The organism is Duganella sp. 3397 (assembly GCF_031456625.1).
GTDB classification, from domain to species: Bacteria; Pseudomonadota; Gammaproteobacteria; order Burkholderiales; family Burkholderiaceae_D; genus Rugamonas; species Rugamonas phyllosphaerae.
The window spans coordinates 55575-281812 of record NZ_JAVDVB010000005.1; the positions used below are offsets into that span (position 1 = coordinate 55575).

The window sequence follows — 226238 nt, forward strand, 5'->3', positions numbered from 1 at the left end:
TACCGCCGCTGCGGACGAGCTGCAGCAAAGCATCCGCGTCCTGCGCGAAGAAGCTGCGCGCGCCAACACCCAACAACAATAAAAACTGGAGCCCGATATGACCCCTACCAAATTCATGACCAAGCTGCGCATCCTGCCTGCCGCCGTTGCCGTGGCAATCGTCCTGTCCGCATGCAGCAGCGCGCCGATCACCACCAGCGAGCTAGACGGTGCACGCGGTGACTTCGTCGCCGCCCAGAGCAACCCTGCCGTCGCTGCCAGCGCACCGGTGGAATTCAAGGCCGCCGCAGACGCGCTCGACCGCGCCAACGCCGCTGCCGCCCAGCGCGAAAGCCTGGCCGACATCGACAAGCTGGCCTATATCGCCAAGCAGAAGATCGCCACCGCCCAGGAAGTGACCAAGCAGCGCCAGGCCGAAGCCAACGTGGCGCAAGCCGGCCGCCAGCGTGACGAAGTGCGCCTGGAAGCGCGCACCGCCGAAGCCGACAAGGCCCGCATGGCTGCCGAGCGCGCCAAGGCCGACGCCGATGCAGCGCGCCAGCAGGCCGACACGGCCGCAGCCTCCGCCCGCGACGAGCAAGCCAAGGCCGCAGCATTGCAGCAGCAACTGAACGACCTGCAAGCCAAGCAGACCGATCGCGGCCTGGTGATCACGCTCAACGACGTGCTGTTCAACGTGGACAAGGCCGAACTGAGCGCCGAAGGCATGCGCACCGCGCAAAAACTGGCCGACGTGCTGGCCCAGGAACCGAAAAGCATGGTGCTGATCGAAGGCTTCACCGATTCGACCGGCAGCTCGTCGCACAACCTCGACCTGTCGCAGCGCCGCGCCGATGCCGTGCGCCAGGCCCTGGTCGGCATGGGCGTACCAGCCAACAAGATATCCACCAAGGGCTACGGCGCCGCCTACCCGGTGGCCGGCAACAACGACGCTGCCAGCCGTCAACTGAATCGCCGCGTGGAAATCGTGCTGTCGCAAAACGGCGCACCGATCACCAACCGTCGTTAATCCAATAATTCATTGAAAAGGACTATTTATCATGGCTGAATCCAACCCCACCCATCCGGCAGGCATTGATCGTGAAGCTATCCGTGAAGCAGCACGCAACATGCTGGACGGCCCGGTAACGTCCGGTTACAAGGGCGACCGCGAAGCAGTCATCAAAATGCTCAACGACGCGCTGGCTACCGAGCTGGTCTGCGTTATGCGCTACAAGCGCCACTACTACACGGTCAGCGGCTTGCAAAACGGCCCGATCAAGGCCGAGTTCCTGGAGCATGCCACCCAGGAACAGGAACACGCCGATTCGCTGGCCGAGCGCATCGTTCAGCTCAACGGCGAGCCTGATTTCAATCCTGCAACGTTGCTCGCACGCAGCCATGCCGAGTATGATGCATCGGACGACGTGCAATCGATGATCAAGGCTAACCTGATCGCGGAGCGCGTTGCTATCGAGTCTTATCGTCAAATGATCGAGCAAATCGGCGATACCGACCCGACGACGCGCCATCTTTTGATCAGCATCATGGCCGTGGAAGAAGAACACGCGGACGATATGCGCGATCTGCTTGAATAATCGATTAGGCCAGTTTGACAATTTGTTGTACAGTTTTCACTTCTCAAAACCATAACAGGAGCATCATTATGTTGGAACAAAATATCAGCACCGTGAATAACGACGTGAAAACTCTGGTCAAGGATGCTCAAGCATTGTTCACCGCCGCCACCGCACTGACCGGCGAGAAAGCCGACGAACTGCGTGGCCGTGGCATGCGCGCGCTGGACTCCGCCCTGGCCAAGGCCCACGAAGCGCAAATCAGCGCCCTGGCCGCCAGCAAGGAAGCCGCCAAGCAGGCTGACGCTTACGTCAAGGAAAACCCATGGCGTTCGATCGCCGCGGCGGCCAGTATCGGCTTGCTGGTTGGCGTGATCATCGGCCGTAAATAAGCGATGGCGCAAGCTGACGAAATGAACCGTCCGCCTGGCCTGATTGCGTCGCTGGGCAACATCGCCCGCAACAGCATGGGCCTGCTGCTGATGCGGCTGGAACTCGCTGCCCTCGAGTTGTCGCAGGTGCGTAATCACCTGTTGCAACTGGTGGTGGCGTTTGCCGTCGCGCTGGTGGCCGGCTGTTTTGCGTTGGCGTGCATTACGGTCATGGTGGGTTACCTGGCGTGGAGTACGCTGGGCTGGCTCATCCTGCCGATCCTGGCCGGGTTCTTCCTGGTGCTGGCGATAGGCTTGATCCTGTACGCGCGTGGCCTGATCAATGCCGGCAAGCTGTCGATGCCAGCCACCATGGCCGAGCTCAAGTCCGACCGCGACATGTTGATGTAAGGAGAGCAGATGAGCAAACAGTCACATGATCCGGTCGCGGCCGATATCCAGCGCGTGATCCGAGAGGGCGAGCTGTATCGCATCAAGGTGGTCCACGCCAAGGCACTGGTAGCGCAAGCCCTGCGGCCCGACGCGCTGATGCACGGCGCGATGGACCACGCCGTCAGCCTGGCGCAGGCGCGCCTGGGCGGCTTGATGCAGCCCGGTGGGTTGAGCAACTTCAACTACAAGGCGCTGATGCCCTATGCCATCACGGTCGGCTCGTTTCTGGCGCGCAAACGCCTGATCAAGCCGGTCCTGGGCGTGGCGGCGCTGGCCGGTGTTGGGGTGGCTTGGCTGCTCAAGCGCAAGCGCTCCACGACTTAAGCTGGCACCGCAGCCAAAACCATCGGGCCCGTGAGCGATAATCGCTCACGGGCCCGAATGCTTTACATGCATGAACAATCAGGGTTGTTTGGCGTTTTCGGCGAGCACTGCCGTCACGTTGGCCATGTCGTGGCGGTAGGTGTCCTGCGCCTGCTTCAGGCAGCTGGCGCGCTCTGCGGCAGGCCCCTTGGCGCAGGCCTGCTTGGCTTCGGCCAGCGCGGCGCCGATTTCCTTGCGCAGGGTGCGCTCTTTCTGCGCCGGGGTGACGTCTTCGCGGTGCCAGCGGGCCGGATCGCCGTTGGCGATTTCCTGCTGCTGCAACTTGACGTTTTGCGGTGGCGTGTTGTCTTGTGCCTGCGCGGCAAACGCCGCGCAGGACAGGGCCAGCACGGCGCCGCAGGTCAGGGTCTGGAAAGTCTTCATGGCGGCGCCCCGTGCCTTACAGGCGACCGGTCAGCAGCATGATCAGCAGGATCACGACCAGCAGGCCGGTGATGCCGCTGGGCGCATAGCCCCAGCTGCGGCTGTGCGGCCAGGTAGGCAAGGCGCCCACCAGTAACAGGACCAGGATGATCAGAATGATGGTGCCCATGGAATTCCCCTTATTTTATGAATGTATGAATGACGGCTGAAGCGCGATTTTGAAGCTCGAATCAATATCGGGAATTAATAACGGTACAGGCGGCCGTCGATCAGGCGTACGCGGTTGCCCACGCGCAGGTCGTACACGCTGTCCTGGTTCACCAGGCGGTAGTCGCCATTGTCCATGCGCACGCTGATCTGGTATTCGTCGCGCGGTGCGTTGCGGTTGTTCTCGACATTGTTGCCCACGACGCCGCCAGCAACGGCGCCGGCCACGGTGGCTGCCGCACGGCCATTGCCCGAACCGACCTGGTTGCCCAGCAGGGCGCCAACCAGGCCGCCAGCGACGGCGCCAACGCCGTTGCTCTTGCCTTGCACGGTCTTGACCTGGATCGATTCGATGGTGCCGTAGCTGGCCGCTTCATTCTGGTAGCCGGTCTGCTGGCCGTAGCCCGGATTCTGGTTGCTCGTGGCGCAGCCGCTCAGTACGGCGGTAGCGGCAAGTACGACAGCGGCAAGGGTGCGTTGGGAATTCATGTTGTCCTCCTGAAAGTAATGAGCCCAGAATAATCAACCCAACGCTGGCGGTCTGTGCGCTTCCGCACCAAGGAATTACCCAAATAAATGTGGTGACTTTGCCAAAATCCAGCGTGTGTACGATACCGTACAGAGTACTTGCCATGAAGCGCGTAAAACGTCTCCATCGGCAGCAGCGACGACCTGACCAAAAGTAACGGCGCCGCTCGGCTGACAAACTGATTCGATCAAAACACCAAGGAGAACCACCATGAAAATCGCCCACAAAATCGCTACTGCACTGTTCACCGTTTCGTTGCTGGCTACTGCCGGTTGCGCTTCGACCGCGACCAAAGAAGGCACCGGCGAGTTCGTCGATGATTCCGTAATCACCACCAAGGTCAAAGCGGCGATCTTCAATGAGCCTACCCTGAAAACCACCGAAATCAACGTGGAAACCTTCAAGGGCACCGTGCAGCTGAGCGGCTTCGTGGCACAGCCTGCCGACATCGGCAAAGCTGGCGAAGTGGCGCGCGGCGTCAAAGGCGTTTCGTCCGTCAAGAACGACATCCGCGTGAAGTAATTCCGCTGGATTTCGCTGGTTCGCCCTCGCAGCAGGGCGAACGCGATCGGCGCGGCATGCTTCGGTGTGTCGCGCCGTAATTACATTGTGAGTCATCATGAGCCAGCAGCCCGCAGATATTCCTCCCGCCGCACCCGCCGCGCCCGCCACGCTGACAGCGAGCCCGGTCACCAGTACCGAAGCCGAACCCGGCGTCCTCCAGCGTTTCCCCATTCATGTCAATGCCCGCGGTGTCGCGCTCGGCATCATCGCCACGGTCGCTTTTGTCTGGGCCTTGCAGTGGTCGCGTAATTTCCTGGTCCCGCTCCTGCTGGGCATCCTGATCAGTTATACCTTGAGTCCCCTGATGGGATGGATGACGCGCCGGCGCGTGCCGCGCGCGATTGCTGCCACCTTGATCACGGCTGCCATCGTCGCTGGCTCGGCCATGGTGGTGGACAAGCTGCACGGCGAGTTCGAAGCCATCGTGGAAGAATTGCCCAGCGCTGGCCACAAGCTGTCGAAGATCGTGGAGGAGCGCCTGCATGGCAGCTCTAGCGCCTTGCAGCGCATCCAGGCAGTAGCCACCGAGCTGCAGCAGGCTACCGCCGGCGCCCAGGAACGGCGCGCAGCGCGCAAGGCGATCCCGGCGACATCGCCCGAGTTTCCCCTGATGAACTGGGTGTGGGCCGGTTCGATGGGCCTGATGGGTTTTCTCAGCCAGGCCACCATGGTGATCTTCCTGGTGTTTTTCCTGCTGCTATCGGGCGACACCTTCAAGCGCAAGCTGGTCAAGCTCACCGGGCCGTCGCTGTCGAAGAAAAAGATCACGGTGCATATCCTGGAAGACATCAACACCTCGATCCAGAAGTACATGCTGATGCTGTTGGTCACCAACGGCATGCTGGCGGTGATGATGTGGATTGCGCTGCGCTGGATCGGCCTGGAAAACGCCGGCGCCTGGGCCATCGTGGCCGGCTTGTTGCACCTGATGCCGTATTTCGGACCCTTGCTGATCATGCTGGCCACCGGCCTGGTGGCGCTGCTGCAATTCGAATCGATCCAGATGAGCGTGCTGGTGATGGGGACGTCGCTGGCGATCGCGACCCTGGTCGGCACCATCATCACCACCTGGATGACAGGCCGCTTCGCCCGCATGAACGCCGCTGCCGTGTTCGTCAGCTTGCTGTTCTGGGGCTGGTTGTGGGGCGTTTGGGGTCTTTTGCTGGGCGTGCCTGTGATCGTGATCGTGAAAGTTGTCGCGGAGCGGGTGGAGGGGATGGAGGTGGTGGCGGAGCTGCTGGGCGAATAACCCGCGCCCCGCCACCCGACTTACAGCTCGGGGTCGGACCCGGTACCGGGTCCGACCCCGGTTTGCACTGCGGGTTGCGAGCGCAAACTGCCGAGCTGCAGCGCATATTGCCGGGCAAATTCCGCGCCCAGGAAAAAGATCTGCGCCGAGTAGTACACCCACAGCAGCAGCGCGATCACCGAGCCGGCCGCGCCATAGCTGCTGGCCACGCCGCTATTGCCGATATACGCGCCGATGGCAAATTTGCCCAGCGTGAACAGGGCGGCGGTGCCCAGCGCGCCGATGCTCACATCCTGCCACGACAATTTCACCCGTGGCAGCATCTTGAAGATCACGCCGAACAGCGCGGCAATCACCAGGAAGCTGATGGCGTAATTGATGCCGGTGAGCGCCTCGCCGGCATCGACCCAGATCCGGTCCCAGTATTTCTGGATGATCGTCAACACCGCGCTGACCACCAGCGACACCATCAGCAGGAACGCCAGCACCAGCACCATGCCGAACGACAGCAAGCGGGTACGGACCACGTCCCACGCGGTGCTGGTGGTGACAGGCGGCACTTGCCAGATCACGTCCAGGCTGGATTTGAGTTCGGCAAACACGGTGGTGGCGCCAAAGATCAGCAGCAGGAACGCGATGATGGTGGCCAGCTGGCCTTCTTCCTTGTTCTTGGCGCCGGCCAGCACCAGCTGGATCGCTTCCGCACCTTGCTGGCCGACCAGGCCGTTGAGCTGGGCGAACAATTCGCCTTGTGCGGCCTGCGGACCATAGAACAGACCGGCAATGGCCAGCACCAGCACCAGGATCGGCGCCATCGAAAACAGGGTGTAGAACGCCAGCGCCGCGCCCATGCTGCCGGCCCGGTGCGAAAACCATTCGGAGACGGTGCATTTCAGCACCGAAAAGATATCTCTTTTTCTCATCGTTAAAAAAAAAGCCCCGCAACCGAAGTTGCGGGGCTCTTCCGAGTGGATTACTTCACGCGGCGTTCGATGGTGATTTGTTCCACCTCGACGCGACGGTTAGGTTCCAGGCACTTGATCAGGTCAGCTTTACGCTTGTTGTCGCAGTTGACAACAGGGTTCGCTTCGCCACGGCCTTCGGCGGTCAGGCGGTTGGCTGCAACGCCTTTACCAACCAGGTATTCCTTGACCGACACAGCACGACGCTCCGACAGCTTCATGTTGTACTTTTCCGAACCGAGGCGGTCGGTGTAACCGGCAATGGTGACATCGTTGATGGTCGGGTTGTTGTTCAGCAGCGTAGCGATCTCGTCCAGCTTAGGCTGGTTCGAGTTCAGCTTGGCGCTGTCGAAACCGAACATTTCGGTCGCCGACATCGTCACTTTTTCCATGCGCACTGGCGGTGGTGGCGGTGGTGGCATTGGCGCTGGTGGCGGCGGTGGTGGTTCTGCCACGACTGGTGCCGGTGGTGGCGGTGGTGCCGGGCGCGGTGGCGCTGCGAAGGCGAAGTTCACGCCGACGGTCAGGTACAGGTTGTTGCTCTTGTCCGATGGGTACACGTCGTCACGCAGGAAGCCGTGCACGTTGCGGATGTCAGCCTGGAACGTGGTACGTTCGTTCATGTCTGCCTGGAAACCCAGGCCAGCGCTCAGGTACGGCGAATTCTTGGAGATTTCGTTTTGACCGGCCAGGGCCAGCTTGTCGCGCTGTACACCGGCGCCGACCAGGATGAATGGACGGAACGACTTACGGGAGAACAGGTACAGGCCATCTACGCCCAGGGTCTGTTGCTGGTAACGGTTGCCGTCGTCTTTCGAACGGGCGTAGGTGCCGCCCATTTGAACGTCCCAGTTTTCGTTGACTGCCTTACCGAACTTCAGGCCACCGCCCGGGCCGCGGCGATCGACGCCGAAGTCGCTGTCAGGCTTGAAGCCGCTGACGCTAGGCTGGACATACCACGATGGGTTGATGACCGGCTCTTGAGCCATGACGGAGAACGACGCACACAGTGCTGCTGCGGCGAGGGCGATTTTCTTAGTTTTATTCAAGGTAAGCTCCCGATTAATGAAGGATATTTCGATGTTACGTGGTCAGCTGTGTTTTGTTCACCGCTGCTAGGACCGAACTTTAAGCAAAATAGTCAGTTCGTTCAGTACGCTAGCGCACAAAAGATTGTGCTGTATCAAATTCGACACAGATTATGAATTTGATCCGGCAAACCATGCAACTTCCCGAAAAGGAGGGGGTCCTATCTACATTGTTCGGGTTTCGCCACTAATGTTCGTTGCCGCACAGACCGGTGCGCTGCAAAAAGGCATTCTGGCGTCAGATGCAGAGACTGTAGCGTTCGATCCCAGTCGGATCCCAACCATACAGCCACTGCTGCCAATATCCCGGCAAAACCAATCTCGGCAATTTGTTATTAAGGAGTGTACACATGCACGCACAACCCCAAACCCTGGTTCAGAATGAAATGAAAGCGTCGCTCGACATGCAATCGACCACCAGCAAGCTGTTGGAGCGTCCGGTGCCACTGGACCGCAAACCCGGCCTGTCCATGGCCTCGATCGAGCGCGTGCGTTCCACTTCCGCCACCCTGCGTCGCATTGAAAACATGCAAAAGCTCATCGCCGAGCTGTCGATGCACGAAATGCTGGCCGACGAAATCGCCTGGTTCCTCAAGTTCTCGCCGTCGGGCGCCCGTAAATACATCCGCGACCTGCGCGAAGCCGGTGTCATCGAACTGGCCCGCTACGTCGAAGGCACCGCCACCTACCTGGGCAAGGCGGTGTACCAGCTGACGCCGGACCCGGAACGCGTTGCCGCCTTCCTGGCCGCCATCGTCCAGCCGAAGCGTGAAGGCGCGCCACCGCGCAAGGAACGTCCAGGCCTGCGCGAGCAAGCCATGGCCGGCAGCGGCCGCCACTTCCACATCCTGGCCGACGATACCCACTACGCCATCCGCGTCAACCGTGGCCCAGTCATGCGTGACCCGCTGGTTGCTGCGCTGTTCGGCTCGGCGCCATCGCAGCAAAAAGCTGCCGAGTAATTCGGCGGACACATCGAAAAGCCGGGCTTGCCCGGCTTTTTGCATTTCGGAATGTTTGTATTGCCCGTGTATTGAAAGAGGGACAAGTGTCCTCACTTAAGCATCACTGAACTTTTACGGATGCGCTGTACATGGAAGCCCTGATCTGGATCGTCCTCACGCTGCTGGCCATCGCGCTCCCCCTCGCTTTTCCGCGCTGGCGCCTGCGCCGCGTCCTGGCCCGTCCGCTACCCGCCGACGCGCTGGCGATATTGCAGCGAACCATACCCGTCTATCACCGCATGCCGCTCGAATTGCAGCAGCAATTGCAAAAGCTGGTCGTGCAATTCCTGCATCAAAAAAAGTTTGTCGGCTGCGAAGGGTTGGAGATGACCGACGAAATCGCCGTCACCATCGCTGGCCAGGCCTGCATGTTGCTCCTCAACCGCCACACCAAGGTGTATCCGGCCTTGCATACGGTGTTGGTCTATCCTTCCGAATTCGTGGCGCAACGGGCCGAAATCGGCCCCGGCGGCGTGGTCACGCCCGGTCGCCAGAGCATGCTGGGCGAATCATGGGACGATGGCCGCGTGGTGCTGTCATGGGACGACGTGCAGCGCGGCGCCGGCGACTGGACCGATGGCCACAACGTGGTGCTGCACGAATTTGCCCACCAGCTCGACAGCGAATCGGGCCGCGCCAACGGCGCCCCGTACCTGGGCAACCCGGCCAGCTACCGCGAGTGGTCGGAGATTTTGCAGCGCAATTTCGACAGCCTGCGCATGCGCGCCATGTACCGGCAAGAGACAGTCATGGACCCGTACGGCGCCACCAATCCGGCAGAGTTTTTTGCCGTTGCAACCGAAACTTTTTACGAGAAACCGTACCAGATGGCCGAGCATCACGGCGAGCTGTTTGCCGAGTTCCTCAAGTATTACCGCGTCGATCCGCGCCAATGGACGCCGCCGCCGCCACCACCGCCACCACCGGTGCAGCTTGAACCGGGCGAGATCAGCTACAGCTTCAACCTGCACTAAGAGCTGGTTCTCAAAACACGGTGCGGCTGCGCACCGACTCGCCGCTGTCGCGGGCGCATATTGCTGCCATGCCGCTTGCGGACCGACCACGGGGAGAACAGCATGAGCCACATCATCGCAGGACAATTCCAGATCCAGGACGAGATCGCTACGGCCCGCGCCGCCTTGCAAGCTGCGGGCTTTGCCGACGAGGATATCAGCGCGTTTTATGTCAATCCGCAGGGCCAGCACGATGTGCACGAGCTCGGCGGCGACCACGATAAATCGCCGGGCGCCAAGGAAAGCGACGAGGGGGTGGTGCAGGGCGGCGCCGGTGGCGCGGTGGCTGGCGCCGTGGCCGGCAGCGCGGCGATCCCGATCGCCGGTCCGCTCGGCCCGGTAGTCGGGGCGCTGGTGGGCGCCCATGTCGGTTCGCTGTTTTCGCTGTCGAAAATGAAGGATGCCGGCGAGCCGGAAGAGGGGCGCGACGGCCAGGAAAACATGATACCACCGCGTAAATCCGGCATGATGATCGCTGTCGCGGTGGCCGACCAGGCCCGCGAACAGCAGGCACTGGACGTGTTGCGTGGCCTCGGCGCCAGCAATCTCGAACGCGCCGAGGGCACGATTGCCGCCGGCGACTGGCGCGATTTCGACCCCACCTCGCGCCCGGTACCGGTCTGAGGGGCCTGCTCGCCCTGTTGCTTATCTGACACTCGGGCCTCAGCAACCGCAGCTTTCCCGACATTCGTTGCTACAATCGGCAGACAAACCGGGGAGGTGCGGCGATGACTCAGGCATGGGTAGTGCTCACCCGCCCGGACGGGCGCGACTTGCAAGCGCCGTCCGAGGCGCAAATGGCCGATGCGCTGGCCGAAGTCTATAGCGGCAAAGCAGTCACTGCCGATGGCGAGCCCGGCAGCGCCGTGCTGCGCTTCGGTTATGACGACGGCCTGATGTATGAAATGGAAGTGTCTTGCGGTGGCGCCGTGCGGTTTGCCGAGTGGTCGGACCGCGATTGCGAGCTGGCGCTGGCCGATCCGCGCGTGATGACCGCGCTGTCGCAGGACGCCGCCCTGCAGCTATGGCGCTTGCTGGCCCAGCGGCAGGTCGCGCGCATCCGCAGCCAGCCGTGGCAGTGACACTGGTGATGCCTGCCGTCACAGCGATTCGACCCGCGCCTTGAGCTTTTCATAGGGCGCCACCAGCTTTTCCGGCGCCCCGCTGGCCACTGCTGCCGCCAGCGACAGCAACTCGCCCGTCAGCGCAATCAAATCCTTGATCTTGTCGATCTTGCGTATCTTCTCCTGGGCCTGTGCGGCCAGGTTCAGCAATTGCTGCTGCATGCCGCCAAGCCCGGCGGCGGCCAGGGTGGCTGCCTCCAGGTACAGGCCGTTGGCGCGCTGGCGCAGGATCACCTCGTTTTCGAACAGCGCTTGCGCGGCCGCCTGGCTGATGGCCGGCTGGTTGATCTCCGGCGCCGACTGGCGGATCGCTCGCATCAGGCGTGCATGGAGGGCGTCGGCGCTGGCGGACAGGCTGTCGGCCAGCGCTTCGAGGTCGAGTTGGGTACTGCTGCGTGGTGGCAGGTTCATCATGGTTCTCCGGTGTCAAGGCTGCGGCAGGCTCTCGACCAGCGCGCGGTGGCGCTGTTCGATCAGGTCCAGGTTCTTGCGCGCCAGCGTGTGGCGCAGGCCGACCAGGCGGTATTCGGCCTTTTTTTCCTGTTGCAGCGACCTGGTCAGCGCGATCAGCAAGCGGTCGCGGTTGGCGTCCAGGAACGCAATTTCCATCTCCATCATGCCGAGCACGATGCGCTGCTCGTTATCGTTGGAGCGGTCGTACAGCCGCAGCAGGTTGCGCATGGCGTCGAGCAATTGCTGCACCGGTTCGCCGGCGTCGCGCATCAGGTCGTTGACGGCGCGCTCCTGCATCGGCACCGTGACCGCGCGCGAGATGATCCGGGTCAGCCCGGTAAAGGCGTTGACGTGGCGGTCTTCCAGGCCGGTGTCGGGCCAGGCCTTGATGCCGGTGCCAACCACCTTGAGCGGGTCGCGCAAGTCGTACTGGCGGTCGCCGGCCAGTGCGCCGAGCGCCTGCATATACGCTTGCACCACGTCGTCGATGCGGCGGAAATCGTCGCTGGCCTGCTGGCGGCTGGCGTCGAGTGCGCGTTCGCGGGCGTCGGCGGTTGGCGCCAGGAACGGTTGCTGGCGCTCGTAGGCATTGCGGTACCGTTCGGTCAGTTCGTGGTAGGCGTTGAGCTTGGGGGCGTCGGCGGCAAAGGCGCGTACTTCGGCCATGCGCGGGGTGCTGCTGGCGCAACCGCCGAGCATGGCAAACATCGCCAGCAGGCACGCGACCAGCAAGGTGTGGATCGTCAAACGAAGTGAATTCATGGGCACTCCTCAAGGAAATGAGGATCATTGTTGCCCTGCGTTTGATGCGTGGTGTTGCGACTGCTCAGACCAGGCAGTGCCGTTACCTTAGTTGAGTTCGGTAAGCCAGCCCAGACCGGACAGGGTGCCGGCGGCGGGGTGGTATTCGCAGCCGATCCAGCCGTCGTAACCGAGTTCGTCGAGCAGCGCAAACAGGTGGCGGTAATTGATTTCGCCGGTGCCCGGCTCGTGGCGGCCCGGCGTATCGGCTATTTGTACGTGGCCGATGCGGGCCAGGTTGGCGCGGATGGTGTTGCTCAATTCGCCTTCCATGCGCTGCATGTGATAGACGTCGTATTGCAGCAACAGGTTGGGGCGGCCGGCTGTGGCGATGACGGCCAGCGCCTCGGCGCTGCGGCCCAGCAGGTAGCCGGGCATGTCGAAATGGTTGATCGGCTCGATCAGCAGGTTGATGCCATGCGGCGCAAGCAGGTCGGCCGCGTAGCGCAGATTGGCCAGGCAGGTGGCGTGCGCGGTCTCCGGCGCCAGGCCCGGTGGAATTTTGCCGGCCATGCAGTGCACTTGCTTCACGTTCAGCGCCAGCGCGTAGTCGCGCGCGGCGGCCACGCTGGCGCGGAACTCGTCGCCTCGGTCGGGATGGCAGGCCATGCCGCGTTCGCCGGCGTCCCAGTCGCCCGGGGGCAGGTTGAACAGCACCAGTCGCAGGCCATGCGCGCGTAATTGCGCGGCGATCTGTTCGGCGGGCCAGGCATACGGAAACAGGAATTCGACCGCCTCGAAGCCGGCCGCGCGGGCGGCGCCAAAGCGGTCGAGGAAGGGCAGGTCGGTAAACAACATCGACAAATTGGCGGCAAATTTGGGCATGCGCAAATTATAAGGCAATAAAAAACCGCCCGAAGGCGGTTTTCATGGCACGGCTGGCTCGACCCGAATTAACGGCCGCGACCACCCGAACGATGTTGCGAAGGATTGGCACCATTGCGTGGTGCACTGGCGTTGCCGCCGCCACCGCTGCGGGCTGGACCGCCACCGCCGCCGGTACGGGCGCCGCCGCCGCCACCGCTGCGGCCACCGCCATTACCACTGCCGGCCGCAGCACCGGCGCCAGCGCCTGGTGCCCGTGGCTTGCCACCGTTGCCGCCATTGCCACCGTTACCGCCACCGCCGGCCGGCTTGCCACGGCCACCACCATTGCCGCCGCGACCACCACCGCCGCCGCCACCGTTACGATGGCCAGGGCCGCCGCTGCGCAGCTGGATCGGTTGTGCGCGCGCGTTCAGGTCCGGCTCGAAGCCGGCAATCACTTCACGCGGCAGGGTTTGCTTGATCAGCTTCTCGATATCCTTGAGCATGTCGTGTTCATCGACACACACCAGCGACACCGCTTCGCCGGTGGCGCCCGCGCGGCCGGTACGGCCGATGCGGTGCACATAGTCTTCCGGCACGTTCGGCAGGTCGTAGTTGACCACGTGCGGCAACTGGTCGATGTCGATACCGCGCGCGGCGATGTCGGTGGCGACCAGCACTTGCAGCGTGCCGTCCTTGAACTCGCTCAGCGCGCGGGTACGGGCCGACTGGCTCTTGTTGCCGTGAATGGCCATGGCGGTGATGCCGTCGCCACCCAGTTTTTCCACCAGGTTGTTGGCGCCGTGCTTGGTGCGGGTAAATACCAGCACCTGGGTCCACTTGTGGGTCTTGATCAGGTAGGCCAGCATCGGGTGCTTCTTGTCGCGGTCGACCGGGTGGATCTTTTGCGCGATCACTTCCACGGTCGAGTTGCGGCGGGCGACTTCAATCGTTGCCGGGTTGTTCAGCAGGCCATCGGCCAGGGCCTTGATCTCGTCCGAGAAGGTGGCCGAGAACAGCAGGTTCTGGCGTTTCGGCGGCAGCACGGCCAGCACTTTCTTGATGTCGCGGATGAAGCCCATGTCGAGCATGCGGTCGGCTTCGTCCAGGATCAGCACTTCGACCTTGCTCAGATCGACGGTGCCTTGCTGCATGTGGTCGAGCAGGCGGCCCGGCGTGGCGACCAGGATGTCGACGCCGTGTTTCAGTTGCTTGATTTGCGGGTTGATGCCGACGCCGCCGAAGATCACGGCCGAGTTCAGCTTGGTGTACTTGCCGTAGGTGCGCACGCTTTCTTCGACCTGGGCCGCCAGTTCGCGGGTCGGGGTCAGGATCAGGGCGCGGATGGCGCGCGGCGAGCTATTGGTCGTGAAGGCCTTGCCGACAGCGCTGGACGACAGCAGTTGCAGCAGCGGCAGGGTGAAGCCGGCGGTCTTGCCGGTGCCGGTCTGGGCGCCTGCCAGCAGGTCGCCGCCGTTGAGGACGGCAGGAATGGCCTGGGTCTGGATCGGCGTCGGGGTGGTGTAGCCGGTGTCGGCAACAGCGCGGACGATAGCATCGGACAAACCGAGTGAGGAAAATGGCATGGGTAGCTTTGTATGAGATCGGCCTGTCGCTCTCGTGGAGCGCCAGTCGCAGGCAATCGGGATTATCTAGGTACGGCGCAAGACTGGATGGCAAGCCGCAGCTAGCACTATAACAGCTAAGCTGGAAGAAAATTTCACAAAGGAAACAAAAAGGAGGCAAACCGCCCCCTTTTTTTGTAACAAACCTTACGCTACTGAAATCAGCAAGGGTTTTATGGTCACTTAGGCAAACGGTGTGAGCAAGCCAACCATCTGGCCGAAGATTTTCGGGCTGGCGGCAATGATGTCGCCCTTGTACAGGTAATCCGATTCGCCCGAGAATTCGCCGACGATACCGCCAGCCTCGGTCACCATCAGGGCGCCTGCAGCGATATCCCAAGGTTTCAGGCCTTTTTCGTAGAAGCCGTCGAGGCGGCCCGAGGCGACGTAAGCGAGATCGAGCGCGGCGCTGCCCGGACGGCGTACGCCGTGGCTGCGTTCGGCCATGATGCCGTACATTTTCAGGTATTCGTCGAGGGCCTTGGCATTGCCGGCCTGGTAGCCGGTGGACAGCAGGGCGTTGGCGATGCGGTCGAGCTTGGTGACGCGGATGCGTTTTTCGTTCAGGTAGGCGCCGGCGCCCTTGGTGGCGGTAAACAGGTCGTTGCGCACGGGATCATAGATCACGCCCTGGGTGATCACGCCGCGCTGGGCCAGCGCGATCGAGATGCAGTATTGCGGGAAGCCGTGCATGAAATTGGTGGTGCCATCGAGCGGGTCGATGATCCAGCAGTATTCAGCCTCGTCGTGGTTGTTCTTCGATGCACCCGACTCTTCAGCCAGGAATGCGTGGTCGGGATAAGCCTTGGACAGCACGCCAATGATCTCTTGTTCGGCCGCCTGGTCGACGTCGGTGACGAAATCCTTGTGGTTTTTCTCGGTCACGATCACGCGGTCGAGGTCGAACGAGGCGCGGTTGATGACGGTGGCGGCGCGGCGAGCTGCTTTGATCGCCGTGTTGAGCATTGGGTGCATGATAACTTTTCCGTTAAAAGAACGCTAACGCCCACCGGGGCTATGCCACCGGCGACGCGTTAGAGGACAAGAGTGAATTAAAGAGCGGGGCGGCGGCAACAAGGTAAAATCCCGGGCATAACACCCTGCGGAACCACCGTATTGAAACTGCGCAATAGCGATATTTTAAATGAACCTGCCCCAAACCCCTACTAACTTTTTCAAACAGCTGCGTTTCATCCTGGTCGAAACCAGCCGCGCGGGCAATATCGGGGCGGTGGCGCGGGCCATGAAAACCATGGGTTACAGCGACCTGGTGCTGGTCAATCCGCGCTTTGCCGACGCCGTGCAAGACCCGGAGGCGGTGGCGTTCGCCAGCGGGGCGCAAGATATTCTGACCGGCGCCCGGGTGGTGGGCAGCATGGCCGAGGCGCTCGACGGCATCAATTTCGCCGCAGCCGTCAGCGCCCGGCTGCGCGAGTACTCGCCGCCGGTGCTCACGCCGCGCCAGTTGGCCACCCAACTGGTGGCGCAGCCCGAGCGGCACGCGGCGGTCATCTTCGGCAACGAGCGTTTCGGCTTGCCCAACGAGGTGGTCGAACAGTGCAATGTGCTGATCAACATCCCCGCCAATCCCGATTACGCGTCGCTCAACCTGTCGCAGGCGGCGCAAGTGGTGGCGTACGAGTGCCGGATGGCCGTGCTCGACCAGGCGTCCGGCGGCGGCACGGTGGCCAGCGTGCGCCAGCCGGCCGGTGACGCCAACGAGATCGGCTACCACGGCGAGGCCGCCAGCCTGGCGCAAATCGAGGGCATGTACCAGCACCTGGAAAGCGCACTGGTCGAGATCGGCTTTCTCGACGCCGGCAATCCGCGCAAGCTGATGCCGCGCTTGAAGCGCCTGTTCGCGCGGGTGCAGCTGGAAAAGGAAGAAGTCAACATCCTGCGCGGAATTGCCCGGCAGATGACATCGGGCCGCAAGTGACCCTGGCGCCGCGCAGACCCTTGTATTCATGATCAAGCGCCTGCTCATCCTGCTGCTGGTCGTCGAAGTGCTGGGCGTGCTGGCCGTGGCGGCGGCTTTGCGCAGCTTGTTGCCGCCCGGCTGGCCGGCACCGGTGACTGTACTGGCCGCGGTGGCCGGCGGTGTACTGGTGCTGCTGCTGGTGCGCATGAGCATCGCCGCCAACAATTTCCGCATCAGCTGGCGCGCGCGCAGTGTGCCCGCCGTGATCCATGCGCTGGATCCCATCAAAGCCGCGCGGCTGTTCCTGCACGAGTTCGCTTCTACCATGCTGACCTCGTCCTGGCACATGTTGCGCCCGATCGGCCTGCAGTTGCAGCCGCAGGCGCGCGGACTGCCGGTACTGCTGATCCACGGGTACGGCTGCAACAGCGGTTACTGGCGGCCGCTGAGCGCGCACCTGCGCGCGTCCGGCATCAGCCACTACGGCATCGACCTCGAGCCGCCCGGCGCCGACATCGACGACTTCGCGCCGCAGGTACAGGCGGCAGTCGAACACCTGTGCGCCGTCACTGGCAGCGCGCAAGTGATCATACTCGCGCACAGCATGGGCGGCCTGGTGGCGCGCGCCTGGTTGCGCCGCCATGGTGCCGCGCGCGTCGCCCGCGTGATCACGCTCGGTACGCCCCACCATGGCACGGTATTGGCCGACCTTGGGCCGGGCCGCAACGCGGTGCAAATGCGTTGCGGCAGCGCATGGCTGGGCGCGCTGGCCGCATCCGAAACGGCGGTTGACGCTAATTTGCAACGGAACTTGTTCTGTTCCATTTATTCCGTCCACGACAATATCGTCGCCCCGCAGGACTCGAGCGCGCTGCCCGGCGCCCGCAATCTGGTGTTCGGCGCCATAGGGCACGTGGCGCTCGGCCGCCACCCCGAGATCGTGCGCTGCGCGCTGGCAGAAATCGTTTCCACGCAACACGGTGATTTTGTGTGACTTTGTGTCGTCGGCCGTTGCTGTATGGTTACTCATGTGAAGTGCAAACAAGGCGAACGGCACGTGACAGACTTTGGCACATTGATACTCGAGCAGGCACCGGACGCGGTGGTGTTGACACACCTTGACGGCGAAGTGGTGTACTGGAATAACGGTGCCCAGGCCGTGTTCGGCTATAGCCGCGACGAGGCGCTGGGGCGCAAGCTGGCCGACCTGATCGAGCCGCCCTGTGCGCAGGACGCCGGCGCCGTCTTGCGCCAGACCCTGGCGACGGGCGCCGCCAACTACGAATCGCTGCGCCACGCCAAGGATGGCGTGCTGGTCTACATCGACAGTTCGAGCAAGCTGGTGCGGGATGCCGACGGTGCACCCGAGTATATTTTGTGGAGCAAAAAAGACGTTACCGCGCTGCGCGTGTTACGCGACGCCAAGCTGGTCGAGGCGCGCTTTCACGGCATTCTCGATTCGCTGCCCGACGCCATCGTGGTGGCCAACACCACCGGCCGCATCGTGCTGGCCAATGGCCATGCGGAGCGGCTGTTCGGCTATGCGCCGGGCGCCCTGCGCGGGCTGGAACTGGAGGTGCTGATGCCGGCACGCATGCGCGCCGCCCACCGCGCCCACCGCAGCGGCTATACGGCGCAGCCGTCGGTGCGGCCGATGGGCGCGGGGCTGGCGCTGCATGGCGTGCGCAGTGATGGCGTTGAGTTCCCGGTGGAGATCAGCCTGAGTCCGATCACGACCGAAGAGGGCACGCTGGTCATCAGCGCCATCCGCGATATCACCGACCGCAAACTGGGTGAACTTGCGTTGCAAGAAAAGAATATTGAACTGGCAAAGGCCAATGCCGCCAAGGACCGCTTCCTCGGCGGCATGTCGCACGAACTGCGCACGCCGTTGAACGCAATCATCGGATTTACAGGTACTATGCTGATGAAGTTGCCTGGGCCCATCAATGCGGAACAGACCAAGCAGTTGCGGATGGTGCAAAGTAGTGCGCGTGATTTATTAACCTTGATTAACGACTTGCTGGACCTGACCCGGATCGACACCGGCAAGGTGCAACTCGATCTGGCGGCCGTCGATTGCCGGCCGCTCATCGACGAAGTGCTGGTGCTGCTGGAACCGCAGGCGCGCATCAAGGGACTGGCTTTCGACGTGATAGCAGGGGAGGGCGTGCCGACCGTGCGTACCGACCGGCGTGCCTTGCAGCACATCCTGATGAACCTGGTGGGCAACGCGATCCGGTTTGCCGACCAGGGCCCGCTGCTGGTGCGACTGGACACGGCCACCGTCGGTGCGCGCCGGTGCCTGACCATCAGCATCGGCGATACGGCTGCCGGCGTGGCGCCGTTGCCAGCGGTGTCGCAACTGGACACGCGTGTGATGCAGCAGTTCGAGGGCGCCGGGTTGAGCTTGCACCTGAGTCAGAAGCTGGCGACGCTGCTGCAAGGAGAAATATTGTTCGACAGTGCGTATGGCGTGGGCAGCATGTTGACCCTGGCCTTGCCGCTGGAGACCTGAATAAGGAGTCTTTGTGTCTGCAAGAATATTGATCATCGAAGACAACGCCACCAACATGGAGTTGATGGTGTACCTGCTGCGCGCGTTCGGCTACACGCCGCTGTCGGCGTCCGACGGCGAGGCCGGCGTGGAAGCGGCCCGGCGCGAACGGCCCGACCTGATCATCTGCGACGTCCACCTGCCCAAGCTCGACGGCTATGGCGTGGTGGCGGCGCTCAAGGCCGACCCGGCCACGCGCGCCATTCCGGCGCTGGCCGTGACCGCGCTGGCCATGGTGGGCGACCGCGAGCGCCTGCTCGAGGCTGGCTTTGACAGCTATATCGGCAAGCCGATCGAACCCGATACCTTCGTCAAGCAAATCGAGTCTTTTTTGACCGGGGAGATGTCGACCCCGCCTAAAACCGACATCGCCACGATCCTGATCGTGGACGACCATGTGCTCAACCGCGAATTCCTGATGACCTTGCTCGGTTACGGCGGCTACCGGCTGATCGAAGCGGCCAACGGCGCCGATGGCCTGAAAATGGCGCTGGCCGACAAGCCCGACCTGGTCATCTCCGACATCCTCATGCCCAATATGGACGGCTACGAGTTTGTCACGCGGATGCATAAACATCCGGACACGGCCGACGTGCCGGTGATTTTTTACACCGCCACCTACCGCGAGCGCGAAGCGCTGGCCGTGGCCGAGTCGTGCGGCGTGCGCTGGGTGCTGCCCAAGCCGTCCGACCCCGACGTGATCCTGCGCACGGTGCAGGAAGCGCTGGGCCACGAGCCCACGCCGATGGCGCCGCCCGACGACGGTGCACCAGCCCAGGTGCCCGACCTGCCGCAGGGAAAACGCCTGCTCGACATCGACCACCAGGTGGCCGAGTATCTCGACGAACTCGAATCGAGCAGCCAGCTGATCTCGCGCCTGGCGTCCGAACCGGCAGCCGTCGATGCCGGCACCGAGGACCTGGCGCGCATGACCCAGCGCCTGTCGCGCTCGCTCTCGAGCCTGCAGGCGGTGAGCCTGCGCCTGACCGCGCTGATCGAACTGGGCATCGAACTGGGCGCCGAGCGCGATCCGCGCGCGCTGCTGGAAATCGGCTGCCGCGTGGCGCAAAACATCTGTGTCTCCAAGTACGCCTGCATCGGCGTGCTCGACGACGAAGGCGTGGCGCTGGCCTATTACGCCAGCTGCGGCGCCGGCGTGCCGATCCACGAAATCGCCCAGAACCCGCGCGCCGGCGTGCTGGGCGGCTTGCTCGAGCAGCGCCTGCCGTGCCGCATCAACGATCTCGACGGCGAGCCGTTCAACGTCGGCCTGCCGGCCAGCCATCCACCGGTGCACACCTTCCTCGGCGTGCCGATCGCCTCGCGCGAACGCATCCACGGCTGGTTGTACCTGGTCGATAAACTCGGCGCCGACGGTTTTTCGGAAGTCGATGAACGGGTAGCCGCCACCGTGGCGGCGCAACTGGCCGGCGCCTACGAAAACCTGCAGCTGTACGACGAGATCAAGCGCAACCACGCCCAGCTGACGCTGGACATGAACGCCCGCATCCGCCTCGACGAAGACCTGCGCCGCTTCCGCCTGGCGATGGACGCCACCGCCGACGCCATCTTCCTGGTCGACCGCGCCGCCATGTGCTTTGTCGATGTCAATGCCACCGCCTGCCGCATGCTCGGTTTCGAGCGCGAGGATTTTCTCAAGGTCGGCCCCAACCACCAGGTCGAAGGCGACCTGGTCAAGCTGGAAGACCTGTACGAAAAACTGCTGTCGGGCGACCAGAGCGGCGCCATGACCGAACTGCTGCTGCAATGCCGCGACGGCACGCCGCTGGCAGTGGAAGTGCAGCGCCGCACCTTGCGCTCCGGCGCCAGCTGGATCCTGGTGGCAGTCGCGCGCGACATCACCGAGCGCAAGGAGGCCGAGCAGCGCCTGCTCAAGCTGGCCCACTTCGATACGCTGACCGGCCTGCCCAACCGCAGCCAGTTCAACGATTCGCTGATGCACTCGATGCGCCAGGCGGCCGAGCACCACTGGTCGCTGGCGGTGCTGTTCCTCGACGTCGACCGGTTTAAAAACGTCAACGACACGCTGGGCCACACCATCGGCGACGAGCTGCTGCGGCAGTTCTCGAGCCGGCTGGTCGATTGCCTGCGCGTGCGCGACACCATCGGCCGCTTCGGCGGCGACGAATTCGCCGCCATCCTGATGTTGCCCGAGGGCGCGCAGAACGCCGTGGTGGTGGTCGACAAGATCCGCGAAACGCTGCGCCGCCCGTTCGACCTCAAGGGCCACGAGGTGACGGTGACGGCCAGCATCGGCATTTCGGTGTTCCCCGATGACGGCGCCGATCCCGACACCCTGATCCAGTACGCCGACACCGCCATGTACCGCGCCAAGGAAGCGGGGCGCGACGCGTTCCGCTTCTTCACCGCCGAGATGAACGCGCAGTCGATGGCGCGGCTGGAACTGGAAAACGCGCTGCGGCGCGCGATCGAAAACGAAGAATTCGTGCTGCACTTCCAGCCCAAGGTGAATATCGCCAGTGGCCGTATCAGCGGCGCCGAGGTGCTCATCCGCTGGCAGCGGCCCGGCCACGGCATGGTATCGCCGGCACTGTTCATCCCGATCCTGGAAGAGACCGGACTGATCGTGCGGGTGGGCAGCTGGGTGATCAACGAGGCCTGCCGCAAGATTGCCCACTGGCGCCGCACCAGTGCGGGCGCCGTGCATTTGTCGGTGAATGTCTCGGGCATCCAGTTCTTCGTCGGCGGCCTGGAAGAAGAGGTGCTGCGCGCCATCAAGGAGCACGACATCTCGCCCGAGCTGCTGGAGCTCGAACTGACCGAGAGCTCGCTGATGTCGAACGCCGAAGAGACCATCACGGTGCTGCAAAATCTGAAAGCGCTGGGCATCAAGATTTCGATCGACGACTTCGGCACCGGCTACTCGTCGCTGGCGTATTTGAAGCGCTTCCCGATCGACAAGCTGAAGATCGATATCGCCTTCGTGCGCGAAGTGACCAGCAACCCGGACGACGCCGCCATCGTGCTGGCGATCATCAACATGGCGCACAGCCTCAAGCTCGACGTGATCGCCGAGGGCGTGGAGAAGGATGCGCAGCTGGCCTACCTGCGCCGCCACGGCTGCGACGAAATGCAGGGCTATTACTTCAGCCGGCCGCTGCCCGAGGCCGACTTCGAAGCCATGCTGCGCGACGGTCGCACCCTGCAGGCGCCGGAAGACGAGCCGGCTACCGGGCAGCAGACCTTGCTCATCGTCGATGACGACGCCTTCATGCTCGACGTGCTGACCGATTTCCTGTCGCAGGACGGTTACCGGATTCTGACTGCGCAGACCGCTGCCGAAGGTTTCGACCTGCTGGCCCGGCACCGGGTGCAGGTGATCCTGTGCGACCAGTGCATGCCCTTGATGAGCGGCACCGAGTTCATGGAGCGGGTGAAAAACCTGTGCCCGGATACTTTCCGCATCATGCTGTCGGCCTATGCCGACCTCACGCCGATCATGGCGGCGATCAACCACGGCGCCATCGACCGCTTCTACACCAAGCCGTGGAAGGGCGCAGCGCTGCGCGAAAATATCCGCGAGGGCTTCCGGCTGCATGCCCAGGCGCACGGCAAGCTTCCGTTCGTCAACACTGAACAGGCCTAAGCGGGAAGCCGGAGGGGAGCATCGGTGGTATGCTGGCGGCAGATATCACCGAGACTACCCGCCATGCAACAAAAAGCACCCCGCCGAACCCGTGAGCGCATCCTCGAACTGTCGCTGCGCCTGTTTAACGAGTTCGGCGAACCCAATATCACCACCACGGTGATCGCCGAAGAGATGAATATCTCGCCGGGCAACCTGTACTACCATTTCCGTAACAAGGACGACATCGTCAATTCGATCTTCGTGCAGTTCGAGGCCGAGATCGAGCGCATCCTCACGGTGCCCAAGGGTCGCCGCTCGAACATCGACGACGTCTGGATGTACTTGCACCTGATGTTCGAACTGATCTGGCGCTACCGCTTTTTCTACCGCGACCTCAACGACCTGCTGTCGCGCAACCGCAAGCTCGAACTGCACTTCAAGCAGATCCTGGATCACAAGATCAAGGTGGCCCAGCAGCTGTGCGAAGACTTGCGCAGCGAAGGGTCGCTCGAAGCGTCCGATGTTGCCATCGAGGCCATGGCCACCAATATGGTGGTGGTGGCCACGTACTGGCTGTCGTACGAATACGTGCGCAACCCGCGCAAGTACAGCGAGCAGCAATCAATGGCCGACGCGCTGGCGCGCGGCTGTTACCAGGTGTTGTCGCAGATCGGTCCCTACCTGCGCAACGAAACCAGCTTGCTGTTCCAGAAGCTGTCCGAGGAATATCTGAAAAAGCTGAAATAAGTCAGCACGCTTACGCCACGGAGACAGCATGGTCTGGACCGCCTTCCCGTATCCCGATCCCGGATACCGCCACACACCCGAGAGCCTGCAACAGGCCTGGCCGATGCTCCATAGCGGCGACTGCGAGCCGTTTCCCACGCATCCGGCGCTGGTGCAGGCCTGGATCGCTTTTCATGCCGGCGAGTTCGAGCGCGCCGCGCGGCTGGGCCTCGACGTTGGCGTGAATGGTTACGCGGTCGCCCACAAGGCCATCTGCATCTACACCCAGTACCTGGAAACCAGTCCGCGCAAGAAAATCGCCACCTTCGAATGCGTGGCCGAGCGCTGCGAGCGCCAGCAGCGCGAGCAGCCCGACAATCCTTCCGGCTGGTACTGGCACGGCTACGCACTCGGCTATTACTCGACCGGCATCTCGGTGCTCAAGGCGCTGGCCCAGGGCCTGGGCGCCAAGGTACGCCACAGCCTGGAAACCACGCTGCGCCTGGCGCCCGAACGGCCCGATGCGCACGTGGCGCTGGGCGTCTACCACACCGAGATCGTCGACAAGGCCGGCGCGGTGATCGGCGGGCTGACGTATGGCGCCAGGAAGGAGGCGGGCTACCGCCACTTCGAGACCGCGCTGCGGCTCAACCCGGAGTCGGCGATCGCCCGCGTGGAATATGCGCGGGCCTTGCGCCTGCTCGACGGCAAGCGCAAACTGCCCGAAGCGCACACCATGCTGGAACAGGCGGTGGCAGTGCAGGCCCACGACGCCGTCGAGCGGCTCGACATCGAAGCTGCGCGCATCGAACTCTATGCAAACCAACAAGGAATAAAGCAGTGACCAAGACCATTTGTGTGTATTGCGGCGCCAACGCCGGCATCAGCGACAACTATGCGGCAGCGGCGCGTGCGCTGGGCGCGGCCATGGTGGAACAAAACCTGGCGCTGGTGTACGGCGGTGGCAAGGTGGGCCTGATGGGCGTGATCGCCGACGAGGTACTGCGCCTGGGCGGCGAGGTCACCGGCGTGATTCCGACTGCGCTGGTCGAGCGCGAAGTGGGCCACGCCGGCCTGACGCGCCAGTTCATCGTCAAGGACATGCACGAACGCAAGGCCATGATGGCCACCCTGGCCGACGGCTTTATTGCCATGCCGGGCGGCATGGGCACGCTGGAAGAACTGTTCGAAATGCTGACCTGGTCGCAGCTGGGCATCCACGCCAAGCCGATCGGCCTGCTTAACGTCGATGGCTTTTACGACGGCCTGATCGACTTCATCGGCCATGCGCGCGAGCAGGGCTTCATCCGGCCGCAGCACGCGGCGCTGATGATGTCGGCCAATGAGCCGGACGCGCTGCTCAAGCTGCTCAAGCAGTAATAGCGGCGCAGGCGCAGCCATGTCTGCCTCCAGTGTGCCGTCCCGGTCGTTGCAGCCTGCCACTGCGCAGTCCCCGCTTGCGCAGCCGCCAGCCGTGCAGCCCCGGATCCTGATCCTCGCGGTCGGCAGCGCCGGCGATGTCTATCCGTTCATCGTGATCGGCCAGGCGCTGCGTGCGCGCGGCTTCGAGGTAACCTTGATGGCGTCGGCCAATTTCGAGGAGCGGGTGCAGCGCGCCGGCTTGCAGTTCATCTCCGGCCTGAGCCAGCAAGAACTCGACGCCGGCATCCGCGATCCCGACCTGTGGGACCCGGTCAAGGGGTTTGCCACGATCTGGAAGCACATGGCGCGCCACCTGCCGGCGGCGTACAGCCAGCAGCTGGCGCTGGTGCGCGAAAAACCCACGCTGATCGTCGCCAGCACGCTGGGTCTGACCGGCCGCCTGTTGCAGGAAGCGCACGGCGTGCCGCTGGTAACAGTCCACCTGGCGCCGTCGTGCCTGTTCTCTGCCGACGACACGGCCGTACGGCGCGGCCTGCACTGGCCGCGTGGCTGGCCGCGCTGGGCGGTGCGCCTCACGCTGGGCCTGGTTGATCGCCTGATGGTCGATGCCGTGGTGCGGCCCGCGCTCAATGGCCTGCGTGCCAATATCGGCCTGGCGCCGGTGCGGCGCGTGATGAGCGAATGGCTCCACTCGCCGCAGCAGGTGGTGTGTGCATGGCCCGCCTGGTTTGCCGCGCCGCAAGCCGACTGGCCGCCCAACGCGGTGTGCGCAGGCTTTCCACGCATGCCGGCATCCACTGCCGAACTCGATCCGGCCTTGCAGCGCTTTATCGATGACGGCGAAGCGCCGATCGTCATCACGCCCGGCTCGGCGATGGCGCATGGCAGCGACTTTATCGCGCGGGCGCTGGCCGCCGCTATGGCGCTCGAGTTGCGGGCGGTGGTGGTTACGCCGTACCGCGAACAGGTGCCGGCGGACTTGCCCGCGACCGTGCATTACGCCGCGTATGCGCCGTTCGATGTACTGAGCCGCCAGGCGGCCGCTTTCGTGCACCACGGCGGCATCGGCACCAGCGCTACCGTGCTGGCGGCGGGCAAGCCGCAACTGATCGTACCGTTCGCCTTCGACCAGCCCGACAACGCCGCGCGCCTCACGCGGCTGGGCGTGGCAGCCACCGTACTGCCGGACTCGGCGCCGGCAGTGTGGCAGCAACAGCTGGGCGGTTTGCTCGATGATCCGGCGGTGGCCAAGGCCTGCGCCACGTTTGCCACCGTCATGGCGTCGGGGCCGGCCGCAGCCGACACCATCGCCGAGCTTGTCCTTGGTACGGTGTCGCTCAGCTAAGGCAGCAGGAGCGGCAGCCGGGCGTCACCATGCTACCGCGCTTGCGCTGCAGGTTCAGTATTCCAAAACCCGGCCGCTATGGCGTGGGCTGGTTTTTCTTGTCATCTTCCTCGGTGGTGTTGCCGCCTCCGCCGCTAGAGCCGGTCATGCCGCTCTGCGCCAGGCCCACGTCATGCAAGTCGCCGCCATGTTCGCCGCCCATGCCGCCGGAATGCTGGCCACCGTGGCCGTGGCTATGGCCGTGCTTGTTCGTGTTGCCTGCCTGGTTCTCGCCCTGGTTGACACCCTGGCCGCTATCGGCGCCCTCGGTGCCCGGATTGTCGCTGCCGCTGATGCCGTCGATGGCGCCTTCGCCGCCGACAGATTGCTGGTGATTATCGTTGCTCATTGTCGTCTCCCGCAAGTGAGGTTGGAGCCGCAATGGTAGCCCGGCTTGCAGTACAGGCATGTCAGCGCAGGACCACTGCGCCGGTAGGCGCAACGCCCGGTGAAGTCAAAAGATCACTTGCCCTGTCAGGTCCAGAGCTTGCCGCTGCCGGTATCGAGGTGGGTCAGGTATAGCCGCAGGTCGAACTCGTACTGGTGGTAGTTCGGTTCCATGTACGTGCACAGCTTGTAGAACGGCTTGTCGTGCTGCTTCTCTTTTACGTGCGCCAGTTCGTGCACGGCGATCATGCGCAAAAATTCCAGCGGCACTTCCTTGAACATGGTCGCCACGCGGATCTCGTGCTTGGCCTTGAGTTTGCCGCCTTGCACGCGCGAGATCGACGTGTGCAGCCCCAGCGCGTGATTAATTACGTGGATCTTGCTGTCGTATTCGACCTTGTTGATCGGATCGGCGTTGCGCAGGTGTTCCTCGCGCAGATCTTGCACGTAGTTGTAGAGCGCCTTGTCGGTACGCATGTCGTGCGCCTTGCCGTAGCGCTTGAGCAGCACCTCGCCCAGCTTGTTCTGGGCCAGCAATTGCGACACTTGATGCTGGGTTTGTTCGGAGTAGGCGCTCAGGTACTTCAGGGCAGGCATGGCGGGACGGTGTAAAAGGAATCGCGCAATGTATCACACAATACTTGTCCGGCAACCGCTATATAATCGAGTATATTACGGTTTTCAACGGGAGCGGCAATGCGGGAGACGAAGATGCTGGTGGCGCTGGTGTTGGCGGCGATGGGAGGGGCAGCGTCGGCGGCGGACATCACGGTGTCTGCTGCTGCCAGCCTGACCAATGCCTTCAAGGAAATCGGCACGGCCTACGAAAAAGACCATCCCGGTGACACGGTACTGTTTAACTTTGCCGCGTCCGATCCGCTGGTCCAGCAGATCGCCAAGGGAGCGCCGGTGGATGTATTCGCCTCGGCCGACCAGGACGCCATGGACAAGGCCGAAGGTCTCAAGCTGCTGGCCGCCGGCACCCGCAAGAATTTCGTCGCCAACACGCTGGTACTGATCACTCCGGCCAACAGCAGGCACGCGATCAGGGTGCTCGCAGACCTGCAACAGCCGGCCATCACCCGCATCACGCTGGGCAACCCGGCCAGCGTGCCGGTAGGGCGCTATGCGCGCAGCGCGCTGGAACAGGCCAAGTTATGGCGTGCGCTGGAACCGAAAGCCATCTACGGCACCTCGGTGCGCCAGAGCCTGGACTACGTGGCGCGCGGCGAAGTCGATGCCGGTTTTGTCTACGCCACCGACGCCGCCGTGCAGAAGGACAAGGTTGCGGTCGTGGCCACCATCCCCACCACCACGCCGATCACGTACCCAGTCGCACTGATCGCCAAGGGGCCGCAGGGGGAGGCCGGCCGCCGCTTTATCGCCTACGTCATGGCGCCAGCTGCGCAGGCGGTCCTGGCCAAGTACGGCTTCAGCCGGCCATAAGCCTAGTGGACAGTTTTTTCGAGCAGCCGGCCTGGATCGCGCTGGCCCTGTCGCTCAAGGTAGCCTGCTGGGCCACCGTGCTGGCGCTGGTGGCCGGCACCGGGTTCGGTTACCTGCTGGCGCGCAAGCGTTTTATGGGCCGCGAACTGCTCGACGCCATCTTGACGTTGCCGATGGTGATGCCGCCCACCGTGCTTGGCTATTACCTGCTGGTGCTGATCGGCCGCGAGGGCGTGATCGGCGCCTGGCTGCAGCACCATTTTGGCATCAACCTGATTTTCACCTGGCAGGCGGCGGTGATCGCGGCGGCGGTGGTGGCGTTTCCGCTGGTGCTCAAGGGCGCCCGCGCCGCGTTCGAGACGGTCGATACGCAGCTGGAGCAAGCAGCCATGGTGCTGGGCGTGGCGCCGTTCGCAGTATTTTTGCGCGTGACCTTGCCGCTGGCGTGGCGCGGCGTGCTCGGTGGCACTTTGCTGGCGTTTGCCCGCTCGATGGGCGAATTCGGCGCCACCCTGATGGTGGCCGGCAGCATTCCCGGCAAAACCCAGACCCTGTCGATTGCCGTGTACGAGGCAGTGCAGGCGGGCCAGGACGACACCGCCAACCTGCTGGTGATCATCACGTCGGTGGTGTGCGTGACCGTGCTGGTGGCCGCCAACAAGCTCACCCCCAACCGCAACCCGCAGCGATGACCATGGTAATCAACGTCGATATCCGCAAGACCCTGCGCTCGGGCGACCGCGTGTTCGAGCTCGAGGCCCGCTTCGCGTCGGCCAGCAACCGGGTGGTGATTTATGGCCCGTCGGGCGCCGGCAAGAGCCAGCTCCTGAAAGCGGTGGCCGGCTTGATGACGCCGGACCATGGCCGTATCGACCTGGCCGGGCGTTGCCTGTTCGACGCTGGCGCCGGCGTGGACATCTCGCCGCAGCAGCGCCGCGTGGCCTATTTGTTCCAGGACTACGCGCTGTTTCCGCATTTGAACGTGCGGCAGAATATCGCCTTCGGCCTGCAGCGCGGCTGGCGCAACCCGCTCGCGGGCGTCGACGTGGAGGCGGTGCGCTACTGGCTGGCGGCGTTCGAACTCGACCACGTGGCGCAACAGTTGCCGCACCAGCTGTCCGGTGGCCAGCGCCAGCGCGTGGCCCTGGCGCGGGCGCTGGCGCCGCAACCGGGCGCATTGCTGCTCGACGAACCGTTCGCCGCGCTCGATCCCGGCCTGCGTGAGCGCATGCGCGCCGAACTCGATGCGCTGCAACGGCGCCTGGCGATCCCGATGATACTGATCACCCACGATCCCGAGGACGTGCGCGCGTTTGGCGAGCACGTGTTGCGCATGGACCACGGACGGCTGGAGGAACACGCAGGATGAACGACGACAAGACAGCGATGGAATTGCAGGGCAATGTCTGGATGACCATCGGCGGCCAGAAGCTCGGTGGCCAGGACCGGGTGGCATTGCTGGCGGCTATCGCCGCGCACGGCTCGATCACGGCGGCTGCCAAGGCGGTGGGCATGAGCTACAAGGGCGCCTGGGATGCCATCGAGGCGATGAACAACCTGGCCGGCGAGCCGTTGCTCGAACGCGCGGCCGGCGGCAAGGGCGGCGGCGGCACCCGGCTGACCAGCCGCGGTACGCAACTGGTGGACAATTTTCGCAAGATCGAGGCGGCGCACCGCCAGTTCGTGGCGCACCTGAGCGCGCAATCGCACGCACTGGCCGATGACTTGTTGATGCTACGGAGAATGAAGATGAAGACCAGCGCCCGTAACCAGTTCAGCGGCACGGTGGTGGCGTTGAAAGAAGGCGCCGTCAACGACGAGGTGACCCTGGAAGTGGTGGGCGGCGTGCACATCGTGGCCACCATCACCCGCGACAGCCGCGCGAGCCTGGGCCTGGCGTTGGGCGTGGAAGCGTTTGCGCTGGTCAAGGCGTCGTCGGTGATCGTGGTGACGGACCTGGGCGGCGCGCGCTTGTCGGCCCGTAACCAGCTGGCCGGGACCATCAGCCGCGTGGTGCCCGGCGCGGTCAATACGGAAGTGAGTATCGACCTGCCGGGCGGCGGCGTGATCGCCGCCATCGTCACGCGCGACAGCGGCGAGGCGCTCGGCCTGGCCGAGGGCGGCGCGGCGCTGGCGGTGTTCAAGGCGTCGAGTGTAATTATAGGGACGCCGTAGCAACGCCAGCCTAGCCCTTGCTGCTTTGACGGTTGCCGCCGGCGGACGCCTGCTCCGAGCCGCGGCCGTTTCTTTCGGCTGCTGCTGCGCGGGCGGCCGACTGCCGGCTTTCGCCGCCTTTGCGACCGATGGCTGCCATGTGTTCGCGATTGCGACTGACCGCCTCGCCGCCTTTTTGGCCGGCGCGCCGGGCTTCCTCCGAGTCGAACTCATGCGCCGTGCCTTTTTGGTGCGCCGCCTGTCCGCCCTTGCTGGCGATGCTGCGCTGGGTAGCCTGGTCCATGGCGGCGAAGCCACGCTTGGCCGGGGTTTTGGGCTTGGCCTGGTCCTCGCCATCCTTGCTTGATGCATCACGTTGATTGCTGCTTGCCATTGCTGCCTCCTGGGTTGTGGTCGGGTTGCGAACAGCCAAAGCCGCTGCTCTGCATGTTAGAGGTGCAAGGTTGATGAAAGTTCCACGTCATTTGCGATGACATCAACAACGTGTCGGACGGTGCGCGCAGGAGGGGCGGGGCCGCAGTTTTACGGCGGGGGCCGCGCCGTGCGACAATACCGGCCTCGTGATTCTCTTGTTGTTATTGAAATCGACTGCGGCGGCCATGACCAACCCTGAATACATCCTCACTCTTTCCTGCCTCGATCAGCGCGGCATCGTGCACCGCGTGTCCGGATTTTTGGCCGATCACGGTTGTAACATCATCGATTCGGCCCAGTTTGGCGACAGCGAATCGAAGCTGTTCTTCATGCGCGTGCATTTCGCGCTGGAGGATGGGGGGATCAACGATGAGTTGCTGCGCGCCGACTTCGCGCTGCTGGCGGCCAGCATGCAGCTGGACTGGGAACTGCGCGACGCGCGCTACAAGCCGCGCGTGATGCTGATGGTGTCGAAGATCGGCCATTGCCTGAACGACTTGCTGTTCCGCTACAAGAGCGGCCTGCTGCCGGTGGAAATTCCGGCCATCGTCTCGAACCACATGGATTTCTACCAGCTCGCGGCCAGCTACAATATTCCGTTCCACCACCTGCCGCTGGCCGCCGGTGCGCCGGAGTCGGCCAAACTGGCGCAGGAAGCGCGCGTGCAGGAACTGATGCAGCATCACCAGGTCGACCTGGTGGTGCTGGCGCGCTACATGCAAATCCTGTCGCCCGGCATGTGCGCCGCGCTCAAGGGCAAGGCCATCAATATCCACCATTCTTTCCTGCCCAGCTTCAAGGGCGCCAAGCCGTATGCGCAGGCGCACCACCGCGGCGTCAAGCTGATCGGCGCCACTGCGCACTTCGTGACCGGCGACCTCGACGAAGGCCCGATCATCGAGCAGGACGTGGAACGAGTCGACCATTCGATGGATGCCGAAACCCTGTCGGCGATCGGCCGCGACGTCGAATGCGTGGTGCTGGCGCGCGCCGTGAAATGGTTTGTCGAACACCGCATCTTGCAGAACGGCGACAAGACTGTCGTCTTCAAATAATTTACCGAGAAATTTACCGAGAAATACCGATGGCACTCAAGGCAACGATCTACAAAGCAGAACTCTCGATTGCGGACATGGACCGCAATTACTACGGCACCCACACGCTCACCCTGGCCAAGCACCCGTCCGAAACCGACGAGCGCGTGATGGTGCGCCTGCTGGCGTTTGCCATCCACGCCAGCGAATCGCTCACCTTCACCAAGGGCCTGTTCGATGTCGATGAACCGGACCTGTGGCAAAAGGACCTGACCGGCGCCATCGAGCTATGGATCAACGTCGGTCAGCCCGACGAAAAAATCATGCTCAAGGCCAGCGGCCGCTCGAACCAGGTGGTGGTGTACAGCTACGCTGCTACCAGCAACATCTGGTGGAAGGGCATCGCCAACAAGGTGGAACGCTGCAAGAACCTGACCGTGATCGACCTGCCGTCGGAGGCGACCGAGCAACTGGCGCTGATGGCCCAGCGCACCATGCAGTTGCAATGCACGATCCAGGACGGCCAGATCTGGTTGACCGACGGCGTCACCACCATCGAGTTCCCGCGCGAAACGCTGAAGGAAGCGCGCTAGTCTCCTGCTGTCACGCTGTTTGATCCATCGCAAACCGCGTGCATGTCACCAGCGTTCTGGGCCGGTTAAGGGAGTGCTACCGTTTGCCCATGACCAGACAGGCCGATATCCTCTACAAACAACTGTTCTCGCATCCCGAGATCCTGCGCGAGCTGCTGACCGGTTTTCTGGCAGTGGACTGGGCGGCATCGCTCGACGTGGGCGCGTTCGAGCGCGTCAACGCCAGCTATGCCAGCGAGCGCGGCAAGGCGCGCCACGACGACATGGTCTGGCGCGTCAACGTCGGCGGCGAGTGGCTGTATGTGTACATCCTGCTCGAGTTCCAGTCGCGCTCCGAGCGCTGGATGGCGCTGCGCATGCAAGTGTATATCGGCTTGCTGTACCAGGACCTGGTGCGGCAGCGGCGCTTGAGCTGGGGGCGCAAGCTGCCGCCGGTGTTGCCGGTGGTTCTCTACAGCGGCCGCCAGCCGTGGCGCGCCCCCACCGAGCTGGCCGAGCTGTCGTTGCCGCCGCCGCAAGGGCTGGAAGCGTACCAGCCACGCCAAAAATATCTGCTGGTCGAGCAGCGCTGGAACCAGGTGGCCGATGTAAACTCTAACGTGCTGGCGATCATATTTCAGCTGCTGTGCTCACAAAGCGACGCCGAGATGCGTGGAGCGCTGAGGCTGTTTGCCGAGCGGGTAAAGGCGCCATACCTGCAACCGGCCCGTGAAAGCCTGTTGCGCTGGCTGCAAACGACCTTGCGGCTCGAGTTCAGTGAACTCGACGTTGATACGGAGGAAAAAATGGATATCTTGTTCAATCAGAGATTCAAGCGCTACGAAGATCTGCTGGAGTACGAGGCAATCGAGAAAGGGCGCAAGAAGGGGTTGCAGGAAGGACTGGATGAGGGTTTGCGACGAGGCTTGCGACAGGTCTTGCAAGACATCATCGAGCTCGGTGATCCCTGCAGCCAAGGTCATTTGCCCGATACCATCGCTGCGAAGATCAACGCCGCCAATCCCGATCAATTGCGCGAGTGGATCAAATCCCTGGCGCGCGGCGTCAACCCGAACCAGCTGTTCGGCCAGGGCTGACGCGCTTTGGTTTCAGCGCGGTGCGGCGCCCAGGCGCTTCACTTCGCCCGAACCCACCACGCTTTTGCTCAGCTTGGGATCACCGTAGTAGCCGACATCACCGGAACCCGCCAGGTTTACCGACAGCGTGTGCGTGGCCCAGACCGTGGCTTCGCCTGAGCCGCCGATGCTGACGCTGGCCGTGCGCGCGGCGAGGTTATGGGCTTGCACATCGCCCGAGCCGCCGATCGACACTTGCAGGCGCTCGACCTTGCCGCTCGCTTCCACGCTGCCGCTGCCGCCCAGCGATACCGTCACCGCTTCCGCTGCCAGCTGGCGCGTGATCAGCGAACCGGAACCACCGATGTCGAACCGCAGGGTTTCGCCGCGCAGGTTATCGGCCCGTACGGCGCCCGAGCCGGCCACCGCCACCCGGTCGAGCGAACGTGCCTGCACGACAATTTTCATGTGCTTGCTCGACAGCGACAGGCCCTTGCGTACCGGGCGGATGCGCAGCGTACCTTTCTCCACCACGGTTTCCAGCAGCGCCTGCAGATTGTCGTCGGTTTCCACGGTCACGCTTTCGGTGTTGCCGATGCGCACTTCGACATCGCCGCTGACGCTGCTGGCCAGTGCGTTGAAATGGCCGAGCTCGCGGCTTTGGGTGGTGATCTTGCCGCTGCCCTGGACCCGTTCGCTGCTCCAGCCGTCCATCAGGCCGGCATGGGCCACGCCGGCCGGCGCGGCCAGGACCAGCAGGCTGGCGGCGATGAAGATGGCGCGGAACGCGGGCAGGGTGCTGCGCAAGCTGGGGTAGGACATGGTGTTCTCCGGTGGGGGGATGGTATGGATCCGATAGTACCGATATGGCGTGGTGGATGACAGCGCCTTGCGACAGGACGCATTCCCGGCGGCCTGGAATGCAGCTTGCCGCGACCGGAGGCGGGCACCGTTGCTGCGCCATGAGGTATCATGCGGCTTTTACGCCCGACCACGCCGCACCACTACCATGCTCATCATCACTATCAAACAAGGCAAGGAAAAATCCTTGCTGGCCGGCGACCCCTGGATTTATCCCACCGCGATCGACAAGGTCGACGGCAAGCCGCAGGAAAAAATGAAACCCGGCTCCACCGCCATCGTCCAGAGTTCATCGCGTCAGTTCATTGGCCGCGCCGCCTATAACTCCAAGTCGCAAATCCGCGCCCGCATGTGGAGCTACAAGGAAGACGAGCCGGTCGATCACGCGATGATGAAGCGCCGCGTCAAGGCTGCCATCGCCAAGCGGGCCGACAGCGTGCGCGCCGCCCATCCGCAGGCGCTGGTGCCGGTGGTGCTGGGCGAGGAAGACGGCCTGTCCGGCCTGATCGTGCACAGCTGGGGCGGTGTGCAGGGTTACCTGGTCTGCCAGTTCCAGTCGGGCGGTGTCGATGCCTGGAAGGTGCCAATCGTCCAGGCCCTGCTGGCCGAAACCGGCTGCCCGAATGTGTACGAGCGCTGCGACGAGCTGATCCGCAAAGGCGAAGGCTTGCCGCTGATCCAGCGCGAGCTGGCCGGCGAAGCGCCACCAGACCACGTGCTGGTGGTCGATGGCAAGGAACGTTACAGCATGGACCTGCGCACCGGCTTCCGCTACCCCAAGCTGCGCAGTTAAGTGACGGTTCTGTTCACTGGTCGAGCGGCACCGCCCGGTACCGGTTGACCTCGCTGGCCGTGACCGGCGCGGCGTTGTTGCCCCAGGCGCTGCGCAAGTACGACACCAGTTGCGCCACCTCCGCGTCGCTGAGCACGTGGCCGAACGGCGGCATGCCGTAAGGACGCCGATTGCCGGCCGTTGCCGGCGCGAAGCCACCGTTGAGCACGATACGGATGGCATTGACCGCCGGGTCCTGGCTCAGCGCGCGGTTGCCCGCCAGCGCAGGATAATGCGGCGCCTGCCCGGCGCCGTTCTCGCCATGACATTCTACGCACTGCTGCCGATACAACCGGGCCCCCGCGGCCAGGAAGGCATCTGCCTGCGCATTGACGTCACGCTGGTAGGGTGGCGCCGGCGCGGCCGCAGGCAGACTGCGCAGGTACTGCGCCATGGCATTGATATCGGCGTCGTCCAAGTGTTGCAGGCTGGCGCGCACCACCTCGGCCATCGGCCCGGAGGCGGTGGCGTGCGGCGACACGCCGGTTTTCAGAAAGGCCGCCAGGTCCTCCTGCGACCAGGCCGGCTTGCCCGCGCCTGGTCCGAAGGTGAGCGCCGGCGCATACCAGCCCGGGCCATCGAGCATGCCGCCTGACAAATTCGCCCCTTCGGCCCCCAGTGCGTTGCGCGGGCTATGGCAGGCGCTGCAATGCCCCAGGCCCTGCACCAGGTAGGCGCCCCGGTTCCAGTCCATCGCTTGCGCGGTATCGACGCGGTACACGCCGGGCCGGAAGTACAGCGCGCGCCAGGCCGCCAGCGCCCATTGCTGGTTGTACGGAAAGCGCAAGTTGTGCGGCGCGCTTTGCTGGCGCACGGCAGGCAGCGAACGCAGCCAGGCGTACAGCGCATCGGCGTCGTCGCGCGCGAGGTGGGTGTAGCTGGTGTACGGGAAGGCCGGATACAACAGGCGACCGTCCTTGCCCTTGCCGTGATGCAGCGCGCGCCAGAAATCGTCGGCGTTCCAGCTGCCGATGCCGGTGGCCACGTCGGGCGTGATATTGGGCGTGACAATTTCGCCGAAGCCGGTGCGGATGATCCGGCCGCCCGCATACGGCGCGCCGCCGCGCACCGTGTGGCAGGCCATGCAGTCGCCAGCCTGCGCCAGGTAGGCGCCTCGGGAAACGCGCTGCGCCGGGGCAGGGACGGCGGTGCTGGCAGGTGGCGGCCCGGCATCGTCACCTGGCGTCCACAGCCAGGCACCAAGCATCAGCAGAGCCGCTGCAATGATCAAGGCTGCCAAGGCGTACAGTATTTTTTTCATGGCGCCGTCCTCGAAGCGAGCCCGCCACCAGGCAGCGGCACGGGCGCGCCTGCCGGCAGCAACGACATCAACGCAGCTAAAGTCTTGCTCATGGCGTCACCTGCTGGTCCAGGCCGCCGCAGCGCAATGGCAGCGGCGCCGGCAATGACTGCGCAGCGGCAGGGCGCGCGGCCGCATCGGGTGCTTGCTGGCTGAGCCAGCCCGATAGCGCTGCCACATCGTCTGCCGCCAGGCGGCCGGCGATGTCGGCCATGCAGTCGGGCGCGGCGGCGCGGCGGGTGCCGCTGCGCCAGGCGCCGAACTGGGCGTTGATGTAATCGCTGGGCAGGCCCAGCAGGCCGGGGATGGCCGGCGCCACGCCACCGAGTGCCGCGCCGTGGCAGCTGACGCAGGCCGGAATCTTGCGGCTGGCGTCGCCGTGCAGCACCAGTTGCCGGCCGCGTGCCAGCGCTCCCGCACCGGCGTTGGCGCCGCTGCCCGGCGCGGCCGGCGGATAGACCGGGTGTTGCGCGGCGAAGAATTCGGCGATCTCGCGCAGGTACTCGTCGGACAGCTGGGCGACCATGTAGGTCATCATCGGGTAATTGCGGCGGCCATCGCGAAAGTTCAGCAACTGGTTATACAGGTAGCCGGCCGGCTTGCCGGCGATGCGCGGAAAATAGGCGTCGCGCCGTTCTTCGACGGCATGGCAGGCGATGCAGGCCGCCACGCGCTGTTGCAAGGTGTCGGGCGGGGCAGCCCATGTGGGCGCGGCCAGGCTCAGGCTGGCGCTGGCAAGCATCAAGCGTGCAAGTGATCGCAATTCAGTCACCGGTCTCCTCCTGGTGGATCGCCTTCGAACGAGGCTGTCGGTTCAGGATATACCGATGTTGCCAAAAGATATAGTGGACAGAACGTCCCAGCGGCGCATCCGTCAGGTATTGCCGGCTGCGCCGTTGGCAGGAAGCGCGATCAGGTGCCGGGGCTCGCGGCAGGCTTGAGTGGACGCGGCAGCTTGACGGCTTTCAGCGGCTTGAGCTGGCCGCCAGTAGCCAGCCATTGCCGATACACGCGCAGCGCCACCTGGGCGTCGTCGGCAGCGTACAGCAACTGGCTGCTGGAAAGGCGCGGCAGGGACCAGTTGGTGGTGGAGATTTTTTTCGATTTTTGCAGCTTCTGGCCAAAGAATTTGGCCACTGCGGTCTTGGCGCCGAGGTCGTTGCGCTGGCCCGGGGTGCGCAGCGCCACCGACAGGTCCACCACGCCGCCGCAGCGGATCGCCAGCTTGGCGTGCAGGCGCTTGACGTCATCGGATAAACCAAAGCCGACCTTGAGCGGCGCAGCCGGTTCCAGTATCGCCTGCAGGACCGCCAGCGTGGCGTCGTCGGTGCGGCTGCCGACCTGGAACAGGTAAGCCTTGCTATCGGTGGCGAACTGGATCAGGTGCGGGCCGGTGGACACTTCGCCCTTGGTAAATGTCGGTTTCGATTCGGTATCGAAGCCGATCGCATCGCAGGCCAGCAGGGCGTCGCGCGCTGCCAGCGCCTGCTCCGGGGTTTTCACCAGCAGCACGTCCTCCAGCAACAAGCCGCCGTACGGCGGCAACTGTTCCTCCACCGCAGCAGCAGCAGAGGGCACACGCGGTGCACGGGGCGACACGTCCAAGGAATGAACCTTATTTGCGCGAGAATTTCGCGGTCAGCTGGTTGAGCTTGTCAACGCGGACACGGGCGGCTTCTTCGGCAGCGGCAGCTTCGCGCTCGGCCTTCTTGCGGTCGGCCTCTTTCTTGAAGCGTTCCTGCAAGACCTGGGTGGCGTGGGCGCGGTGGGTGTCGGTGACTTCGGCGCCGGGCGTGCCGTCGAGGTCGTGACGCACCTTGGCTTTTTCCATGACCTTCAGGTAGCGCAGCGAGCCGGTGTGGATGCCCAGCGCGGTCCGCATGATTTTGCGGTTCAGGTCGGGCATCACCGCCAGGATCTGCTTGTCGATACCGATCGACAGCGGCATGAAGTCGCGGAAAGCGGGGAATTGGGTTTGCAGTTGCTTGAGCAAGCTGCGCGGCGTCATGGCATCAGCGACGACAGCGGCGGCGGCCGGAGTGGTGGTGTCCGCTTCGGTGGCTGCAGGTGGAGTGGTAAGGCTAGTGTTCATCGACATCATAGGTTAAGCAACAATCGTCATCGTATCATGCGGCCCTGCGGAATGCAGTGCCTTTTCGACCAGCGTGACAATTTGCTCAGTGGGTTCTGTTGGTTAAAGAGTGGTAAGCGCCAGGGCGTATTACTGCGGCCAGGTGCGTTCGACGGCAAAAATGTGTATAATGTCCGACTCACCAGCGTGCAATGACACAGTTGGTAAAGCTACACAGAGTTGGAAGCAGGTTAGAAACACGCTAAAAACAAGCCCGTAGTTGCAAGCGGGCTTTTTTTATTCCGCAGGATTATCGTCAGCTAAATTACAACATTTCATCGATGCGCCCCGCTCAGTGCGGCTGGTGCGTGCTATGGCTTTTGTAATCCGCAGGCGGCTTCGCATCGAGAGATTTTTAATGACAAAAACGCCGAAAACTTTAACGTTGTCCGTCAAGACCGCCCGCGCCGGCTCCGCCCCGCTGGTTGTGCCGAAGACGACTCTATCTTATGTCATCGATAATGCGCAAGAGGCAGCGAGCAAAGTAACGGTAGTCAAAAAGAAAACGCGTCTGAGTTCCGCAACGGTCGAGCCGGTGGCGACCATGTCCGCCGCTGCCGACACCGATGCGCCAGCGCGTACCGTCAAGCTGGCGCGCAAGCCCGGCGACGCCGGCGATGCCGCCGAAACCGCAGCGCCAGTGGTGCGCACCGCGCCGAAATCGAAGCTGGTCAAGGCCGCCAAGGAACCGGCGCCGGTGGTCATTGCCACCGGCGGCACCACCGTCAGCCAGGTGACTGATGCTGCCACGCTCGCTTCGATCGACACCTCGGGCTACTTGCTGCCGAGCGTGAAGGTGCCGGGCCGCCGTGGTCGCAAGCCATCGGAATTCACCCCCGAGAACGACGAAGTGGCGGCGCTGAACGCGGTCGAACGTGCCGAACTGAAGGCCGTGTCGAAGGCGCGCGAGCGCAAGGCCAAGGGCGGCGCCGAGCTGCTGGGCCTGGACACCAAGAGCACCGCCGAAGAACTCGAGCGTCGCCGCGCCCAGATCAAGAACCTGATCAACATGGGCAAGGAGCGCGGCTTCCTCACCTACGCCGAGATCAACGACCAACTGCCGGAAAACATCATCGATCCTGAAGCGATCGAGGGCATCATTGCCACGTTCAACGACATGGGCATCGCCATCTACGAGCGCGCGCCGGATGCTGAATCGTTGTTGTTAAGCGACAGTGTCGCCACCGTCACGTCCGACGACGAGGTGGAGGCGGCTGCCGCCACCGCCCTGTCCACGGTCGATTCCGACTTCGGCCGCACCACCGACCCGGTCCGCATGTACATGCGCGAAATGGGCGCGGTAGCGCTGCTCACCCGCGAAGGCGAGATCGAAATCGCCAAGCGTATCGAAGGCGGCCTGAAGGACATGATCCAGGCCATCTCGGCCTGCCCGACCACCATCGCCGAAATCCTGGCCCTGGCTGCCAAGATCGACGCCGACGAAATGAAGGTCGACGACGTGGTGGACGGCTTTGTCGACGCCAACGAGTCGGCCCCGGCGCCGGTGGTGGCCGCGCCTGCCGCCTCGGATGACGACGAGGAAGAAGAACTGGAAGTGGAAGAAGAGGAAGAAACCGACGGCGCTGCCGGCGGCGGTGCTGCCGGCTTCTCCACCGAGCAACTGGCGCAGCTGAAAAAATCGGCGCTGGAAAAGTTCGCCCACATCGAAAGCCAGTTCGAAAAAATGCGCAAGGCCGCTGGCGGCTACGGCTCCAAGGCCTATGTCACTGCGCAGGAAACCATTTCGGCCGAATTGCTGGGCATCCGCTTTACCGCCAAGGTCGTCGAAAAGCTGTGCGACACCCTGCGCGGCCAGATGGAAGAAGTGCGCTCGATCGAACGCGCCGTGCTCGACCTGTGCGTCAATCGCTGCGGCATGCCGCGCGCCCACTTCATCAAGGTCTTCCCGGGTAACGAGACGGACCTGGACTGGGTCGATGGCGAAGTCGATGCCGGCTACCCGTACAGCACCGTGCTGGGCCGTAACGTGCCGGCCGTAAAAGAGCTGCAAAAGAAAATGATCGACCTGCAAGTCCGCGTGGCCTTGCCGCTGGCCGACCTGCGCAAGATTAACAAGCAGATGGCCGCCGGCGAAAAACGCGCGCGCCAGGCCAAGCGCGAAATGACGGTGGCCAACTTGCGCCTGGTAATTTCGATCGCCAAGAAATACATCAACCGTGGCTTGCAGTTCCTCGACCTGATCCAGGAAGGCAATATCGGCCTGCTGAAGGCGGTGGACAAGTTCGAATACCGTCGCGGCTACAAGTTCTCGACGTACGCCACCTGGTGGATCCGTCAGGCCATTACGCGTTCGATCGCCGACATGGCCCGCACCATCCGCGTGCCGGTGCACATGATCGAGACCATCAACAAGATGAACCGCATCTCGCGCCAGATCATGCAGGAAACCGGCAGCGAGCCGGACCTGGCCACCTTGGCGCTGAAGATGGAAATGCCGGAAAACAAGGTGCGCGAAATCATGAAGATCGCCAAAGAGCCGATCTCGATGGAAACCCCGATGGGCGAGGACGGCGATTCGCAGCTGGGCGACTTCATCGAAGACAACACGACCTTGGCGCCGCTGGACGCCGCGCTGCACGCGTCGATGCGCAACGTCATCAAGGAAGTGCTCGATTCGCTGACCCCGCGCGAAGCCAAGGTGCTGCGCATGCGTTATGGCGTGGAAATGTCGAACGACCACACGCTGGAAGAAGTGGGCAAGCAGTTCGACGTCACCCGCGAACGGATTCGCCAGATCGAAGCGAAGGCCATGAGCAAGCTGCGTCAGCCGTCGCGTTCGGACAAGCTGAAAACCTTCCTGACCCAGAACTAAGGTTGGAGGCTGCGGCCTGCCGCCCTGGAATGCCGTCCCGCACGCTAGCTGGACGGCATTTTTTTTATCTTGATTTCAAGCTACAATTGCTTGAATGAAAACACTCAATTTCTCCAAGTCCAGCTGGTCTGCGCTGGCAGTGTCAACTGTTTTGATGGCCGGCGCCCATGCCGCCGACACCTGCGGCGACTTCAAGCGCCTCGACGTCACCACGCCCGACGGCTTTAAATTCCCGCGCGGCATACAGCCGCTGAGCAATGGCGAACTGGTCGTAGTCGACATGCGTAACTGGGAACCGAAGCAGGGTCGCGTGTGGCTGCTCAAGCCCGATGGCGCGGGCCACTACGAGCAGGTGCTGCTGCTCAAGGCCCTGGACCGGCCCAACGGCATCGTGCTCGGCCCCGATGGCTTGCTGTACCTGGGCCTGGTGGGGCGCATCGTGCGCTTCGATCCGAAGAACCCGGAGGCCACGCTGATGGATGTCATCGGCGGCAAGTCGGACGTGGCGCCGTTGCCCGGCAAGGGGCGCCACCTGCTCACCAATATGCGCTTCGACGCGCGCGGCGATTTATACGTCAATGTGGGCTCCGCTACCGACCATTGCGAGGGCGAGAACGGCACGGCGCCGGCGGCCGACAAGCCCTGTGCCGAAGCCGAGGGGCCGCAGGCGCTGGGCGTGATCCGCAAGTACAAGCTGCTGTGGCCGATGGCCATGGTCAAGTCCTGGGAAAACTATGCGACCGGCCTGCGCAACTCGATGGCGCTGGCTTTGCATCCCGTCAACGGCGCGCTGTGGCAGGGCGAAAACGGCCGCGACGCCATCCAGGCTGCGATGCCGAAGCTGGCCAACGACAACGACTTGCCGCACGACGAGCTGAACCTGGTCGAGCGCGGCGCCAACTACGGCTGGCCCTACTGCTACGACAACAATCTCGCCAGTCCCGAGTATCCGGCCAGGGATTGCAGCGCCTTCCGCGCGCCGGCGCGGCTGCTGCCGGCCCACGCGGCGCCGCTGGGCATGACGTTTTATACCGGCAGCCGTTTCCCGGCCGACTATCGCAACAGCCTGATCATCGGCTACCACGGTTACCGCGACCACGGCCACCGGCTGGTGGCGCTGATGCCCGACAGCAAAGGCGCACCGCTGGGCAAGTCGGTCGAGCTGATCGGCGGCTGGAACAGCAAGCCGGGGCAGGGCATGGGCGCCCCGGTCGATGTCAAGCAAGGGCCGGACGGCAATATCTATCTGGTGGAAGACCGCACCGGCCGCGTGGTGCGCTTGCAATACGACGCGCCATGAGCGGTCGTCCTGGCATCAGCGTGGCGGCCGAGGATCCGGAAACGGCGGACGCGGCGCTGCTGCTTGCCGAACTGTCGGATCAACTGCGCCTGATCACCGGCAGCAGCGGCCAGGCCTCGTTCGATGTCAACGACGTGCGTGGCGTGCGCGCCCGGTTCGTGGTCGCCCGCGACGGTGACGGCCAGCCGGTCGGCTGCGGCGCCCTGCGCCCGCTGGAGCACGACGTGGCCGAACTCAAGCGCATGTACTCGCGTCGCACGGCGCCCGGTATCGGCGCGGCGGTACTGGCGCACCTGGAAGCGCAGGCGCGGCAACTGGGCTACGCCGCGCTGCGCCTGGAAACGCGGGCCGTCAACGCCCGTGCGGTGGCGTTCTACGAGCGGCTCGGTTACGTCCGCATCGCCAATTTCGGCAAATACGTGGGCCGCCCCGAGGCCATGTGTTTCGAGAAAAGGCTGGCTTCGGTAGCCTGGCAGCCTGTCGGACTTTGGGAGTCAGAGCGAAAAGACCATGGTGGTCGACCAGGTGTTCCATTCGCTGTGCATGAATAGCGGCACCGGACACTCGCCGGAATATATGAATCGTATATAATTCGTATATTGAAAACATACGAGGATCGACCATGGGTATCGTCAACATCGACGAAGAACTGCACGACCAGCTGCGCAAGGCCAGCGCGGTCGGGTGCCGCTCCATCAACGCCCAGGCTACCTTCTGGATCAAGATGGGCATGCTGAGCGAAATGAACCCCACGCTGACCTTCAACGAATTGCTGGCGCGCGAGTTTCGCGCCGCCGGCGTGGAGGCGCAGGTGTTCCGGGAGACTGCCACATGATCAAGCGCCCCGAGGAAGTCGCCCTGATGGCGGAATCGGGCCGCCTGCTGGCTAGCGTCTTTACCCACCTGGACCGGGTCGATCTGATCGGCATGTCTACCATGGCCGTCAACGACCTGGTCGAGGACTTCATGGTCGAACAATTGCAGGCGCGGCCGGCCAGCAAGGGCCAGTACGACTACGCCTATGCGCTCAATGCCTCGCGCAACAGCGTGGTGTGCCACGGCGTGCCGTCCGCCACCGAGATCCTGCAGGATGGCGACATCGTCAACTTCGACATTACGCTGGAAAAGAACGGTTTTATTGCGGACTCCAGCAAGACGTACCTGGTCGGCCAGGTGTCGAGCGCCGCGAAAAAACTGGTGCAGGTGACGTACGAGGCGCTGTGGCATGGGATTCACGCGGTGCGCCCGGGTGCGCGGCTGGGCGACGTCGGCCACGCCATCGAACGGCACGCGCGGCGCCATCACTACACGGTGGTGCGCGAGTACTGCGGCCATGGTATCGGCCGCGAGATGCACGAGGAGCCGCAGGTGCTGCATTACGGTAAACCGCAGACAGGACTGGTCCTGCGCGAAGGCATGGTCTTCACCATCGAGCCGATGATCAACCAGGGCCGGCGCGACGTCCACACCGAAGACGATGGCTGGACCGTCGTGACCAGCGATGGCAAGCTGTCGGCGCAGTTCGAGCACACGGTGGCGGTCACCCGCACCGGCTTCCAGGTGCTCACTTTGCGCCCGGACGAGCGCAGGTAAGTGCTGCCCGGCGGCTAATGGGCCCCGTGCTGACGGGGTAATGTGAGCCGCAGTCTTGCGCCGCCGCCTTCGCGGTTGCCCACGTCGAGCGTGGCGCCGATACTGTCGGCGCGCTCGCGCATGCCCACCAGGCCCCAGTGGCCGCTTTCCCCGCGCTGCATGGCGTCCGCTGGCATCCCCTTGCCGTTATCGCTCACCAGCATGGTCAGGCCGCCGGACGTGTATTCCAGGTCCAGTTCGATCTCGGTCGCTTCCGCGTGGCGGAAGGCATTGCAGATGGCTTCGCGGCCGATGGCAAATACCTCGTCCTTGACCAGCGGCGCCAGTTGGCGCGGCGTGCCGCACACCAGCATCCGGAAGCTCGGCGGCAGGCCGGCCGCCAGCCGTTCGCCGTAGCGGTGCAGCGCCGCTTCCAGCGGTTCGTCGGCGCGGGCCGACGAGCGCAAGCCCATCACCTCGTCGCGTCCTTCGATCATCGCCTGTTCGATGTAGCCGATGCCGCGCTCCATGGCCGCGCGCGCCGGCAGCGACGGCGGTATCTGCGCCATCGCCGTGTGCATCATCAGCACCGTGCCTTGCGCCTCTTGCAGGAAGGTGTCGTGCAGGGCGCGGGCGATGCGTTCGCGCTCGTGCAGCCGCTCCAGGTGGCGCGCCTCGATCAGGCGCGCTACCTGCGCCAGGCGCCAGCGCCAGGCCAGCACCACCACCGCCAGCAGCACCAGCGCGCACAGCGCCTTGAACAGCAGGCTTTGCACGAAGGTCGGCGGGATCACCAGGTCGAGCGTGGCGCCGGCCGTGTTCCACACGCCGTCGCGGTTGGCGGCGATCACCTGGAAGTGGTAAGCGCCCGGTGGCAGGTTGGTGTAAAACGCTTCGCGGCGGTCGCCCGCATCCTGCCAGCTGTCGTCGAAGCCTTGCAGCCGGTAGCGAAAGCGCGCCCGCTGCGGCGCCGCCAGGCTTTGCGCGGTGAACGCGATGTGCACGTTGTTGGTCCCGCTGGGCAATGTCAACGGCGATCCAGGTGCGCGAGCTTTACCGTCGCTGCTCACGGAGCGGATATCGACCGCCGGCGGCATGGTGTCGCGGCCGATGGCGGCCGGGTTGACCAGCATGGCGCCGCCGGTGCCCGATACCCACAGCACGCCGTCGCTGGCCGCCACGATGGCGGGGAACGGGCCGGTCGGCTGGACGTTGCCGCCCACCCCGTCCTCGCTGCCCAGCAGTTCGGCATGGACCGGCGCCGCTGCGCCGTTGCGTACGAAGGCTTGCACCTGGTCGGCGCCAATGCGCACCACGCCGGCGTGCGTGCGCAGCCACAGGTCGCCGTTGGCGCTAGTGGTCAGGCCGCTCACGCCGCGCAGTTCGAGTCCGTCCGCCAGCCGCAATGCCGCCAGCCGCAATGCTGCCGCCTGCGTGCCGCGCGCAGTCTCGACCAGGCGCGCCACGCCCCGTTCGCCTGCCACCCACAGCTGGCCTGACCGCTCGACGATGGCCAGCACGTTGCCGATGCCCTCGCCATCGCCCGTTTCGACCAGGCGCACGGCGCCGTTGTCGATCAGCGCCAGGCGTCCGCCCTGGTAGCCGACCCACAGCCGGTTCTTGCTGTCGGCCAGCAGCGCCATGATGCGCGCCGGCGGCAAGCCGGGGTAGGGCGCGTCCCAGCGGCCGCTGGCCGGGTCGCGGCGCTGCAAGGGCTGGTTCAGAAATGCGGCCCACAGCACGCCGCCGGCGTCTTCGGTCAGGGCGTCCACCCGGGCGTCGGCGCCGCCGTCGAGCACGGGCGCGGCGATCATGGTGCGCTGCGCATCGTCGGCGCGCCAGATGCCGCCCCAGCCACCGAGCCACAAGCGGCCGTCGCGTCCGCGCGCAGAACTCCAGAACGCTGGTCCCGCCGGTCCGTGGCGCACGCCATCGCGGCCGGTCAGCCAGGAGCGGGCGTCATCGCTCACCCAGACTAGACCTTGACCCTGGCCCTGGTCGGCCGCCGCCAGCGCCGGCGTGACGATGGCAGGCAGGTTGCGCGCAGCCGGCGGCAGCGGCGCCACGCGGTTGGGGCGGAACTGGTCGAGGCCTGCGACGGTGCCGACCCAGATGGTGCCGTCGCGATCTTCGTAAAAGGTTTGCGGGTTCATGCCGGACAGGCCGCGATCGTAGGCCAACTGCTGGCGCGGGTCGCCGACCTGGCCCAGGTCACCGGGCGCCACGCGCTCGACATGGGTCTCGCTCATCAGCCACATGGCGCCCTGGCGGTCGAACCACATGCCGCTGCCGGGCAGTTCCGGCTTCGGTGGTCGGGTGGTTGCCGCCCCGGTCGTGGACAGGCGGTAGTGGGCATCGCTGCCGTTCGACACCCACACCGTGCCATCGGGCGCGGCGGCCAGCGACGTCAATTCGATATCGGCCGGACTGGCCACCTGGAAGCGCGCCTCGCCCTTGCGCCGGTAGTACACCTTGCGCGCGCTCGATACCCACTGGGTGCCGGCGCGGTCGAACAGCACCTGGTAAATGGTCGCAGCGGGCGCGAAGCCGGCTTCAACCCCCACCCGCACCCAGCGGTCGTGGCGGCTGTCGAGCCAGGCCAGGCCGCCGGCCGTGGTCACCCACGTCATGCCGTCCGGCGATACCGTAAAACTGTGGGTGGCACCCGGTGGAAAACCCTGTTCGGCGCCGTAGTGGCGCACGCGGTTGCCGAGGAAGGCGCTGGCGCCGCCGAAGCGGTAGCCTACCCACAAGGTGCCGTCGGGCGCGGTATGCAGCGGCAGCACGATGGACGAGCGCAGCGCGTGGCCGTTGATGGCGTCGTGCCGCTCGAAGCGCACGCCGTCGAAGCGATACAGCCCGGTGGGCGTGGAGATCCACAGCCAGCCGTCGAGGGTCTGGGTGATGGCCTGGATTTGCGTGGGCGCGCCCTGTGCGGCGGTCCAGGCGCGGTGCGCGTACAGGTGCGCCAGGGCGGCGGAGGTGGTAGCGGTGGCAGGTGCGGAAGGAGTGGAAGAAAATGCCGGCGGGGATGCCGCCAGCATCAGCAGGCAGGTTATAGCAGCGATCCAGCACGAGAAGAATTTCATGGGCGCAAGGATACCGGTTTTTACGTAAACTTGCCTCAATACACACAGCCCCTCCCGAACGGGAAGGGCTTACCTGGTTTACCTTGCTTACCTGGCTCAGCCGGTGTTGCGCAAGCCCGCCGCCACACCGTTGATCGACAGGTGGATGCCGCGATGCACGCGCTCGTCGGTCTTGGCCTCGGTGGTCAACGCGCGGTGGCGCTTGATCAGTTCCACCTGCAAGTGGTTGAGCGGATCGATGTAGGCGATGCGGTTCTGGATAGACCGCGCCAAGAGCGGGTTGTTGATCAGCCTTTCCTCGGCGCCGGTGATGCGCTGCAGGATGGTCAGCGTGTTCGCATGCTCTTCGGTGATGCGCCTGAAGATACGGTCACGCAGCTCCTTGTCCGCTACCAGTTCGGCGTAGCGCGAGGCAATCGCCAGGTCGGTCTTGGCCAGCACCATGTCCATGTTCGACAGCAGGGTGGCGAAGAACGGCCATTCGCGCGCCATGACCTGCAGCTGCACCAGGCGCTGTTCCTGTTCAGCGCCGCCGTCGGCCACCCACGCGCCGATGGCGCTGCCAAAGCCGTACCAGCCCGGTAGCAGCAGGCGGCACTGGCCCCACGAGAAGCCCCACGGGATGGCCCGCAGGTCCTCGATGCGCTTGGTCGACTTGCGCGAGGCCGGACGCGAACCGAGGTTGAGCTCCGCGATCTCGGCGATCGGCGTGGCGCTGAAGAAGTAGTCGGTAAAGCCCGGGGTTTCATAGACCAGGTTGCGGTAGGCCTTGTAGGCGCGGTCGGAAATCTCCGCCATCACGGTCTCGAACTGCTGCAACTGCGCCACGTGGGCCGCATCTGCCGGTTGCGGCAGCAGGCTCGCTTCCAGCGTGGCGGCTACCAGCAGCTCCAGGTTGCGGCGGCCGATGTCCTTGTTCGAGAATTTCGACGCGATGATCTCGCCCTGTTCGGTCAGGCGAATCTGGCCGTTGACGGTGCCATGCGGCTGCGCCAGGATGGCCTCGTACGACGGACCGCCGCCGCGGCCGACGGTGCCGCCCCGGCCATGGAACAGGCGCAGCTTCACGCCGGCGTTGGCGAACACGGTGACCAGGTGGGTTTCTGCCTTGTACAGCTCCCAGGTGGACGTGAGGAAGCCGCCGTCCTTGTTGGAGTCCGAGTAGCCGAGCATGACTTCCTGGATCTGGCCCTGCTTGGCGATCAGCGCTTTCACCAGCGGGATCGCCATTACCGCTTCCATGATGCCGGCCGCGCGTTGCAGGTCGGGGATGGTTTCGAACAGCGGAATGACCATCAGGTCCAGTTCCTGTTCGGTCACGCGCAGCAGGCCCATTTCCTTTTGCAGCAGCAGCACTTCCAGCAGGTCGGAGACGGTCTCGGTGTGCGAGATGATGTAGTTGCGGATCGCGCGGGCGCCGTAGCGGCTGCGGATCTCGCGCGCGGCGCGCAGCACGCCCAGCTCCGATTGCGTTTCGTCCGAATAGGCGATGTACGGCGACGACAGCAGGCGCGCCTGGGACAGTTCGGCCAGGAGCAGCGCGACCTTGGCGTCTTCGTCCAGGGCCGAGTAATCGGCTTCGGCGCCGGCCTTGGCGAACAGTTCGGACAGCACGCGCTCGTGCACGTCCGACGACTGGCGCATGTCGAGCGAAGCGAGATGGAAGCCGAAGATGTCGGCGGCGCGCTTGAGCGTGGACAGGCGCGGGCGCACCAGTACGGCACCGTGATGCGCTTCGAGCGACTCGACCATCACCTGCAGGTCGGCCGAGAATTCGGCGGCATTCGCGTACGGCTCGGCATGGCCCACTTCCTTGCGCAGGATATTGGTCGCGCCCAGCGCACGGGCGGTACTGGCCAGGCGCGCGTACACGCCGATCAGGGCGCGCCGGTACGGTTCGTCGGCGCGGTGGTCGGAGGTATCGGGCGACTGGTCGGCCAGCGCCTGCAGCGCCGGCGAGCAGCCGATCATCAACGTGGAAAGCGACAGCTCGGCGCCCAGCGTGTGTGCTTCTTCCAGATAGAAATCGAGGATGGTGGTGGCCTGGCGCGTGAGCGCGTGCTGCATGGTGCCGCCGTTGACGTTCGGGTTGCCATCGCGGTCGCCGCCGATCCAGCTGCCCATCTGTACATAAGGCGCGTCGATAGTCCTGGTATCGGCTTCACCGTAGTGGCTGGCGATGTCGCCTTCGATGTCGTCGTACAGGCCCGGCAGTTCGCGCAGGAAGGTGATGCGGTAGTAGGACAGGGCGTTTTCGATTTCGTCGGCCACGGTCAGCTTGGTGTAGCGCAGCATGCGGGTTTGCCACAGCGTGGCCACGCGCGCGCGCAGCAGGTGCAGGTTGGCCGCATCTTCCTTCGGCGTCAGCGGCTGGTCGCGCTGGGCCAGCAGGCGCGCGATATCGTGCTCGGCGTCGAGGATCGATTTGCGCTGCACCTCGGTCGGGTGGGCGGTGAGCACCGGCGCGATCAGGGCGTCCTGGAAGAAGGTTTCGACGGTGTCGCGTTCGACGCCGGCGTCTTTCAGCTTGGCCAGCGCGTAGCTGACGCTGCCCTTCTGGGCGTCGGAGCCGGCCAGCTGGTGGGCGCGGCGGCGGCGGATGTGGTGCTGGTCCTCGGCGATATTGGCCAGGTGCGAGAAATACGAGAACGCGCGCACGACGGTAATGGTCTGCTCGCGCGTGAGGATTTTCAGCATGCCGTCGAGTTCATTGGCGGCGGCCGTGTCGTCCTCGCGGCGGAAGCGCACGGCGGTCTGGCGGATGGTTTCGACCACGGCGAACACTTCTTCGCCTTCCTGATCGCGCAGCACGTCGCCGAGCAGGCGGCCGAGCAGGCGGATATCTTCTTTCAGCGGCGCGTCTTTATCGGCGCCGGTTTGTTCGGGAATATTTTCAGCTTGGAAGTCGTCAGTTGCACTAAATTGGTTTGCCATGAGTTATGCCGCAAAGAAATAAAATGTCGGTGCAAAGGCGGGTGGCCCGGGTCTGCAAGAGGGTGAGCATGTTAAAATTTGTGATCTTAGACATACACGCTTGACTGGTCTGCGCCGGTGGGCGGCAGCGACAGTGAAAGAACAGGTTTTGAAAACATCCGAAGTGGTTCAGATTACGCCATCCAGATTGGTGATCGCCTCGCGCGAAAGCCGGCTCGCCATGTGGCAGGCCGAGCATGTGCGCGAACGCTTGGCATTATTATATCCGCAGTGCGATGTCAAAATTGTCGGAATGACGACGCGCGGCGATCAAATCCTCGACCGTACCCTGTCCAAGGTCGGCGGCAAGGGTTTGTTCGTCAAAGAACTCGAAGTGGCGATGGCCGAAGGTCGCGCCGACCTGGCCGTGCACTGCCTCAAGGACATGCCGATGGAGCTGCCCGAAGGGTTCGTGATGGGCGCGGTGCTCGAGCGCGAAGACGCGCGCGACGCCTTTGTCTCCAACGACTACGCCACCCTGGCCGACCTGCCCGACGGCGCGGTCGTCGGCACCAGCAGCCTGCGCCGCCAGTCGCTGATCGCCGCCAGCTTCCCCCACCTGGTCGTCAAGCCGCTGCGCGGCAACCTCGATACCCGGCTGGGCAAGCTCGATCGCGGCGAATACGCCGCCATCATCCTCGCTGCCGCCGGCCTCAAGCGCCTGGGCCTGGCCGACCGCATCCGCTCGGTGCTCGATCCCGAGACCAGCCTGCCGGCGCCGGGCCAGGGCACGCTGGCCATCGAAATCCCCGAACGCAGCGACGGTGTCGACCTGGTGGCGCTGCTGGCGCCCCTGCACCACGAAGACAGCGCGCTGGTGTCGATCGCCGAGCGCACCGTCTCGCGCGTGTTCGGCGGCAGCTGCCAGGTGCCGCTGGCGTCGTACGCCACCATCGAAGGCGACCAGATGCACCTGCGCGCCATGGTGGCCACGCCCGACGGCGCCCGCATGATCAGCGCCGAAGCGCGCGGCCCGGCGGTGGACGCCGCCGTACTGGGCGCGCAAGTGGCGCGAATGCTGGGCGAGCAGGGCGCGGTCGATATTTTGGCCGCGTGCCTGAGCGAAGCGGCGCAGGCCGACGACGCGGCCCGCTCGGCCGAACTGGCGGCCGATGCCAAAGCCGACGCCTCGGCCGAGCAGGCGCCCGGCCCAGGCCCAGCCCCGGCCCCAGCCCCGGTTCAGCCGGGAACAGGAACCTGAGTGGCGCGCCCGGCGCCGATGCATTGCGAGACTCACTGATGGCCGGCGCCGTCGTCATCACCCGTCCGCTGGCGCAGGCGCGCCCGCTGGCCGCGCGCGTGGCGGCGCTGGGCTACGCGGTGGAAGTGCTGCCGCTGCTCGAGATCACGCCGCTGGCCGAGCCCACCGAACTGCTGGCCGCGCTCGAGCGCCTGACCTCGTCCGCTGCTTCGGCGTCCGCTCCTTCCGCGCCCCCACCTTATTACGCGTTGGTCGCCTTCGTCTCGCCCAACGCCATCGACGCCGCTTTTATTCACCTGAAAACCGTGCCGTCCGGCGTCACCTGGGCCGTGGTGGGCGAGGGCAGCCGGGTAGCGCTGGCCGCCCATGGCGTGGCGTCGCCCGGCTCCCACGTCGTCAGCCCGCTCGACGCCGCCCGCAGCGACTCCGAGCACCTGCTGCAAGCACTGGACCTGGCCGCGCTCGACGGCAAGCGCGCCCTGATCATTCGTGGCGACGGCGGCCGCGAACTGCTGGCCGACGGCCTGCGCGCGGCCGGCGCCCAGGTGGACGTGGTGCCGGCCTACCGGCGTGCGGCGCCGTCGCTCAGCCCCGAGCTGGAAGCCACGCTGCGGCGCCTGCTGGCGCAGGACAACGACTGGATCATCACCAGCTCGGAGGCGCTGCGCGGCCTGCACGGCCTGCTGGCCGAACTCGATGCGCGTGCGCCAGCGGGTGAAATACCGTGTGTTGTATCAATGCAACAACAGCATTTGATCGTCCCGCATGCCCGGATCGCGGAGACTGCGCATAATCTCGGCTTTTCCCGGACCACCCTCACCGGATCAGGCGACGAACGGTTGCTGGCCGCGCTACAATCACGCCTATGAACGAACTGCCTACATTACCCGACCCCGCCGTCTCCGGAGCTTCCGGTCCCGAGACTTCGGCCGCGCCGTCCAAGCCGGTCCTGTCGTCTTCCGAGCCCACCTTGCTCGCCACGCTGCAGCAGCCCAAGGTGCTGCTGATCGGCGTGGTGGTGCTGGCGGTCCTGCTGGCCGGGCAAACCTGGTCATCGCACCGGCAGCTCGGCAAACTGCGCCAGGAAATGGCGCTGCGCCTGCAAAAGGGCGACACCATCAACGGCGAGACCAACAACCTGGCGCGCCAGGTGCAGGAGTCGAGCCGCGAACTGCAGGCCAAGGTCAATGTGCTGGAAAGCCGCCAGCAGGAGTCGCAAAGCCAGCAACTGGCGCTCGAACAGCTGTACCAGGACTTGTCCAAGAACCGCGACGAGTGGGCGCTCACCGAGATCGAACAGGTGCTGTCCACCGCCAGCCAGCAGCTGCAACTGGCCGGCAACGTGCCGGGTGCGCTGATCGCGCTGCAAAACGCCGACCGCAGCCTGTCGCGCTCGGACAAGCCGCAGTTCATCACCATCCGCCGCGCCATTGCCAAGGACACCGAAAAGCTCAAGGCCCTGCCCAATGTCGATTCGGTGGGCGTGGCGCTGCGTCTCGACAATGTGATCGCCCAGGTCGACACGCTACCCATGCTGTCGGACGAAAAGCCCACGCTGCCGGCGCCAACGCCGCGCAAGGTGCGCAAGCCGGTGCTCGACAAAAACGGCAAGCCGGTAGCGGTGGCGGCGGGCGCCGAAGCAGAACCGGAATCGACGCCTTGGCTGCAATCGCTGCAAGGCGCCTGGACCGGCTGGAGCAGCGAAATGTGGACCGACGTGCGCCAGCTGATCCGCGTGCGCAGCGTCGAACATCCCGATGCGCTGATGGTGTCGCCAAGCCAGGCCTACTTCATGCGCGAGAACCTCAAGCTGCGCCTGCTCAACGCCCGCATGGCACTGTTGTCGCGCAACGAGACCGCGTTCCGCGCCGACCTGGCCGCTGCCCAGGAGGCGCTGGTCAAGTATTACGACACCCGCGCCCGCGCCACCCAAAGCGTGCAGGCGCTGCTGCGCCAGGTCCAGAGCAGCAACCTGGCCATCGAGATGCCCACCTTGTCCGACAGCCTGAACGCGGTACGCAACTACAAGGCCAAGCCCTAGCATGCGGATATTTCTCTGGATAGTCGCACTGATGGCTGCGGCCATCGGCATCGCCGTGACGGCCCGCTTCAACCCCGGCAACGTGGTGTTGTTTTATCCGCCGCACCGCATCGACCTGTCGCTCAATTTCTTCTGCGTGCTGCTGGCGCTGCTGTTCGTGCTGCTGTACGTGGTGATCCGCGCGGTGCGCGCCACCGTCAAGATGCCGCGCAAGGTCGCCGCCTACCGCCAGCAAAAGCGCGAGCGCGATGGCAACAAGGGACTGCGGGAAGCATTGAAGGCGCTGTTCGAGGGCCGCTTCGGCCATGCCGAAAAAGCCGCCCTGCGCGCCTCGGAACTGCCGGAAAACGCCGGCGTGGCCGCGCTGATCGGCGCCCGCGCCGCGCACCGCATGCGCCAGGCCGCGCGCCGCGACCAGTGGCTCGCGCGCCTGCAGGACGACAACGCCATGAAAACCGCGCGCCTGATGACCATGACCGAACTGCTGGTGGACGACCACCAACCCGAAGCCGCGCTGGCCGCCGTGCGCGAACTCAATGCCAGCGGCACCCGTCACATCCACGCGCTGCAATGGTCGCTCAAGGCCCAGCAGCAGGCCAAGAACTGGCCCGAGGTGCTGCGCCTGGTGCGTTCGCTCGACAAGCACCGCGCGCTGCATCCGGCGCTGTCGTCGCGTTTGCGCGAGCTGGCCTACGAAGACCTGCTCAGCGACAAATCGCACGATGCCGAGTCGCTGCTGCGGGTATGGTCCACGGTGCCCAACGCCGACCGCATCAAGCCCTACATCGCCTGCCGCGCCGCTACCGCGCTGAACGCGCGCGGCCTGCACGACGAAGCGCGCCTGGTGGCCGAAGAATCGCTCAACGCCGACTGGGACGACCGCGTCATTCGCACCTACCGCGAAGCGGCGGCGCCGGCCGGATCGGCTGCTTTGCTCACGCAAATCAACCACTGCGAACGCTGGATGCAAACTCGTCCAACCGATGCCGAACTGGCGCTCACATTGGGTTCGCTGTGCCTGAAGCAGAAACTGTGGGGCAAGGCCCAGCGCCACCTGGAGCAAGCCTTGTCCGACGCGGCCGACCCGCGCATGGTGCGCGAATCGCACCTGAAGCTGGCGCAGCTGCACGAAGCGCTGCAGCAGACGGAGGAAGCGGCCAGCCACTACCGCCAGTGCGCGCTGGCGACCGTTCTCTAAAACCTGTAATTGGCGGTCAGCGCCACGCTGCGCGGATCGCCATACACGCCGGTCCCGTACGATCCCATCCCCGGCATATACGTCTTGTCGAGCACGTTGTTGACGTTCAGCGCCACGCTCACGCGGCGGTTGATGTCGTACCGCGCCAGCAACCCCAGCACCGCGTACGACGGCTGCGTCGCGCGCCAGCGGCGGGCGTCCGACGCCTGGTAATAGGTCTCGCTCTGCCACGTCAGCGAACCGCCCACCGTCAGTTGGTTCAGCGCCCCCGCCAGCTGGTAGGCCGTGCTCAGTTTGAATAAATGCTTGGGCTGGTTGGTATTGACCGCGCTTAAGATCACATCGGGCTGCGAAGGGATGCGCGACATGCGGAAGGTGTAGCCACCCGCGACATTCCACCTTGGCGCCGCCTGGCCCGACACTTCCAGTTCCACGCCCTTGCTGGTCACGCCCTCGATCGGGCGGTAGATCTCGCCGCCGGTGGCGGCGTTGATGCCCACGTATTGGGCCGAGTTGTTTTGCTCGGTGCGAAAGAGGGCGATGCCGGCGTTCAGACGCTGGTCGAAGAATTCGCCCTTGATGCCTGCTTCGACGTTCTTGCCTGTCAGCGGATCGAGCGAGCGGTCGCTGGCGTCCTTGTAATAGGTTTGCGGACGGAAGATGTCGGTATAGCTGGCGTACACCGACCAGTTGCGGTGGAAGTCGTACACCACGCCCGCGTAGGGCACCACTTTTTCGCCGATGTCGAGGTTGTCGGCCACCGCGCGCACGCCGGCGTTATTGACCTGGAAGTCGACCAGCTTGTACCAGCTCATGCGCGCGCCCAGGATCACCGACAACTGGTCGGTCGGGCGCAGGCGGGTGGCCAGCGACAAGCCTTTTTCGGTGATGGTGGTCTCGCGGTCGGCGCGCTTGGGGTACGACGCCGGCTTTGCCAGGTTGCCGTCCCAGGCAAAATAGTCGGGCACCGGGATCAGGGCCGGGCTGGTGTAGAGCTGGGCATCTTTCACTGCGCGCGAATAACCGGCGCCCAGCATCAGTTCATGCTGGCGGCCGAACAGCGTGAACGGGCCGGTCAACGCCAGGTTGGCGGTGTCGGTGGCGGCCTGGGTGGGCAGCAGGCCGGCCAGCAGCCGCACGCCGGCGCCGGTAACCCGGTCCACCGCACCGTTGTAGGCCGAGCCATATTCCACTTCCTTCGACTGCTTGAGGTGGCTGGCCGCCAGGTCCAGCTTCCAGCCGCTGGCGAAGCTGTGCTTGAGCGCGGCGAAGGTATTGGTGCCGTTGTTGTCCCAGTACGACCAGCGCGCGGCCGGGTTGAGCGAACGGCGGAAAGCGGTTTGCGTGCCGTCGCTGTAGAACAGCGGAAGATGGCCGAAGGTAGCGCCGTCTGCGCGCGAGCGCATGTAATCGATGCCCACCGTCAGCAAGGTGCGCGGACCGAGGTCGGCCTCGATGATGGCGTAGGCGTTGCGGGTGTCGCGCTGGTAGTAGTCGATGTACGAGTCGGCGTTTTGCGCAGCCAGCACCACGCGCCCGCGCACGCTGCCTCTGGCGTTGAGCGGCCCCGACACATCGGCCACGCCGCGATAGCGGTGCCACGAGCCGGCGCTGGCATTGAGCGAGCCGGCAAACTCGCTGGTGGGGCGCTTGCGCACCAGGTTGATGGTGGCGGACGGATTGCCGGCGCCGGTCAGCAGGCCGGCGGCGCCGCGCACCACTTCCACGTGATCGTAGATGGCGCTGTCGCCGATGGCGGTGGTGTACTGGTTGGAGCTGTCGAGGGTATTGGGCACGCCGTCGAACTGGAAATTCTCGATGGTGTAGCCGCGCGCATAAAAGGTGGCGCGTTCGCTGTCGTTGCGGCCCACGGTCACCCCCACGGTTTTTTCCAGGATGTCGGGCACGGTGATCAGCGCCTGGTCGTCCATCTGCTGGCGCGTGATCACGCTCACCGATTGCGGCGTCTCGCGTGCCGACAGCCCCAGGCGGGTGGCGGTGCTCATCGAGCGCATGCCGTAAGCGCCGCTGTTTTCGGTGACGTTGTCCGCCTCGGGCCGGGCCGAGACGCTGATGGTGTCGAGAGTCTGGGCGACGGCGGCTGGCGCGGCGACCCGGCGCACGCTGAAACCGCGGTCGCCCAGGCTGACCACCTCCAGGCCGCTGCCGGCCAGCAGCGCGGCAAAGCCGGAGGCCGGCGTGTGCGGGCCTTGCAGGCCGGGCGAAGTGCGATCGGCAGCGAGCGCCGGATCGAACGACAGCGCCGCGCCGGCGGCCGCCGCGAACTGGTTGAGCACCGCGGCCAGCGGTCCGGCGGGGATCTGGTAGGTGCGGGTGGCTTCGGCCGGAGCGGCGAAAGCCAGCGGCATTGCGAGCGGCATGGCAAGCGCCAATGCCAGGGGTGTCAAACGGTGAGTGAACATGCGGGCCTTGTTAAGTTGGACAATCAGGGAGTTCCTGTCCTGTAGGCCGGATGAGACGCAAAAAGCGGAAAATTTTTTGCGAAAATATTTTAGCGCGGTCCCAGCGTGACCCAGTACCGCGTGATGCTGCGCTGGCGCAGCGGGAAGGTACGGATGAGCAGGACCAGCGCACGGTCGGTGTCGGTCAGCGGAAACACGCCGGAAATGCGCAAGTTGGCGACTGCCGGATCGCAGCCCAGCCGGCCATGGCGATAGCGCGACAGCTCTTCCAGCACTTCGGCCAGGCTGCGGTCGTTGACCAGCAAATGGCCCGAGCGCCACTGGCCGGCATAGTCGGCCACAGGCTGCGGCGCTTCGACGCCGGTACTGGTGAAGCGTGCCTGTTGCCCGGCGCGCAGCAGTACGGCTTGACGGTCGGCAGTGCGTATCGCCACCGCGTGTTCGAGCACCGCCACCTCGGTGTAGCCACCTGGCTGGCCCGCCAATGGACCATCGACCTGGCGCACCGTAAAGCGCGTGCCCAGCGCGGTGACGCTGCCTTGCGCGGTTTGCACCATGAACGGACGCGGATCGACCGCCTGCTGCCGCTGCAGTTGGCGCTGGTGCGCGGTTTCGATCAGCACGGCGCCCGCCCACAGCTGCACCACCCGCGCAGTTGCGGTAAAGCGCACGTCGACTGCGGTGGCGGTGTCGAGCACCATCAGCGAGCCGTCGGCAAGTTGCACCTCGCGCTGCTGGCCGATGCCGGTACGGTGCTCGGCCAGCAGCGGCCGCGCAAAACCGTGCTCACTGGCGCCGCGCCAGGCCACGTAGCCCAGCGTGCCGGTGGACGCCAGCAGCGCCATGCCGCGCAGCGCCTGGCGCCGGCTGCGCGCCTGTGCGGTCAGGCGCAGTGCGGGCGCAGCGATATTGGCGGGCACTTGCAGCAGCGTGGCGCGCATGGCTTCGATGCGCTGCCAGGCGCGCCGGTGGTCCGGGTGCGCCGCCTGCCACTGGCGCCAGGCGGCGCGGTCGGCCTCGGTGGTGCTGCCCGAGCACAGGCGTGCATACCACCCCACCGCTTCCTTGCGTACGGTGGCCGCGTCGCGCGGTGCCGGCGCCGCGTCGGTTGATGGCGGTCGCGCGTTCATGGCGCCAGCAGGTAGCAGTGTTCGATGGCCTTGCACATGTGGTTGCCGACCGTGCGCTTGGTCACGCCCAGTTCCGCCGCGATCTGTTCGTAGGTCAGGCCGTCCAGTTGCGACAGCAGGAACGCTTGCCGTACCTGCGGCTTCAAGCCGTCGAGCATGGCGTCGATGGCCACCAGCGCTTCGAGCATGATGGCGCGCGTTTCCGGCGATGGCTGGTGGACGTCGGGCAGGGCGGCCAGCGCGTCGAGATAGGCGCGTTCGACATCCTTGCGGCGGAAAAAATCGGCCATCAGGCCACGGGCGATGGTGCCCAGGTACGCGCGCGGGGCACGCAGGGCCGGCGCCTGCAACGGGCCGCTGCGGGTGAGCACTCGCACAAAAGTATCGTGGGCGAGATCGGCGGCGTCACCGGTATTACCCATTTTTCGACGCAGCCAGCCGTGCAGCCAACCGTGGTGGTCGCTGTACAGGGTGGCCGCGCTGTGGTCGTGGAGGGTGAGGGGAGGCACGGCGCTCAGGTAAAATTAAATGGTAATCATTCTCATCTGCGTCATCATATCATCCCTGCGGCGTGGGCGCCACCACCAACAATCGGGGCCGCGCACCGGTGCTGCGCCGCACAAGCAGCCTGTACTTCGCTATAATTACGCCGTTAATTTACGCTGTTTCGATTGACTAATTGTCAGCACCCTCCCAACAAGGAAAACCCATGAGCTTGAACAAAGTGCCTTCGGGCCGCGATGTGCCTAACGACTTCAACGTGATCATCGAAATCCCGATGAACGCCGATCCGATCAAGTACGAAGTCGATAAAGATTCGGGCGCGATCTTCGTGGACCGTTTCATGGGCACCGCCATGCACTACCCGTGCAACTACGGCTATGTGCCGAACACCCTGTCCGACGACGGCGACCCGGTCGATGTGCTGGTGATCACCCCGTTCCCGCTGATCCCGGGCGTGGTCGTGCGCTGCCGTCCTATCGGCGTGCTGAAAATGACCGACGAATCCGGTGAAGACGCCAAAGTCCTGGCCGTACCGGTCGATAAAGTACTGTCGATCTACAGCCACTGGCAAAAGCCGGAAGACCTGAACGAACTGCGCCTGCGCCAGATCCAGCACTTCTTCGAGCACTACAAGGACCTGGAAAAAGGCAAATGGGTCAAGATCGACGGCTGGTATGGCGTTGAAGATGCCAAACAGGAAATCCTGAACGGCGTTGCGTCGTACAACAAGGAAAACGCTGCCGGCTGATACGCCAGCGTGACATGAAAAAGCCCGGCCGCACTGTGATTGTGCGGCCGGGCTTTTTTTGTGGCCAATTCTTTCGCGCGGACGTTTCAGGGGCGGCGCCAATCGGTACGCAATCGATGTGCAATCGATTGCAAAATGCGTTGGGCGCGATTGCCACGTGCCAGCGATGCGCTGGCACGCAGCAGATCAGTTGCGCGCGTAAGCCTCTACCTTCGTCTCGGTCCCCGCCATGGCTGCGCCAGCCAGTTCGGCTTCCGCCTCGCGGCGCAGGCGCGACATGTACTGCGGCGTGATGCCGAGGTACGAGGCGATGGCGCGCTGCGAGATGCGCGACTCGAGTCCCGGATATTCTTCGCGGAACGCGGCGAGGCGCTCCTGGGCCGACGTTTCGCCCGCTGCATAGGCGCGCATAGCCAGGTTGTGCATGCCGTGCATGGCTGCCTGCAGGTGATAATGCTGCATCACCTCGCTTTGAGCGCGCAGGGCACTGGCCTGGGTCCAGTCCAGCGTAAAGCCGTGGATGGTGGTTTCCGCTACCAGGAACTGCACCGCCGGCTGGCCGTTCTCGCCGGCGATCAGGTCGGTGAGGGTGGTGGCCGATTCGCCCTCGCGATAAAAGCGCAGGGTCACTTCCACGCCGTCGCGATTGAAGAAGCCGCTGCGCGCCACGCCACTGGCCAGCCAGTGCACCTGGGTGGCAACGGCACCGGCGCGCTGCAGGAACTCGCCCTTGCGCACAGTGAATGGCTGGGCGATCTGCGCCAGCTGGTCGGTTACGTTGGTATAGGCCTCTTCAGTGACGCCGAGTCGTTTCATCGTGGCGGCCTTGAAGCGGTTCCGTTGTTTAATAAAATCTGAATTCATTGTTTTGCGTCACGTGTTGTGACAAAACCGTCAACGGGCATAGAGTATAGGCGCGATTGAAAATGCTGTGAAGCAATCTGGTTTCATCCATGGTCAGAGTGTTGCTACCGCTAACATTCTACCCTTTTAACGAAATTCTCACACATCTACGTACGGGATGCCCTTATTTAAAGGGTGCATGCTCGGCCAATTCGTCGATATATTGCTCGATCGCCGCCGTTTCCTGCGCCAAGAAGTCGCCGATGGCTGCGGCAAATCGCGGGTCCGCCACCCAGTGTGCCGACCACGTGGGCGTGGGCGACAGGCCCCGCGACATCTTGTGCACCCCCTGGGCGCCGCCCTCGAACCGGGCGATGCCATGGGTAATGCAATACTCGATAGCTTGAACGTAGCAAGTTTCAAAGTGCAGGCCGGAGACAAATTCGGTCGTGCCCCAGTAGCGTCCGTACATGATGCCGCCGCCGACCAGGTTGAGCGCGACGGCCACCGGCTGGCCATCGCGCTGCGCCAGCACGATCATGATGTGCTCGGCCATCTGCGCGCGCAATTGCTCGAAAAAGGCCAGGCTCAGGTAGGGCTTGTTGCCATGCGCCAAGTAGGTGGACACGTAGCACTGGTAAAAGAATGCCATCACCTCGGGCGTAATGGCGGCACCGGCCAGGTGCTGGAAGGTGATGCCGGCATCAAACACCCGGCGCCGGTCCTGGCGGATTTTCTTGCGTTTATCCATCTTGAAGCCGGCCAGGAAGGCGTCGAAATCGGCATAGCCCTGGTTTTCCCAGTGGAACTGCACGCCTTCGCGCAGCATGAAGCCGGCCGCCGCCAGCGCCTGCCGGTCATCTTCGTCGGGGAACAGGATGTGCAGCGACGAGGTCTCCAGCTGGCGCGCCACTTGCAGCACCGCGCGCGCGAGAAGGGCGCGATCTTCCGTGCTGCGCGCCAACAGGCGGCTGCCCGTCACGGGCGAGAACGGTACGGCCGACAGCAGCTTGGGATAATATTCGATGCCATTGCGGTGGAAGGCGTCGGCCCAGGCGTGGTCGAACACGTATTCGCCGCGGCTGTGGTGCTTGAGGTAGAGCGGCATGGCGCCATGCAGCACGCCATCGCGATACATGACCAGGTAGCGCGGGGTCCAACCAGTTTGCGGGCAGGCACAGCGGGTGGTGTGCAAGGTGTGGAGAAAGCGGTATGCGAGCGTGGGATTGTCGCCGGCCAGCGCCTGCCATTGCTGCTCGTCCACGCCTTCCAGCGACTCGATGATCGAAAACTCTGCTTCTGACACACTTCCTCCTGCCGCATGATGGTGGGCCAAGTCTAGCGTATCCACGGCCTTTGCGTTGGCGGGGCGCATGCGATAATTGGTGTCCATGCCTGTGCACCACTGTCGGAAAGAATCCAAATGAGCTCGAATTTCCTCAATCTGTACACCCATGACTTCGCCCGCGTGGCCATTGCCGCGCCGGTGTGCCGCATCGCCGACCCGGTCTATAACGCGCAGCAGACCATTTTGCTGGCCGAACAGGCGGCCGAGCAGGGCGCGGCGCTGGTGGCGTTCCCCGAACTGGGCCTGGCCGCCTACACCTGCGACGACCTGTTCCACCAGCGCGCGCTGCTCGACGCCTGCCTCGACGCCCTGGCCGAGATCGTCAACGCCTCGCTCCAGTGGAAGATGGCGGTGGTGGTCGGCGTGCCGCTGCGCGTCGAGCACCAGCTCTACAACTGCGCGGTGGTGGTGGCCAACGGCCAGATCCAGGGCGTGGTGCCCAAGACTTACCTGCCCAACTACGGCGAGTTCTACGAAGCGCGCCAGTTCAGCAGCGGCGACTACGCCGTCGCGGTCGAGCTGGACCTACTCGGTGAGCGCGTGCAGTTCGGCACCGGCCTGCTGTTCGAAGTGGCCGACGTGCCGCTGCTCAAATTCCATGTCGAGATTTGCGAGGACGTGTGGGTGCCGGTGCCGCCGTCGTCGTTCGCGGCGCTGGCCGGCGCCACCGTGCTGGTCAACCTGTCGGCCTCGAACGCGGTGATCGGCAAGTCCGGCTACCGCAACCAGCTGGTCGGCAACCAGTCGGCGCGCTGCATTGCCGCCTACCTGTACACCTCCGCCGGCGGCGGCGAATCGACCACCGATATGGCGTGGGACGGCCAGGGCGTGATCTTCGAGAACGGCGAACTGCTGGCCGAGTCGAAACGCTTTACCGATGCGCCGGTACTGACCTTTGCCGACATCGACCTCGAGCGCCTGTCGCGCGAGCGCATGCGCATGAACACCTTTGCCCAGTCGGTGCAGCGTCACGCCGCCGAAGTGAACAAGTTCCGCACCGTGTTTTTCGAACTGGAACTGTCGCGCGACGAACCGCTGGCGCTGCGCCGCTGCGTCGAGCGTTTCCCTTACGTGCCGGCCGATGCGCGCCGCCGCGACGAGCGCTGCGACGAGGTCTACAACATCCAGGTGCAGGCGCTGGCCCAGCGCTTAAGTTCCAGCGGCATCAAGAAGGTCGTCATCGGCGTCTCTGGCGGACTCGATTCCACCCATGCGCTGCTGGTGTGCGCGCGCGTGATGGACAAGCTGGGCCTGCCACGCACCAACATCCTGGCCTACACCATGCCGGGCTTTGCCACCAGCGACCGCACCCTCAAGCAGGCGCACGCGCTGATGCAGCTGGTGGGCTGCTCGGCGCAGGAAATCGATATCCGCCCCAGCTGCATCCAGATGCTCAAGGACCTGGGCCATCCGTACTCGGAGGGCCAGGCACAGTACGACATCACGTTCGAGAACGTCCAGGCCGGCGAGCGTACCAACCATTTGTTCCGCCTGGCTAATCACCACGGCGGCATCGTGGTCGGTACCGGCGACCTGAGCGAACTGGCGCTGGGCTGGTGCACGTACGGCGTGGGCGACCACATGTCGCATTACAACGTCAACGCCAGCGTGCCGAAAACCCTGATCTCGCACCTGGTGCGCTGGGTGGCCGAGTCCGGCGTTATCGGCCGCAACGATGCACAGGTGCTGCTCGACATCCTCGGCACCGAGATCAGCCCCGAGCTGGTGCCCGGCACTGCCGGCGGCCAGCCCGAGCAGCGCACCGAGAGCACCATCGGCCCGTACGAATTGCAAGATTTTAATTTGTACTACGTGCTGCGCTTCGGCTTTGCGCCGTCCAAGGTGGCGTTCCTGGCGCTTAACGCCTGGCGCGACAAGGAACTGGGCCGCTGGCCCGACGGCGACCACGTGGCGCGCAACCAGTACGACCTGGTTGCCATCAAGCACAACCTGGGCATCTTCCTCGACCGCTTCTTCCGCACCAGCCAGTTCAAGCGCAGCTGCGTGCCGAACGGACCGAAGGTGGGCAGCGGCGGTTCGCTGTCGCCGCGCGGCGACTGGCGCGCGCCCAGCGATGGTCAAAGCGTTGTCTGGATGGAAGAATGTCGCGCCATTCCGGTGCATGACTGACAATTCGCGAGTCGCGGTATAACCGCCGCTGGCAAGTGCGCTGTTGTCGATTACAATAGATCCAATGCTATTGCTGGCAAAGAATTTTTGATACGAAATTAGGAGAAGTCATGAAACAGATTACCGCAGTAATCAAGCCGTTCAAGCTGGACGAAGTGCGCGAAGCGCTGGCCGAAGTGAACGTGACCGGCCTGACGGTGACCGAGGTCAAGGGCTTCGGCCGCCAGAAGGGCCACACCGAACTGTATCGTGGCGCCGAGTACGTGGTCGACTTCCTGCCGAAGGTCAAGGTCGAAGTGGTGGTGGACGATGGCGTGGCCGAGCAGGTGGTGGACGCCATCATCAAGGCGGCCCGCACCGGCAAGATCGGCGACGGCAAGATCTTCGTGCAAAACGTCGAGCAGGTGATCCGCATCCGTACCGGCGAAACCGGCCCGGACGCAGTATAAATTCAGCGTTTACCCCGCCGCTCCCGTTCGGGAGCGGCTTGACGGCAGCCCTTGGCTGTCGTTCCTGTTTTACTATCCCCCTTGATTATTACGGTGTCGCGACCAGGTCGACCGCATCCCAGGCGTAGCCGGGGCTCAGGTACTTGACGCCGCTCGAGCCGCTGACGGCGGTCAGCGTCAACGTGTTCTGGCCTGCCACCAGCGCGCTGGCCGGGATGTCGAAGGTCAGCATGGTGTTGTTGCCGCGATATGTGCCAACCGTGAGCGTGCGCGTTTTCGGCTGGGTGGGCGCGGCCGGGATTGCCGAACTCCAGTTGTTGACCGCGATCTTGGGACGGCCGCCGGCGAAGCCCACCGTGATGCCGGCCCGCAAGGTGTAAGCGCGGATTTCGCTTTGCGCCAGGTTGAAGCGGATTACCAGGTTGCCGTTCACCTCCTTCCATTGGTAGGCCGGGAAGCCGGTGGCCGGGGTGGACGTACCGATCACGTAGTCCGGTACGGTCCAGGCGGCCATGCGCACATCCTGCGGGTGCATGGTGGTCAGCTTGGTGCCGTTGATGAACTCGTTTGGCGTGCCGTCCCAGTTGCCGATGCGCCATTTGGGCGCGACGCTGCTCGGGTCGCCCGTGATGGTCACCGTGTTGAGCGTGGTGACAGCGCCGGCGTTGACGGTCACGCTGCGGGTATCGACCGCCAGCTCGTTCTTGTAGACCGTCATGGTGTAGGTGCCGGGCAGCATGCCGGCGCTGCTGTAGTAGCCGGTGGACGGGTTGACGTCGGCGTAGTACTGGGCCGTGGCATTGGCAAAACCGACCGTGTACGGGTAGTTGGCGTCGCGGTTGGCGATGCCCACGCCGGCCACGCCGCCGCGGCCGGTAGCCGGCACGTAGCCAAGCAGGCCCATGCCGGCAAACCACGAGGTATCGACAGCGCCTGGCGCAGCGCCATTGGTGAAGGCCATCGTATAGGTGTTGAGGATGCCGGGGCGGAAGGCCTCGGTCTGCGCCTCGCCGTAATTGATGATGTAGGTGATTTCCTGGTTGGTGTCGGTGCCCTGGTTGAGCAGGCTGCGGTAGAAGGGGCCGCCCGAGCCGCCTTCATGGTTGTCGCGGACGATCCACAAACCGGCGCTGGCGCTGGTGGCGCCGATATAGCGCCAGTCCTTGAGCCGCTTGTTCGAGTAATGCTTGGAGCGGGTTTCGCCGTTGGGCAGGCCGAACACGTCGCCCGATTCGATGGCGCCGTTGGTGCCGCGCAGGTCGGACGGCACCGGGCCGTTGGGCAGCGCGGCGATCGGCACCCGGACGATGAAGCGCGCCAGGCCCAGCGTGCTCGGTTCGCTGGTGAAGTAGGTGCCCATGTAGATATTCGGGTCGCCCCGGCGCGCCATGTAGTAATGGGTGAGGTCGCCCGCCTGCACGGTGATCTTGACGGTATCGGCGCCGACGGTGGTGGCGGTCACCGCCACGGCCGAGACGTTGTTGTACAGGTAGTCGAAGCCCGAGTTGAGCTGGCTGCCGCGCGACTGGTCCTGGTATTGCACGCCGTTGTACATCATCGAGGCGATATCGCCGGCCGACTGGGTGCTCACGCCATTGTCGGTGCGACGGATCTTGAACACCAGCCCGGCGCCGGTATCGACGGTATAGAAGTTGGCGTCCTGGGTCAGGCCGAAGGTCGCGGCATTGGCCGTGGTGGCATCGGCGCCCGCGACGGTGGTGGTGGCGAGGGTTCGTGCAGCCGGCGTGGTGGTGCTGCTGTCGCTGGCACTGCCGCCGCAGCCGGCGAGCAGGGATAGCGCTGCTGCGCCGGTCAGGACGCGCAGGGTGTTGGTTTCCATGATGGTGTCTCCCTAAATATATTATTGATATTGAATAGGGCGCGCCGGCACGCTGCATACATAGTCTTGCGTTGTCCGGCAGCGGTCAACGCCGCGAATGCAACAATTGCAAATAAATCATTGAGCTGATTGCCAGCATTTCATTATTTGTCCGACGGTAAATGCAGGTCGAATTTCCAGGTTACCAGGCGCATCACGGTGATCGAGGCGGCGCTTACCCACAGGGCGACGTCGTCGGAGATCTCGGTGTACTGCAGGCCGATGTACAGCCAGCAACCGAAGAACGCGCAGATGGCGTAGGGTTTGCCGTCGCGGAAGACCATCGGCACTTCGTTGCAGACGATGTCGCGCAGCACGCCGCCGAAGATGCCGGTGATCACGCCCATCATCGAGGCGATGAACAGCGGCATGCCGGCCGCCTGCGCCTGCGACACGCCCGCCACCGCGAACAAGCCCAGGCCGATGGCGTCGGCAATGACGATCAGGCGTTCGGACAGGATTTGCTTGAGGGTGCGCATCAGCGGTGCGGCGATCAGGGCCAGCACGAAAATCAGGATCGCGTATTCCTGGTGCATGACCCAGAACAGCGGCCGCCGGTCCAGCAAAATGTCGCGCAAGGTGCCGCCGCCGAACGCGGTGATGAAGGCCACCGTGAACACGCCAACGAGGTCCATGCGCTTGCGGCGCGCCTCCACGAAACCGGAAAACGCGCCCACCAGGATCGCCACGATCTCGATGACGGTGACCAGGGAGACGTGAACCGGAACGTGGGGCATGTATGGCATCGGCGCGCTGAAATTGTGAGGAGCCTCAGGTTAACATGACGGCCGCGCGACGTGTAACTTAGTTGCTCGGCTAACATGTGCGGCAATGTCCAAGATATCGCTGTGGCTGATGTTCTCGATCAATAATGGCGATTGGACTTATTTCATTGCTGAAGGCATGATCGTGGTCAGATCAACTTTAAAGTTTGAACGATGACCGCATTATTTACTCCCTTTAGCCTCAAAGACGTCACCTTGCGCAACCGTATCGCGGTGCCGCCAATGTGCCAGTACAGCGCCACCGACGGCCTCACCAACGACTGGCACCAGGTCCATTACCCGGCCCTGGCGCGTGGCGGCGCCGGCCTGGTGATCGTGGAAGCGACGGCGGTTTCGCCGGAAGGGCGCATCACGCCCGGCTGCCTGGGCTTGTGGAATGACCAGCAGGCCGAAGGCCTGGCGCGCATTGCCGCCGGCATCAAGGCTGCCGGCGCCGTGGCCGGCATCCAGATCGCCCACGCCGGCCGCAAGGCCAGCGCCAACAAGCCGTGGGAAGGCGACGACCATATCGCGCTGGACGATCCGCGCAGCTGGCAAACCATCGCGCCGTCGGCCGTGGCATTCGGCGCTAACCTGCCGCAGGTGCCCAAGGCCATGACGCTGGACGATATCGAACGGGTAAAAGCCGATTTCGTTGCATCGGCCCAGCGGGCGCGGGATGCCGGTTTCCAGTGGCTGGAGCTGCACTTCGCCCACGGCTACCTGGCGCAAAGCTTCTTCAACGTCGACGCCAACCAGCGCGACGACGCCTACGGCGGCGACTACGCCGGCCGCAGCCGCTTCATGCTGGAAACGCTGGCAGCCGTGCGCAAGGTGTGGCCCGAGAACCTGCCGCTGACGGCCCGTTTCGGCGTGATCGAATACGACGGCCGCGACGAGCAGACGCTGGCCGAATCGATCGACGTCACGCGCGCCATGCACGCGGGCGGCCTCGATATGCTCAATGTAAGCGTGGGCTTTTCCACCCCGAACGGCAAGATCCCGTGGGGTTCGCCATTCCTGGCGCCGATCGCCGAGCGGGTACGCCGCGAAGCGGGCTTGCCGGTGGCGTCGTCGTGGGGCATCGATGCGCCGCAGGTGGCCAACCGCGTGGTGGCCGACCAGCAGATGGACCTGGTGATGATCGGCCGCGCTTTCCTGGCCAATCCGCACTATGCGGCGCAGATGGCGGCGGAGTTGCAGGTGGAACGGCCGACGTGGTTGTTGCCGGCGCCATATGCGCACTGGCTGGAAAAATACCGCCGCGGTTGAAGTTTCTCGGTGACCGTTGCACCGTCATTTCTGCCGCGCGCGTAAAGCGTAAAGTATCGCTGCAGTTGAGATGTCGTTGACCTTTGAGCCGTCATTCCCGCGCAGGCGGGAATCCAATTCCGTAGAACAGCGCTGGCTCAAGCAGGGGCGTGCAGAACGCACGCAATTGGGTACCCGCCTTCGCAGGTGTGACGGACGGGACGCCAACGATCGTCGGCGCGGCTTTTATTGACGTTCCGGCCGCAGCGCGGCCCGCAGCAGCACCATCAGGGCGCCTTCGCCACCTTCGGAGGAGCGCGCCTGGCAGAACGCCACCACTTCCTCTTTCTGCACCAGCCAGCTGTGCACCATCGATTTCAAGACTGGCTCCTGGCCGCGCGAGCCGAAGCCGCGACCGTGGATCACGCACACGCAACGGTGGTTGCGCATGGTCGAGCGGCGCAGGAAATCACCGATGGCGTCGCGGGCCTGGTCACGGCGCATGCCGTGTAAATCGAGCTCGTCCTGCACCGGCCAGTGGCCCTTGCGCAGCTTTTTCACGACATCCGAGCCAACGCCAGGCGCGGCGTAATTCAGTGCCGGGTCTTCTTCGAGGTAATGATCGACTTCAAACAGGTCGGACAGCGACTCGCGCAGCACTTCGGCGTCGTCCTCGGCCTGCGTCAGCTTGCGCTTGACGGGCACGGTGACATTGGCCGTTTTCGGCAGTTGCGGCACGTGGCGGTTCGACTCGGGCAGGCGCTTGACGCCGCCCACCGCCGACTGGAAGATGTTCGCTTCCACCACCTGCGTCTTTTCCCGCTTGACGCGCTCCGCCTCGGCGGCGGCGCGCGCCTCGGTCTGCTCCCTGAGCTGCTTGCTCAGCGATTTCAGTTCCGAGAAGTCTTTCATCAGATGCTTACTCCTGTGCTTCGAGGTAGCGCTGGGCGTCCAGTGCGGCCATGCAACCGGTGCCGGCGCTGGTAATCGCCTGGCGGTAGATATGGTCCTGCACGTCGCCGGCGGCAAACACGCCCGGGGCGGTGGTGGCGGTGGCCATGCCTTCGGTGCCCGAACGGGTCTTGATGTAGCCGTTGTGCATTTCCAGCTGGCCTTCGAAGATGCCGGTGTTGGGCTTGTGGCCGATCGCCACGAACAGGCCGTGCACGGTGATCTCGGAGACGGCGCCGTCGTCGGTCGACTGCAGTTTCAGGCCGGTCACGCCGCCTTCGTTGCCCAGCACTTCCTGCAAGGTGTGGTTGTACTTGATCTCGATCTTGCCTTCGGCAACCTTGGCGTTCAGGCGGTCGATCAGGATGGCTTCGGCGCGGAACTTGTCACGGCGGTGGATCAGCGTGACCTTGGTGGCGATGTTCGACAGGTACAGCGCTTCTTCGACAGCGGTGTTGCCGCCGCCGATCACGGCCACTTCCTGGTTGCGGTAGAAGAAGCCGTCGCAGGTAGCGCAGGCCGATACGCCACGGCCCATGAATTCCTGCTCGGTCGGCAGGCCCAGGTACTGGGCCGAGGCGCCGGTGGCGATGATCAGGGTGTCGCAGGTGTATTCATGGCTGTCGCCCAGCAGGCGGATCGGCTTTTCCGACAGGAAGGTCGTGTGGATGTGGTCGAACACGATCTCGGTCTTGAAGCGCTCGGCGTGCTGCAGCAGGCGCTGCATCAGGTCCGGACCTTGCACACCCATCGGATCGCCAGGCCAGTTTTCGACGTCGGTGGTGGTCATCAATTGACCGCCTTGTTCCACGCCGGTGACCAGCATCGGGTTCAGGTTGGCGCGGGCGGCATAAACGGCAGCGCTGTAGCCGGCGGGGCCGGAGCCGAGGATCAGAACGCGGGCGTGTTTGGCAGTTGTCATGGCGGGCTTCTTCGTAGATTGGAGTACTTCGGAGTTGGGGGCATCTGCGGTGGAGGCAAGGGCGATGCCTCTTGCATTCACGCAGGCAATACAAGATTATAGTGCAAGCAGAAGATCAGGATGAATCGTGGGGCGGTTGTGGTCCGTATGCCTTAAAATAGCGGTCTCTGAATCTTTCCTGTGCGATAACGTTGCAAGACCTTAATACCTATGAGCAGTAAAAAAGTTCAGGAACGCACTTCCAAATCTGGCGCAGGCGCCGGCAGCAACGCGTCTGCCGCGACCGCGGCGTCCAGCGGCGGCTATAAACGCACGCCCACCGAGCGCCAGCCGCTGCCCAATCGCCTGGTCAAGCTGCTGTCCGAAGCCCGCTGGCTGGCGCTGGCCGTGCTCGGCCTGTATTTCGTGCTGATCCTGGCCAGCTACAACAAGCTCGACCCCGGCTGGTCGCACGAAACGCTGGTGCCCAAGGTGACTAACCTCGGTGGCCGCGCCGGCGCCTGGCTGTCCGACCTGCTGTTGTATATCTTCGGCATCTCGGCCTGGTGGTGGGCGTTCTGCGTGCTGCGCTACGTGTGGCAAGGCTACCGCAGCCTCACGCAAAAATTCGTCATGACCAAGCCGGCCGAGCCCGAGCACGCGCAAGAGCCGCTGATACGTGGCATCGGCTTCGTGCTGCTGTTCATCGGCAGCGTGGGGCTGGAATACCTGCGACTCGGTTCGCTCACGCGCCACGCCGAATTGCCGCGCGTCTCCGGTGGCGTGCTGGGCGAGCTGATCGGCCATTCGGCTCATGTCGCGTTCGGTTTTACCGGCGCCACCTTGCTGCTGCTGTTGCTGTTCGGCCTGGGTTTCAGCCTGTTCTTCCAGGTCTCCTGGCTGGCGCTGGCCGAGCGTATCGGTTTTGCCATCGAATCGGGCATCGTCTGGTTCATCCAGCGCTACCAGTACCGCGAAGACCGCCGCCAGGGCGAAGTGGCTGCCGTCAAGCGCGAGGAAACCGTCGTCATCGAGCGCGCCAAGCACGTCGAAAAGCACCCGGCGGCCACACCGATCGTCAAGATCGAGCCGCAGGTGGTCACCGTGGTCAAGTCCGAGCGCGTGGAAAAAGAGCGCCAGGCCAGCCTGTTCCAGGACCTCAACGGCAACCTGCAACTGCCGACCCTGTCGCTGCTGGACGAGGCGGCCGAGGTGCAGGAAACCGTGTCGGTCGAAACGCTGGAATTTACCAGCCGCCTGATCGAGAAAAAACTGTCGGACTTCGGCGTGGATGCCAAAGTCGTGGCCGCTTATCCGGGGCCGGTGGTCACCCGCTACGAAATCGAGCCGGCCACCGGCGTCAAAGGCAGCCAGATCGTCGGCCTGGCGCGCGACCTGGCGCGCTCGCTGTCGCTCACGTCCATCCGCGTGGTGGAAACCATTCCGGGCAAGAATTTCATGGCGCTGGAACTGCCCAACGCCAAGCGCCAGATCGTGCGCCTGTCCGAGATCGTCGGCTCCAAGGTCTATAACGACAATCCGTCGCCATTGACCGTGGCGCTGGGCAAGGACATCGCCGGCAAGCCGGTGGTGGCCGACCTGGCCAAGATGCCGCACTTGCTGGTCGCCGGTACCACCGGCTCCGGTAAATCGGTCGGTATCAACGCCACCATCTTGTCGCTGCTGTACAAGTCCGACCCGGCCGACGTGCGCATGATCCTGATCGATCCGAAGATGCTCGAAATGTCGGTGTACGAAGGCATTCCGCACCTGCTGGCGCCGGTGGTCACCGACATGCGCCAGGCCGGCCACGCGCTCAACTGGGCCGTGAACGAGATGGAGCGCCGCTACAAGCTGATGTCCAAGCTCGGTGTGCGTAACCTCGCTGGCTACAACGCCAAGATTGCGGAAGCGAACAAGCGCGAAGAGCACATCCCGAATCCGTTCAGCCTGACGCCCGATTCGCCGGAGCCGCTGGAAAAACTGCCGACCATCGTCATCATCATCGACGAGCTGGCCGACCTGATGATGGTGGTCGGCAAGAAGGTGGAAGAGCTGATCGCCCGCATCGCGCAAAAGGCGCGCGCGGCCGGCCTGCACTTGATTCTGGCCACCCAGCGCCCATCTGTGGACGTGATTACCGGCCTGATCAAGGCGAATATCCCGACCCGGATCGCGTTCCAGGTTTCGTCCAAGATCGACTCGCGCACCATTCTCGACCAGATGGGCGCGGAAACCCTGCTCGGCATGGGCGACATGTTGTACATGCCGCCCGGTACCGGCTTGCCGGTGCGCGTGCACGGCGCGTTCGTCTCCGACGAAGAGGTGCACCGCGTGGTGGCGCACCTGAAAACCACCGGTGAGCCGAACTACATCGAAGGCATCCTCGAGGGCGGCACGCTGGAAGGCGAGGGCGGCGCCGAAGGCGGCGCAGCTGGCGATGCCGGCGGCGAAGCCGATCCGATGTACGACCAGGCGGTGCAGGTGGTGCTCAAGAACCGCCGGGCGTCGATTTCGCTGGTGCAGCGTCACCTGCGCATCGGCTACAACCGCGCGGCGCGCTTGCTGGAACAAATGGAAAATAGCGGCGTGGTTTCGGCCATGCAATCGAACGGCAACCGCGACATCCTGGTGCCCGCTGCCAGCGCAGAATAAGGAAAGCAATATGATGCAGTTCAAGATGCAGTTCAAGATGCCGTTGAGCAAACCCGCAGCCCTGCTGGCGATGGCCGGCGTACTGTTGGCCGGCTCGGTCCACGCCAGCGCGCTGGAGCAGTTCAAGTCCTTCGTGGCCACCACCAAGGCTGCCAAGGGCGAGTTCACCCAGCGCCAGGTGAAAAGCGAGGGCAGCGCCAAGTCCAAGCCCACGCCACCGTCGAGCGGCACCTTTTTGTTCGCCCGCCCGGGCAAGTTCATCTGGACCTACACCAAGCCGTACGAACAGGTATTGCAGGCCGACGGCGAGCAGCTGTTCATCTTCGACAAGGACCTGAACCAGGTCACGACCAAGAAACTCGGCGACGCGCTCGGCTCGTCGCCAGCGGCCATCCTGTTCGGCAGCAACGACCTGGAAAAGAGTTTTACCCTGTCGGAAGCGGGTACGCGTGACGGCCTCGAATGGCTCAAAGCTGTACCGAAAGCCAAGGATTCGAGCTTCGAGCAAATCACCATCGGCCTGCGCAACGGCTTGCCGGAGGCGATGGAGCTGAAAGATTCGTTCGGGCAGACGTCGGTATTGGCGCTGTCGAAAATCGAGAAGAACCCGGCGCTGACCGCCACCAGCTTCAAGTTCGTGATGCCCAAGGGCGCGGACGTTTTCAAAAACTAAGTAGTTCGCTTGCTAAAAACGGGACCGCTTGATTTACCTCCGCGCTTCAATCCGTCATTCCCGCGCAGGCGGGAATCCATAGACCGCGTGGTCGTCCGCTCAGCATCGATTCCCGCTTTCGCGGCGGTCCGCCGATGCGGAATGACGGACCAAAGTTTTGCAGCAATCTCCAATCCACACCATGGCAGACCTCTTCACCAACGAACCGCGCCAACCCCTGGCCGAAGCCCTGCGCCCCAAGACGCTCGATGAAGTCATCGGCCAGCGCCACCTGCTGGGCCCCGGCAAGCCGCTGCGCCTCGCCTTCGAATCGGGCCAACCCCATTCGATGATCCTGTGGGGCCCGCCCGGCGTGGGCAAGACCACGCTGGCGCGCCTGACCGCCAACGCCTTCGACTGCGAATTCATCGCCTTGTCGGCCGTGTTTTCGGGCGTCAAGGATATCCGCGCCGCCATGGAACAGGCCCAGCAGAACCTGGTGCTGGGCAAGCACACGATCCTGTTCGTGGACGAGATCCACCGCTTCAACAAGTCGCAACAGGACGCGCTGCTGCCGTACGCCGAATCGGGCCTGGTCACGCTGATCGGCGCCACCACCGAGAACCCGTCGTTCGAAGTGAACTCGGCGCTGCTGTCGCGCGCGCAAGTCTACGTGCTCAAGTCGTTCGACGAGACCGAACTGCGCGAGATGGGGGACAAGGCGCGGGCGAAGGTGCTGTCGCACCTGGAGTTCGATGAGGCCGCGCTTGACACCCTGATCGGCTATGCCGACGGCGACGGCCGCCGCCTGCTCAACCTGCTGGAACAAACCAGCACCGCCGCCAACGCCGCCAAGACCAACAAGATTACGCCTGCCTTTATCGAAAACGCGCTGACGCTCAACGCGCGCCGGTTCGACAAGGGCGGCGACAATTTCTACGACCAGATCTCGGCGCTGCACAAGTCGGTGCGCGGCTCGAACCCGGACGCGGCACTGTACTGGCTCACCCGCATGCTCGATGGCGGCGCCGATGCGCGCTACCTGTCGCGCCGTATCGTGCGCATGGCGTGGGAAGACATCGGCCTGGCCGACCCGCGCGCCATGCAGATCGCCAACGACGCTGCCACCACGTTCGAGCGCCTGGGCTCGCCGGAAGGCGAACTGGCGCTGGGCCAGGCCGTGATCTACCTGGCCATCGCCGCCAAGAGCAACGCCGGCTACAATGCCTACAACCAGGCCAGGGCGTTCGTCAAAACCGACAAGAGCCGCGAAGTACCGGTGCACCTGCGCAACGCCCCGACCAAGCTGATGAAAGAACTCGGCTACGGCCACGAGTACCGCTACGCCCACGACGAACCGAACGCCTACGCCGCCGGCGAAACTTACTTTCCGGACGATATGCGCGAGCCGGGCTGGTACCAGCCGGTGCCGCGTGGGTTGGAGAGCAAGATTGCCGAGAAGTTGGCATTCCTGCGCCAGCTCGATGCCGACGCCGGAAAAACCTGACACCTAGCTAGAGGAATCCCATGCAACAGCTGGTAGTCGATGGCATCGACATCTACATCGATGGGCCCGAGGAAGACGAGCACGCCGAGACCATCGTGATGATCCACGGCTGGCCCGATACGTATCGGCTGTGGGAATCCCAGGTGGCTGCGCTCAGGCATCGCTACCGCTGCGTGCGCTTTACCTTGCCCGGCTTCGACAATACCAGGCAGCGCCGCTCGTACACGCTGGACGCCACCATGCGCATCCTGCTGCACATCGTCAACAGCGTCAGCCGCAAGCAGCCGGTGATCCTGATGGCGCACGACTGGGGCTGCGTGTTCGGCTACGAGTTTTACATGCGTAACCGAGTCCTGGTGTCGCGCATCGTCGGCGTCGATATCGGCGACGCCAATTCCGAAACCACGCTGCGTTCGCGCTCGATGGGGCAGCGCATGATGCTCAACGGCTACCAGAATGTGCTGGCGCTGGGCTGGGCGATTGGCGGCGTGATCGGCAATGTCGTCACGCGTGCCATGGCCAGCATCATGAAAGTGCCGTCGCCGCGCGCACACATTTACTCTGGCATGAACTATCCGTATTACATCCTCACGGCCGGCAATATCGGTTCGTACCGGGCGCTGGTGCCGTTCAAGCCGCGCGTGCCGATGTTGTTCATCTACGGCATCCGCAAGCCGTTCATGTTCCATTCCGGGCCGTGGACCGAGATGCTGGCGGCGAGAAAAGGGTGCAAGGTGGTGGCGTTCGATACCGGGCACTGGCCGATGGTGAGTCAACCGGAGCGGTTCAACCAGGTGGTGCTGGACTGGCTCGATGGCGTGGCCGAGGCGGCGCCGAAAGAAGAAGGGGAAGGGGAGGTCGTGGTTACTGAAGATCAGGCCGCCCCGGATGACAATGGGGCGGCTTGAAAATTAAAGCATTAAATATAGACGATCAGCGCAGGCGGATCGGCTTGGTGTAAGGAGCGAACGGTGGCGCCGGCAGTTGCACGTCGGCATAGGCCTTGCGGAAGCATTCGGCCTTCTTGTTGTCGACGTCGGTGGTGCTCTTGACGACTTTACCAGCGCTGTCCAGGGTCAGGATGATGGTGACCGGGTACTTGGACATGTCGTGGCAATTGCCGCGATCGTCGAGCTTGTGGGTGTTGTTATAGTTCAGCGACACTTCTTCGTACTTGGTCGCCTTGTCGCTAGGGAACTGGGCGTTGAACTTGGCCATCTCGCCAGCGAACGACGGATTGACCGGTGGCGGCGCTTCGTTTTCCGGTGGACCGCTCATGGTCGAGCAACCGGCAGCGAGTGCCATCAATGCGCCCATGGCGCCCATTTTCAGGAATTGTGTTTTCAAGTTATTCTCCGATAGGCTTGTTGTTGATTCATCGTACACATTTCATTCACGATATGGCGCACGATTAGTTGCGTAGTTGAAATCCTGCAAGCTCGCCAGCGGCTTGCCAGCGGCTCACCAGCGGCTTGCCAGCGGCCCGCCAGCGGCCCTCCTCCGGCAAGTCCCCTCCAAAGCGCCGCGTCCGGCTATATCGGCACCGGTTTTTTGCATTCCAGCCGCCGTTTACCGCGCTTCATCGCATCTGCCGCGCAAGCCATACGCCCTTTAGCTACAGTACATCCATCGCAGGACAACTTGTAGCCACCCACCCCAAGGAGCGCATCATGAACATCGCCAAACACATGGAAAGCATCTTCCTCGCCGCCGCCGTCATCGCCGGCGCCACCAGCCTGGCCAGCGCCGCCGACGCCGACGCCACCCGCCTGGCGATGAGCGCCCCGGTCACCCAGATGGTGGTCCATCACGCCAAGATGCCAGTGGTGGTCGTGGCCGCCAAACGCTTGAGCGCCGCCGAAAAAGCCGCGCTGTAACGAAGGCCCGGCCAGGCGCTGCCGGCGGGCTGCGTAAAACTCGCTGGGAACGGACTTCCTCTTGGTACAATTGACGTTTTCGATACAACGGCAATGCGCTCCCATGATTGATATCCAACTCCTCCGTAAAGACATCGCCAACGTCGCCGCGCGACTGGCCACCCGCAAGTACCTGCTCGATGTGGACGCGTTCAACGCGCTCGAGTCGGAACGCAAGGCGATCCAGACGCGCACCGAGGAACTGCAGGGCAAGCGCAATTCGCAGTCCAAGCTGATCGGCATGATGAAGGGCAAGGGCGAGGACACCACCGCGCTGATGGCCGAAGTCTCGGGCCTCGGCGATGAACTCAAGGCCAACGAAATCGCGCTGTCTTCGGTGCAGGCCAGGATCAGCGACTTCATGCAGGCGATCCCGAATCTGCCGCACGAGTCCGTACCACAAGGCACCGACGAGTCGGGCAACGTGGAAGTACGCAAGGTCGGCACGCCACGCACCTTCGAGTTCGCCGTGAAAGACCATGTCGATGTCGGCGCGCCGCTGGGCCTCGACTTCGACGTCGCCACCAAGCTGACCGGTTCGCGCTTCTCGGTGATGAAGGGCGGCATTGCGCGCCTGCACCGCGCGCTGGCGCAGTTCATGCTCAACACCCACACCGACGAGCACGGCTACACCGAGTGCTACACGCCGTACATGGTCAACGCTGATTCGCTGCGCGGCACCGGCCAGCTGCCCAAGTTCGAGGCCGACCTGTTCTCGGTGAAAAAAGGCGGCGCCGAAGGCGAGGGCGAGAATTTCTACCTGATCCCGACCTCGGAAGTCACGCTGACCAACCTGGCCCGCGACGAAATCCTCGCTGCCGACGCGCTGCCGATGAAGATGACCGCCCACACGCCATGCTTCCGCTCGGAAGCGGGCAGCTACGGCCGCGACACGCGCGGCATGATCCGCCAGCACCAGTTCGACAAGGTGGAAATGGTGCAGGTGGTCCATCCCGACACGTCGTACGCGGTGCTCGACGAAATGGTCGGCCACGCCGAAACCATCTTGCAACGCCTGGGCCTGCCATACCGCGTAATGTCGCTGTGCACCGGCGACATGGGCTTTGGCGCCACCAAGACCTTCGACCTGGAAGTGTGGCTGCCGGCGCAGAACACCTACCGCGAAATTTCGTCGCTGTCGAACTGCGAAGCGTTCCAGGCACGCCGCATGCAGGCCCGTTTCCGCAATGCCCAGGGCAAGCCGGAAATGGTACACACCCTCAACGGCTCCGGCCTGGCCGTGGGCCGCACCTTGGTGGCGGTGCTGGAAAACTACCAGCAAGCCGATGGCAGCGTCGAGATTCCGGCCGTGCTGCGTCCGTACATGGGCGGCCTGACCCACCTGAAGGCTGCTTAAAAAAGGCCTTCCATTTTCCGCAAGGCCTGCTATAATCTTGCCTTCTCGCAGCAACACGTCAGTGTCAGCGGCAAGAAAAGGAGAGGTGGCAGAGTGGTCGAATGTACTTGACTCGAAATCAAGCGATGGGGCAACCCATCCGTGGGTTCGAATCCCACCCTCTCCGCCAAAGATGTGAGAGAACCCGCTTCGGCGGGTTTTTTCTTTTCTGCGGCCAAAATCAGGATAAACAGTTTGCAAAAAGTTTGCACCGGCAGGTGTGGTTGGCTCTTCCGTTTTCGACGGCGGCCTGCTATGATCCTGCCTCCGCTGGGAACAGCGGAAAGGAGAGGTGGCAGAGTGGTCGAATGTACTTGACTCGAAATCAAGCGATGGGGCAACCTATCCGTGGGTTCGAATCCCACCCTCTCCGCCAAGGATGTGAAAAAACCCGCTTCGGCGGGTTTTTTTTCGCCGGCTTATTTCTGAGCATTGAGCGCCATCGCCTGCCAGATATAACTTTCCAGCACGTCCACCGCTGGCAAGTCGGCCACGGCGGTCAGGCGCCCGAAATGACCCATCGCCTCGCCAGCCTTGTTATCGGCAGGCGCCAGCAACTCTTCGCCCTGCCAGAAGCCGAATATGCAGTGCGCCTTGAACGCCGCCATGTGGCACAACATGCCCCGGTACAGGAAGAACGGCTTGCTCCACTTGATGGTTTCCGCCACGTCCGGACAAGCCTGGTGCACCACCGCGCGCAGATGGAGCAGGATGGGCTGGGCAAACGCGGCCGAGTTGGCGATGTAGGTATCGATTCGAGGGTCGAGGGCAGGCATGGGAAGCTCCGCGATGAGGGTAACTCATCAAGATACCATGGCCAGCTAACGTGGCAGTGCTGCCTGCAGTCCGCAAACATCAGTGTGTGCTCACGGCGAAATCACCGCCCCCACCCTGTCTAGCGTACCGCTCACCAGTTGGGTGGTTACCCGGGCGCGGTTCAGCAGGATATCTGCCATCCACAGCGCCGTTGCCAGCAGATAGCCGCCATACGCCCAGCTCGTGTACTGGTTGAATACGACTGTGTGCAGCCAGTTCTGGTTGAACAGGTACAGGCCAGCCGTGATGGCGACCGCCAGCGTCAGGGTCACGGCCGGCAGCAGCAATTGCAGGGCGTTGCGGCCACGCAGGGCGGCAGTCAACGCCAGCACAGCAAACGCCAGCGCATTGCAGGCGGTAAAGATGCGCCACTCGCGCAGCAGCTTGGCGGTGACTTTGGCGCGCACGGTATCCACTTTAGCGGCCAGCTTGTCCTGCACCGCAGGCGGCGCCATCCGGCGCCACGCATCGTAGGCGCCGCGCGCCGCCGCTTTAGTTGCGCTCTCCGCTCTTTGCGCCTGTTCAGGATGGGGCAGGGCGGCTGCGTGTTGGCCGATCTGGCGCTCAACCTGCAGCGCGATCGCCTGGTTCAGTCCCGCCGCCACCAACTGCGGCTGGGCAAACGAAAGCAACCAGGCCAGTGCGAACAGCAACATGCCAGCCAGGCCAAATCCGATCAGTGTGCGTTTCATGTTGCGTCCAGGAGTGGAAGTCGGGCCATTGTAGGGCCGTCCCTACCGCAACCACCGACGTATGCGACGTGCTGCAAGATAGCGCACCCGGGCCGTCACCGGCTGCGACGAACGCAGCGTCGTGCTAGACTCGGCCGTTACACATCCTGTCCGTTTGCCATGTCCGCGCTCGTCCCTTCCTTTGTCGATATCGATCTGCGCAGCTACGGCCAGCGCTGGGGCGCCGATCGCCACGCGTTTGCGCAACTGGTGTTGCCGGTCGCTGGCGTGGTGGAGGTCGAGGTGCTGGGTCGCCAGGCCAGGCTCGATCCGCTGCATGGCGCGGTGGTGGTAGCTGGCGCCTGGCATGCCCAGCGCAGCGATACCGACAACCGCTCGGTCATCCTCGATTTCGACCAGGCCGAACTGGAAGAGCCGGGCCGCCAGTTGCTGCTGGAGCGGCCGTTCGCGGCGATCGGCCCCGCCGCGCGCAAGCTGATCGAATTCATGTACCTGATGGCCGAGCAGCAGGCCGTGCAGCCGGCCATGTTGCGCGGCTGGACGCCGCTATTGCTCGACACCCTGGCGCTCGGTGTGCCGCGCGCGCGCTCACGCCTGTCGGCCTTGCTGGCGCAGGTGGCGGCCAATCCCGGCGCGGCGTGGACCACGGAGTCGATGGCGGCCACGGCGCGCCTGAGCACCAGCCGCCTGCACGCGCTGTTCCGCGAAGAGCTCGAGTCCAGCCCGCACCTGTGGCTGCTGCGCCAGCGCCTGGACCTGGCGTGCACGCTGCTGGCCGAAGGCAGCCGGCCGATTGCCGAGGTGGCGCTGGCATGCGGCTTTTCCGAGCAGAGCGCGCTCACCCGCGCCATGCGCACGCATCTCGATACCACGCCCGCCGCCTATCGTCGCAGTCGCCAGGAGCTGGCGTCAACAAAGCAGTAGCCAGCGCCAAGCTTTTCATCACGCCAGCACGGAGAATCAACTCTTTCGGGAGGATCTCCATGCTACTCAACAATCATCGACTCGGTATAGCCGCCGGCGTGCTCGCTTGTGCCCTGTGGGGACTGGTGTTCCTGGCGCCCGAGCTCACACCTGGCTTCACGCCGATGCAATTGTCGGCCGGCCGCTACCTGGCCTACGGGCTGGTGGCGGCGCTGCTGATCGGACCAGGCTGGCGCCGCCTGCTTGGCCGCCTGGCGTGGCGCGAATGGCGCGGCCTGGTATGGCTGGCGCTCACCGGCAACCTGGTCTATTACGTGCTGCTGGCCAAGGCGGTGCAGGCCGGCGGCGTGGCCATGACGTCGCTGGTGATCGGGCTGCTGCCGGTGATCGTGACGGTGGTGGGCGCGCGCGACCGCCACGCGGTGCCGCTGCGGCGCCTGCTGCCTTCGCTGGCGCTGAGCATGGCGGGATTGCTGTGCATCAGCTGGGAAGCGCTGGCCGCACCGGGCAGCCAATCGACGCTGGGCCTGCTGTGCGCGCTGGGCGCGTTGCTGTCGTGGACCACTTACGTGGTGGCCAACAGTCGCTGGCTGGGACGTTTGCAGCATGTGTCCGCGCACGAATGGAGCTTGCTGACCGGTCTGGTCACCGGCGCGCTGGCGCTGCTGCTGGCAGTGCCGGCGTTCGTGCTGGCCGGGCCGGGCGTCGAACATGGCACGTCGGGCTGGCTGATGTTTGTCGGCATCGTCACTGGGGTGGCGGTGCTGTGCTCGGTGATCGGCAACGGCCTGTGGAACGTTGCCAGCCGCACGCTGCCGTTGACCATGACGGGACAGTTGATCGTGTTCGAGACCGTGTTTGCGGTGCTGTACGGTTTTATGTGGGAGCAGCGCTGGCCCACGATGGCCGAGGGCGCGGCGCTGCTGTTGCTGCTCGGCGGCGTCGCGCTGTGCGCGCAGGCGCACCGGCCGCAGCGCGCGGCCACCAAGGCCCCGCGCCAGCTGCCGGCCTGAAACAACTTACAGCGAAGGGCGGCTGCCTTCCATCGACAGCGGCGGGATCATGGCGGGCGGGATCTCGTCGATCTCGTCCTTGCGGGCCTGGATTTGTTCGCCCAGGGCCACCAGGTCGATGCCGGCCTTTTTCGCCATCGGGAACATTTCCTCTTCCTCTTCCTTGACGTGGTGGTCGATGTATTCGCCCAGCACTTTCACTTTGGCGTCGTACAGGTCGTCGTGCGGATCCATGGCGTGGATTTGCGCAATCAGGTCCTTGGCGGACGCGTGTTCCACCGTCGCTTCATCGACCAGGTCGTCGGCATCGTCGACGTCCTCGCGCACGGCCGGGTAAAAGATTTCCTCTTCGGCTATCGCGTGCTTGGTCAATTCCAGGCAGATCTTTTCTGCGAGCTTTTGCTTGCTGGCAAACGCGCGGTCACCCAGTTCCTCGTACTGCTTGAACATCGCTTTCACTTCGTCATGATCCTGCTTGAGCAAGGCGACGGCGTCGCGTGGTTTGGCTGTGCTACTCATGGCTAACTCCTTGTAGTGGTGGACCGGTAAGGGAAAGTACAGAACCTCCAGCATCGCAGATTGGGCGGAGCGGTTCCGTGCGCTGGCCCACGTCGCGCGGTAGGCACAGTCCTACTGAGCTCCGGGTCGCTGATGCCGCTGGAAACTGGCGTTCATTGCTACCATTTTTTTCATGGTTTCCTGTTTCCCGCCATCATTTCCCTCGAGAACCAAGATGAATCCGCCAACGAGTCCGCCAACGATTCCGCCAACGAGCCCGCCAACATCGGCCGCCAGCCTGTTTGCCTATCCACGTCCGCAACTGGTGCGTGACGACTGGACCTCGCTCAACGGCGCGTGGGAGTTCGCCTTCGACGACGAGCGCCGCCACCGCTGCGCCCGCGATGCCATTGCATGGACCCGCCACATCGTGGTCCCGTTCGCACCCGAAGCGCCGGCCAGCGGCATCGGCGACCCCGGCTTTCATCCGTGCGTGTGGTACCGCCGTACGCTCGACCATATCGTCCTGGGCCAACGGGTGCTGCTGCACTTCGGCGCGGTCGATTACGCCGCCCGGGTGTGGGTCAACGACCAGCTGGTGGCCGAGCACGAAGGCGGCCACACGCCATTTACGGCAGACATCACCGACGCCCTGGTGGCAGACGGCCCGCAAGTGCTGGTGGTGCGGGCCGAGGACGATCCGGCCGACCTGGCCAAGCCGCGCGGCAAGCAGGACTGGCAACTGGCGCCGCACTCGATCTGGTATCCGCGCACGACCGGCATCTGGCAAACCGTGTGGCTGGAAAACGTCGGCCACACCTATATCGACCGGCTGCGCTGGACGCCGATCTTCGACGGCTTCGAGATCGGTTGCGAGGTGGTTACGGCCGGCCTGCAACGCAGCGGCCTGTCGGTGGAGGTGCGGCTGTGGCACGGCGAAAAGCTGCTGGCCGATGACGTCTACCACCTGGTGGGGCAGGAGACCTCGCGCAAGATCGCGCTTGCCGATCCCGGCGTTGACGATTCGCGCAACGAGCTGCTGTGGAGTCCCGAGCATCCGACCCTGCTCGACGCCGAACTGGTGCTGCGCAGCGGCGACATCGTGCTCGACCACGTGCGCTCGTATACCGCGCTGCGTTCGGTCTCGATCACGCGCGACCGCCTGATGCTCAATGGCCGGCCATACCAGCTGCGCCTGGTGCTGGACCAGGGCTACTGGGCCGACACCCTGATGACCGCGCCCTCGGACCAGGCGCTGCGCCACGACGTGGAACTGGCCCGGGCGATGGGTTTCAACGGCGTGCGCAAGCACCAGAAAATCGAAGACCCGCGCTACCTGTACTGGGCCGACCGGCTGGGCTTGCTGGTGTGGGAGGAAATGCCGTCGGCCTACACCTTCAGCCCGGTGGCGATGTCGCGCCTGGTGCGCGAATGGACCGAAGCGATCGAGCGCGACTACAGCCATCCGTGCGTGATCGTCTGGGTGCCGTTCAACGAATCGTGGGGCGTGCCCAACCTCACTGCCATGCAGGCCCACCGCAATGCAGTGGAAGCCTTGTACCACCTCACGCGCATGCTCGACGCTACCCGGCCGGTAATCGGCAACGACGGCTGGGAGGCCTCGGCCACCGATATCCTCGGCATCCACGACTACGACGGCGACCCGCACAAGCTGCGCGACCGGTACGCGGCCGACCAGCAATCGAACACCCTGTTCGACCGCCGCCGGCCGGGTGGCCGTATTCTCACGCTCGACGGTTTTCCGCACCGCGGCCAGCCGATCGTGCTCACCGAGTTCGGCGGCATCGCCTACGACGCCAGCGCGCAGCGCCATCCCACCTGGGGCTATACCCGCAGCGACAGCGCCGAAGCATTTCATGCGCTGTACCGCAAGCTGCTGCAGGTGGTCAACGAGACCGCGATGTTCAGCGGCTTTTGCTATACCCAGTTCGCCGACACGTTCCAGGAAACCAACGGCCTGCTCGACGCCGATCGCATGCCGAAAATCCCGCTCGAACAGATCAGCGCCGCCACCCGCAACCTTGCCGAGACAGGCACACCATAACTACCAGGGGAGAGAACCATGCAAACCATCGTCGTCTTTTGTCACCTGCGCTGGGACTTCGTCTACCAGCGCCCGCAGCAACTGCTCAGCCGCCTTGCCCGGCACCATAACATCCTGTTCGTCGAGGAACCGGTGTTCGACGCCGGGCCGCCGCACTTGCGCACCAGCCAGCCGGCGCCCAATGTCACGGTGTGCCAGCCGCACACGCCGGTGCAGGCAACCGGGTTCCACGACGACCAGATCCCGGTACTGCAAACCCTGCTGCAACGGCTGGCGCCCGACGGCGGGGACCCGATCGTGTGGTTCTACACGCCGATGGCGCTGCCACTGCTGGCCACCATGCAGCCGTCGCTGGTGGTGTACGACTGCATGGACGAATTGTCGGCGTTCAAGAACCCGCCACGCCAGCTGCTGCAACGCGAGAGCGCCTTGCTGGCGCTGGCCGACCTGGTCTTTACCGGCGGCCCCAGCCTGTATGAAGCCAAGCGTCACCGTCACGCCAGCGTCCATTGCTTGCCAAGCAGCGTCGATACTGCGCACTTCGAGCAGGCCCTCGAGCGCGGCAACAGCCACCGGCTGCAAGCGGCAATTTCCGGGCCGCGCCTGGGCTTTTATGGTGTGATCGACGAGCGCTTCGACACCGCGCTGATTGCCGCCATGGCCGACGCCCACCCCGAATGGCACATCGTACTGGTGGGACCGGTGGTCAAGATCGACCCGGCCGCGCTGCCGCAGCGCCCCAATATCCACTACCTGGGCCAGCAGTCGTACCAGGCCTTGCCGCATTTCCTGGCCGGCTGGGACGTGTGCCTGCTGCCATTCGCACTCAACGAAGCTACACGCTTCATCAGCCCCACCAAGGTGCTCGAATACATGGCCGCCGAATTGCCGGTGGTAAGCACGGCGATCACCGACGTGGTGCAGCCCTACGGCGACGTCGTCGCCATCGGCCGCGACCACGGCGAGTTCATCGCCTGCTGCCGGGCGGCGCTGGCGCTCACGCCAGCCCAGCGGGCCGACATGGCGGCGCACATGCGCGCGGTGGCCTGCCGCAGCTCCTGGGACGATACGGCCGAGCGCATGGATGCATTGATGGCGGCCGTGCCGGCCAATCGCAGCCGCGTGCAGGAAAGCGACAACGGTGCAATGGTCCCATCACGCAAAACGCGCCCGGTCAACCCCTTGCGCGTGGTGCGCCGGCCAGCCAGATCGGCTGCCTGAACATCGATCAGGCGCCTTTGGCGGGCCGCAAGGCGGCCGAGGTGGTGCGGTCGAGGAGCGATGCCAGCAGCGGCGACACCAAGGCCGCAGCCAGCGCCAGGGCAGCGGCCACGTAGCCCACCGCGCCCACGCCCCAGTTGGCAATGCACAAGCCGCCGATGGCAGCACCTGCCGCAATGCCGCCATTGGCTGCCGACACATTGATGGTGCCGGCGAGCGCCTGCGCGCCTTCGGCCGCCTTCATCACGCGGATCTGGCAGATCGGGTACAGCGCCGTGTTGGCCACACCCCACACGCCGAGCGCGAGCGCAAACCACGGGCTCAGGCCGGCCAGCGCGGTGGTCGCCGCCATGCCCAGCGCCAACAGCGCGCAAAACAGGGCGGTGGTGGCCAGCGGCTTGCGGTCCACCCACAGGCCGCCGAGCCAGTTGCCGGCCAGCCCGACGGCGCCAAAGCCCATCAGCCACCAGCCCACCAGCGCCGGCGCAATGCCGGCCGATTTTTCCAGCATCTCGGCCAGGTAGGTGTAACCGGTAAACATGGCGGTAAACACCAGCACCGACAGCGCCACGTTGGCCAGGAAATACGGGCGCTTGAGCACGGCCGCCTGGGCGCGCAATGGCACGGCTTCGGCCGATTTGACGGCCGGCATACTGACCAACATCAGCACCGCAATGATGGCCGACAGCGCCGCCAGCAAGGCGAACGCGCCGCGCCAGCCGATGGCGTCCGCCGCCAGCGTGCCGAGTGGAATGCCGAACAACATCGCCGCTGAAATCCCGAGATACACGGTGGACACCGCGCGGCCGCTGTTGCCGGGACCGGCGATCTGCGCGGCCGTGTCGCTGGCCGTGCCCCAGAATACCGGCAGCGCCAGCGCCGGCAGCAGCCGCGCTACGCCCAGCACCCAGATATTCGGCGCTACGGCCGCCAGCGCATTGGCGCCGGCAAACAGCGCCAGGATGGCGATGAACAGGCGCTTGCGGTCGATGTGGGCGAGGGCGGCGGTCAGGAACGGTCCGGCCACCATCACCACCACGGCAAACAGCGTGACCAGCTGGCCGGCGCTGGCGACCGGAATCTTCAGGTCGCGCGCCAGCGCTGGCAGCAGGCCGACGATCAAAAATTCTGTCGTGACGATGATGAAGGCGGCAATCGCCAGGATGGCAATCGAGGCCTTGGAAGAAGAATTAGTCATGGCTTGTTCTTATGATAAACAGGGGGATATGATATAAGAGAAAAATATTCCACTGTTGGACAAGAATTCCACACTATTCAAGAAAGATATTCCCGTGCACCCCACCGAGCGCTTAAAAGGCATCGCCACCTTTGTTGCCGTTGCAGAGGCCGGCAGTTTTACCGCCGCCGCCCAGCGCCTCAGTCTGACCAACTCGGCAGTGGGCAAAGCCATCGCCCGGCTTGAAGAACGGCTGGGCAGCCGGCTGTTCGAGCGCAGCACGCGCCGCCTGCGCCTGACCGACGCCGGCCATGCCTACCACCAGGTGTGCGTGCGGGTGCTGGAAGACCTGGAAGCGGCCGAGCGCGTGCTGACCGCCGACGACGCCGTGCCGTCCGGGCGCTTGCGGGTGGACTTGCCGGCCACGTTCGGCCGGCTGCGCGCCTGGCCGGCACTGCTGCAGTTTGCAGGCATGCACCCGCAAGTGATGCCGCACGTCTCCTTCACAGACCGCTTCGTGGACCTGGAGGAAGAGGGCGTGGACGTGGCGGTACGTATTGGAGGGGCTGCCGGGGATGCTTGGGCGGCAGCACTCGACCACCGTGCGCTGGGCCACGAGGAACTGATCTTCTGCGCCGCGCCGTCTTACCTTGCCGCGCACGGCACGCCGACCACCAGCGCAGAATTGCTCGATCACGCGGCAGTGCTGTACGGCCGCGCCGACGGCAGCGCTTCGCCGTGGCTGCTGCGTCAGGGGCAGGGGCCGGTGATGCGCCAGCCGATGCACGGGCGCGCCGTGCTGGGCAATGCCGAGGCGCTGGTGGGAGCGGTCGAGGCCGGCCTGGGCGTGGCGCAGCTGGCGACCTGGCTGGTGGCACGCCAGATCGCCGAGGGGCGGCTGGTGGCGATATTGCCGCAGCTGACCACCCAAGGGTTGCCGCTGCACATAGTCTGGCAGCGCAGCCGCGCGCATGCGCCCAAGGTGCAGGCCCTGATCGCGCACCTGTCGACGACCCTGCATATAGGTGCCTGAGCAGGCTGTGCCCAACTTACTAGCATGAACTCAGTTTCATGTTTAGCATAAATCCGGCTTCCTGTGCGGTGCCGAACAAAAATAGGAATTACCCACAACACAATAGTATTTCTTTATGGAAAAATAATTTCATCAGGGATAGCATGGCGCCCATATCGTTATCGGGGAATACCGTGCAATTTTTTAAGAATCTCAATATCGGCAATCGGCTCAGCTTGTCGCTAGCGCTGCTTGGCGTGCTGCTGTTGCTCATTTCGGGCACCAGCGTTCACATGCTGGGCAAAATCAACCAGAACACGACCGACCTGGTCGAGGTCAATATCGCCGAACTGGAGATGGCGAACGACCTGATCGACAACGTCAACAATATCGCCATCGCCCTGCGCAACATGATGTTGACCGACAAGGACACCGACCGTGCCACCCAGCGCCAGGTCATCGAGACCAACATGGATGGCTCGCGCAAGGTGATCGCCAGGCTGACCGGCGTGTCGCTGCCGCAGGACCGCGCCGGTCTGGCGCGCATCGAGGTGGCGAATGGCCGCTACATCCAGGGCCAGATCGCGCTGATCAAGCTGATCGAGACCGGCACGCCCGAGCAAAGCCGCGCCTACCTGTCCGAGCAGCTGCGCCCGGTATTGAACGACCTCAAGGACCTGGTCAACGCCAAGCTCAAGGCGCAGAACAATGCCGCCAAACAGGCCGGACTGGACGCCCACCACACCTATCAAGCCACCCGCACCCTGATGATCGCCTTGTCGGCGGCAGCCGTGGCGCTCGGTGCGCTGCTGGCTTTTGTGCTGACGGTGTCGATTACCCGACCGGTCGCGCGCGCGCTGGTGGTGGCCAACACGGTGGCCGCCGGCGACCTAACCAGCGTGATCGTAATCGACAGCCGCGACGAAATGGGCCAGTTGCTCGAAGCGCTCAAGCGCATGAACGACGGCCTGGCCGAGACCGTGAGCACGGTGCGCAGCGGTACCGACAACATCGCCATGTCCGCCAGCGAAGTGGCGGCGGGCAGCATGGACCTGTCCGCCCGCACCGAACAGCAGGCCAGCTCGCTGGAAGAAACCGCCTCGTCGATGGAGGAACTCACGTCCACCGTCAAGCAGAACGCCGACAACGCGCGCCAGGCCCACAAGCTGGCTGAATCAGCCTCGCTCATCGCCCATCGCGGCGGCGACGTCATTACCCGGGTGGTGGCCACCATGGAGCAGATCAACCAGTCGTCGGACAAGATCGGCGACATCATCGGCGTGATCGACGGCATCGCCTTCCAGACCAACATCCTGGCGCTGAACGCGGCCGTCGAGGCGGCCCGTGCCGGTGAACAGGGCCGGGGCTTCGCGGTGGTGGCCACCGAAGTGCGCAACCTGGCGCAGCGCTCAGCTGCCGCCGCCAGGGAAATCAAGGGCCTGATCGACGTCTCGTCGAGCACCGTGGCCAGCGGCAGCGCGCTGGTGAACCAGGCCGGCGACACCATGACCGAGCTGGTCGATAGCGTGCGCCGCGTGACCGACATCGTCTCCGAGATCACCGCCGCCAGCGTCGAACAGCACGCCGGCCTCGAGCAGATCAACCAGGCCGTCACCGAGATGGACGACGTTACCCAGCAGAACGCCGCGCTGGTCGAGCAATCGGCTGCCGCTGCCGCAGCCATGCAAAGCCAGTCGCAGCAGCTGGCGCAGGTGGTCAGCGCGTTCAAGCTGCGCGCCGGTTCGTCTTCGGTAGCCGTGACGCCACGCGCCGCGCGCTGCGCCTTGCCGCGCTGAGCGGGCAGTGGTCAATATGCCCTAGCCACTGGCAATGACTTTATTGTCATCACCGGCTACCATGGTCCCGAGACAGCACAATTGACGGGAGAGACCATGAAAGTTGCGGTATATAGCGCGCGGCGCTACGACAAGTCACTGCTGGTGAAAGCCAACGAGCAAGCCGGCCACACGCTGCGCTTCCTGGAAGACCGCCTGACCGCCGCCACGGCTGCGCTGGCCGAAGGCTGCGGCGCCGTCTGCGTGTTCGTCAACGACACGGTGGACGCCGAAGTACTGGCGCTGCTGGCCGCGCAAGGCTCGCGGCTGGTGGCCACCCGTTCCACCGGCTACAACCAGATCGACACGCAAGCGGCCGCGCGACTCGGCATCGCGGTGGTGCGGGTGACCGATTATTCGCCGCATTCGGTGGCCGAGTTCGCGGTGGGCCTGCTGCTGGCGGTCAACCGCAAGATCGCCCGCGCCAGCGCGCGCACGCGCGACGGCAATTTCGACCTCGACGGCCTGATGGGTTTCGATTTGCACGGCAAGACCGTGGGTGTGATCGGCACCGGCAAGATCGGCACCATTTTCGCCCGCATCATGGCCGGCTTCGGCTGCACGGTGCTAGGTCACGACCGCTACCCGTCGGCGGCGTTCGAGGCACTGGGCGGGTGTTACGTGGAAGTGGATGAGCTGCTCGCTTGCAGCGACGTGGTGTCGCTGCATTGCCCGCTGACCGACGACACGCGCCACATCGTCAATGCGCAGTCACTGGCGCGTGCCAAGCGCGGTAGCGTGCTGGTCAACACCAGCCGTGGCGGCCTGATCGACACCGACGCCGCCATCGAGGCCCTCAAGACGGGCCAGCTGGGCGGCCTGGCGATCGACGTCTACGAACAGGAAGCGAACCTGTTCTTCCAGGATTTATCATCGACCATCATCTGCGACGACGTGATCCAGCGCCTGGTGTCGTTCCCCAACGTTATCGTCACCGGCCACCAGGCCTTTTTCACGGTGGAAGCGATCGGCCAGATCATGCGCACCACCATCGAGAGCATTACCGCTTTCGAGCGTGGGGAAGAGCTGGTCAACCGCGTGCCGGAACATTAACGTAGCTTACTTGCCTTCGCCGCAGCACTTCTTGTACTTCTTGCCGCTGCCGCAAGGGCAGGGATCGTTGCGTCCCACCTTGGGGGCCTTGGCTGGCGCGGGCGGATGGAAGTGGGAGTGGATGCGGATCACCGATGGCGTCACCGCCTCGTCCCAGTCGTCGCCCGCGCGCGCGAACGGCGCCAGCAAGGCCGGTTCGGCGGCGCGCAGGGCGTCCCAGCCGGCGGGGGCCAGTTGCATGCCCGCCTCGAAGCCAGCGGTCCACGCTTGCGCCGTCCAGGCGCCGCCGCATTCGTAGATCGGCTCGAAACTGGCCGGGTCTTTTTGCATCCAGGTACGCATGTATTGCTCGTGGCGCAGCACCAGCACGGTGGCGGCTTCGACTGCCTTGGCGTCGGCGGGCGCAGTGTCGCCCCACACCAGCGGCAGCCACGCTTCGCGGGCAATGTCGCCGGGGCCGATCACCAGCGCCGTCAGCAAGCCTTCGAGTCCGGCCACGTCCAGCGCCTGCGGCGAGATCACGGCCAGCAGGTCGTCGAGTTGGTCGTATTCGTCATCATTGAGCGGGGTGTTGAGCATGGCGGCAATCCAGGGTGGCGGCTAATCGAGCCGCCATTGTAACCGCTGCCCACGGGCGTCTAAGGGGTGATCTTGGGCTGGAACGCAGCAGGGAGCGCCGGCTGGTCCACCACCAGCACATGTCGGTCCACGGCGCCCGACTGGCCCTGTTCCTGCTGGATGATCTTGACCGCGACGGGCCGGTTGTCGCCCACGGGTTGGGGATGTCTTGGAAACAGCACGGTCAATCCTGAGTATGGTCAAAAGCGCAAATGGGCATACATTTCAAAATTGCAAGAACGTAACAAGCAATGATTTGGATGGCCGGGCGTGCGATGGCGCACCAAGAAATGGGGATGCATGGCCGAGAATGGCGGTATTCACGAGGAGAGCACCATGCCAGCCATGACCAATACCCCAGCCGAGTTGCGCGCCCACATCACCCCGGACCCGGACGTGCCGCCACCGCCGCCAGAAAAAGAGCCGCCGCCGGACAACACGCCGCTGCCCGAGGAGCCGCCGATCGAAGAGCCGACTCCCAAGCAGCCACCGATGAAGGTTTAAGGTTTGGCGGGCGCCGCCTTGCCGTCTTCCGGCAACGGCGGAATGCTCTTGATGGCTTCGTCGGCCTCCTGCTTGCCGGGCGAAGGTTCGCCGCTGCCGATGTCGGCTTCCTCGGTCAGGTGTTCGGCGTCCTGCGCCGGATCGCGCCCGGTAGTGCCTGGTTTGCCAGCTTGATTCATAGGGTCTCCCGTTGGTGTGCGTTGATTGGTCATGGCAGCGTAGCACTTCCATCCCAGGCCTGGCGCACGCGCCGGACGGGCGGGAAAACCACAGAAAGCATGACGGTTGTTGCTCTCCAGTTACAAAATTTTATATTTCTACAGTGCGTCACACTGCTGTCATCGAAGTGTTTCTATAATTTAGTCAGATCATCGTTTTTCATAACGGAGAGCATCATGGGCAATTCCCTGCACAACAAAATCTACCTCGGCCGCCGTAGCATTGCCCTGGGCACCAAGCGCGTACAGGCACTGCTGTGCATAGCGGCGTTTGCCAGCATCGGCGCGGTCTGGCTGCTGATCCGCGCACTGTAAGCGCCATGCCTGCGGACGCTGCAGGGCCATGCGCCTTGCGGTGGTGCCGTGGTGCGCGTACCATGGGGGCCGCAGCAGTCTCTCATGGAAAAAATGGCAATGAAGAACGACAAATTAACGCAAGACGAATACAACGCGCTCGATGAAATCAAGGCTGGCGTCAAGACCGAGCGCTACAGTGCTTGCGTGGGCCGCAATACCAAGCGCCTGGCAGGCCTGAAATTGTTCAGCGTTGCCCGCAACGGCCGTATCTCCCTCACCGACAAGGGTGAGCAGACCTTGTTCCTGCGCCGCTGCATCCTGGCACTGCGCGCGATTGCCGCCGACGGCGCCAGCCCGATCGGCGCTGACGTGGCCCTGTTCCTCGGTAAAAAATCCCACATCGTCCCGCGTGCCGAAGGCGGCTTCGAAATTTCCGACAAGGGCCGTGAATCGCTGGCCGATATCGAGCAGCAAGGCCTGTAACAAACAACGATCATCGAAAACGCTCCGCTGGGGCGTTTTTTTTTGTTGTATCCTTTGTTGTATCCTGGAATTGCCCTCCACACCATTGCGCCGCCCGTGAAAAGAATCGAAACCCTGCAAAAATTCAGGAAACTGTTCGGCGTGCTGGTTGCAGCCGTGGCGGTGGCGCTATTGATACTCGCGGTCGGCCTGGCCCATGTACTCAACCAGAGCAGGCTGCGCTACTACGCCACCGCCGAGGAAACCTCGCGCAACCTCGCCATCACGCTCGAGGGCTTTTTACAGGCGCATTTCCTCGAGGTGGACCTGGCGATGCGGCGCGCCAATACCGAGTTCGCGGCCATGCACACGGCTGGCACCTACACCGACCAGGCCTTCAGCGACTATTTGCGCAGCCTGAAGGAGCGCGTACCGCAGGCGCAGGCAGTGCGCGGGGCCGACGCCGGCGGCCGCGTGATCTTCGGCGACGAGGTCGATGCCGCCCATCCGCAAGACATCAGCATCCGCGAATTCTTCCAGCGCGTGCGCGGCGAGCGCAAGCTGACCTTCGGCTTGCCGGTGAAATCGCGCATTACCGGCCAATGGGTGCTGCCGGTTGCTTACCCGCTCACGCTTGCCGATGGCAGCTTTGGCGGCACCGCCTATGTCACCATCAACAGCGCCACGCTGGACGAATCGTTTGCCGCGCTCAAGATCGGCGCGCATGGCTCGATCGTGCTGCTCGATGCGCACAAGCGCGTGCTGCACCGCTATCCGCAGGTGCCAGGCATGGAGATCGGCAGCGCCATCAAGGTGAACCCGCCCACCCAGGCCATCCTCGACGGCAAGCGCCGGCGCGGCACATTTACCGTGATGAGCGCGCGCGACCAGCTCGAACGCACGCTGAGCATGGAGCAGGTGGGCAATTACCCGGTGTACGTGATCGTCGGCCTGGCCAGCAAGGACTTCCTGGCGCCGTGGTACGGCAAGGAGATTCGCAACGTCGGCATCTTCATGGCGCTGATGCTGGTGCTGGCCGTGGCGCTGCTGATGAGTTTGCGGGTGGGATTGCGCAAGCAGGCGCAGTCGGTGCAGCAGCTGGTGGAGGCCGAAGATGCGCTGCAACAGTCGCTGGTGCGGCTGACCGCGTCCGAGTCGCGCTGGCGCTCGCTGACCGAAGGCCTGCCGCAAATGGTGTGGACCGCGCGCCCCGACCTGCGCCTCGACTTCATGAGCCACCACTGGCAGGAGTTCAGCGGCGTCCCGGCGCAGGAAATGATGGGCGACGGTAACTGGTCGCGGATGATACACCCGGACGACATGGACACCATCGCCGCCGAATGGCGACGCGCCACCCGGCAAGGACGCGAATTTCGGTGCGATGCCCGCCTGCGCCGCCACGACGGCGTGTGGCGCGTGTTCGACCACCATGCGCTGGCGCAGCAGGATGCCCACGGCAACGTGCTCAGCTGGGTAGGCAGTAGCACCGACCGCACCGAATCGCGCGCCGCCCATGAGGCGCTGCTGCTTGCCAAGGAAGAAGCGCTCAAGGCCGGCCTGGCCAAGACCGAGTTCGTGGCCAATATGAGCCACGAGATCCGCTCGCCGATGAACGCCGTGCTGGGCATGCTGCAATTGCTGCAGCAGACCGGCATGAACGAGCGCCAGCAGGATTACGTTGCCAAGGCCGGCTCGGCCGCCCGCGCGTTGCTGGGCCTGCTCAACGACATCCTCGACTTTTCCAAGGTGGAGGCCGGCAAGCTGGCGCTCGACCCGCATCCGTTCCGCTTCGATAAACTGTGGCGCGACCTGGCGGTGATCCTGTCGGCCAACGTGGGCGCCAAGCAGGTGGAAGTGCTGTTCCGCATCGACCCGGCGCTGCCGGCAGCGGCGGTCGGCGACGACCTGCGCCTGCAGCAGATCCTGCTCAACCTGGCCGGCAACGCCATCAAGTTCACCGAGCGCGGCGAAGTGGTGGTGTCGGCGCGGCTGGTGGCGCGCAGCGGCAACCGGCTGGCGGTGTGCTTTGCCATCAGCGATACCGGCATCGGCATCTCGGACGAGCAGCGCCGGCACATCTTCGACGGCTTTTCGCAGGCCGAGGCCTCGACCGCGCGCCGTTACGGCGGCACCGGCCTGGGCCTGGCGATCAGCCAGCGCCTGGTGGCGCTGATGGGCGGCCAGCTGGGCGTGCAGAGCACGGTGGGCAAGGGCAGCGTGTTCGACTTCACGCTGGAATTCGATGCCGGCGCCAGCGTGGCGCCAGCATCGGTGCACGCGCTGGCTGACTTGTCGTGCCTGGTGGTGGACGACAATCCCACTGCGCGCGCGGTGCTGGGCGAAATGGCGACCTCGTTCGGCTGGCGGGTGGACGTGGCGGCAGGCGGCGAACAGGCGCTGGCCATGATCGCCGCCCGGATCGCCGTCAGCCGCGCCTACGACGTGGTGTTCATCGACTGGCGCATGCCCGAGCTCGACGGTTGGGAAACCAGCTGCCGCATCCGCCAGCTGGGCGCCAGCGGCAAGCTGCCGCTGATCGTGATGGTCACCGCCTACGACCGCGAAATGCTGGCCCAGCGCCAGCGGGAATTGTCGCCGGTGCTCGACGGCTTCGTGGTCAAGCCCGTGACTGCCTCGATGCTGTTCGACGCCGTGGCCGACGCCCGCCTCGAGCACCGCGTGCACCGGCCGGCAGTGCCGATGCCTGCCGGCGCGCGCCTGTCAGGCCTGCGGCTGCTGCTGGTGGACGACAATCCTGCCAACCAGCAAGTGGCCAGCGAGTTGCTCAGCAACGACGGCGCCCGCGTGCAGGTGGCCAGTTCAGGCCTGCTGGCGCTGCAGGCGCTCTCCGGCCAGGCGCCGCTGCCGGACCTGATCCTGATGGACATCCAGATGCCGGAAATGGACGGCTATGAAACCACGCAAGCGATCCTGCGCCAGCTGGGCCCGGCGGCGCCCCCGATCGTGGCCATGACCGCCAACGCCATGGCCGCCGACCGCACCGCCGCCCTCAACGCCGGCATGGCCGATCACGTAGGCAAGCCGTTCGACCTGGCGCAGCTGATTGATGTGATCCTGTGTCACGTGGGGCGGGGGCAAGCACAAGGGCCGGCGCTGCCGCTGGTGTCTGCGCTGCCGGTATCGTCGCTGGAGCAGGACGATGGCTTGCCCGGTCCCGGTTCCGGCATTAACAGCGACGCCGCGCTCAAACGCATGGGCGGCCTCAAACCGATCTACCTGATGGCGTTGCGCGGCTTCGACGGCGAGGCGGCGCGACTGGTCGCGCAAATCGACGCCGCCCGCGCGGCGAACGACGTGCAGGCCGCGCTGCCGCCGCTGCACACCCTGAAAGGACTGGCCGGCACCATCGGCGCCGAACGCCTGGAAGCGCTGGCACGGACGGCGGAGGTGGCGTTGAAGAACGAGGTCAGTGAGATGGCTTGGGCGCGGGTGGGGCCGGTATTCGAAGAAATTGCGTCGCTGGAAGAAGAGCTTGCAGCGCTGGTTGGTGAGCTTTCGAGGACCTAGGCGCTCACGTCATCGGCGCGACCGTGGCGCCACCCACGTCGAGACAGGCACGAGGACCCCAGGTGCGCCGGCTTGCGAGCCGGACATCGATCATCGTCATGCCGGCCATGCCGACTGTCGCTACTAACACATCATCGACCAGGATGCGCACAGCCGGCATGACGACCTCCTATTTGGCGACCGGCTGGAAGCCGTCGGTGCCGATTTCGAGCTCGGTCACGTCGCCGTATTTTTTGGCGACGTCGCCGATATCGGCCGCCTTGCCGATCAACACGGTTTGCAAGTTGTTGCGCGGGAAGTGCTTGTTGACCAGCGCCTTGGCGCGCTCAGGGGTGAGGCTGTCGACGTCGCGGGTGAAGTTGTCGATCTGTTCGCGGCCCACGTTGGACGCGTACATATCGCCGAGCAGGCCGGCCAGCTGTTCGCCGGTTTCATAGCGCGGCGGGAACTGGCCCTTGACGTAGGCCTTGGCCGAATCGAGCGTGGCCTTGTCGATGCCCTTGTCCCACAGGCGCTGGTAGGTCTTGTGCGCCAGGGCCAGCGCGTCGCCGGTCTTGGCCGAGGCGGTAAAGCTCGAGATGGCGAAGGTGCCGGTTTGCGACAGCACGCTGAACTGGCTGCTGGCGCCATAGGTCAGGCCCGAGTTGACGCGCAGCTCGTCGTTGAGCCACGACGTGAAGCGGCCGCCGAGGATGGTATTGAGTACTTGCAGCGGCACGTAGTCGGCATCGTTGCGGGCGATGCCGGCGCCGCCGATCAGGAACGTGATCTCGATGGCGTCGGGCTTGTTCACCAGCCACACGCGCGCCTTGTCGGCTTGCACCTTGCCGTTGTCCTGCTGCTGCGGCGCCGGGCCGGTCGCCTTCCAGGCGCCGAACAGCGACTCGATCTGGCGCCGCATTTCGTCCTTCTGGAAGTCGCCCACCACCACGATGGCGGCATTGTCCGGACGGTAGAACTGGCCGTAATAGCGCTGCACGTCGGCCTGTTTCAGCGCGCTGACGCTGCCCACCGTGCCGCTGGCCGGAATGCCGTACGGTGCGTTGCCGAACAACATGGCGCGGTAATAGGTGCCCACCACGTTGCGCGGCGCTTCCTTGGCCTGCTTCAAGCCGATGACCTTGCGCTCGCGCAGCTTGGCCAGTTCGGCGTCGTCGAACGACGGTTGCTGGACGATTTCGGCAAACAGCGGCAGCAGGGCGGCAGCGTCCTTGCGGGCGAAGTTGGCTTGCACCGTGCTGGATTCGGCGCCGGCGCCGCCGGCCAGGCGCGCGCCACGGAAGTCGAACGCCTCGTCGATGGCTTTCTTGTTGCGGGCCCTGGTACCCAGCAGCAGGGCGTCGCCGGTGAGGTTGGACAGGCCGGGCTGGGCAGCGTCGTTGACGGCGCCGGCCTTGACCACCGCGCGCACCGAGATCAGCGGCACTTCGTGGCGTTCCATCAGGTACACGGTCAGGCCGTTGGGCAGCTTGACGGTTTCGAACGCGGGCAGGCGGAATTCAGCGGCCAGCACCGGCGCAACCGCCGCGCCCAGCACCGCGCCCGTCATTACGACGGCTATCATTGTTTTTTTCATCGATCAGTCCTCCTTCGCAGCGAGCACGCCAACGGTGCGCTGCGATTTTTTCAGGTATTTGGCGGCCACGGCCTGGATGTCGGCGGGCGTGAGCTTGGCATAGGCGGCAGGGGCGTCGAACATTTTCTTGTAGTCGCCAAAGAACATCTCGTAGTTGCCCAGCTGCTGGGCCTTGCCGTTGATGGTTTCCTGCTCGCGGTACAGGTTGACCAGCTTCTGGTTGCGTACCTTGTCCAGTTCCTCGGCGGTGACGCCATCCTTGACCACCTTGTCGAGCTCGGCCAGCAGCGCTTTTTCCAGCGTGGCCGGATCGACCTTGGCGGCGGCCACGGCAACCACGTACAGCAGGCCGGGATCGAAGCCTTCGGCGGCATTGGCCGACACTTGCGTGGCCAATTGCTGCTCGACCAGCGCCTTGTACAGGCGCGAGGTCTTGCCGTCGGCCAGCACGCTTTGCAGCACTTCCAGCGCGTAGTAATCGGGGCTGTTGCCGGCCGGGATCTTGTAAGCGATCGCCAGGTTGGGCGAGGTGGCCGATTCCTTGGTCACGAAAATGCGGCGCTCACCGGTTTGCGGCGGCTCCACCGTGCGCACGGCCGGCGGCGGCGCGCCTTTTGGAATCTTGCCGAAGTAGCGCGTGGCCAGTTTTTTCACGTCATCGGCCTTGACGTCGCCGACGATCACCGCCACCGCGTTGTTCGGTGCGTAATACGTCTTGAAGTAGTGTTCCAGGTCTTGCTGGGTCCAGGCCTTGATGTCGGACTCGTGGCCGATCACGGGCCAGGAATACGGGTGGGCCGAGAACGCCACGCCATTGACCGCCTGCTGCAAGGCGCGCATGTTGGAGTTTTCCAGGCCGGTGCTGCGTTCGGACAGCACCACGCCGCGTTCGCTGGCGACCATTTTCGGATCGATGTTCAGGTGCGCGATGCGATCGCTTTCCAGCGTGAAGATGGTCTCCAGCGACGACGCCGGGAACCAGTCCTGGTACACGGTCAGGTCGTTGCTGGTGTAGGCGTTGTTGGAGCCGCCTTTGGCTTCCATGGTGCGATCGAACATTTTCGGGCCGAAGTTCTTCGAGCCGTTGAACATCATGTGTTCAAAGAAGTGCGACAGGCCCGTGATGCCGGGCGCCTCGTTGCGCGAGCCGACTTTCCAGAACGTGTACATATTGGCGTTGGGGATGGTGTGCGATTCGAGCACGATGAACTTCATGCCGTTGGCCAGCGCGAAGGTCTGCACCTCGTTGGCCATGTCGGCTGCCTTGGCTGGCGCGGTGGCGGCCAAGCCGAGCAGGACGCTGGCGGCCAGGACTTTCCATTTCATAAGGGCTCCTTGTATTGAAGCGTAAAGCATACGTTATCTGGCAATATTGTCGTTAATTATTTGCCGACAGCAAGCTTAGCGGCTAGCATGACACTAACCAAAAAAATTGAGGGAGCTGCACATGGAAAAACCGATGGCCTGGGTCGCTCACGAGTTGAGCATGACCGTGCTGATGACACCCGACATGGCCAATTTCTCCGGCAACGTCCACGGCGGCACCATTTTGAAATATCTCGACAGCGTGGCCTACGCCTGCGCCAGCCGCTACTGCGGCAGCTACACGGTGACCTTGTCGGTGGACCAGGTGATGTTTTTGCAACCGATCCACGTGGGCGAGCTGGTGACCTTCCTGGCCTCGATCAACTACACCGGCAACACGTCGATGGAAGTGGGCATCCGGGTCGTCACCGAAAACATCCAGAAGCGCCTGGTGCGCCACGCCAACAGCTGCTACTTCACCATGGTGGCCGTGGACGAACACCGCAAGCCGCTGCCAGTGCCCAAGCTGGTGCTCGAGACCGAAGAACAGAAGCAACGCTGGGAACAAGCGCTGCGCCGCAAACACGCGCGCCAGTCAGTCCACGGCGAACGCAAAAAATAACCCCAGTTCGGGGTCAGTGCCGACATTTGGACACGAACTGAGCCTTATGGCTGTTGGGCTCGTGTCTAAATGTCGGCACTGACCCCGAAGTTAAATGAAAAGCCGAGCTCGCGGTTCGGGCGTTGGCGCAGGGCGTTGCCGTCGAATACGGACGGGTTTATTTCTTCGGGCCCCGCGTCAGGAACACCAGCGCGGCTGCCACCAGCGACGCTGCGGCGAGCCCGTACAACCCGCCCTGGATCGACCCGGTCTTCTGCTCGAGGTAGCCGAAGGTGGCCGGCGCCACGAAGCCGCCCAGGTTGCCCAGCGAGTTGATCAGCGCGATCACGGCAGCGGCGATGCGGGCGTCCAGGTACGCTTGCGGGATTGGCCAGAACAGCGCGGAAGCGGCCTTGAAGCCGATACCGGCAAAGCAGATCGCCACGAACGCGAATACCGGCCCGCCCACGGTGGACATGAACATGCCGGTCGCCGCGATCACCAGCGCAATCGCCACCCACATCTGCTGGCGCTTGAAGCGCGCCGCCAGCGAGGCCAACATATACATGGCCGCGATCGAGATAATCCACGGAATCGAGTTGAACATGCCGATCTGGAAGTCGGTGTAGTGGCCCATCTTCTTGATGATGCTCGGCAGCCAGAATGTGGCGCCGTAAATGGTCAGCTGGATGGCGAAATAGATGAAGCAGAACAGCGCAATGCGGCTGTCGCGCAGCAGCGAGAACATGCTGACGTGGCCGGGTTTCGACTTCTCCCGTTCCTTCTGCTCGGCAGCGATGACGGTTTCCAGTTCATGGCGCTCGGCGTCGGTGAGCCACTTGGCATCGCTCGGTTTCGAGTCCAGGCAGAACCACACCACAAAGCACAGCAATATCGACGCCACGCCTTCGATGATGAACATCCACTGCCAGCCATGCAGGCCGCCGCCCTCGATTTGCAGCAGCGCGCCCGACAGCGGACCGGACACTACCGACGCCAGCGCCGAGCCGCTGAGGAAAATCGCCATCGCCTTGCCGCGCTCGGCGTTGGGCAGCCACTGGGTAAAGTAATACACCACGCCCGGGAAGAAACCGGCCTCGGCCACGCCCAGCAAAAAGCGCATCACGTAGAACGAGGTTTCGCCCTGCACGAAGGCCATGCCGGTGGCGACGATGCCCCAGGTGGCCATGATGCGGGTGAGCCACGCCTTGGCGCCGAAGCGCTGCTGCAGGATGTTGGACGGCACCTCGAACAGCGCGTAGGCCAGGAAGAAAATGCCGGCGCCAAAGCCGAACGCGGCCGCGCCGATGCCCAGGTCCGCTTCCAGGTGCGAACGGACAAAGCCGATGTTGACCCGGTCGATGTAATTGGCAATGAACATCACGACAAATAACGGCAGGATGCGCCACTTGATCTTGCTGACCGCGCTGGCCAGCACGCTCGATGGCGCGCCGCCGGCGGCGGTGGTGGTTGGTAATACTGTACTCATGTTGCAGTCTCCTCAAACTTCCATGGACAGGCCGGAATGCTGTTAGCGCACCAGGCAGGGCTTTTTGTTATCGAATTTCCAGCCCGGAATCAAATACTGCATGGCGACGCCGTCGTCGCGCGCGCCCAGGCCCATGTTCAGGTACAGCTGGTGGCCGGCCTCCAGTGCATCGAGATCGAGTTCCACGCCCAGGCCCGGCGTGGTCGGCACCTGCACCTTGCCGCCGACGATCTGGAACGGGTTGCGGGTCAGGTGCTGGCCGTCCTGCCAGATCCAGTGGGTGTCGATGGCGGTGATCTTGCCCGGTGCGGCCGCTGCCACGTGGGTGAACATGGCTAGCGAGATATCGAAGTGGTTGTTCGAGTGCGACCCCCAGGTCAGGCCCCATTCGTGGCACATCTGCGCCACCCGCACCGACCCCTGCATGGTCCAGAAGTGCGGATCGGCCAGCGGAATGTCGACCGATTGCAGCTGGATCGCATGCTGCATCTCGCGCCAGTCGGTGGCGACCATGTTGGTGGCGGTGAGCAGGCCGGTGGCGCGGCGAAATTCGGCCATCACTTCGCGCCCGCTATAGCCGTTCTCGGCGCCGCACGGGTCTTCGGCGTAGGCCAGCACGTCGTGCTGGTCGCGGCACAGGCGGATCGCGTCTTTCAGGAGCCAGCCGCCGTTGGGGTCGAGCGTGATGCGCGCGGTGGGGAAGCGCTCGTGCAGCGCGGTGACGGCGGCGATCTCATCCTCGCCGCGCAGCACGCCGCCTTTCAGTTTGAAGTCCTGGAAGCCGTAGCGATCGTACGCCGCCTCGGCCAGGCGCACCACGGCTTCCGGCGTCAGCGCCTTTTGATGGCGCAGGCGCAGCCACGCGTCTTCATTGTCGGGATCGGCCGCGTAGGGCAGGTCGGTGTCGTTGCGGTCGCCGATGTAGAACAGGTAACCGAGCATTTCCACCTCGGTGCGCTGCTGGCCGTCGCCGAGCAGGGCAGCGACCGGTACGCCCAGGTGCTGGCCCAGCAGGTCGAGCAGCGACGCTTCGAGCGCGGTGATGGCGTGAATGGCAATGCGCAGGTCGAACGTTTGCAGGCCGCGTCCGCCGGCATCGCGCCCGGAAAACGCCGTGCGGGCCGCATTGAGGATGGCCTTGTAATTGCCGATGCTGTGGCCGATGACCAGTTCTTTCGCATCTTCCAGGGTCTGGCGGATCGCTTCGCCGCCCGGCACTTCGCCGACGCCGGTGTGGCCGGCGCTGTCGGTCAGGATGACGATGTTGCGGGTGAAGTAGGGGCCGTGAGCGCCGCTCAGGTTGAGCAGCATGCTGTCGCGTCCGGCGACTGGAACCACGCGCATGGCGACAATGGTAGGGGAGTCGTAAGTAGTCTGGTTGGCCATGGTATTCCTTGGTTGATCGTGGAAATGATTGCGCTGTCATTCAATGGTAGCGATGTCATTTGCATAGATCAAGCTAAATTTCACAGATTTGCTATTTCAAAAATGATAGAAAATGATGTGTTGCTGTACAATCCACGCTCATGACTATCAAAAATGACCAGTCCGAACTGCGGACCTTGCGTGCCGGCGGCACTGAAATCAGTGTCAGCGGCGCAACGCTGGCCGATGTCGCCAAGGTGGCCGGCGTGTCGCCGATCACCGTGTCGCGCGCGCTCAACCAGCCGCACCTGGTGCGGCCCAATACGCTGGCGCGGGTGCAGCAGGCGGTGCAGCAGACCGGTTACGTGAAAAACATGATGGCCGGCGCGCTGGCGTCCAACCGCAGCAAGCTGGTGTCGCTGGTGATCCCCAGCATTGCCACGCCGATCTTTGCCGAGATGGTGGAAGCGGTCACCGACACGCTCACCCAAGCCGGCTACCAGTTGCTGCTGGGCTTGTCGCGCTACGAACCGTGGCGCGAGGAGGTGCTGGTCGAAACCATTCTCAGCCGTCGCCCGGACGGCATTATCGTTACCGGCACCCTGCATACCGACAACACGCGGCGGCGCCTGGAACTGTCGGGCGTGCCGGTGGTGGAGGCGTGGGACATGGCATCGTCGCCGATCGACATGGGGGTGGGCTTTTCGCACGAGGAAGTGGGTCAGGCCACGGCGCGCCACCTGCTCGAGCGCGGCTACCGGCGCATCGCGATCCTGGCCGTCAACGACCCGCGCGGCGCGCGCCGCAACCAGGGGCTGCAGGCAGAACTGGCGCGCCACGGCGTGGCGGTGGCGGCCGTGCAACTGATGCCGCTGCCCACCACCTTGCAACTGGGCCGCGAAGGCCTGGTGCAACTGCTGGCGCAAGCGCCCGATCTCGATGCGGTGGTGTGCAGTTCCGACACGCTGGCGCATGGCGTGCTGACCGAAGCCGTCAGCCGGGGGCTGGACGTGCCGGGGCAGCTTGCGGTGATCGGCTTTGGCGACCTCAATTTTGCCGCGCACACGTATCCGCCGCTCTCGACCATCCACGTCGATGGCCGCAACATCGGCACGGTGGCAGCGCAACTGCTGCTGGACCGGCTCGACGGCGGCAACCAGGAGCGTCCGCGCGTGATCGATACCGGCTTCGAGCTGATCCACCGCGCCAGTACCTAGCACCTGTCCCTCTTCTAGAGTGGGGCCGTGCGCAGTTTCCAGACGATCCAGCTGGCCCATAGCCGGTTGAGCCACGGTAACGATAGCCGCCGCGCCAGCCGGCGCTGCATCGCCAGCGCCGGCGACGGCTGCGCGCCCTGTACCGCAAACCAGATGCGGTTGTTGCCCGCCACCCCGCGCAGCGTGCAGATCCTGCCGCCGAACGCGTGCCGCAGGCGCCGCAACATGGTGCCGTAAGCGGGGTCGTAACTGAAGATGTTGGTCGCCAGTACGCCGCCCGGGCGCAGCGCGCGGCGGCAGTCGGCGTAGAAGGCGGCGGTGCCCAGCGCCGCCGGCAAGCCGAGCTCGTCGAAGCCGTCCACCAGCAGCACGTCGGCGCTGCCGCGCAGCTGGCGCAGGTAATGCGCGGCATCGGCGTGGATGATGGTCAGGCGCTCGTCGTCGGGGGGAATGGCGAATTGTTCGCGCAGGGCGATCACGTCGGCGCGCAATTCCAGCACCGTGATGCGCGCCTGCGGCAGGTAGCGATGGCAGAACTTGGCCAGCGAGCCACCGCCCAGGCCTACCATCACGATATGCGCGGGCTGCGGCTGGAACAGCGTAAAGCACATCATGGCGCGGCAGTAGGCCAGCACCAGGTGGTCCGGGTGCGACAGCTTCATCTCGCTTTGCACCATGCCCGGACGAAATTCCAGCAGGCGGCGGTTGCCACGCGTGTGGACCTGGGGGCGGGGATCGGGTGGTGTCAAGTGTCTGGAAAATCCGGGATGTCGATTTATAGTAGCATGCGCCCGTCACTTTCATTTACAGAAGGAAAATTTCTATGTAAATTGGCGGGGCACCGCCATGGGCGGATCACAGGTAAAACCGGAGAGCCACGATGTTTTTAGATCACCCCACACTGACCGCCACCAACAGCCTGACCGAACCCGACCGCATCGAGCGCCTGACCCGCGTGTACGGCTACGTGGTGGCGCTGGCCGACCTGTCGGGCAACCAGAGTTTCATTGAAAAAGTGAGCCAGATGCACGACCACAAGGGCACGCTGATCGTGTTCTGGCACGACACTCCGAGCGAAGACGAAAAAGACCTGTTCTCGAAAGGCTGGGCCAGCAAGATGGGCGACGGCACCACCAGCGTCGAACACGAGGTCTGACGTCAGCGCGGTCATGGATATCAAGACGCTGGTCCTGGCGCTGGCGCTGGGCAACCTGAGCCTGTGCGTGGCGCTGTTCTTTTTCGAGCAGTCCGCCGGCGCACCGGCTGGTGCGCGTAGGGTGAACAGCTTGAACGGCATCGGCAGCCCGGGCACCGCCACCTGGGCGCGCGCGCGCCAGTTGCAGGCGCTGGCGTGGGGGCTGGTGTACCTGCGCGGTACGCTGCCCGATTTCCTGACCATCCCACTTGCCAATACCCTGCTGCTGGCCGGATTCGCATTCGATGCGGCGGCGTTGTGGGAGCAGGCCGGGCGGCGCATCTGGCGCCGCTACCTGTTGCCGGTGCTGGTGCTCGCGGTGGCGGCCTTTGTCGGCGCCTGGCTGCTGCAACGCACGCCGTCCGAGCGGCAACTGATTTCTTCGCTGGCGATCGGCTTCTTTGTCGCCGCTGGCGCCGGTGCGCTGGGCCGGGGCTGGACGGCCGGCACATTGCTGCGCCGCTACCTGGTGGTGAGCACGGTGGTGCTGGCGCTGGCAGTGGTGGCACGCGGCCTGCTGGTGCTGCTGCTCCCCAATGGCTGGTCGTGGGTCAGTCCGGAACTGGTGCAAGGCATCGGCCTGGTGGCGCTGTACCTGGTCATGCTGGGCAACGGCTTCGGCTACCTGCTGCTGGTGCGCCAGCGCCTGCAGGGCGAGCTGGAGCGGCTGGAAGTGATCGATCCGCTGACGACCGCGCTGAACCGCCGCGGCTTCCACCAGGCGCTGGCGCCCTGGCTGGCGCTGGCGCGCAGGCCCGGCCAGCCTACTGCGCTGGTGATCGTCGATCTCGACGATTTCAAGCGTGTCAACGACCATTACGGCCACCTGGCCGGCGACCAGGTGCTGGTCGCCATGGCGGACGCCTGCAAGCGCCAGCTGCGCGACAGCGACACCCTCGGCCACCTGGGCGGTGGCGAATTCGCCATCCTGCTGCCGCGTACTGCGGTCGAGGAAGCGCTGCTGGTGGCGGAGCGCGTGCGCGCCGCGCTGGCCGCGCAACCGGTCAAGGCCGAGAAAGCCATCATCAACCTCACCGCCAGCCTGGGCGCGACGACCATGCGCGCCGACGACACCACGGTGGGCCTGTTCCAGCGCGCCGACCAGGCGCTGCGCCAGGCGCGCGCCGCCGGCGGCAACCAGGTGGCTGCGCAGGTCACCGGCAGCGCCGCCGTGCTCGACGCCTGAGTCCCTCGATGTCAGGGCGCCGGCGCCGCGCGCCGGCACCAATTCTTGCACACGGCAGGCGCCGTTGTCATCATGCCGTCACAAGGACGGCATATCGTGATAGCATTTTCAAAATCATCTAAATCGTTTAGTTAAATTTTTCCGCCGGCGTGCGCCGGGCGGGCATGGGTTCTTATTATGTATGCAGCAGTAGACTTGGGTTCCAACAGCTTCCGGCTTCATATCGGCAAGCACGATGGCGATGCGATCCGCGTGCTCAAAAGCGTGCGCGAACCGATCCGCCTGGCCGCCGGCCTCGACGACAAGGGCAACCTGACCCCGGCCGCGATGCAGACCGCGCTGGCCTGCCTGCGCAACTTCCGCGAGGCGCTGGGCAATTACAAGCTCGACGCGGTGCGCGTGGTGGCCACGTCGGCCATGCGGGTGGCGCGCAATGCCGCCGCCTTTTTGCCCGAGGCCGAGCAGGCCATCGGCTATCCGATCGAGATCATCTCCGGCGAAGAAGAGGGGCGCCTGATCTACATGGGCGTGGCCAGCGCGGTGGCGGTGCCCGGCGAGCGGCGGCTGGTGATCGACATCGGCGGCGGCTCCACCGAGCTGATACTGGGGCGCGGCCAGGAAATCGAGCGGGTTGAATCGTTCAGTGTCGGCACGGTCAAGCAAAGCCTGTCGTTCTTTGTCGGCGGCCGGATCGATGGGCCGTCGTTCGAGGCTGCCATCCTGTCGGCACGCAGCCATTTCGAGGATGCCGCGCCGCCGTATCGGCCGCAGTTCTGGAAGCAGTGCTACGGCTCGTCCGGCACCGCGCGCACGATTGCCGACATCATCGTCAAGAACGGCATCGGCAAGGAAGTCAATGCCGAGACGCTGACGGCTCTCAAGCAGCGCTTCATCGAGTTCGGCCACGTGAGCAAGATCGACATGCCCGGCCTGCGGCCCGACCGCGCCAGCACCATCATCGGCGGCCTGGCGATTTTGATCGGCCTGGTGCGCGAGCTGGGCATCCCGCTGGTGCAGCCGATCGAGGCCGGCCTGCGCATGGGCGTGATGTGGGACCTGCACCTGCGCTCGACCAAGCGTGATCGCCGCGAGCAGTCGGTGCAGGCCTGCGTGGAAAAATTCCACGTCGACCAGCGCCGCGCCAACCGCGTGGCCGACGACGCGCTGGCGCTGTACGCCCAAACCAGGCCGTCGTGTGAGATCTACACGCGCCACCTGTACTGGAGCGCGCTGCTGCACGAGGTGGGGCTGGTGGTCTCGCACACCGGTTACCACAAGCATGCGTGCTACATGATCGAAAATGCCGATCTGCCAGGATTTACCACGCGCGAGCAAAAACTCATGAGCCGCCTGGTGGTGGCGCACAAGGGCAACCTGCGCAAGGTGTCGGAGATGATCGAGGAAGTCGATATCGCCAAGGCGGTGGTGGCGTTCCGGCTGGCAGTGCTGTTCATGCACTCGCGTATCGACATCGACTTCAGCCTGGTCAGGCTGCGCATGAAGAGCCGGATCGAACTCGACATCCCGCGCGAATGGGTGGCCGACCATCCTACGCTGTCGTACTGGCTCGAAAAAGAGCAGGAACACTGGGACGACGTAGGCGTCGATTTCACGATCAGGACCACCGGATGATTGCCGGACGAGCCGGTACTTTTGCGAATGCGCAAGCAAAATTCCTGTAAATGATATATATTGTTTATATCGTTGGATAATTTTGGAGCCTGTATGAATAAAACTATTGATGAACAAGTAATCGACAAAGCGCCTTCAGGCAAAGCCCCTGCAAGCAGCACGCCGGCCAAGCCTGCCGAGTCGAAAGTCGAGGCCGCGCCGGTTGCCAAGCCTGCTGTTGCGAAACCAGCCGCCGCAAAACCTGTTGCTGTGAAACCTGCGGCCGCCAAACCTGCGGTTGCCAGGCAAGCTGTCGCCAAGGCCGTTGTGACCAAGCCGGCGGCAGCCGCCAAACCTGCAGCTGCCAAGCCTGCCGTTGTGAAGGCCGTGGCTGCCAAACCTGCCGCCAAGCCAGTCGCCAAAGCCGCCGCTGCCAAGCCAGCCGCCGCAGCGGTTGCCAAAACCGCCGCCAAGCCGGCAGTCAAGGCTACCGCCAAGCCAGCAGTCGCCGCCAAGGCCGCGCCAAAAGCTGCCGCCAAGCCGGCCGCCAAAGCCGCTGCCAAGCCAGCTGCCAAAGCCACACCGAAAGCCGCCGCCAAGCCTGCTGGTAAAGCCGCCAAACCAGCTGCCAAGGCCACCACGAAGCCAGCCGCCAAGGCACCGGCAGCAGCAGCCGGCGCCGACAAGGCCCGCAAGGATAAACTGGTGCGCGACAGCTTCACCATGCCCGAGCAGGAATACGCGGTGCTTGGCCAGGTGAAAAAAGCCTGCCTGAAAGCCGGTATCGAGATCAAGAAAAGCGAGTTGCTGCGCATTGGCGTGGCGCTGATCAGCCAGATCGATCTGGCCACCCTGAAAAAAGTGCTGGCCAGCCTGCCGCAACTGAAAACCGGCCGCCCGAAGAAATCCTGAGAAATACTGTTCTGAATACAACAGATCGGTGCATGTCACGGAAATGACACTTTGCTGTCATTTCCTTGAAGTATTCGATGGTTAGTCTTGCTTCGTCACCCACACAAAGGATGAAGCATGCAAACCTCGATCATTCAAGCTGCGAACCTGCCTTCGGACGTCCGTCCCGCTTCCGGCAAGCTGGTGCTGAGCATGGCCAGTACGCCGGAAGAGCTGCACGAAGTGCAGCGCCTGCGCTACAAAGTCTTCATCGAAACCATGGGCCTGTCCTCGCTCGAGAGCCCCGATGGCCTCGACAGCGACGAATTCGACGCCTATTGCGACCACCTGATCGTGCGCGATGTCGACACCCTCAAAGTCGTTGGTACCTACCGCCTGCTGAGCGCCACCCGCGCCCGCAAGCTGGGCCGCCTGTATTCCGAAGGCGAGTTCGACCTCGGTCGCCTCAATCACCTGCGCGGCCGCATGGTGGAAGCGGGCCGCGCCTGCATCCATCCCGCCTACCGTGGCGGCAGCGTGATCATGTTGCTGTGGTCCGGCCTGGCCGACTACATGCGCCGCGAAAACTGCGACTACCTGATCGGCTGCGCCAGCATCAGCCTGGCCGATGGCGGCCACAATGCCGTCGCCGTCTACCAGCAACTGATCGGCAAGCACCTCGCGCCCCTCGAATATCGCGTCACGCCGCACCTGCCATTTCCGTTCGGTAAGCTCGAAGCGGCGCAAAAGCCGCAAGTGCCGGCGCTGCTCAAGGGCTATATGCGCTCGGGCGCGTGGATTTGCGGCGAACCGGCCTGGGATCCAGACTTCGAAAGCGCCGACCTGTTCCTGATGATGCCGCTGGCAAACCTCGATGCGCGCTATGCCCGCCACTATGGCGTGGCCGGCGAGTCGCTGGCAGCGTAACGCCGGTCAGCAGTGCGGGTTACAATCGAGCCTCGTACGATTTAGTGGGGCGGCAATGAAACTCGACCAGGAAACAGAACGCAGCGGCATCCAGCAACGCCCGGTGCTGCGCCATCGCGGCACCACGTCCGCCGGCGCCACCGCCACCACCGACCAGGTGGCCGAGGAACTGCCGGTGGCGCTTGTCTTCAATGGCATTTCGCACGCGGTGATGATGGTCACGCCGCGCGACCTGCAGGCGTTCGCGATGGGCTTCGCGCTCACCGAAGGCCTGGTGGGCAAACGGTCCGACGTGTTCGATATCGAAGTGCAGGAGCACGCGCGCAGCGTGGAGGTGGCGCTCACCATCGCGCAGGAGGACTTCATGCTGCTCAAGCAGCAGCGGCGCTCGATGGCGGGACGCAGCGGTTGCGGCGTGTGCGGCGTGGAAAGCCTGGAGCTGATCGACGTGGCGCCGCCGCGCATCGACGCCGCGCCGCTGCACGATGCCGACGCGCTGGCGCCGGCGATTGCCCGCGCCGCCGCCGCCCTGGGCGAGCACCAGCACCTGATGCGCGCCACCGGCGGCGTCCACGCCGCTGCCTGGTGCGACGCCAGCGGCAATGTGCTGCGCGTGTGCGAAGACGTGGGCCGCCACAACGCCATGGACAAGTTGATCGGCTACCTGGCGTTCGAGCGGGTGGACATGACGCAGGGCTTCGTGTTCATGTCGAGCCGCGCCAGCTATGAACTGGTGCGCAAGGCTGCGCGCCTGAACATCCCCATGCTGGCCACCATCTCGGCGCCCAGCACCCTGGCCATCGATGTCGCCCTGGCAGCCGGCATCAAGCTGGTGAGCTTTTGCCGCAAGGACGACTGCGTCGAATACACCTGACGCGAAGGAACGCCGAAAATAGTGCTAGAATGTTTGTACCGATTGGTACAAACAAGGAAAATTATGGCCCGCCCACCGCTGCCGCCGTTCGACCACGCCTCGGCCACGCTCAAAGTCCGCCTGGCCGAGGATGGTTGGAATACCCGCAACGCCGAACAAGTATCGCTGGCCTATACCCACGACTGCTACTGGCGTAACCGCGCCGAATTCGTCACCGGCCGCGCCGACATCGTGGCGCTGCTCCAGCGCAAATGGACGCGCGAACTCGATTACCGCCTGATCAAGGAATTATGGGCGTTCGAAGGCAACCGCATCGCCGTGCGGTTCGCCTACGAATACCATGACGATTCCGGTCAGTGGTACCGCGCCTACGGCAACGAGAACTGGGAGTTTGCTGCCGATGGCCTGATGCAGCGGCGCCTGGCCAGCATCAACGAAGCGCCCATTGCTGCCGCCGACCGCAGGTTCCATTGGGACGCCAGCGCGCCCCGGCCGCAAGACCATCCAGGCCTGTCCGAACTGGGTTTCTAGGGTGGCGCGCGCCATGGCCAGCCGCGACGAGGTCGTCGCTCGGCTGGCAGAAGTGTTTCGCACCCATGGTTACGAAGGGGCCAGCCTGGCGCGCATTGGCGCCGGCACGGGACTGGGCAAGGGCAGCATGTACAACTTTTTCCCGGGCGGGAAAGAGGAGATGGCGCAGGCGGTTATGGCGCACATCGATGCCTGGTTTCGCAGCGAGGTTTTCAATCCCCTGCGTGCGACAGACGACAGCGCAGCAGGCGTGGCGCGCATGCTCGACGCCGTGGAGCTTTACTTCAGGTCCGGGCGCAGCGTGTGTCTGCTGGGCGTGTTCGCGCTCGGTTACGAACGTGACTTGTTCGCGCAGACCATACGCGCTTACTTTGCGGAGTGGATCGCTGCGCTGGCCGCCGCGCTGCAACGCGGCGGGCATGTCCCCACCGAAGCCGTTGCCCTGGCCGAGGAAACCGTCGGCACCATCCAGGGCGCGCTGGTGCTGGCGCGGGCGGCCGACGAAGCGGCATTGTTCACCCGCGCCATGGCGCGCCTGCGCCTGCGACTCGGTTCAGTACCTTGAGGCCGTGATCCCGCCTCACACCAGGCCGATATCGCGCCCCTTGGTGCCGAATATGGTTTCCACCTGGCCGCTGTTGAGACCATACATGCGCGCCAGCAGGCCGCCGAACATGGCGCGGTATTCGTTCAGTACCGGGTAGTCGCGGTTCTGGAACAGGGTTTTCTGTTCCAGCGCGATCTGCTCGCCGCGTACCGCGTTGCCGCGTACGCCGCCGCCCAGCACCCAGTACACCGAGCCGTGACCGTGGTCGGTGCCGCGATTGCCGTTCTCGCGGAAGGTGCGGCCAAATTCGCTGACCACCACCACCACCGTGTCCTTCCATTCCGGTCCCATCTCCTGGGCAAAGCCGGCTAGGCCGCGTCCCAGTTCGTCGAGGCGGCCAGCCAGGTAGCCGGTGCCGTTGCCCTGGCCGACGTGGGTATCCCAGCCGCCCACGTCGACGAAGCCGATATTGTATTTCTCCTTCATCAGCTTGGCGATGCGGCGCGCTTCGAGTTCGAAGCCCTTGGCGGTAATGGCGTTGCGGTTGGCCGCATCCATTTCGCCGATCATCTGTTTCATCACGTCTTCGCGCACGACGAAGCCTTCGCGCACCTGCGCGGCCAGCGGGCTGCCGTCGTACATGGCGGCGATCATGCGCGCCTGGCGCGCATCGACCTGCGGCTTGGCGATCGAGCGCAGCGCCATGTTGGGCAACTGCGCCGTGCCCTGCATGATCAAAGGCAGCTGGTCGGTAAACGAGATCGCGCTGGCCCGGTCGGTATTGAGCGTGGTGGCCAGCCGGTTCAGGAAGCCGGAGCGGAAGTTGCGCGTGCCTTGCAGCGGTTGTCCGAGTTCGATGCTGTCCTGGGTTTCGAAGTGGCTGCGCGAGAGGTCCTCGGTGCCGGCGAACGGCACGAAGGCCGCCTCGCCGCTGGTAAACAGCGGGTAGATGGTGTCGCGCAGGGCCGGGTGCAGGCCCCAGTCGGCATTGATGGCCAGCGCCGATTTGAGATCGTCGGACGGCTTGGGGATGGCGATATTGGGGCGCACCTGGTAGTAATAGTCGCTGGAGACCGGCACCAGCAGGCTGGCCGCATCGTAGCCGCCGCGCATGAACACGAACAGCAGGCGCGTCTTGCTGGCCGGCGCGGCCCACAGGTTGCCGGCGGCGGCGGAGCTGGCTGCAATCGGCAGCGCAGCCAGGGATTTGAGCAGGGTGCGACGTTCCATGATGGTCTCCTTCTATCTTAGCGGTGCATCAGTTCCGGTGACGACAGCAGCAGGGTATTCCACTCCTGCGGCGAGTTGGCCTGTTCCAGCGCCTGGCGGGTCTTCGGCGCCAGCGTTGACTGCAAGGTCTGGTAAAAGAAGGCGCTGGCCAGTTGCGGGAACGCGGCCCGCTCCTGCGGCTGCGGTCCCTCGGCCTTGAACAGGCCGGCGTTGCCCGAGCCGATGGCCTTGGCGATCTCGAAGCGGGTGGTCATCTGGCCCGGGCTGGCCCAGCCGGGCTGAGTGAGCGCGTAACCGTCCGGCGTCTGGCGACCGTACAGGGGCTGGGCCATGCGGTTGAGCCACCCCAGCATCGGCGCCGTGTTGAGCACTACCTTGTCGTCGTACGTCAGGCGCACGGCCGAGACCACGTAATGCACCGGGTCCTTGAATTTTTTACCCAGCGACTGGGCGAATTCGGGCGACGTGAGCATGCTGCGCATCACGGCCGCAATGTCGCCATCGGATGACTGGAACACCGCCGCCATGCGGGCCACCAGCGCCGGTGTCGGTTCGTCGGCAACGAAATACGTGGCCAGCTTGCGGCTGATGAAGCGTGCCGTGGCCGGGCTGCGGCACAGGCGGTCGAGCGCCTCGTCCACCTCGGCCAGGCCGCGCCCCTTGACCGGCTGGCCAAGGAACTGCTTGTCGCCGTAGTCGTGGCGGTTGGGATTGAACTCGAACAGGCCGCTGCGTACGTACTGCGACTGCAATTCCTTTTTGACCTTTGGTGCGGTGTCGGTCAGGTTGACGCCCACGCCGGTGAGGATGCGCGCCAGTTCCTGCACGTCGCGCTGGCTGTAGCCGCCGTCCACGCCCAGCGTGTGCAGCTCCATCAGCTCGCGCGCATAGTTTTCGTTGATGCGGTTGGCGGCGTTCTGTTCGTTGTCGAGGTAGCGGATCATGGCCGGGTGGCGCAGGGTGGCGCCCAGCAGGTCGCGGAACTTGCCCAGCGCGTGCGGCCGGATCGCGGTTTCCTCGTAGTCTCCCACCAGTACGCGCAGGTTGCTTTTGCCCGAGTGGACATTGAAATGGTTCATCCAGAACCACGTCATCTGCTCCTGCAACTGGTTCGGTGAATACAGGTCGCGCAGCAGCGAGCGGGTGGCCGCCTCGCGCGCCAGGTTGTTCATGGCCTGCTGGTAGGCCTTTTGCGCGGTCTTCTTGTCCTCGTCGTCGGCGATCTTGTCGGCATCCTTGCGCTGCCGTTCGAGGTCGGCCACCAGGAATGGTAGGGGCGTCTTGGAAATGGCCAGGTTGTCGATCTGGGCCTGGGCGGCGGCCGGCAGCGGCGCCGGGGCCGGGTGCAGCTGGCGTTCGAGCCAGGCTTCGTAGCCCAGGGTTTGCGCCTGCTGCCAGGTGCCCTGGTTGACGCCCCAGCTCACGCGGTTGACGGCGGCGGGCAGTTGCGCCGGTGCGATGGCGGCTGGCGCGTTGTTTGCTGTGCCGTCGCCGCTGCCGGTGCTGGCGCAACCAGCGAGCAGGGTCGCCGTGCCAGCGAAGAGTGCGATCGTCAAGGTACGAAGCTGAAGTGGCTTGGCTTGCATGGCATCCCCCGGAAACGATAATTACAGTAGAGTATGCCAATTCGAAGGCAGCGCTATATTTGTTTTGTGTAGAGTGAAACAGGATGTTACCGGGAGGCAGAACTGCTGAGGGGTGTGGCGGGAGAGGAGGGTAATGCAGCTGTCAGCGGGGTTTGGGCTGAAGCATGATCGCATTGGGGGCGCCGGTTACCGCATGCCGGCGCCTGGCATGGCAAGATCAGCTAGGCTGGTCAGTGCATTGAGGCGGTCGACAGATCTTTCAGTTCACGGATGCTGATATCTGACTTCTCGTGCATCCGCAACAAAATCGTGGCACCCACTGCCAGCTTGCGATGGCGAATTTTGCTGATGATCGGCGGCTGAACTTCCAAAACGCGGCACAACTCTGCATCGTTTTTAAGGTTCATCTTTTCGATCAAAGTATCGAGTAACTTGTTCGGAACAAAACTGGAAGGTTCCAGCGCCCGAGCACGATTCATCGCTTCGATCAGTTCCATCTTTTTTTGCCTTACGTTCATTTTTCGCTCCTCCTTAGCTTAAACGTGAAGAAATGACGTCTTCCCAGCAAGGCTAGCGCTCACACTATTGCTTTGAATGTGGAGCGCTACTCAACATTCTTGATAACCGTGCAAGTTAGTTCAAATCATACTCCTTTGTGACTAACACTGCAGCGTTTAACAATTGAATTATCTTGTTTATTGCTCAAATGGCTGGACAAATGTTGTTTCCTGTATGCCGCATTTCGATAGTTGTAGGATTTTGTCTGTCATTTCGGCGGCGATGTGCGAATGTGTGACCATGATGGCGCAAGCGCCGGTCGCCTTGATCTCGCGGCGGAGCAATTCCAGGATGCCCTGGGCGGTGTCGGGGTCGAGGTTGCCGGTGGGCTCGTCGGCCAGCACCAGGGCCGGACGGTGCGCCAGCGCGCGGGCAATCGCCACGCGCTGCATCTCGCCGCCGGACAGTTGATGGGGGAAGTCGTTGCCGCGTCCGCCCAGTCCCACGGCGTCGAGCATCTCGGCCGCGCGCGCGACCGGCAGGCCGTTGAGCAAGAGCGGCAGCGCCACGTTTTGCAGCAGCGTCAGGTGCGGTAGCACGTGAAAGGCCTGGAAGATGAAACCCATGCGCGCGCGGCGCAAACGGGTGGCGGCGTCGTCGTCCAGGCCCGCCATCGGCACGCCGTCGATGATGATGGAGGAACCGTCTGCGGCGTCTGGTGTATCGAGGCCGGCGACCAGGTTCAGTAGCGTGGACTTGCCCACGCCCGAGTCTCCCATGATGGCGACGAATTCGCCCGCCCTGAAGGTCCACGACAGGTTGGCCAGCACCGGGCGGCCGTTGTAGGACTTGGACAGGTTGCGCAGTTCGAGCAGTGGCGTGGACATGAAAACCTAACGGGGTGAGTGGACTATCGTGTGAGGGCGCGCCGCAGCGCGTAACTGGCGGCGTCCACCACGGCGACCAGCACCAGCATGGCGATGATGACGGTGGCCGCCTGCTGCATCTGGAACAGCGACAGGTGGTATTTAAGCATTTGTCCGAGGCCGCCGGCGCCTACCACGCCCAGGATGGCCGCGGCGCGGATATTGTTCTCCCAGCGGTACAGCGTGTACGACAGCATTTGCGGCAGCGTTTGCGGCAGCGTGGCGTAGAAAAACGCCGCAGCGGCGGTGGCGCCGTTGGTGCGCAGCGTTTGCTCTGGCCCCGGTGCGGCGTTTTCCAGCGCATCGGCAAACAGCCGGCCCAGTACCCCGGCCGTGTGCGCGGCCAGCGCCAGCGTGCCGCCGAACGGCCCCAGGCCGGCCGCGATCAGGAGGATCGAAGCCCACACCAGTTCCGGTATCGAGCGCAGCACGTTGAGCAGGGCGCGCACCAGCACGCGCGGCGCCTGGCCCAGCCGGCCCGACGCCGGCAGCGCCAGCGCCAGCCCGGCGATCACCGCCAGCAGCGTGCCGAGCGCCGACATCGACATGGTCTCCAGCGTGGCCCACGCGGTCTTGACCAGGAACGGCGTCGACGTCTCGGGCGGGGCGAAGCCGGCCAGCAGTTCGGCAGCGCTGTTGATGGCGTCGAACGTGAAAAAGTCGCGCCACTTGAGCGGCAGCGAGGCGAAACTGGCCACCACCAGGGCGACCAGCAGCACCGTCAGCGCGATGATGGTCCAGTCGCGCGGCGGCGGCTTGGGCATGTGGGAATGCTGATTCATCCGAGCCGCCTGCGCAAGATCCTGGAGAACAGGTCGGCCAGCGCGACCAGCAGCACGAACACCAGCAGCATCGACGACACTTCGGCGCCGGCCATCATCTTCATCGATTCGTCCATCCGCTGCCCCAGGCCGCCGGCGCCCACGAAGCCCATTACCACCGAGCCCCGAATCGCGCATTCCCAGCGATACACGGTGTACGACATCAGTTCGGAGGCCGATTCCGGCAGCGCGCCGTACAACAGCGCAGCGAGCCTGCCGCTGCCGTTGGTCAGCAGGGTGTCAGTGCTGTGGGTGTCCGATGATTCGAGAATCTCGGCATAGACCTTGCCCAGCATGCCGCAGTAGGTGAGGGCAATGGCCAGCACCCCGGCCGTGGGGCCGAAGCCGATGATGCGCACGAACAGCAGCGCCCAGACCAGTTCCGGCACGCTGCGCAGCAGGATCAACAGCCAGCGCACGCCCTGGCGCAGCAGGCGCGCGGGCAGGCGCGTGCGGCCGGTGCCGAGCGCCGAGATCGACAGACGGTCGGTGATGATGAGGGTAGCGGGAATGGCCACCACCAGCGCCAGCGCCAGGCCGGCGGTGGCAATGGCCACGGTTTGCCAGGTTTCGCGCAGCAGCAGTTGCAGGAACTCGGGGCTGTGCGCGGGCACCAGGAAGTCGGACAGGAAGCGGCCGGTGGCGGCCAGGCTTTGCCAGTCCCACAGTATCCACGGCTTGAATTCGCTCAGGACCAGCATTGGCCAAAGGATGGCAAGCGCCAGCAGGCAGGCCATGACGCGGCCGCGCCACGCCGGGTCGCGGTGCAGATGGGCGGGCAACTGCACCGACACGGGGCGGGCCGTCGCGGTCACAGGCAGGCGCCGGCGCCGGGTTTGACCAGCATGGCCTGCGGCTCCAACGGCGCTGCCGGCGCCGGCGTGGTGGATTCGCCCTGGTACAGTTCGGCGATCATCTGCGGCGTGACCTGCGCGCGCGGCAGATCGAAGACGATGCAGCCGGCGCGCAGCGCGACGATGCGCGGAAAATGCGCCAGCGCCAGCTCCACCTGGTGCAGGCTGCACACCAGGGTGGCGTTGCGGGCGGCCGCTTCTTCGCGCAACGTCGTGAGGGTGAGTTCGGACAGCACCGGGTCGAGCGCGGACAGCGGCTCGTCCACCAGCAGCGCTTCGGCCGGTGCGAGCAGCAGGCGCGCCAGGCCGCAGCGCTGGCGTTCGCCGCCCGACAGGCGGTCCACGCGCGAGTAAAGTTTATCGCCGAGGTTAAAGCGCGACAGCGCCTGCCACGCCGCCTGCGGATCGGCCGGTTTGAACAGCGAGGCCAGTGCGCGCCAGATGCTCCACTGCGGCAGGTGCGCGGCCAGCACCGCCGTCACCACGCGCTGGCGCGGCGGCAGCGGCGGCGTTTGCGGCGCCAGGAACAGGCGCGCGCGCAGCCGGTGGCGCGCAGCATTGCCGAGCGCCCACGGGTCTTGGTCGAAGATGGTAAAAGTGCCCCCATAGGGCTGCTGCGCACACGCCAGGGTGGCCAGCAAGGTGGTCTTGCCGGCGCCCGAGGGGCCGATCAATGCCAGTTGCTCCCCCTGTTCGATGGTGAGCGAGAGATCGCGCAGTGCGGGCAGGGGGTCGCCTGTTGGCGCACCTGACGAGGCGCCGCGATGGCGCACCGTCAGGCGGTGCAAATGGTAGGTCGGCATGCAGGACTGTGTGGATGGCTGCGGATTACTTCTTCAGCAGGCCGGCGTTTTGCGCGGCAGCTTCGATGGCGGTGTAGTTTTCAGCCCTGGTCGGGATGAACTTCGATGCGCGTTGCAGGTCCATGATCACCTTGTCCTGCGGGTTCTTCGGATCGAGCGCCAGGAAGGCATCGGTCAGCTTCTTCTTGAGGTCCGCGTTCATGTCGGTACGCACGCTCCAGTTGTAGTCGTAGTAGCCAGGCGTGGTGTAGAACACGCGCACCACGGCCGGGTCGACCTTTTTCTCGGCGACCAGTTTTTCCCAGACCGAGATATTCAGGGCGCCCGCATCGACCTTGCCGCCGGCAACCGCTGCCACGGTGGAGTCGTGCTGGCCGGAGAAGGCGATGCGCTTCAAGTCGGTGTCGGGATTGATCTTGGCGGCCAGCATGAACGAGCGTGGCATCAGGTGGCCCGACGTGGAAGATTCCGAACCGAAGGTGAACGTATGGCCTTTCAGGTCTTCGAGTTTATTGATGTCTTTCTGGGTGGTGATGAACACCGAGCGGAATTTTTCATCTTCGGCGCGCTGCACCAGCGGCGTCACCTGGTTCTTGCTGCGTTCTTTCGCTTGCACGAAGGTGAAGCCGCCGAACCACACCATGTCCACCTTCTTGTTGATCAGCGCTTCGACCGAGGCGGCGTAGTCGGTCACCGGGGTGAATTCCACCTTCATGCCGATTTTCTTTTCCAGGTAGTCGCCCAGCGGCTTGAACTTGCGCTGCAGTTCGGTCGGGGATTCATCCGGAATCGCGGACACGCGGAACACGCCATTGGCCGATTGCGCTTGGGCAAAGGCGGCGGTAACCAGCAGGCCGGCGGCCAGCACCGATTTAATGGTGCTCAAGGAAGAAAATTTCATGTGGAAAGGCCTATGGGTGAGTTGGGTGAAACGCCGCACAGTGTTTTTGTGCGTGCCGCGAAAGAATGCAGATTCGGCTATGATAACAAAAAGTCGGCTCTCGCCCCATGGGCCTCGTGCAGACCGGCATTACCCCTAAAGGCAGAGCAACATATGCATACAACCCGCACGGAACTTCCCGCGCGCGCGCATGGCAGCGCCGCCGTGATCGCCGAAATTTCCGCCGGCCTGCTGGCCAACGAGGCCCATACTTCTCCCAAGTTCCTTTACGACAGCCTCGGTTCCCGGCTGTTCGAAGCGATCTGCGAGCTGCCCGAATACTATCCAACCCGTACCGAGGCGGCGATTTTCGACGTCCATGGCGCGGCCATGGCGCACGATATCGGCACCGGCGTCTCGCTGATCGACCTGGGCGCGGGCAATTGCGCCAAGGCGGCCGGCCTGTTCCCGCTGCTGCAACCGGCGCAGTACGTGCCGGTCGATATCTCGCGCGACTTCCTCACCGAGTCGGTCACGCGCCTGCAGCAGCGCTTCCCGCACATCGAGATGACGCCGCTGGGGCTCGACTTTTCCGGCGGCTTTGCGCTGCCCGACAGCGTGCGCGCCAAACGCCGCCTGTTTTTCTACCCCGGCTCGTCGATCGGTAATTTTTCGCCGGAGCAGGCCATCGCCTTCTTGCGCGGCCTGCGCGCCAATGCCGGCGACGACGGCGGCCTTTTGATCGGCGTCGATCTGGTGAAAGACAGCGCGGTGCTTGATGCGGCCTATGACGATGCCATCGGCGTCACCGCCGCCTTCAACTTGAACATGCTGCGCCATGTGAACCACCTGGTCGGCGCCGACTTCAATGTGCGCGACTGGCAGCACCACGCTTTCTTCAACCCGCACGCCAGGCGCATCGAAATGCACCTCGAGGCGCGCAGCGCCGTTACCGTGCGGTGGGCCGGCCACGAGCGCCACTTCGACAGCGGTGAGCGCATCCACACCGAAGACAGTTATAAATACACGCGGCAGTCGTTTGTCAGCCTGCTCGAACAAGCCGGCTTTGCCACCAACCGGGTATGGACCGACGAGAACAACTGGTTCGCCGTGATCCACGCCCGCGTCATCCCCGACTGAGGAATCCTGATGGACATGCGCCCGCCGCAACTGACCGATATGCCTTTGGACGCCCGTTACAGCGCGGTGCGCGCCCACACGCTGGCGCTGGCCGCGCCGCTGTCCGACGAGGACTGCGGCGCGCAATCGATGCCCGACGCCAGCCCGGTCAAGTGGCACATGGCGCACACTACCTGGTTCTTCGAGACCTTCATCCTCGAGCGCATGGAGCCGGATTTTGCGCCATTCCACCCGGCGTTCCGGGTGCTGTTCAATTCGTACTACAACGGCGTGGGGGACAAGCATCCGCGCGCCCAGCGCGGCCTGCTCACGCGGCCGGCGATGGCGCAGGTGCGCGCCTACCGCGCCGATGTCGATGCGCGCATGGCGCGCCTGCTGGCGGCCGAACTCGATGCGGAGCAGCGCGCCGTGCTCGAGATGTTGATCACGCTGGGCCTGCAGCACGAACAGCAGCACCAGGAATTGATACTCACCGACGTCAAGCACCTGCTGGCGCAAAGCGCCTTGCTGCCGGCGTACCTCGACGCGCCGCGTGCGGTCGAACCGACGGCAGCGCCAGTGGCATGGGTAAATTTTGAAGGTGGCCTCGCCGAGATCGGCCATGCAGGCGACGGCTTTTGCTTCGACAACGAACTGCCACGCCACAAGCAGTACGTGGCGCCGTTCCAGCTGGCCTCGCGCCTGGTCACCAACGGCGAGTACCTGGCCTTTGTCGCCGCCGGCGGCTATTTCAATGCCGCGCTGTGGCTGGCGGAAGGCTGGGACTGGGTACGCACGCAAGGCGTCAAGGCGCCGTTCTACTGGTACCAGGACGAGCAGGGCGCCTGGACCGAGTTCACGCTGCACGGCGCGCAACCGCTCGACCTTGACCGTCCCGCCACCCACCTGTCGCTGTTCGAGGCCGATGCCTATGCCCACTGGGCCGGCGCACGCCTGCCCACCGAAGCTGAATGGGAAGTCGCCTCTGCATCGACGCAATTGCAGCAGATGTTCGGCCACTGCTGGCAATGGACCAGCAGCAGCTACGCGCCGTATCCTGGTTTCCAGGTCGCGCCCGGTGCGCTGGGCGAATACAACGGCAAGTTCATGTTGAACCAGTACGTGCTGCGCGGCTCTTCGTGCGCCACCCCTGACGGCCACACGCGTGCCACCTACCGCAATTTCTTCCCCGCCGGCGCCCGCTGGCAGTTCACGGGATTGCGTCTGGCGCGCCAACACTGAGCACGCGCTACGTACTATCACTCAAATTGACGAGTATTCTCACCGAAAGCGGGGCAACGCTCGCTCTTTCGCGCCCGTTCGCTTGCTATTGTTAATCAAGTAAATGATAATTTAATCATCTTTTCAATCGCTTTCAATCATTTACTTTACTTCTTACCATGCCTATTCACATCCGACGCTTAACTCCTGCGGACTCGGCAGCGTTCCAGTCACTGCGCCTGTCCGGCCTGCGAGAAACCCCCAACGCCTTTACTTCCAGCTATGAAGAGGAATGCAATACGCCGCTGTCGGTCACGGAAGCGTATTTTGCGTCCGAAGCCGGTCGCAACCGATTCGGCGCCTTCGATGGCGACCGCCTGGTGGGCATGGTGGGAGTGGGGCGCGAAGCGCAGATCAAGCTGCGCCACAAGGCCTTCATCCGGGGCATGCAGGTTGATATGGCGTATCGCGGCACCGGCGTGGGACGCCAGCTGATGAACCAGGCCATGGAGTGTATTGCCACCATGGAGGGCGTGACCAAGGTCACGCTGGCGGTCACGGTCGGCAATGCCGCCGCGATCCACCTGTACGAGTCGCTGGGGTTCAAGGTGTATGGCCGCGAGCACTGCGCGCTGATCGTCGATGGCGTGCCGTACGACGATATCCTGATGGACAAGAAGCTGACCAATGAAAAAGACGAGAGCGATCTGCTCTCGTCGGTGGCATCGTCCGGCTTCGACCAGACGATCTAGACAATATTACCGGCCTGATCAGGCAGCGATGGCGTCCTTGGCCTGCGCTGCCTCGATCGCGTTGAGCTGGCGGTTCACCGCGCTCAGCACCGCCTTGAACGAGGCTGTCAGGATATTGCTGTCGGTGGCCGCGCCGAACAGGGTCGGACCGTTGGCCAGGCGCAGTTCCACGTAGCACGCCGCCTTGGCGTTGGCGCCCGAGCCGATCGAGTGCTCGTGGTAGTCCATCAGCTTGATATCGAGGCCCAGCGCATCGACAAACGCGTCGATCGGACCGTTGCCGGCGCCCTTGAGCGATACGGCGGCATCGCGGTGGGCGAGGGCGACATCGATCTGCACCGGCTCGTCGCTGGTGGTGTCTTCCACCATCTTGTGCGACTGGTAGGCGTACGGCTGGTTCTGCTCGAAGTACTCGCGGCTGAAGATCTCGTAAATGCCGTCGGCAGTGATTTCCAGGCCGGTCTGGTCGGCCACGGCTTGCACTGCGCGCGAGAATTCGATTTGCAGGCGGCGCGGCAACACCAGGCCGTAGTCCTGTTCCAGCAAATAAGCCATGCCGCCCTTGCCCGACTGGCTGTTGACGCGGATGACGGCATCGTAGCTGCGGCCCAGGTCGGCCGGGTCGATCGGCAAGTACGGAATTTCCCACAGCGCGCCATCCTTCTGCTGCGCAAAGCCTTTTTTGATCGCATCCTGGTGCGAGCCGGAGAAGGCCGTGAAGACCAGGTCGCCCACGTAAGGGTGGCGCGGGTGCACCGGCAACTGGTTGCATTCTTCCACGCACTTGCGCACTTCGTCGATGTCGGAGAAATCGAGGCCCGGGTGCACGCCTTGCGTGTACAGGTTGAGCGCCAGGGTGACCAGGTCGACGTTGCCGGTGCGCTCGCCGTTACCGAACAAACAGCCTTCGATGCGGTCGGCGCCCGCCATCACGGCCAGCTCGGCCGACGCCACGGCGGTGCCGCGGTCGTTATGCGGGTGCACGCTGATGATCAGCGAATCACGGCGGGCCAGTTTGCGCGACATCCACTCGATCTGGTCGGCGTAGATATTGGGCGTGCTGCACTCGACCGTCGATGGCAGGTTGATGATCATCTTGTTCTGCGGCGTCGGCTCCCAGATGGCGGTGACGGCGTCGCAGATATGCTTGGAGAAATCGAGCTCGGTGGTGGAGAACGATTCCGGCGTGTATTCGAAACCCCAGTCGGTTTGCGGGTGCTGCTTGATCAATTCCTTGACCAGCTTGGTGCCGGTGGTGGCGATGTTGGTGATTTCTTCACGCGACATGCCGAACACCACCTTGCGGAACACCGGCGCCACCGAGTTGTACAGGTGAATGATGGCGCGCTTGGCGCCCACGGCCGATTCCACGGTGCGGCGAATCAGCTCGTCACGCGACTGGGTCAGCACGATGATGGTGACGTCGTCGGGAATGCGTTTTTCTTCCACCAGGCGGCGCACGAAATCGAAATCGGTTTGCGAGGCGGACGGGAAGCCCACTTCGATTTCCTTGAGGCCCACCTTGATCAGGAGGTCGAAGAAGCGCAGCTTTTTCTCGATGCTCATCGGCTCGATCAGCGCCTGGTTGCCGTCGCGCAGGTCGGTGCTCATCCAGATCGGCGGCTTGCTGATCACGTTGTTGGGCCATTGACGATCCGACAACTGGATGGCGGGGAAGGCGCGATATTTCGCTGCTGGGTTCTGCAACATCATGGGGTGCTCCTGGGTCTCGAATGTTTGGAAAGTGCTGTGCCGGCGGATGGCTGGCGCGGTGTGGCGGGCGGCTGCCGGGCGGCCACGGAACGCTAGGCCAGGCAACCGATCGGTAGCTTCAGCAGTAGCTTAGCGAAAAAATCGCCGGTGCGGGATGGAGCATGGGTGGCCGGGGTCAACATCGGTGCAAACTTTCCTGGGTTTGGGAGACTGTGTGGCTTATGGCCGACACGGGTACAGCTGAAGCGCTTGATTAAGCGCGTGCTAGCAGGCGCGCCGCTAGCGATAGGGCGCTAGCGTACGGCAGCAGGAAAGCGGATAGGTGCAGATGCGAAGTCATGACCTAAATGTACGAGATTGCAAGCCCCGCTGTCAAGGATTTGTTACGCGGACTCGAACGAGAAGCCGGACGGGTAGTGGTGAAAGCCATCGAAATTCGCTTTGCCCACCGCCACCCCGGCCTGGCGCGCAATCGCATACACCATCGAATAATGGAAAAAGAAATTGGGCACCGCGTACATCAGAAAATACTCGTCACTCTCGAGCGCCAGGCCAGCAAACCCGGCGGTCGTGGCGACAGGCGGCACTGGCGTGACAAAATCCGCATCGGGAATCGCCGCCAGGTAAGCGGCGGTGGCATCGAGCTGCGCGTGCACGCTGGCAAAACTGTCGTGGTCGGTGCCGAACGAGACGATCTCACGGCCGGCGAGCGGACAGGTGCTGCGCAAGGTAAAACCAATCGCCGTGCGCGCCTGCTGCAATAGCGGAAACATGGTGGGATGCAGGCGCCGGCTGCCCACGCCGGGATCAAATTGCTCGGCCATCGTCAGCAGCTTTTTCAGCTGCGCCAAATAATGCAGAAACAACCTGGTCGGCGCCATACCTGCTCCTTGACTTCGGTGGACGGGAAACGGACGGTTTAGTTGACTTTCACGCGTGGTGCGCCGTCCGCCATGCGGCCAATAACAGCCGCGTCGCCAAAGCCTTCGCGCGCAAACAGCGCCAGCACGTCAGCGACGCTGGACGCATCGCACGACACCAGCAGGCCGCCCGAGGTTTGCGGGTCGGTCAGCAGCGCGTGGCGCGCGGCGGAAATCGTCGGCGCCAGGTCGACGTCCTTGCCGTAGGCCTCCCAGTTGCGGCCCGACGCACCGGTGAAGTAGCCGTCGGCGGCCAGTTGCTCCACGCCCGGCAGCAGCGGAATTGCGTCCATGTCCAGCTGCGCCTCGAGCTTGGCGCCGCGCGCCAGCTCCAGCAGGTGGCCCAGCAAGCCGAAGCCGGTGACGTCGGTCATCGCGTGCACGCCGGCCATGTCGGACAGCGCCTTGCCTGGCTTGTTGAGCTTGGTGGTGTTGGCGATCATGGCCGCATAGCCGTCCGCATCGAGCTGGTCTTTCTTGAGCGCGGCCGACAGCACCCCCACGCCCAGCGGCTTGCCCAGGATGAGCACATCGCCGGCGCGCGCATCGGCGTTGCGCTTGATTTTCGACGGGTGGATCAGGCCCATCACCACCAGGCCGTAGATCGGCTCCACCGAATCGATGGTGTGGCCGCCGGCGATCGGAATGCCCGCTTCGGCGCAAATCGATTCGCCGCCCTTGATGATCTGGCCGATGGTCTCCACCGGCAGCTTATTGATCGGCATGCCGACCAGCGCCAGCGCCATGATCGGCGTGCCGCCCATTGCATACACGTCGGAGATGGCGTTGGTGGCGGCGATGCGGCCGAAGTCGTACGGGTCGTCGACGATGGGCATGAAGAAATCGGTGGTGGCGATCAGCGCCTGCTCGTCGTTGAGCAGGTACACGGCCGCATCGTCGGCGGTCTCGATCCCGACCAGCAGCTCTTTCGGCACCGGGAAGCCGCTGGAATTCTTGAGGATCTCGGACAGCACGCCGGGCGCGATCTTGCAGCCGCAGCCGCCGCCGTGCGAAAAGGAGGTCAGTTTGATAGCGTCGTTGCTCATGGATTGGTTCCTTGATGGGGGTTCAGCAGATTATCCACCAACTCGAGCAATGCTGCCCGCTCGGCCGCTGGCGCAAACAATGGCGCGCGCGCCGCGCACTGGTCGCGCAGCCGCTGGTAGAAGTGGGGTTCTTCGATGGTGCGGTCGATCAGCCGCGCCAGCGCGGCGGCGTCGCCCGCCGGAAAATAGCCGGCGTAGTCGTCGCCCAGCATGCCGCGGTTGCCGTTGATGTCGCTTGCCAGCACCGGCACAGCGGCCGTTATCGCCTCGATGATGACGTTGGCGCCGCCCTCCATGTGCGAAGTGAGCGCCATTGCGTGGCAGCGTTTCAGACGCTGGCGGGTGGCCGCATGTTCCATGGCGCCCAGCCAGCGGTAGCGCGGCTGCTGCGCAGCGGTCGCTTGCGCGGCCTCGGCCAGCTCCGCTTCCAGCACGCCACCGATATGGACCAGGCGCGCGGCAGGCGCCTGCACCAGTGTTGCGGCGCGCATGAAGGTGAGCGGATCTTTTTCATGGCGCAGGTGGCCCACCATGGCGATGTCGAAGTGGCGCCGCGTCGCGGCCGGCAGCGGCTTGAGCGCGGGCGCGGACTGGTAGATCACGTGGGCGCCGGCGCGCAGCGCTGCTGGCAGCAGCGTGCGGCCGGCCGGTTGCAGCAGCACCAGCACGGTGGCCTGCATCAGCGAGCGCTGGGCGTCGGCATCGATCGCGATGTCGCGATACAGGTCGGTGCCGGTCAATAGCAGCAGGGAAGGGCGGTCGGGAAAGGCGCGCGTCCACGCATCGAGTGATGGCGCCGAGCGGCGCGCGTGCAGCGCGATCAGCAGGTCGGGTGGCGCCTCGGTGCTGGCGCCCGGCCACTGCTGCGCCAGCGTCACCCGGTAACGCGTGCGCAAAAACCTGGCCCAGCGGCTGGCGCTTTGCCAGTTACCGTTGTTGGCGCCCGCCGCAGCGGGGCCGGCGATCCAGATATGCTGTCGTGGCATCAAAGATTTTCCCGTTACAATCGCCGCATGAATACCAGTCCCTGTTCGTTTCGCACCGCCACGCCGCACCAGCTCGCGCAGTCGTTGAAGCTGGCCCGCGATTATACGCTGCGGCTGTTCGACTGCTTTGCCGCCGCCGGCATGGATGCGCCCGCGCGCGTGCCGTACCTGAGCACGATTAATCCGCCGCTGTGGGAAATCGGCCACACCGCCTGGTTCGCCGAATGGTTCATCCTGCGCGAGGCCACGTCCAGCCACCCGGCCGATGGCAACGGCAACTGCCTGCTCACGCGCGGCGACGACTGGTTCGATTCGGCGCTGGTGCCGCACCGTAGCCGCTGGACACTGGACTTGCCGCCTGCCGCGCAGCTGAAGACCTATTGTCACGAGGTGCTCGACCGGGTGCTCGACAAGCTCGCGCGCGAACCGCACGACGATGCCGCGCTGTACCCGTACCGGCTGGCGCTGGCGCACGAAGACATGCACGGCGAAGCCTTGTACTACACCTTGCAGACGCTGGGGCTGGCCGCGCCGCACGACCTGCTGCCGACGAACTTTACGCCAAAGCCGGGCTACGCGCCATCGGAGATCGGCTTCACCGGCGCGGCATTCGAGCTGGGCGCCCCGGCATCGGGGCCTGGTTTCGTGTTCGACAACGAACGCCAGCCGCACCGGTTCGACATCAAGCCGTTCGCCATCGACAGCACCCTGGTAACCAACGCCCAATTCGCCTCGTTCGTCGATGACGGCGGGTATGACAACCGACAGTTCTGGAACCAGGAAGGCGCCGCTTGGCTGCTGCGCCAGGACCGCAGCGCGCCACGCTACTGGCAACGCGATGGCGCCCAGTGGCGCACCGTGCGCTTCGGACAGTTGGCGGACCTCGACGGCGCCGAGCCGGTGCGGCACATCACCCTGCACGAAGCACTGGCCTACTGTGCCTGGGCGGGACGGCGTTTGCCGACGGAGGCGGAATGGGAGTTCGCTGCGGTATCGGGCCACCCGGCGTTTCGCTGGGGCCAGTTATGGGAGTGGACGGCAACGCCGTTCGAGCCTTACCCGGGCTTCGAGCCGGACCGCTACCGCGAGTATTCGCAGCCGTGGTTTTCCAGCCACCAGGTGCTGCGCGGCGCGTCGTTCGCCACGCCCGCGCGGTTTATCTCGCCGCGCTTTCGCAATTTTTACACGCCGGAGCGTGACGACATGTTCGTCGGTTTGCGCACCTGCGCCTTGCCGCGCTGAGCGGCACGGCGCAGGTGCGATAACGACAGCTTAGATCAGCGATTCGCCCAGTTCAACCAGGTCGTCCGCGTACTCCGACTCGATCAGCTCTTTGCGGGCCACGCCGCTGCGGTACGCTGCGGTGGCGATTTTCGGCGTGACGCCGCGCAGCAGGCGCGGGTCCAGGAGGCCTGGCACCACGTAGTCCTTGCCGAAGCGCGCGTCCGAGCGGGCCATGTCGGCCAGGGCCACCACGCAGGCGCGCTTCATTTCCTGGTTGATGGTCGAGGCGCCGCAATCGAGCGCCGCGCGGAACAGGTAGGGGAAGCACAGCGCGTTGTTGATCTGGTTCGGATAGTCCGAGCGGCCGGTGGCGATGATGGCGTCCGGCGCCACTTCGCGCACCAGTTCCGGGCGCAGTTCCGGTTCCGGATTGGCCAGCGTGAAGACGATCGGGTGCGGATTCATGGCCACGATGTCGGCCTGCGACAGCACGCCCGGACCGGACACACCGAGGAACACGTCGGCGCCAGCCATCACTTCGGACAGGGTGGTGAACGAGGTTTCGCGCGCCCATTCGAGTTTTTCGCCGTCGAGCGGACGCACGGTGGACAGCACGCCCTTGCTGTCGCAAACGAAGATGTTGTGCTTTTGCGCGCCCAGGTCCACCAGCAGTTCCAGGCAGGCCATGGCAGCGGCGCCGGCGCCCGAGCACACGATTTTCACCGTGGCGATATCGCGGCCGGTCATCTCGATGGCGTTGAGCATGCCGGCGCCGACGACGATGGCGGTGCCGTGCTGGTCGTCATGGAAGACCGGGATCGGCAGGCGTTCGCGCAGCTTGCGCTCGATGTAGAAGCACTCGGGCGCCTTGATGTCTTCGAGGTTGATGCCGCCGAAAGTAGGGTGCAGCGAGGCGATGATCTCGACCAGCTTGTCGGGATCGCTTTCGTCGATTTCGATGTCGAAGGCGTCGATGCCGGCGAACTTCTTGAACAGGACCACTTTGCCTTCCATGACCGGCTTGCCGGCCAGCGCGCCGATGTTACCGAGGCCGAGCACCGCCGAACCGTTGGTGATTACGCCCACCAGGTTGCGCTTGGCGGTGTACTCGTAGGCCTTGGCCGGCTCGCGGGCTATTTCCATGCACGGTGCAGCCACGCCCGGCGAGTAAGCCAGCGCCAGGTCTTCCTGGGTGGCGACGCTCTTGGTCACTTCGATGGCGATCTTGCCGGCGCGGCCGGCACGGTGGTATGCCAGTGCCTTCTGTTCAATGGTGCTCATGGTTTCCTTATCGTGTATGTATAAATTATTATTTTTAAAGCGAAAAACGCCTGCACGGGCGTGAACCGGTGCAGGCGCAATGTGAAGCTGTTCTTTACATCAAGGGTACAGACCGCGAACTTCGCGGGCCTGCAGCACCCGGGTGCAGGCGAGAATGAAGGTCGCGGTGCGCAGCGTTACCTTCTTCTCCTGCGACACGGCCCATACAGACTTGAAGGCGTCTTGCATGATGTGCGTCAGGCGGGCGTTGATTTCGTCCTCGCTCCAGAAGAAGCTCGAGAAGTCCTGTACCCATTCGAAGTATGACACAGTTACGCCGCCGGCGTTAGCCAGCACATCCGGCACGATCAGCACGTCCTTGTCGGTCAGGATGTCGTCCGCTTCCGGCGTGGTCGGGCCGTTGGCGCCTTCCAGGATGATCTTGGTGCGGATGCGCGGGGCGTTGTCCGCCGTGATTTGCTGTTCCAGCGCGGCCGGAATCAGGATGTCGGACTCGATGTCCCAGAACGCATCGCGGTCCAGGAACGCTTCGGCGCCGGGGAAACCGGCCACGCTGCCCACTTCCGCCACGTGCTTGTGCAATTGGGCGATATCGAGGCCGCCCTGGTGGACGACGGTGCCGTTGTGGTCCTGCACTGCGATCACCTTGGCGCCGGCATCGGAGAACATGGTGCCGGCCACGCCGCCCACGTTACCGAAACCCTGGATGGCGACGCGGGCGCCTTCGATGGCCACGCCGCGCTGCGCGGCGGCTTCGCGGCCCACCACGAACACGCCACGGCCGGTCGCTTCGCGGCGGCCCAGCGAGCCACCGAGCGAGATCGGTTTGCCGGTCACCACGCCGGTGGACAGATTACCTTCGATCATGGCGTACGAGTCCATCATCCAGGCCATCACCTGTTCGTTGGTGTTGACGTCGGGCGCCGGGATATCCTTGTTCGGTCCGATGATCAGGCTGATTTCGCTGGTGTAGCGGCGCGTCAGGCGTTGCAGTTCGTTGCGCGACAAGGTTTTCGGATCGACCCGGATACCGCCCTTGGCGCCGCCGTAGGGCACGTTGACCGCCGCATTTTTCACCGTCATCCACGCTGACAGCGCCATCACTTCCGACAGCGTCACGTCCTGGTGAAAACGCACGCCGCCCTTGCCCGGACCACGCGACATATTGTGCTGCACGCGGTAACCCTCGTAGTGCGAGATGGTGCCGTCGTCACGCTCGATCGGCACGTCCACGGTCAGGATGCGCTTGGGGCGCTTGAGGGTTTCCACCCAGCGCGACAACGAGCCGAGGTGCGGCGTCACGCGGTCGATCTGCTGCAGGTAGACGCCCCATGGACCCAGGTCGTCGGGATTGAGGTAGGAAGGCAGTACGTGCTGCTGGTGCGCGGTGGTCATGCGTGTGCTCCTGTGGATTCGTCGAGAATTCGTGTTGTGGGAACCAGGCTTTTGGCGTTGTTCCGGTGTGTCGAATCATAGGACTGCACCGCAGGAGCGGCCAATGCCGTCTGCGCATTCGGTTATGCAAAAGACGCATAGTTACGATATTTTTACTACCTTTCTGAAACTGGCGCGCGCCGGCGCGGTGCCTTGTCGTTCTGGCGCTGCTCGAGAAAATCCCACAGGCGGCCCACGATGGCCTTGCCGCGCCGCTGGGTGGAGGGCTTTTCGCGGTACAGGCGGATGTCCATTTCGATCTCCCAGTCGGCGCTGTGGTTGTCGGCCCGCGCCAGCTGCTTTTGTTTGAGCTCGCGGGTGACCGCAGACTCGGGCAGGAAGGCGATGCCGCGGCCTTCCAGCGCCATCATCTTTAGCCCCTCGGCCATGTCGGTTTCGTAGTGCGGTTCGAGGTGCAGCGGCGGCTTGGCGTCGCCGAGGATCAGTTCCACCATGCGGCCCAGGTAGGCGTTGTTGGTGTAGGAAAGGAAGGGCAGCGGCGCCTTGCGGGTGCCGGGCAGCACGAATTCCGGCACGCGGTTCTTGTCGCAGCGGGCGTAGGCGCGCAGCGACTCGCGGCCCAGCACCAGCATGTCGTAGCGCGACGGGTCGAGCTGCACCGGCTGGCGCGGATGGTGGTAGCACAGCAGCAGGTCGCAGCCGCCTTCCACCAGTTGCAGCACGGCGTCGTGGACATTGACGGCCATCAGCCGGCTGTTGATCGGCGCAAAGTCCGTCTCCAGCGCGGTGAGCCACTTGGGCACGAAAGTAAGCGAGAGCGTGTGCGGCACGGCCAGGTCGATGCTGTTCTGCGCGGCCGCGCGCTTGGAGCGGAGCATGTCGCGCGCGCCGTTAATTTGCGCCAGCATCTCGAGCGCCTGCTCGTAGAACACGATGCCGGCAGGCGTCAAGCGCGTGGGATACGACGTGCGGTCCACCAGGTCGGTGCCGAGCCAGTTTTCCAGCGACTGGATGCGGCGCGAAAACGCCGGCTGCGTGACATGGCGCAGCGCCGCCGAGCGGCTGAAGTTATTGGTCTCCACCAGCGAGATGAAGTCTTCGAGCCATTTGGTTTCCATGACGATCCTCTCGTTCTGGTCAGGAGTTGGAAGCGTTCATGCCGGCGATCAGGCCCAGCGCCGCGCTCATCTCGCCCAGTTGCGCCGGTGGGCAGCTGCGCAGCAGGTCACGGCTGATCTGCTCGGCCACGACCACTGCGTTCTCCAGCAGCTCGCGCCCGGTGGGGGTGATGGCGGCGTAGGCCACGCGGGCGTCGCGCGGGTCTTGCTGGCGTTCGACCAGGCCGATTTTTTCCAGCGGCAGCAAGGTGCGCGTGACGCCGGAAGCGGTCAGGCCCTGGCGCTCGGCCAGGTCCACCCGGCGCAAGCGGCCGCCCGGCGCGCGGCTCAGGTAGTGCAGCAGCATGAAGTCGCCAAAGCTGATGCCATGGTAGCCACCCAGCACCTGGTCGAGCCGGCGCACTAGCGTGGCTTGCGCGCGGGCCAGGCGCAGGGTGAATTCCAGGCTGGGCGCCACTGGCGGATATTGATTGTCCATCGCTTGCTCCTTGGGTAATTTGATTGAATACTACTTGATAAATGTTTGAGTGCGCAACTAATTATTTGTGCATTGTTCATGCTGGCAAAGCTATGATAACGTTTTCATAAATGATAAAACCCGGGGACAGCACCATGCACATGGGTACCACCGAAATTTTCCTGATCGCGATGCTGCTGATCTTTGCTGTGCCATACCTGATCTGGCGCGTGGGCGGCACCGACTATTACGCCCCGCTGGTGATCGTGCAGATCATCACCGGTGTGATCCTGGGGCCGGGCATCCTCGGCCGCGCCTATCCCGAGTACTACACCTTCGTGTTCAATCCGCAGGTGGTGCAGTCGTTGAACGGCATCGCCTGGTGGGCGGTGATGATTTTCGTGATGCTGGCCGGGATCGAGCTCGATCTGAAAAAGGCGTGGGAACACCGGCGCGAGAGCACCATTACCGCCAGCCTGGCGCTGGGCACGCCGCTGGTGTTCGGCTGCATTGCGGCATTTGGCATGCTGGGCTTTGCCGGCTGGATCGGGCCGAAGGCGCAGTCGTGGCAGTTCGTGCTGGGCGTGGGCATGGCGTGCGCGGTGACCGCGCTGCCGATCCTGATTTTGCTGATGGAAAAGCTCGAGATCCTGCGCGAAAACATCGGCCAGCGCATCCTGCGCTACGCCAGCCTCGACGATATCGCCATCTGGGCGGTGCTGGCCGTGATCATGCTGGACTGGGACCGCGTCACGCGCCAACTGGGTTTCATCGTGGTGTTCATGGTGGCCACCTGGCTGTTCCGCCTGCTGATGGCCAGGCTGGAAGAGCGCGACCGCTGGTTTGTCGCGCTGATCTGGCTGGTGGCGGTATCGTTCGCGGCGGACTGGGCCGGGCTGCACTACATGGTGGGGGCGTTCCTGGCCGGCGCCGTGATGGACGCGCACTGGTTTGCCCAGCAACGGCTCGACTTCATGCGCCAGACCGTGCTCATCACCATCATGCCCGTGTATTTCCTCAGTGCCGGCCTGCGCACCAACTGGGCGGTAGGCGGCTCGGCCGTGTTCGTGGCGGCGGCAGTGCTGCTGGCGGCGTCGCTGTCGGGCAAGCTGATCGGCACCCATATCGCCGGCAAAATCCTCAAGTGGGGGCAGGGCGAGGCGTCCATCATCGGCTGGCTGTTGCAGACCAAGGCGCTGATCATGATCATCTTTTCCAACATCCTGCTCGACAAAGGCCTGATCACCAACGAGACCTTTACGGCGCTGCTATTGATGGCGATTGCCAGCACCATGCTGACGGTGCCGATGGTGTACCCAAAATTGCGGCGCGCGGCGCAGTTGATCGTCAAAACCAGCTGATATAATTGTGGGATGAACGAACCTATCCAAACCCCACAACAGCCTGCGCTGCCAGATCGCCTGTCGATCGACCCGCGCAGCCCGCACCACGTTGCCGCCGTGTTCGAACACGATGTTGGCATCACCTTCAACGGCAAAGAACGCACGGATGTCGACGAGTACTGCATCAGCGAAGGCTGGATCAAAGTCCCGGCCGGCAAAGCAGTCGACCGTCGCGGCAACCCGATGCTGATCAAGCTCAAAGGCGTGGTGACCGCGTTTTACAAGTAACCAGTGATGTCAACGCAGTGACCCAAAACACCACCTCCGGGCGACCGCAGGTGGTTTTTTTATGCCGGGTCGACTGCCTAGCTGGCTAACTGCTGCTTCGGCGGCGACTCGCGCAATTTGTCCAGCATTTGCAGCGTGTTCGGCTGCAAATTCATGATGCCGTGATAGGCGCAATATTCACAAAACGCTTCTTCGGGGCTCATGGCGACGATCGTCGCATCCGAGTGGCCGCGGCGGCGCAACGCGCGCAGGCAGGCTGCATCCATATTCCTGGGGTTCATGCAAATACTCCCTTTCGAGATTTTAGTTGATGCCCGGAATTATAGATCGTAATAATTCCATATGGAAACTTTATTGAGTTTTTTTATATGTGATTTTAAAATAGTGAAACTTTGACGATCCTTGATCATGAGGCAGTAATGTACGCTAGCGCACGTTAAACGCCCTTTCAAATCCTGCGCTTCTTGGTGATATTTGCACTCAGCATGTCGAACAGGGTGCGCGATGCGGGCGCCATCGCATGTTGATGCTTGCTGATCAGGCCCAGTGTCCGCTTCACGGACGGATTGACCAGCGGCACGCCGATCACGGCACCTTGCCGCTGCGCCAGGATCGACAACCCCGGCACCGCCGCCACCCCGAGCCCCGATTCCACCAGCGCCAGGATGCCCGAGACGTGGTTGATCTCGCACGAGATCCACGGGTGCTTTTCCACGCCGGCCAGCGCGGCGTCGAGCACGCTGCGGTTGCCGCTCGACTTGGCCACCGAGATGTAGCGCTCATCGACCGTGTCTTTCCAGCTCAGTTTCTTGCGCCCGGCCAGCGGGTGGTCGCGCCGCATTGCCAGCACATAGCTTTCCACGTAGATCGGCTGGAAGTTGATCTCGGGATTTTCCGCACCGGTAAAACAGATGCCGAAATCGGCCTCGCCGGTCAGCACCAGGTTGAGCACGTCCTGCGCGCTTTCGTCATGCACGCGCACGCGGATCTTCGGAAATTGCGCGGTGTACCGTTTCAGGACATCGGGCAGGAAATGCCAGACGGCCGACGGCACGCACGCCAGCGTGACCGTGCCGGTGCGGTGCGCCGCCAGGTCCGCCACGCCCAGCACGGCATCTTCCAGGCCGTTGAGCGCGTCACGCACATTGACCAGGAATGCCTGGCCCACGTTGGTCAGCTGCACGCGGCGGGTGGTGCGCTCGAACAGTTTTACTCCCAGCGCTTCTTCGAGCTTGTCGATGCGGCGGCTCAGCGCCGGCTGCGAGATGAACAGGTCATTGGCGGCCTGGCGAAAGCTGTTGCGCTCGGCCACGGCGACGAATGCCTGCAAGTCGGGAAGATCATAATTGATGCGTGACATGCATGAATCCAGGGAAAAATTGCAATTATCAAATTATGCCATTTCTACGATGATACGAAACCAATCAGCCTCGGCAAGAAGGCATCATCGAAAAATGGAGACACGATGCGACATCGTCATATGTTTGTGCTGCTGCTGGCGGCCAGCGGTACCTGCCTGGCGCAGGACGGCAATGAAATTTACGGCATCGCCGATCTGGGCGTCCGCTACGTCGACAACCTGGGCGCCAACAATGCGCCGACCTCCGGCGGTGCGCTGCCCACCGTCAGCAGCGGCGTCAACAAGACCAGCCGCTGGGGCTTGCGCGGGCAGGAAAGCCTCGGCGGTGGCTGGCAGGCGCTGTACCGCCTGGAAGGCGGCCTCAATCTCGATACGGGCAGCTCGGCAAAGTCCGACAAGCTGTTCGACCGCCAAGCCTGGGTGGGCCTCAAGACGCCGCTCGGTTCGATTTACCTGGGGCGCCAGGCCAACCTGATTTCCGACGCGCTCTCCACGGTGGACCCACTCGGCATCCGCTATGCCTCCTTCAATCCCAACGTCAACATCACCGGCATGAGCAATACCGCTTTCGGGCGCCACTCGTTCGGCCAGCAATACGGCACCAGCGGTTATGCCGACAATTTTTACCGGCTCGACAACACGGTGAAAGTCACCACCAACCTGGGGCCGGTCGTGGCGCGCGCTGCGTATTCGTTCGGCGAGACGCCTGGCGCCACCTCGCCCATGTCCACCTGGGGCGGGGGGCTGACGTATCAGCAGGCGGACGTGGCCGTGTCCGGCGCGGTGATGCGCTTGCGTAACCGCGACAATCTCGCGCTCGACGCCGCGTCGCTGGGCGCCGCCTACAAGCTCGGCGACTGGCACTTCAAGGCCAATGGCGGCTACAACCGTGCCGATACCGGCGCCGGCCAGACCGTGCACCAGCGCGTGCTGTCGGCCGGCGTGAGCCGTCAACTGAGGCCCGACCTGCTGCTCACCACTGCGTACTTCAAGGTGCGGCGCACCACCACCGGCCGCGTGGACGACGGCTTCCAGCGGGCGTTTGCCTACCTGGAAAAGTCGCTGTCGCCGCGCACCACCGTCTACCTCGAATCGGACTACACCTTGTGGCAAGGGGATGCCGCCGGCGTGACCGGCAACCGCCCCAACGACCGTCGCGGCCTGGGCATGACGCTCGGCCTGATGGAAAAATTTTAATTACAGGAGAACATGATGTCGCTTCAACCTGCACTGTTGCGCAAATCCCGCCTTCTGCTGCCAGCCCTGGTCGCGCTGGCCCTGCTGTCCGCTGGCGCGGCGCATGCCGCCGAAATCCGCGTGGTCAGCTCGGGCGGTTTCGCCCAGGCCTATAAAAACCTGGCGGCCGACTACGAGCGCGCCAGCGGCGACCACCTGGTCTCCGAGTGGGGGCCCTCAATGGGCACCACGGCCAAGGCGATTCCCGCGCGCCTCGCGCGTGGCGAGCCGATCGATGTCGTGATCATGGTTGGCGATGCCCTCGACAAGCTGATGGCCGAAGGCAAGCTGGCCGCTGGCACCAAGGTCGTGCTGGCCGACTCGCCGATCGCCTGCGCCGTGCGGCGCGGCGCCCCCAAGCCCGACATCAGCACCACCCAGGGCTTGCGCAATGCCTTCCTGAAGGCGAACAAGGTCGCGTATTCGGACAGCGCCAGCGGCGTCTACATCGAGACGCAACTGATGAAGAAGCTGGGCATTGTCGAGCAGATGCAGGGCAAGGCCGCGAAAATTCCGGCTACCCCGGTCGGCGAAATTGTCGCCCATGGCCAGGCCGACTTCGGCTGCCAGCAGCGTAGCGAACTGATGCCCGTCGAAGGCATCGAGATCGTCGGCCTGCTGCCGGCGGACGTGCAGCAGATGACCGAGTTTTCGGCGGCACTGGTGCGCGATGCCAAACAGCCGGAAGCCGGGCGCGCCTTGCTGAAGTTCCTGTCGTCGCCGGAACATGCCGGCGCCATCGAAGCTACCGGCCTGGTGCCGGCAGCCAAAACGAAGCAGTAAGCGGCGCCGGTAAAGCTTTCAGCAGACGATTTTTTAACAAGTTACAGGTATCAGGTAATAGAAAACAATGGCTATTCAATCCACCGCCAAACCGGTGCGCGCCCCGTCGCGCATCGCGACCGTCATCCGAGTGACGAGCGGAAACTTCATCGAAATGTACGATTTTTTCCTGTTCGGCTTTTATGCCACGTATATTTCCAAGGCGTTCTTCCCCGCCAGCAGTGAATATGCAGCACTGATGATGACCTTCGCCACCTTCGGCGCGGGCTTTTTCATGCGTCCGCTGGGCGCGATCATTCTCGGCAGCTATATCGACCGTATCGGCCGCCGCAAGGGCCTGGTGCTCACCCTGGCCATCATGGCCTCGGGTACCGCGCTGATCGCCTTTGTGCCGGGCTATGAAACCATCGGACTGATGGCGCCGCTCCTGGTGCTGATCGGGCGCTTGCTGCAAGGCTTTTCCGCCGGTGTCGAGCTCGGCGGGGTGTCGGTGTACCTGTCCGAGATGGCCACGCCCGGCAACAAGGGCTATTACGTGAGCTGGCAGTCGGCCAGCCAGCAGGTCGCGATCATTTTCTCCGCCGGACTGGGCTACTTCCTCAACGAAACCTTGAGCCCGGCGTTCATCGCCGACTGGGGCTGGCGCATTCCGTTCTTCATCGGTTGCTCGATCATCCCGGTGGTGTTCTACATCCGCCGTTCGCTGCAGGAAACCGAGGAATACCTGGCGCGCAAGTCGCATCCGACCTTCCGCCAAATGCTCAAGACCATCAGCCTGAACTGGCCGCTGGTGGTGGCCGGCACCATGCTGATCGTGTTGACGACGGTGGCGTTCTACCTGATCACGGTCTATACGCCCACCTTCGGCAAAACCGTGCTCAAGCTCAGTACCGAAGAAAGCTTGCTGGTGACGCTGTGCGTGGGCTTGTCGAACTTTATCTGGCTGCCGGTGATGGGGGCGCTGTCCGACCGCATCGGCCGCTGGCCGATCATGGCGGTGTGCTCGGCGCTGACGGTGGCCACTGCGTATCCGGTGCTGTCATGGCTGGTGGGCCATCCGAGTTTCCAGAACATGGTGATGGTGGAGTTGTGGCTGTCGTTCCTGTACGGCAGCTATAACGGCGCCACCATTGTTGCGCTGACGGAAATCATCCCGGCCAGCGTACGCACCACCGGCTTCTCGCTGGCCTACAGCCTGGCCACCGCGCTGTTCGGCGGCATGACGCCACTGGTTTCGACCCTGCTGATCGAAAGCACCGGCGACAAGGCCGCCCCCGGCTACTGGATGGCCGGCGCCGGCGCCATCAGCCTGTTGGCGACCTGGCTGGTGTATCGCGGCATCGTCAAGGAACGCCACTAAGCTTCGGGGTCAGTGCCGACATTCGGACATTTTTGAACTTATGAATTGAAGTACGCTTCAATGAAAAAGTTCCGCGATGTCCGAATGTCGGCACTGACCCCCGAAGTTATGGATGAGCGCGCTGGTTGAGCTTGCGTACCAGCAGCAGCGAGCCGAGCGACGTGGCCACCATCAGGTAGCCGATGATGTCGAAGTGCTCGAGGCGGCCGTCGGCGCCCTGGCTGACGATGTGGCCGGCCACCACCGAGGCCACGCCGCCGGCCAGTTGCTGCAGCGATGCGCTGATGGCGTTGAAGGCGCCGCGCTGGGTGGGCGGCGGGATCGATGCCGCCAGCGCCTGGAACGGAATCATGCGCGAGAAGATGCCGACGAACATGACGGCGTTGAGCACGATCAGCACCGGCAGCGAGATCCGGCCCAGGTGCGTGTAAATCAGCACGGTAACTGTCGAGACGATGGTGCCGAACAAAAACACCGGCAACTTGCCGCGCCTGTCGGCGATCTTGCCGATCATCGGTCCCGCAAAAATCGTGCAGATGCCGGTGACCAGGTACACGGTGGGCAAATGCTGCATGTCGATGCCGAGGTTGTTGACGATGTAGGCGCTGCTGAACGGCATCAGCATGAAGCCACCCATGGTCAGCAGCGCCGTGGTGGCAAACGCCAGCAGGTGGTGCGGCACCTTCACCGTGTGGTACAGGTGCATCCACGGGCTGTGTTCCTGCGGCTTGCCCAGGTGGGCATTGACCGGCGCCATCTGCCACGCGACGATCAATCCACCGACCAGGCCGAACCCGGCCAGCGCCAGGAATGGTACGTGCCAGTCCCAGTGGTTCGATAAATAAATACTGATCGGAATGCCGAGCACCTGGCTGGCCGCAAACGCGGTCTGGATCAGCCCCATCACGCGGCCCCGAATGGCGGGCGCGAACAGGTCGGTGGCAATCGCCAGCACCACCGATCCGATCACGCCGCCGAACAGGCCCGTGACGATGCGGGCAATTATCAGCGCCTCGTAACTTTGCGCCAGTCCGCACCACACGGTGCCGAGGATAAACCCGGTATAAAAGAACAGCAGCAGTTTCTTGCGGTCGTAGCGGTCGGCAAATCCGGCCGTGAGCAGGCCGGAAATACCGGCGCTGAACGCATAGGCCGACACCACCACGCCAAACTGGGCCGGACCAATCGATAGCGCCGGCATGATCACCGCGCCCAGCGGCGACATGATCATGAAGTCGAGGATCACGGCAAACTGCAGGAAGGCGAGCAGGGCGACGACGATTTTCTGGTAGCGCGAGAATTCCGGGGTGGCGGGCGATTTTATTGTTGTTGGCATGGCTGGCGAGAGTGGCGGCTAAGTTGAGTACTAGTTGGTGGCGCTGGACTGGTTGGGGGTGAGGTACAGCTTGCCACCCTGGTAGTCGAATACGATGTCGAGCTGGCGCAGGATGCCGTTGCTGATGTTGCCGGCAATGGGCGTGCCACCGGTGCCACCCGTACCATTGAGCAGGCCGCTGGCATGGGTGGACAGTTCCAGCGTCGGGTCGGCAATGCGCACGTCGCCAATTTCGAATAGCTTGCCCTGCGTGGCCAGCACCCGGCTCTTGCCGCCGATGCCTTGCGCGGTCTGCACTACGTCGCCGGCGCCGTATTTTGCCACCAGGCCGTGGCGCTCCACGAATGACTGGTTCATCGTCAGCGAGTAGTCGCTGCCGGTGTCGATGGTAAACATGCCGGGCAGGCCGTCCAGCTTTGCCGCCACTTGCGGCGTGCGGTCGTGGAAGGTGAGGGCGATCGGTGCGGCCGCGCCGCGATAGACGAAATCCCTGGGATCGTAAAACGTGATCTGGCGCGCCGCGTAGTCGATGCGGGTGGGCGTGAGCGACAGCCATTCGTAGCCGATGGTGCCGTCGATCGGCAGGTTGTCGAGCGTGGGACTGGTGAAGAACGCCTGCTGGCTCAGGGTCAAACCGGCCAGGCCGATTTCCTTGATGGTGGTGAGCATGCCGCGCTCGCTCTGCGGCCCCATGCCCGACAACACGGCCACGCCTTGCACCGGCAACCGCAGGCGGCGGTGCAGCTTGTTGCTGATGACGTTGCGCGCGCCGGTGTCGAGGATGAAGCGGAACGGTCCTTGGCCGTTCAACGTCATCGACACGCAGATGTGCGCCTGGCACGGCTCGAACGGGATCGTCACCGAACGTCGGCCGACGCCAAAGCCTTCGATGGCGACAGGTGTGGGCAGCGTGAAATCGAGCTGCGCGGCGGGGCGGCCCAGCACCATGCTGGTCACCCGCAGCACGTCTGCATCGCGCTCGTCGCGCCCGTCCCGCGTGCGTTCCTCGAACGGCATGGTCACTGCGCCCACCTTGCGGAAATCGCGGTAGTCGACGGTGAGCAGTTTGCCGTCGACGACTTCCTGGCGCCGCTCCACGCGGCCGCTGGCGGTATTGATCCAGAAATCGAACGGTTCGCCGCGCTGGGGCGTGACCCTCACTACGGCGTAATCGACACCCGCCTGCCGGCGCGGCGCACGAAGCTCGAGCTTGCGCGCCTTGCCATTGCCGCGCGCGAACCACCAGCCGTAGGACTGGCGGCGCAGATACTGTTCGGGATTGGGCGCATCGGCATCGAGCTTTTCCACCCGGCCCATGCGCTGCTGCCAGAAGTCGCGGCCGTCCGAGCGCGACATCTGCCGCGCCACCGCCGACGAGGGAATGCGCTGGGCATAGCGGCCGCTGACAAAATCGATATCGCTGCTGCCGGCTTCCTGGTGGTCGTCGTCGCCGGGATTGCCACCGTAGCTGCGCACGAACTGGGTCTGCAGCGTGGTAACGGTGCGCCACGCCTCGCCACCGACCGCCACGCGCGCCTGCGCCATCAGCGTTTGCGCAGTGGGGGCGGCCATGGCAGAGGGAAGGGCGACCAGGGCAAGCCACAGCCAGGCGGCGAGTTGAAACAGCGGGCGGGCACTCAACGATGACACTTTCGGTAGAGGGGCAGACATGACAGACATGGTAGCCCAAAAGCCGAACTGCACGCCCAAATAAAAATGGCCACCGGATCGCTCCGGTGGCCATTCTTTAATACCTAGTCAGCTGGCAAAATCGCGATTAACGATCGCCGTAGCTGCGACGGGCGCCGTCGGTGCTGCGCGGGTTGCTACCCTTGTAGCCGCCGCCCGAGCCTTCCTTGCGTGGTGCGTTAGGATTGCTGAAGCTGCGTTGACCTGGCTTGGCGCCGCCACGGTTGTCGCCCGGCTTCCAGCCGCCTGGACGCGAGGTCGAGCGTGGTGCCATGCCCGATTTCTTCGGCTCGTAGCCCTCGACCACGTTCACCGGAATCAGCTGCTTGGTGAAGCGTTCGATGCGCTTGACGTTCATGCCTTCGGCATGGTTGACCAGCGAGATCGCCTGGCCGTTACGACCGGCGCGGCCGGTACGGCCGATGCGGTGGACGTAGTCTTCCGGGAACTTCGGCAGATCGTAGTTGAACACGTGGGTGATCGTCGGCACGTCGATACCGCGCGCGGCAACGTCGGTGGCGATCAGGATTTTTACCTGGCCGCGACGCAGGCTGTCGAGCGTGCGGTTACGGGCGCCCTGGTGCATGTCGCCATGCAGTGCGGCAGCCGAGAAACCGGCGATGTTCAGACGGTCGGCGATGGTGTCGGCGTCACGCTTGGTGGCGGTGAAAACCACGGCCTGGTCGAGCGACTCGTCGCGCAGCAGGTGGTCCAGCAGGCGATTCTTGTGCGACAGGTCGTCGACGAAGTGCACCGTCTGGGTGATGTTTTCGTGCTTGTTGGCAGCGCTGATGATCTGGATGACCTGCGGATCACGGGTGATGCGGCGGGCCATATTGCCCACTACGCCGTCCAGGGTGGCCGAGAACAACATGGTCTGGCGCGTCGATGGCGTGGCGGCGACGATCTTTTCGATGTCGTCGATGAACCCCATGTCCAGCATGCGGTCGGCTTCGTCCAGCACCAGGATTTCCAGTTGCGAGAAGTCGATCTTGCCCGATTCCATGTGGTCGATCAGGCGGCCAGGGGTGGCTACCAGGATTTCAGGATTCTTGGCCAGCAGTTGCATCTGCTTAGGGTAAGGCATGCCGCCCAGGATCGAGACGGCCTTGATGCGGCGCAGGTTGACGCTGTACTTGTCGGTGTTGGTGGTTACTTGCAGTGCCAGTTCGCGGGTAGGCGTGAGCACCAGCATTTTTGGCTGGGCAGCCTTGAAACGCGGACGCTCGCCACGGGCGCGGGCAGCCTGCATTTCCTGGTTGGGCGTCTTGCCGGCAGCTGCTGGCTCGACTGCGAACAAACGGTGCAGCGACGGCAGCATGAATGCTGCGGTCTTGCCGGAACCGGTTTGCGAGGAGACCAACAAGTCCTTGCCTGCGATGGCCGCAGGAATAGCCTGCTGCTGTACCGGCGTTGGCGCGGTGTAGCCGGAATCGGTCAGGGCTTTAATGATGGACGTGTTGAGACCAAGTGCTTCAAATGTCATGCTGTTCTTTCGTAAAAATCTGCGTTCACGCATAAACGGAACGCGAAATAGCAACGCCTACCAAAACGAAATGACTCAATCAAAATCGAAAGAAATTTCGGCACAAAAGCTTTGCGCCGGGACGGTGTCAGGTGCGACACCAGAGGCGGGAGGGCTTTAGCGACATCAGAATGATGCGCAAGGGCTGCGTAGCTGCTAAAAAAATCTTGGCTGAACAATCGGCGCCGCTGCTTGAATTGCGACGCGCTCATTGCAGCGCACAAACAGGACTATACAGTAGTTGGGGCAGTCTGTACAGGTGTCCAGTGTAAACGAGGCCGGGGACGCTGCGAACAGCGCCCCCGGCCTGAGCAAACCTGGGTGTTACGCCAAGCTTACAGGTAATCTTCCGCGTTCAAACCCATCACGTGCGAGAAGCCGCCGTCGACGTAGGTGATTTCGCCGGTGATGCCCGAGGCCAGGTCCGACAGCATGAAGGCGGCGGTGTTGCCCACTTCGTCGATGGTGACGTTGCGGCGCAGCGGCGCGTGCGACGAGGCAAAGCCCAGCAGCTTGCCGAAGTCCTTGATGCCCGAGGCGGCCAGGGTCTTGATCGGACCGGCCGAAATGCCGTTGGCGCGGATGCCTTTCTTGCCCAGGTTTTCCGCCAGGTAGCGTACCGACGCTTCCAGCGAGGCCTTGGCCAGGCCCATGGTGTTGTAGTACGGAATGGCGCGGATGGCGCCCAGGTACGACAGCGTCAGCAGCGACGAGCCCTCCTTGAGCAGCGGCAGGGCGGCCTTGGCCATGGCCGGGAAGCTGTAGGCCGAGATATCGTGGGCCACGCGGAAGTTTTCGCGGGTCAGGCCGTCGAGGAATTCGCCGGCGATAGCTTCGCGCGGGGCGAAACCGATGGCGTGGACCAGGCCGTCCAGGTGTTGCCAGCTTTTGCCGAGGTCGGCAAACAGGGCGTCGATCTGCTCGTCGCTGCCGACGTCGCAGTCGAACACCAGCTTGCTGTCGAATTCGGCAGCGAATTCGGTGATGCGGTCTTTAAAACGTTCACCGACGTAGGTGAACGCCAGTTCGGCGCCTTCGCGGTGGCAAGCCTTGGCGATACCGTAAGCGATGGAACGGTTCGACAGCAAACCAGTGATGAGGATTTTTTTGCCTTGCAGGAACGCCATAATGACTCCAATTGCGACTGCGCCCCCGTGCTGGCTCAGAGCCTGCAGGGCGACGGCAGTGGGGGGTTGTTTTGTACCGTGTGGTTGGCTATTGCCGGACACGCAAGTCCGAGATTGTAGGGCGTGTCTGCCGCGACTGCAAGAATTCTTCACGGGCCACGCCCCGGTGCGGGCGCGGCCTGCCAGCGCAGTCGCCGCCGCTCGACAGCTACTCAGTTACTTTTTTTGCGGTTCCTGCTCTTGATCGAATCGCGCGACACGCGCGCCTTGACCAGCGACACGGGGCCGGACTTGCTGCCGGCATTGGCGCCGGCGCGCTTGTAACCGGACTTGCTGACGGTGCGCTCGGGTTCGAAGGCGACGGTGGCGTTATCGGCCACTTCCGGTGCGATGTCGCTATAGGTGCCGGTAGAGATTTTCGGCACCAGGATGGTGGAGCCAGCCTTGAGCAGCGAGCGCTGCGGCAAGTTGTTGGCCTGGCGGATCACGTCCGGGGTGGTGTGGAAGCGCGAAGCCAGCGAGCTGATGTTTTCTTTGGCGCTGGTAATCTTGTGCACCGTCCAGGTGGACAAGTCCTTGCCCCACTGCGCCAGGTTCAGGTGGAACTTGTCGGCGTTTTCCTTGGGCAGCAAAATCTTGGTCTGCTCGTCGCCGGTGATGACCGGGCGCTTGAACTGCGGGTTCAGGGCCTTGAATTCGTCGATTGACAGTTCGGCCAGCTGGGCGGCAATCGTCATGTCGATATCGCTGGTCTTGTCCACGGCCGTGAAGTAAGGCGTGTTGTCGATGATCGGCAGGCTCACGCGGTACTGGGCCGGGTTGCCGATGATGTTTTTCATCGCTTGCAGCTTGGGCACGTACTCGCGCGTTTCGGTCGGCATCAGCGGCGACAGGCTCTCGAAATCGGTGGGCTTGCCGGCGGCGCGGTTGCGGGCGACGGCGCGCTGCACCGAGCCCTCGCCCCAGTTGTAGGCGGCCAGCGCCAGTTGCCAGTCGCCAAACATGTCATACAGGCGCTGCAGGTAGGACAGGGCGGCATCGGTCGATTCCATCACGCCGCGGCGCTCGTCCTTGAAGGCGTCCTGCTTGAGGTTGAAATCGCGGCCGGTGCCCGGTACGAATTGCCACATGCCGGCAGCGTTGGCGCGCGACAGCGCTTGCGGATTGAAGCCCGATTCGATGAACGGCAGCAGCGCCAGCTCGGTCGGCATGCCGCGCTTTTCCAGTTCGCTGACCACGTAGAACAGGTAGAGCGAGGCGCGTGCGCTGGTCGTGGCGATGTGGTCGGGGCGGGCGCTGAGCCAGGTGGTGTTGCGGGTGACCAGTTCGCTGTTCAGGTCGGGGATGGCGTAGCCGCTGCGGATGCGGCCCCAGAGATCTTTTTCGTGGTATTCATCGTCGGCCCGGGCCGGTTTGCTGGCCTTGAGCGAGGCGGCGACATCGAGGGCGGGATTTTTTTGCAGGGAAGGCAGGGTGCTGAGCGTGGCAGCGGAAATCGGTGTCAGGACGTGAGCGTCGTCGAGGTCGTGTTCGAGAGCGTGGCTGGCAAAAGGGGCCAGCAGGGCCACGAGGGCGGCCAGGGCGGCTGTCTTGGCTGTATGTTTACTACGGTTGCTTGCTTGCATAGTTTTCCATCGCTGTTGTTAAACCAACATCTAGCGGACCATGAAATAAAGGTGGAGTGTACGAAGCTCGCCGGAGCACGTCAAGGAATATGTCAATCGCATGACTTGATGATATCGAATAGTTGCCGGCAGATAAGGATGTAATCGCGGCAAAATGCGTGAAGTATCGGCTGCGCCCAAGAGTGCGTACAATCGCGTCTTTGCATAGTTTGAATCAAGGAAACGCATCATGAGCACCACCGCCCCCGTCCTCGACCACGAGGTAGTCGTCGCCGAGACCGTCCACTGGCTCGAGAAAGCCGTCATCGGCCTGAACCTGTGCCCTTTTGCCAAGGCAGTCCATGTCAAAAAACAGGTTCGCTACGTGGTGAGCGAGGCGACCACGCCGGAAGCGCTGCTGGAAAAGCTGATGGAAGAGCTGGAACACCTGGCCGAAGCCGACCCGGAGAAAATCGACACCACGCTGATCATCCATCCGTACGTGCTGAAAGACTTCGAAGACTACAACGAGTTCCTCGACGTGGCCGATGCTGCGCTGGAAGACATGGACCTCGACGGCATCCTGCAGGTGGCCAGCTTTCACCCTGACTACCAGTTCGCCGACACCGACAAGAACGATATCGAGAACTACACCAACCGCACGCCGTACCCCACCTTGCACCTGCTGCGCGAAGAGAGCATCGACCGCGCGGTGGAAGCATTCCCGGAAGCGGCCGAGATTTTCGAGAAGAACATGGACACCATCCGCGCCCTGGGTCACGACGGCTGGGACAAGCTGATGGCCGACAAGGCATGAGCACAGGCAGCGACAAGTTGCCCGAACGCCCGGACACGCCGTGCGTAGCGGTGTGTTCCACCACCTTCGACGACGTGTGCAGAGGGTGCGGGCGCACCGTGGTCGAGGTGGCGCACTGGGTCTCGATGTCGGCCGAGCAGAAAGAACTGGTGTGGCAACGCATCCTGGCGCAGGGCTACCCGCGCCGGAACAAATAAACCGCTATCACTATCAATAAGTACCGATGTAATCCTTCTTGCCCACCTCGACACCGTTATGGCGCAGGATGTCGTACGCGGTGGTGGCGTGGAAGTAGAAGTGCGGCAGGGCGTAGTGGAACAAATAGGTCTGGCCGGTGAAGTGCTTGGTCTTTTCGCCGCTGCCGGTGGTGATCGCGCGGGTTTCGCTGCCTTCGATGGCGTCTTGCGGCACGCTGTCGATGTAGGCCAGGGTTTTCTCGATGCGCGCTTTCAGTTCGGCAAACGTCACTTCCTTGTCTTCATACGACGGCACGTCCAGGCCGCCAAGGCGGGCAGCTGCGCCCTTGGCGAAATCGCAGGCGATCTGCACCTGGCGGGTGAACGGCAGCATGTCCGGGAACAAGCGGTACTGCAGCAGTGCGTTCGGGTCGATCTTCTTGTCGGCGATGTGCGCTTCGGCCTTGCCCAGGATGGTGTGCAGGCTGTTGAGGATCTGCTTGAATGCTGGAATGGAGGCGGAGTAGATCGAAAAAGTGGTCATTGGGACTTTCCGTATGTTGACAGGGAGCCGCGATATTAGCCTGTCGTCACGATTTTTGCTTGCCGGGCCGTTTTTTGATGCTGGTTTGCGTGCATAATTCCGAAAGGTAATATTCTGCAACGCTCACCGACACACTCCAAGACGATGCCCATTCTTTTCCTTCTGCGTCACGCGATACCGTTACAGTGCTCGTCCGTGCATGGGTAAGGCCATCGATCGCATGCGGGTCCGGCTCGGTACCCTGCGCGGCTTGCCGCGTTCGTCTATCTATGGCGCGCTGCTGGCAGTCGTGTTCGGCGGCCTGGTGGTGCCGGCCGCCATCGGCAGCTATGTGCTGATCGGCGTGCACGAAAAGGCATCGGCGCGCATCGCCCTCAACGAAGCGCTGCAACGCAATGCCGACATCCTGGCGCTGGGCATGCAGGAGTCGCTGTGGAACATGAACACCGAATCGGCCCATTCGCTGGTCGAATCGGTCATGCGCGACAAATCGGTGGTGCGGGTGGAGGTGATGGGCCAGGCCGACGCCCAGTTCATGCATGTCGATTCGCCGCGCAAACCCACCGGCACCATCACCCGCGCCGAGCGCGACATCACCGTTCGCGGCGAACGCATCGGCCGCATCACGGTCGAAATGGACGACGCCCGCAGCCTGCAGGACCTGCGCGAAAAACAATGGTCGTACTTGCTGGTGCTGGCCGGCCAGTTGATGGTGTCGCTGGTGCTGATCGTGCTGTTTCTGAACGCGCGCCTGATCCGGCCGCTGCGCAAGCTCACCGGCTTTTCCGACCGCCTGTCGCGCGGCGACTTCGATACCCAGCTCACCGTGCGCGGCCGCGACGAACTGGGCCGGCTGGCGCTGCAACTGGAGCAGATGCGGGTGGCGATCAAGCACCTGTTCGAAGATATCGGCCAGCGCGAGGAGCGCTTCCGCTCCATCGTCACCCAGGTGCCCGGCGCGGTGTTCCGCTACCGGCCCGACGGCCCGGTCGACTTCGTCTCCGACGCCATCGAGGAAATCTCCGGCTATCCGGCCAGCCATTTCATGCGCGGCGCCACCGACGCCTGGACCAACCTGATCGCGCCCGACGACCGCAAGCGCCACCGCCGCACGGTGGCCGAGGCGATCGCCAGCGGCAAGCCGTACCAGGTCGAATACCGCATCGTCGATGCCCTGGGCGCCGAGCGCTGGCTGGCGGAAAACGGCCAGCCGCAGGGTAGCCGGGATCTCGGCCAGACCTGGGTGGACGGTATCATGGCCGACATCAGCGAACGCAAACACAATGAAATGCGCATCGAGGCCCTGCTGGCCGAGCAGAGCGCGATTCTCGACAACGTGATGTTCGGCGTGATGTTCGTGCGTCGCCGCCACATTGTCTCGGTCAACCGCCGCTGCGAAGAACTGTTCGGCTACCCGCCGGGCGAGATGGTGGGTTCCTCGACGTCGATCCTGTTCCCTACTGCATTCGATTTCGAAGCGGCCGGCGCGCGCCAGTATCCGTCGCTGTCCGAAGGCGACTACTTCAGCGAGGAGCGCCATTACCTGCGCCAGGACGGCAGCTCGTTCTGGTGCATGGTGAGCGGCTATGCGCTCGACCACAAGCGCGCCAACGAGGGCAGCATCTGGGTGTACGCCGACATCACCGAGCGCAAGGAGGCCGAGGAAAAGCTGCGCCTCTCGGCCACCGTGATCGAGCATATTGCCGACGGCGTGGTGGTGCTCGATGCGCAAGGCACCATCGTCACCGTCAACCCGGCCTTCACCCAGATCACCGGCTACACGGCGCAGGACGCGATCGGCCACGACTACACGCTCACGCGCTCCGGCCGCCACGAGCAGGCCTTCTACGAGGAGATGTGGCGCGAACAGATGGACACCGGCTTCTGGCAGGGCGAGCTGTGGAACCGCCGCAAGAGCGGCGACATCTATCTCGAGTGGCTGACGGTGAGCGCGGTACGCGACAGCCGCGGCCGCGCCACGCATTACGTGGGCGTGTTCAGCGACATCACGCGGGCCAAGGAATCGCAGGAAAAGCTCGACCACCTGGCGCACCACGATCCGCTCACCGCGCTGCCCAACCGGCTGCTGTTCAACGACCGTCTGCAGCACGCGTTGCAGCGCGCCGCCCGCGACGGCGAACAACTGGCGCTGCTGTTCATCGACCTGGACCGCTTCAAGAACGTCAACGACACGCTGGGCCACCATATCGGCGACGAACTGCTCAAGCAGGTGGCGCACGCACTGCTCGACCGCCTGCGCGAGGGCGACACGCTGGCGCGCCTGGGCGGCGACGAATTCATCGTCCTGCTCGAAAACGTCGGCAACCATTACGGTCCGGCGCAGGTGGCCGAGAAGCTGGTGCAGATGTTCGACCAGCCGTTCCAGGTGGCCGGCCACGAACTGTTCGTCACGTGCAGCGTGGGCATCAGCCTGTTTCCGGACGATGCGGGCGACCTCAATATGCTGATCCGCAATGCCGACGTGGCCATGTACCAGGCCAAGGCGCGCGGGCGCAACGGCTACAGTTTTTACATGCCGTCAATGACGGGCGAGGGCGTCGAGCGCCTGCGCCTGGAAACCTACCTGCGCCGCTCGATCGAAAAGAACGAGATCTTCCTGACCTACCAGCCGCAAGTCGAAATCGATACCGGCCGCCTGATCGGCGTGGAAGCGCTGGTGCGCTGGAATCACCCGGAACTGGGCCTGGTGCCGCCGGTGCGCTTCATTCCGCTGGCCGAGGATACGGGCTTCATCAACCAGCTCGGTGAATGGGTGCTGCAAGAGGCTTGCCGGCAGATGAACCGCTGGCAGGCGGCCGGCCTGCTCGTGCCCAAGATGGCGGTGAACCTGTCGGCGCGCCAGTTCGAGCGCGGCGGCATCGTCGCCCTGGTGGCCGACACCCTGGCCGACACCGGACTGGCGCCGCAGCGCCTGCAACTGGAAGTGACGGAATCGGTGATCATGAACACCGGCGACGCCATGGTCTTTATCAACGATCTGCACGCGATCGGCGTGGCGCTGGCGATCGACGATTTCGGCACCGGCTATTCGTCGCTGGCGTACCTGAAGCAGCTGCCGGTGCAAACGCTCAAGATCGACCGCTCGTTCATCAAGGATATCTCCACCGACGCCAACGACGAGGCGATTGCGATCGCCATCATCCAGCTCGGCAAAAGCATGAATCTGTCGGTGATTGCCGAAGGCGTGGAGACCGAGGAGCAGGCCGCCTTCCTGCTGCGCCATGGCTGCCGCCTGGCGCAGGGCTATTTGTACGGCAAGCCGCTGAGCCCGCAAGAAGTGCTGGAGCGCTGGCATGTCTAAAGTTTCGCGACGACGTTTCCTGTTTGGCGGCGTGGCCGCCATGGGCGCCCTGGTGGTGGGCTGGGGCGTGCTGCCGGCGCGCCAGCGCCTGCATGGCTCAGTGTCACTGCCGCTGACCGGTGGCGCGCTGGCGCTCAATGGCTGGGTGGCGGTGGCGCCCGACGGCGCCGTCACCATCGCCATGCCGCGCAGCGAAATGGGGCAGGGCGTGCACACCGCGCTGCCGATGCTGGTTGCCGAGGAAATGGACGTGCCGCTGGCGACGGTACGGCTGGTGCAGGCGCCGCTGGACGCGATCTTCGGCAACATTGCCATGCTGCAGGACGGCCTGCCGTTCCACCCCGACGACGACGGCGCACTCAAGGCCGGTGCGCGCTGGATCGTGGGCAAGGTGGCGCGCGAGCTGGGCATCAGCATTACCGGCGGCTCGTCGAGCGTCAAGGATGCCTGGCTGCCGATGCGCGAAGCCGGCGCCGCCGCGCGCGCCATGCTGGTGGCGGCCGCCGCCGGCCAGTGGCAGGCCAATCCCGCCGAGTGCCGCACCGAAGACGGCCACGTGCTGCATCGTGATGGCCGCAAGCTGGCCTACGGCGCGCTGGCTGCTGCCGCCGTTACGTCCCAGCCGGGCGAGGTGCGCCTGAAAACGCCGCAGCAATTCAAACTGATCGGCCGCGCCCAGCCGCGCCGCGACACGCCCTCGAAAGTCGATGGCAGTGCGGTGTTCGGCATCGACGTGCGGGTGCCGGGCATGGTGTACGCGGCGGTGCGCATGGCGCCCGTGATCGGCGGCGCGGTGGCCACGGTCGACACCTCGGTGGCGTTGAAAATGCCGGGCGTGCTGCGGGTGGTCGATTTTTCCAGTGCGCTGGGCCACCTGGCCGGCGCCGGGGCCGGCGTGGCCGTGGTGGCGCGCAGCTGGTGGCAGGCCAGGCAGGCCGCGCTGGCGCTGGTGATCACCTGGCGCGACGGCGCCAACGCAGGGCTGTCGAGCGAGCAGGTATTCGACCATTTCGCCGCCACCCTGGATAAGCAGGACGGCCACGCCTACCACCAGGTGGGCGACATGGACAGCGTCGAAGGCAAGGGCGCCGGCGTGGCCAGGGCCATCGGCGCCGAATACCGCGCGCCTTACCTGGCCCATGCGGCCATGGAACCGATCAACTGCACTGCCCAGGTCAATGTCAGGGATGGCAAGGTGCACCTGTGGGCGCCCACCCAGTCGCCGGGCTTTGCGGTAAAAGCGGCAGCGCAGGCGGCCGGCGTTGCGCCCGCTGCCGTGACCCTGGAAGTGACCATGCTGGGCGGCGGTTTCGGTCGCCGGCTCGACGTGGACATGGTGGCGCAGGCGGTGGCGATTGCCCGCGCCATGGAGGGCGTGCCGGTGCAAACCATCTGGTCGCGCGAGGACGATATGGGCCACGATGTGTATCGCCCGGCGGCGCTGGCGCGCTTTGCCGCCACGCTCGACGCCTCGGGCCACGTGCTCGGTTACGACTGCAAGTCGGCCAGCGGTTCCGTCTCCCACCAGTTTTTCAAGCGTAACCTCGGCCTGCCGGCGGCGGGTCCGGACAAGACCACGGCCGAAGGCGCGTTCGACATGCTGTATGAACTGCCCAACCAGCGCATCCGTCATGTGATCGTGGAGAGCGCGGTGCCGCTTGGTTACTGGCGCTCGGTGGGCCACTCGCATAACGCGTTTTTCAAGGAGAGCTTCATCGACGAACTGGCGCATGCCGCCGGCCGCGACGAGGTGGCGTTCCGCCGCGCGCTGCTGGCGCACCATCCGCGCCACCTGGCGGTGCTCGATGCGGCGGTGGCGCGCGCCGGCGCTGCACCGGCGGGCCGCGCGCACGGCGTGGCGCTGCACCAGTCGTTCGGCACCATCGTGGCGCAGGTGGCGCAGGTTTCGGTGGAGGGTACGGAGATCCGCGTGCACCGGGTGGTGTGCGCGATCGACTGCGGACTGGCGGTCAATCCCAACATCATCGCCCAGCAGGCGGAATCGGGCGTGGTATTCGGCCTGTCGGCGGCGCTGTTTGGCGCCGTGACCATCAAGGATGGCAAGGTAGAGCAGTCCAACTTCCATGACTACCCGGTGGCGCGGCTGAACCAGGCGCCGGAAGTGGAGACCATCATCATGCCGAGCGCCGCGCACCCGGAGGGCATGGGCGAGCCGGCCGTGCCGCCGATCGCGCCGGCCGTGGCCAACGCCGTGTTCAAGCTGACGGGCAAGCGCTTGCGCAGCCTGCCGCTCAGCTTATCGTCATGACAGGGCGTTACGCAGCAGCGCGCGCAGGTTGCATTCGCGCTGCCAGCGCGCGCGTTCCTCGCTGTTGACGATCATCTCGGTCATGTCGGCGTCGGAGATCTCGGTTTGCGCCTGCACCAGCCGGTGCGCCAGCGCCGGGTCGGGCAGCATGGTGCCGAAGAACGCCACCAGCTCGTGGTGCTGGATCAGCAGGGTGGGGAAGTTTTCCACGTCGAGGTCGCCGACGATATCGGCGTGGTCTTCGATGTCGATCCACAGGAACAGCTTGTCCGGGTGGCGCGCGGCCACGCTCTCGAAACTGGCCTGGTAACTGTCGCAGGTGCCGCACCAGGCCGCGCACAGGCAGGCGACGATCCAGCGGTCGCCAGCCAGCGCGGCCGCCACCTGTTCGCGGTTGTCGGAGTTGAGGGTAATGCTGTGCATGGTGTTGGCGGCGTTCTCTGCGGTCCAAAGGACGTATTTTACATCCGGGCGCAGGGTCGCGCCGGCCGGCGTGCCGGGTTAAAATGCGGGATGCCTACAATTTCCACCCCTCCCACCACTATTGTCGCCATCGAAACCTCGTCCGAGGCGGCCTCGGTCGCCCTGTTGCGCGGCGACACCGTGATCAGCCGCGCGTCCTCGGGCGTGCGTACCCATTCGCAGTCGGTCCTGCCGATGATCCAGGAATTGCTGGCCGAAGCCGGCATCAGCCTCAACGACTGCAGCGCGATTGCCTTCGGCGCCGGCCCCGGCTCGTTTACCGGCGTGCGCACGGCTTGCGGCGTGGCCCAGGGCCTGGCCTTCGGCGCCAACCTGCCGGTGGTGCCGGTAGTCACGCTCGACGCCATGGCCCTGGCCTGCCACCAGCGCCATGGCGCTGCCGATGTGGTGGCCGTGCTCGATGCGCGCATGGGCGAGGTGTATTGGGCGCAATATCGTTTCGATGGTGCTGCCGTGGGCGCACCGCAGCTGGTGCAGCCAGCTGTGCTGTCGGCGCCGGATGCGGTGCAGGCGCACGGTGCGCCGGTGTTCTGCGGCAATGGCTTGTCGGCGTATGCCGAGGCGTTTGCCGGTGTTGCCGAGGTTTATGCTGACGTGATGCCCCATGCCGAACAGATCGCCCAGCTGGCCAGCCTGGCGCTGGCCGCCGGCCGCACGGTGACGGCGGCCGAAGCACAGCCGCTGTATCTGCGTAACAAGGTTGCCTACACCCAGGCCGAGCGGCGCGACATCAACGCTGAGAAGGCCGACAAGGCTGCCAAAGCGGCGGGTGGCGCATGAAGCAGGCGTGGGACCTGGCGCGGCTGCGCTACGAGCCGATGCAGCGCGCCGACCTGGGCGAGGTGCTGGCGCTCGAACAGAGCGTGTATCCATACCCGTGGAGCATGGCCAATTTTGCCGATTCGCTCGACAGCGGCTACCAGGCCTGGGTGCTGCGCGACCAGGGCGGGGCGCTGCTCGGCTATTTCCTGGTGATGCCGATGGTCGATGAGGTACACCTGCTCAACGTGGCGGTGGCGGCGGACCGGCAGGGCCAGGGGCTCGGCCACCTGTTGCTGAACCAGTCGGTAGCCTGCGCGCGCGGGCTCGGCATGGCGTCGGTGCTGCTGGAAGTACGGCCGTCCAACACGCGCGCGCTCGCCATTTACGAGCGCTACGGATTCAAACAGATCGGTCGCCGCAAGGGTTACTACCCGGCAGCGAACCAGTTACGCGAGGACGCCATCGTGATGCGGTTCGACGTATGACTATCTCGCCCCGCAATGCGGTGTTCCTGGAAGAAATGGGCGTGGGCGCGCTGTGGAAGTTGCGCGCTGCCGGCACGGGGTTCGAGCCCGGCGATGGTGGCGATGCTGCTGCCGACGCAGCAGCGCAGGCCGAGGGCATGGCCACGTCTGAGGTTGCCATGCCGGCTGCACCAGTCCGGCCGCCGGCAGCTGGGCCGGTGCCCGCCACGCCTGCGCCGGTCACCTGGTCACAGGCAGTCGAACAGGCGCAAGCGACAGACGCACCAGCTCACCCTGCGGCACCCGCATCGGCGCCAGCATCCATGCAGACACAAGCAGCTGAACCGGCCGCATCCCGGCCACCGTTGCCGGCGCCGCATCCGGCCACGTCGCCAGTGGTCGCCTCCGACGACGAATCGACCGCCTGGTTCGACGACGTGCCTGCGGCCACGCCGCCACCGCCCGTGCGTCCGCGCCCGGTGCAGCCGGTGGCCGACGCAGCCATCGCCACGATGGACTGGCCGGCCTTGCAGGCGGCGGTATCGAACTGCACCCGTTGTCCGCTGGCTGCCACCCGCCGCAACGCCGTCAACGGTCGTGGCCCGCAGCAGGCAGCCTGGCTGGCGATCGCCGCCGCGCCCTCGGCGCTGGACGAGACCGAAATCAGCCCACTGGCGGGCGACGCCGGCCAGTTGCTGGGCAATATGTTCAAGGCCATCGCCCTCAAGCCGGAGGCCGACGTGTATGTCACGCACCTGGTCAAATGCCGGCCGGCTGCCGATGATGGCGCCCAGCGCAATCCGACCGCCGACGAACTGACCGCCTGCCGGCCCTTCCTCGACCGCGAACTGGCGCTCACCGGCGCCACCATGGCCATGACCTTCGGCCAGTTCGCCGCCAAGGGCCTGATGATGGGTCCGGCGGCACGCGGCAAGGTCATGCGCTACGGCGACGCCAATCTGCCAGTGGTGGCCACCTACCACCCGGACGATTTGCTGGCGCGCCCCGAGGACAAGGCCAAGGCCTGGGGCGACCTGTGCCTGGCCAGGACCGCTCTTGGCTGACCCTGGCGACAGCGACAGCGCTGGCGCTCCGGCCGGGCCCGCTGCTGTGAACGGCGACTCTGCCAGCGCAGTTGCCATTCCCTGGCCCGGGGGCGATAGAGGCACCAGCGCCGCCGCCTTTGCCGATCCTTATCAGGCGCGGTTCGCGCAGCGCTGGGGCCACTTGCACCATCCGAGGGTGCGGGCGCTGGCGTGGTTGCTCGATGCGCCCGACCTGCTCGACCCCGCCGCGCCGCACTGGCAAGGCCGCATCGCCACGCTCGGCCCGGTAACGCCTGAGGTTGCCGACTGGCTGGCCGCGCTTGACCTGGACCCGGCGCCGCTCGATGCCGCGCTTGGCGAACGCCATTATTCGCGCCTGGGCCTGTATGCTGAAAAGTTGCTGGCCTTTTATTTCGCCAGCCAGCACACCCTGGTGGCGCACGGCCTGCAAGTGCGCGCCAGCCGCAACGATACCGTGGGCGAATTCGACTTCCTGCTGCGCGAGGGCGCCGCGCTGGTGCACCTGGAATTCGCCACCAAGTTCTACCTGCTCGATGCCGCTACCGCCGGCGCCGACTTCAACGGCCTGATCGGCCCCAACCTGGCCGACACTCTCGGCGCCAAGATGCGCAAGATTTTCGACAAGCAACTGGCGCTGGCGCAGCACCCGGCTGCCCAGCCGCTGTTGCCGCAGGCGGTGGACCGGGCGCAGGCGCTGGTCAAGGGCTGGCTGTTTTATCCGGCAGATGCGGCGCATGGCGTCACGCCGGGGATTTCGCGCGAGCATTGCCAGGGGTTCTGGATGCCGTTGGCGCAGGTAGACGGTTTGCCGGATGAGCAGTTCTGCGTGATGCCGCGCCTGCAATGGCTGGCGCCGCTGAAAGTTGCGGCAGACGCCGGCATGGACCGGCTAGCATTGCAAGCGGAACTGGCAAGCCAGATGGCGCAAGTGTCGGCCCCGGTGATGGTGGCGGTATTGCGGCAGGAAGGGGACTGGCTGATCGAACAGCGGCGCGGCTTTATCGTCCCGGACGACTGGCGCGACCGCGCGGCGCAAAACCGCCGCGACGGCAAACTGCCGTAACGCTGGCGCCGCGTCGTCCCTGCCAAGGCGGGGACCCAATCTCGCGACGCTGACGGCCCTGTATGTCAGTGCTTGGCTTGGCCAATCAGCGACACCGAATCGAACTCGCGCTGGTTGGCCTGATGCCGACGCAGGATCATCAGCATCGTACCCGCCAGGAACATGCCGAATATCATGATGATCACGTTCAGGTTCATATGGCCGCGCAGCATCAGCGAGTAAGCTGCCAGCATGGTCAGGATCGACAGGTTTTCATTGAAATTCTGCACCGCGATCGAATGGCCGGCGCTCATCAGCACGTGGCCGCGGTGTTGCAGCAGGGCGTTCATCGGCACCAGGAAGAAGCCGCCCAGCAAGCCGACCAGCACCAGCAGCGGATAGGCCAGCGCCACCGATTTCACCAGGGTCATGCCCATCACGATCACGCCCATGGCAATACCGACCGGTATCACGGTCAGCGATTTGCGCAGCGTGATGCTGCGCGCCGACAGGATTGCGCCCACCGCCACGCCGATCGCCACCACGCCCACCAGGCTGGTCGCCTGCTCGTACGACAGCTTGAGCGTGCGGTTGGCCCACTCGAGCACGATGAATTGCAGGGTTTGCGCGGCGCCCCAGAACAGGGTGGTCACCGCCAGCGAAATCTGGCCCAGCTTGTCTTTCCACAGCAGGCCGCAGCAGGTCGCGAATTCGCTGATCAGCTTGATGGGGTTGCGTTGCTGGTGGCCATACACGCAGCCGGTGTCCGGGATGCGGGTATTGAAGATGGCCGCCAGCGCATAGATCACCACGACCACGCACAGCGCCGCCTCGGTCGGCGTTTCGATGCCGGTATCGACAAACGGCATATCGAAACCAAGCAATACCGACGACAGCCGGTCGCCGACCAGCGCGCCGCCGAGCACGGTGCCGAAGATGATCGACATCACGGTCAGACCCTCGACCCAGCCATTGGCAGCGACGAGCTTTTCAGCTGGCAATAGTTCGGTCAGGATGCCGTACTTGGCCGGCGAATACACGGCCGCGCCAAAGCCGACGACGGCGTAGGCAACCAGTGGATGAACGTGGGCAAACATCAGCATGCATCCGCCAACCTTGATCAGGTTGGAGATGAACATGACTTTTCCTTTTGGCATCGAATCGGCGAACGCGCCGACAAAAGCCGCCAACAGGACGTAAAAGAGGGTGAATGAAAGCTTCAGCAGCGGCGTGATCCAGCCGGGCGAATTCATGTTGATCAACAGGTCAATCGCGACGAAGAGCAATGCGTTGTCAGCCAGCGAAGAAAAGAACTGCGCCGACATGATGGTATAAAAACCACGATTCATTCTGGACTGCCTGAAAGCTTATATTGGCTTGCTTTATACCACGCTTTGTTCGTAACCCCAAGAATTGAGCGGTGTGCCGGCGGCCGCATTGTGTGGACAATTGGTAGAATACCGCCTTCACAGATTGAGCAGAGAACCCCATGCCCAGGCCGCTTATCGCAACCATCCACATCGCATCCATGCAGCACAATCTGGCCGTGGTCCGGGCGTGTGCGCCCGGCGCCAAAGCCTGGGGCGTGCTCAAGGCCAATGGCTACGGCCACGGACTCGAACGCGCCATGCGCGGTTTTGCCGACGCCGACGGCCTGGCACTGGTCGAACTCGACAACGCCATCCGCCTGCGCGAGCTGGGCTGGAAGAAGCCGATCATCTTATTGGAAGGTTTCTTCGGTTTTGAAGATCTGCATACGATGGCCGGCTACAGCCTGCAGTCGGCGGTCCACTGCACCGAGCAGCTCGAGTGGCTGGAGGCGGCCGATGCCGACCTGGGCGAGCGCGGCATCAAGTTCGACCTGCACCTGAAGATGAATACCGGCATGAACCGGCTTGGCTTCAAGCCCGAGGCCTACGCTGCTGCCCACGCGCGGCTGGTCGCCCTCGCTTGCGTGGGCAACATCACCCTAATGACCCACTTTGCCAACGCCGACGAGGCCGGTCATGCGTTGTTGCCGATCGCCGAGCAGATTCGCCGCTTCGAGGCCGGCGCGGCTGGCTTGCCCGGCATGCGCAGCCTGTCCAATTCGGCCGGCGTGTTGCGCCAGGGCGAGCTGGACGGCGTGTTGCGCAACGACTGGGTGCGTCCCGGCATCATGCTGTACGGCGGCACGCCGGGCGGCAAACCGGCGGCCGACTATGGTTTGAAGCCGGCCATGACCCTGAGCAGCGAGATCATCGGCGTGCAGGACATCGCCGCCGGCGACGCGGTCGGCTACGGCAGCCGCTTCACGGCCGACGGCCCGATGCGGGTGGGCGTGGTGGCCTGCGGTTACGCCGACGGCTACCCGCGCCACGCGCCGCTGGGCACGCCGGTGGTGGTCGATGGCGTGCGCACGCGCCTGGTGGGCCGGGTGTCGATGGACATGCTGACGGTGGACCTCACCGACATTCCTGGTGCCCGGGTCGGCAGCCAGGTGATCCTGTGGGGCGAGGGCTTGCCGATCGACGAGGTGGCCAATGCCGCCGGCACCATCGGCTACGAGCTGATGTGCGCGCTGGCGCCGCGCGTGGCCGTGGTGGAGGGATAACCGTGGCCAAGGCAAAAACCAACTTCGTCTGCACCGAGTGCGGCAACGTCGCCAACAAGTGGACCGGCCAGTGTTCGGCCTGCCAGCAGTGGAACACCATGGTGGAGAGCGTGGTCGAGCAGGGCGGCAACAACCGCTATTCGCAACCGCAACACCTGGCGCTGGCGCAGACGGCGCCGGTGCTGTCGCTGGCCGATATCGACGCCATCGACGTGCCGCGCTTCGGTACCGGCATCGAGGAATTCGACCGCGTGCTCGGCGGCGGCCTGGTCAGCGGCGGCGTGGTGCTGATCGGCGGCGACCCCGGCATCGGCAAATCGACCTTGCTGTTGCAGGCGCTGGCCAATGTCTCGCACATGAAGCGGGTGCTGTATGTCAGCGGCGAGGAATCGGGCGCGCAGATCGCACTGCGCGCCAAGCGCCTGATGATCGACGCCCGCGATTTGAAACTGCAGGCCGAGATTCAGCTGGAAAAAATCCTCGGCACCCTGGCCGACCTGAAGCCGGAAGTGGCGGTGATCGACTCGATCCAGACCGTGTATTCCGATGCGCTCAGCTCGGCGCCGGGCTCGGTGGCGCAGGTGCGCGAATGCGCGGCCCAGCTCACGCGCGCGGCCAAGCAGACCGGTGTGACCATTATCCTGGTCGGCCACGTCACCAAGGAAGGTGCGCTGGCCGGACCGCGCGTGCTCGAACACATCGTCGATACCGTGCTGTATTTCGAGGGTGACAACCACTCGAGCTTCCGCCTGGTGCGGGCGATCAAGAATCGCTTTGGCGCGGTGAACGAGCTTGGCGTATTTGCCATGACCGAAAAGGGCCTGAAGGGCGTTTCGAATCCGTCGGCATTGTTCTTGTCGCAACACGATAACCAGGTGCCGGGCTCGTGCGTGATGGTGACGCAGGAAGGCACGCGGCCGCTGCTGGTGGAAATCCAGGCGCTGGTCGACGCCAGCCATTTGCCCAACGCACGGCGTCTGTCGGTGGGCCTCGAGCAGAATCGCCTGGCCATGCTGCTGGCGGTGTTGCACCGCCATGCCGGCATTGCCGCGTTCGACCAGGACGTGTTCATCAACGCCGTGGGCGGCGTGAAAATCACCGAACCGGCGGCCGACCTGGCCGTGCTGCTGGCGATTAATTCGTCGATGCGCAACAAGCCGCTGCCGCGCGGCTTCGTGGTGTTTGGCGAGGTGGGGCTGGCCGGCGAAATCCGTCCCGCCCCGCGTGGCCAGGAGCGCCTGCGCGAAGCGGCCAAGCTCGGTTTCTCGATCGCCATGATCCCGAGCGCCAACGCGCCCAAGCAACCGATCGAAGGGATGACGATTATTGCGGTGGATCGCATCGACGACGCCTTCAACAAGCTGCGCGAAATCCAATAAAGCTGTATTGTTACGTGTTTGGTAGAGCAATAGTGCTCTTTACGTAATAAAAGGACAGGAAATTGTTAGTCGATCAACGCTCCGCCGCACGCAAAATCGTGCGCGCCAAGGCAGTCGTGGTAATGGATGGCCTGCCGCCACAGCCAGGTCGGACCATCGATATCAGCGGCACCGGTGTCTCGCTCACCTACGACCACAAGCTGGCGGTTGGCCACATGGGCCAAGTCACATTCGAGCTTTTCATGGACGGCAAGGGCCAACTGGTGAACAGCCGCTGCAAGGTCAACTACTGCATCTTCAGCGGCGACCAGTTCAAGATCGGCTTCACCTTCGTCAGCCCCGACCTGGCGACCATGGCGACTGTCAACAAGTTCCTGCGCTGATACTGTCTTATCCGCCGGAGTGCCGCGACGGTGGTCATTCTGCACGCATCGCTTTTTGATATTCCACGCCATCGACCGGAAGCGCCGGGTCTGGTTTTCGTACCGCTCGTAATTGCATCAATGCTGCACGTCTTGTACCCAGGCCATCGTTCTTCCCATGTTGGCGATTCAAATCAAGATTGACCGCTGGCGCGCGCAGTTCTAAGCTCGGCGCACGATCACTGCTGCGAGGAACCCCATGACTGCGCTCTCCCACCACCTGCTGGCCACCATCTGGTCGGCGCTGGAACTGCCGGCGCCGGCCACCGATGCTGTCAGCTTTACCGGCCACGGCAACTTGCCATCGTACTACGCGGTGACCGATCTGGCTGCCGCCGCGATCGGCGCAGCGGCATTGGCGGTGCGCGAGCTGGCCGCGCTGCGGGGCGCAAGCGAGGCGCCCGTCAGCGTGGACCGCCGCCTGGCCTCGCTGTGGTTCGGCTGGTCGCTGGCGCCGGTCGGCTGGGAGCGCCCGGCGTTGTGGGATGCGGTGGCTGGCGACTATGCCTGTCTCGACGGCTGGATACGGCTGCACACCAATGCGCCGCACCACCGCCGCGCTGCGCTCGACGTGCTCGGCTGCGCGCCCGACCGCCAGGCCGTCGAACAGGCGGTGGCGCAGTGGCAGGGGGCGGCGCTGGAAGCGGCAATGGTGGCCAATCGCGGCTGCGCCGCGCAGATGCGCTCGGCCGGCGACTGGCACGCGCATCCACAAGGACTGGCAGTCGCCAGCGAGCCACTGATCGCCTTCGACACGCGGCCATGCGGCGGGGCGGTCGCGTGGGCCGGCACGAGGACCGGTTCAAGGACCGGTGCGGAAGCGCGGCCGCTGGCTGGTGTAAAAGTGCTCGATTTGACGCGGGTGCTGGCCGGTCCCGTGGCCACGCGCTTTCTGGCCGGCTACGGCGCCGAGGTGCTGCGCATCGATGCGCCGGACTGGAACGAGCCGGGCGTGATTCCCGAAGTCACTCCGGGCAAGCGCTGCGCCCGGCTTGACCTGCACCACGCGCCCGATCGCGCCGTGTTCGAGCAACTGCTGGCCGAAGCGGACGTGCTGGTGCATGGCTACCGGCCCGAAGCACTGGCACGACTGGGCTATGATGAAAACTATCGCCGGCAAGCCAATCCCCGCTTGGTCGATGTGTGCCTCGACGCCTACGGCTGGAGCGGACCATGGACCGGTCGGCGTGGCTTCGACAGCCTGGTGCAGATGAGTTGCGGCATCGCCGCTCACGGCATGCAGGCCAGCGGCGCCGGCAAGCCGGTGCCGTTGCCGGTGCAGGCGCTCGATCATGCCACCGGCTATTTGATGGCCGCAGCCGTGGTGCGTGGCTTGATCACGCGGGTGACGCAGCAGCGCGCCACGCAGGCACGGCTGTCGCTGGCGCGCACGGCGGCCTTGCTGATGACCACCGAGGGCGAAATCGGTGGCGTCCAGCTGGCGCCGGTTGCGCCCGACGATTACGCACTGGCACTCGAGCACACCGCCTGGGGACCGGCGCGGCGCTTGCGTGCGCCGGTGGCCGTTGCCGGCATGGCGATGGCGTGGCCGCAGGGCGCCAGCGAACTCGGTTCGGCGCCGGCGCAATGGGCCGCGCCATAAAAAAAGCCGGCGCACCAGGGCGCCGGCCGTGACTACCGGATCACACCATCAGAAACGGTACTTGAGCGTGCCGCTCACGCTGCGCGGCGCCTGGAAATTGAGCTGGTTGAACGCTGCCGACATGCCGAAATGGCGCTTGTCGGTGAGGTTGTTGACGTTCAGCTGCGCCGACCAGTTCGGGTTGATCTCGTAGCGCGCCATCAGGTTCACCAGGGCGTACGAATCCTGCTGCAGGCGGTTGTTGGTGGTATTGCCTGCCGGCGCGCTCGAGGTGACCGTGTAGGTCTGGCCTTGCCAGTTGACGCCGCCACCCACCGTCAGGCCCGCCAGGGCGCCATCGAGTCGATAGGTGGTGAACACGCGGAACAGGTCGCGCGGGTAGTTGCTGTTGAACGGATCGCCGCTGGCGGTCTGGGCACTGTAGTGCGTGTAACCGGCGTTGGCGTTCCAGCCGCGCGCCAGTTCGCCCGAGACTTCGAGCTCGACACCCTTGCTGGTGGCGCCCCGTACCGCTTCGGAATACGTGTCGGCAGTACCGGGAATCACGCCCACTGCCTGCGCCAGGTTGTCCTGGCGAATCTTGAACAGCGCCAGCGAGGCGTTGACGCGGCCATCGAGGAACTCGCCTTTGACGCCGGCTTCGACATTCTTGCCGCGGATCGGGTCGAGCGTCACGCGGTTGATATCGACCGCATTTTGCGGCTGGAAGATTTCCGTGTAGCTGGTGTAGACCGAGTAATGCTTGCTGACGTCATAGATCAGGCCCGCGTATGGCGTGATTTCGTCGTCGAACTTGAGGCGGTACGGCGTGGCGCCGGCCAGGTTGCCGGTTTTTTCGTACTTGGTCACGCGGGCGCCGACGATCAGCTTGAGCGGATCGGCCAGCGAGAAGCGGCCCACGCCATACAGGCCGTCCTGGGTGGTTTCCGAACGCTGGTAGAACGTGCGCGCGCCCCAGGTCGGCGGCGCATAGGCGGACGGGTTCCAGTTGTTGAAGTCGGCAGGCGCCGGAGCGACGAACAGGCCCAGGCCGTAGTCGGCCCCGCGCGTATCGGAATTGAATTTTTGCTTGGCGTGCATGTAACCGAATGCCGCTTCGTGCTGGCGGCCGGCGAGGTCGAACGCGCCGCTCAGATGCAGGCCCGCGTCTTCCTGCTTGGTTTCGGTAATGTACCAGCCGGCCGAGGCGCCCATGCCGGTGCCGGTGGCGCGGTCCGGGTTGCCGTACAGGTAGAGCAACACCGAGTCCGACTTGCGCTTGCCGTTGGAATAGGTGGCGCGCACCTTCCAGCCGTTGTCGAACGTGTGTTCGAGGTTGGCGAAGGCGTTGTTGTACGAGGTGTCCCAGCGCGACCAGTCGACGCTCGAGGTTTTCGACTCGTCCCAGTTGGTGCGCGAACCATCGGCATACCAGTAGGGCAGGCCGCCCCACATCGGGTGATCGGTGTCGGTCTTCTGGCGGCTGTAGCCCACCGAGAGCAGCGTGCGCGGGGTCAGGTCCGCTTCGACGGTGCCGTAGAAGGTGCTGTTGTCCTTGCTCAGCTTGTCGGTGAAGCTGTCGGCTTTCTGGATTTCGCCGACCACGCGGGCGCGCACGTTGCCGGACTGGGTGAGCGGCGTGGACACATCGACCGTGCCACGGCGGTCGCTCCAGCTGCCGAGCGCCACTTCTGCGGTGCCGGTCAGCTGCTTGCTGGTGGCGCGCTTGCGCACCAGGTTGATGGCGGCCGATGGATTGCCGGCGCCGGTCATCAGGCCGGTGGCGCCGCGCACGATTTCCACGCGGTCGTACATGGCCAGGCTGCTGAGGATCTCGCCGCCGCTCCATTGCTGTTCCCAGGTGGTGGGAATGCCATCCATTTGCAGGTTGTCGATCTCGAAACCGCGCGAATTGAAGTCGGCGCGGTTGCTTTCGTACTGGTTGACCGCCACGCCGGTGGCGTTGTTGATCACGTCGGACACGGTTTGCAGGCCCTGGTCTTCGATCCGCTGCTGGGTGATCACGGTGACCGACTGCGGCGTCTGGCGCAGCGACAGGTCGAGCGGGGTGGCGGTGCGGGCATTGCGGACGGCGTACGTGTCAGAAGTGTCGTCCGACTTGATGCCGGAGACGGTTACCTGCGGCAGTACTGCATCCTTGCCGGTTTCCTCGGCCTGGGCCAGCAATGGTAAACATGGTAGAGCAAGCGCGACAGCGACCGCGAGACGATGGAGGTGAAGACCCGTGCGGGCGTGTGCTTGCTGATTCATGGTTATAAAAGGTTCCCGTTAGTAAAACAAAAATTGAAACTGCCAGACGAAAAGCGCAATGATAACGATTCGCATTACAAAGTCAATGACAGACTGGTAATTGTGCATTGAAAGTCAATGATCCATAAGGAAGAGAGCTGCCAACAGGTAACCGCAGTGTAATGAGGCAAAATTGCCGGTCTGTTCATCGCTTTGAAATACAGTTTCTGTAGCATACTGTTGGTATATATAACTGCCGACATCAGCCGAGACCCCGCTATGGCCATCAATCCGCTTACCAGTTCCGCCAGCAACGCCGCCGGCGCTGCCGCCTCCCCGATCAGCGCCGACGTCTACAAGCGCGTCGAACAGACCATGCTCTCGCAAAACAATGGCGCCACCAAGCTCAACGCCGCGCTCACCAGCAGCCAGACCAAGCTGTCGGGCCTGGGCCAGTTGCAAAGCGCGCTGTCGAATTTCCAGTCCATCGCTGCGGCGCTGACCGGCAGCGGCCTGTCCACCTCGGCCGCCAGTTCCGATAAAACCGTGGCCACGTCCACGTCCACCGGCGGCGCCAAGGCCGGTACGTACGCGATCAATGTGCAGCAACTGGCGCAGGGCCAGTTTCTGACCAGTGCCGAGTTCAGTTCGGCCACCGCCAAGGTCGGCACCGGCGCGCCCACCACCGTCAAGATCGACTTCGGCACTGCCGGCGACAAGGGTTTCACGACCAACGGCACGGCGACCAGCAAGACCATTTCGATCGACAGCAGCAACAACACGGTCGAGGGCATCGCGGCCGCGTTCAAGGCGGCCGGCGTGGACGTCAAGGTAGAGAAGGGCGACGACGGCAAGGTGTCGTTGTCGATCGCCGGCCAGAGCGGCGAAGCCAACAGCATGCGCATCAGCGTCAGCGGCGACGCCGCGCTGAAAAACCTGCTCGGCTACGATCCCGACGAAAAAGGCAAGCAGGGCTTCAAGCAAACCACGGCCGCCCAGGACGCCATCCTGACGGTCGATGGCAAAGAGATCAAGAGCGCCAGCAATACGCTGGACAAGAACAAGGGCATCGAGGGTGCCGCGCTCACGCTCACCGGCAAGGGCAAGGCCGCCATCACCATCAGCCAGGACGCCAGCAAGATCGGCGATAACCTGAAAACCTTCGTGGCCGCCTACAACGACCTCAACGCCAAGCTGAAAACCCTGTCCAGTGGCGCCCTCAAGGGCGATACCGCGATCGGCCAGGTCACCATGCAGATGGACCTGCTGCTCAAGACCGGGGGCGGCAACGTCTCGACGTCGGCGCTGGCGGCCGCTGGCGTGAGCCAGGGCAAGGACGGCAACCTGGTAATCGACGACAAGAAGATGCAGGCGGCGATTACGGCCGACTCGTCGCAGGTGGCCAAGCTGTTTACCAACGACGGCAAGGGCCTGGCCGACCTGATGGGCGCCAAGGCCAAGTCGTTTACCGATAAAAGCAGCGTGATCAGCCGCGAGACCACCCAGGCCAACCGCGAACTCGACGCCACCAACACCAAGCGCGCTGCGCTGACCAAGGCGCTCACGGCCCAGGCCACCGCGCTGGCGGCGCTGTACTCGGCGCAGTCGCAGACCGGCACCGGCGGCGGCATGTTCGGCACCGGCGGCGCCGGGTCCACCGGCACGCTGTTCGATATGCTTGGCTGAAGGCGGGCCTGAAATCCAAACGAACCGCTTGCGCGCAAGCGTCCGATGCCCGATCATCACGGCTTGTGTATGAATCCCACTCGGAGGTGTTATGGCAGGAAAGTTCGTTGGCGTGCTGGCGGTGGCAGGTTGGATGGTGACTGGCCTGGCGCAAGCCCAGGCGCAAGAGGAAAAAGTCCTCAACATCTATAACTGGTCCGACTATATCGCGGAAGACACGGTCAAGAATTTCGAGAAAGAGACCGGCATCAAGGTGCGCTATGATGTTTTCGATAACAACGAAATCCTGAACTCCAAGCTCGTCGCCGGCAAATCGGGCTACGACGTCGTGGTGCCCACCGCCCAGTGGGCGCGCCTGCAAATCGAAGGCAAGCTGCTGCGCAAGCTCGACAAATCGAAGCTGCCCAACCTGAAAAACCTCGACCCGGCGATCCAGGCCAAACTGGCCAGCATCGACCCGAACAACGAATACCTGGTGGACTGGCTGTGGGGTTACACCACGGTCGGCATCAACGTCAACAAAGTGAAGGCCGCGCTGGGCGGCATGCCGATGCCGGCCAATGCCTGGGACCTGGTGTTCGATCCCAAGTATGCCGCCAAGGTCAAGTCGTGCGGCGTGTCGTTCCTCGATTCGCCGTCCGAAGTGCTGCCGGCCGCGCTGATGTACTTGGGCAAACCGGCGTACTCGAAGAGCGCCGCCGACTACGCGGAAGCGGGCAAGCTGCTGCAAACCATTCGTCCCAACGTCACCTTGTTCAGCTCGTCGGGTTACATCAACGACATGGCCAATGGCGCGGTATGCGTGGCGCTGGGCTGGTCCGGCGACATCAACATCGCCCGTCAACGCGCGCTGGACGCCAAGAACGGTAACGTGATCGAAGTGCTGGTGCCGAAAACCCCGGCCGCGCTGGTGTTCGACACCATGGCCATCCCGGCCGACGCCCCGCACCCGAACAACGCCCACCTGTGGATCAACTACATCATGCGCCCCGAAGTGCATGCCAGCCTGACCAACAAGGTGTTCTACGCCAATCCGAATACGGCCAGCATGAAGTTCGTGCGCAAGGATATCGCCGGCAACAAGACCATCTTCCTGTCCGATGCCGACAAGCAGCGCATGGCGGCGCCGGAAGCGGTGCCAGCAGATATCCGCCGCGTGATTACGCGCACGTACACCAAGTTCAAGACCGGTCGCTAGATCCAGTCCGCATCGGCGGACCGCCACGTAGGCGGGAATCCAATTTTTGCGCGCCGGGTTGGCTCAAGCCAAGGTCAACCTTGTTCGACGACACTGGATTCCCGCCTGCGCGGGAATGACGAATCTGCCGCTACTGGACCTACTTGACCAGGTCCGCGCTCATCACCGCCTTCAAATACACACTGCCCGGATCCCCCGGCTCGCGCTGCGAAAACCACCACGCGCTGGCCTTGCGGATATCCCAGTCCAGGTCTTCGCCTGCCAGCAGCAGCGCTGCCACCATGCCCAGCGTGGGTTGATGGCCCACCACCAGCACCGAATCCTTGTTGCCCGGCCAGTTGACCGCTTTCAGGATGTCGGCCGGGTCGGCGCCGGGCGCCAGGTCGGTGTGGAGCTTGAACTTGCGGCCCAGCGCTTCCACCGTCTGCAGCGTGCGCACGGCCGGGCTGGCCAGGATGCGGCAGCTGTCCGGTAGTTGCGAGTCGAGCCACTGGCCCATGCGGCGCGCCTGCTTGACGCCCTTGCCGGTCAGCGCGCGTTCCAGATCGGACATGCCGGGTGCCGGGTCTTCGGCCTCCGCATGACGCCACAAAATCAGATCCATGTGTTTCTCCTATGGTTACTCGAGATGGCTGCCAGGCGTCCCAAGCGAGTCCATCAAATACTGTTGCGCTGAAAAGCCGCCTTGCTTGCCGCGCGGTTTGCGGCGCTGGTAGTGGCCATCCGGTTCCAGTTCCCAGGCATTGCGGTTGTCCTTCAGATACGGGTTCAATCCTTCCGACATCACGCGCCGCTTGAGCGACTTGTCCAGAATCGGGAAGGCCACCTCGATGCGGCGGAACAGGTTGCGGCTCATCCAGTCCGCGCTCGACAGCATGACGTCGTGCGCCAGGTCGTTGCGGAAATAATAGATGCGGCTGTGTTCGAGGAAGCGGCCGATGATCGAGCGCACCTTGATGTTTTCCGACAGTCCCGGCACGCCCGGCTTGAGGGTACAGGCGCCGCGCACGATCAGGTCGATCTTGACGCCGTCCTTGGACGCCGCGTACAGCGCGCGGATCACCGATTCGTCCACCAGCGCGTTCATCTTAACAATAATCCGCCCCGGCCGCCCGGCCCGTGCAATGCGCGCTTCGTTGCGGATCGCCTTGATGATCTCGTTTTGCAGGGCGAACGGCGCCAGCCATAAATGGTTGAGGCGGTGCGGCTTGGTCAGGCTGGTCAGGTGGATGAACACCTCGTTCACTTCCTGGCTGATGCCGGGGTGACAGGTCAGCAAGCCGAAGTCGGTATAGAACTTGGTGGTGGTGGGGTGGTAGTTGCCGGTGCCCAGGTGAGCGTAATACTTCAGTTTGCCTTCTTCGCGACGGATCACCAGCGCCACCTTGGCGTGGGTTTTCAGGCCCACCACGCCATACACGACCTGGGCGCCGGCCTGCTCGAGCTTGTCTGCCCAGTTGATATTGGCTTCTTCGTCGAAGCGCGCCTTCAGCTCGACGATCACGGTCACTTCCTTGCCGGCGCGCGCGGCCGTGATCAGGGCTTCCATCAGATCGGAATTCATGCCGGTGCGGTAAATCGTCTGCTTGATCGCCACCACGGCAGGGTCGTGCGCTGCGCTGCGAATAAAGTCGATCACGGTCTGGAACGACTGGAACGGGTGGTGCAGCAAGATGTCATGTGCGCGCAGGGCGGCGAAGATGTCGGCGCTGCCCGGCTTTTGCGCATTGCCGGGGAAGAAAGGCGTGAAGCGCAGCGACGGATCTTCCACGTGATCCATGATCTCGGTGAGCCGCACCAGGTTGACCGGGCCGTTCACCGCATACAGCCGGCTTTGCTGCAGGCCGAACTGGTCGAGCAGGAATTGCGACAGTTCGGGCGGGCAGTTGATCGCCACTTCCAGCCGCACCGACGTGCCGAACTGGCGGCCCTGCAACTCGCCTTTGAGCGCCTGGCGCAGGTTTTTCACTTCATCCTCGTCCACCCACAGGTCGCTGTCGCGGGTCACGCGGAACTGTGAATAGGCGATCACTTCGCGCCCGGCGAACAAATCCGAGATATGTGCGTGGATCACCGACGAGAGCAGGCAGAACGAAATGCCGCCACGGTCGGACAGGTCGTCGGGCAGTCGGATCACGCGCGGCAGCACCCGTGGCGCTTTCAGAATCGCAATCGCCGTGCCGCGCCCGAAGGCATCCTTGCCCGACAGCGAGACGATGAAATTGAGGCTCTTGTTAACCACCTGCGGGAACGGGTGGGCCGGATCGAGGCCGATCGGGGTCAGCAGCGGACGCACCTCGGTATCGAAATATTCCTTGACCCACGCGCGTTCGGCGTCGGTGCGCTCGTTGTGGCGGACCAGGTGCACGCCGCTGGCGGCGAGCTGGGGCAGTACTTCCTGGTTGAGAATATTGTATTGGTCAGTGACCAGCGCGTGGCATTCGTTGCTGATGCGGGAGAGGGTGGCAAGCAGGGCGGGGTGGGTGGCCAGCACGCCGTCGGTGCCGGCGGCAGCCAGCAGGCTGGCGACGCGTACTTCAAAGAATTCATCGAGGTTGCTGCTGGCAATGCATAAGTAGCGCAAGCGCTCGAGCAAGGGAATGCTTTTGTCTTCGGCTTGCGCCAGCACCCGGCGGTTGAACATCAGTTGCGACAGCTCGCGGTCGAGGAACGCGGAATTCTTGCCGACTTCGGCATGCACATCAGGCTTCATGTCTCTTTGGTCACTTTGCAGTTAAGGTCATTCTATTCTGTAATCCAACAGAGTAATGATGCAACAGTGTAAAGACCAATTATGACAAGTTTGTGACAAACTGGGAAACCCGGCTGTCATAAAGCCGAAATTTGGCTCGTCATATATGACATGCAGCTGTCACAATCGCGGTATTGCTTCATGACAGACACCTGTTTTCATAGGGCAGAGGGGCCTGACGCGGTAAAAAACTTCTTTTTGGACATTTTTTCACCATGTCATAAACCTGTCATATTGGCCGGTTAGACTTCGCAGCATCCTAACCTGTCATAACAAAGGACTTTGAAATGCGAATGAAACAACTGATCTCTTCCCTGGTAGTCGGTGCCTGCGCCATGATGGCTCTCTCGTCCGCTGCCACCGCTGCCGATATGACCGGCGCCGGCGCTACCTTCCCGTACCCAATCTATGCAAAATGGGCTGAGACCTACAAAGCTTCCACCGGCAATGGCCTGAACTACCAGTCCGTCGGTTCGGGCGCCGGCATCAAGCAAATCAAAGCCAAGACCGTCGATTTCGGCGCCTCCGATGCCCCAATGAAGGCAGAAGACCTGGACGCCGAAGGGCTGATGCAGTTCCCGGCCATCATGGGCGGCGTGGTGACCGTAGTCAACGTGCCAGGCCTGACACCGGGTCAACTGAAACTGACCGGCCCGATCGTGGCCGACATCTACCTGGGCAAGATCACCAAGTGGAACGATGCCGGCATCGCCGCCATCAACCCGGGCGTCAAGCTGCCAGCCGAAGACATCACCGTGGTGCACCGCGCCGACGGTTCGGGCACCTCGTTCCTGTTCACCGACTACCTGTCGAAAACCAGCCCTGACTTCAAATCGAAGATCGGCGCCGGCACCGCAGTGAAGTGGATCGTGGGCGTGGGCGGCAAGGGTAACGAAGGCGTTGCCGCCAACGTGCAGCGTATCAAGGGTTCGATCGGTTACGTCGAGTGGGCGTACGCCAAGAAGAACAAGATGCAGCACACCCAGCTGAAAAACAAGGACGGCAACTTCATGCAGCCTGACGACGAGTTCTTCAAGGCCGCTGCTGCCAACGCCGAGTGGACCAAGACCCCGGGCTTCGGCGTGGTGCTGACCGACCAGGCGGGTAAAAACTCGTGGCCGATCACCGGCGTGTCGTTCATCCTGATGCACAAAGTGCAGCCGGACGCCAACAAGGGCAAGGAAGTCGTCAAGTTCTTCGACTGGGCCTTCAAGAACGGCGGCAAGTCGGCTGTCGAACTGGACTACGTACCACTGCCTGACTCGGTTGTGAAACTGGTGCAGGAATCGTGGAAAGCCAACCTGAAAGACGCTTCGGGCAAGGCACTGTACTAAGACCCTGATTCCCTTCACCGCCGCATCATCGGGCGGTGAGGGGGTTAGCCTGCGATGCCCATGTGGACATCGCAGGCTAGCTTACCTTCCCGAGATAACAATATGAGCGCTGACATCACTTCCACGCCAATTCCAAAACCGGAGCCGGCCTCGCAGTTTTCTACCGCGCAGGCCACCGCCGCTGACCAAGCCGCCATGCAATCGATGATGCGGACCATGCGCAAGCAGCGCATCCAGGATTTCATCTTCCACAAGACCACCATGCTGTTCGCCCTGTCGGTGCTGCTGGTGCTGCTCGGCATTATCATTTCGCTCATGGTCGGCGCCTGGCCTGCCTTCAAGGAGTTCGGCCCCGGCTTCATCACCCGCGTGGAGTGGGACCCGGTCAACGACCAGTACGGCGCCATGATCGCCATCGTCGGCACCCTGGCCACCTCCGGCATCGCCCTGCTGATCGCGTTCCCGATCAGTTTTGGCATTGCGCTGTTCCTCACCGAAATTTGCCCCGCCTCGCTGCGCCGCCCGCTCGGTACCGCGGTCGAACTGCTGGCTGGCGTGCCGTCGATCATCTACGGCATGTGGGGCCTGTTCGTGTTCGCGCCGCTGTTCGGCGACTACGTGCAGCCGTTCCTGAAAAGCACCCTGGGCGTGCTGCCGATCATCGGACCCTTCTTCAGCGGCCCGACCATGGGCATCGGCATCCTGACCGCAGCCCTGATCCTGGCCGTGATGATCATCCCGTTCATCTCGTCGGTGATGCGCGACGTGTTCGAGATCGTGCCGGCGGTACTGAAAGAATCGGCTTACGGCCTTGGCTGCACCCGCTGGGAAGTGGTGCGCAAGATCGTGCTGCCATATACCAAGACCGGCGTGGTCGGCGGCGTGATGCTGGGCCTGGGCCGCGCCCTGGGCGAGACCATGGCGGTAACGTTTGTGATCGGTAACGCCAACAAGCTGTCGTTCTCGCTGTTCGCTGCCGGTAACTCGATTGCCTCCACCCTGGCCAACGAATTCGCCGAATCGGACACCGTGCTGCACACGTCCTCGCTGTTTGCGCTGGCACTGATCCTGTTTGTCATCACCTTTATCGTCCTGTCCGCCGCCAAACTGATGTTGGTTGGCATGTCCCGCAAGGAAGGCCTCAAATGAACCAAGCCGCCATCAACCCGCAGGAACCGATCGTTCCGATGAACAAGGTGTACCGCAAGCGCCTGTTCCGTCACCGCATGGGTATCGCCATGTCGGTGCTGGCGATGTCGCTGGGCCTGGCCGTGCTGGCCTGGATCCTGATCACGCTGATCATCAACGGCTTCTCGGCCCTGTCGGTCAACATGTTCACCGAGAGCACCCCGGCGCCGGGAAGCGAAGGCGGCGGTCTGGCCAACGCCATCTTCGGCAGCTTCATGATCGTCGGCCTGTCCACGCTGGTGAGCACGCCGATCGGCATCCTGGCCGGCATGTACCTGGCCGAGTACGGCAACGAGAACAAGCTGGCCGCTGTCACCCGCTTTGTGACCGACATCATGCTGTCGGCGCCGTCGATCGTGATCGGCATGTTCGTGTGGGCCGCTTACGTGGCCACCACCAACCATTACTCCGGTTATGCCGGTTCGATCGCGCTGGCACTGATCGCCGTGCCGGTCGTGGTGCGCACCACCGACAACATGCTGCGCCTGGTACCGAGCAGCCTGCTGGAAGCGGCGTTTGCCCTCGGCGCGCCGCGCTGGAAGGTGGCGATGACGGTGCGCCTGCGCGCCGTGAAAGCCGGCGTGATCACCGGTGTGCTGCTGGCCGTGGCCCGCATCTCGGGTGAGACCGCGCCGCTGCTGTTCACCGCCCTGAACAACCAGTTCTTCAGCAAGGACATGAATGGCCCGATGGCCAACCTGCCGGTGGTGATTTACGGCTTCGCCATGAGCCCGTACGACAACTGGCGCGAACTGGCCTGGGGCGGCGCACTGCTGGTCACCTTCAGTGTGCTGGCGCTCAACATCGTCTCGCGCACCATGTTCAGCCAAAAAATCCCGAATTAAGATTATCAGACACTTATAAAGCGATCGATAAAAAATGAATACGCAACTGAGCCCAGAAATGACCTCCGCGCCAGCAGGCGCCGGCAAGCGCACGACCATCGCGATTTCGAACCTGAATTTTTTCTACGGCAAGACCCAGAGCCTGACCAACGTCAACCTGAACATCCATGAGCGCCAGGTGACGGCTTTCATCGGCCCGTCCGGCTGCGGCAAGTCGACCCTGCTGCGCACGCTTAACCGCATGTACGACCTGTATCCTGGCCAGCGCGCCGAAGGTTCGATCATGTACCGTGGCCGTAACATCCTCGAGGCCGGCCAGGATTTGAACATGTTGCGCGCCAAAATCGGCATGGTGTTCCAGAAGCCGACGCCGTTCCCGATGTCGATCTACGACAACATCGCGTTCGGCGTGCGCCTGTACGAAGACCTGTCGAAAGGCGAGATGGACGAGCGCGTGGAATGGGCGCTGAAAAAAGCCGCCCTGTGGGGCGAAGTGAAAGACAAGCTGACCAAGAGCGGCCTGTCGCTGTCGGGCGGCCAGCAACAGCGCCTGTGCATCGCGCGCGGCGTGGCGGTGAAACCGGACGTGCTGCTGCTCGACGAGCCAACCTCGGCGCTGGACCCGATCTCGACCTCGAAAGTGGAAGAACTGATCAGCGAGCTGAAGCAGGACTACACGATCGCCATCGTGACCCACAATATGCAGCAGGCGGCGCGTTGCTCTGACTACACCGCCTACATGTATCTGGGCGAGCTGGTGGAGTTCGGCGAGACCGACCAGATCTTCATGAATCCTGCCCGCAAGGAAACCCAGGATTACATCACCGGCCGCTTCGGCTGATCGAACTTATAATACGACAATACGGAGAATCGGCATGATCGGTGAACACTCATCCAAACAATACGATAACGAACTCGAAGCAATCCGCTCGAAGGTGCTCTTGATGGGCGGCATCGTCGAGACCCAGTTCCTCGACGCCATGACGTGCTTTCGCATCGGCAACCCGGAACGCGCCGACCGCGTGATGCGCGAAGACGACACCGTCAACCAGCTCGAAGTGTCGCTCGACGACGCCTGCAGCCACCTGATCGTGCGCCGCCAGCCGGCCGCCAACGACCTGCGCACCATCATGGCCACCATCAAGGTGATTACCGACCTCGAGCGCATCGGCGACGAAGCGACCAAGATCGCCCGCACCGCCAAGGCGCTGCACTCGCGCGGCACCGCCACCGTCAATCACTACGAAATGGTGCGCAACATCGCCAACAACACCAGCGACATGCTGCACGATGCGCTCGACGCCTTTGCACGCAACGACGGTGTCCAGGCCCTGAAACTGATCGCCCAGGATGCCGTGATCGACCACGAATTCCGCTCGATCATGCGCAACCTGATCACGTTCATGATGGAAGATCCGCGCACGATTTCGGCCGCGCTCGACACGCTATGGGTGGCCAAGGCCATCGAGCGCATCGGCGACCATGCCAAGAACATCGCCGAGTACGTGATCTACGTGGTTGAAGGCAAGGACATCCGTCACACCAAGACCGCGCCTGTCATCGAAGACAACATCGAACCTGCACAGTAAAGAAATACGAAGATATGGCATCCGATAAAACCACCGTACTGATCGTGGAAGATGAACCGGCGATTGTCGAGTTGGTGACTTTTTCGCTGCGTGAGGCAGGCTGGAACTGCTGCGCGGTGCAAAGCGTGGGCGAGGCGTGGGAGTTCATCCAGACCCGCACGCCGCAGCTGATTTTGCTCGACTGGATGTTGCCGGATCAAACCGGCTTGCGCCTCTTGGCGCGCATCCGTTCCGACCGCAATTTCCAGGAAATTCCGGTCATCATGCTCACTGCAAAGAGCATGGAAGAGGACAAGCTGGCAGGCCTGAACACCGGCGCCGACGACTACGTCACCAAGCCGTTCTCGCCGCGCGAACTGCTGGCCCGCGCCCGTGCGCTGCTGCGCCGCAAGAGCCCGGAGCACGCGCAATCGACCATGCGGGCGGCCAATATCGCGCTCGACCCGGTCAGCTGCACGGTGTCGATGGACGACCAGAAGATCGACATCGGCCACGCCGAGTACAAGCTGCTCAAATTCCTGCTGGCCCACCCGGAGCGCGTGTTTTCGCGCAGCCAGTTGCTCGACAAGGTGTGGGGCGACCACGTGGTGATCGAGGAGCGTACGGTGGATGTGCACGTGCTGCGCCTGCGCAAAGCGTTGAAAGAAGCCGAGCACCTGATCAAGACCGTGCGCAGCGTTGGTTATATGTTGTCGGAGAAAACCTAGTCTCATGAATCCAAAATTGCTGTTCTGGGTACCCGCCGCCTTGCGCACTGCGCTCGTCGCGGCGGGCTGCGCGTTGCTGGGCTGGATGTTCGGCTGGATGACCGGCGTCGTGGTCGCGTTGCTGGCAACGATGGTGATGGTGTTCGTGCAACTGTCCTACCTTTACCAGCTCAGCAACTGGATGGACGACCCGCAAAGCGCCAAGCTGCCCGATGGCTGGGGCGCCTGGACCAATATCTTCTCGCGCCTGTACCGCATGCGCCGCGACGACGAAAAAAACCAGGCCGAGCTGACCGAGTGGCTGGCGCGCTTCCGCCAGGCCATGCACCTGCTGCCCGATGGCGTGGTGATCATGGACGACGTGCTGTTCCTCGAGTGGTGCAACCCGGCTGCCGAGAAGCACCTGGGCCTCACGCACGAGCGCGACAAGGGCATGCGCGTGACCAACCTGGTGCGCAACCCGGACTTCATGGATTACATCATCCTGGGCCGCTACGAGCAGCCGCTGACGATCAGCTTCCGCGAGCGCAAGCTGATCGTGCACATCATTCCGTTCGAGAACCGGCGCCAGATCCTGGTCACGCACGACGCCACCGAGACCGAGCGCATCGAAGAGATGCGGCGCGACTTCATCGCCAACGCGTCGCACGAGCTGCGCACGCCGTTGACGGTGATCGTCGGCTTTCTGGAAATTGCCGCCTCCGAGGGCCTGGACGCGGCCACCCGCAACTCCCATTTGAAACTGATGACCGAGCAGGGCCACCGCATGCAGCACCTGATCGAGGACATGCTGACCTTGTCGCGGCTCGAATCGGTCGATTACCCGATGCGGCCCGAGACGGTCGATATCGGCCGCCTGATGGAGCAGGTGGCCAGCGACGCCCGCGCCTTATCGGCCGGCAAGCACGAGATCACCCTGCAGATCGACGGCCCGGACATCGTGGGCAGCTACGACGAATTGCACAGCGCCTTCGGCAACCTGGCGTCGAACGCGGTGCGCTACACGCCGGCTGGCGGCAAGATCGCGCTGGTGTGGCGCGAGTTCGAGGCGGGCATCAAATTCAAGGTGGAAGATACCGGCATCGGCATCAGCCCGGAGCACATCTCGCGCCTGACCGAGCGTTTCTACCGGGTGGACAAGAGCCGCTCGCGCGAAACCCAGGGCACCGGCCTGGGCCTGGCCATCGTCAAGCACGTGCTGCTGCGCCATGGCGGCACATTGCAGATCAAGTCGGAAGCAGGCAAGGGCAGTACCTTTATCGTCTGCCTGCCCAAGAGCGCGATCGTGCCGAAGCAGGCTGAATTGCTGCTCGGGCAGGCCTGACCCCGCACCCCCAACGCAGCGGGGTCGGACCCCGTACGGGGTCCGACCCCATGGGTCACGGGGTTGAAAGGCACCCGTACGGGGTCCGACCCCATGGATCACGGGGTTAAAAAGCCCCCTGTCAGTCCAGCCACTGCGCCAGCGTGGCCTGGGCCTTGGCCTTGTGCTCATCCTTGATGTACACGGCCACCGCGCCCAGCGCCGCCAATAAAATCCCCAGGTCATCGCTGTACCCGACCACCGGCAGCAGGTCGGGTATGCCGTCCAGCGGCGAGATGAAATAGCCGAGCGCGCCGTAGATGGTGGCCTTGGCCCAGCGCGGCGTGTCCGGGTCGGTGGCCGAGTAGTACATCTTCAGTGCCGGCTCCAGCACGCCCCGGCCCGCCGTCTTGGCGTAGGCCTTCACCTTGCCCCAGAAGCCGTCGTCGGAATACTGCGCCGTGTAGTCGGCGGCGTTGTCGGTCTTTGCCATTGGCTGTTCCAGTCTCATGGTGGTGATGCGGGCTATAGTAGCGGCAAACCCGCTTCGGCGTCGCGCTATGCCTTGCGCGGCATGGCCCGCAAGCAAGCATTCACCGCATCTTCAAACGAATCGGAGACGTGGTCGGCCTGCGGGAAGTCGCAATCCTTGAGGTCGCGGTCGCCGAACGGGCTCGGCAGCAGAACCGCCAGCTGCTTGGCGTGCGGCAGCCGTACCCGCAGCTCGGCCATCAACTGGCGCATTTGCGGCGTGTCGTTGACCGGATCGACCGACACCAGGCACACGATGGACACCAGTTCAGCCGTGGCCTCGGGCGGCAGCGGCTCGTCGATGTCTTCGCTGCTCATGCTGCGGGCGTCGAGCTTCTGGTCGCGCATGATGCGCACCAGGATCTCGGTGGCCAGTTCGTCGTATGACGTCGCCAGGCCCACGCTCAGGATCATGCTGCCTGGCGGGATGTCGAACGATCCCTGCCATTCGCCGGTGGCCGAGATGCGCCGCTCGCGCAGCTGGCGGCCGATGCCCATGCCGGCCAGCGCCGAGCTGCCTTTGCCGGCCTTGGGCGCCTTGGGGCGGCGCCACCAGGACTTGCGGTCGCTCAGCGCCTCGATCACGGTGATGATGGCGGTGGTGACCTTGGCTTGTTCATCGGTCGTGATGGTTTTGCCGCGCAGGTCGAAATTGGCAAGGTGCAGCGCCGGCACCAGCACGCTGTCGCAGTACTGGGCCAGCGTCTTCTTGCGCATGTAGCGGCGCGCCGCGTCGATGATCTCGTGGGCGTCGCCCGACAAGGCGCGCTGGTAGAAATTCTGCGGCAGGGTCAGTGCCGGCAATTCACCGAACATGATTTCCAGCACCTTCAAGGCCCGGATATAGCGGCCCGCCACCACCAGGCACAAGGTGAGCGGGGTGGACAGCACCAGTCCCACCGGGCCCCAGATCCAGCTCCAGAAAATCGCCGCCACCACCACCGACAGCGGCGACAGCCCGGTGGTGTGGCCGTACAGCTTGGGCTCCACGGTCTGGGCCACGATGATGTCCACGATCAAAAAGATACCGAGCGTCATCAGCGCCAGCGACCAGCCCGGGTCGATGGCGGCGGCCAGCAGGGTGGCGCACAGCGCGGCAATCCAGAAGCCGACGTAAGGCACGTAGCGCAGCACGGCGGTCATGGTGGCCCACAGCAGCGCCTGCGACAGGCCGATGATGGACAGGCCGATCCAGATCACCAGCCCGGTACAGGCATTGACCGCGAACTGCGAGATGAAAAAGCGTGACAAGCGCTCGCCCGCGTCGTTGACCGCTACCGTGGTGGCGCGCAAGTCCTCGCCACCGGCCAGGCGGATAAAGCGGTCGCGCAGCGATTCGTGTTCGAGCAGCACGAAGATCAGCACGATGAAGACAATGCCGGCCGTCTCCAGCGGCGGCCACACCGAGGCCACCACCTTGCTGAGGATTTGCAGCGGCTTCAAGTCCGGCTCGTGAATTTCCACCAGCACCGGGGTGGTGCCGTCGCTGGTCAGGCGCGGCTTTTCCGGCTTGCCGAATTCATCGGTTGAGCCCTGGGTCAGGTGCTCGATCAATTGCCCGGCCGGCCCGCCGATGCTGCCGATGGTGCCGCGCGTGATCTCGTTGAGTACTTCGAGCTTGGTGGCGATGGTGTCCTGGTACTGCGGCAGGCTGGCGCCCAGGCGCGTGACCTGGGTGACGATCACCGCGCCGGCCATCAGCACGCAAGCGGCCACCACCGCCACGCCGGTGAGCACCGAGGCGGTCGGTCCCAGCCCCAGGCGGCGCAGGGCGCGCACGAACGGCGCAATCAAAAAGCTGAGGATGAAGGCGAGGGTGATCGGAATCAGCACATCGCGGCCGAAATACAACAGTGCCAGGACGGTGGCGGTGCCGACCAGGCCGACAACGGCGTTGGGTAATGCGCGAGCTGGTAATGAATCTGACACCGTGTTCCCTGAAAATCGTGAGCGTGACGCAGGGCGACGCGCCTGCTTTTCGAGCCTAGATTATGGGGTGCACGGTGTCAATCGAATTTACCCCGCGCAACAGGGTCAACCGACTTTCCTGGGCGTGATGCCGGCGGCCTGCATGGCCGCATCGCGGGCGGCGTTGATCTCGTCGACCATGTCGCTCAGGCCGCGTGCAGTCACCGTCGGCAGCTGCGACTGGTCCACCCTGGACGACGAGGCGAAGTCGCTGGCGCTGGTCTGGCCGGGCAGCGGCAGGAAGTGATCGTAAATCACCTTGCCCGGCACGGCGCGCATCAGTTCTGCCAGCCGGCGGTCGGCCAGGCTCTGGCCAGCATAGTCTTCGGTGAGCTTAAGGCCTGGCATGTTTTGCTGGGTGTACGTGCTGCCGCTGTCGTACACCATGGCCACCACCTGGCCATTCTTGACGATCTGCGCGAACACCTTGTCGGGGTTGGCGGCGGCCGCCGCCTGGCTGGCTTGCTGGCGCGCCGCCACCTGCTGGTCGTGCAGGGCCAGCTCGGCCTGCACGTGCTCGGGCAGCTTGAACGCCACCATTTTCTTTTGCTCGACCAATTGGCCGATAGAAGTGACAGGGCCCTGGACCTTGAACGAAGCCGAACCTTCGATGCGCGACATGGCAACTCCTTGGGATATAAGCGGAAGACCAAGTCAGGTTAGCACAAAAAGTAATACTTTCGGTAAATATTGACTTTCAACCACATAGTCTCCCGCGTCCTGTCCTTAGAACTTGTAGACCAGGCCGGTCGTGACCATCGGCGTGGTCTTGCGCTTGGTCAGCGGACTGTCGGCAGCGTCGCCCACCAGGCGGGTGGCGCTTGCGGCGCTGGTGACCGACCAGCGCGCATCGATCGCGTGGTTCCAGCTGACACCGACGTTGATATTTTCGAAGCCGCGTTCGGCGCGGTAACTGCCATAGCCCGAGCGCGCGCTCTGGGCGGCGGTCACGCCGTAATAAGTTTGCGCGTGCTTGTTATCGCCATATACGGCGGCCGCGTTGAACGACAGCTGGTCGGTGGCGCTGGTGTAGAACGGCGTCGAGGCGCCGATTGTGTAGGTGCTGCCGTTTTCGCGCCGGGACAGGGCCTGGGCGGTGCTCAGCGACAGGCCGATGGTGCCCACCTTGTAGGTGGCGGTCAGCAAGGCCAGCGCGCCGCCACTGACGTTACCCATGCCGCGCAGGTCGTCGGAGCCGGCGCCGAAGTTACGCTTGTGCTCGTCGCGCTTGCCGCCGTAGGTCAACGCAGCCGACAGGCCGAAGCCGCCGGCCGCAGTCTGGTAACCGAGGCCGCGCCGGGTGCTGGCAAAGAAGCCGTTGCCGAAGCTGTGGTCGACGATGGGCACGCCCACGAAATGGTTGTCGTCGGCGCCTGCGTATTCGGGCACGTAGCCGATGCCGATGCCGACCAGCGTGCCTTCGGGGGCTGCCTGGGCTGCTGCATGGCCGGCGGCGCCGACAGCGCACAGGGTGGCGAACAGGGGCGCTAACTTGCGGTTGAAATTGAGGCTGAAACGCATGATGATTTCCTGAGTAAGTGGTTCGGAGTCTGCCGGCATCTTGGCGTGCCGGCCGGGACGGGTGGCAGTGTGTCACAAACCGCGCCAGACGCCGACACCGCAGGTGAAGTATCATTTGGCGAATTCACTGGTATCGCCTGCCGATGCCGCGCCCCCTGGAGCCGCCATGCCTGATACCGCTGCAATACAAACCGCACCTGGGTCCGCCCCCCAGCCCGCGCTGACCCTGTATTACCACCCGCTGGCCTCGTTCTGCCACAAGGTGCTGATCGCCCTGTACGAGAACGGCACCGACTTCGACAAGCGCATCATCAACGTGGGCGAGGACGCCGACCGCGCCGAACTCACTGCCATGTGGCCGATCTGCAAGTTCCCGGTGATCCGCGACCACGAGCGGCTGCGCGATATTCCGGAAACTTCGATCATCATCGAGTACCTGGACCGCCATTTTCCCGGCCCGCAACCGATGATCCCGGTCGACTGGGACGCCGCGCTCGACGTGCGCCTGTGGGACCGCTTCTTCGACAATTACGTGCAGGTGCCGGTGCAGACCATCGTTACCGGCCACCTGACCGGCATGCAGTGCGACCGCACCAAGGAGCGCACCAAGCTCAAGACCGCCTACAAGATGATCGAAAAGCGCATGGCCAGCCGCGCATGGATGAGTGGCGAGCACTTCAGCATGGCCGATTGCGCGGCGGCGCCAGCACTGTTCTATGCCGCCACGCTGCTGCCATTCCCCGAGGAATACACCAACCTGCAATCGTATTTCGAGCGGCTGGTGCTGCGCCCGTCGGTGCAACGCGTGCTGGAAGAGTCCAAGCCGTACTTCTCGCTGTATCCGTTCGTGGCCGGTATTCCCGAGCGCTTCCTTTAAAGGTGCAGTGCCGCACAGTGTGTGCGGGGAGAACTTGAAATCATCGGTTACTCCCCCGTTCCCACTGAAAGGCAATCATGCAACCTGAAAATCCCAATTCGTCGCGCCGCGCGATGGTCGGTGGCCTGGCCACCGGCCTGCTCGGTGCTGCCATCGTCCCGGCCTCGGCTGCCGCAGCTCCGGCTGGCGGCAACGCCCAGGGCACGCCTGCATCCGCACCGGATGTGCCGCTGCTCGATCCCCGTACCGCCTATAAACAGCCGCCGTTCGAGACCCAGCAGCAACCGTGGCCGGGCCTGACCGGCAAGATGAAACCGCGTCCCGATCATGGCGAAACCAGTTACAAGGGCAGTGGCCGCCTCAAGGGCCGCAAGGCCTTGATCACCGGCGGCGACTCGGGCATCGGCCGCGCTGCCGCCATCGCCTACGCGCGCGAAGGCGCCGACGTGGCGATCAACTACTTGCCGGCCGAGGAAGCCGATGCGCGCGAAGTGGCCGACCTGATCCGCGCCGCCGGGCGCAAGGCAGTGCTGATTCCGGGCGACCTCAAGGATGAGGCATTCTGCCGCAAGCTGGTGGCGGACGCGGCGCGCGATCTTGGCGGTCTCGACATCGTGGTCAACAACGCCGCCCGCCAGTTTTCGCGCAAATCCATTCTCGAACTGACCACGGCCGAGTTCGACGAGACCTATAAAACCAATGTGTATGCGACGTTCTGGGTGACCAAGGCGGCGGTGCCGCTGCTCAAGCCGGGGGCGACCATCATCAACACCACGTCGGTGCAGGCGTACGATCCGAGCGAGAACCTGCTCGACTATGCGTCCACCAAGGCGGCGATCATGAATTTCAGCAAGGGATTGGCCAAGCAGCTGGCGCCCAAGGGCATCCGCGTCAACGCGGTGGCGCCGGGGCCGTTCTGGACCCCGCTGCAGGTGACCGGTGGCCAGCCGCCGGAAAAGCTGCCGGAGTTTGGCGCCGAATCGCCGCTGCAACGCCCGGGCCAGCCAGCCGAGCTGGCCGGCGTGTACGTGTTGCTGGCCTCTAACGAGTCGAGCTACGCCACCGGGCAAGTGTACGCGGCCGTGGGCGGAGCGGGCGGTCCATAACCGCCGGACTGCTAGTTCTTGTTGCCGCTGTCTTCCGCGCTTTGCATCGATGCCGGTTCCTGCATGGCGCGGTTTTGTGTGGCGGCCTGGGCGAAGCGGCTGGCCTGGTCGATCAGGTCGCGGCTGGCGGTCTGGTTGATGCGCCATTGCTGGTCGGTTTCGGTGGCCGCCTTGTGCGACACCACCTCGGCCAGCGCGGTGGCGGTGCGCGTGGTTTGCGGCACGTGCTGGCGCATGACGTCGGTGATCGATGTCTGAAAGTCGCTGGCGACTTGCGCCACCTGTTTTTGATACGACTGCAAGGCCTGGACGACCGCCTCAGCGGTGGGGCCGGCGACTTCGCTGCGCTCGGCGGCGGGCGTGAGCACGGCTTGTTGCCAGGCGTTGGCCGATTGCTGCAGCCAGTCGCGGCCGAATTGCAGGTTGGCTTCTGCAAGTTGCCGGGTGGAGTTAACCACGGCCAGCGCCACGTCGTTGAAGTACGCGATTCTTGCTTCCATGTGTTCTTTGGCTAGCGGCGAGACGGTGTCCACAAACGAATTCATGTGATGCTCCTCAAACTGGAAAGGGGCCAATACAGGAACTGCCGAGGGCGCTTTGGCCGGACGCCCAGCCTCGTAGTTTCGCAGGTTAAAGCGCCGCACGCCATACCTGCCGGATCAGAAAAGGTTAAATTTCTTACATTGCCTCATTTCCTGGCACTCTAAGCAACGCTTAAGAACTGCAAGCCGACCCAGCCGTAATACAGGCTGCGACGCATGGTGGCGCCGACTATAATATTCACCTTCTTCAGGAGAAAACATGTCGGCACCTTCAGTTCTTTACTTGCATGGCGGTCCGGGCCTGGGACCCGTCTTCGAGCGCGACCGGTATCCCGACGCGACCCATGTTCACTGGTGGCGCCAGCCGCTGGCCAAGCCGTGCGCGGCGCGGCCGTTCCTCGACCTGCAGGCGTCCGCGCTGGAAGAATTGCGCCGGCTGGCCGCCGAGCGCGGTGCGCCGGTCACGCTGGCCGCCAGTTCCTTCGGCGCCCACCTGGCCGTGCACCTGGCCACCCATGCGCCCGAACTGATCGACCGCATCGTGCTGCTGGCGCCCACTTTCGACCCCGAGCAGGCCGCGCTGCGGCTGGCCCGGCGTGCGTTCCGGGTGCACACCGACCACCCGGGCGCCGGCCAGCTGGCCATTGCGCTGGCCGCCTACGAGGACGACCCGGGCCGGCCGCGTTTCTGGGACGTGTTCGGCGCGCTGTCGCTGCTGCCCGATGTGACGTCGCTGTACTTCGGCCCCAACGGCGGCGCGGCGGCAGCACGCTCCTTCGCCGAGCTGATCGAGCAGCCGGGCGCATTCGACGGTCCGACGTCGGTGGCGACGTCCGACGATTTTTCGGCGATCGACCGCCGTCCGGTAGCCAGCCCGTTTACCGGATCCGTGACAGTGCTGTTCGGCGCGCACGATCCGCTGATCGATGCGCAGCAGGATCAGACGGTATGGAACGCGATCTTCCCCCAAGCCGAGTTCTTCAAGGTGGAGACCGGGCATTTTCCGCTGCTGGAACTCACCCTGGAAGCGTGCGGGATCGGCGCTTAATTATTTCGCCGGTTTTTTCGGCTCCGCCGGCCCGAGGTTTTCATCGATATCGCTCGATGCCGACTGCACCCGCTGGTAGCCGACTGCGCCGCTGTTTTCCGGCAGCGGCGCGCCGGTGTACACCAGCGCCACCTCCGCCAGCGCTGCCGTGTTGTCGCTACCAAAGCCCGACAGCGCGGTGAAACGCAGCTGGCGCGCGGTGACGTTGCGGCCGAAGGCGATGCGCTGCTGGTCGTACGTCGAGACCAGCGCACCGCGTTGCAGTTCCTGCCAGCTGGCGCCATCGTCGCTGGTCTCCACCAGGTAATCGCGCACATCGCCCTCGTGGTCGCGGTGGTTCTGGCGCGGCATGATGACCAGGCCGGAGAAGGTCGCTGGTGTGGCAAAGCTGATGGTCAGTGATTGTGGCACCCGCTGCGCCTCCTGGTCGCCCGCGTTCCAGAACGTATTCGGATCGCCGTCGATGGCGTAGGCCGGATTGTTGCCGCCGGCCGCCTGCGCACCGAGCTTTTTCATCACCAGCGTATCGAACAGCGCCAGCCGCATCTCGGCAGCGGTAATGGCCACTTGCGGATCGAAGCGGTTCGAGGCCATGTAGTCAAGTACCGACTGGCGCAACTGGCGCGCGACGTTGCGCTGGTCCAGGTTCGAGACCAGGTCGGTGCTGGCGATCATCAGGCGGCCGGTGCCCACTTTTGCTTCTACCAGTAACCCCAGCTTGTAGTTGCGGTTCCAGTCATCGACCGGTTGCACGATCGGTTGCAAGGCGGCCGGCAATCGATCGAGATTGATGGTGCGCGCGCCCTTGATCAGCTCTGTCCACTGCCAGTCGTTGTAACGGTCGGTGGGGAAGTGCGCCAGCGCCGGGTGGCGGTTGTCGATCGCCACGCCCAGGGTGCGGCTCCAGGCCGGGTTCATCAGGCGGTTCCAGAACACCGGTACGCTGTCGAGCGGCGGGCCGCTCCAGTCCAGGTCCGCCGCCAGCGGCAGGTACAGCACCTTGCCGCCTTGCGCCAGGCGCGCTTCGGCGGCGGTCCAGCTGCGCGTGATCAGCACGTCGGCAGGTTCTACTTTTCGTGCTGCGGCGGCCGCAGGGTACACCCAGATGCGCCAGTCGTTCTGGGCGACCACGTGTGGTCCGCCTGCGGTGTCGCCGTGCGGCGCTGCGAATCCCGTGCCATCGCTCGTGTTGCCCATGCCATTGCCCGCGCCGGCCAGCGTGGCAGCGGACGCGCTGCCGACCGCGCCAACCGGCGCACCTTCGATGGTTACCTCCAGCCGGTAAGTCTGCGGCGCCGCCAGCCCGCGCAGCGGCAGCGTGACCGTGCCCAGCGCGATGTTCTTGCCGATGTTAATCGTCTGGCGCGCGAAGTCGCCGCTGGCTGCTACGCGACCGGCAGCGTCGAGCAACTGCCAGCGCGGCTGCGCATTGACCAGCGGTGCGGCGCCGAAGTGCGCCACTTCCACCGGTGCGATCAAGCTGTCGGCAGTCGTGTACACGCGTTTGGCCAGGCGCGCGAGCGGCACCGTCGCGCCGTTAAAGCGGCGGAACTCGGGCGCCGTCACATAGCCCTTCGGTTCCCAGAAAGTATCGAGCAAGCCGACCAGTGCCGTGCCCTGGCCCAGGTAGTCGTGCAGGTCCAGCAACTGGTAGCCGCTCAAACCGGGCGTGCGCAGGTTCGCTTCGATTTCCTCTTTATAGGCTTGCAGCTGGAACTTGCCCGAGGCCCAGGCGAAATCCTTGTTGCGCGCGGCCATGCCGTGGCGCGCCAGCGAGTCGCGGAAGATCTCGTAGTTACCGGGCCGCAGATAGCCGGTAAATTTATCGATGATGTCGTAGTCGGGGTAGGCCACCCATTGCCCGGTTTCGTGCGAGACGACAGGGACGTTGATACCGTCGAGCGAAGCGCCGTAGTCGTGTCCGAACCAGCCACGTTCACCGCGCAGCGGCTTGGGGCCGATGCGCTGCATGGCCAGGTAGTCGGTGCCCTCGGCCAGCCCCGGCACCTGTTTCTCGGTGTGGCCGGTGCCGTTGGTGTACAGGCGCCGTGGGTCGGCCAGCCGGTAGTGGGCGATCCACCGGTCGAACGCTTGCTTCCACTTGCCTTTCGGTTCGTTGCTGGGGCTCAGCAGCAGGAACGACGGGTGGTTGCCGTAGGCGCGGATCATGCGCTCGGTTTCCTGGTACAGCATCGCTTCCATCGGTGTGCCGGGCGAGACGTCGTTCCACATGCCCGGTTCCGGTTGCAGGTACACGCCCAGTTCGTCGGCGGCCTGGAATGCCGCCTCGGGCGGGCAGAACGAGTGGAAGCGGATATGGTTGATGCCCCAGTCCTTGTTGATCTGCATGATCTTGCGCCAGTAGGCGACATCGGTCGGTGGGTAGCCGGTCAGTGGGAAGTCGCCGCCGTGGTGGGTGCCGCGCAGGAAAATCGTGCGGCCATTGAGCACGAAGTCCTTGCCGACGGCGACGATCTGCGCGAAGCCGAAGCGTACGTCCCTGGTGTCGGCTGCATTCGGTCCTTGCAGTTGCAGGCGGATGTCGTGCAGCACCGGGTGGAATTCGTCCCAGGTTGGCGCGTTGGCCGCGAACTTGACGGTGACCTCGGCGCTGCCGCCGGCGGCAGTCCAGCGTACCGGGTGGCGCACGCCGTTGGCGGTAATGCTGCCAATGCCGGGGCCCCCGCTGGCGTTGCCGAGTTTGATCTTCACCACCGCAGTGCGGTCTTGCACGTTCGGGTACACCTGGGCGTCGTCGATCCACACCGGCGACGTCGCCCGCAGTTCCAGCTTGCCGATGATGCCGTTCCAGCTCATGCCCAGCGAATCGGACACCGAGTGGGCGTCGGGCCGGTAGGCCATCAGCATGCGGTTGTCCACCCGGATCGAGACGCGGTGCCGGCCCGGCGCCAGCAGGCCCAGGTCGTAGTCGTGTTCGGCCACCAGGCTCAGGTTCTCGCCCACCTTGCGCTCATCGACCCACACGGTGGAACCCCAGCGCGGACGCTCCAGGCGCAGCACCACGCGCTGGCCGCGCCAGGATGTGGGGATAGCAACGTCGCGCTGGTACCAGGCTGCCCCAAGATAGTGCTTGGGCGGCTGCGACAGGAACGGCACTTTCACCTTGCCGGGCGTGGTGTGGGTCTGGTAGTCCTGGCGCTGGTCCCACTGTTTGTCGTACAGCGACAGCACCCACGGCGTACTGGTGTCGATGTCGTCGCCGTAGCCTTGCGCTTGCAGGATGCCGGGCAGGGCGATCTTGTCCTGCAAGTCCTGTTTGAACCATTGCTGTTGTATGCCCTGGTCGGCACGGTCGAGCGCAAAGCGCCAGGTACCGGCCAGGTCGAGCGCCTGGTCGGCCGGTCGCGCCGGCGCGGCTCCGGCGCAGCCGATGGCAGACAAGAGGAGGAGGGCGATGGCGAGGACACGTTGCATGATGGGGCCTTGGCGACGGCAATGGCTGGGAAGCGCAGATTATCGGCGATCGCTTGGAGCTTGCGGGCGTGCCAGCGCTCAAAACGCTGCGCGTTTGGCGGTGCCGGGGCCGCTTACGTTAGAATGTGCTGCGCCCATTTTTCATGCGACTTTCCATGCCATCACGCCGTCTTGCCCTTTTAGCTATCTCTTTTTCCATCGCCGCCATCAGCGGCTGTAAAACCACCCCGGTGATCGACACCCCGGCGCCGGTCACACCGATCGCGGCGCCCGAACCCAAGAAGATCAGGATCGGCCTGGCCCTGGGCGGCGGCGCCGCGCGCGGCTTCGCCCATATCGGCGTGATCAAGGCGCTCGAAGCGCAAGGCATTTATCCGGACGTGGTGGTCGGCACCAGCGCCGGCAGCGTGGTCGGCGCCCTGTACGCGGCCGGCAATACCGGCTTCCAGCTGCAAAAGCTGGCGTTCGACATGGACGAAGCGGCGATCTCCGACTGGGCCATGCCGCTGTTCGGCAAGAGCACCGGCGTATTGAAAGGCGAGGCGCTGCAGGCGTACGTCAACAAGGCGGTAAACAACCAGCCGATGGAAAAACTGAAAATCCCGTTCGGCGCAGTGGCGACCGAATTGAAAAACGGCCAGCCGATCCTGTTCCAGCGCGGGAATACCGGCATGGCGGTGCGGGCGTCGTCGTCGGTGCCGGGCGTGTTCCAGCCGGTGACCATCAACGGCAAGTCCTATGTCGATGGCGGCCTGGTGGCGCCGGTGCCGGTCAAGTTCGCGCGCGACATGGGCGCCGACTTCGTCATTGCCGTCAACATCTCCACCCAGGCCGACGTGCAGGCCACCGTCAGCTCGGTCGATGTGATCATGCAGACGTTTTCGATCATGGGCCAGCGCATCAACCAGTACGAATTGAAGGATGCCGACATCGTCATCACGCCGAGCCTGGGCAAGATGGCCGGCAACGATTTCAATAGCCGCAACCAGGCCATCCTGGCCGGCGAACAGGCTGCCGCGCTGGTGATGGCGCAGATCAAGCAAAAGCTCGAAGCCAAGCGCCGGCCTTGAAAAAACGATTCAACCAGAGGAGTCTTATGCAAACCAAACCGTTCCTGTCGCTTGCCGACGTCAAGAAAATCGCTGCCGCTGCCGAGGCGGAAGCCGTGGCCAACAACTGGGCCGTGGTGATTGCCATCGTCGATGACGGCGGCCACTTGCTGTGGTTGCAGCGCAATGACGGCGCCAACGCGCTGGCGTCGCACATCGCGCCATCGAAAGCACGCGTGGCCGCGCTGGGCCGGCGCGAGTCGAAAGTGTACGAGGACATCATCAACGGCGGCCGCACCGCGTTCCTGACGGCGCCGTCGCCGTACGCCGACGGCATGCTCGAAGGCGGCGTGCCGATCGTCGTTGACGGTCACGTGATCGGTGCGGTGGGAGTTTCGGGCGTGAAATCGACCGAGGACGCGCAGATTGCCAAGGCGGGGATTGCGGCGGTGGTGTAGTTCTAAAACCTGGATCCCCGCCTGCGCGGGGATGACGGATTTTAAGCCAGCCACTGCAAAGCCGTCATCCTCGCGCACGCGGGGATCCATAGAACGCCAGATTGGTATCGGCGCCCAAGCCTATCCTGCAGCAAACCCAACTCCGATCCCGCCTTGTCAAAGCCCCGGTAACTGGTTATAATTCAAAGGTTTAGCCAATCACACCCTACCGTAGCGACTACCACTCACTCCATCATCAATTGACCTTCTTTCCGCGGTTTTACTTCGCGGGCACAACGACGGTCGTCTGACGTGGCGCAGCTACGGTAACTTTATCAGGAGTTGCCCTTGCCGCCATTTTTTTCTGGCTCCACCGTTCCAGCCATACTGGCCCTCGCTGATGGAACCATCTTCAAAGGTTTTTCGATCGGCGCTGCCGGTCATACGACCGGGGAAGTCGTCTTCAATACGTCCATGACCGGTTACCAGGAGATCCTCACCGATCCTTCCTACAGCCGCCAGATCGTCACCCTCACTTACCCGCACATCGGCAACTACGGCATCAACCCCGAAGACGTCGAATCGTCCAAGGTGCACGCGGCCGGCCTGATCATCCGTGACCTGCCGCTGCTGGCCTCGAACTTCCGCTCCACCCAGTCGCTGGCCGATTACCTGAAGGCCGAGAACATCGTCGCCATCGCCGGTATCGACACCCGCAAACTGACCCGCATCCTGCGCGAAAAAGGCGCCCAGTCCGGCGCCATCCTGGTCGGCACCCAAGGCAACGAGCCATCGACGTCGCAAGCGCTGGACCTCGCCCGTTCGTTCCCTGGCCTGTCGGGCATGGACCTGGCCAAGGTGGTGTCGGTGACCAAGGCGTACGAGACCGTGGAAACCGAATGGACCCTCGGTGAAGGCTACGGCAAGCTGGCTGCCGCCGACCAGAAATTCCACGTGGTCGCCTACGACTTCGGCGTCAAGCGCAACATCCTGCGCATGCTCACCGCGCGCGGCTGCAAGGTCACCGTGGTGCCGGCGCAAACCTCCGCTGCCGACGTCCTGGCCCTCAATCCTGATGGCGTGTTCCTGTCGAACGGCCCCGGCGACCCGCAGCCATGCGATTACGCGATTGCTGCAGCCCGTGAATTCATGGCCAAGAAGATCCCGCTGTTCGGCATCTGCCTCGGTCACCAGATCATGGGCCTCGCTTCCGGCGCGACCACCCTGAAAATGAAATTCGGCCACCACGGCGCCAACCACCCGGTGCAGGACTTGGACAGCAAGCAAGTGCTGATCACGTCGCAGAACCACGGCTTCGCGGTTGACCCCGACACCCTGCCGGCCAACTGCCGCGTGACCCACGTGTCGCTGTTCGACGGTTCGCTGCAGGGCTTTGTCCGCACCGATACTCCGGCGTTCTGCTTCCAGGGCCACCCTGAAGCATCGCCCGGCCCGACTGACGTCGCTTACCTGTTTGACCGCTTCATCGGCCTGATGGAAGCTACGGAGAAGAAATAATATGCCTAAACGTTCTGACATTAAAAGTATCCTGATTATTGGCGCTGGTCCGATCATTATCGGCCAGGCCTGCGAGTTCGATTATTCCGGCGCCCAGGCCTGCAAGGCCCTGCGCGAAGAAGGCTACAAAGTCATCCTGGTCAACAGCAATCCTGCGACCATCATGACCGACCCGGAGATGGCCGATGTCACGTACATCGAGCCGATCACCTGGCAAGTCGTCGAAAAAATCATCGCCAAGGAGCGCCCGGACGCGATCCTGCCGACCATGGGCGGCCAGACCGCACTGAACTGTGCACTGGACCTGCATCGCCACGGCATCCTCGACAAGTACAAGGTCGAGCTGATCGGCGCGACGCCGGAAGCCATCGACAAGGCCGAAGACCGCTCCAAGTTCAAGGACGCGATGACCAAGATCGGCCTGGGTTCGGCCCGTTCCGGCGTGGCGCACTCGCTCGACGAAGCGTGGGCAGTGCAGCGCGACGTCGGTTTCCCGACCATCATCCGTCCATCGTTCACCATGGGCGGCAGCGGCGGCGGTATCGCGTACAACGAAGAAGAATTTGAAGCGATCTGCAAGCGCGGCCTGGAAGCCTCGCCAACCAACGAGCTGCTGATCGAAGAGTCGCTGCTGGGCTGGAAAGAGTACGAGATGGAAGTGGTGCGCGACAAGGCGGACAACTGCATCATCATCTGCTCGATCGAAAACCTCGATCCGATGGGCGTGCACACCGGTGACTCGATCACCGTGGCGCCAGCGCAAACGCTGACCGACAAGGAATACCAGATCATGCGCAACGCCTCCCTGGCGGTGTTGCGTGAAATCGGTGTGGACACCGGCGGCTCCAACGTGCAGTTCTCGATCAACCCGGCCGACGGCCGCATGATCGTCATCGAAATGAATCCGCGCGTATCGCGTTCGTCGGCGCTGGCCTCGAAAGCGACCGGCTTCCCGATCGCAAAAGTCGCGGCCAAGCTGGCTGTCGGTTTCACCCTGGACGAACTGCGCAACGAGATCACCGGCGGCGCCACGCCAGCGTCGTTCGAGCCGTCGATCGACTACGTGGTCACCAAGATCCCGCGCTTCACGTTCGAGAAATTCCCGACTGCCGATCATCACCTGACCACGCAAATGAAATCGGTCGGTGAAGTGATGGCGATCGGCCGCACCTTCCAGGAATCGTTCCAGAAAGCCCTGCGCGGCCTGGAAGTGGGTGTCGATGGCCTGAACGAAAAAACCAAGGACCGCGAGAAGATCGAAGAGGAACTGGGCGAGCCAGGTCCCGAGCGTATCTGGTACGTGGGCGATGCGTTTGCCCAGGGCTTCACGCTGGAAGAAGTGCACGCGCTGACCAAGATCGATCCGTGGTTCCTGGTCCAGATCAAGGAGATCGTGGACATCGAACTGTGGCTCGATACGCAAAAGCTGGACCTGCTCGACAAGCCGACGCTGTACAAGCTCAAGCAAAAAGGCTTCTCGGACCGCCGCCTGGCCTTCCTGCTGCAAACCGATGCGAAAGCGGTGCGCACCCGTCGCCACGAACTGGCGATCCGTCCCGTGTACAAGCGCGTGGACACCTGCGCGGCCGAATTTGCCACCAATACCGCGTACATGTACTCCACGTACGACGAAGAGTGCGAATCGGCGCCGACCGACAAGAAAAAGATCATGGTGCTGGGCGGTGGCCCGAACCGTATCGGCCAGGGTATCGAGTTCGACTACTGCTGCGTGCACGCGGCGCTGGCGATGCGCGAAGACGGCTACGAGACCATCATGGTCAACTGCAACCCTGAAACCGTCTCGACCGACTACGACACGTCCGACCGCCTGTACTTCGAGTCGCTGACCCTGGAAGACGTGCTGGAAATCGTGGAACTGGAAAAGCCGGTGGGCGTGATCGTCCAGTACGGCGGCCAGACCCCGTTGAAGCTGGCGCTGGACCTCGAAGCGAACGGCGTGCCGATCGTCGGCACCTCGCCGGACATGATCGACGCCGCCGAAGACCGCGAGCGTTTCCAGCAGCTGCTCCATAAACTCAATCTGCGCCAGCCGCCTAACCGTACCGCCCGTACCGAAGCCGACGCCTTGGCGCTGGCCCAGGAAATCGGTTATCCGCTGGTGGTGCGTCCTTCGTACGTGCTGGGCGGCCGCGCCATGGAAATCGTCCACGAGCAGCGCGACCTCGAGCGCTACATGCGCGAAGCGGTCAAGGTCTCGCACGATTCGCCGGTGCTGCTCGACCGCTTCCTGAACGACGCCATCGAGTGCGACGTCGACTGCATCAGCGACGGCGAAACCACCTTCATCGGCGGCGTGATGGAGCACATCGAGCAAGCCGGCGTGCACTCGGGCGACTCGGCCTGCTCGCTGCCGCCGTACTCGTTGGCGCAGGAGACCATCGAGGAACTGAAACGCCAGACCGCGCTGATGGCCAAGGGTCTCAACGTGGTCGGCTTGATGAACGTGCAGTTCGCGATCCAGAAGCAGGATGTGGACGGCGTGCAGCAGGACGTCGTGTACGTGCTGGAAGTGAACCCGCGTGCATCGCGCACGGTGCCGTTCGTCTCCAAGGCCACCGGCCTGCAACTGGCCAAGATCGCCGCCCGTTGCATGGTCGGCCAGACCCTGGCTGCGCAAGGCGTCACAGAAGAAGTAGTGCCGCCGTATTACAGCGTCAAGGAAGCCGTGTTCCCGTTCGTCAAATTCCCGGGCGTCGATACCATCCTCGGCCCCGAGATGAAATCGACCGGTGAAGTGATGGGCGTCGGTAAAACCTTCGGCGAAGCTTTTGTGAAGTCGCAGCTGGGCGCCGGCGTCAAGCTGCCAAGCTCGGGCAAGGTGTTCCTGTCGGTGAAATCGTCGGACAAGCCGCGCGCCGTCAAAGTGGCGCGCGACCTGGTCGACGCCGGCTTCTCGCTGGTGGCCACCAAGGGTACCGCTGCCGTGATCTCCACGGCCGGCATCCCGGTCACCGCGGTGAACAAGGTTGCCGAAGGCCGTCCGCACATCGTCGACATGATCAAGAACCACGAGATCGTGCTGGTGATTAACACGGTGGAAGAAAAACGCAGCGCCATCAACGACTCGCGCGCGATCCGCACGTCGTCGCTGGCCGCGCGCGTGACCACGTACACGACCATCGCCGGCGCCGAAGCGGCAGTGGAAGGCATCCGTCATCTCGACGAATTGCAAGTGTACGATTTACAAGGACTGCATAAGGCTTTACACTAAACCTTAGCCGTACCCAATTAACCACAGAGCTCACGCAGAAGTTGGCGTGGCCTCTGTGGTTTTCCATTGTAAAAACAGAGTAAACAGATATGACTTCAGTTCCACTTACCAAGTTCGGCGCAGAGCTCCTCAAAGAAGAGCTGCACCAGTTGAAGACCAAAGAACGCCGTATCGTGATCGACGCGATTGCCGAAGCGCGCTCGCACGGCGACCTGTCCGAAAACGCCGAGTACGATGCCGCCAAGGAGCGCCAGGCGTTTGTGGAAGGCCGTATCGCCGAACTCGAAGGCAAGCTCAGCGCTGCCCAGATCATCGACCCGACCACGCTCGACGCCGAAGGCCGCGTGGTGTTTGCGTCCACCGTCGATCTGGAAGACCTCGAGTCCGGCGCCAGGGTCACGTACCAGATCGTCGGCCTCGACGAAGCCGACCTGAAACTGAGCAAAGTATCGGTGACCTCGCCGATCGCCCGCGCGCTGATCGGCAAGTCCGCCGGCGACGTGGTGGAAGTGCAGGCCCCGTCGGGTCCGCGCGAATACGAAATCCTGGAAGTGCGTTACATCTGATGCTGCTAGCCCGTACCCGTTTGCTCGTGGCCACGCTGTGGGCCGGCAGCCTGTGGGGCATCGGCTATATCGCCGCGCCCACCCTGTTTGCCACGCTCACCGACCGCGTGCTGGCCGGCACCATTGCCGGCAGCCTGTTCAATACCCAGGCCTGGGTGTCGATCGCTTGCGGCGTAGCCATGCTGCTGCTGTTGTGGGCGACCAGGCCGGGCACCGAGGGCATCTTTGCCGGTCCGGCCGTCAACATGGCGGCCAAGGGACGGCGCACGGTGATGATCATCGTGGTGGTGATGCTGGCGTGTACGCTGGTGTCGCATTTCGGCCTGCAGCCGATGATGGCTGCGCTGCGCGCCGGTGCTGGTCCGGGTGGGGTGATGGAGTCGGCTGCCAGGAACGAATTCGGCATCCTGCACGGCATTTCCAGCGTGATCTTCCTGGTGCAAAGCTTGCTGGCTGCGTGGCTGGTGGTGCGGCAGTAAAGATCTAAACAGCAACTTGCCTACGTTAGCCGTCGATCCGTCATCCTCGCGCATGCGGGGATCCATAGAAAGCCAGAACAGTGTTGCGGTCTCAATGAGCTGAGACTCGAATCACAGGCTCTATGGATACCCGCCTGCGCGGGTATGACGGCTCAAACGGTGACGGTCAAAGCTGAAATTACTTCGAACCCAAAGCGCTTTTCTTGCTGGACTTCTGTTGCGGCTTGGCGCGTTTGATATTGCCGCCCTGGGTCACACGCTCATTCCCTTTAAGCAATACCTTGGTCACCGATGGGCGCTTGGTGCCGCTCGGGCTGGGCTTGACGATGGTCACTTCGCGCAGGCCCTTGCCGGACGTGGAGCGTTCCTTGGTGGTTTCCACTTTCGGACGGTAGAGCACGAACAGCTTGCCGATGTGTTGCACCGGCGCCGCTTCGAGTTCCTGGCAGATGGTGTCGTACATGGCAACGCGTGCTTCACGGTCGTCGCCGAACACGCGGACCTTGATCAGGCCGTGCGAATCGAGGCCCAGGGAAATTTCCTTGAGGACGTTGGGAGTCAGTCCCGCTTCGCCGATCAGGACGATGGGCTTGAGCGCGTGGGCTTCTGCGCGCAGGGCACTGCGCTCAACGGGGGTAAGTTTAATCATAATTAATTTCTGGTAGTTCTCTTAAAGGCAGTATTCTACGCGAATGGCAAAGAACAAATTAAACAAAAACTGGATTCACGACCACATTAATGATCCGTACGTGAAATTGGCCCAGAAGGAGGGCTATCGCGCCCGTGCGGCTTTCAAGCTGAAAGAGATCGACGAGGAAGAAAAACTGATCAAGCCGGGACAGGTCATCGTCGACCTCGGCTGCACCCCCGGCAGCTGGGCGCAGTACATGCGCCGCAAGCTCGCCGGCAAGGATGGCGGCGGCGTCAACGGCACCCTGATCGGCCTCGACATCCTGCCGATGGCGCCGGTGGCTGACTTCCACTTCATCCAGGGCGATTTCCGCGAACCGGAAGTGTTGCAAAAAATGGAGGAAGTGCTGCAAGGCCAGAAAGTGGACCTGGTGCTCTCCGACATGGCGCCCAACCTGTCGGGCATCGCCGACAGCGACGCTGCGCGCATGGAGCACCTGATCGACCTGGCCATCGAATTTTCGCAGGCCCACATGAAACCTTCGGGCGCCTTGCTGGTCAAATGTTTTAAAGACATGGGTTTTAACGACATCGTGCTGAAATTCCGCAAGGAATTCAAAACCGTGACACAGAAAAAACCCAAGGCCAGCCGCGACAAATCATCCGAAATTTTCCTGCTCGGACGTGGCCTGAAAAACCCGACCGACAGCATGGCGTCCGCAGTACCGTACGAACTCGACGATTTCGCGCCGATTCGCCCTGAAGTTGACTGATTTACCCTTGATATTCGTGCTGCAGGCCGCATATTGGCCAAGGTGAGGCATTTTTATCTTGATCGAGCGCTAATTTTGATCAAATAATGTGTGCTTGCGCCGGGTTCGCGCCCGGCAGAGGAGTGGGCTTCTGGCACCGCCTGCTTATTGCGAGTAAAATCGGGTTTCTAGCTATAGGTTAAGAGATGCGCCCTGCATCCAAGGAGTTTTCGTGAATAACATGTTTTCCAAGTCAGCCATTTGGGTAGTCGTCGTACTGCTCCTGCTCATGCTGTACAAGCAGTTCGATAGCCATGGCGTTGCAGCTGGCGCCCGACCTATTCCATACTCCGAACTGCTCGACGCAGTAAAAGCCAAGAACATCAAGGAAGTCGTCATTGAGGGCACCAGCATCACCGCCGTCAAGAGCGACGACACCAAGGTGCGCACCACCGCTTCCATCCTCGACCGCGGCCTGATCGGCGACCTGCGCGACAACGGCGTCAAGTTCGACATCCGTCCGCCGGAAGAGCCAGGTTTCCTGCAGCAAATCTTCGTCTCGTGGTTCCCGATGCTGCTGTTGATCGGCGTGTGGATTTTCTTCATGCGTCAAATGCAGGGCGGCGGCAAGGGCGGCGCGTTCTCCTTCGGCAAATCGAAGGCGCGCATGCTGGACGACAGCAATAACTCGGTGACCTTTGCCGACGTTGCCGGTTGCGACGAAGCCAAGGAAGAAGTGAGCGAAATCGTCGATTTCCTGCGCGATCCAAGCAAATTCCAGAAACTGGGCGGCCGTATTCCACGCGGCGTGCTGATGGTCGGTCCTCCGGGCACCGGTAAAACCCTGCTGGCCCGTGCGATTGCCGGCGAAGCCAAGGTGCCGTTCTTCTCGATCTCTGGTTCGGACTTCGTTGAAATGTTTGTCGGCGTGGGTGCATCGCGTGTCCGCGACATGTTCGAGAACGCCAAGAAGCACTCGCCGTGCATCATCTTCATCGACGAGATCGACGCAGTCGGCCGTCACCGTGGCGCCGGCATGGGCGGCGGTAACGACGAACGCGAACAGACCCTCAACCAGTTGCTGGTGGAGATGGACGGTTTCGAAGCGCAATCGGGCGTGATCGTGATTGCCGCCACCAACCGTGCCGACGTGCTCGACAAGGCGCTGCTGCGTCCGGGTCGTTTCGACCGTCAGGTGTCGGTCGGTTTGCCGGACATCCGTGGTCGCGAACAGATCCTCAACGTCCACATGCGTAAAGTGCCTATCGGCACCGACGTCAAGGCTGACATCCTGGCCCGTGGCACCCCTGGCTTCTCGGGCGCCGACCTGGCCAACCTGGTCAACGAGGCTGCGCTGTTTGCTGCCCGCCGCGCCAAGCGCCTGGTCGATATGGCCGACTTCGAAGATGCGAAAGACAAGATCTTCATGGGTCCTGAGCGCAAGTCGATGGTGATCCGCGAGGAAGAGCGTCGCAATACCGCCTACCACGAGTCCGGTCACGCTGTTGTAGCCAAGCTGCTGCCGAAGGCCGATCCGGTCCACAAAGTGACCATCATGCCGCGCGGCTGGGCCCTGGGCCTGACCTGGCAGCTGCCGGAACACGACCGCATCTCGGGCTACAAGGACAAGATGCTGGAAGAAATTTCCATCCTGTTCGGCGGCCGTATCGCGGAAGAGATCTTCGTCGGCCAGATGTCCACCGGCGCCTCGAACGACTTCCAGCGCGCCACCAAGCTGGCCCGCTCGATGGTGACCAAGTTCGGTATGTCCGATTCGCTGGGCGTGATGGTGTACGAGGACGAGCAGAACGACGGCTTCATGGGTGGCAGCAACAAGACCATCTCGGAAGCCACCCAGCAAAAGGTCGATGCGGAAATCCGCAACATCCTCGACCAGCAATACGCGCTGGCGCGTCAACTGCTGGAAGACAACCGCGAAAAAGTCGAAGTCATGACCAAGGCGCTGCTCGACTGGGAAACCATCGATGCAGACCAGATCAACGACATCATGGCCGGTCTCGAGCCGCGTCCGCCTAAACCAGGCGTGACCATCCGCAAGCATCCACCGAGCGATGGCGGCTCCGGCGTCTCGCCGACCGTGACCGCACCAGCGTAAGCCTGCGGCAGGCATAGAGCACCCAAGGGTGAGGAGCGATCCTCGCCCTTTTTCTTTACTGCGTTTATTTTTTTGCACATGCGATCCACATTCCAGTTTGGCCGTTTCAATTACCCGCTGCAGGGCGCAGCGCGGCGCCCGCGCGTGATGGGCATCCTCAACGTCACCCCCGATTCCTTTTCCGACGGCGGCAATTACCAGGCGCTCGAGTTTGCGCTGGGCCATGCCGAGGCCATGATCGAAGAGGGCGTCGATATCATCGACATCGGTGGCGAATCCACCCGGCCCGGCTCGCCGCCGGTATCGCTGGAAGATGAGTTGCAGCGCGTGATGCCGGTGGTGTACGCGCTGCGCGACCTCGGACCCGCCATCTCGGTCGATACCTACAAGCCGCAGGTGATGCGCGAAGCGATTATTGCCGGCGTCGATATGATTAACGATATAAACGGTTTCCGTGAACCGGGCGCCATCGATGCGGTGCGCGACAGCGACTGCGCGCTGTGTATCATGCACATGCAGTCCGATCCGCAACACATGCAGCTCGCACCGAGCTACGGCGACGTGGTGGCCGAAGTGATCGCCTTCCTGCGCGAACGAATCGACGCCTTGCTCGGCGCCGGGATTGATCCGCGTCGATTATGCATCGATCCGGGTTTTGGCTTCGGCAAGACGGTGGAGCATAATTACGCCTTGCTCAAGGCGACTGGCCGCCTGATCGACGAGACTGGCATGCCGCTGCTGGCGGGCCTGTCGCGCAAATCGATGATCGGCGCGGTCACCGGCAAGCCGGTGGAGCGGCGCGCGGCTGGCAGCGTGGGCGGCGCCCTGGCGGCGGTGGCGCAAGGCGCCATCATCGTGCGCGTGCACGACGTGGCCGACACGGTGGACGCGCTCAGGGTATGGCAAGCGGCACAATAAAAGACATAAGACATAAGAAATAACAGACAAAGAAAGAGCACAGACATGGCACGACAATATTTCGGCACCGATGGTATCCGTGGCCTGGTGGGCGTCTCGCCCATCACGCCTGACTTCGTCATGCGTCTCGGCTACGCGGCCGGCAAGGTGCTCGCTGGTAAAGCCAGCGGCACCGTCAGCAAGCGTCCTACCGTACTGATCGGCAAGGACACGCGCATCTCCGGCTACATGCTCGAAGCCGCGCTGCAGGCGGGCCTGGCAGCGGCCGGCGTGGACGTGATGCTGGCCGGCCCGATGCCGACGCCGGCGATTGCCTACCTGACGCGCGCGCTGCGCCTGTCGGCCGGCGTGGTGATCTCGGCGTCGCACAATCCGTTCCAGGACAACGGCATCAAGTTCTTCTCCGACCAGGGAACCAAGCTGCCCGACGCGGTCGAACTGGAAATCGAAGCGGCGCTCGCGCATCCGATGGACTGCGTGGCGCCGGAAAAACTGGGCCGCGCCAAGCGCCTGGACGACGCCCAGGGCCGCTACATCGAATTTTGCAAGAGCACCTTCCCTAACGAGCTCGACCTTCGCGGCCTGAAGGTGGTGGTCGATTGCGCCCACGGCGCCGCCTACAACATCGCCCCGCACGTTTTCCATGAACTGGGCGCGGAAGTGATCGCCATCGGCAACAAGCCGGACGGCTTCAACATCAACAAGGCCCACGGCGCCACCGCGCCCGAAGCGATGGCTGCCGCCGTGCGCGCCCACGGCGCCGATCTCGGCATCGCCCTCGACGGCGACGCCGACCGCCTGATCATGTGCGACGCCAACGGCCGCCTCTACAACGGCGACGAGCTGCTGTACCTGATGGTGATCGACCGCCTGGCCACCGGCCCGGTGGCCGGCGCCGTCGGCACCCTGATGACCAATATGGCGGTGGAAGTGGCGATCAAGCAAAAGGGCGTGGGTTTTGCGCGCGCCAAGGTGGGCGACCGCTACGTGCTGGAAGTGATGCAGGAGAAGGGCTGGCTGCTGGGCGGCGAAGGCTCGGGCCACCTGCTGTGCATCGACAAGCACACCACCGGTGACGGCATCATCTCGGCGCTGCAAGTGCTGTCCGCGCTCAAGCGCGCCGGCCGCTCGCTGGAAGAGGCGACCGCCGAGCTGGTGCTGTTCCCGCAAACCCTGATCAACGTACGCGTCACGCCCGGCTTCGACTGGACCGCGAACGCCGCCATGGTGGCCGAAAAAGAACAGGTCGAGCGCGAACTGGGCGACACCGGGCGCGTGCTGATCCGCGCCTCCGGCACCGAGCCGCTGATCCGCGTGATGGTGGAAGCGCGCAACGCCGACCACGCCAGGTCGATGGCCCAGCGCATCGCCGACAAGATCGACGTCAAGCTGGCCGCCTGATTAGTTCGATTTTGCAAGATACTTCGGGGCGTCCATTGACGCCGACGCCCCGGAGGATTAGAATGCTGTCTTCGGAGTGTAGCGCAGCCCGGTAGCGCACCTGGTTTGGGACCAGGGGGTCCAAGGTTCGAATCCTTGTACTCCGACCAAAAACACTAAACGGGTTGTCCTAGACAACCCGTTTTTCATTTCTGCGGCGAATTCTCGCTGTACAAAAACTGCCCATAGCTCAGTTGGATAGAGCATCAGCCTTCTAAGCTGAGGGTCGCAGGTTCGATTCCTGCTGGGCAGGCCAACCTTATCAAAGTACCCGCAAGAGCCCGCGCATCGACTGTCGCCTGGGTTCACACAGTCTCGCGCTCACGTGAATCGCACGGCGACTCCCACACGCCCAGACAAGCGGTCAGCGCCGTTGCAGATGGCTGCGGTGTTACGGCCGGCGCTGCGCCGTCGCTACGGCCTCAAGACATTCAAGGCGTGACTGGCCGAGGCTTCTGGTGCTGCGCCAGGCGCTTCTCTTGTGCAGCGGTATCGGTTACAGGCACAGTAAAAGTGGCCCAGCACTTGGTGGGCGCCGCACAAAGCATTTGCACGATGGCGTCGCGGTGCTCCCAACGCGCAGTGCGGCCATCGTCGCTCACGGGCGCGCCGAAGCGGGCCGAGATCGACTGGAATATCGTTTCGCGCTCGGTACCTTCGGCCAGCACTTTGATGCGCGTGACGGTCAGGTCCTTTTTTACCGCCATCTCGTACCAGCCGCGCGCTGCCCAGAGCGGGCGGGAATCGGGATCCGGCAAGTGAACACTGCCCCAGCGCCCGCCGCTCTCATCGCTGCGCGGACTGGCCCGCCAGCAAATCTGCCCAGCCTTCTCGTTGTTGAGCGGGCAGATGGCAGGTGCAGCCGCCAGCTTGCCATTGAAAGGAATGCCCAGCACTTGCGTAGGCGCAGCGACGGCAGCGAGGGGCAGGGCTGTCATGACGAGCGCTAAAAAAGTTTTCATGGCGAGGATTCTGAATGTAGTTGCCTTGTAGTCGACCGATTTGGCCGACTACATTGCATTTTACGGACATTCAGCGTCGCCTAAACCTGGTACACAAGCGAAAAGCGGGCTCTTACCATTGGATTGCTTTCATGGTTGACCACCGTCGCGCAAGCGTGCGGTCGACTATTGCGGCGTCAACATCTGCTTGGCATACCGCAGTCCCACGCCGTAACCACCGCCATTTTTCTCCACCACCGCGCGCGCTGCATCGTAGGTGTCGTGGCGGGTCCAGTCGCGTTGCAGTTCCAGCAGCACTTGCAGCCAGCTGGTCGGTTGCGCGCCCTTGGCGGTCATGCGTTGCAGCGCCAGGTTGTGGCCCACTTCGGTGAGGCCACCGCAGGCGTCGCCGGCGACGTAGCATTCGTAGCCCGCTTCGATGGCGCTGAGCACGGCAAAGCTGATGCACGCCTCGGTCAGCATGCCGGAGAAGATCAGTTTCTTGCGGCCGGTGGCGACGATGGCCGCTTGCACCGCCGGGTCTTCCCAGGCGTTCATGTTGCGGCGTTCCAGTACCGGGTGGTCGGGAATCAGGGCGTGCAAGTCGGGCAGCAGGGGGCCGCTGTAGACCTTGCTGGCCGAGGTGCTGGCAACGATCGGCAGCGAGAACGCCAGCGCCGCTTCGAGCAGGGCCACGGAATTGTTGAGCAGGGTCTGGCGGTCCATCGATTGCACGGCAAATTGCAGGCCGGCTTGCTGGTCGAGCAGGACCAGTGCGCAGTTGTCGGGAGTGAGTAAGTCTTGCATGGTGTGCTTTCGCAGGAGGGGGGAGAGCTTCCGATTGTAGGCATGTCCTCCCGCCAGCATAACCCGCGATGTGGGAGGACGCCGTTCCCTCCTTGGTATCATTTCAGATTGGCAGAAGGCGTGCGGCGCTGTATGCTGCGGCGGCTGACAACCATCACGAAAGACCACTCATGAAACTGCTGTCCACCGCCATCCTCGGTTTGACCCTCACGCTCGCCTTGACCGCCTGCAACAAAGAGAAAACTCCACCTGCCGCCGACACCCCGGCCGCCGCCTCGACGCCAGTTGCCGCGCCGACCGCTGAAGTGCCAACTTCGGCACCCGCCGCCGCCCCGGTCGCCGCCACCGAACTGCAAAAGATCGACACCGTCGTCGGCACCGGCAAGGAAGCCGTGGCCGGCGCCACCGCCGTGGTCCACTATACCGGCTGGCTGTTCGTGCCTGCCGCCCCGGACCGCCACGGCGACAAGTTCGACTCGTCGGTCGGCCGCGAACCGTTCAGCTTCCCGCTCGGTGGCGGCCAGGTCATCAAGGGCTGGGACGAAGGCGTACAAGGCATGAAAGTGGGCGGCAAGCGGACCCTGATCGTACCGGCCAGCTATGGCTACGGCGAGCGCGGCGTGGGTCCGATTCCACCGAACTCCAACCTGATCTTCGACGTCGAACTGCTCGACGTGAAGTAATGCAGAACTAGCCAGTCGAGTCTTGCGCCGACATCCAGATGGACTGAGCGTTCCTCCGCGATGAGGTCAAATGTTCGCGGGAGATTTCAAGTCTCCTGCGTGCGTGCATATCCTGGTCGAGCTTGATTTAAGCTTCGGTGGAATCGCTGGCGGTGAATCGGCGGGGCAGGCCGGTCATCAGGCCTCGCTGACTTAGGTCGGGTTTTGGCAGGTAATGCCGCGTATTCCGGCGACCATTGATCGCATACCGGAGCAAGATAGAGAGATACTCAATCTTCTTTCAGTGCTGCATCCATGACTACTACACGACAATTAAGCATTACCCTCCCTTTGGAGTTGGCGGATGCGGTCCAGGCCAAAGTGGCAACCGGCGAATATGGCACGGAAAGCGAAGTGATCCATAGCGCGCTTTCCGTCTACAAAAAGAATGCCTTTATTGCATTCGCGGTTGATGATGCGAACTTCGAGTATTGGTATTGAGCACACCCAGCTGCTGCAAGGCCCGCAACCGCACCGGCTCCGGGTTTTGCCGCCGCACCGGCAACCGCGCCGGCAGCGTCATGCCGTGGTGGCCAGCAGGCGCTGTGCTTGCGCCGTGCGTGCAGCCTTGCGGGCCGGCGCCGCAGCCATTGCCGCGCCCGGTTCGGTCTTGAACACGCCCACCGCCTGGTTCAATTGCACTGCCTGCTCTTGCAGGATATCGACCGTGCCCACCGCTTCTTCCACCAGCGCGGCATTCTGCTGCGTCACCTGGTCCATCTGGGTGATGGCGCGGTTGACTTCCTCGATGCCCACGCGCTGCTCTTCGCTGGCGCTGGCGATCGATTCGACCATGTCGGACACGCGCTTGACACTGTTGACGATGTCTTGCATGGTGCTGCCCGCGTGTTCGGCCAGCTCGGTGCCGGTGTGGATGCGTTCGACCGACTCGTCGATCAGGGTCTTGACTTCGCGCGCGGCGGTGGAGCTGCGCTGGGCCAGGTTGCGCACCTCGGTGGCGACCACGGCAAAGCCGCGACCCTGTTCGCCGGCCCGGGCCGCTTCCACGGCCGCGTTCAGGGCCAGGATATTGGTCTGGAAGGCGATGCCGTCGATGACGCTGATGATCTCTTCGATCTTGCGCGACGACGCGTCGATGGCGTTCATGGTCTGCACCACCTGGCCGACGATCTCGCCGCCCTGGCTGGCCACGCCGGAGGCTTCGCGCGCCAGCTTGCTGGCGTTGCGGGCGCTGTCGGAATTCTGCTTGACGGTGGCTGTCAGCTCTTCCATTGCCGACGCGGTTTCTTCCAGCGAGCTGGCCTGGTCCTCGGTGCGGCTCGACAAGTCCTGGTTGCCTGCCGAAATCTGGCTGCTGATGCTCGATACTGCCTGGGCTGCGTCATGCACCTCGGTGACGGTGGCGCGCAGGTTGCCGCTCATCTTGACCAGCACCGCCATGATGCTGTCGCGGTCGCCATCGCGCAGCGTGACTTGGTGGTACAGCTCGCCACGGTCGACGGCATTCGCCAGCGCTTTCACCTGTACCGGCTCGGCGCCCAGCGCGCGCAGCAGGTAGTGCGAGACGCGCCACGCCACCACCGCGCCAACTACCAGCGCGATCGCCACGGCCAGCAGGGCCAGCGACTGGAAGTTGTGGGCGCCGTGGCGCGCCAGGGCCGATTCGGCCTCGGTCATTTTTTCTTCCTGGTCGATAAAGCCGTTGATGCTGGCCAGCCACTCGATGAAGGCCGGCTTGGCCTGGCGCAGCATCATATCGCGCGCGCCGTCGACGTCGCCGGCGCGGCGTGCTTCGATAATCTTTTTCACCAGCGGCATGGTGCGTGCTTCGTTCTGCTTGATCTTGTCGAGCCACGCGCGCTCTTCTGGCATCACCTTGGCTTTCGCCTGCGACATCAGGGCGTCCATCGGCCGTGCCGACTGCTGGTAATCGCCATCGAGCTTGTCGATCAGGGCGACCACGCCGGCCACGTCTGCATCGGCCACCAGGGTGACGTCGCGCAGGGCGATGGCGCGGTCGTGCACGCTGCCACGGAAGTTGATTGCATAGCGCTGCTTGACGTTATTGACCTCGCTGATGTGCTGCAGACTGCTGTCGATGGCGTTGACCTTGACGACGCCCAGGGCGGTCAAGGCCAGCATCATGGCCAGGACGATGCCGAAGCCGATGCGCAGGCGGGCCGCGACGCCGAGGCCGGTGTGATTGTTTTCCATGGTATTCCTTGAGTGGCAGCGACGATAGTTGCGCTGATGCCGCTATCATATTGCCTAAAGCCAACCCTGTTAAGTTTACAGATTAAATAAACGTAATAGAGATTTCCTATTGGCAATAATTTGTTGTTCTCGTGGAGGGGCGATTTACTGCAGGTAGCGGGCGATGGCAAATACCGCCGCCGTGAGGGCGATGGCGGTGCCGATAAACCACTTGAGCAGGGTATTTTCCATTTTAACAATCTTGGTTTCCAGCTTTGCGATGTCCTCCTTGGTTGCATAATTAGACTTGATCACCGCCACGTCGGCCTCCACCACACTCAACCTGTCATTGATTTGATCGAACTCGGTTTTATCGGTGAGCATGGCGAACCTCCGGGTGGCTGAACTTGTTGGACTGCCCCTCGTGGACCAAGTTCACTCGGCCCGCCTGCACACATCCCTAGCGCGTGCCCGGCATCACCTGCACTTCGATGCCCGAAAACATGGACGGTGCGTGGTACACGCGCTGGGTCGCCTTCTTGAAATCCTCGGGCTTGGCCTTGGGAATATCGACAAACGTCTGCGGGTTCAAATCCACCAGCGGGAACCACGAGCTCTGGATCTGCACCATGATGCGGTGGCCACGGCGGAACGTGTGGTTGACGTCGGCCATGGTGAAATTGACCGGCTCGACCTTGCCAGGGGTGAACGGTTCCGGCTTCTCGAAGCTGTTGCGGAACTTGCCGCGCAGCGGATCGCCGCGCACCAGTTGCTGGTAGCCGGCCATCGGAATGGCTGGCTTGGCAACGTCGCTGCGTGGACTATCGGGCTTGTCGGCCGATGGATAATCGTCGGGATAGACGTCGATCAGTTTCACCACCCAGTCGGCATCGGTGCCGGTGGTGGAGACGAACAGGCGCGGTTTTACCGGGCCGCTCAGGGTCACGTCTTCTTCCAGCGGCTCGCTGCGGTAGGTCAGCACGTCGGTCCGGCTCGCGGCAAAGCGCTGGTCGCCCACCATGTATTCCTTGGGCACGCCGATGGCCGGATAGCCGGTGTACGGCACTGGCTTGCGTGGATCGGCCACGTACTCGTCGTAACCGTCGCCCCCGCCGGCGGCCGGCTGCTGCCATGCCAGCGTGCCGTTGGCGCCCAGGTACAGGGTGCGCGCCTGGGCTTGCTTGGGTGGCCACGCCGGGTACTCGCGCCAGACGTTGCTGCCGGTCTCGAAGGCGTGCACTTCGGCCAGTTTCGAGCTGGACACGCCTTTCAGATGCTGTTCGAAGAACGGGAACTCGATGTTTTTACGGAAATATTCGCCGGTCTTGGCGCCGAACTGCACGCTGCCCAGGCTCTGGCCGTCGTAGCGGCGCCAGCCGCCGTGCGACCATGGTCCCATCACCAGCCCGCTGTATATCCCTGGATTGTTGCGCTTGATGGCATGGTAGGTGGTAAGCGGCCCCTGCAGGTCTTCGGCGTCGTACCAGCCGCCCACGGTCAGCACGGCGGCCTTGATGTTTTTCAGGTGCGGCGCGATGGCGCGGGTTTTCCAGAAGTCGTTATAAGTCGAATTGGCGATCGTCGGCATCAGCAAGGCGCGCTGGGCGGCGGTCATGGTGTCGGTGATATTCGACAGCGTCAGGTGCGACAGGAAGAACTGGTAGCCGTCGGGCGTGCCGTAGTCGAAGTTGGTCCAGCTCTTGGGCAGCGGCGTTGGATTCTGCGCTTCGACAAACGCCGCGTAAAAGTCGAAATTGGCCGCCAGCATGAAGGCGCCGCCATGGTAGGAGTCGTCGTTCATGAACAGGTCGGTCACCGGCGCCTGCGGCGAGGCGGCCTTGATGGCCGGGTGCGAGTCGATGATGCTGGCCGAGGTGTAAAAGCCGGGGTACGAAATGCCGAGGATGCCGACCTTGCCATTGTTGTTGGGGACGTTTTTCAGCAGCCACTCGACGGTGTCGTGCATGTCTTCGCTCTCGTTGCCTTCGCCCTTGGCGCGGCGCGGATTGACGTGCGGCGTCATTTCCTGCCATTTGCCTTCCGACATATAACGGCCGCGTACATCCTGCTGGACGAAGATATAGCCGCTGCGCTGGAACTCCGGCGACGGCCCCAGCCGCGTCGGATAGAAATCGACGCCGTAATGGAGTTCATCGTCGGCATGCACGCCGGCGCTGTATGGCGTGCGTTCCATCAGGAACGGGTAGCGCTGGCTGGCGTCCTTGGGCACGTACACGGCCGTAAACAGGCGGGTACCGTCGCGCATCGGGATGCGGTATTCATACTTGGTGTATTGCTCGCGCACGCTGGTAGCGGTGGAGGCGGCCGGCCCATCGGCGGCGTGGGCCGGTATCAAGGCAAAGCCCAGCATCAAGGAAAGGGCGAGGGAATGGAGGCGGTGGGTCATGGTCTTCCTGTGGTCTGATCAGCAAACTTGCCTAGTGTAAGGGCAGTGGATAACTTTCGCTGCGTTAATTTTGCGCACAGCAAAATTTCCATTTAAAAACAAATACTTGGTCGGCGGTCGGCTGGCTTGTTAACAGGCTTATCCACAGAATCTGTTAACAACAGCGGTTTTGTGTAAATGTGTCTATCGAGACAACTAGTTTGCAATATTGATCATTGTGTTAGTTAGCGAACAGTTGACTCCGCTACAACTCTATATTGTCCAGCTACCGGTGCTGCGTCACCGGATTTGCAACTAACAATCTCTCTCTACGGAATGACTATGAAACTTAAAAATATCCTGATCGCATCGATGATCATGGGCGCCAGCGCAATGACCTCGTCGGCCTTCGCCGCGAACATTGGGGATACCGAGCAGGCTGTTCTGGTCAGCAACAACGCCGGTGGTTTCCAGACCGTGGTCGGTAACACCTTTACCGCCGGTCAGACTTCCGACGTGTTCAACGACCGTTTCACCTTCACCCTGAACGGCAACTACAACGCTGCCGGCACCCTGAGCTCGACCTTCCTGAGCACCAACCCGATCCAGGATCTGGTAATCAACGGCTTCAGCCTGGTGAAATACGATCCAGTCACCCAGGCCGTCATCTCGACCTACGCCGGCACCAACGTGCTCGGTTCGGGCGCGGGCACCGAAGACTACTGGAAATTCAGCGCCAACGGTTTGAGCGCCGGCAGCTACTACCTGTCGGTCAACGGCCTGGTACAAGGCGCTGGCGGCGGTTCGTATTCGTCGAACGTCAACCTGGCCATGGCGCCAGTGCCAGAAGCCGAAACCTACGCGATGATGATCGCCGGCCTGGGCCTGCTGGGCGTGGTCGCACGTCGCCGCAAGGCTGCCAAGCAAGCGTAAGCTGAGCTGGGTTTGAGTTGCTGCGGGGCGGGCGCGCAAGTGCCCGCCCCGCAGTCGTATACGTACAAATACGTACGAATACGTACGATACGTACGAATACGCACGCCTGGCGGCCTGTGCCAGAATACGCCGTGGCGCCGCCCGGCGCCGTCACTCCCGGAGCATCATGGACGACCGCTATTTTTACCAGCCCGCGCAAGGCCATGGCCTGCCGCACGACCCCTTCAATGCCATTGTCGGACCGCGCCCCATCGGCTGGATCGCCTCGCAATCGGCTGCCGGCGTGCGCAACCTGGCGCCGTACAGTTTTTTCAACGCCTTCAATTACACCCCGCCGCTGATCGGCTTTGCCAGCATCGGCCGCAAGGACACGCTGCGCAATATCGAGGAAACCGGAGAGTTTGTCTGGAACCTGGCCACGCGCCCGCTGGCCGAGTCCATGAACGCCAGCTGCGCACCGGCGCCGCCAGAGGTGGACGAGTTTGCCCTGGCCGGCCTGGCCACGGCGCCGTCGCGCATCGTCGGCGTGCCGCGCGTGGCGGCCAGCCCGGTCGCCTTCGAATGCAAGTGCAGCCAGATCATCCGCCTGCAGGGCGCAGCCGGCGACGTCACCGATACCTGGCTGGTGATGGGGGAGGTGGTGGGAGTACACATCGCGCACGAACTGCTGCGCGATGGCATTTACGACACGGCCGGCTCGCAAACCATCTTGCGCGCCGGCGGTCCGGCCGATTACTTCGAGATCACGGCCGCCAACCTGTTCCAGATGCGGCGGCCGGACTACCCATGAATCAGTAGGTGTAGAACATCTGCTGGATCGCCTTGGTGTCGCTGGTCCTGGTCAGCGCCAGCATCAGCAGGATGCGCGCCTTTTGCGCACTCAGCGTGTCGGCCGCCACGAAATCGAGTTCGTCGTCGTTGGCTTCGCCGTTGCGCGCCAGGATGCCCTGGCCTACGCGGCTGGCGCGCACGATCACCACGCCCTGCTTGCGCGCGGCCACCAGCGCGGTTTTGACGGTCGCTGCCAGGCTGCCGTCACCGACGCCGGCGTGGATGATGCCCTTGGCGCCCGCCGCCACCAGCGCATTGAGCGCCACCGGACCGACGTTGGCGTAACCATAGACGATATCGACCTGTGGCAATGATGCCAGGCGGCTGACATCGAACTCGGTGTCAGCGGTGTGCTTGCGGGTGGAGGCGCGGTAAAAATACGGCTTGCTGCCCTGGATGTAGCCGAGCAGGCCCAGTTCCGGCGTCTTGAAGCTGTCCGGCGTGGAGGTGTTGGTCTTGCTGACATCGCGCGCGCTGTGGATCTGGTCGTTCAGCGCCACCAGCACGCCTTTGCCGACTGCTTCCTTGCTGGCGGCCAGCAGCACCGCGTTGTACAGGTTGATCGGGCCGTCGGCCGACAGCGCCGTACCGGGCCGCATTGCGCCCACCACCACCACCGGCTTCTTGCTCTTGACCGTCAGGTCGAGGAAATAGGCGGTTTCTTCCAGCGTGTCGGTGCCATGGGTGATGACGATGCCATCGACGTCCGGCTGCGCCAGCAGCGTATTGACGCGCTTGGCCAGCGTGAGCCAGTGTTCGTTGGTCATGTTTTCGCTGGCGATCTGGAACACCTGCTCGCCCTTCACCTGCGCCACCTTCGACAGTTCCGGCACGGCCTTGATCAGGGTATCGACACCGACCGTGGCAGCGGTGTAACCGACCGTGGTGGTGGAACTGGCGCCGCTGCCGGCGATGGTGCCGCCGGTGGCCAGGATGGTCACGTGGGCCAGCTTTTCCGCCGCCCCCGCATAACTGCCCAGCAATATGGTGCAGGCCAGCAGGGTTTGGACGGTACGTACCAGACGGTCGGGAAGGTTGTGTGACATGCGGTCGGTCTCCGATTGTTGTAATGTAAAGCTGACCAGTTTAACAAAATCGCAGGCTGTCAACAATGCGGGAGGCTGGCGCGTTACAGGTCAACTGGGAGAGTACCAAGGGCCGGGCAGGTCGATTAAAATCGGTCCCAGGGTACACAAGATGAGAAAACACATGACTTTTTCACACACCTTGCGCTGGCGTGGCGCCGGGCTGCTGGCGATGGCCGCCATGCTGGCCATGGTTGGCTGCGGCGAAACGCGTGCGCAAAAAAAGCAGCGCGAAGCGAGCGTCATCATTTCCATGGGCGAGAAATACGTCAGGGAGAAAATCCGCGAGCCGGCGTCGGCGCAGTTTCGCAACCAGTTCATCGGCAAGGGCGGCGCGCCGTGCGGCGAGGTCAATGCCAAGGATGCGTTCGGCGCCTACCTGGGCTACCAGCGCTACATCTCCGTGGCGCGCGAGCTGACCATGCTGGCGCAGGATATGCCGCACGATGAATTCGAGGAATCGTGGCGCGAGATGTGTAAATAGCCGCGCCATTAGATTACAGGCGCCAGATTGCAGTCGCCAGATTACAGGTCGGCAAACCGCCGGCTGTAACGCGTGGCGCGCCGCACGTCCGGGTGCCGCCCGACCGGATGCGCCAGCGCTTCCTTCGCGCGGTCGTAGCCGTATTGCCACTGGTCGCGCGCGTGCTGCACGAAGATGTCGTACGTGGGCGGCATCGCCAGCTCGATGCGGTTGCGGCTCCAGTGCAGCTTTTGCTGCAACTGCTGGCGCGCCAGCGCCTTCGAGATATCGGACGAATCGATGCGCAGATCGGCCAGGAATGTATTGGCGTAGCGCAGCCGTGCATTGCCGTTCAAGCCCAGCACCGAGCGCCAGGCCGGGATCGAAAACACCTGGTCGAACGCCTCCTTGAATTCCATCACCACTTCGGTGCCCAGCTGGCGCGCGATTTCGACCGGGAACAGGTCGAGCACCCCGCCGATGTATTCGGCGCCCTGGTACTGGCGGCAGCGGAAGTAGATCATGTCGGCGATCGAGATACGCGCGGCCTCGGTGATCGGTACGCCGCTGTCGATCAGCAGCTCTGGCGCCACCGCGTGCTCGCCCCAGCGTGGGTCGGCCAGCGGCGAGGTCATGCCGTGCAGGGCGGCAGCGGCGCGCTCGCCGCAAAACACGGTTTCGGCAAACAGCTTGCGCTGGCCGCGCGGCCGTCCCACCTCGTTGGCATCGAACAGCAGCTTGCCGCCGATGATCGCCACGTCCACTTCCGGCGTGCCGGTGGCGGCAGGGAAGGGCAGCTGCGACGGGATGTCGAACAGGAAGTCGCCGAACAGGTCCGGGATCACCGGCGCCCGTGCCGACGACAGCGTGCGCCGCGCCGCCCGCGCCAGCGTGGCCAGCAGCGCTGCGTGGCGGGTGGACTTGAGGCCGCACCAGAAATCGTACATGGCGCGCGACGACAGCCACTCGCGCTGTGCCTGCGGTTCCGGCAAATTGTGGATGATGGCGGCGGCAATCGCGCCGCCGCAGCTGGCCACGATCACGTCGGGCGCCTTGCCCGCCTCGCGCAGCGCCGCATACATGCCGATGTAGATGCCGAAGCGGAAACCGCCGCCGCCCATGATCATGCAGCGCTGGTACGGTCGATCATTGTGGACTGGAGAAATAGGTGCTGTGGTCATGGGCGAAACCATACCACAGCACGGCTAGCGGAACTGGTGCTCCACCATCACCCGCACGGCAGCGCGGGTCTCGGTAAAGGTGTCGCGCGCGCGGGTGCCGGTGTCCTGGTACTGCTGCCATTCGCGCGCCTGCTGGTGCAGCAGGTTCGATCCCGCCACCCGCAGCTGGGTTTTGGCATCGAACTTCCATAGCGCGTACAGGTCCAGCTGGCGGCCGGGCGAGCTACCTGTGCGTAGCTGCGCCGACTGCCGCGTAGTGAAGCCGCCCTTGTAGGTAAAATCGCCGCCGACGGTCCAGGCGGTGCCGGGCAGCTTGTAGTCCGCGCCCAGGTTGGCGGTGACCGGCACCTGTTCTTCCAGCGTATTGTCGGGCCCTGCCACGCGTTCCACCCGCGACCAGTTGCGCGCCAGGTTGGCGCGCAGGTCCAGCGCCGGCGCTGCCTGGCCCAGCAGGCGGCGCAGCGGCAACTTCGCTTCCAGCTCGATGCCGTGCACGCTGGCATTGCCGTTGTTGAACGGCGTCGTCACCCACACCCCGGCCTGCTGGAACAACAGCGTTTGCGTCACATCGCGGATGCGCCGCCAGTAGACGCTGACGCTGGCGATGGCACCGTCGCCCAGGTAGTGTTCGTAAGCGGCGTCCAGTCCCCAGGCCAGTTCCGGGCGCAGTTGCGGGTTGCCCTGTTCGTCGGGATTGGTGGGGCTGTTGTTATTGTCGATGGTGTACCGGCGCGGCACCAGCTTGACCAGCGCCGGCGCCTTGTAGGTGCGCGCCAGCGCCAGGCGCAGCACGTCCTTGTTCGGCAGCGCGTAGCGCGCCTGCAGCGACGGGCTCCACACGGCCGACGTGACGTCCAGCGCGTCGGGCGCATTGGCAGCGAGCGCGCGGCTGGCCGTTTGCAGGCGTTCGTGGCGCAGCCCCGCGTACAGCGAAAACTGTTTCGATATTTCCCACTCGTCCTGCGCGAACAGCGCCAGGCGCTTGACCACCGCGCTGTAGTCGGCGTTGGTGGCGTCCGTCTGTACGCCGGTGGCATTGAAAATGGTTTCGCTGCGGTCTTCGTCGCGGCGCGACCGGCTGGCGTCCCAGCCAAAGGCCAGTGCGTGACCGGCGCCAACCGGGTGGCGCCAGGTGCCGGTAAAGGTGACGCCGGTTTCGGTGGGGCCGGCATCGACGTGGCGGTGGATGGCGGGCGCGCCGCTGGCGGTCATGCCGTAAAAGTCGTAGCCGGTGCTGCGGCGGTTGCTGTTGGCGCCCAGCCTGGTTTCGAGCTTGTCGCCGTTGGCGAGATTGCGGTTCCATTGCAGGTCGCTGCGCAGCATGGAGATGCGGGCGTGGTAGTCCGACACAAAACGCGGGAATTCGCTGGGCTCGCCCACCAGCGTTTGCTCGTCGGCGCGGTTGCGCACATCGAAGTGGCGCAGGTTGGCAAAGCCCTGCCAGGTCAGCGTATCGCCGCCACCCAGCGCCCAGCTCACGCGCGGTGTCAGGGTCAGGGTGTCGTTGCGGGTGGACTTCGGTTGCGGGGTGTGGCGCCGCAGCGTGAGCGCGCCGGCAGCGTCGGTCAGCGTCTCGTCGTCGGCAATCGCCTCCTCGGTGCGCTGGCGCGACAGCGTGGCGGCCACGCTGTACGACAGGCGCTCCACCTGGTCCGACAATTGCGCGGTCAGCGTGGGCGACGTGGTGCCGCCGCGGCGGGTGACGCTGGCGGCCAGCGACCGCTGGCCGCGCGTGGCCGCTTTTTTCAGGATGATGTTGATGCTGCCGGCGACCGCCTGGTTGATCGAGGCAGCGGTGGCGCTGCGCAGGATCTCCACCCGCTCGATCATCTCCGGCGCCACCGTGTCGAGTGAAAAACCGGTCGGCACCGGTTCGCCGTTGAGCATGATCTGGGTATAGCCCTTGCCCAGGCCGCGCATGCTGATCTCGCCGCCCTGGCCGGGCACGCCGGAGATGCTGATGCCGGGCAGGCGCTTGAGGGCGTCGGCCAGGGTCTGGTCGCCCTGGCGCACCAGCTCGTCGTGGGTGACGATGATGGCGGTGGTGGTTTCGCGCTGGCGCAGGTCGGCGCGGGCGCTTTTGACTTCTACCTGTTGCACCGGCTGCGCTGGCTGCGGTGCTTCGGTGGCGGATACGGATGGCGCGGCCAGCAGCATGCTGGCTGCAAGAATCGGGAGTGACATGGTGGTTCCTGTGAGGTGAACACGAAGCCGGCGGATGATCAAAACGCGGGCGACAGTGGGCCGGTCCGCCACCGGTCAGGGTGGCGGATTGTGGTGGATATCAGATCGGGTTAGTAGCCCAGCTGCTGGCGCCGCACGCTGAGCGCGTGCCTGGTGGCGTATCGGTCGAGGCCGCGGTCGAGGCCAGTGAGCATGGTGGCCGGATCGATGGCCACGCCGTTCTGGCGCAGCTGGAAGTGCAGGTGCGGGCCGGTGGTAAAGCCGGTCAGGCCGACCGTGCCGATCACCTGGCCCGCCACCACGTGCGAGCCCGGTTGCACCGCCGTGGTATCCAGGTGGGCGTAGAGGGCCTCGGTGGAGCCGGTGGCGCTGCTGCTGTCGGCGCTGGTGATGACGACGGTAGTGCCATAGCGGCCATTGTTCTCGTCCAGCTTGCCGGCGGCGAGGACAATGCCGGCAGCGGCGGCGCGTACCGGCGTGCCGACCGGCGCGGGCAGGTCCAGGCCCACGCTGGGGCGCGGCGAAACATTGCGCATCACGCCGAAAAAGCCCGAGACGCGCATCTTGTCCAGCGGGTATTGCCAGGCGATCGGGATTGCCGGTGCTTCGGTACGCTGGCTGGCCGGGTTCGACGGGTTCGACGGGTTCGAAGTGTTGGACAGCGTTGGCGCTGTGGCCGACGTCGGGGATGGCGTGGCCGGTGCGGCCGTTGCTGCCACCGGCACGGTCGCTGTCGCCAGTGCCGGTTGCAACACCGCGCCCGCTGCCAGCACGCCGATCAACACGGTCGCCACAGTCAGGGCGCCTGCCACGGGCAGCGCTGGCGGCCGCGCCTGGCGCAGTTGTTCGATGCGCTCGCCGGCCGACGCGGCATCGGCGGCGCCGAAGGCGAGGGCGGTCGCTGGCGGCGCCATCAGCTGCACGCGCCACTGGGCCAGCAGGGCGCAGGCGTACTGCTTGCGCTGCTGCGCCGGGCGGCCGGCCAGCACGCGGCGGTCGCACGCCAGTTCCACCGCCCAGGCCAGGCGCGCGCCGAACCAGCGCGGCGCCGGATTGAACCACAACAGCGTCTGCACCAGTGCCGACAGGCCCAGCCACAACGGGTCGCGCGCGCGCCGGTGCTGCAACTCGTGGGCGATGATCAGCTGCTGTTCGTGCACCGGGAAGTCACGCAGGTGGCGCGGCAGCAGCAGTACCGGCCGCCACGCACCCAGCAGCATCGGCGAGACTGCCGCAGCGGTTTCCAGTACCGTCACGTGGTGGCGGGCGATCTCGTACAGCTGGCGCGCATCGAAGCCGCCGTGGGCGCCCAGCGCCGGCCGCGACAGGCGCTGCGCTCCGGCCAGCAGGCCGCGCCACAGCAGCCAGGCGCGCGCCAGCCGCAGCACGGCATACGCCAGGCCGGCCAGGTAAATGACGGCCCACAGCAGCGGCGCCCATGCCAGCAGCGATGCTGCGGTGCCGGTGGCCGAGATGGTATCGACGCTGGCGGTCGCCGGCACTGTGACATCGACGCCGCCGGTTGCCGTCGCTGCGGCACCGGCAGCACCGGTCGTGGCGATAGCGGGAATGCGGTCGACGTTGATGCCTGCTTCAGCCCCAGCGACAACGGCGGCGCCTGCGGTCGCAACGGGCGCCGCTGGCATGGTCTCGGCACGGCCGGCTGCTGAAAGCGATGGCGATGGCGATGGCAGCGCCAACGGCAGCGGCGAAGGCACCGCAATCGTCAGCGTCGGCGCCACCGTCATGCGGTCGAGCGCCGGCAGCAGTGGCAGCAGCAAGGGCAGCAGCGCCACGCCAGCCACCACCGCCTGGGCCGCCAGCCATACCGGGCGCTGGCCGCGCAGCGCCGGCCAGGCGCGCGCCGCCAGGTGCAGCAGCCCGTGTACCAGCAGCCCGGCCAGCACGCAGCCCAGGCAGGCCAGCAGCCATTGCCACAGCAGCAGCGTGGGCATCGCCATGGTCGCTGCGGTCATGGCTGCTCCGCTTCGTCGTCGGGCCAGTCGTTGAGCATTTGTTCGAGCCGGGACAGCTCCTGGCTGTCCACCAACTTGCTGCCGGTGAACATCGCCACCGGCAGCGGCGCGTCCAGTTCCATCACGCGGCGGCCGAAGTCGTGGGCGAACGCGGCCAGCGTGCCCACCTTGTCGAGCCGGGGGCTGTACACGTTGACGCCATGCATGACTTGCACCGCGATCATCTCCTTGTCGAGCATGCGGTCGAGTGTTTTGCGCGTGGAGGAGAACGACCACGCCAGTTCGTCGGCGGCGGCGTCGTGGATTTCGCGGGCGCTCAGCGGCTGCTGCTTCCACAGCGCCTTGAGCAGGGTCAGTTCGCTGACCGAGGGAATGGGATTGGACATGGCGGTTCCTGTTTGCGACGAATAGGGTTATTGTGCGACAGATGTCGCGCTGCCGTCAACCCGCTAATTGTTAATGCCACCGTCAAGCATCAATTGCCGCATTTTGTAACATTGCTTTGAATAAATTCTTTCTGTGATACCATTAAGTTTTTGCTAAGTAGTTGCGTGGGTGATCACGTTCAGCCGGTTGCGGCAATGCGCTATACAATGGTCCGCTTTACTTGCATCGGAAGCCCCATGTATCGGAAGTCCTATGTATTACGGTGAGCGCTTCAACAGTATTACCCACACGGTGGGCGCGGCCCTGGCAGCGGCGGGCGGCATTTTTCTGATCGTGCTGGCGGCGCGCAGCGGCGACCCCTGGAAAGTAGTCAGCTTCAGCATCTTTGCCGCCACCCTGTTCGGGCTGTACCTGGTCTCCACGCTGTATCACAGCCTGCGCGGGCGGGCCAAGGACGTGTTGCGGAAGATGGATTATTGCGCCATCTACCTGCTCATTGCCGGCACCTATACGCCGTTCACGCTGGTGAGCCTGCGCGGGATCGCCTGGGGCTGGTCGCTGTTCGGCGTGGTGTGGGGGCTGGCGCTGGTGGGCATCGTGCAGGAACTGTTATACGCCAAGGGCAAGCGCATCCTGTCGCTGGTGATTTACGTGGCCATGGGCTGGGTGGGAGTGATCGGCGCCAGTCCGCTGGTCGACGCGCTGGGCTGGGATGGTTTCCTGTGGATCGCCGGTGGCGGTCTGGTTTATACGGTGGGCATCGCTTTTTTCGTGACCGACCATAAATGGCGCTATGGCCATGGCGTGTGGCACCTGTTTGTGCTGGGCGGGAGCGCCTGTCACTTCGCTGCCGTGCTGCTGTACGTGGCGTGAAACACCAATCAAGTAGAGTAGGACCAAGTGGACATTAATTCGGACGATCTGAAAACCTTCATCACCGTGATCGACAGCGGCACCCTCAGCGCCGCCTCGGTGCACCTGGGCCAGACCACGTCGGGCGTGAGCCGCGCGTTGTCGCGGCTCGAAGACAAGCTGGCCACGTCGCTGCTTACCCGCACCACGCGGCGCATGGAATTGACCGAAGAGGGCCAGTTGTTCCTCGAACGCGCGCGCGCCATCCTGGGCGCCATGGAAGAAGCCGAAGAAACCATCCGCATCCGTCGCCAGCAGCCGGCCGGCCGCCTGTGCGTGGACGCGGCGTCGCCGTTCATGCTCCATTGCGTGGTGCCGCACGTGGCGGAGTTTCGCGCCCTGTACCCGGAGATCCGCCTCGAATTGAGCAGCAACGACCAGATCACCGACCTGATCGAACACCGCACCGACATCGCCATCCGTATCGGCACGCTGGTCGACTCCACGCTGCACGCGCGCGCGTTGTCGGCCAGCCCGCTGTACGTGCTGGCCAGTCCTGGTTACCTGGCGCGGCACGGCACGCCGCGCACGCCGGAAGACCTGGCCGGGCATGCGCTGCTGGGCTTTGCCCAGTACGAGCAGGGCAACAACTGGCCGCTGCAGCACGCCACCGGCAACAGCCTGGCCATCACGCCGTCGCTGTCCGCCTCCAGCGGCGAGACCTTGCGCCAGCTGGCGCTGGCCGGGCAGGGCATCGTCTGCCTGGCCGACTTCATGACCCGCGCCGACCTCGCCGACGGCCGCCTGGTCAAGGTGCTGGAAGACAGCTACACCGGTTATCGCCAGCAGATCCACGCGGTGTATTACCGCAACACGCAGCTGGCGCGCAGGATCGGTTGCTTCCTCGATTTCTTGCAGCAAAAGTTGTAACGATCATCGAGTGTGAGGCCGCGTACAGAGTGCGCTGCCGGGCCACGCTATAGTGGCTGCGCGTGCCTGGAGCGCATTCTTGCAAGTGTCGCTCGGCAGCAGGTAAGCCGGTAGCCTCAAGTACCGGCACCAGAATTTGGTATGGGCCTCGTTAAACCTACGGTTTTGCGAGGCCCCCGACGCTTTACTTCATTTACCTGGAGATGGTTATGTCGCAGACTATGCATCCTTCAAAGCATCTAGTGCGAGCGTGGCTGGAGCGCCGTGCGCGTGAGCTGAAGCCGCCGCCGACGCCCGAGGAGATCCGGCGACAGCTGGGCTGGGGCTTGATGTTGTTCGAGCCTGCGCTGAGTCCCGTCAAGGTCGGTAACGGTCGCCGCCGCTAATTTTTACCGCAGTCTTCATTAAACCCACCCGCTTCGGCGTCGTGGGTTTTTTTGCGTCTGCGCCGTTCACCGGGGAATTTACGTCATTCGCCGAATAGCGGTTTGCCGGCTGGCGTTTCCCCGCTATTGTGATGGTCATGTCACAAGGGGGAGCAAGCATGAACGTGGAAACTGTATATAAATGGCGCCAGCAACTGGTCTGGGGCGTGGGCCTGATCGTGGTCGGCGTGGTCGTGCTGCTCGAGCGCGCGCACATGATCGACCTCGACCTGCGTGTGAGCGAGCTGTGGCGCTACTGGCCCTGGCTGCTGGTGATCAGTGGCATCACCCAGGTGATCCCGCCCACCACGCCCGCTTACCTGCTCAGCGGCCTGTGGAGTTTCTTTTTTGCCGGCTGGTGGTATGTATCGTTCAACCGTATCTGGGGCTGGGGCTTCGGCGACACCTGGCCGGCGCTGATCGTCGCCTGTGGCGTCGGCCTGCTGCTGCGCCCTTTGCTTGACAATATCTTCGCCAACCACCAGGAGCAAAAATGAGCCGCCGCACCGGAACCAGAACCAACCCCAATCCCAAGGCGCAGATGGTGCTGGGCGTCATGGTCGTGGTCATCGGCCTGCTGTTTCTGGTCGATAACCTGGGCTGGATCCATCTCGATTTCCGCCGCCTGCTGGTGCCGACCGTGCTGCTGCTGGCCGGGGTGCTCAAGCTCACCCATGCCCGGTCCAATTCCGGCAACGTGATCGGCGTGGTGCTGGTCTGCGTGGGCAGTATCGGCATCCTGCGCGGGATTGGCTTCCTCGATTTCGACTGGCGCGATATCTGGCCGGTGCTGCTGATCATCGCCGGCATCGGCATCGTCTACAAGGCCAGCATCGCCAGCAACGGCGGCAGCAGCAGCGGCGACTGGTCGGGCAGCGACAGGTCCGGCGGCTCCTGGTCCGGCAGCGATGGGTCACCTAGCGATGGGTCCGGTAGCGATGAGGCCGGTAGTAATGGGTCCCGTAGCGACGGTCGCAAGGCGTCGTTCCAGGCGCCTGGCAACGAGCCGTTCAAGGCCCCGCGTGGCGGCGAGGGCGACGAGGTGATCAACTTCGTCTCGGTGGTGGGCTCGTCCAACCGGCGTGTGACCTCGCAGAATTTTCGCGGCGGTGAAGTGACCGCCATCCTCGGCGGCGCCGATCTCGACCTGCGCCAGGCCTCGATCCAGGGCGAGGCCGTGCTCAACGTGTTCTCGCTGGCGGGCGGCATCACCATCAAGGTGCCGGTGGACTGGACGGTGGTAATGGAGGGCACCGCGATCATCGGCGGCTTCGAAGAAAAAACCGCGCCGCCGTCTGCCGGCGGCAAGCGCCTGGTCTTGCGCGGCTATTCCATCCTCGGCGGCCTCGAAGTGCGCAACTGAGCAGGTGCGCCCGGTCATGATCGAAGCGTTCTCGCAGCGTCGCGGCGCCACCATCTACATGCTGGTGTGGCTGTTCTTCGGCCTGGCGCTCGGTGGGGTGATCGCGTTGGCCAGCGATACGCCGCTGGCCAACGCCATGCTGTTCGCGTTGCCGATGACCGTGGTCTATGCGCTGGTCGCCGGCTATTCCGCCTATTACCTGTGCCGCGCCTATCCGCTCGGTGCGCGCCCGGCCGGCGCCATCGCGGCGGTGCTGACGGTGGCGGCCGTGGTCTCGAGCGTGCTGTGGCTGTTGATCGGGCACTTGTGGAATACGCTGACCGCGCTGCCGGATGTGCCGTGGGCCGGCCTCGTGATCACGCCGCAGTTGTCGGCGCTGATCTTGGGCCTGGGCATACTGCTGTACGGCTGCGCGGCAGCGGTACACTACGTGGTAATCGAATTCGTGCGCGCCCGCAGCGCCGAGCGGCGCGAGCTCGAATCGATGCTGATGGCGCAGGAGGCCGAGCTGCGCATGCTGCGCACCCAGATCGATCCGCACTTTTTGTTCAATAGCCTCAATTCGATCAGCGCGCTCACTTCCAGCGACGCTGGCGCGGCGCGCCGCATGACGCTGGAGCTGGCCAGCTTTTTTCGCCAGAGCCTGGGAATGGAAGCGCACAAGATGGTGACGCTGGGCCAGGAGCTGGTGCTGATCCGGCACTTCCTCGCCATCGAGCAGGTGCGCTTCGGCGACCGCCTGCGGGTGGAGTGCGCGGTGGACGACGCGGCCGGCGCTTGCCTGGTGCCGCCCATGCTGATCCAGCCGCTGGTGGAGAACGCCGTCAAGCACGGCATTTGCAACCTGCCCGAGGGCGGCGTGATCCGCATTGCGGCGCGCCGCGCCGGCTCACTGCTGCACATCCGGGTGGATAATCCGGTCGATGAGGACATGGGCGGGAACCTGGATGGCAGCAGCAGTAGCGGTAGCAGCACCGGTATCAGCACCGGCATCGGCCTGGCCAATGTGCGCCAGCGCCTGGCCGGCGCCTACAAGCACGAGGCCAGTATCCGCTGGGGTCGCCAGGACAACAACTTCAACGTGGACATCGCCATGCCGGCGCACACCACAGAGGACAGGGAATAGCCGATGCGGGTGCTGATCGTCGACGATGAAATGCTGGCGCGCGCGGTGGTGCGCGAATACCTGGGCGCACATGCCGATATCGACATCGTGGGTGAATGCGCCAACGGCTTCGAGGCCGTCAAGGCCATCACCGAGCTGGCGCCCGACCTGGTGCTGCTCGACATCCAGATGCCCAGGCTCGACGGTTTCGAGGTGGCCGAACTGGCGGGCAACCAGACCCGCTACATCTTCGCCACCGCGTTCGACCAGTACGCCATCAAGGCCTTCGAATTCCACGCGCTCGACTACCTGTTGAAACCATTCAGCCAGCAGCGGCTGGACCAGGCGCTGGTCCACGCGCGCGCCAACATTGCGACCGGCCCCGGCGATGCCGCCGTCGCCCGCCTGGTGCGCGATGCCGCCAGCCGCAAGCTGCCGCTGGACCGGGTGCTGATCCGCGACGGCGCCAAGGTCCACGTGGTGGCCTGCGACAGGATCGACTACATCGAAGCCGAGGACGACTACGTGCGCATCCACGCCGACGGCAAGGCTCACCTGAAAAGCCAGCGCCTGGCGGACCTGGAAGAACAGCTCGACGGCGCCCGTTTCCTGCGCATCCACCGCTCGTGCATCGTCAACATCGGCCGCATCGACCGCATCGAGCAAGCCACCCGCGACAGCCATGTCGCCATCCTCAAGGACGGCAGCCGGCTGCCGGTCAGCCGCAGCGGGTATCAAAAGGTGCGTGCGGCGCTGCTGTAGGTAGCGCCCGGTGCTACCCGCCAAGCTGCGCGCGTCTGTTGAGTTGGGAAAAGTACAATTTAGATTGGCATCAATTGTTCCAATCAACTCTCCAGGCAGACCATGACAGCAGTTTCCCCGCCGCTTTCCGTTGCTGTGCGTGGTTTTTCGCCAGGGCGGCGGCCAGCGACTGCAACCGGAGTTGCCGTGGTGGTGGCGCTGCACCTGGCGCTGCTGTGGCTGGCCACGCGGCCGGTGCCGGCGCCGGTGTCCGATGATAGCCGGGTGTGGATACAGCTGCTGCCGCTGCCGCCAGCGCCGACCGCTGCCACGTTGCCGGTGTTGTCGGCGAACCCGGCGAACCCGGCGAAGCCGGCGCCAGCGCGGGCGCCGCGTCCGGTGTCTCCGCAGCCTTCGCTGCCAACCGAGACGCTGCCGTCGGCAGCTTCGGCTGGCGATCTGCCAGCATCGGTTCCTGACACTGCCACTGCCACTGCGCCGGCCACCGGCCCCGCAGCCGCTGCGCCTGCCGCGCCACCGGGGCAGGCACCCTACGTCGATCCGCTGGCAGTGCAGCCAGCGCCAGCCGTGCTGCCGGCCGACCTGAGGGAGCAGATGCTCAAGGCCGTCGGCGCCATCGACCGTGAGCTGCGCGCCGGTGAGCGCAAATTCGTGACCGCCCCGCCCGATACGGCGCAGGCGCGCCTCGAGCGCGGCTTTACCGAAGCCCGTGCGGCGGTCAAGCCGAAATGGTTCGAGGCGGCGCAGATAGAACTGTTCAGCGCCCCCAACGATCCCAAGCGTATCTACCGCATCGTCACCGCGTTCGGCGAGTACTGTCTCTACTATCCGGACAAGGCCAGTATTTCCGCCAATGCCAGTGCCGGGTCAGGCCATGCCAGCTTCGGCCAGCCCCGGATGTCGTCGTGCCCAAGACGGTTCTGACGCGGCGCACCCGCCCTACAGCTGAAAGCGCGCCACCGTGCCGCGCAGTTGCTGCGCCAGTTCGGCCAGCGATTGGGCGCCAGCCGATGCCTCTTCCACCAGCGCCGCGTTTTGCTGGGTAACCTGGTCCATCTCGGTAATCGCCGTATTGATCTGCTCGATTCCGGCCGATTGCTCCCGCGAGGCGCTGACGATCTCGCCCATGATGTCGCGCACCCGTTCCACCGAGCCGACAATGGCGGTCATGGTGTCGCCAGCCTCGTGCACGGCCTGCTCACCGACGCCGATATGGCCGACCGAATTCATGATCAGGGTGCGGATTTCCTGTGCCGACAGCGCGCTGCGCTGGGCCAGGTTGCGCACTTCGGTGGCCACCACGGCAAAGCCGCGCCCCTGTTCGCCGGCGCGCGCCGCTTCCACGGCGGCGTTCAGCGCCAGGATATTGGTCTGGAAGGCGATGCCTTCGATGGTGGTGATGATGTCGGTCATCTGCGACGAGCCCTGGGCGATCTGCCGCATGGTGTCGACCACACGGTCCACCACGGCCAGGCCGGTCCCGGCCACGGTGGCGGCGCTGTCGGCCACGGCGCGCCCTTGCACCGCGTTGTCGCTGTTGTTGCGGATGGTCGAAGTCATTTCCTCCATGCTCGACGCGGTTTCCTCGAGCGACGACGCCTGTTCCTCGGTGCGTTGCGACAGGTCGTGATTGCCATCGGCGATTTCGGCGGCGGCCGAGGCAATCAGGTTGGCCGATCCCTTGATTTCCACCACCATCCGGTTCAACTGCGCGCGCATGGCCTCCAGCGACGCCATCAGGCTGTCGTCGCCGCCGTGCTGGCTGACCACCGGCATGGCCAGGTTGCCGGCGGCGATCTGGCGCGCCACCAGCTGCGCTTCGGTCGGGTCGCCGCCGAGCTGTGCCAGGATGCTGCGGATGATGGCGAATGCTACCGCCACGCTGGCAGCCAGCGCCACCAGTGCCAGCACCAGGATGGTGTTGCGGGCGGCGTCGTTGCTGACGTCTGCGGCAGCGCCGGCTTCCTCGTTGATGCGGGTTTCGACGTCCATCAGCGCGGCTGCTCCCGCGATCCATGCGCGCTGCGAGGGGCGCAGCTCATGCATGATGAGACGCGACGCTTCCTCGACCTGGTTGTCCAGGCCCAGCTGGATCAGGCGCTGGAAGTGGGGCAGGACGGCAGCCTCGAGGCTTTTCATGTTGGCGAACAGCTGCTTTTCTTCGGCGTTGGTGGCCTGCTCGCTGCCGAGCAGCTCACTGAGGGCCGCATAACTCTTCTGGTATTGGCGCTCCTGTTTCCGGATGCGTTCCACTTCGATGCCCATCTCGCGCGGATCGGTGAACATGGCGACGTTGCGCGCGGCGATGGAGCGGTCCAGGATCGATGCGCGCAGGTCCCCAGCCAGTTTCATCTTCGGATTGTTGTAGTCGAGGATCTGGTCGATATTCCGGTTCAGCTGGTGCATGCCATACAGGCCGGCGGCCGCTACCATGGCCAGCAACACGGTCACCAGGGCGAAACCGGCCACCAGGCGCTGCTTTAAACTAAATTTCATTATTAACCTTTATTAACTATACTATACGTATAGTACATCAGTTCTATTTTGAAAGTCTTGTTGCTTTAGAGGTCATGGTTATGCCGGTTTCTACGGATTGACGGGAGAGGTAAAATACGTCCTGTCGATGTCGCCGAAAGTTAGAGATGATTCCCACGCCATGCCCCCGCAGCAGCAGCCGCACTGCGCTGCTCGATGCCGCCCTGCAAATGATTACCGAGAGCAGCGTCAACGGTATGACGCTCGAAGGCGTGGCGGCCCGGGCGGGCGTCACCAAGGGCGGTTTGATTTACCATTTCAAGACCAAGGAAGCGCTGCTGCATGCCGTGGTGGACCGCTTGACCGACCAGGTGGACGAGTATTGCGCCGACGATCAGCAGACCGATCCGGCGCTGGCGCTGGAGAATTTCCTGATGGCGCGCATCGATTACGCGTTCGCCATCGGCGCCCAGCAAAAGGCCTTGATGGCCAATCTGCTGGCGGCCGCCACCACCTTTCCGTCGCTGCTGGCGCCGGTCAAGCGCATGTATGAGCGCGGCTCGGGCGACCTGGCGCAGGTGGCCGGCAGCG

The 226238-nt window shown here is 64.0% G+C and carries 213 protein-coding genes, 4 tRNA genes and 1 pseudogene (2 of these 218 cut by a window edge); 128 read left to right on the plus strand and 90 right to left on the minus strand.

Features of this window, described 5'->3' with window-relative positions; all coding sequences use genetic code 11:
* The 6 genes from J2X54_RS16665 to J2X54_RS16690 form a co-directional block, all read left to right on the plus strand.
* On the plus strand, positions 1–82 hold the final stretch of the coding sequence (locus tag J2X54_RS16665) for a DUF4398 domain-containing protein (protein WP_070247111.1). It extends 305 nt beyond the left edge of the window; only the last 82 of its 387 coding nucleotides appear in the window; its start codon lies off the left edge, out of view; its stop codon occupies positions 80–82.
* A gap of 15 nt (positions 83–97) precedes the next feature.
* On the plus strand, positions 98–1009 hold the full coding sequence (locus J2X54_RS16670; RefSeq protein ID WP_310182154.1) for an OmpA family protein: 912 nt from the start codon (positions 98–100) through the stop codon (positions 1007–1009).
* A gap of 31 nt (positions 1010–1040) precedes the next feature.
* Positions 1041–1577, plus strand: a complete 537-nt coding sequence (locus J2X54_RS16675) for a bacterioferritin (protein WP_070247112.1) — start codon at positions 1041–1043, stop codon at positions 1575–1577.
* Between the two features lie 68 nt (positions 1578–1645).
* The gene (locus J2X54_RS16680; protein WP_070247113.1) at positions 1646–1948 is read left to right on the plus strand and encodes a YqjD family protein; all 303 of its coding nucleotides are present in this window, start codon (positions 1646–1648) and stop codon (positions 1946–1948) included.
* A gap of 21 nt (positions 1949–1969) precedes the next feature.
* The gene (locus tag J2X54_RS16685) at positions 1970–2338 is read left to right on the plus strand and encodes a phage holin family protein (protein ID WP_310182155.1); all 369 of its coding nucleotides are present in this window, start codon (positions 1970–1972) and stop codon (positions 2336–2338) included.
* Between the two features lie 9 nt (positions 2339–2347).
* Positions 2348–2704, plus strand: a complete 357-nt coding sequence (locus tag J2X54_RS16690; RefSeq protein ID WP_070247114.1) for a hypothetical protein — start codon at positions 2348–2350, stop codon at positions 2702–2704.
* Positions 2705–2782: 78 nt separating this feature from the next.
* Here the strand turns inward: J2X54_RS16690 and J2X54_RS16695 are convergent, their stop codons facing one another.
* From J2X54_RS16695 to J2X54_RS16705, 3 genes are all read right to left on the minus strand, one after another.
* Complete coding sequence (locus J2X54_RS16695; protein WP_310182156.1) at positions 2783–3127, minus strand: hypothetical protein; 345 nt, start codon at positions 3125–3127, stop codon at positions 2783–2785.
* Positions 3128–3143: 16 nt separating this feature from the next.
* Complete coding sequence (locus tag J2X54_RS16700; protein WP_070247116.1) at positions 3144–3296, minus strand: DUF3309 family protein; 153 nt, start codon at positions 3294–3296, stop codon at positions 3144–3146.
* Between the two features lie 74 nt (positions 3297–3370).
* Positions 3371–3823 carry a glycine zipper 2TM domain-containing protein gene (locus J2X54_RS16705; protein WP_070247117.1) on the minus strand — a complete coding sequence of 151 codons (453 nt, stop codon included), beginning with the start codon at positions 3821–3823 and terminating at the stop codon, positions 3371–3373.
* A gap of 250 nt (positions 3824–4073) precedes the next feature.
* Here J2X54_RS16705 and J2X54_RS16710 point away from each other — a divergent pair, with 250 nt between their 5' ends.
* Entirely contained in the window at positions 4074–4385 is a 312-nt protein-coding gene (locus J2X54_RS16710) for a BON domain-containing protein (RefSeq protein WP_070247118.1), read from the plus strand.
* Between the two features lie 97 nt (positions 4386–4482).
* On the plus strand, positions 4483–5676 hold the full coding sequence (locus J2X54_RS16715; RefSeq protein ID WP_229255267.1) for an AI-2E family transporter: 1194 nt from the start codon (positions 4483–4485) through the stop codon (positions 5674–5676).
* A 20-nt stretch (positions 5677–5696) separates the two neighbouring features.
* Here J2X54_RS16715 and J2X54_RS16720 read toward each other — a convergent pair whose 3' ends face one another.
* Together J2X54_RS16720 and J2X54_RS16725 are read right to left on the minus strand one after the other, a co-directional pair.
* Positions 5697–6599 (minus strand): YihY/virulence factor BrkB family protein, encoded by a 903-nt coding sequence (locus J2X54_RS16720; RefSeq protein WP_310182157.1) that lies wholly within the window; start codon positions 6597–6599, stop codon positions 5697–5699.
* Between the two features lie 50 nt (positions 6600–6649).
* Complete coding sequence (locus J2X54_RS16725) at positions 6650–7687, minus strand: OmpA family protein (RefSeq protein WP_310182158.1); 1038 nt, start codon at positions 7685–7687, stop codon at positions 6650–6652.
* Positions 7688–8076: 389 nt separating this feature from the next.
* Between J2X54_RS16725 and J2X54_RS16730 the strand changes: the two genes are divergently transcribed.
* The 4 genes from J2X54_RS16730 (at position 8077) to J2X54_RS16745 (ending at position 10825) form a co-directional block, all read left to right on the plus strand.
* Positions 8077–8688, plus strand: coding sequence for a winged helix-turn-helix domain-containing protein (locus tag J2X54_RS16730; protein WP_026637310.1), 612 nt, complete (start codon positions 8077–8079; stop codon positions 8686–8688).
* Positions 8689–8819: 131 nt separating this feature from the next.
* Complete coding sequence (locus tag J2X54_RS16735) at positions 8820–9704, plus strand: zinc-dependent peptidase (protein ID WP_310182159.1); 885 nt, start codon at positions 8820–8822, stop codon at positions 9702–9704.
* 102 nt (positions 9705–9806) lie between these two features.
* The gene (locus tag J2X54_RS16740) at positions 9807–10367 is read left to right on the plus strand and encodes a hypothetical protein (RefSeq protein ID WP_070247122.1); all 561 of its coding nucleotides are present in this window, start codon (positions 9807–9809) and stop codon (positions 10365–10367) included.
* A gap of 104 nt (positions 10368–10471) precedes the next feature.
* Positions 10472–10825: a hypothetical protein gene (locus J2X54_RS16745; RefSeq protein ID WP_070247123.1), complete on the plus strand. Its 354-nt coding sequence runs from the start codon at positions 10472–10474 to the stop codon at positions 10823–10825.
* Between the two features lie 18 nt (positions 10826–10843).
* Here J2X54_RS16745 and J2X54_RS16750 read toward each other — a convergent pair whose 3' ends face one another.
* From J2X54_RS16750 to J2X54_RS16770, 5 genes are all read right to left on the minus strand, one after another.
* Entirely contained in the window at positions 10844–11281 is a 438-nt protein-coding gene (locus tag J2X54_RS16750) for a hypothetical protein (RefSeq protein ID WP_310182160.1), read from the minus strand.
* 12 nt (positions 11282–11293) lie between these two features.
* On the minus strand, positions 11294–12082 hold the full coding sequence (locus tag J2X54_RS16755; protein ID WP_310182161.1) for a hypothetical protein: 789 nt from the start codon (positions 12080–12082) through the stop codon (positions 11294–11296).
* 87 nt (positions 12083–12169) lie between these two features.
* A complete protein-coding gene (hyi, locus tag J2X54_RS16760; RefSeq protein ID WP_310182162.1) occupies positions 12170–12946 on the minus strand; it encodes a hydroxypyruvate isomerase in 777 nt (258 codons plus the stop codon).
* A gap of 68 nt (positions 12947–13014) precedes the next feature.
* Positions 13015–14514 (minus strand): DEAD/DEAH box helicase, encoded by a 1500-nt coding sequence (locus J2X54_RS16765; RefSeq protein ID WP_310182163.1) that lies wholly within the window; start codon positions 14512–14514, stop codon positions 13015–13017.
* Between the two features lie 222 nt (positions 14515–14736).
* Entirely contained in the window at positions 14737–15519 is a 783-nt protein-coding gene (locus tag J2X54_RS16770; RefSeq protein WP_070247958.1) for an inositol monophosphatase family protein, read from the minus strand.
* Positions 15520–15697: 178 nt separating this feature from the next.
* On the opposite strand from J2X54_RS16770, the gene J2X54_RS16775 reads away from it, so the two are divergent.
* The 8 genes from J2X54_RS16775 to J2X54_RS16810 all read left to right on the plus strand — a co-directional run bounded on the left by J2X54_RS16775 (position 15698) and on the right by J2X54_RS16810 (position 26095).
* Positions 15698–16492 carry an RNA methyltransferase gene (locus tag J2X54_RS16775; RefSeq protein ID WP_310182164.1) on the plus strand — a complete coding sequence of 265 codons (795 nt, stop codon included), beginning with the start codon at positions 15698–15700 and terminating at the stop codon, positions 16490–16492.
* Between the two features lie 28 nt (positions 16493–16520).
* On the plus strand, positions 16521–17468 hold the full coding sequence (locus tag J2X54_RS16780; RefSeq protein ID WP_310182165.1) for an alpha/beta fold hydrolase: 948 nt from the start codon (positions 16521–16523) through the stop codon (positions 17466–17468).
* 63 nt (positions 17469–17531) lie between these two features.
* The gene (locus tag J2X54_RS16785) at positions 17532–18992 is read left to right on the plus strand and encodes a PAS domain S-box protein (protein WP_310182166.1); all 1461 of its coding nucleotides are present in this window, start codon (positions 17532–17534) and stop codon (positions 18990–18992) included.
* 13 nt (positions 18993–19005) lie between these two features.
* Positions 19006–22659, plus strand: coding sequence for an EAL domain-containing protein (locus tag J2X54_RS16790; RefSeq protein ID WP_310182167.1), 3654 nt, complete (start codon positions 19006–19008; stop codon positions 22657–22659).
* A 63-nt stretch (positions 22660–22722) separates the two neighbouring features.
* Positions 22723–23388 carry a TetR/AcrR family transcriptional regulator gene (locus J2X54_RS16795; RefSeq protein ID WP_070247948.1) on the plus strand — a complete coding sequence of 222 codons (666 nt, stop codon included), beginning with the start codon at positions 22723–22725 and terminating at the stop codon, positions 23386–23388.
* Positions 23389–23416: 28 nt separating this feature from the next.
* Positions 23417–24211 carry a hypothetical protein gene (locus J2X54_RS16800; RefSeq protein WP_310182168.1) on the plus strand — a complete coding sequence of 265 codons (795 nt, stop codon included), beginning with the start codon at positions 23417–23419 and terminating at the stop codon, positions 24209–24211.
* Entirely contained in the window at positions 24208–24747 is a 540-nt protein-coding gene (locus J2X54_RS16805; RefSeq protein ID WP_070247944.1) for a TIGR00730 family Rossman fold protein, read from the plus strand. Before J2X54_RS16800 ends, J2X54_RS16805 begins: the two co-directional genes overlap by 4 nt.
* 19 nt (positions 24748–24766) lie before the next feature.
* On the plus strand, positions 24767–26095 hold the full coding sequence (locus tag J2X54_RS16810; protein ID WP_310182169.1) for a glycosyltransferase: 1329 nt from the start codon (positions 24767–24769) through the stop codon (positions 26093–26095).
* Positions 26096–26171: 76 nt separating this feature from the next.
* Here the strand turns inward: J2X54_RS16810 and J2X54_RS16815 are convergent, their stop codons facing one another.
* Positions 26172–26483: a hypothetical protein gene (locus J2X54_RS16815; RefSeq protein ID WP_310182170.1), complete on the minus strand. Its 312-nt coding sequence runs from the start codon at positions 26481–26483 to the stop codon at positions 26172–26174.
* 125 nt (positions 26484–26608) lie between these two features.
* The gene (locus tag J2X54_RS16820; RefSeq protein WP_070247939.1) at positions 26609–27118 is read right to left on the minus strand and encodes a YgjP-like metallopeptidase domain-containing protein; all 510 of its coding nucleotides are present in this window, start codon (positions 27116–27118) and stop codon (positions 26609–26611) included.
* 99 nt (positions 27119–27217) lie between these two features.
* Between J2X54_RS16820 and modA the strand changes: the two genes are divergently transcribed.
* From modA to J2X54_RS16840, 4 genes are read left to right on the plus strand one after another with little or no spacing between them, the layout of a single operon-like run.
* The gene (modA, locus tag J2X54_RS16825) at positions 27218–27967 is read left to right on the plus strand and encodes a molybdate ABC transporter substrate-binding protein (RefSeq protein WP_310182171.1); all 750 of its coding nucleotides are present in this window, start codon (positions 27218–27220) and stop codon (positions 27965–27967) included.
* A gap of 5 nt (positions 27968–27972) precedes the next feature.
* Positions 27973–28659 (plus strand): molybdate ABC transporter permease subunit, encoded by a 687-nt coding sequence (gene modB / locus J2X54_RS16830; RefSeq protein ID WP_070247935.1) that lies wholly within the window; start codon positions 27973–27975, stop codon positions 28657–28659.
* Complete coding sequence (locus J2X54_RS16835) at positions 28656–29336, plus strand: ATP-binding cassette domain-containing protein (protein ID WP_404990928.1); 681 nt, start codon at positions 28656–28658, stop codon at positions 29334–29336. The genes modB and J2X54_RS16835 overlap by 4 nt, the downstream gene beginning before the upstream one ends.
* Positions 29333–30142 (plus strand): TOBE domain-containing protein, encoded by an 810-nt coding sequence (locus J2X54_RS16840; protein WP_310182172.1) that lies wholly within the window; start codon positions 29333–29335, stop codon positions 30140–30142. Before J2X54_RS16835 ends, J2X54_RS16840 begins: the two co-directional genes overlap by 4 nt.
* Before the next feature lie 10 nt (positions 30143–30152).
* Here the strand turns inward: J2X54_RS16840 and J2X54_RS16845 are convergent, their stop codons facing one another.
* On the minus strand, positions 30153–30515 hold the full coding sequence (locus J2X54_RS16845; protein WP_310182173.1) for a KGG domain-containing protein: 363 nt from the start codon (positions 30513–30515) through the stop codon (positions 30153–30155).
* A 226-nt stretch (positions 30516–30741) separates the two neighbouring features.
* Here J2X54_RS16845 and purU point away from each other — a divergent pair, with 226 nt between their 5' ends.
* From purU to J2X54_RS16860, 3 genes are all read left to right on the plus strand, one after another.
* Positions 30742–31611, plus strand: coding sequence for a formyltetrahydrofolate deformylase (purU, locus tag J2X54_RS16850; RefSeq protein WP_310182174.1), 870 nt, complete (start codon positions 30742–30744; stop codon positions 31609–31611).
* Between the two features lie 29 nt (positions 31612–31640).
* A complete protein-coding gene (locus J2X54_RS16855) occupies positions 31641–32183 on the plus strand; it encodes a YaeQ family protein (RefSeq protein WP_070247927.1) in 543 nt (180 codons plus the stop codon).
* A gap of 89 nt (positions 32184–32272) precedes the next feature.
* A complete protein-coding gene (locus J2X54_RS16860) occupies positions 32273–33259 on the plus strand; it encodes an Rpn family recombination-promoting nuclease/putative transposase (protein ID WP_310182175.1) in 987 nt (328 codons plus the stop codon).
* A gap of 12 nt (positions 33260–33271) precedes the next feature.
* Here the strand turns inward: J2X54_RS16860 and J2X54_RS16865 are convergent, their stop codons facing one another.
* The gene (locus J2X54_RS16865) at positions 33272–34060 is read right to left on the minus strand and encodes a head GIN domain-containing protein (RefSeq protein ID WP_310182176.1); all 789 of its coding nucleotides are present in this window, start codon (positions 34058–34060) and stop codon (positions 33272–33274) included.
* A 187-nt stretch (positions 34061–34247) separates the two neighbouring features.
* Here J2X54_RS16865 and J2X54_RS16870 point away from each other — a divergent pair, with 187 nt between their 5' ends.
* Positions 34248–34892, plus strand: a complete 645-nt coding sequence (locus tag J2X54_RS16870) for an SAM-dependent methyltransferase (protein WP_070247921.1) — start codon at positions 34248–34250, stop codon at positions 34890–34892.
* A gap of 13 nt (positions 34893–34905) precedes the next feature.
* On the opposite strand, the gene J2X54_RS16875 is transcribed toward J2X54_RS16870, so the two are convergent.
* From J2X54_RS16875 to J2X54_RS16890, 4 genes are all read right to left on the minus strand, one after another.
* Positions 34906–36192 (minus strand): cytochrome c, encoded by a 1287-nt coding sequence (locus tag J2X54_RS16875; RefSeq protein ID WP_310182177.1) that lies wholly within the window; start codon positions 36190–36192, stop codon positions 34906–34908.
* Between the two features lie 88 nt (positions 36193–36280).
* Positions 36281–36994, minus strand: a complete 714-nt coding sequence (locus J2X54_RS16880) for a c-type cytochrome (RefSeq protein WP_404990931.1) — start codon at positions 36992–36994, stop codon at positions 36281–36283.
* Between the two features lie 149 nt (positions 36995–37143).
* Entirely contained in the window at positions 37144–37758 is a 615-nt protein-coding gene (locus J2X54_RS16885) for a 3'-5' exonuclease (RefSeq protein ID WP_310182890.1), read from the minus strand.
* A gap of 88 nt (positions 37759–37846) precedes the next feature.
* A complete protein-coding gene (locus J2X54_RS16890; RefSeq protein ID WP_070247915.1) occupies positions 37847–38332 on the minus strand; it encodes a ProQ/FINO family protein in 486 nt (161 codons plus the stop codon).
* A gap of 388 nt (positions 38333–38720) precedes the next feature.
* Between J2X54_RS16890 and rpoD the strand changes: the two genes are divergently transcribed.
* The 5 genes from rpoD to map all read left to right on the plus strand — a co-directional run bounded on the left by rpoD (position 38721) and on the right by map (position 44088).
* The gene (rpoD, locus tag J2X54_RS16895) at positions 38721–41195 is read left to right on the plus strand and encodes an RNA polymerase sigma factor RpoD (protein WP_070247913.1); all 2475 of its coding nucleotides are present in this window, start codon (positions 38721–38723) and stop codon (positions 41193–41195) included.
* 94 nt (positions 41196–41289) lie between these two features.
* Positions 41290–42495, plus strand: coding sequence for a PQQ-dependent sugar dehydrogenase (locus J2X54_RS16900; RefSeq protein ID WP_310182178.1), 1206 nt, complete (start codon positions 41290–41292; stop codon positions 42493–42495).
* The gene (locus J2X54_RS16905; RefSeq protein WP_310182179.1) at positions 42492–43046 is read left to right on the plus strand and encodes a GNAT family N-acetyltransferase; all 555 of its coding nucleotides are present in this window, start codon (positions 42492–42494) and stop codon (positions 43044–43046) included. The genes J2X54_RS16900 and J2X54_RS16905 overlap by 4 nt, the downstream gene beginning before the upstream one ends.
* A gap of 71 nt (positions 43047–43117) precedes the next feature.
* Positions 43118–43330, plus strand: a complete 213-nt coding sequence (locus tag J2X54_RS16910) for a ParD-like family protein (RefSeq protein ID WP_070247909.1) — start codon at positions 43118–43120, stop codon at positions 43328–43330.
* Positions 43327–44088: a type I methionyl aminopeptidase gene (gene map / locus J2X54_RS16915; RefSeq protein WP_310182180.1), complete on the plus strand. Its 762-nt coding sequence runs from the start codon at positions 43327–43329 to the stop codon at positions 44086–44088. Before J2X54_RS16910 ends, map begins: the two co-directional genes overlap by 4 nt.
* 14 nt (positions 44089–44102) lie before the next feature.
* Here map and J2X54_RS16920 read toward each other — a convergent pair whose 3' ends face one another.
* A complete protein-coding gene (locus tag J2X54_RS16920) occupies positions 44103–47156 on the minus strand; it encodes a two-component regulator propeller domain-containing protein (protein WP_310182181.1) in 3054 nt (1017 codons plus the stop codon).
* Between the two features lie 96 nt (positions 47157–47252).
* Positions 47253–50090 (minus strand): phosphoenolpyruvate carboxylase, encoded by a 2838-nt coding sequence (gene ppc, locus J2X54_RS16925; RefSeq protein ID WP_310182182.1) that lies wholly within the window; start codon positions 50088–50090, stop codon positions 47253–47255.
* Positions 50091–50253: 163 nt separating this feature from the next.
* Here ppc and hemC point away from each other — a divergent pair, with 163 nt between their 5' ends.
* Genes hemC through J2X54_RS16945 form a run of 4 tightly spaced genes read left to right on the plus strand, consistent with a single transcriptional unit; the run spans position 50254 to position 54569 of the window.
* Positions 50254–51330 (plus strand): hydroxymethylbilane synthase, encoded by a 1077-nt coding sequence (hemC, locus tag J2X54_RS16930; RefSeq protein ID WP_310182891.1) that lies wholly within the window; start codon positions 50254–50256, stop codon positions 51328–51330.
* 38 nt (positions 51331–51368) lie between these two features.
* Positions 51369–52199: a uroporphyrinogen-III synthase gene (locus J2X54_RS16935; RefSeq protein ID WP_310182183.1), complete on the plus strand. Its 831-nt coding sequence runs from the start codon at positions 51369–51371 to the stop codon at positions 52197–52199.
* The gene (locus J2X54_RS16940; RefSeq protein WP_310182186.1) at positions 52196–53371 is read left to right on the plus strand and encodes a uroporphyrinogen-III C-methyltransferase; all 1176 of its coding nucleotides are present in this window, start codon (positions 52196–52198) and stop codon (positions 53369–53371) included. The genes J2X54_RS16935 and J2X54_RS16940 overlap by 4 nt, the downstream gene beginning before the upstream one ends.
* Before the next feature lies 1 nt (position 53372).
* Positions 53373–54569 carry a heme biosynthesis protein HemY gene (locus J2X54_RS16945; protein ID WP_071651697.1) on the plus strand — a complete coding sequence of 399 codons (1197 nt, stop codon included), beginning with the start codon at positions 53373–53375 and terminating at the stop codon, positions 54567–54569.
* Here J2X54_RS16945 and J2X54_RS16950 read toward each other — a convergent pair.
* The 3 genes from J2X54_RS16950 to J2X54_RS16960 form a co-directional block, all read right to left on the minus strand.
* Positions 54566–56950: a TonB-dependent siderophore receptor gene (locus J2X54_RS16950; protein ID WP_310182190.1), complete on the minus strand. Its 2385-nt coding sequence runs from the start codon at positions 56948–56950 to the stop codon at positions 54566–54568. The two genes, J2X54_RS16945 and J2X54_RS16950, sit on opposite strands and share 4 nt — an antisense overlap.
* Positions 56951–57081: 131 nt before the next feature.
* On the minus strand, positions 57082–58122 hold the full coding sequence (locus J2X54_RS16955; RefSeq protein ID WP_310182192.1) for a FecR domain-containing protein: 1041 nt from the start codon (positions 58120–58122) through the stop codon (positions 57082–57084).
* Positions 58119–58631: a sigma-70 family RNA polymerase sigma factor gene (locus J2X54_RS16960; protein WP_310182195.1), complete on the minus strand. Its 513-nt coding sequence runs from the start codon at positions 58629–58631 to the stop codon at positions 58119–58121. Before J2X54_RS16960 ends, J2X54_RS16955 begins: the two co-directional genes overlap by 4 nt.
* Before the next feature lie 200 nt (positions 58632–58831).
* Between J2X54_RS16960 and ppa the strand changes: the two genes are divergently transcribed.
* Complete coding sequence (ppa, locus tag J2X54_RS16965; protein WP_019922024.1) at positions 58832–59374, plus strand: inorganic diphosphatase; 543 nt, start codon at positions 58832–58834, stop codon at positions 59372–59374.
* A 186-nt stretch (positions 59375–59560) separates the two neighbouring features.
* Here the strand turns inward: ppa and J2X54_RS16970 are convergent, their stop codons facing one another.
* Positions 59561–60190, minus strand: a complete 630-nt coding sequence (locus J2X54_RS16970) for a Crp/Fnr family transcriptional regulator (protein WP_070251818.1) — start codon at positions 60188–60190, stop codon at positions 59561–59563.
* A gap of 211 nt (positions 60191–60401) precedes the next feature.
* Positions 60402–61523, minus strand: coding sequence for a GNAT family N-acetyltransferase (locus J2X54_RS16975; protein WP_310182197.1), 1122 nt, complete (start codon positions 61521–61523; stop codon positions 60402–60404).
* A 117-nt stretch (positions 61524–61640) separates the two neighbouring features.
* Between J2X54_RS16975 and J2X54_RS16980 the strand changes: the two genes are divergently transcribed.
* Together J2X54_RS16980 and J2X54_RS16985 are read left to right on the plus strand one after the other, a co-directional pair.
* Positions 61641–63695, plus strand: a complete 2055-nt coding sequence (locus J2X54_RS16980) for an NAD(+) synthase (protein WP_310182199.1) — start codon at positions 61641–61643, stop codon at positions 63693–63695.
* A 110-nt stretch (positions 63696–63805) separates the two neighbouring features.
* Entirely contained in the window at positions 63806–64144 is a 339-nt protein-coding gene (locus J2X54_RS16985) for a P-II family nitrogen regulator (protein ID WP_019922031.1), read from the plus strand.
* An 88-nt stretch (positions 64145–64232) separates the two neighbouring features.
* Here J2X54_RS16985 and J2X54_RS16990 read toward each other — a convergent pair whose 3' ends face one another.
* Together J2X54_RS16990 and J2X54_RS16995 are read right to left on the minus strand one after the other, a co-directional pair.
* The gene (locus J2X54_RS16990; RefSeq protein WP_310182207.1) at positions 64233–65984 is read right to left on the minus strand and encodes a rhamnogalacturonan lyase B N-terminal domain-containing protein; all 1752 of its coding nucleotides are present in this window, start codon (positions 65982–65984) and stop codon (positions 64233–64235) included.
* Positions 65985–66127: 143 nt separating this feature from the next.
* Positions 66128–66760 carry a trimeric intracellular cation channel family protein gene (locus tag J2X54_RS16995; protein WP_070251819.1) on the minus strand — a complete coding sequence of 211 codons (633 nt, stop codon included), beginning with the start codon at positions 66758–66760 and terminating at the stop codon, positions 66128–66130.
* A gap of 201 nt (positions 66761–66961) precedes the next feature.
* Here J2X54_RS16995 and J2X54_RS17000 point away from each other — a divergent pair, with 201 nt between their 5' ends.
* A complete protein-coding gene (locus tag J2X54_RS17000; RefSeq protein WP_310182208.1) occupies positions 66962–68059 on the plus strand; it encodes an NADH:flavin oxidoreductase/NADH oxidase in 1098 nt (365 codons plus the stop codon).
* A gap of 225 nt (positions 68060–68284) precedes the next feature.
* Here the strand turns inward: J2X54_RS17000 and J2X54_RS17005 are convergent, their stop codons facing one another.
* Both J2X54_RS17005 and trxB read right to left on the minus strand, forming a co-directional pair.
* The gene (locus J2X54_RS17005) at positions 68285–68950 is read right to left on the minus strand and encodes a Smr/MutS family protein (RefSeq protein WP_310182209.1); all 666 of its coding nucleotides are present in this window, start codon (positions 68948–68950) and stop codon (positions 68285–68287) included.
* Positions 68951–68957: 7 nt separating this feature from the next.
* Positions 68958–69911 carry a thioredoxin-disulfide reductase gene (gene trxB / locus J2X54_RS17010; RefSeq protein WP_070251691.1) on the minus strand — a complete coding sequence of 318 codons (954 nt, stop codon included), beginning with the start codon at positions 69909–69911 and terminating at the stop codon, positions 68958–68960.
* A gap of 210 nt (positions 69912–70121) precedes the next feature.
* On the opposite strand from trxB, the gene J2X54_RS17015 reads away from it, so the two are divergent.
* From J2X54_RS17015 to J2X54_RS17030, 4 genes are all read left to right on the plus strand, one after another.
* Positions 70122–72545, plus strand: coding sequence for a DNA translocase FtsK 4TM domain-containing protein (locus tag J2X54_RS17015; RefSeq protein WP_310182210.1), 2424 nt, complete (start codon positions 70122–70124; stop codon positions 72543–72545).
* Positions 72546–72558: 13 nt separating this feature from the next.
* Positions 72559–73218 carry an outer membrane lipoprotein chaperone LolA gene (gene lolA, locus J2X54_RS17020; protein ID WP_404990932.1) on the plus strand — a complete coding sequence of 220 codons (660 nt, stop codon included), beginning with the start codon at positions 72559–72561 and terminating at the stop codon, positions 73216–73218.
* Between the two features lie 181 nt (positions 73219–73399).
* Entirely contained in the window at positions 73400–74704 is a 1305-nt protein-coding gene (locus J2X54_RS17025) for a replication-associated recombination protein A (protein ID WP_310182212.1), read from the plus strand.
* Between the two features lie 20 nt (positions 74705–74724).
* On the plus strand, positions 74725–75612 hold the full coding sequence (locus J2X54_RS17030) for an alpha/beta fold hydrolase (RefSeq protein WP_310182214.1): 888 nt from the start codon (positions 74725–74727) through the stop codon (positions 75610–75612).
* A gap of 25 nt (positions 75613–75637) precedes the next feature.
* On the opposite strand, the gene J2X54_RS17035 is transcribed toward J2X54_RS17030, so the two are convergent.
* Entirely contained in the window at positions 75638–76051 is a 414-nt protein-coding gene (locus tag J2X54_RS17035) for a hypothetical protein (protein WP_310182216.1), read from the minus strand.
* 323 nt (positions 76052–76374) lie between these two features.
* On the opposite strand from J2X54_RS17035, the gene J2X54_RS17040 reads away from it, so the two are divergent.
* The 4 genes from J2X54_RS17040 to J2X54_RS17055 all read left to right on the plus strand — a co-directional run bounded on the left by J2X54_RS17040 (position 76375) and on the right by J2X54_RS17055 (position 78392).
* A complete protein-coding gene (locus J2X54_RS17040) occupies positions 76375–76581 on the plus strand; it encodes a hypothetical protein (protein ID WP_310182217.1) in 207 nt (68 codons plus the stop codon).
* Between the two features lie 103 nt (positions 76582–76684).
* A complete protein-coding gene (serS, locus tag J2X54_RS17045; RefSeq protein ID WP_070251697.1) occupies positions 76685–77977 on the plus strand; it encodes a serine--tRNA ligase in 1293 nt (430 codons plus the stop codon).
* Between the two features lie 79 nt (positions 77978–78056).
* Positions 78057–78146 (plus strand) — tRNA-Ser (locus tag J2X54_RS17050).
* 156 nt (positions 78147–78302) lie between these two features.
* A tRNA-Ser gene (locus J2X54_RS17055) sits at positions 78303–78392 on the plus strand.
* A 43-nt stretch (positions 78393–78435) separates the two neighbouring features.
* Here the strand turns inward: J2X54_RS17055 and J2X54_RS17060 are convergent.
* Both J2X54_RS17060 and J2X54_RS17065 read right to left on the minus strand, forming a co-directional pair.
* Positions 78436–78792, minus strand: coding sequence for a DUF1801 domain-containing protein (locus J2X54_RS17060; protein WP_310182219.1), 357 nt, complete (start codon positions 78790–78792; stop codon positions 78436–78438).
* A 90-nt stretch (positions 78793–78882) separates the two neighbouring features.
* Positions 78883–79524, minus strand: a complete 642-nt coding sequence (locus J2X54_RS17065; protein WP_310182221.1) for a hypothetical protein — start codon at positions 79522–79524, stop codon at positions 78883–78885.
* 159 nt (positions 79525–79683) lie between these two features.
* Here J2X54_RS17065 and J2X54_RS17070 point away from each other — a divergent pair, with 159 nt between their 5' ends.
* Positions 79684–80448 carry an AraC family transcriptional regulator gene (locus J2X54_RS17070; protein ID WP_310182222.1) on the plus strand — a complete coding sequence of 255 codons (765 nt, stop codon included), beginning with the start codon at positions 79684–79686 and terminating at the stop codon, positions 80446–80448.
* A gap of 59 nt (positions 80449–80507) precedes the next feature.
* On the plus strand, positions 80508–81461 hold the full coding sequence (locus J2X54_RS17075) for a DMT family transporter (protein WP_310182224.1): 954 nt from the start codon (positions 80508–80510) through the stop codon (positions 81459–81461).
* A gap of 6 nt (positions 81462–81467) precedes the next feature.
* Here the strand turns inward: J2X54_RS17075 and J2X54_RS17080 are convergent, their stop codons facing one another.
* Complete coding sequence (locus J2X54_RS17080) at positions 81468–81980, minus strand: hemerythrin domain-containing protein (protein WP_070251702.1); 513 nt, start codon at positions 81978–81980, stop codon at positions 81468–81470.
* Between the two features lie 214 nt (positions 81981–82194).
* Between J2X54_RS17080 and J2X54_RS17085 the strand changes: the two genes are divergently transcribed.
* Positions 82195–84024, plus strand: a complete 1830-nt coding sequence (locus J2X54_RS17085) for a glycoside hydrolase family 2 TIM barrel-domain containing protein (RefSeq protein WP_310182225.1) — start codon at positions 82195–82197, stop codon at positions 84022–84024.
* Positions 84025–84042: 18 nt separating this feature from the next.
* On the plus strand, positions 84043–85245 hold the full coding sequence (locus J2X54_RS17090; RefSeq protein ID WP_310182226.1) for a glycosyltransferase: 1203 nt from the start codon (positions 84043–84045) through the stop codon (positions 85243–85245).
* Between the two features lie 7 nt (positions 85246–85252).
* Here the strand turns inward: J2X54_RS17090 and J2X54_RS17095 are convergent, their stop codons facing one another.
* Entirely contained in the window at positions 85253–86443 is a 1191-nt protein-coding gene (locus J2X54_RS17095) for an MFS transporter (RefSeq protein ID WP_310182228.1), read from the minus strand.
* Between the two features lie 55 nt (positions 86444–86498).
* Between J2X54_RS17095 and J2X54_RS17100 the strand changes: the two genes are divergently transcribed.
* The 3 genes from J2X54_RS17100 (at position 86499) to J2X54_RS17110 (ending at position 90322) form a co-directional block, all read left to right on the plus strand.
* On the plus strand, positions 86499–87455 hold the full coding sequence (locus tag J2X54_RS17100) for a LysR family transcriptional regulator (RefSeq protein ID WP_404990929.1): 957 nt from the start codon (positions 86499–86501) through the stop codon (positions 87453–87455).
* Between the two features lie 173 nt (positions 87456–87628).
* The gene (locus J2X54_RS17105; RefSeq protein ID WP_310182229.1) at positions 87629–89230 is read left to right on the plus strand and encodes a methyl-accepting chemotaxis protein; all 1602 of its coding nucleotides are present in this window, start codon (positions 87629–87631) and stop codon (positions 89228–89230) included.
* Between the two features lie 96 nt (positions 89231–89326).
* Entirely contained in the window at positions 89327–90322 is a 996-nt protein-coding gene (locus J2X54_RS17110; protein ID WP_310182230.1) for a 2-hydroxyacid dehydrogenase, read from the plus strand.
* A gap of 6 nt (positions 90323–90328) precedes the next feature.
* Here the strand turns inward: J2X54_RS17110 and J2X54_RS17115 are convergent, their stop codons facing one another.
* The gene (locus J2X54_RS17115) at positions 90329–90901 is read right to left on the minus strand and encodes a UPF0149 family protein (RefSeq protein WP_310182232.1); all 573 of its coding nucleotides are present in this window, start codon (positions 90899–90901) and stop codon (positions 90329–90331) included.
* Between the two features lie 59 nt (positions 90902–90960).
* On the minus strand, positions 90961–91122 hold the full coding sequence (locus J2X54_RS17120; protein WP_310182234.1) for a hypothetical protein: 162 nt from the start codon (positions 91120–91122) through the stop codon (positions 90961–90963).
* 163 nt (positions 91123–91285) lie between these two features.
* On the opposite strand from J2X54_RS17120, the gene J2X54_RS17125 reads away from it, so the two are divergent.
* Positions 91286–91444: a hypothetical protein gene (locus J2X54_RS17125; protein WP_167359109.1), complete on the plus strand. Its 159-nt coding sequence runs from the start codon at positions 91286–91288 to the stop codon at positions 91442–91444.
* Here J2X54_RS17125 and J2X54_RS17130 read toward each other — a convergent pair.
* Positions 91441–91623 (minus strand): hypothetical protein, encoded by a 183-nt coding sequence (locus J2X54_RS17130; protein ID WP_310182236.1) that lies wholly within the window; start codon positions 91621–91623, stop codon positions 91441–91443. The two genes, J2X54_RS17125 and J2X54_RS17130, sit on opposite strands and share 4 nt — an antisense overlap.
* A 216-nt stretch (positions 91624–91839) precedes the next feature.
* Here J2X54_RS17130 and J2X54_RS17135 point away from each other — a divergent pair, with 216 nt between their 5' ends.
* The 3 genes from J2X54_RS17135 to J2X54_RS17145 all read left to right on the plus strand — a co-directional run bounded on the left by J2X54_RS17135 (position 91840) and on the right by J2X54_RS17145 (position 95949).
* Positions 91840–91977, plus strand: coding sequence for a hypothetical protein (locus J2X54_RS17135; protein WP_167359110.1), 138 nt, complete (start codon positions 91840–91842; stop codon positions 91975–91977).
* A gap of 99 nt (positions 91978–92076) precedes the next feature.
* Positions 92077–92442, plus strand: a complete 366-nt coding sequence (locus J2X54_RS17140; protein ID WP_070251711.1) for a hypothetical protein — start codon at positions 92077–92079, stop codon at positions 92440–92442.
* A 96-nt stretch (positions 92443–92538) separates the two neighbouring features.
* Positions 92539–95949, plus strand: coding sequence for a response regulator (locus tag J2X54_RS17145; RefSeq protein ID WP_310182238.1), 3411 nt, complete (start codon positions 92539–92541; stop codon positions 95947–95949).
* Positions 95950–95953: 4 nt separating this feature from the next.
* Here the strand turns inward: J2X54_RS17145 and J2X54_RS17150 are convergent, their stop codons facing one another.
* From J2X54_RS17150 to J2X54_RS17160, 3 genes are read right to left on the minus strand one after another with little or no spacing between them, the layout of a single operon-like run.
* Positions 95954–96109, minus strand: coding sequence for a hypothetical protein (locus J2X54_RS17150; protein ID WP_310182239.1), 156 nt, complete (start codon positions 96107–96109; stop codon positions 95954–95956).
* 9 nt (positions 96110–96118) lie between these two features.
* Positions 96119–97513: a pitrilysin family protein gene (locus tag J2X54_RS17155; RefSeq protein ID WP_310182241.1), complete on the minus strand. Its 1395-nt coding sequence runs from the start codon at positions 97511–97513 to the stop codon at positions 96119–96121.
* A gap of 15 nt (positions 97514–97528) precedes the next feature.
* Positions 97529–98851, minus strand: a complete 1323-nt coding sequence (locus tag J2X54_RS17160; RefSeq protein ID WP_310182243.1) for a pitrilysin family protein — start codon at positions 98849–98851, stop codon at positions 97529–97531.
* Between the two features lie 121 nt (positions 98852–98972).
* Here J2X54_RS17160 and J2X54_RS17165 point away from each other — a divergent pair, with 121 nt between their 5' ends.
* Complete coding sequence (locus tag J2X54_RS17165; protein ID WP_070251716.1) at positions 98973–99452, plus strand: acyl-CoA thioesterase; 480 nt, start codon at positions 98973–98975, stop codon at positions 99450–99452.
* A 157-nt stretch (positions 99453–99609) separates the two neighbouring features.
* Here the strand turns inward: J2X54_RS17165 and J2X54_RS17170 are convergent, their stop codons facing one another.
* Positions 99610–100920 (minus strand): MFS transporter, encoded by a 1311-nt coding sequence (locus tag J2X54_RS17170; protein WP_310182245.1) that lies wholly within the window; start codon positions 100918–100920, stop codon positions 99610–99612.
* A 42-nt stretch (positions 100921–100962) separates the two neighbouring features.
* Positions 100963–102306: a glucarate dehydratase gene (gudD, locus tag J2X54_RS17175; protein ID WP_310182247.1), complete on the minus strand. Its 1344-nt coding sequence runs from the start codon at positions 102304–102306 to the stop codon at positions 100963–100965.
* 140 nt (positions 102307–102446) lie between these two features.
* On the opposite strand from gudD, the gene J2X54_RS17180 reads away from it, so the two are divergent.
* On the plus strand, positions 102447–103502 hold the full coding sequence (locus tag J2X54_RS17180; protein ID WP_310182249.1) for a LacI family DNA-binding transcriptional regulator: 1056 nt from the start codon (positions 102447–102449) through the stop codon (positions 103500–103502).
* Positions 103503–103516: 14 nt separating this feature from the next.
* On the opposite strand, the gene J2X54_RS17185 is transcribed toward J2X54_RS17180, so the two are convergent.
* The gene (locus tag J2X54_RS17185) at positions 103517–104179 is read right to left on the minus strand and encodes a fused MFS/spermidine synthase (RefSeq protein WP_310182896.1); all 663 of its coding nucleotides are present in this window, start codon (positions 104177–104179) and stop codon (positions 103517–103519) included.
* 203 nt (positions 104180–104382) lie between these two features.
* Here J2X54_RS17185 and J2X54_RS17190 point away from each other — a divergent pair, with 203 nt between their 5' ends.
* The 8 genes from J2X54_RS17190 to J2X54_RS17225 all read left to right on the plus strand — a co-directional run bounded on the left by J2X54_RS17190 (position 104383) and on the right by J2X54_RS17225 (position 111282).
* Complete coding sequence (locus J2X54_RS17190) at positions 104383–104658, plus strand: hypothetical protein (RefSeq protein WP_070251721.1); 276 nt, start codon at positions 104383–104385, stop codon at positions 104656–104658.
* Positions 104659–104671: 13 nt separating this feature from the next.
* Positions 104672–105883, plus strand: a complete 1212-nt coding sequence (locus J2X54_RS17195) for a GGDEF domain-containing protein (RefSeq protein ID WP_310182251.1) — start codon at positions 104672–104674, stop codon at positions 105881–105883.
* 177 nt (positions 105884–106060) lie between these two features.
* Positions 106061–107515: a Ppx/GppA phosphatase family protein gene (locus J2X54_RS17200; protein WP_070251723.1), complete on the plus strand. Its 1455-nt coding sequence runs from the start codon at positions 106061–106063 to the stop codon at positions 107513–107515.
* Positions 107516–107608: 93 nt separating this feature from the next.
* A complete protein-coding gene (locus J2X54_RS17205) occupies positions 107609–108406 on the plus strand; it encodes a hypothetical protein (protein ID WP_310182252.1) in 798 nt (265 codons plus the stop codon).
* 117 nt (positions 108407–108523) lie between these two features.
* Positions 108524–109312 (plus strand): GNAT family N-acetyltransferase, encoded by a 789-nt coding sequence (locus J2X54_RS17210; protein WP_070251724.1) that lies wholly within the window; start codon positions 108524–108526, stop codon positions 109310–109312.
* Between the two features lie 55 nt (positions 109313–109367).
* Positions 109368–110186 carry a formate dehydrogenase accessory sulfurtransferase FdhD gene (fdhD, locus tag J2X54_RS17215; protein ID WP_070251725.1) on the plus strand — a complete coding sequence of 273 codons (819 nt, stop codon included), beginning with the start codon at positions 109368–109370 and terminating at the stop codon, positions 110184–110186.
* 63 nt (positions 110187–110249) lie between these two features.
* Positions 110250–110717, plus strand: coding sequence for a nuclear transport factor 2 family protein (locus J2X54_RS17220; RefSeq protein ID WP_310182253.1), 468 nt, complete (start codon positions 110250–110252; stop codon positions 110715–110717).
* Positions 110718–110730: 13 nt separating this feature from the next.
* Positions 110731–111282, plus strand: a complete 552-nt coding sequence (locus J2X54_RS17225; protein WP_310182256.1) for a TetR/AcrR family transcriptional regulator — start codon at positions 110731–110733, stop codon at positions 111280–111282.
* A gap of 15 nt (positions 111283–111297) precedes the next feature.
* Here the strand turns inward: J2X54_RS17225 and J2X54_RS17230 are convergent, their stop codons facing one another.
* The 8 genes from J2X54_RS17230 to J2X54_RS17265 form a co-directional block, all read right to left on the minus strand.
* On the minus strand, positions 111298–112494 hold the full coding sequence (locus tag J2X54_RS17230; protein WP_070251728.1) for a DUF1501 domain-containing protein: 1197 nt from the start codon (positions 112492–112494) through the stop codon (positions 111298–111300).
* Between the two features lie 17 nt (positions 112495–112511).
* The gene (locus J2X54_RS17235) at positions 112512–114080 is read right to left on the minus strand and encodes a DUF1800 domain-containing protein (RefSeq protein ID WP_310182259.1); all 1569 of its coding nucleotides are present in this window, start codon (positions 114078–114080) and stop codon (positions 112512–112514) included.
* Between the two features lie 230 nt (positions 114081–114310).
* Entirely contained in the window at positions 114311–114598 is a 288-nt protein-coding gene (locus J2X54_RS17240; protein WP_019922076.1) for a hypothetical protein, read from the minus strand.
* 177 nt (positions 114599–114775) lie between these two features.
* Positions 114776–115465: an ABC transporter ATP-binding protein gene (locus tag J2X54_RS17245; protein ID WP_310182260.1), complete on the minus strand. Its 690-nt coding sequence runs from the start codon at positions 115463–115465 to the stop codon at positions 114776–114778.
* 23 nt (positions 115466–115488) lie between these two features.
* Positions 115489–116286, minus strand: coding sequence for a phosphonate ABC transporter, permease protein PhnE (gene phnE / locus J2X54_RS17250; protein ID WP_310182261.1), 798 nt, complete (start codon positions 116284–116286; stop codon positions 115489–115491).
* Entirely contained in the window at positions 116283–117062 is a 780-nt protein-coding gene (locus J2X54_RS17255; RefSeq protein WP_070251824.1) for an ABC transporter permease, read from the minus strand. Before J2X54_RS17255 ends, phnE begins: the two co-directional genes overlap by 4 nt.
* Before the next feature lie 74 nt (positions 117063–117136).
* A complete protein-coding gene (locus tag J2X54_RS17260; protein WP_310182262.1) occupies positions 117137–117982 on the minus strand; it encodes an ATP-binding cassette domain-containing protein in 846 nt (281 codons plus the stop codon).
* A gap of 25 nt (positions 117983–118007) precedes the next feature.
* Positions 118008–118883, minus strand: a complete 876-nt coding sequence (locus J2X54_RS17265) for a putative selenate ABC transporter substrate-binding protein (protein ID WP_310182264.1) — start codon at positions 118881–118883, stop codon at positions 118008–118010.
* Between the two features lie 153 nt (positions 118884–119036).
* Here J2X54_RS17265 and egtD point away from each other — a divergent pair, with 153 nt between their 5' ends.
* From egtD to J2X54_RS17280, 3 genes are all read left to right on the plus strand, one after another.
* On the plus strand, positions 119037–120002 hold the full coding sequence (gene egtD / locus J2X54_RS17270; protein WP_310182266.1) for an L-histidine N(alpha)-methyltransferase: 966 nt from the start codon (positions 119037–119039) through the stop codon (positions 120000–120002).
* A 9-nt stretch (positions 120003–120011) separates the two neighbouring features.
* Positions 120012–121223, plus strand: coding sequence for an ergothioneine biosynthesis protein EgtB (egtB, locus tag J2X54_RS17275; RefSeq protein ID WP_310182268.1), 1212 nt, complete (start codon positions 120012–120014; stop codon positions 121221–121223).
* A gap of 158 nt (positions 121224–121381) precedes the next feature.
* Positions 121382–121954: a GNAT family N-acetyltransferase gene (locus tag J2X54_RS17280; RefSeq protein ID WP_071651698.1), complete on the plus strand. Its 573-nt coding sequence runs from the start codon at positions 121382–121384 to the stop codon at positions 121952–121954.
* A gap of 18 nt (positions 121955–121972) precedes the next feature.
* Here the strand turns inward: J2X54_RS17280 and leuA are convergent, their stop codons facing one another.
* The 4 genes from leuA to senB all read right to left on the minus strand — a co-directional run bounded on the left by leuA (position 121973) and on the right by senB (position 126619).
* Positions 121973–123667, minus strand: coding sequence for a 2-isopropylmalate synthase (gene leuA / locus J2X54_RS17285; protein WP_310182269.1), 1695 nt, complete (start codon positions 123665–123667; stop codon positions 121973–121975).
* Between the two features lie 383 nt (positions 123668–124050).
* Complete coding sequence (locus J2X54_RS17290) at positions 124051–124548, minus strand: DUF1993 family protein (RefSeq protein WP_310182270.1); 498 nt, start codon at positions 124546–124548, stop codon at positions 124051–124053.
* A gap of 38 nt (positions 124549–124586) precedes the next feature.
* Positions 124587–125633, minus strand: a complete 1047-nt coding sequence (gene selD / locus J2X54_RS17295) for a selenide, water dikinase SelD (protein ID WP_310182271.1) — start codon at positions 125631–125633, stop codon at positions 124587–124589.
* Positions 125630–126619 (minus strand): selenoneine biosynthesis selenosugar synthase SenB, encoded by a 990-nt coding sequence (gene senB / locus J2X54_RS17300; RefSeq protein WP_310182273.1) that lies wholly within the window; start codon positions 126617–126619, stop codon positions 125630–125632. The genes selD and senB overlap by 4 nt, the downstream gene beginning before the upstream one ends.
* A 27-nt stretch (positions 126620–126646) precedes the next feature.
* Here senB and senA point away from each other — a divergent pair, with 27 nt between their 5' ends.
* A complete protein-coding gene (senA, locus tag J2X54_RS17305) occupies positions 126647–127861 on the plus strand; it encodes a selenoneine synthase SenA (RefSeq protein ID WP_310182275.1) in 1215 nt (404 codons plus the stop codon).
* 30 nt (positions 127862–127891) lie between these two features.
* Here the strand turns inward: senA and J2X54_RS17310 are convergent, their stop codons facing one another.
* The 4 genes from J2X54_RS17310 to J2X54_RS17325 form a co-directional block, all read right to left on the minus strand.
* Positions 127892–129124, minus strand: coding sequence for a malic enzyme-like NAD(P)-binding protein (locus J2X54_RS17310; RefSeq protein ID WP_070251742.1), 1233 nt, complete (start codon positions 129122–129124; stop codon positions 127892–127894).
* A 99-nt stretch (positions 129125–129223) separates the two neighbouring features.
* A complete protein-coding gene (locus J2X54_RS17315; RefSeq protein ID WP_070251743.1) occupies positions 129224–130519 on the minus strand; it encodes a Glu/Leu/Phe/Val dehydrogenase in 1296 nt (431 codons plus the stop codon).
* Between the two features lie 155 nt (positions 130520–130674).
* Positions 130675–131637 (minus strand): LysR family transcriptional regulator, encoded by a 963-nt coding sequence (locus J2X54_RS17320; protein WP_070251744.1) that lies wholly within the window; start codon positions 131635–131637, stop codon positions 130675–130677.
* A 19-nt stretch (positions 131638–131656) separates the two neighbouring features.
* A complete protein-coding gene (locus J2X54_RS17325; RefSeq protein WP_084640880.1) occupies positions 131657–132115 on the minus strand; it encodes a MarR family winged helix-turn-helix transcriptional regulator in 459 nt (152 codons plus the stop codon).
* A gap of 134 nt (positions 132116–132249) precedes the next feature.
* On the opposite strand from J2X54_RS17325, the gene J2X54_RS17330 reads away from it, so the two are divergent.
* Positions 132250–133455 carry a cation:proton antiporter gene (locus tag J2X54_RS17330; RefSeq protein ID WP_070251745.1) on the plus strand — a complete coding sequence of 402 codons (1206 nt, stop codon included), beginning with the start codon at positions 132250–132252 and terminating at the stop codon, positions 133453–133455.
* A gap of 12 nt (positions 133456–133467) precedes the next feature.
* Positions 133468–133725, plus strand: a complete 258-nt coding sequence (locus J2X54_RS17335; RefSeq protein ID WP_070251746.1) for a DUF3297 family protein — start codon at positions 133468–133470, stop codon at positions 133723–133725.
* 77 nt (positions 133726–133802) lie between these two features.
* Here the strand turns inward: J2X54_RS17335 and J2X54_RS17340 are convergent, their stop codons facing one another.
* The gene (locus J2X54_RS17340; RefSeq protein ID WP_070251747.1) at positions 133803–133991 is read right to left on the minus strand and encodes a hypothetical protein; all 189 of its coding nucleotides are present in this window, start codon (positions 133989–133991) and stop codon (positions 133803–133805) included.
* A gap of 182 nt (positions 133992–134173) precedes the next feature.
* Positions 134174–135085, minus strand: a complete 912-nt coding sequence (locus J2X54_RS17345) for a LysR family transcriptional regulator (RefSeq protein ID WP_310182278.1) — start codon at positions 135083–135085, stop codon at positions 134174–134176.
* A gap of 105 nt (positions 135086–135190) precedes the next feature.
* Here J2X54_RS17345 and J2X54_RS17350 point away from each other — a divergent pair, with 105 nt between their 5' ends.
* The 3 genes from J2X54_RS17350 (at position 135191) to J2X54_RS17360 (ending at position 138464) form a co-directional block, all read left to right on the plus strand.
* The gene (locus J2X54_RS17350) at positions 135191–136282 is read left to right on the plus strand and encodes a porin (RefSeq protein ID WP_310182279.1); all 1092 of its coding nucleotides are present in this window, start codon (positions 135191–135193) and stop codon (positions 136280–136282) included.
* 15 nt (positions 136283–136297) lie between these two features.
* On the plus strand, positions 136298–137104 hold the full coding sequence (locus J2X54_RS17355) for a substrate-binding domain-containing protein (protein ID WP_310182280.1): 807 nt from the start codon (positions 136298–136300) through the stop codon (positions 137102–137104).
* A gap of 67 nt (positions 137105–137171) precedes the next feature.
* Positions 137172–138464 (plus strand): MFS transporter, encoded by a 1293-nt coding sequence (locus J2X54_RS17360; RefSeq protein WP_070251750.1) that lies wholly within the window; start codon positions 137172–137174, stop codon positions 138462–138464.
* A gap of 106 nt (positions 138465–138570) precedes the next feature.
* Here the strand turns inward: J2X54_RS17360 and J2X54_RS17365 are convergent, their stop codons facing one another.
* The 5 genes from J2X54_RS17365 to J2X54_RS17385 all read right to left on the minus strand — a co-directional run bounded on the left by J2X54_RS17365 (position 138571) and on the right by J2X54_RS17385 (position 145766).
* Positions 138571–139800, minus strand: coding sequence for an MFS transporter (locus tag J2X54_RS17365; protein WP_310182281.1), 1230 nt, complete (start codon positions 139798–139800; stop codon positions 138571–138573).
* A gap of 30 nt (positions 139801–139830) precedes the next feature.
* A complete protein-coding gene (locus tag J2X54_RS17370) occupies positions 139831–141372 on the minus strand; it encodes a retroviral-like aspartic protease family protein (RefSeq protein ID WP_310182282.1) in 1542 nt (513 codons plus the stop codon).
* 205 nt (positions 141373–141577) lie between these two features.
* Complete coding sequence (locus J2X54_RS17375; protein ID WP_310182283.1) at positions 141578–142975, minus strand: DEAD/DEAH box helicase; 1398 nt, start codon at positions 142973–142975, stop codon at positions 141578–141580.
* Positions 142976–143349: 374 nt separating this feature from the next.
* The gene (fabI, locus tag J2X54_RS17380; protein WP_070251754.1) at positions 143350–144141 is read right to left on the minus strand and encodes an enoyl-ACP reductase FabI; all 792 of its coding nucleotides are present in this window, start codon (positions 144139–144141) and stop codon (positions 143350–143352) included.
* 212 nt (positions 144142–144353) lie between these two features.
* A complete protein-coding gene (locus J2X54_RS17385; protein WP_310182284.1) occupies positions 144354–145766 on the minus strand; it encodes a transglycosylase SLT domain-containing protein in 1413 nt (470 codons plus the stop codon).
* Between the two features lie 229 nt (positions 145767–145995).
* Here J2X54_RS17385 and J2X54_RS17390 point away from each other — a divergent pair, with 229 nt between their 5' ends.
* Both J2X54_RS17390 and J2X54_RS17395 read left to right on the plus strand, forming a co-directional pair.
* Positions 145996–146562, plus strand: a complete 567-nt coding sequence (locus tag J2X54_RS17390) for a DUF1415 domain-containing protein (RefSeq protein WP_070251756.1) — start codon at positions 145996–145998, stop codon at positions 146560–146562.
* On the plus strand, positions 146559–146759 hold the full coding sequence (locus tag J2X54_RS17395; protein ID WP_310182285.1) for a DUF1289 domain-containing protein: 201 nt from the start codon (positions 146559–146561) through the stop codon (positions 146757–146759). Before J2X54_RS17390 ends, J2X54_RS17395 begins: the two co-directional genes overlap by 4 nt.
* A 13-nt stretch (positions 146760–146772) precedes the next feature.
* Here J2X54_RS17395 and J2X54_RS17400 read toward each other — a convergent pair whose 3' ends face one another.
* Positions 146773–147282: a DUF1993 domain-containing protein gene (locus J2X54_RS17400; protein ID WP_310182286.1), complete on the minus strand. Its 510-nt coding sequence runs from the start codon at positions 147280–147282 to the stop codon at positions 146773–146775.
* A gap of 199 nt (positions 147283–147481) precedes the next feature.
* Between J2X54_RS17400 and J2X54_RS17405 the strand changes: the two genes are divergently transcribed.
* Entirely contained in the window at positions 147482–150604 is a 3123-nt protein-coding gene (locus J2X54_RS17405) for an EAL domain-containing protein (protein WP_070251759.1), read from the plus strand.
* On the plus strand, positions 150597–152873 hold the full coding sequence (locus J2X54_RS17410; protein WP_310182288.1) for a molybdopterin cofactor-binding domain-containing protein: 2277 nt from the start codon (positions 150597–150599) through the stop codon (positions 152871–152873). Before J2X54_RS17405 ends, J2X54_RS17410 begins: the two co-directional genes overlap by 8 nt.
* Here J2X54_RS17410 and J2X54_RS17415 read toward each other — a convergent pair.
* Positions 152868–153296: a thioredoxin family protein gene (locus J2X54_RS17415; RefSeq protein WP_310182289.1), complete on the minus strand. Its 429-nt coding sequence runs from the start codon at positions 153294–153296 to the stop codon at positions 152868–152870. The genes J2X54_RS17410 and J2X54_RS17415 overlap by 6 nt on opposite strands.
* Before the next feature lie 90 nt (positions 153297–153386).
* On the opposite strand from J2X54_RS17415, the gene tsaB reads away from it, so the two are divergent.
* The 4 genes from tsaB to J2X54_RS17435 all read left to right on the plus strand — a co-directional run bounded on the left by tsaB (position 153387) and on the right by J2X54_RS17435 (position 156712).
* Positions 153387–154136 (plus strand): tRNA (adenosine(37)-N6)-threonylcarbamoyltransferase complex dimerization subunit type 1 TsaB, encoded by a 750-nt coding sequence (tsaB, locus tag J2X54_RS17420; RefSeq protein ID WP_310182290.1) that lies wholly within the window; start codon positions 153387–153389, stop codon positions 154134–154136.
* Positions 154133–154603, plus strand: coding sequence for a ribosomal protein S18-alanine N-acetyltransferase (gene rimI / locus J2X54_RS17425; protein WP_070251762.1), 471 nt, complete (start codon positions 154133–154135; stop codon positions 154601–154603). Before tsaB ends, rimI begins: the two co-directional genes overlap by 4 nt.
* On the plus strand, positions 154600–155646 hold the full coding sequence (locus tag J2X54_RS17430) for a uracil-DNA glycosylase (RefSeq protein WP_310182291.1): 1047 nt from the start codon (positions 154600–154602) through the stop codon (positions 155644–155646). The genes rimI and J2X54_RS17430 overlap by 4 nt, the downstream gene beginning before the upstream one ends.
* 163 nt (positions 155647–155809) lie before the next feature.
* Positions 155810–156712: a DUF1853 family protein gene (locus J2X54_RS17435; RefSeq protein ID WP_404990933.1), complete on the plus strand. Its 903-nt coding sequence runs from the start codon at positions 155810–155812 to the stop codon at positions 156710–156712.
* A 65-nt stretch (positions 156713–156777) separates the two neighbouring features.
* Here J2X54_RS17435 and lplT read toward each other — a convergent pair whose 3' ends face one another.
* Positions 156778–158040: a lysophospholipid transporter LplT gene (gene lplT / locus J2X54_RS17440; RefSeq protein ID WP_310182292.1), complete on the minus strand. Its 1263-nt coding sequence runs from the start codon at positions 158038–158040 to the stop codon at positions 156778–156780.
* A 140-nt stretch (positions 158041–158180) separates the two neighbouring features.
* On the opposite strand from lplT, the gene alr reads away from it, so the two are divergent.
* The 4 genes from alr to J2X54_RS17460 all read left to right on the plus strand — a co-directional run bounded on the left by alr (position 158181) and on the right by J2X54_RS17460 (position 162688).
* Positions 158181–159284: an alanine racemase gene (gene alr, locus J2X54_RS17445; RefSeq protein WP_310182293.1), complete on the plus strand. Its 1104-nt coding sequence runs from the start codon at positions 158181–158183 to the stop codon at positions 159282–159284.
* A gap of 2 nt (positions 159285–159286) precedes the next feature.
* The gene (gene radA / locus J2X54_RS17450; protein WP_070251765.1) at positions 159287–160663 is read left to right on the plus strand and encodes a DNA repair protein RadA; all 1377 of its coding nucleotides are present in this window, start codon (positions 159287–159289) and stop codon (positions 160661–160663) included.
* A gap of 62 nt (positions 160664–160725) precedes the next feature.
* Positions 160726–161046: a PilZ domain-containing protein gene (locus tag J2X54_RS17455; protein ID WP_310182294.1), complete on the plus strand. Its 321-nt coding sequence runs from the start codon at positions 160726–160728 to the stop codon at positions 161044–161046.
* Between the two features lie 238 nt (positions 161047–161284).
* Complete coding sequence (locus tag J2X54_RS17460; protein ID WP_310182295.1) at positions 161285–162688, plus strand: CoA transferase; 1404 nt, start codon at positions 161285–161287, stop codon at positions 162686–162688.
* 48 nt (positions 162689–162736) lie between these two features.
* Here the strand turns inward: J2X54_RS17460 and J2X54_RS17465 are convergent, their stop codons facing one another.
* The gene (locus J2X54_RS17465) at positions 162737–164854 is read right to left on the minus strand and encodes a TonB-dependent siderophore receptor (protein WP_310182296.1); all 2118 of its coding nucleotides are present in this window, start codon (positions 164852–164854) and stop codon (positions 162737–162739) included.
* 342 nt (positions 164855–165196) lie between these two features.
* Between J2X54_RS17465 and fliD the strand changes: the two genes are divergently transcribed.
* Positions 165197–166603: a flagellar filament capping protein FliD gene (gene fliD / locus J2X54_RS17470; RefSeq protein ID WP_310182297.1), complete on the plus strand. Its 1407-nt coding sequence runs from the start codon at positions 165197–165199 to the stop codon at positions 166601–166603.
* 91 nt (positions 166604–166694) lie between these two features.
* A complete protein-coding gene (locus J2X54_RS17475) occupies positions 166695–167801 on the plus strand; it encodes a polyamine ABC transporter substrate-binding protein (RefSeq protein WP_070251769.1) in 1107 nt (368 codons plus the stop codon).
* A gap of 139 nt (positions 167802–167940) precedes the next feature.
* Here J2X54_RS17475 and sixA read toward each other — a convergent pair whose 3' ends face one another.
* Positions 167941–168405: a phosphohistidine phosphatase SixA gene (sixA, locus tag J2X54_RS17480; RefSeq protein ID WP_310182299.1), complete on the minus strand. Its 465-nt coding sequence runs from the start codon at positions 168403–168405 to the stop codon at positions 167941–167943.
* Between the two features lie 15 nt (positions 168406–168420).
* A complete protein-coding gene (gene ppk1, locus J2X54_RS17485; protein ID WP_310182301.1) occupies positions 168421–170514 on the minus strand; it encodes a polyphosphate kinase 1 in 2094 nt (697 codons plus the stop codon).
* Between the two features lie 326 nt (positions 170515–170840).
* Here ppk1 and pstS point away from each other — a divergent pair, with 326 nt between their 5' ends.
* The 7 genes from pstS to phoR all read left to right on the plus strand — a co-directional run bounded on the left by pstS (position 170841) and on the right by phoR (position 177540).
* Positions 170841–171887: a phosphate ABC transporter substrate-binding protein PstS gene (gene pstS, locus J2X54_RS17490; RefSeq protein WP_310182302.1), complete on the plus strand. Its 1047-nt coding sequence runs from the start codon at positions 170841–170843 to the stop codon at positions 171885–171887.
* Between the two features lie 195 nt (positions 171888–172082).
* Positions 172083–173036, plus strand: coding sequence for a phosphate ABC transporter permease subunit PstC (gene pstC, locus J2X54_RS17495; RefSeq protein WP_070251832.1), 954 nt, complete (start codon positions 172083–172085; stop codon positions 173034–173036).
* Positions 173033–173920 carry a phosphate ABC transporter permease PstA gene (gene pstA / locus J2X54_RS17500; protein WP_310182304.1) on the plus strand — a complete coding sequence of 296 codons (888 nt, stop codon included), beginning with the start codon at positions 173033–173035 and terminating at the stop codon, positions 173918–173920. The genes pstC and pstA overlap by 4 nt, the downstream gene beginning before the upstream one ends.
* Before the next feature lie 34 nt (positions 173921–173954).
* Positions 173955–174761, plus strand: coding sequence for a phosphate ABC transporter ATP-binding protein PstB (gene pstB, locus J2X54_RS17505; RefSeq protein WP_310182305.1), 807 nt, complete (start codon positions 173955–173957; stop codon positions 174759–174761).
* Between the two features lie 34 nt (positions 174762–174795).
* Positions 174796–175509 (plus strand): phosphate signaling complex protein PhoU, encoded by a 714-nt coding sequence (phoU, locus tag J2X54_RS17510; RefSeq protein WP_070251775.1) that lies wholly within the window; start codon positions 174796–174798, stop codon positions 175507–175509.
* A gap of 14 nt (positions 175510–175523) precedes the next feature.
* Entirely contained in the window at positions 175524–176216 is a 693-nt protein-coding gene (gene phoB, locus J2X54_RS17515) for a phosphate regulon transcriptional regulator PhoB (RefSeq protein ID WP_019922128.1), read from the plus strand.
* Between the two features lie 4 nt (positions 176217–176220).
* Entirely contained in the window at positions 176221–177540 is a 1320-nt protein-coding gene (gene phoR / locus J2X54_RS17520) for a phosphate regulon sensor histidine kinase PhoR (RefSeq protein ID WP_310182306.1), read from the plus strand.
* 121 nt (positions 177541–177661) lie between these two features.
* Here the strand turns inward: phoR and J2X54_RS17525 are convergent, their stop codons facing one another.
* The 4 genes from J2X54_RS17525 to J2X54_RS17540 form a co-directional block, all read right to left on the minus strand.
* Positions 177662–178012: a YkvA family protein gene (locus J2X54_RS17525; protein ID WP_070251777.1), complete on the minus strand. Its 351-nt coding sequence runs from the start codon at positions 178010–178012 to the stop codon at positions 177662–177664.
* Positions 178013–178077: 65 nt separating this feature from the next.
* Positions 178078–179979, minus strand: coding sequence for an AI-2E family transporter (locus J2X54_RS17530; protein WP_310182308.1), 1902 nt, complete (start codon positions 179977–179979; stop codon positions 178078–178080).
* Between the two features lie 105 nt (positions 179980–180084).
* Positions 180085–180639 (minus strand): hypothetical protein, encoded by a 555-nt coding sequence (locus J2X54_RS17535; protein ID WP_310182310.1) that lies wholly within the window; start codon positions 180637–180639, stop codon positions 180085–180087.
* A gap of 105 nt (positions 180640–180744) precedes the next feature.
* Entirely contained in the window at positions 180745–181539 is a 795-nt protein-coding gene (locus J2X54_RS17540; RefSeq protein WP_310182311.1) for a MipA/OmpV family protein, read from the minus strand.
* Between the two features lie 166 nt (positions 181540–181705).
* On the opposite strand from J2X54_RS17540, the gene J2X54_RS17545 reads away from it, so the two are divergent.
* Together J2X54_RS17545 and J2X54_RS17550 are read left to right on the plus strand one after the other, a co-directional pair.
* A complete protein-coding gene (locus tag J2X54_RS17545) occupies positions 181706–182416 on the plus strand; it encodes a glutathione S-transferase family protein (protein ID WP_310182312.1) in 711 nt (236 codons plus the stop codon).
* 77 nt (positions 182417–182493) lie between these two features.
* Complete coding sequence (locus J2X54_RS17550; RefSeq protein ID WP_310182313.1) at positions 182494–183522, plus strand: SDR family oxidoreductase; 1029 nt, start codon at positions 182494–182496, stop codon at positions 183520–183522.
* Positions 183523–183533: 11 nt separating this feature from the next.
* On the opposite strand, the gene J2X54_RS17555 is transcribed toward J2X54_RS17550, so the two are convergent.
* Positions 183534–184067, minus strand: a complete 534-nt coding sequence (locus tag J2X54_RS17555) for a phasin family protein (protein WP_070251783.1) — start codon at positions 184065–184067, stop codon at positions 183534–183536.
* 256 nt (positions 184068–184323) lie between these two features.
* Between J2X54_RS17555 and J2X54_RS17560 the strand changes: the two genes are divergently transcribed.
* Positions 184324–185112: an alpha/beta hydrolase gene (locus J2X54_RS17560; RefSeq protein ID WP_310182314.1), complete on the plus strand. Its 789-nt coding sequence runs from the start codon at positions 184324–184326 to the stop codon at positions 185110–185112.
* Here J2X54_RS17560 and J2X54_RS17565 read toward each other — a convergent pair whose 3' ends face one another.
* Entirely contained in the window at positions 185113–188547 is a 3435-nt protein-coding gene (locus J2X54_RS17565) for a discoidin domain-containing protein (RefSeq protein ID WP_310182315.1), read from the minus strand.
* Positions 188548–188702: 155 nt separating this feature from the next.
* On the opposite strand from J2X54_RS17565, the gene J2X54_RS17570 reads away from it, so the two are divergent.
* From J2X54_RS17570 to J2X54_RS17595, 6 genes are all read left to right on the plus strand, one after another.
* Positions 188703–189617: a patatin-like phospholipase family protein gene (locus J2X54_RS17570; RefSeq protein ID WP_070251786.1), complete on the plus strand. Its 915-nt coding sequence runs from the start codon at positions 188703–188705 to the stop codon at positions 189615–189617.
* 26 nt (positions 189618–189643) lie between these two features.
* Complete coding sequence (locus J2X54_RS17575; protein ID WP_070251787.1) at positions 189644–190054, plus strand: heme-binding protein; 411 nt, start codon at positions 189644–189646, stop codon at positions 190052–190054.
* 327 nt (positions 190055–190381) lie between these two features.
* The gene (gene carA, locus J2X54_RS17580) at positions 190382–191551 is read left to right on the plus strand and encodes a glutamine-hydrolyzing carbamoyl-phosphate synthase small subunit (protein ID WP_310182317.1); all 1170 of its coding nucleotides are present in this window, start codon (positions 190382–190384) and stop codon (positions 191549–191551) included.
* A gap of 1 nt (position 191552) precedes the next feature.
* On the plus strand, positions 191553–194783 hold the full coding sequence (gene carB / locus J2X54_RS17585; RefSeq protein WP_310182318.1) for a carbamoyl-phosphate synthase large subunit: 3231 nt from the start codon (positions 191553–191555) through the stop codon (positions 194781–194783).
* An 89-nt stretch (positions 194784–194872) separates the two neighbouring features.
* Complete coding sequence (gene greA / locus J2X54_RS17590) at positions 194873–195349, plus strand: transcription elongation factor GreA (RefSeq protein WP_070251790.1); 477 nt, start codon at positions 194873–194875, stop codon at positions 195347–195349.
* The gene (locus tag J2X54_RS17595) at positions 195349–195828 is read left to right on the plus strand and encodes a DUF4149 domain-containing protein (RefSeq protein ID WP_310182320.1); all 480 of its coding nucleotides are present in this window, start codon (positions 195349–195351) and stop codon (positions 195826–195828) included. The genes greA and J2X54_RS17595 overlap by 1 nt, the downstream gene beginning before the upstream one ends.
* A 178-nt stretch (positions 195829–196006) precedes the next feature.
* Here J2X54_RS17595 and J2X54_RS17600 read toward each other — a convergent pair whose 3' ends face one another.
* Entirely contained in the window at positions 196007–196477 is a 471-nt protein-coding gene (locus J2X54_RS17600) for a YhbY family RNA-binding protein (RefSeq protein WP_070251792.1), read from the minus strand.
* 43 nt (positions 196478–196520) lie between these two features.
* On the opposite strand from J2X54_RS17600, the gene J2X54_RS17605 reads away from it, so the two are divergent.
* The 6 genes from J2X54_RS17605 (at position 196521) to J2X54_RS17630 (ending at position 201940) form a co-directional block, all read left to right on the plus strand.
* Positions 196521–197231, plus strand: a complete 711-nt coding sequence (locus J2X54_RS17605; protein WP_310182321.1) for an RlmE family RNA methyltransferase — start codon at positions 196521–196523, stop codon at positions 197229–197231.
* Positions 197232–197442: 211 nt separating this feature from the next.
* On the plus strand, positions 197443–199326 hold the full coding sequence (gene ftsH, locus J2X54_RS17610) for an ATP-dependent zinc metalloprotease FtsH (protein WP_310182322.1): 1884 nt from the start codon (positions 197443–197445) through the stop codon (positions 199324–199326).
* A gap of 78 nt (positions 199327–199404) precedes the next feature.
* Entirely contained in the window at positions 199405–200244 is an 840-nt protein-coding gene (gene folP, locus J2X54_RS17615; RefSeq protein WP_310182324.1) for a dihydropteroate synthase, read from the plus strand.
* Positions 200245–200289: 45 nt separating this feature from the next.
* Positions 200290–201645 (plus strand): phosphoglucosamine mutase, encoded by a 1356-nt coding sequence (gene glmM / locus J2X54_RS17620; protein WP_070251796.1) that lies wholly within the window; start codon positions 200290–200292, stop codon positions 201643–201645.
* A gap of 72 nt (positions 201646–201717) precedes the next feature.
* A tRNA-Pro gene (locus J2X54_RS17625) sits at positions 201718–201794 on the plus strand.
* A 69-nt stretch (positions 201795–201863) separates the two neighbouring features.
* A tRNA-Arg gene (locus J2X54_RS17630) sits at positions 201864–201940 on the plus strand.
* Positions 201941–202115: 175 nt separating this feature from the next.
* Here J2X54_RS17630 and J2X54_RS17635 read toward each other — a convergent pair.
* Together J2X54_RS17635 and J2X54_RS17640 are read right to left on the minus strand one after the other, a co-directional pair.
* Positions 202116–202622 (minus strand): hypothetical protein, encoded by a 507-nt coding sequence (locus J2X54_RS17635; RefSeq protein WP_310182326.1) that lies wholly within the window; start codon positions 202620–202622, stop codon positions 202116–202118.
* Positions 202623–202811: 189 nt separating this feature from the next.
* Positions 202812–203432: a hydrolase gene (locus tag J2X54_RS17640; protein WP_310182327.1), complete on the minus strand. Its 621-nt coding sequence runs from the start codon at positions 203430–203432 to the stop codon at positions 202812–202814.
* Positions 203433–203602: 170 nt separating this feature from the next.
* Here J2X54_RS17640 and J2X54_RS17645 point away from each other — a divergent pair, with 170 nt between their 5' ends.
* A complete protein-coding gene (locus tag J2X54_RS17645; RefSeq protein WP_310182328.1) occupies positions 203603–204115 on the plus strand; it encodes an FKBP-type peptidyl-prolyl cis-trans isomerase in 513 nt (170 codons plus the stop codon).
* Positions 204116–204409: 294 nt separating this feature from the next.
* Positions 204410–204526 (plus strand): annotated as a pseudogene (locus J2X54_RS17650) (type II toxin-antitoxin system ParD family antitoxin); the annotation flags it as partial.
* 147 nt (positions 204527–204673) lie between these two features.
* On the opposite strand, the gene J2X54_RS17655 reads toward J2X54_RS17650, so the two are convergent.
* The 3 genes from J2X54_RS17655 to J2X54_RS17665 all read right to left on the minus strand — a co-directional run bounded on the left by J2X54_RS17655 (position 204674) and on the right by J2X54_RS17665 (position 208715).
* Complete coding sequence (locus J2X54_RS17655; RefSeq protein ID WP_310182329.1) at positions 204674–206329, minus strand: methyl-accepting chemotaxis protein; 1656 nt, start codon at positions 206327–206329, stop codon at positions 204674–204676.
* A gap of 144 nt (positions 206330–206473) precedes the next feature.
* Positions 206474–206692, minus strand: coding sequence for a hypothetical protein (locus J2X54_RS17660; RefSeq protein WP_310182330.1), 219 nt, complete (start codon positions 206690–206692; stop codon positions 206474–206476).
* Between the two features lie 76 nt (positions 206693–206768).
* Complete coding sequence (locus J2X54_RS17665; protein ID WP_310182331.1) at positions 206769–208715, minus strand: CocE/NonD family hydrolase; 1947 nt, start codon at positions 208713–208715, stop codon at positions 206769–206771.
* A 321-nt stretch (positions 208716–209036) separates the two neighbouring features.
* Between J2X54_RS17665 and J2X54_RS17670 the strand changes: the two genes are divergently transcribed.
* Complete coding sequence (locus J2X54_RS17670; protein ID WP_070251804.1) at positions 209037–209627, plus strand: FxDxF family PEP-CTERM protein; 591 nt, start codon at positions 209037–209039, stop codon at positions 209625–209627.
* Between the two features lie 167 nt (positions 209628–209794).
* Complete coding sequence (locus J2X54_RS17675) at positions 209795–210418, plus strand: flavin reductase family protein (protein ID WP_310182332.1); 624 nt, start codon at positions 209795–209797, stop codon at positions 210416–210418.
* A gap of 1 nt (position 210419) precedes the next feature.
* Here the strand turns inward: J2X54_RS17675 and J2X54_RS17680 are convergent, their stop codons facing one another.
* Positions 210420–211505: a type II asparaginase gene (locus J2X54_RS17680; RefSeq protein WP_310182333.1), complete on the minus strand. Its 1086-nt coding sequence runs from the start codon at positions 211503–211505 to the stop codon at positions 210420–210422.
* Between the two features lie 163 nt (positions 211506–211668).
* Here J2X54_RS17680 and J2X54_RS17685 point away from each other — a divergent pair, with 163 nt between their 5' ends.
* A complete protein-coding gene (locus tag J2X54_RS17685; protein WP_070251807.1) occupies positions 211669–212028 on the plus strand; it encodes a hypothetical protein in 360 nt (119 codons plus the stop codon).
* Between the two features lie 41 nt (positions 212029–212069).
* Here the strand turns inward: J2X54_RS17685 and J2X54_RS17690 are convergent, their stop codons facing one another.
* The 4 genes from J2X54_RS17690 to J2X54_RS17705 all read right to left on the minus strand — a co-directional run bounded on the left by J2X54_RS17690 (position 212070) and on the right by J2X54_RS17705 (position 217734).
* Entirely contained in the window at positions 212070–213188 is a 1119-nt protein-coding gene (locus J2X54_RS17690; RefSeq protein ID WP_310182334.1) for a patatin-like phospholipase family protein, read from the minus strand.
* 24 nt (positions 213189–213212) lie between these two features.
* Positions 213213–215372, minus strand: a complete 2160-nt coding sequence (locus J2X54_RS17695; protein ID WP_310182335.1) for a TonB-dependent receptor — start codon at positions 215370–215372, stop codon at positions 213213–213215.
* Positions 215373–215482: 110 nt separating this feature from the next.
* Complete coding sequence (locus J2X54_RS17700) at positions 215483–217348, minus strand: M23/M56 family metallopeptidase (RefSeq protein WP_310182337.1); 1866 nt, start codon at positions 217346–217348, stop codon at positions 215483–215485.
* Entirely contained in the window at positions 217345–217734 is a 390-nt protein-coding gene (locus tag J2X54_RS17705; RefSeq protein WP_310182338.1) for a BlaI/MecI/CopY family transcriptional regulator, read from the minus strand. Before J2X54_RS17705 ends, J2X54_RS17700 begins: the two co-directional genes overlap by 4 nt.
* A 253-nt stretch (positions 217735–217987) precedes the next feature.
* Here J2X54_RS17705 and J2X54_RS17710 point away from each other — a divergent pair, with 253 nt between their 5' ends.
* The 7 genes from J2X54_RS17710 (at position 217988) to J2X54_RS17740 (ending at position 224096) form a co-directional block, all read left to right on the plus strand.
* The gene (locus J2X54_RS17710; protein ID WP_310182339.1) at positions 217988–218608 is read left to right on the plus strand and encodes a hemolysin III family protein; all 621 of its coding nucleotides are present in this window, start codon (positions 217988–217990) and stop codon (positions 218606–218608) included.
* A gap of 27 nt (positions 218609–218635) precedes the next feature.
* A complete protein-coding gene (locus tag J2X54_RS17715) occupies positions 218636–219517 on the plus strand; it encodes a LysR family transcriptional regulator (protein WP_310182340.1) in 882 nt (293 codons plus the stop codon).
* 544 nt (positions 219518–220061) lie between these two features.
* Positions 220062–220439 carry a LiaF transmembrane domain-containing protein gene (locus J2X54_RS17720; protein WP_070251814.1) on the plus strand — a complete coding sequence of 126 codons (378 nt, stop codon included), beginning with the start codon at positions 220062–220064 and terminating at the stop codon, positions 220437–220439.
* The gene (locus J2X54_RS17725; protein WP_310182342.1) at positions 220436–221305 is read left to right on the plus strand and encodes a LiaI-LiaF-like domain-containing protein; all 870 of its coding nucleotides are present in this window, start codon (positions 220436–220438) and stop codon (positions 221303–221305) included. Before J2X54_RS17720 ends, J2X54_RS17725 begins: the two co-directional genes overlap by 4 nt.
* A gap of 16 nt (positions 221306–221321) precedes the next feature.
* Positions 221322–222431 carry a histidine kinase gene (locus J2X54_RS17730; protein ID WP_310182343.1) on the plus strand — a complete coding sequence of 370 codons (1110 nt, stop codon included), beginning with the start codon at positions 221322–221324 and terminating at the stop codon, positions 222429–222431.
* 3 nt (positions 222432–222434) lie between these two features.
* A complete protein-coding gene (locus tag J2X54_RS17735) occupies positions 222435–223172 on the plus strand; it encodes a LytTR family DNA-binding domain-containing protein (RefSeq protein WP_310182344.1) in 738 nt (245 codons plus the stop codon).
* 102 nt (positions 223173–223274) lie between these two features.
* The gene (locus J2X54_RS17740) at positions 223275–224096 is read left to right on the plus strand and encodes a hypothetical protein (protein ID WP_310182345.1); all 822 of its coding nucleotides are present in this window, start codon (positions 223275–223277) and stop codon (positions 224094–224096) included.
* A 15-nt stretch (positions 224097–224111) separates the two neighbouring features.
* Here the strand turns inward: J2X54_RS17740 and J2X54_RS17745 are convergent, their stop codons facing one another.
* Positions 224112–225668, minus strand: coding sequence for a methyl-accepting chemotaxis protein (locus J2X54_RS17745; protein WP_310182347.1), 1557 nt, complete (start codon positions 225666–225668; stop codon positions 224112–224114).
* A gap of 146 nt (positions 225669–225814) precedes the next feature.
* On the opposite strand from J2X54_RS17745, the gene J2X54_RS17750 reads away from it, so the two are divergent.
* Positions 225815–226238, plus strand: partial view of a TetR/AcrR family transcriptional regulator gene (locus J2X54_RS17750; RefSeq protein WP_310182348.1) — the 5' portion only. The gene runs 155 nt beyond the window's last position; 424 of the gene's 579 nt are visible here — the first part of the coding sequence; the start codon lies at positions 225815–225817; its stop codon lies beyond the right edge, outside the window.

Coding starts and splice junctions, on each gene's coding strand:
- J2X54_RS16670 (WP_310182154.1), top strand. CDS start 98: ATGACCCCTACCAAATTCATGACCAAGCTGCGCATCCTGCCTGCCGCC.
- J2X54_RS16675 (WP_070247112.1), top strand. CDS start 1,041: ATGGCTGAATCCAACCCCACCCATCCGGCAGGCATTGATCGTGAAGCT.
- J2X54_RS16680 (WP_070247113.1), top strand. CDS start 1,646: ATGTTGGAACAAAATATCAGCACCGTGAATAACGACGTGAAAACTCTG.
- J2X54_RS16685 (WP_310182155.1), top strand. CDS start 1,970: ATGAACCGTCCGCCTGGCCTGATTGCGTCGCTGGGCAACATCGCCCGC.
- J2X54_RS16690 (WP_070247114.1), top strand. CDS start 2,348: ATGAGCAAACAGTCACATGATCCGGTCGCGGCCGATATCCAGCGCGTG.
- J2X54_RS16695 (WP_310182156.1), bottom strand. CDS start 3,127: ATGAAGACTTTCCAGACCCTGACCTGCGGCGCCGTGCTGGCCCTGTCC.
- J2X54_RS16700 (WP_070247116.1), bottom strand. CDS start 3,296: ATGGGCACCATCATTCTGATCATCCTGGTCCTGTTACTGGTGGGCGCC.
- J2X54_RS16705 (WP_070247117.1), bottom strand. CDS start 3,823: ATGAATTCCCAACGCACCCTTGCCGCTGTCGTACTTGCCGCTACCGCC.
- J2X54_RS16710 (WP_070247118.1), top strand. CDS start 4,074: ATGAAAATCGCCCACAAAATCGCTACTGCACTGTTCACCGTTTCGTTG.
- J2X54_RS16715 (WP_229255267.1), top strand. CDS start 4,483: ATGAGCCAGCAGCCCGCAGATATTCCTCCCGCCGCACCCGCCGCGCCC.
- J2X54_RS16720 (WP_310182157.1), bottom strand. CDS start 6,599: ATGAGAAAAAGAGATATCTTTTCGGTGCTGAAATGCACCGTCTCCGAA.
- J2X54_RS16730 (WP_026637310.1), top strand. CDS start 8,077: ATGCACGCACAACCCCAAACCCTGGTTCAGAATGAAATGAAAGCGTCG.
- J2X54_RS16735 (WP_310182159.1), top strand. CDS start 8,820: ATGGAAGCCCTGATCTGGATCGTCCTCACGCTGCTGGCCATCGCGCTC.
- J2X54_RS16740 (WP_070247122.1), top strand. CDS start 9,807: ATGAGCCACATCATCGCAGGACAATTCCAGATCCAGGACGAGATCGCT.
- J2X54_RS16745 (WP_070247123.1), top strand. CDS start 10,472: ATGACTCAGGCATGGGTAGTGCTCACCCGCCCGGACGGGCGCGACTTG.
- J2X54_RS16750 (WP_310182160.1), bottom strand. CDS start 11,281: ATGATGAACCTGCCACCACGCAGCAGTACCCAACTCGACCTCGAAGCG.
- J2X54_RS16755 (WP_310182161.1), bottom strand. CDS start 12,082: ATGAATTCACTTCGTTTGACGATCCACACCTTGCTGGTCGCGTGCCTG.
- hyi (WP_310182162.1), bottom strand. CDS start 12,946: ATGCCCAAATTTGCCGCCAATTTGTCGATGTTGTTTACCGACCTGCCC.
- J2X54_RS16765 (WP_310182163.1), bottom strand. CDS start 14,514: ATGCCATTTTCCTCACTCGGTTTGTCCGATGCTATCGTCCGCGCTGTT.
- J2X54_RS16770 (WP_070247958.1), bottom strand. CDS start 15,519: ATGCTCAACACGGCGATCAAAGCAGCTCGCCGCGCCGCCACCGTCATC.
- J2X54_RS16775 (WP_310182164.1), top strand. CDS start 15,698: ATGAACCTGCCCCAAACCCCTACTAACTTTTTCAAACAGCTGCGTTTC.
- J2X54_RS16780 (WP_310182165.1), top strand. CDS start 16,521: ATGATCAAGCGCCTGCTCATCCTGCTGCTGGTCGTCGAAGTGCTGGGC.
- J2X54_RS16795 (WP_070247948.1), top strand. CDS start 22,723: ATGCAACAAAAAGCACCCCGCCGAACCCGTGAGCGCATCCTCGAACTG.
- J2X54_RS16800 (WP_310182168.1), top strand. CDS start 23,417: ATGGTCTGGACCGCCTTCCCGTATCCCGATCCCGGATACCGCCACACA.
- J2X54_RS16810 (WP_310182169.1), top strand. CDS start 24,767: ATGTCTGCCTCCAGTGTGCCGTCCCGGTCGTTGCAGCCTGCCACTGCG.
- J2X54_RS16815 (WP_310182170.1), bottom strand. CDS start 26,483: ATGAGCAACGATAATCACCAGCAATCTGTCGGCGGCGAAGGCGCCATC.
- J2X54_RS16820 (WP_070247939.1), bottom strand. CDS start 27,118: ATGCCTGCCCTGAAGTACCTGAGCGCCTACTCCGAACAAACCCAGCAT.
- modA (WP_310182171.1), top strand. CDS start 27,218: ATGCGGGAGACGAAGATGCTGGTGGCGCTGGTGTTGGCGGCGATGGGA.
- J2X54_RS16835 (WP_404990928.1), top strand. CDS start 28,656: ATGACCATGGTAATCAACGTCGATATCCGCAAGACCCTGCGCTCGGGC.
- J2X54_RS16840 (WP_310182172.1), top strand. CDS start 29,333: ATGAACGACGACAAGACAGCGATGGAATTGCAGGGCAATGTCTGGATG.
- J2X54_RS16845 (WP_310182173.1), bottom strand. CDS start 30,515: ATGGCAAGCAGCAATCAACGTGATGCATCAAGCAAGGATGGCGAGGAC.
- purU (WP_310182174.1), top strand. CDS start 30,742: ATGACCAACCCTGAATACATCCTCACTCTTTCCTGCCTCGATCAGCGC.
- J2X54_RS16855 (WP_070247927.1), top strand. CDS start 31,641: ATGGCACTCAAGGCAACGATCTACAAAGCAGAACTCTCGATTGCGGAC.
- J2X54_RS16860 (WP_310182175.1), top strand. CDS start 32,273: ATGACCAGACAGGCCGATATCCTCTACAAACAACTGTTCTCGCATCCC.
- J2X54_RS16865 (WP_310182176.1), bottom strand. CDS start 34,060: ATGTCCTACCCCAGCTTGCGCAGCACCCTGCCCGCGTTCCGCGCCATC.
- J2X54_RS16870 (WP_070247921.1), top strand. CDS start 34,248: ATGCTCATCATCACTATCAAACAAGGCAAGGAAAAATCCTTGCTGGCC.
- J2X54_RS16875 (WP_310182177.1), bottom strand. CDS start 36,192: ATGAAAAAAATACTGTACGCCTTGGCAGCCTTGATCATTGCAGCGGCT.
- J2X54_RS16890 (WP_070247915.1), bottom strand. CDS start 38,332: ATGATGTCGATGAACACTAGCCTTACCACTCCACCTGCAGCCACCGAA.
- rpoD (WP_070247913.1), top strand. CDS start 38,721: ATGACAAAAACGCCGAAAACTTTAACGTTGTCCGTCAAGACCGCCCGC.
- J2X54_RS16900 (WP_310182178.1), top strand. CDS start 41,290: ATGAAAACACTCAATTTCTCCAAGTCCAGCTGGTCTGCGCTGGCAGTG.
- J2X54_RS16905 (WP_310182179.1), top strand. CDS start 42,492: ATGAGCGGTCGTCCTGGCATCAGCGTGGCGGCCGAGGATCCGGAAACG.
- J2X54_RS16910 (WP_070247909.1), top strand. CDS start 43,118: ATGGGTATCGTCAACATCGACGAAGAACTGCACGACCAGCTGCGCAAG.
- map (WP_310182180.1), top strand. CDS start 43,327: ATGATCAAGCGCCCCGAGGAAGTCGCCCTGATGGCGGAATCGGGCCGC.
- J2X54_RS16920 (WP_310182181.1), bottom strand. CDS start 47,156: ATGAAATTCTTCTCGTGCTGGATCGCTGCTATAACCTGCCTGCTGATG.
- ppc (WP_310182182.1), bottom strand. CDS start 50,090: ATGGCAAACCAATTTAGTGCAACTGACGACTTCCAAGCTGAAAATATT.
- J2X54_RS16935 (WP_310182183.1), top strand. CDS start 51,369: ATGGCCGGCGCCGTCGTCATCACCCGTCCGCTGGCGCAGGCGCGCCCG.
- J2X54_RS16940 (WP_310182186.1), top strand. CDS start 52,196: ATGAACGAACTGCCTACATTACCCGACCCCGCCGTCTCCGGAGCTTCC.
- J2X54_RS16945 (WP_071651697.1), top strand. CDS start 53,373: ATGCGGATATTTCTCTGGATAGTCGCACTGATGGCTGCGGCCATCGGC.
- J2X54_RS16950 (WP_310182190.1), bottom strand. CDS start 56,950: ATGCCGCTCGCAATGCCGCTGGCTTTCGCCGCTCCGGCCGAAGCCACC.
- J2X54_RS16955 (WP_310182192.1), bottom strand. CDS start 58,122: ATGAACGCGCGACCGCCATCAACCGACGCGGCGCCGGCACCGCGCGAC.
- ppa (WP_019922024.1), top strand. CDS start 58,832: ATGAGCTTGAACAAAGTGCCTTCGGGCCGCGATGTGCCTAACGACTTC.
- J2X54_RS16970 (WP_070251818.1), bottom strand. CDS start 60,190: ATGAAACGACTCGGCGTCACTGAAGAGGCCTATACCAACGTAACCGAC.
- J2X54_RS16980 (WP_310182199.1), top strand. CDS start 61,641: ATGAGCTCGAATTTCCTCAATCTGTACACCCATGACTTCGCCCGCGTG.
- J2X54_RS16985 (WP_019922031.1), top strand. CDS start 63,806: ATGAAACAGATTACCGCAGTAATCAAGCCGTTCAAGCTGGACGAAGTG.
- J2X54_RS16990 (WP_310182207.1), bottom strand. CDS start 65,984: ATGGAAACCAACACCCTGCGCGTCCTGACCGGCGCAGCAGCGCTATCC.
- J2X54_RS16995 (WP_070251819.1), bottom strand. CDS start 66,760: ATGCCCCACGTTCCGGTTCACGTCTCCCTGGTCACCGTCATCGAGATC.
- J2X54_RS17000 (WP_310182208.1), top strand. CDS start 66,962: ATGACCGCATTATTTACTCCCTTTAGCCTCAAAGACGTCACCTTGCGC.
- J2X54_RS17005 (WP_310182209.1), bottom strand. CDS start 68,950: ATGAAAGACTTCTCGGAACTGAAATCGCTGAGCAAGCAGCTCAGGGAG.
- trxB (WP_070251691.1), bottom strand. CDS start 69,911: ATGACAACTGCCAAACACGCCCGCGTTCTGATCCTCGGCTCCGGCCCC.
- J2X54_RS17015 (WP_310182210.1), top strand. CDS start 70,122: ATGAGCAGTAAAAAAGTTCAGGAACGCACTTCCAAATCTGGCGCAGGC.
- lolA (WP_404990932.1), top strand. CDS start 72,559: ATGCAGTTCAAGATGCAGTTCAAGATGCCGTTGAGCAAACCCGCAGCC.
- J2X54_RS17025 (WP_310182212.1), top strand. CDS start 73,400: ATGGCAGACCTCTTCACCAACGAACCGCGCCAACCCCTGGCCGAAGCC.
- J2X54_RS17030 (WP_310182214.1), top strand. CDS start 74,725: ATGCAACAGCTGGTAGTCGATGGCATCGACATCTACATCGATGGGCCC.
- J2X54_RS17040 (WP_310182217.1), top strand. CDS start 76,375: ATGAACATCGCCAAACACATGGAAAGCATCTTCCTCGCCGCCGCCGTC.
- serS (WP_070251697.1), top strand. CDS start 76,685: ATGATTGATATCCAACTCCTCCGTAAAGACATCGCCAACGTCGCCGCG.
- J2X54_RS17060 (WP_310182219.1), bottom strand. CDS start 78,792: ATGCCTGCCCTCGACCCTCGAATCGATACCTACATCGCCAACTCGGCC.
- J2X54_RS17065 (WP_310182221.1), bottom strand. CDS start 79,524: ATGAAACGCACACTGATCGGATTTGGCCTGGCTGGCATGTTGCTGTTC.
- J2X54_RS17070 (WP_310182222.1), top strand. CDS start 79,684: ATGTCCGCGCTCGTCCCTTCCTTTGTCGATATCGATCTGCGCAGCTAC.
- J2X54_RS17075 (WP_310182224.1), top strand. CDS start 80,508: ATGCTACTCAACAATCATCGACTCGGTATAGCCGCCGGCGTGCTCGCT.
- J2X54_RS17080 (WP_070251702.1), bottom strand. CDS start 81,980: ATGAGTAGCACAGCCAAACCACGCGACGCCGTCGCCTTGCTCAAGCAG.
- J2X54_RS17085 (WP_310182225.1), top strand. CDS start 82,195: ATGAATCCGCCAACGAGTCCGCCAACGATTCCGCCAACGAGCCCGCCA.
- J2X54_RS17090 (WP_310182226.1), top strand. CDS start 84,043: ATGCAAACCATCGTCGTCTTTTGTCACCTGCGCTGGGACTTCGTCTAC.
- J2X54_RS17095 (WP_310182228.1), bottom strand. CDS start 86,443: ATGACTAATTCTTCTTCCAAGGCCTCGATTGCCATCCTGGCGATTGCC.
- J2X54_RS17110 (WP_310182230.1), top strand. CDS start 89,327: ATGAAAGTTGCGGTATATAGCGCGCGGCGCTACGACAAGTCACTGCTG.
- J2X54_RS17115 (WP_310182232.1), bottom strand. CDS start 90,901: ATGCTCAACACCCCGCTCAATGATGACGAATACGACCAACTCGACGAC.
- J2X54_RS17125 (WP_167359109.1), top strand. CDS start 91,286: ATGACCAATACCCCAGCCGAGTTGCGCGCCCACATCACCCCGGACCCG.
- J2X54_RS17130 (WP_310182236.1), bottom strand. CDS start 91,623: ATGAATCAAGCTGGCAAACCAGGCACTACCGGGCGCGATCCGGCGCAG.
- J2X54_RS17135 (WP_167359110.1), top strand. CDS start 91,840: ATGGGCAATTCCCTGCACAACAAAATCTACCTCGGCCGCCGTAGCATT.
- J2X54_RS17140 (WP_070251711.1), top strand. CDS start 92,077: ATGAAGAACGACAAATTAACGCAAGACGAATACAACGCGCTCGATGAA.
- J2X54_RS17150 (WP_310182239.1), bottom strand. CDS start 96,109: ATGCCGGCTGTGCGCATCCTGGTCGATGATGTGTTAGTAGCGACAGTC.
- J2X54_RS17155 (WP_310182241.1), bottom strand. CDS start 97,513: ATGATAGCCGTCGTAATGACGGGCGCGGTGCTGGGCGCGGCGGTTGCG.
- J2X54_RS17160 (WP_310182243.1), bottom strand. CDS start 98,851: ATGAAATGGAAAGTCCTGGCCGCCAGCGTCCTGCTCGGCTTGGCCGCC.
- J2X54_RS17165 (WP_070251716.1), top strand. CDS start 98,973: ATGGAAAAACCGATGGCCTGGGTCGCTCACGAGTTGAGCATGACCGTG.
- J2X54_RS17170 (WP_310182245.1), bottom strand. CDS start 100,920: ATGAGTACAGTATTACCAACCACCACCGCCGCCGGCGGCGCGCCATCG.
- gudD (WP_310182247.1), bottom strand. CDS start 102,306: ATGGCCAACCAGACTACTTACGACTCCCCTACCATTGTCGCCATGCGC.
- J2X54_RS17180 (WP_310182249.1), top strand. CDS start 102,447: ATGACTATCAAAAATGACCAGTCCGAACTGCGGACCTTGCGTGCCGGC.
- J2X54_RS17185 (WP_310182896.1), bottom strand. CDS start 104,179: ATGGTGCAAAGCGAGATGAAGCTGTCGCACCCGGACCACCTGGTGCTG.
- J2X54_RS17190 (WP_070251721.1), top strand. CDS start 104,383: ATGTTTTTAGATCACCCCACACTGACCGCCACCAACAGCCTGACCGAA.
- J2X54_RS17195 (WP_310182251.1), top strand. CDS start 104,672: ATGGATATCAAGACGCTGGTCCTGGCGCTGGCGCTGGGCAACCTGAGC.
- J2X54_RS17200 (WP_070251723.1), top strand. CDS start 106,061: ATGTATGCAGCAGTAGACTTGGGTTCCAACAGCTTCCGGCTTCATATC.
- J2X54_RS17205 (WP_310182252.1), top strand. CDS start 107,609: ATGAATAAAACTATTGATGAACAAGTAATCGACAAAGCGCCTTCAGGC.
- J2X54_RS17210 (WP_070251724.1), top strand. CDS start 108,524: ATGCAAACCTCGATCATTCAAGCTGCGAACCTGCCTTCGGACGTCCGT.
- fdhD (WP_070251725.1), top strand. CDS start 109,368: ATGAAACTCGACCAGGAAACAGAACGCAGCGGCATCCAGCAACGCCCG.
- J2X54_RS17220 (WP_310182253.1), top strand. CDS start 110,250: ATGGCCCGCCCACCGCTGCCGCCGTTCGACCACGCCTCGGCCACGCTC.
- J2X54_RS17225 (WP_310182256.1), top strand. CDS start 110,731: ATGGCCAGCCGCGACGAGGTCGTCGCTCGGCTGGCAGAAGTGTTTCGC.
- J2X54_RS17230 (WP_070251728.1), bottom strand. CDS start 112,494: ATGGAACGTCGCACCCTGCTCAAATCCCTGGCTGCGCTGCCGATTGCA.
- J2X54_RS17235 (WP_310182259.1), bottom strand. CDS start 114,080: ATGCAAGCCAAGCCACTTCAGCTTCGTACCTTGACGATCGCACTCTTC.
- J2X54_RS17240 (WP_019922076.1), bottom strand. CDS start 114,598: ATGAACGTAAGGCAAAAAAAGATGGAACTGATCGAAGCGATGAATCGT.
- J2X54_RS17245 (WP_310182260.1), bottom strand. CDS start 115,465: ATGTCCACGCCACTGCTCGAACTGCGCAACCTGTCCAAGTCCTACAAC.
- phnE (WP_310182261.1), bottom strand. CDS start 116,286: ATGAATCAGCATTCCCACATGCCCAAGCCGCCGCCGCGCGACTGGACC.
- J2X54_RS17255 (WP_070251824.1), bottom strand. CDS start 117,062: ATGGCCTGCCTGCTGGCGCTTGCCATCCTTTGGCCAATGCTGGTCCTG.
- J2X54_RS17260 (WP_310182262.1), bottom strand. CDS start 117,982: ATGCCGACCTACCATTTGCACCGCCTGACGGTGCGCCATCGCGGCGCC.
- J2X54_RS17265 (WP_310182264.1), bottom strand. CDS start 118,883: ATGAAATTTTCTTCCTTGAGCACCATTAAATCGGTGCTGGCCGCCGGC.
- egtD (WP_310182266.1), top strand. CDS start 119,037: ATGCATACAACCCGCACGGAACTTCCCGCGCGCGCGCATGGCAGCGCC.
- egtB (WP_310182268.1), top strand. CDS start 120,012: ATGGACATGCGCCCGCCGCAACTGACCGATATGCCTTTGGACGCCCGT.
- J2X54_RS17280 (WP_071651698.1), top strand. CDS start 121,382: ATGCCTATTCACATCCGACGCTTAACTCCTGCGGACTCGGCAGCGTTC.
- leuA (WP_310182269.1), bottom strand. CDS start 123,667: ATGATGTTGCAGAACCCAGCAGCGAAATATCGCGCCTTCCCCGCCATC.
- J2X54_RS17290 (WP_310182270.1), bottom strand. CDS start 124,548: ATGGCGCCGACCAGGTTGTTTCTGCATTATTTGGCGCAGCTGAAAAAG.
- selD (WP_310182271.1), bottom strand. CDS start 125,633: ATGAGCAACGACGCTATCAAACTGACCTCCTTTTCGCACGGCGGCGGC.
- senB (WP_310182273.1), bottom strand. CDS start 126,619: ATGCCACGACAGCATATCTGGATCGCCGGCCCCGCTGCGGCGGGCGCC.
- senA (WP_310182275.1), top strand. CDS start 126,647: ATGAATACCAGTCCCTGTTCGTTTCGCACCGCCACGCCGCACCAGCTC.
- J2X54_RS17310 (WP_070251742.1), bottom strand. CDS start 129,124: ATGAGCACCATTGAACAGAAGGCACTGGCATACCACCGTGCCGGCCGC.
- J2X54_RS17315 (WP_070251743.1), bottom strand. CDS start 130,519: ATGACCACCGCGCACCAGCAGCACGTACTGCCTTCCTACCTCAATCCC.
- J2X54_RS17320 (WP_070251744.1), bottom strand. CDS start 131,637: ATGGAAACCAAATGGCTCGAAGACTTCATCTCGCTGGTGGAGACCAAT.
- J2X54_RS17325 (WP_084640880.1), bottom strand. CDS start 132,115: ATGGACAATCAATATCCGCCAGTGGCGCCCAGCCTGGAATTCACCCTG.
- J2X54_RS17330 (WP_070251745.1), top strand. CDS start 132,250: ATGCACATGGGTACCACCGAAATTTTCCTGATCGCGATGCTGCTGATC.
- J2X54_RS17335 (WP_070251746.1), top strand. CDS start 133,468: ATGAACGAACCTATCCAAACCCCACAACAGCCTGCGCTGCCAGATCGC.
- J2X54_RS17340 (WP_070251747.1), bottom strand. CDS start 133,991: ATGGATGCAGCCTGCCTGCGCGCGTTGCGCCGCCGCGGCCACTCGGAT.
- J2X54_RS17345 (WP_310182278.1), bottom strand. CDS start 135,085: ATGTCACGCATCAATTATGATCTTCCCGACTTGCAGGCATTCGTCGCC.
- J2X54_RS17350 (WP_310182279.1), top strand. CDS start 135,191: ATGCGACATCGTCATATGTTTGTGCTGCTGCTGGCGGCCAGCGGTACC.
- J2X54_RS17355 (WP_310182280.1), top strand. CDS start 136,298: ATGTCGCTTCAACCTGCACTGTTGCGCAAATCCCGCCTTCTGCTGCCA.
- J2X54_RS17360 (WP_070251750.1), top strand. CDS start 137,172: ATGGCTATTCAATCCACCGCCAAACCGGTGCGCGCCCCGTCGCGCATC.
- J2X54_RS17365 (WP_310182281.1), bottom strand. CDS start 139,800: ATGCCAACAACAATAAAATCGCCCGCCACCCCGGAATTCTCGCGCTAC.
- J2X54_RS17370 (WP_310182282.1), bottom strand. CDS start 141,372: ATGGCCGCCCCCACTGCGCAAACGCTGATGGCGCAGGCGCGCGTGGCG.
- J2X54_RS17375 (WP_310182283.1), bottom strand. CDS start 142,975: ATGACATTTGAAGCACTTGGTCTCAACACGTCCATCATTAAAGCCCTG.
- fabI (WP_070251754.1), bottom strand. CDS start 144,141: ATGGCGTTCCTGCAAGGCAAAAAAATCCTCATCACTGGTTTGCTGTCG.
- J2X54_RS17385 (WP_310182284.1), bottom strand. CDS start 145,766: ATGCAAGCAAGCAACCGTAGTAAACATACAGCCAAGACAGCCGCCCTG.
- J2X54_RS17390 (WP_070251756.1), top strand. CDS start 145,996: ATGAGCACCACCGCCCCCGTCCTCGACCACGAGGTAGTCGTCGCCGAG.
- J2X54_RS17395 (WP_310182285.1), top strand. CDS start 146,559: ATGAGCACAGGCAGCGACAAGTTGCCCGAACGCCCGGACACGCCGTGC.
- J2X54_RS17400 (WP_310182286.1), bottom strand. CDS start 147,282: ATGACCACTTTTTCGATCTACTCCGCCTCCATTCCAGCATTCAAGCAG.
- J2X54_RS17405 (WP_070251759.1), top strand. CDS start 147,482: ATGGGTAAGGCCATCGATCGCATGCGGGTCCGGCTCGGTACCCTGCGC.
- J2X54_RS17410 (WP_310182288.1), top strand. CDS start 150,597: ATGTCTAAAGTTTCGCGACGACGTTTCCTGTTTGGCGGCGTGGCCGCC.
- J2X54_RS17415 (WP_310182289.1), bottom strand. CDS start 153,296: ATGCACAGCATTACCCTCAACTCCGACAACCGCGAACAGGTGGCGGCC.
- tsaB (WP_310182290.1), top strand. CDS start 153,387: ATGCCTACAATTTCCACCCCTCCCACCACTATTGTCGCCATCGAAACC.
- rimI (WP_070251762.1), top strand. CDS start 154,133: ATGAAGCAGGCGTGGGACCTGGCGCGGCTGCGCTACGAGCCGATGCAG.
- J2X54_RS17430 (WP_310182291.1), top strand. CDS start 154,600: ATGACTATCTCGCCCCGCAATGCGGTGTTCCTGGAAGAAATGGGCGTG.
- lplT (WP_310182292.1), bottom strand. CDS start 158,040: ATGAATCGTGGTTTTTATACCATCATGTCGGCGCAGTTCTTTTCTTCG.
- alr (WP_310182293.1), top strand. CDS start 158,181: ATGCCCAGGCCGCTTATCGCAACCATCCACATCGCATCCATGCAGCAC.
- J2X54_RS17460 (WP_310182295.1), top strand. CDS start 161,285: ATGACTGCGCTCTCCCACCACCTGCTGGCCACCATCTGGTCGGCGCTG.
- fliD (WP_310182297.1), top strand. CDS start 165,197: ATGGCCATCAATCCGCTTACCAGTTCCGCCAGCAACGCCGCCGGCGCT.
- J2X54_RS17475 (WP_070251769.1), top strand. CDS start 166,695: ATGGCAGGAAAGTTCGTTGGCGTGCTGGCGGTGGCAGGTTGGATGGTG.
- sixA (WP_310182299.1), bottom strand. CDS start 168,405: ATGGATCTGATTTTGTGGCGTCATGCGGAGGCCGAAGACCCGGCACCC.
- ppk1 (WP_310182301.1), bottom strand. CDS start 170,514: ATGAAGCCTGATGTGCATGCCGAAGTCGGCAAGAATTCCGCGTTCCTC.
- pstS (WP_310182302.1), top strand. CDS start 170,841: ATGCGAATGAAACAACTGATCTCTTCCCTGGTAGTCGGTGCCTGCGCC.
- pstC (WP_070251832.1), top strand. CDS start 172,083: ATGCAATCGATGATGCGGACCATGCGCAAGCAGCGCATCCAGGATTTC.
- pstA (WP_310182304.1), top strand. CDS start 173,033: ATGAACCAAGCCGCCATCAACCCGCAGGAACCGATCGTTCCGATGAAC.
- pstB (WP_310182305.1), top strand. CDS start 173,955: ATGAATACGCAACTGAGCCCAGAAATGACCTCCGCGCCAGCAGGCGCC.
- phoU (WP_070251775.1), top strand. CDS start 174,796: ATGATCGGTGAACACTCATCCAAACAATACGATAACGAACTCGAAGCA.
- phoB (WP_019922128.1), top strand. CDS start 175,524: ATGGCATCCGATAAAACCACCGTACTGATCGTGGAAGATGAACCGGCG.
- phoR (WP_310182306.1), top strand. CDS start 176,221: ATGAATCCAAAATTGCTGTTCTGGGTACCCGCCGCCTTGCGCACTGCG.
- J2X54_RS17525 (WP_070251777.1), bottom strand. CDS start 178,012: ATGGCAAAGACCGACAACGCCGCCGACTACACGGCGCAGTATTCCGAC.
- J2X54_RS17535 (WP_310182310.1), bottom strand. CDS start 180,639: ATGTCGCGCATCGAAGGTTCGGCTTCGTTCAAGGTCCAGGGCCCTGTC.
- J2X54_RS17540 (WP_310182311.1), bottom strand. CDS start 181,539: ATGCGTTTCAGCCTCAATTTCAACCGCAAGTTAGCGCCCCTGTTCGCC.
- J2X54_RS17545 (WP_310182312.1), top strand. CDS start 181,706: ATGCCTGATACCGCTGCAATACAAACCGCACCTGGGTCCGCCCCCCAG.
- J2X54_RS17550 (WP_310182313.1), top strand. CDS start 182,494: ATGCAACCTGAAAATCCCAATTCGTCGCGCCGCGCGATGGTCGGTGGC.
- J2X54_RS17555 (WP_070251783.1), bottom strand. CDS start 184,067: ATGAATTCGTTTGTGGACACCGTCTCGCCGCTAGCCAAAGAACACATG.
- J2X54_RS17560 (WP_310182314.1), top strand. CDS start 184,324: ATGTCGGCACCTTCAGTTCTTTACTTGCATGGCGGTCCGGGCCTGGGA.
- J2X54_RS17565 (WP_310182315.1), bottom strand. CDS start 188,547: ATGCAACGTGTCCTCGCCATCGCCCTCCTCCTCTTGTCTGCCATCGGC.
- J2X54_RS17570 (WP_070251786.1), top strand. CDS start 188,703: ATGCCATCACGCCGTCTTGCCCTTTTAGCTATCTCTTTTTCCATCGCC.
- J2X54_RS17575 (WP_070251787.1), top strand. CDS start 189,644: ATGCAAACCAAACCGTTCCTGTCGCTTGCCGACGTCAAGAAAATCGCT.
- carB (WP_310182318.1), top strand. CDS start 191,553: ATGCCTAAACGTTCTGACATTAAAAGTATCCTGATTATTGGCGCTGGT.
- greA (WP_070251790.1), top strand. CDS start 194,873: ATGACTTCAGTTCCACTTACCAAGTTCGGCGCAGAGCTCCTCAAAGAA.
- J2X54_RS17595 (WP_310182320.1), top strand. CDS start 195,349: ATGCTGCTAGCCCGTACCCGTTTGCTCGTGGCCACGCTGTGGGCCGGC.
- J2X54_RS17600 (WP_070251792.1), bottom strand. CDS start 196,477: ATGATTAAACTTACCCCCGTTGAGCGCAGTGCCCTGCGCGCAGAAGCC.
- J2X54_RS17605 (WP_310182321.1), top strand. CDS start 196,521: ATGGCAAAGAACAAATTAAACAAAAACTGGATTCACGACCACATTAAT.
- folP (WP_310182324.1), top strand. CDS start 199,405: ATGCGATCCACATTCCAGTTTGGCCGTTTCAATTACCCGCTGCAGGGC.
- glmM (WP_070251796.1), top strand. CDS start 200,290: ATGGCACGACAATATTTCGGCACCGATGGTATCCGTGGCCTGGTGGGC.
- J2X54_RS17635 (WP_310182326.1), bottom strand. CDS start 202,622: ATGACAGCCCTGCCCCTCGCTGCCGTCGCTGCGCCTACGCAAGTGCTG.
- J2X54_RS17640 (WP_310182327.1), bottom strand. CDS start 203,432: ATGCAAGACTTACTCACTCCCGACAACTGCGCACTGGTCCTGCTCGAC.
- J2X54_RS17645 (WP_310182328.1), top strand. CDS start 203,603: ATGAAACTGCTGTCCACCGCCATCCTCGGTTTGACCCTCACGCTCGCC.
- J2X54_RS17655 (WP_310182329.1), bottom strand. CDS start 206,329: ATGGAAAACAATCACACCGGCCTCGGCGTCGCGGCCCGCCTGCGCATC.
- J2X54_RS17660 (WP_310182330.1), bottom strand. CDS start 206,692: ATGCTCACCGATAAAACCGAGTTCGATCAAATCAATGACAGGTTGAGT.
- J2X54_RS17665 (WP_310182331.1), bottom strand. CDS start 208,715: ATGACCCACCGCCTCCATTCCCTCGCCCTTTCCTTGATGCTGGGCTTT.
- J2X54_RS17670 (WP_070251804.1), top strand. CDS start 209,037: ATGAAACTTAAAAATATCCTGATCGCATCGATGATCATGGGCGCCAGC.
- J2X54_RS17675 (WP_310182332.1), top strand. CDS start 209,795: ATGGACGACCGCTATTTTTACCAGCCCGCGCAAGGCCATGGCCTGCCG.
- J2X54_RS17680 (WP_310182333.1), bottom strand. CDS start 211,505: ATGTCACACAACCTTCCCGACCGTCTGGTACGTACCGTCCAAACCCTG.
- J2X54_RS17685 (WP_070251807.1), top strand. CDS start 211,669: ATGACTTTTTCACACACCTTGCGCTGGCGTGGCGCCGGGCTGCTGGCG.
- J2X54_RS17690 (WP_310182334.1), bottom strand. CDS start 213,188: ATGACCACAGCACCTATTTCTCCAGTCCACAATGATCGACCGTACCAG.
- J2X54_RS17695 (WP_310182335.1), bottom strand. CDS start 215,372: ATGTCACTCCCGATTCTTGCAGCCAGCATGCTGCTGGCCGCGCCATCC.
- J2X54_RS17700 (WP_310182337.1), bottom strand. CDS start 217,348: ATGACCGCAGCGACCATGGCGATGCCCACGCTGCTGCTGTGGCAATGG.
- J2X54_RS17705 (WP_310182338.1), bottom strand. CDS start 217,734: ATGTCCAATCCCATTCCCTCGGTCAGCGAACTGACCCTGCTCAAGGCG.
- J2X54_RS17710 (WP_310182339.1), top strand. CDS start 217,988: ATGTATTACGGTGAGCGCTTCAACAGTATTACCCACACGGTGGGCGCG.
- J2X54_RS17720 (WP_070251814.1), top strand. CDS start 220,062: ATGAACGTGGAAACTGTATATAAATGGCGCCAGCAACTGGTCTGGGGC.
- J2X54_RS17725 (WP_310182342.1), top strand. CDS start 220,436: ATGAGCCGCCGCACCGGAACCAGAACCAACCCCAATCCCAAGGCGCAG.
- J2X54_RS17730 (WP_310182343.1), top strand. CDS start 221,322: ATGATCGAAGCGTTCTCGCAGCGTCGCGGCGCCACCATCTACATGCTG.
- J2X54_RS17735 (WP_310182344.1), top strand. CDS start 222,435: ATGCGGGTGCTGATCGTCGACGATGAAATGCTGGCGCGCGCGGTGGTG.
- J2X54_RS17740 (WP_310182345.1), top strand. CDS start 223,275: ATGACAGCAGTTTCCCCGCCGCTTTCCGTTGCTGTGCGTGGTTTTTCG.
- J2X54_RS17745 (WP_310182347.1), bottom strand. CDS start 225,668: ATGAAATTTAGTTTAAAGCAGCGCCTGGTGGCCGGTTTCGCCCTGGTG.